General features: G+C 38.5%; 193 protein-coding genes, 9 tRNA genes, 4 pseudogenes and 1 CRISPR repeat array. Of the genes and pseudogenes, 116 read left to right on the top strand and 90 right to left on the bottom strand.

The genetic code is table 11. The features are described from left to right. Window positions 1–3,263 (top strand): Ig-like domain-containing protein (locus AC1M9I_RS04170; RefSeq protein WP_481610732.1); only part of this gene is annotated, 3,263 nt, incomplete at its 5' end. A gap of 98 nt (window positions 3,264–3,361) precedes the next feature. Here AC1M9I_RS04170 and AC1M9I_RS04165 read toward each other — a convergent pair. Then, window positions 3,362–4,324 carry an alpha/beta fold hydrolase gene (locus AC1M9I_RS04165; protein ID WP_481610731.1) on the bottom strand — a complete coding sequence of 321 codons (963 nt, stop codon included), beginning with the start codon at window positions 4,322–4,324 and terminating at the stop codon, window positions 3,362–3,364. Window positions 4,325–4,429: 105 nt separating this feature from the next. Here AC1M9I_RS04165 and AC1M9I_RS04160 point away from each other — a divergent pair, with 105 nt between their 5' ends. After that, the gene (locus AC1M9I_RS04160) at window positions 4,430–4,753 is read left to right on the top strand and encodes an MGMT family protein (RefSeq protein ID WP_481596726.1); all 324 of its coding nucleotides are present in this window, start codon (window positions 4,430–4,432) and stop codon (window positions 4,751–4,753) included. 32 nt (window positions 4,754–4,785) lie between these two features. Here the strand turns inward: AC1M9I_RS04160 and AC1M9I_RS04155 are convergent, their stop codons facing one another. Next, on the bottom strand, window positions 4,786–5,226 hold the full coding sequence (locus AC1M9I_RS04155) for a universal stress protein (protein WP_481610730.1): 441 nt from the start codon (window positions 5,224–5,226) through the stop codon (window positions 4,786–4,788). Between the two features lie 442 nt (window positions 5,227–5,668). On the opposite strand from AC1M9I_RS04155, the gene AC1M9I_RS04150 reads away from it, so the two are divergent. After that, complete coding sequence (locus AC1M9I_RS04150; protein WP_481593198.1) at window positions 5,669–6,232, top strand: hypothetical protein; 564 nt, start codon at window positions 5,669–5,671, stop codon at window positions 6,230–6,232. Here AC1M9I_RS04150 and AC1M9I_RS04145 read toward each other — a convergent pair. Then, window positions 6,216–6,845: a CatB-related O-acetyltransferase gene (locus AC1M9I_RS04145; protein WP_481593197.1), complete on the bottom strand. Its 630-nt coding sequence runs from the start codon at window positions 6,843–6,845 to the stop codon at window positions 6,216–6,218. The genes AC1M9I_RS04150 and AC1M9I_RS04145 overlap by 17 nt on opposite strands. Window positions 6,846–6,949: 104 nt before the next feature. On the opposite strand from AC1M9I_RS04145, the gene AC1M9I_RS04140 reads away from it, so the two are divergent. Next, window positions 6,950–7,573: an FMN-binding negative transcriptional regulator gene (locus AC1M9I_RS04140; protein ID WP_481593196.1), complete on the top strand. Its 624-nt coding sequence runs from the start codon at window positions 6,950–6,952 to the stop codon at window positions 7,571–7,573. A gap of 44 nt (window positions 7,574–7,617) precedes the next feature. Here AC1M9I_RS04140 and greA read toward each other — a convergent pair whose 3' ends face one another. The 5 genes from greA to yhbY all read right to left on the bottom strand — a co-directional run bounded on the left by greA (window position 7,618) and on the right by yhbY (window position 14,264). Further along, complete coding sequence (greA, locus tag AC1M9I_RS04135) at window positions 7,618–8,094, bottom strand: transcription elongation factor GreA (RefSeq protein ID WP_035266896.1); 477 nt, start codon at window positions 8,092–8,094, stop codon at window positions 7,618–7,620. Between the two features lie 96 nt (window positions 8,095–8,190). Continuing rightward, window positions 8,191–11,424 carry a carbamoyl-phosphate synthase large subunit gene (gene carB / locus AC1M9I_RS04130; RefSeq protein WP_481593195.1) on the bottom strand — a complete coding sequence of 1,078 codons (3,234 nt, stop codon included), beginning with the start codon at window positions 11,422–11,424 and terminating at the stop codon, window positions 8,191–8,193. A 14-nt stretch (window positions 11,425–11,438) separates the two neighbouring features. After that, entirely contained in the window at window positions 11,439–12,581 is a 1,143-nt protein-coding gene (gene carA / locus AC1M9I_RS04125; RefSeq protein WP_035266900.1) for a glutamine-hydrolyzing carbamoyl-phosphate synthase small subunit, read from the bottom strand. Window positions 12,582–13,388: 807 nt separating this feature from the next. After that, window positions 13,389–13,925, bottom strand: a complete 537-nt coding sequence (locus AC1M9I_RS04120) for a DOMON-like domain-containing protein (RefSeq protein WP_092765927.1) — start codon at window positions 13,923–13,925, stop codon at window positions 13,389–13,391. 15 nt (window positions 13,926–13,940) lie between these two features. After that, window positions 13,941–14,264 (bottom strand): ribosome assembly RNA-binding protein YhbY, encoded by a 324-nt coding sequence (gene yhbY / locus AC1M9I_RS04115; RefSeq protein ID WP_481593194.1) that lies wholly within the window; start codon window positions 14,262–14,264, stop codon window positions 13,941–13,943. A 196-nt stretch (window positions 14,265–14,460) separates the two neighbouring features. Between yhbY and rlmE the strand changes: the two genes are divergently transcribed. The 4 genes from rlmE to AC1M9I_RS04095 all read left to right on the top strand — a co-directional run bounded on the left by rlmE (window position 14,461) and on the right by AC1M9I_RS04095 (window position 18,570). Beyond that, complete coding sequence (gene rlmE / locus AC1M9I_RS04110) at window positions 14,461–15,111, top strand: 23S rRNA (uridine(2552)-2'-O)-methyltransferase RlmE (RefSeq protein ID WP_179998526.1); 651 nt, start codon at window positions 14,461–14,463, stop codon at window positions 15,109–15,111. Between the two features lie 137 nt (window positions 15,112–15,248). Continuing rightward, window positions 15,249–17,138: an ATP-dependent zinc metalloprotease FtsH gene (ftsH, locus tag AC1M9I_RS04105; RefSeq protein ID WP_035266907.1), complete on the top strand. Its 1,890-nt coding sequence runs from the start codon at window positions 15,249–15,251 to the stop codon at window positions 17,136–17,138. Between the two features lie 103 nt (window positions 17,139–17,241). Further along, window positions 17,242–18,096 (top strand): dihydropteroate synthase, encoded by an 855-nt coding sequence (folP, locus tag AC1M9I_RS04100; protein WP_481593193.1) that lies wholly within the window; start codon window positions 17,242–17,244, stop codon window positions 18,094–18,096. Between the two features lie 162 nt (window positions 18,097–18,258). Continuing rightward, on the top strand, window positions 18,259–18,570 hold the full coding sequence (locus tag AC1M9I_RS04095) for a DUF5713 family protein (protein ID WP_035266912.1): 312 nt from the start codon (window positions 18,259–18,261) through the stop codon (window positions 18,568–18,570). A 108-nt stretch (window positions 18,571–18,678) separates the two neighbouring features. Here the strand turns inward: AC1M9I_RS04095 and AC1M9I_RS04090 are convergent. Further along, window positions 18,679–18,764, bottom strand: a tRNA-Leu gene (locus tag AC1M9I_RS04090). A 217-nt stretch (window positions 18,765–18,981) separates the two neighbouring features. Between AC1M9I_RS04090 and AC1M9I_RS04085 the strand changes: the two genes are divergently transcribed. Then, window positions 18,982–20,745 carry an alkaline phosphatase D family protein gene (locus tag AC1M9I_RS04085; RefSeq protein ID WP_481594145.1) on the top strand — a complete coding sequence of 588 codons (1,764 nt, stop codon included), beginning with the start codon at window positions 18,982–18,984 and terminating at the stop codon, window positions 20,743–20,745. A gap of 8 nt (window positions 20,746–20,753) precedes the next feature. Here AC1M9I_RS04085 and AC1M9I_RS04080 read toward each other — a convergent pair whose 3' ends face one another. The 3 genes from AC1M9I_RS04080 to AC1M9I_RS04070 form a co-directional block, all read right to left on the bottom strand. Next, window positions 20,754–21,485: a hypothetical protein gene (locus tag AC1M9I_RS04080; RefSeq protein WP_481593191.1), complete on the bottom strand. Its 732-nt coding sequence runs from the start codon at window positions 21,483–21,485 to the stop codon at window positions 20,754–20,756. Between the two features lie 119 nt (window positions 21,486–21,604). After that, window positions 21,605–21,690: transfer RNA gene (locus AC1M9I_RS04075), tRNA-Leu, on the bottom strand. Between the two features lie 9 nt (window positions 21,691–21,699). Next, window positions 21,700–21,773, bottom strand: a tRNA-Cys gene (locus AC1M9I_RS04070). 153 nt (window positions 21,774–21,926) lie between these two features. Between AC1M9I_RS04070 and folD the strand changes: the two genes are divergently transcribed. After that, a complete protein-coding gene (folD, locus tag AC1M9I_RS04065; protein ID WP_092765931.1) occupies window positions 21,927–22,775 on the top strand; it encodes a bifunctional methylenetetrahydrofolate dehydrogenase/methenyltetrahydrofolate cyclohydrolase FolD in 849 nt (282 codons plus the stop codon). Between the two features lie 175 nt (window positions 22,776–22,950). Next, entirely contained in the window at window positions 22,951–23,631 is a 681-nt protein-coding gene (locus AC1M9I_RS04060; RefSeq protein WP_481593190.1) for a class I SAM-dependent methyltransferase, read from the top strand. 11 nt (window positions 23,632–23,642) lie between these two features. Here AC1M9I_RS04060 and AC1M9I_RS04055 read toward each other — a convergent pair whose 3' ends face one another. Beyond that, on the bottom strand, window positions 23,643–24,074 hold the full coding sequence (locus tag AC1M9I_RS04055) for a hypothetical protein (protein ID WP_481593189.1): 432 nt from the start codon (window positions 24,072–24,074) through the stop codon (window positions 23,643–23,645). Window positions 24,075–24,217: 143 nt separating this feature from the next. After that, the gene (locus AC1M9I_RS04050) at window positions 24,218–26,047 is read right to left on the bottom strand and encodes a phosphoenolpyruvate carboxykinase (GTP) (RefSeq protein ID WP_092765934.1); all 1,830 of its coding nucleotides are present in this window, start codon (window positions 26,045–26,047) and stop codon (window positions 24,218–24,220) included. A gap of 407 nt (window positions 26,048–26,454) precedes the next feature. Between AC1M9I_RS04050 and AC1M9I_RS04045 the strand changes: the two genes are divergently transcribed. From AC1M9I_RS04045 to AC1M9I_RS04025, 5 genes are all read left to right on the top strand, one after another. Next, window positions 26,455–27,378, top strand: a complete 924-nt coding sequence (locus AC1M9I_RS04045) for a diacylglycerol/lipid kinase family protein (protein WP_180028129.1) — start codon at window positions 26,455–26,457, stop codon at window positions 27,376–27,378. Next, entirely contained in the window at window positions 27,375–28,151 is a 777-nt protein-coding gene (locus tag AC1M9I_RS04040; protein ID WP_180028130.1) for a metallophosphoesterase family protein, read from the top strand. The genes AC1M9I_RS04045 and AC1M9I_RS04040 overlap by 4 nt, the downstream gene beginning before the upstream one ends. 169 nt (window positions 28,152–28,320) lie before the next feature. Next, window positions 28,321–28,611: a co-chaperone GroES gene (locus AC1M9I_RS04035; RefSeq protein ID WP_004810787.1), complete on the top strand. Its 291-nt coding sequence runs from the start codon at window positions 28,321–28,323 to the stop codon at window positions 28,609–28,611. A 69-nt stretch (window positions 28,612–28,680) separates the two neighbouring features. Then, complete coding sequence (groL, locus tag AC1M9I_RS04030) at window positions 28,681–30,315, top strand: chaperonin GroEL (protein ID WP_035266940.1); 1,635 nt, start codon at window positions 28,681–28,683, stop codon at window positions 30,313–30,315. A 149-nt stretch (window positions 30,316–30,464) separates the two neighbouring features. Beyond that, window positions 30,465–31,634 (top strand): LuxR C-terminal-related transcriptional regulator, encoded by a 1,170-nt coding sequence (locus tag AC1M9I_RS04025; RefSeq protein WP_481588543.1) that lies wholly within the window; start codon window positions 30,465–30,467, stop codon window positions 31,632–31,634. 35 nt (window positions 31,635–31,669) lie between these two features. Here the strand turns inward: AC1M9I_RS04025 and AC1M9I_RS04020 are convergent, their stop codons facing one another. Next, a complete protein-coding gene (locus AC1M9I_RS04020) occupies window positions 31,670–32,899 on the bottom strand; it encodes a hypothetical protein (RefSeq protein ID WP_481588542.1) in 1,230 nt (409 codons plus the stop codon). Between the two features lie 329 nt (window positions 32,900–33,228). On the opposite strand from AC1M9I_RS04020, the gene AC1M9I_RS04015 reads away from it, so the two are divergent. From AC1M9I_RS04015 to AC1M9I_RS04005, 3 genes are all read left to right on the top strand, one after another. Continuing rightward, complete coding sequence (locus tag AC1M9I_RS04015) at window positions 33,229–36,336, top strand: multidrug efflux RND transporter permease subunit (protein WP_481593186.1); 3,108 nt, start codon at window positions 33,229–33,231, stop codon at window positions 36,334–36,336. Window positions 36,337–36,494: 158 nt separating this feature from the next. Beyond that, window positions 36,495–37,832: a magnesium transporter gene (mgtE, locus tag AC1M9I_RS04010; RefSeq protein WP_481593205.1), complete on the top strand. Its 1,338-nt coding sequence runs from the start codon at window positions 36,495–36,497 to the stop codon at window positions 37,830–37,832. A 40-nt stretch (window positions 37,833–37,872) separates the two neighbouring features. Next, entirely contained in the window at window positions 37,873–38,448 is a 576-nt protein-coding gene (locus AC1M9I_RS04005) for a DUF4112 domain-containing protein (protein ID WP_035266953.1), read from the top strand. 60 nt (window positions 38,449–38,508) lie between these two features. Here the strand turns inward: AC1M9I_RS04005 and htpX are convergent, their stop codons facing one another. Then, window positions 38,509–39,414, bottom strand: coding sequence for a protease HtpX (htpX, locus tag AC1M9I_RS04000; RefSeq protein WP_035266954.1), 906 nt, complete (start codon window positions 39,412–39,414; stop codon window positions 38,509–38,511). Between the two features lie 123 nt (window positions 39,415–39,537). Then, on the bottom strand, window positions 39,538–40,395 hold the full coding sequence (locus AC1M9I_RS03995; RefSeq protein WP_481610736.1) for a lytic transglycosylase domain-containing protein: 858 nt from the start codon (window positions 40,393–40,395) through the stop codon (window positions 39,538–39,540). A 515-nt stretch (window positions 40,396–40,910) separates the two neighbouring features. Here AC1M9I_RS03995 and ttcA point away from each other — a divergent pair. Both ttcA and AC1M9I_RS03985 read left to right on the top strand, forming a co-directional pair. Continuing rightward, a complete protein-coding gene (gene ttcA, locus AC1M9I_RS03990) occupies window positions 40,911–41,834 on the top strand; it encodes a tRNA 2-thiocytidine(32) synthetase TtcA (protein ID WP_035266955.1) in 924 nt (307 codons plus the stop codon). A 340-nt stretch (window positions 41,835–42,174) separates the two neighbouring features. Continuing rightward, complete coding sequence (locus tag AC1M9I_RS03985; protein ID WP_092765941.1) at window positions 42,175–42,558, top strand: SCP2 sterol-binding domain-containing protein; 384 nt, start codon at window positions 42,175–42,177, stop codon at window positions 42,556–42,558. A gap of 47 nt (window positions 42,559–42,605) precedes the next feature. Here AC1M9I_RS03985 and AC1M9I_RS03980 read toward each other — a convergent pair whose 3' ends face one another. Next, window positions 42,606–43,721 (bottom strand): transglycosylase SLT domain-containing protein, encoded by a 1,116-nt coding sequence (locus tag AC1M9I_RS03980; protein ID WP_035266964.1) that lies wholly within the window; start codon window positions 43,719–43,721, stop codon window positions 42,606–42,608. Window positions 43,722–44,087: 366 nt separating this feature from the next. Between AC1M9I_RS03980 and greB the strand changes: the two genes are divergently transcribed. Together greB and AC1M9I_RS03970 are read left to right on the top strand one after the other, a co-directional pair. Then, window positions 44,088–44,582 (top strand): transcription elongation factor GreB, encoded by a 495-nt coding sequence (gene greB / locus AC1M9I_RS03975; RefSeq protein WP_481589685.1) that lies wholly within the window; start codon window positions 44,088–44,090, stop codon window positions 44,580–44,582. 90 nt (window positions 44,583–44,672) lie between these two features. Continuing rightward, window positions 44,673–44,762 (top strand) — tRNA-Ser (locus AC1M9I_RS03970). 141 nt (window positions 44,763–44,903) lie between these two features. Here AC1M9I_RS03970 and AC1M9I_RS03965 read toward each other — a convergent pair. Together AC1M9I_RS03965 and AC1M9I_RS03960 are read right to left on the bottom strand one after the other, a co-directional pair. After that, a complete protein-coding gene (locus AC1M9I_RS03965; protein WP_481594147.1) occupies window positions 44,904–45,602 on the bottom strand; it encodes a pirin family protein in 699 nt (232 codons plus the stop codon). A 148-nt stretch (window positions 45,603–45,750) separates the two neighbouring features. After that, on the bottom strand, window positions 45,751–46,980 hold the full coding sequence (locus AC1M9I_RS03960) for a L,D-transpeptidase family protein (protein WP_092765945.1): 1,230 nt from the start codon (window positions 46,978–46,980) through the stop codon (window positions 45,751–45,753). 205 nt (window positions 46,981–47,185) lie between these two features. On the opposite strand from AC1M9I_RS03960, the gene hemE reads away from it, so the two are divergent. The 4 genes from hemE to AC1M9I_RS03940 all read left to right on the top strand — a co-directional run bounded on the left by hemE (window position 47,186) and on the right by AC1M9I_RS03940 (window position 51,635). Beyond that, the gene (hemE, locus tag AC1M9I_RS03955; RefSeq protein ID WP_092765946.1) at window positions 47,186–48,259 is read left to right on the top strand and encodes a uroporphyrinogen decarboxylase; all 1,074 of its coding nucleotides are present in this window, start codon (window positions 47,186–47,188) and stop codon (window positions 48,257–48,259) included. A 17-nt stretch (window positions 48,260–48,276) separates the two neighbouring features. Then, entirely contained in the window at window positions 48,277–49,077 is an 801-nt protein-coding gene (locus tag AC1M9I_RS03950) for a DUF817 family protein (protein WP_481594148.1), read from the top strand. 150 nt (window positions 49,078–49,227) lie between these two features. Beyond that, window positions 49,228–49,698 (top strand): DUF3015 family protein, encoded by a 471-nt coding sequence (locus AC1M9I_RS03945; protein WP_035266978.1) that lies wholly within the window; start codon window positions 49,228–49,230, stop codon window positions 49,696–49,698. 59 nt (window positions 49,699–49,757) lie between these two features. Continuing rightward, window positions 49,758–51,635, top strand: coding sequence for an Lnb N-terminal periplasmic domain-containing protein (locus tag AC1M9I_RS03940; RefSeq protein WP_481610729.1), 1,878 nt, complete (start codon window positions 49,758–49,760; stop codon window positions 51,633–51,635). A 45-nt stretch (window positions 51,636–51,680) separates the two neighbouring features. Here AC1M9I_RS03940 and AC1M9I_RS03935 read toward each other — a convergent pair whose 3' ends face one another. The 6 genes from AC1M9I_RS03935 to AC1M9I_RS03910 all read right to left on the bottom strand — a co-directional run bounded on the left by AC1M9I_RS03935 (window position 51,681) and on the right by AC1M9I_RS03910 (window position 56,189). Continuing rightward, the gene (locus tag AC1M9I_RS03935; protein WP_092765949.1) at window positions 51,681–52,040 is read right to left on the bottom strand and encodes a cupin domain-containing protein; all 360 of its coding nucleotides are present in this window, start codon (window positions 52,038–52,040) and stop codon (window positions 51,681–51,683) included. Window positions 52,041–52,112: 72 nt separating this feature from the next. Further along, window positions 52,113–52,661, bottom strand: a complete 549-nt coding sequence (folE, locus tag AC1M9I_RS03930; protein ID WP_171076769.1) for a GTP cyclohydrolase I FolE — start codon at window positions 52,659–52,661, stop codon at window positions 52,113–52,115. A 94-nt stretch (window positions 52,662–52,755) separates the two neighbouring features. Next, the gene (locus tag AC1M9I_RS03925) at window positions 52,756–53,439 is read right to left on the bottom strand and encodes a Smr/MutS family protein (RefSeq protein ID WP_092765950.1); all 684 of its coding nucleotides are present in this window, start codon (window positions 53,437–53,439) and stop codon (window positions 52,756–52,758) included. 284 nt (window positions 53,440–53,723) lie between these two features. Further along, a complete protein-coding gene (gene trpC / locus AC1M9I_RS03920; RefSeq protein ID WP_481610728.1) occupies window positions 53,724–54,530 on the bottom strand; it encodes an indole-3-glycerol phosphate synthase TrpC in 807 nt (268 codons plus the stop codon). Between the two features lie 18 nt (window positions 54,531–54,548). After that, window positions 54,549–55,595, bottom strand: a complete 1,047-nt coding sequence (trpD, locus tag AC1M9I_RS03915; RefSeq protein WP_481594150.1) for an anthranilate phosphoribosyltransferase — start codon at window positions 55,593–55,595, stop codon at window positions 54,549–54,551. 9 nt (window positions 55,596–55,604) lie between these two features. Beyond that, window positions 55,605–56,189, bottom strand: coding sequence for an anthranilate synthase component II (locus tag AC1M9I_RS03910; protein ID WP_092765952.1), 585 nt, complete (start codon window positions 56,187–56,189; stop codon window positions 55,605–55,607). Between the two features lie 951 nt (window positions 56,190–57,140). Here AC1M9I_RS03910 and glnA point away from each other — a divergent pair. Together glnA and AC1M9I_RS03900 are read left to right on the top strand one after the other, a co-directional pair. Further along, window positions 57,141–58,556, top strand: coding sequence for a type I glutamate--ammonia ligase (glnA, locus tag AC1M9I_RS03905; protein ID WP_481610727.1), 1,416 nt, complete (start codon window positions 57,141–57,143; stop codon window positions 58,554–58,556). A gap of 96 nt (window positions 58,557–58,652) precedes the next feature. Continuing rightward, window positions 58,653–58,931, top strand: a complete 279-nt coding sequence (locus AC1M9I_RS03900) for a hypothetical protein (RefSeq protein ID WP_481610726.1) — start codon at window positions 58,653–58,655, stop codon at window positions 58,929–58,931. Window positions 58,932–59,033: 102 nt separating this feature from the next. Here the strand turns inward: AC1M9I_RS03900 and AC1M9I_RS03895 are convergent, their stop codons facing one another. Both AC1M9I_RS03895 and AC1M9I_RS03890 read right to left on the bottom strand, forming a co-directional pair. Then, window positions 59,034–59,528 (bottom strand): polysaccharide deacetylase family protein, encoded by a 495-nt coding sequence (locus tag AC1M9I_RS03895; RefSeq protein WP_481610725.1) that lies wholly within the window; start codon window positions 59,526–59,528, stop codon window positions 59,034–59,036. Further along, window positions 59,473–59,655 carry a hypothetical protein gene (locus tag AC1M9I_RS03890; protein WP_481610735.1) on the bottom strand — a complete coding sequence of 61 codons (183 nt, stop codon included), beginning with the start codon at window positions 59,653–59,655 and terminating at the stop codon, window positions 59,473–59,475. The genes AC1M9I_RS03895 and AC1M9I_RS03890 overlap by 56 nt, the downstream gene beginning before the upstream one ends. A gap of 381 nt (window positions 59,656–60,036) precedes the next feature. Between AC1M9I_RS03890 and AC1M9I_RS03885 the strand changes: the two genes are divergently transcribed. The 4 genes from AC1M9I_RS03885 to AC1M9I_RS03870 all read left to right on the top strand — a co-directional run bounded on the left by AC1M9I_RS03885 (window position 60,037) and on the right by AC1M9I_RS03870 (window position 63,091). Continuing rightward, window positions 60,037–60,528: a chorismate--pyruvate lyase family protein gene (locus tag AC1M9I_RS03885; RefSeq protein WP_481610724.1), complete on the top strand. Its 492-nt coding sequence runs from the start codon at window positions 60,037–60,039 to the stop codon at window positions 60,526–60,528. A gap of 10 nt (window positions 60,529–60,538) precedes the next feature. Further along, the gene (ubiA, locus tag AC1M9I_RS03880; RefSeq protein ID WP_481610723.1) at window positions 60,539–61,417 is read left to right on the top strand and encodes a 4-hydroxybenzoate octaprenyltransferase; all 879 of its coding nucleotides are present in this window, start codon (window positions 60,539–60,541) and stop codon (window positions 61,415–61,417) included. A 107-nt stretch (window positions 61,418–61,524) separates the two neighbouring features. Then, a complete protein-coding gene (locus AC1M9I_RS03875; protein ID WP_481594153.1) occupies window positions 61,525–62,748 on the top strand; it encodes an alpha/beta hydrolase family protein in 1,224 nt (407 codons plus the stop codon). A gap of 112 nt (window positions 62,749–62,860) precedes the next feature. Then, on the top strand, window positions 62,861–63,091 hold the full coding sequence (locus AC1M9I_RS03870; RefSeq protein ID WP_481610722.1) for a hypothetical protein: 231 nt from the start codon (window positions 62,861–62,863) through the stop codon (window positions 63,089–63,091). Here the strand turns inward: AC1M9I_RS03870 and AC1M9I_RS03865 are convergent, their stop codons facing one another. The 7 genes from AC1M9I_RS03865 to AC1M9I_RS03835 form a co-directional block, all read right to left on the bottom strand. Beyond that, entirely contained in the window at window positions 63,092–63,544 is a 453-nt protein-coding gene (locus tag AC1M9I_RS03865; RefSeq protein WP_481591272.1) for a DUF2726 domain-containing protein, read from the bottom strand. A gap of 65 nt (window positions 63,545–63,609) precedes the next feature. Continuing rightward, window positions 63,610–63,685 (bottom strand) — tRNA-Asn (locus AC1M9I_RS03860). Window positions 63,686–63,791: 106 nt separating this feature from the next. Then, window positions 63,792–64,094 carry a hypothetical protein gene (locus tag AC1M9I_RS03855; RefSeq protein WP_481610721.1) on the bottom strand — a complete coding sequence of 101 codons (303 nt, stop codon included), beginning with the start codon at window positions 64,092–64,094 and terminating at the stop codon, window positions 63,792–63,794. Between the two features lie 95 nt (window positions 64,095–64,189). Then, window positions 64,190–64,265 (bottom strand) — tRNA-Asn (locus tag AC1M9I_RS03850). A gap of 6 nt (window positions 64,266–64,271) precedes the next feature. Further along, window positions 64,272–64,347, bottom strand: a tRNA-Asn gene (locus tag AC1M9I_RS03845). Window positions 64,348–64,500: 153 nt separating this feature from the next. Then, window positions 64,501–65,127 (bottom strand): superoxide dismutase, encoded by a 627-nt coding sequence (locus AC1M9I_RS03840; protein WP_092765960.1) that lies wholly within the window; start codon window positions 65,125–65,127, stop codon window positions 64,501–64,503. Window positions 65,128–65,288: 161 nt separating this feature from the next. Next, a complete protein-coding gene (locus tag AC1M9I_RS03835) occupies window positions 65,289–66,047 on the bottom strand; it encodes a Nif3-like dinuclear metal center hexameric protein (RefSeq protein WP_481588532.1) in 759 nt (252 codons plus the stop codon). Window positions 66,048–66,217: 170 nt separating this feature from the next. Here AC1M9I_RS03835 and AC1M9I_RS03830 point away from each other — a divergent pair, with 170 nt between their 5' ends. After that, on the top strand, window positions 66,218–67,405 hold the full coding sequence (locus AC1M9I_RS03830) for a trypsin-like peptidase domain-containing protein (protein ID WP_180028696.1): 1,188 nt from the start codon (window positions 66,218–66,220) through the stop codon (window positions 67,403–67,405). 234 nt (window positions 67,406–67,639) lie between these two features. Here AC1M9I_RS03830 and AC1M9I_RS03825 read toward each other — a convergent pair whose 3' ends face one another. Together AC1M9I_RS03825 and radA are read right to left on the bottom strand one after the other, a co-directional pair. Beyond that, window positions 67,640–68,644 (bottom strand): Tim44 domain-containing protein, encoded by a 1,005-nt coding sequence (locus AC1M9I_RS03825; protein WP_481610720.1) that lies wholly within the window; start codon window positions 68,642–68,644, stop codon window positions 67,640–67,642. 131 nt (window positions 68,645–68,775) lie between these two features. Beyond that, window positions 68,776–70,164, bottom strand: coding sequence for a DNA repair protein RadA (radA, locus tag AC1M9I_RS03820; RefSeq protein ID WP_481593170.1), 1,389 nt, complete (start codon window positions 70,162–70,164; stop codon window positions 68,776–68,778). Between the two features lie 187 nt (window positions 70,165–70,351). On the opposite strand from radA, the gene AC1M9I_RS03815 reads away from it, so the two are divergent. Next, window positions 70,352–70,750, top strand: coding sequence for a hypothetical protein (locus tag AC1M9I_RS03815; RefSeq protein WP_481593169.1), 399 nt, complete (start codon window positions 70,352–70,354; stop codon window positions 70,748–70,750). A 57-nt stretch (window positions 70,751–70,807) separates the two neighbouring features. Here the strand turns inward: AC1M9I_RS03815 and AC1M9I_RS03810 are convergent, their stop codons facing one another. Beyond that, window positions 70,808–72,166 (bottom strand): alanine/glycine:cation symporter family protein, encoded by a 1,359-nt coding sequence (locus tag AC1M9I_RS03810; RefSeq protein ID WP_481593168.1) that lies wholly within the window; start codon window positions 72,164–72,166, stop codon window positions 70,808–70,810. 322 nt (window positions 72,167–72,488) lie between these two features. Between AC1M9I_RS03810 and AC1M9I_RS03805 the strand changes: the two genes are divergently transcribed. The 5 genes from AC1M9I_RS03805 (at window position 72,489) to AC1M9I_RS03785 (ending at window position 77,407) form a co-directional block, all read left to right on the top strand. Then, entirely contained in the window at window positions 72,489–73,886 is a 1,398-nt protein-coding gene (locus tag AC1M9I_RS03805; RefSeq protein WP_180028700.1) for an amino acid permease, read from the top strand. A 150-nt stretch (window positions 73,887–74,036) separates the two neighbouring features. Next, a complete protein-coding gene (lptM, locus tag AC1M9I_RS03800) occupies window positions 74,037–74,231 on the top strand; it encodes an LPS translocon maturation chaperone LptM (RefSeq protein WP_092765967.1) in 195 nt (64 codons plus the stop codon). Window positions 74,232–74,278: 47 nt separating this feature from the next. After that, window positions 74,279–75,523: a diaminopimelate decarboxylase gene (lysA, locus tag AC1M9I_RS03795; RefSeq protein WP_481610719.1), complete on the top strand. Its 1,245-nt coding sequence runs from the start codon at window positions 74,279–74,281 to the stop codon at window positions 75,521–75,523. Window positions 75,524–75,534: 11 nt separating this feature from the next. Continuing rightward, window positions 75,535–76,377, top strand: a complete 843-nt coding sequence (gene dapF / locus AC1M9I_RS03790; protein ID WP_092765969.1) for a diaminopimelate epimerase — start codon at window positions 75,535–75,537, stop codon at window positions 76,375–76,377. A 112-nt stretch (window positions 76,378–76,489) separates the two neighbouring features. Next, window positions 76,490–77,407, top strand: a complete 918-nt coding sequence (locus tag AC1M9I_RS03785; protein WP_481589703.1) for a tyrosine recombinase XerC — start codon at window positions 76,490–76,492, stop codon at window positions 77,405–77,407. 60 nt (window positions 77,408–77,467) lie between these two features. Here the strand turns inward: AC1M9I_RS03785 and AC1M9I_RS03780 are convergent, their stop codons facing one another. Then, window positions 77,468–79,138 carry an amidase gene (locus AC1M9I_RS03780; protein ID WP_481589704.1) on the bottom strand — a complete coding sequence of 557 codons (1,671 nt, stop codon included), beginning with the start codon at window positions 79,136–79,138 and terminating at the stop codon, window positions 77,468–77,470. Between the two features lie 336 nt (window positions 79,139–79,474). On the opposite strand from AC1M9I_RS03780, the gene AC1M9I_RS03775 reads away from it, so the two are divergent. Both AC1M9I_RS03775 and mtlD read left to right on the top strand, forming a co-directional pair. Next, complete coding sequence (locus AC1M9I_RS03775; RefSeq protein WP_481588525.1) at window positions 79,475–79,849, top strand: hypothetical protein; 375 nt, start codon at window positions 79,475–79,477, stop codon at window positions 79,847–79,849. Between the two features lie 210 nt (window positions 79,850–80,059). Beyond that, window positions 80,060–82,207, top strand: coding sequence for a bifunctional mannitol-1-phosphate dehydrogenase/phosphatase (gene mtlD, locus AC1M9I_RS03770; RefSeq protein WP_481610718.1), 2,148 nt, complete (start codon window positions 80,060–80,062; stop codon window positions 82,205–82,207). Between the two features lie 86 nt (window positions 82,208–82,293). On the opposite strand, the gene AC1M9I_RS03765 is transcribed toward mtlD, so the two are convergent. Next, the gene (locus AC1M9I_RS03765) at window positions 82,294–82,788 is read right to left on the bottom strand and encodes an Lrp/AsnC family transcriptional regulator (RefSeq protein WP_092765973.1); all 495 of its coding nucleotides are present in this window, start codon (window positions 82,786–82,788) and stop codon (window positions 82,294–82,296) included. A 111-nt stretch (window positions 82,789–82,899) separates the two neighbouring features. On the opposite strand from AC1M9I_RS03765, the gene AC1M9I_RS03760 reads away from it, so the two are divergent. The 6 genes from AC1M9I_RS03760 (at window position 82,900) to serC (ending at window position 91,538) form a co-directional block, all read left to right on the top strand. Next, window positions 82,900–83,508, top strand: a complete 609-nt coding sequence (locus tag AC1M9I_RS03760; RefSeq protein WP_179998480.1) for a LysE family translocator — start codon at window positions 82,900–82,902, stop codon at window positions 83,506–83,508. A gap of 452 nt (window positions 83,509–83,960) precedes the next feature. Beyond that, complete coding sequence (locus tag AC1M9I_RS03755; RefSeq protein WP_035266425.1) at window positions 83,961–84,713, top strand: electron transfer flavoprotein subunit beta/FixA family protein; 753 nt, start codon at window positions 83,961–83,963, stop codon at window positions 84,711–84,713. An 18-nt stretch (window positions 84,714–84,731) separates the two neighbouring features. After that, window positions 84,732–85,664 (top strand): FAD-binding protein, encoded by a 933-nt coding sequence (locus AC1M9I_RS03750; RefSeq protein ID WP_481588522.1) that lies wholly within the window; start codon window positions 84,732–84,734, stop codon window positions 85,662–85,664. Window positions 85,665–85,842: 178 nt separating this feature from the next. Further along, entirely contained in the window at window positions 85,843–86,502 is a 660-nt protein-coding gene (locus AC1M9I_RS03745) for a hypothetical protein (RefSeq protein ID WP_481610717.1), read from the top strand. A gap of 317 nt (window positions 86,503–86,819) precedes the next feature. After that, window positions 86,820–89,822 (top strand): DNA gyrase subunit A, encoded by a 3,003-nt coding sequence (gyrA, locus tag AC1M9I_RS03740; RefSeq protein ID WP_481610716.1) that lies wholly within the window; start codon window positions 86,820–86,822, stop codon window positions 89,820–89,822. Between the two features lie 633 nt (window positions 89,823–90,455). Further along, window positions 90,456–91,538: a 3-phosphoserine/phosphohydroxythreonine transaminase gene (gene serC / locus AC1M9I_RS03735; RefSeq protein WP_481610715.1), complete on the top strand. Its 1,083-nt coding sequence runs from the start codon at window positions 90,456–90,458 to the stop codon at window positions 91,536–91,538. An 83-nt stretch (window positions 91,539–91,621) separates the two neighbouring features. On the opposite strand, the gene AC1M9I_RS03730 is transcribed toward serC, so the two are convergent. The 6 genes from AC1M9I_RS03730 to argG all read right to left on the bottom strand — a co-directional run bounded on the left by AC1M9I_RS03730 (window position 91,622) and on the right by argG (window position 98,865). Then, window positions 91,622–91,771 (bottom strand): hypothetical protein, encoded by a 150-nt coding sequence (locus tag AC1M9I_RS03730; RefSeq protein WP_171076764.1) that lies wholly within the window; start codon window positions 91,769–91,771, stop codon window positions 91,622–91,624. A 33-nt stretch (window positions 91,772–91,804) separates the two neighbouring features. Beyond that, on the bottom strand, window positions 91,805–92,746 hold the full coding sequence (locus AC1M9I_RS03725) for a hypothetical protein (protein ID WP_481610714.1): 942 nt from the start codon (window positions 92,744–92,746) through the stop codon (window positions 91,805–91,807). Window positions 92,747–92,898: 152 nt separating this feature from the next. Further along, the gene (locus tag AC1M9I_RS03720) at window positions 92,899–95,406 is read right to left on the bottom strand and encodes a TonB-dependent receptor plug domain-containing protein (protein WP_481610713.1); all 2,508 of its coding nucleotides are present in this window, start codon (window positions 95,404–95,406) and stop codon (window positions 92,899–92,901) included. A gap of 215 nt (window positions 95,407–95,621) precedes the next feature. Next, window positions 95,622–96,278, bottom strand: coding sequence for a ribonuclease T (gene rnt / locus AC1M9I_RS03715; RefSeq protein WP_035266446.1), 657 nt, complete (start codon window positions 96,276–96,278; stop codon window positions 95,622–95,624). After that, window positions 96,263–97,297: a dihydroorotase gene (gene pyrC, locus AC1M9I_RS03710; RefSeq protein ID WP_092766254.1), complete on the bottom strand. Its 1,035-nt coding sequence runs from the start codon at window positions 97,295–97,297 to the stop codon at window positions 96,263–96,265. Before pyrC ends, rnt begins: the two co-directional genes overlap by 16 nt. A 227-nt stretch (window positions 97,298–97,524) precedes the next feature. After that, window positions 97,525–98,865, bottom strand: a complete 1,341-nt coding sequence (gene argG, locus AC1M9I_RS03705; protein ID WP_481596779.1) for an argininosuccinate synthase — start codon at window positions 98,863–98,865, stop codon at window positions 97,525–97,527. A gap of 428 nt (window positions 98,866–99,293) precedes the next feature. Between argG and AC1M9I_RS03700 the strand changes: the two genes are divergently transcribed. Further along, window positions 99,294–101,327 (top strand): oxidoreductase, encoded by a 2,034-nt coding sequence (locus tag AC1M9I_RS03700; RefSeq protein ID WP_481588517.1) that lies wholly within the window; start codon window positions 99,294–99,296, stop codon window positions 101,325–101,327. Between the two features lie 97 nt (window positions 101,328–101,424). Next, window positions 101,425–101,514, top strand: a tRNA-Ser gene (locus AC1M9I_RS03695). A gap of 69 nt (window positions 101,515–101,583) precedes the next feature. Here AC1M9I_RS03695 and AC1M9I_RS03690 read toward each other — a convergent pair. From AC1M9I_RS03690 to AC1M9I_RS03670, 5 genes are read right to left on the bottom strand one after another with little or no spacing between them, the layout of a single operon-like run. Then, on the bottom strand, window positions 101,584–102,372 hold the full coding sequence (locus tag AC1M9I_RS03690) for an ABC transporter ATP-binding protein (RefSeq protein ID WP_481610712.1): 789 nt from the start codon (window positions 102,370–102,372) through the stop codon (window positions 101,584–101,586). Then, window positions 102,369–103,385: a FecCD family ABC transporter permease gene (locus AC1M9I_RS03685; protein ID WP_481610711.1), complete on the bottom strand. Its 1,017-nt coding sequence runs from the start codon at window positions 103,383–103,385 to the stop codon at window positions 102,369–102,371. The genes AC1M9I_RS03690 and AC1M9I_RS03685 overlap by 4 nt, the downstream gene beginning before the upstream one ends. A 1-nt stretch (window position 103,386) precedes the next feature. Beyond that, window positions 103,387–104,424, bottom strand: a complete 1,038-nt coding sequence (locus AC1M9I_RS03680) for a FecCD family ABC transporter permease (RefSeq protein ID WP_092765985.1) — start codon at window positions 104,422–104,424, stop codon at window positions 103,387–103,389. 1 nt (window position 104,425) lies between these two features. Next, the gene (locus AC1M9I_RS03675) at window positions 104,426–105,376 is read right to left on the bottom strand and encodes an ABC transporter substrate-binding protein (protein ID WP_092765986.1); all 951 of its coding nucleotides are present in this window, start codon (window positions 105,374–105,376) and stop codon (window positions 104,426–104,428) included. Between the two features lie 37 nt (window positions 105,377–105,413). Then, window positions 105,414–106,223: a siderophore-interacting protein gene (locus tag AC1M9I_RS03670; protein ID WP_481594167.1), complete on the bottom strand. Its 810-nt coding sequence runs from the start codon at window positions 106,221–106,223 to the stop codon at window positions 105,414–105,416. 232 nt (window positions 106,224–106,455) lie between these two features. Between AC1M9I_RS03670 and AC1M9I_RS03665 the strand changes: the two genes are divergently transcribed. After that, window positions 106,456–107,778: a condensation domain-containing protein gene (locus AC1M9I_RS03665; RefSeq protein WP_481594168.1), complete on the top strand. Its 1,323-nt coding sequence runs from the start codon at window positions 106,456–106,458 to the stop codon at window positions 107,776–107,778. A 36-nt stretch (window positions 107,779–107,814) separates the two neighbouring features. On the opposite strand, the gene AC1M9I_RS03660 is transcribed toward AC1M9I_RS03665, so the two are convergent. Next, window positions 107,815–108,585, bottom strand: a complete 771-nt coding sequence (locus AC1M9I_RS03660; protein WP_481594169.1) for an SDR family oxidoreductase — start codon at window positions 108,583–108,585, stop codon at window positions 107,815–107,817. Between the two features lie 160 nt (window positions 108,586–108,745). Between AC1M9I_RS03660 and AC1M9I_RS03655 the strand changes: the two genes are divergently transcribed. The 7 genes from AC1M9I_RS03655 (at window position 108,746) to epmA (ending at window position 115,979) form a co-directional block, all read left to right on the top strand. Beyond that, window positions 108,746–109,981 carry an isochorismate synthase gene (locus tag AC1M9I_RS03655; protein WP_481594170.1) on the top strand — a complete coding sequence of 412 codons (1,236 nt, stop codon included), beginning with the start codon at window positions 108,746–108,748 and terminating at the stop codon, window positions 109,979–109,981. Continuing rightward, a complete protein-coding gene (locus tag AC1M9I_RS03650; RefSeq protein ID WP_481594171.1) occupies window positions 109,978–111,642 on the top strand; it encodes a (2,3-dihydroxybenzoyl)adenylate synthase in 1,665 nt (554 codons plus the stop codon). The genes AC1M9I_RS03655 and AC1M9I_RS03650 overlap by 4 nt, the downstream gene beginning before the upstream one ends. A gap of 15 nt (window positions 111,643–111,657) precedes the next feature. Next, window positions 111,658–112,302, top strand: coding sequence for an isochorismatase family protein (locus AC1M9I_RS03645; RefSeq protein ID WP_481594172.1), 645 nt, complete (start codon window positions 111,658–111,660; stop codon window positions 112,300–112,302). A 2-nt stretch (window positions 112,303–112,304) separates the two neighbouring features. Next, entirely contained in the window at window positions 112,305–112,538 is a 234-nt protein-coding gene (locus AC1M9I_RS03640) for a phosphopantetheine-binding protein (RefSeq protein ID WP_481593149.1), read from the top strand. A 119-nt stretch (window positions 112,539–112,657) separates the two neighbouring features. Further along, complete coding sequence (locus AC1M9I_RS03635) at window positions 112,658–113,824, top strand: type III PLP-dependent enzyme (RefSeq protein ID WP_481591300.1); 1,167 nt, start codon at window positions 112,658–112,660, stop codon at window positions 113,822–113,824. 110 nt (window positions 113,825–113,934) lie between these two features. Next, window positions 113,935–115,002 (top strand): 4-phosphoerythronate dehydrogenase, encoded by a 1,068-nt coding sequence (locus AC1M9I_RS03630; protein WP_481594173.1) that lies wholly within the window; start codon window positions 113,935–113,937, stop codon window positions 115,000–115,002. Continuing rightward, a complete protein-coding gene (gene epmA / locus AC1M9I_RS03625; protein WP_481594174.1) occupies window positions 114,999–115,979 on the top strand; it encodes an EF-P lysine aminoacylase EpmA in 981 nt (326 codons plus the stop codon). Before AC1M9I_RS03630 ends, epmA begins: the two co-directional genes overlap by 4 nt. A gap of 12 nt (window positions 115,980–115,991) precedes the next feature. On the opposite strand, the gene AC1M9I_RS03620 is transcribed toward epmA, so the two are convergent. Continuing rightward, window positions 115,992–116,447, bottom strand: coding sequence for a GNAT family N-acetyltransferase (locus tag AC1M9I_RS03620; RefSeq protein WP_481593146.1), 456 nt, complete (start codon window positions 116,445–116,447; stop codon window positions 115,992–115,994). A 168-nt stretch (window positions 116,448–116,615) separates the two neighbouring features. Between AC1M9I_RS03620 and AC1M9I_RS03615 the strand changes: the two genes are divergently transcribed. Further along, window positions 116,616–117,242, top strand: coding sequence for a LysE family translocator (locus AC1M9I_RS03615; protein WP_481594176.1), 627 nt, complete (start codon window positions 116,616–116,618; stop codon window positions 117,240–117,242). A gap of 35 nt (window positions 117,243–117,277) precedes the next feature. On the opposite strand, the gene AC1M9I_RS03610 is transcribed toward AC1M9I_RS03615, so the two are convergent. The 8 genes and pseudogenes from AC1M9I_RS03610 to AC1M9I_RS03575 form a co-directional block, all read right to left on the bottom strand. Next, on the bottom strand, window positions 117,278–118,516 hold the full coding sequence (locus AC1M9I_RS03610) for a multifunctional CCA addition/repair protein (protein WP_035266499.1): 1,239 nt from the start codon (window positions 118,514–118,516) through the stop codon (window positions 117,278–117,280). Window positions 118,517–118,595: 79 nt separating this feature from the next. Beyond that, window positions 118,596–120,875 carry an NADP-dependent malic enzyme gene (locus AC1M9I_RS03605; protein WP_481594177.1) on the bottom strand — a complete coding sequence of 760 codons (2,280 nt, stop codon included), beginning with the start codon at window positions 120,873–120,875 and terminating at the stop codon, window positions 118,596–118,598. A 132-nt stretch (window positions 120,876–121,007) separates the two neighbouring features. Then, window positions 121,008–123,872, bottom strand: coding sequence for an EAL domain-containing protein (locus AC1M9I_RS03600; RefSeq protein WP_481594178.1), 2,865 nt, complete (start codon window positions 123,870–123,872; stop codon window positions 121,008–121,010). A 169-nt stretch (window positions 123,873–124,041) separates the two neighbouring features. Further along, complete coding sequence (locus AC1M9I_RS03595; protein ID WP_481594179.1) at window positions 124,042–124,752, bottom strand: 16S rRNA (uracil(1498)-N(3))-methyltransferase; 711 nt, start codon at window positions 124,750–124,752, stop codon at window positions 124,042–124,044. A 99-nt stretch (window positions 124,753–124,851) separates the two neighbouring features. Then, window positions 124,852–125,688: a methylenetetrahydrofolate reductase [NAD(P)H] gene (gene metF, locus AC1M9I_RS03590; protein WP_035266512.1), complete on the bottom strand. Its 837-nt coding sequence runs from the start codon at window positions 125,686–125,688 to the stop codon at window positions 124,852–124,854. Window positions 125,689–125,764: 76 nt separating this feature from the next. Continuing rightward, window positions 125,765–127,147 (bottom strand): adenosylhomocysteinase, encoded by a 1,383-nt coding sequence (gene ahcY / locus AC1M9I_RS03585; RefSeq protein ID WP_004814998.1) that lies wholly within the window; start codon window positions 127,145–127,147, stop codon window positions 125,765–125,767. 212 nt (window positions 127,148–127,359) lie between these two features. Then, a pseudogene (locus tag AC1M9I_RS03580) lies at window positions 127,360–127,524 on the bottom strand (DUF6500 family protein); the annotation flags it as partial. Next, on the bottom strand, window positions 127,521–127,673 hold the full coding sequence (locus tag AC1M9I_RS03575; protein WP_481610710.1) for a hypothetical protein: 153 nt from the start codon (window positions 127,671–127,673) through the stop codon (window positions 127,521–127,523). The pseudogene AC1M9I_RS03580 and the gene AC1M9I_RS03575, both read right to left, overlap by 4 nt. A 71-nt stretch (window positions 127,674–127,744) precedes the next feature. Between AC1M9I_RS03575 and AC1M9I_RS03570 the strand changes: the two genes are divergently transcribed. Beyond that, the gene (locus AC1M9I_RS03570) at window positions 127,745–128,122 is read left to right on the top strand and encodes a MerR family transcriptional regulator (RefSeq protein ID WP_092766006.1); all 378 of its coding nucleotides are present in this window, start codon (window positions 127,745–127,747) and stop codon (window positions 128,120–128,122) included. An 84-nt stretch (window positions 128,123–128,206) separates the two neighbouring features. Next, window positions 128,207–128,710 carry a cysteine peptidase family C39 domain-containing protein gene (locus AC1M9I_RS03565; protein WP_481610709.1) on the top strand — a complete coding sequence of 168 codons (504 nt, stop codon included), beginning with the start codon at window positions 128,207–128,209 and terminating at the stop codon, window positions 128,708–128,710. A gap of 116 nt (window positions 128,711–128,826) precedes the next feature. Here the strand turns inward: AC1M9I_RS03565 and AC1M9I_RS03560 are convergent, their stop codons facing one another. Next, window positions 128,827–129,339, bottom strand: coding sequence for a tetratricopeptide repeat protein (locus AC1M9I_RS03560; RefSeq protein WP_035265647.1), 513 nt, complete (start codon window positions 129,337–129,339; stop codon window positions 128,827–128,829). 292 nt (window positions 129,340–129,631) lie between these two features. Here AC1M9I_RS03560 and AC1M9I_RS03555 point away from each other — a divergent pair, with 292 nt between their 5' ends. Continuing rightward, window positions 129,632–131,230: a bifunctional 3-(3-hydroxy-phenyl)propionate/3-hydroxycinnamic acid hydroxylase gene (locus AC1M9I_RS03555; protein ID WP_481610708.1), complete on the top strand. Its 1,599-nt coding sequence runs from the start codon at window positions 129,632–129,634 to the stop codon at window positions 131,228–131,230. Between the two features lie 77 nt (window positions 131,231–131,307). Here the strand turns inward: AC1M9I_RS03555 and AC1M9I_RS03550 are convergent, their stop codons facing one another. The 4 genes from AC1M9I_RS03550 to AC1M9I_RS03535 all read right to left on the bottom strand — a co-directional run bounded on the left by AC1M9I_RS03550 (window position 131,308) and on the right by AC1M9I_RS03535 (window position 134,837). Beyond that, entirely contained in the window at window positions 131,308–132,201 is an 894-nt protein-coding gene (locus tag AC1M9I_RS03550; RefSeq protein ID WP_481610707.1) for a LysR substrate-binding domain-containing protein, read from the bottom strand. Between the two features lie 156 nt (window positions 132,202–132,357). Next, window positions 132,358–132,696 carry a DUF3325 domain-containing protein gene (locus AC1M9I_RS03545; RefSeq protein ID WP_481588494.1) on the bottom strand — a complete coding sequence of 113 codons (339 nt, stop codon included), beginning with the start codon at window positions 132,694–132,696 and terminating at the stop codon, window positions 132,358–132,360. A 5-nt stretch (window positions 132,697–132,701) separates the two neighbouring features. Beyond that, window positions 132,702–134,480: a PepSY-associated TM helix domain-containing protein gene (locus AC1M9I_RS03540; RefSeq protein ID WP_481610706.1), complete on the bottom strand. Its 1,779-nt coding sequence runs from the start codon at window positions 134,478–134,480 to the stop codon at window positions 132,702–132,704. 3 nt (window positions 134,481–134,483) lie between these two features. After that, complete coding sequence (locus tag AC1M9I_RS03535; RefSeq protein WP_035265656.1) at window positions 134,484–134,837, bottom strand: hypothetical protein; 354 nt, start codon at window positions 134,835–134,837, stop codon at window positions 134,484–134,486. Window positions 134,838–135,000: 163 nt separating this feature from the next. Between AC1M9I_RS03535 and rutD the strand changes: the two genes are divergently transcribed. The 7 genes from rutD to AC1M9I_RS03500 all read left to right on the top strand — a co-directional run bounded on the left by rutD (window position 135,001) and on the right by AC1M9I_RS03500 (window position 141,256). After that, window positions 135,001–135,795 carry a pyrimidine utilization protein D gene (gene rutD / locus AC1M9I_RS03530; RefSeq protein WP_481594185.1) on the top strand — a complete coding sequence of 265 codons (795 nt, stop codon included), beginning with the start codon at window positions 135,001–135,003 and terminating at the stop codon, window positions 135,793–135,795. Window positions 135,796–136,094: 299 nt separating this feature from the next. After that, complete coding sequence (gene rutA / locus AC1M9I_RS03525; RefSeq protein ID WP_481610705.1) at window positions 136,095–137,207, top strand: pyrimidine utilization protein A; 1,113 nt, start codon at window positions 136,095–136,097, stop codon at window positions 137,205–137,207. After that, window positions 137,204–137,953 (top strand): pyrimidine utilization protein B, encoded by a 750-nt coding sequence (gene rutB, locus AC1M9I_RS03520; protein ID WP_035265662.1) that lies wholly within the window; start codon window positions 137,204–137,206, stop codon window positions 137,951–137,953. Before rutA ends, rutB begins: the two co-directional genes overlap by 4 nt. 33 nt (window positions 137,954–137,986) lie before the next feature. Next, on the top strand, window positions 137,987–138,367 hold the full coding sequence (gene rutC / locus AC1M9I_RS03515; protein WP_481610704.1) for a pyrimidine utilization protein C: 381 nt from the start codon (window positions 137,987–137,989) through the stop codon (window positions 138,365–138,367). A 70-nt stretch (window positions 138,368–138,437) separates the two neighbouring features. Beyond that, complete coding sequence (rutF, locus tag AC1M9I_RS03510) at window positions 138,438–138,977, top strand: NADH-dependent FMN reductase RutF (RefSeq protein WP_481610703.1); 540 nt, start codon at window positions 138,438–138,440, stop codon at window positions 138,975–138,977. Between the two features lie 28 nt (window positions 138,978–139,005). After that, complete coding sequence (gene rutG / locus AC1M9I_RS03505) at window positions 139,006–140,376, top strand: pyrimidine utilization transport protein G (protein WP_481610702.1); 1,371 nt, start codon at window positions 139,006–139,008, stop codon at window positions 140,374–140,376. A gap of 13 nt (window positions 140,377–140,389) precedes the next feature. Continuing rightward, window positions 140,390–141,256 carry an NAD(P)-dependent oxidoreductase gene (locus AC1M9I_RS03500; protein ID WP_481594190.1) on the top strand — a complete coding sequence of 289 codons (867 nt, stop codon included), beginning with the start codon at window positions 140,390–140,392 and terminating at the stop codon, window positions 141,254–141,256. A 71-nt stretch (window positions 141,257–141,327) separates the two neighbouring features. Here the strand turns inward: AC1M9I_RS03500 and AC1M9I_RS03495 are convergent, their stop codons facing one another. From AC1M9I_RS03495 to lipA, 4 genes are all read right to left on the bottom strand, one after another. Then, the gene (locus tag AC1M9I_RS03495; RefSeq protein WP_179998434.1) at window positions 141,328–141,711 is read right to left on the bottom strand and encodes a carboxymuconolactone decarboxylase family protein; all 384 of its coding nucleotides are present in this window, start codon (window positions 141,709–141,711) and stop codon (window positions 141,328–141,330) included. A 50-nt stretch (window positions 141,712–141,761) separates the two neighbouring features. After that, window positions 141,762–142,943: a thiolase family protein gene (locus AC1M9I_RS03490; RefSeq protein WP_481594191.1), complete on the bottom strand. Its 1,182-nt coding sequence runs from the start codon at window positions 142,941–142,943 to the stop codon at window positions 141,762–141,764. Window positions 142,944–143,201: 258 nt separating this feature from the next. Next, window positions 143,202–145,676: an acyl-CoA dehydrogenase gene (locus AC1M9I_RS03485; protein WP_481610701.1), complete on the bottom strand. Its 2,475-nt coding sequence runs from the start codon at window positions 145,674–145,676 to the stop codon at window positions 143,202–143,204. Window positions 145,677–145,958: 282 nt separating this feature from the next. After that, window positions 145,959–146,972, bottom strand: coding sequence for a lipoyl synthase (gene lipA / locus AC1M9I_RS03480; RefSeq protein WP_035265671.1), 1,014 nt, complete (start codon window positions 146,970–146,972; stop codon window positions 145,959–145,961). Between the two features lie 210 nt (window positions 146,973–147,182). Here lipA and sthA point away from each other — a divergent pair, with 210 nt between their 5' ends. Next, complete coding sequence (gene sthA, locus AC1M9I_RS03475) at window positions 147,183–148,598, top strand: Si-specific NAD(P)(+) transhydrogenase (protein ID WP_035265673.1); 1,416 nt, start codon at window positions 147,183–147,185, stop codon at window positions 148,596–148,598. A 71-nt stretch (window positions 148,599–148,669) separates the two neighbouring features. Here sthA and chrA read toward each other — a convergent pair whose 3' ends face one another. Both chrA and AC1M9I_RS03465 read right to left on the bottom strand, forming a co-directional pair. Next, on the bottom strand, window positions 148,670–149,875 hold the full coding sequence (gene chrA, locus AC1M9I_RS03470) for a chromate efflux transporter (protein WP_481610700.1): 1,206 nt from the start codon (window positions 149,873–149,875) through the stop codon (window positions 148,670–148,672). A 124-nt stretch (window positions 149,876–149,999) separates the two neighbouring features. Next, window positions 150,000–150,863, bottom strand: coding sequence for a pirin family protein (locus tag AC1M9I_RS03465; protein WP_092766022.1), 864 nt, complete (start codon window positions 150,861–150,863; stop codon window positions 150,000–150,002). A gap of 99 nt (window positions 150,864–150,962) precedes the next feature. Here AC1M9I_RS03465 and AC1M9I_RS03460 point away from each other — a divergent pair, with 99 nt between their 5' ends. After that, on the top strand, window positions 150,963–151,889 hold the full coding sequence (locus tag AC1M9I_RS03460) for a LysR substrate-binding domain-containing protein (RefSeq protein WP_481610699.1): 927 nt from the start codon (window positions 150,963–150,965) through the stop codon (window positions 151,887–151,889). 128 nt (window positions 151,890–152,017) lie between these two features. Here AC1M9I_RS03460 and AC1M9I_RS03455 read toward each other — a convergent pair whose 3' ends face one another. The 5 genes from AC1M9I_RS03455 to map form a co-directional block, all read right to left on the bottom strand. After that, a complete protein-coding gene (locus AC1M9I_RS03455; protein ID WP_481594196.1) occupies window positions 152,018–153,232 on the bottom strand; it encodes an MFS transporter in 1,215 nt (404 codons plus the stop codon). Between the two features lie 140 nt (window positions 153,233–153,372). Continuing rightward, window positions 153,373–154,524 (bottom strand): OmpW/AlkL family protein, encoded by a 1,152-nt coding sequence (locus tag AC1M9I_RS03450; protein WP_092766024.1) that lies wholly within the window; start codon window positions 154,522–154,524, stop codon window positions 153,373–153,375. 162 nt (window positions 154,525–154,686) lie between these two features. Then, on the bottom strand, window positions 154,687–155,757 hold the full coding sequence (locus tag AC1M9I_RS03445) for an OmpW/AlkL family protein (protein WP_481610698.1): 1,071 nt from the start codon (window positions 155,755–155,757) through the stop codon (window positions 154,687–154,689). Between the two features lie 233 nt (window positions 155,758–155,990). Beyond that, complete coding sequence (locus AC1M9I_RS03440) at window positions 155,991–157,079, bottom strand: OmpW/AlkL family protein (RefSeq protein ID WP_481593124.1); 1,089 nt, start codon at window positions 157,077–157,079, stop codon at window positions 155,991–155,993. Between the two features lie 263 nt (window positions 157,080–157,342). Then, entirely contained in the window at window positions 157,343–158,167 is an 825-nt protein-coding gene (map, locus tag AC1M9I_RS03435; protein WP_035265682.1) for a type I methionyl aminopeptidase, read from the bottom strand. Window positions 158,168–158,376: 209 nt separating this feature from the next. On the opposite strand from map, the gene rpsB reads away from it, so the two are divergent. The 3 genes from rpsB to AC1M9I_RS03420 all read left to right on the top strand — a co-directional run bounded on the left by rpsB (window position 158,377) and on the right by AC1M9I_RS03420 (window position 160,771). Further along, a complete protein-coding gene (gene rpsB / locus AC1M9I_RS03430; RefSeq protein ID WP_035265684.1) occupies window positions 158,377–159,129 on the top strand; it encodes a 30S ribosomal protein S2 in 753 nt (250 codons plus the stop codon). 140 nt (window positions 159,130–159,269) lie between these two features. Continuing rightward, window positions 159,270–160,145 carry a translation elongation factor Ts gene (tsf, locus tag AC1M9I_RS03425; protein ID WP_481610697.1) on the top strand — a complete coding sequence of 292 codons (876 nt, stop codon included), beginning with the start codon at window positions 159,270–159,272 and terminating at the stop codon, window positions 160,143–160,145. Between the two features lie 113 nt (window positions 160,146–160,258). Further along, the gene (locus AC1M9I_RS03420; protein WP_481610696.1) at window positions 160,259–160,771 is read left to right on the top strand and encodes a DUF3465 domain-containing protein; all 513 of its coding nucleotides are present in this window, start codon (window positions 160,259–160,261) and stop codon (window positions 160,769–160,771) included. A 66-nt stretch (window positions 160,772–160,837) separates the two neighbouring features. Here AC1M9I_RS03420 and AC1M9I_RS03415 read toward each other — a convergent pair whose 3' ends face one another. The 7 genes from AC1M9I_RS03415 to AC1M9I_RS03385 all read right to left on the bottom strand — a co-directional run bounded on the left by AC1M9I_RS03415 (window position 160,838) and on the right by AC1M9I_RS03385 (window position 166,803). Continuing rightward, window positions 160,838–161,281, bottom strand: a complete 444-nt coding sequence (locus AC1M9I_RS03415) for an Mpo1 family 2-hydroxy fatty acid dioxygenase (protein WP_481586624.1) — start codon at window positions 161,279–161,281, stop codon at window positions 160,838–160,840. Between the two features lie 173 nt (window positions 161,282–161,454). Continuing rightward, window positions 161,455–162,066, bottom strand: coding sequence for a septal ring lytic transglycosylase RlpA family protein (locus AC1M9I_RS03410; protein WP_035265690.1), 612 nt, complete (start codon window positions 162,064–162,066; stop codon window positions 161,455–161,457). Window positions 162,067–162,349: 283 nt separating this feature from the next. Next, window positions 162,350–163,291 carry a lytic murein transglycosylase B gene (mltB, locus tag AC1M9I_RS03405; RefSeq protein WP_481610734.1) on the bottom strand — a complete coding sequence of 314 codons (942 nt, stop codon included), beginning with the start codon at window positions 163,289–163,291 and terminating at the stop codon, window positions 162,350–162,352. 309 nt (window positions 163,292–163,600) lie between these two features. Beyond that, window positions 163,601–164,254, bottom strand: a complete 654-nt coding sequence (locus tag AC1M9I_RS03400; RefSeq protein WP_035265692.1) for a hypothetical protein — start codon at window positions 164,252–164,254, stop codon at window positions 163,601–163,603. A gap of 25 nt (window positions 164,255–164,279) precedes the next feature. After that, complete coding sequence (queF, locus tag AC1M9I_RS03395) at window positions 164,280–165,098, bottom strand: NADPH-dependent 7-cyano-7-deazaguanine reductase QueF (protein ID WP_481610695.1); 819 nt, start codon at window positions 165,096–165,098, stop codon at window positions 164,280–164,282. Next, entirely contained in the window at window positions 165,098–165,871 is a 774-nt protein-coding gene (locus AC1M9I_RS03390) for an ABC transporter permease (RefSeq protein ID WP_092766033.1), read from the bottom strand. The genes queF and AC1M9I_RS03390 overlap by 1 nt, the downstream gene beginning before the upstream one ends. Continuing rightward, window positions 165,868–166,803 (bottom strand): ABC transporter ATP-binding protein, encoded by a 936-nt coding sequence (locus AC1M9I_RS03385; protein WP_481610694.1) that lies wholly within the window; start codon window positions 166,801–166,803, stop codon window positions 165,868–165,870. The genes AC1M9I_RS03390 and AC1M9I_RS03385 overlap by 4 nt, the downstream gene beginning before the upstream one ends. 187 nt (window positions 166,804–166,990) lie before the next feature. On the opposite strand from AC1M9I_RS03385, the gene AC1M9I_RS03380 reads away from it, so the two are divergent. Further along, window positions 166,991–167,066, top strand: a tRNA-Arg gene (locus AC1M9I_RS03380). Window positions 167,067–167,229: 163 nt separating this feature from the next. Beyond that, window positions 167,230–168,462 (top strand): tyrosine-type recombinase/integrase, encoded by a 1,233-nt coding sequence (locus AC1M9I_RS03375; protein ID WP_092766035.1) that lies wholly within the window; start codon window positions 167,230–167,232, stop codon window positions 168,460–168,462. A 117-nt stretch (window positions 168,463–168,579) separates the two neighbouring features. Here AC1M9I_RS03375 and AC1M9I_RS03370 read toward each other — a convergent pair. After that, window positions 168,580–169,365, bottom strand: a pseudogene (locus AC1M9I_RS03370) (tyrosine-type recombinase/integrase); the annotation flags it as partial. A gap of 341 nt (window positions 169,366–169,706) precedes the next feature. Here AC1M9I_RS03370 and AC1M9I_RS03365 point away from each other — a divergent pair. The 8 genes from AC1M9I_RS03365 (at window position 169,707) to AC1M9I_RS03330 (ending at window position 177,580) form a co-directional block, all read left to right on the top strand. Further along, window positions 169,707–170,291, top strand: a complete 585-nt coding sequence (locus AC1M9I_RS03365; protein ID WP_143047385.1) for a hypothetical protein — start codon at window positions 169,707–169,709, stop codon at window positions 170,289–170,291. Then, on the top strand, window positions 170,291–171,415 hold the full coding sequence (locus tag AC1M9I_RS03360) for a hypothetical protein (RefSeq protein WP_481610693.1): 1,125 nt from the start codon (window positions 170,291–170,293) through the stop codon (window positions 171,413–171,415). Before AC1M9I_RS03365 ends, AC1M9I_RS03360 begins: the two co-directional genes overlap by 1 nt. A gap of 289 nt (window positions 171,416–171,704) precedes the next feature. Then, the gene (locus tag AC1M9I_RS03355; protein WP_092766036.1) at window positions 171,705–172,103 is read left to right on the top strand and encodes a hypothetical protein; all 399 of its coding nucleotides are present in this window, start codon (window positions 171,705–171,707) and stop codon (window positions 172,101–172,103) included. Between the two features lie 553 nt (window positions 172,104–172,656). Beyond that, entirely contained in the window at window positions 172,657–175,260 is a 2,604-nt protein-coding gene (locus tag AC1M9I_RS03350) for a hypothetical protein (RefSeq protein WP_481610692.1), read from the top strand. A gap of 6 nt (window positions 175,261–175,266) precedes the next feature. Further along, entirely contained in the window at window positions 175,267–175,392 is a 126-nt protein-coding gene (locus tag AC1M9I_RS03345; protein WP_481595576.1) for a hypothetical protein, read from the top strand. Between the two features lie 126 nt (window positions 175,393–175,518). Then, window positions 175,519–175,746, top strand: a complete 228-nt coding sequence (locus tag AC1M9I_RS03340) for a helix-turn-helix transcriptional regulator (RefSeq protein WP_481610691.1) — start codon at window positions 175,519–175,521, stop codon at window positions 175,744–175,746. Between the two features lie 545 nt (window positions 175,747–176,291). After that, on the top strand, window positions 176,292–177,242 hold the full coding sequence (locus AC1M9I_RS03335) for a YagK/YfjJ domain-containing protein (protein WP_092766039.1): 951 nt from the start codon (window positions 176,292–176,294) through the stop codon (window positions 177,240–177,242). A 65-nt stretch (window positions 177,243–177,307) separates the two neighbouring features. Beyond that, complete coding sequence (locus AC1M9I_RS03330) at window positions 177,308–177,580, top strand: hypothetical protein (RefSeq protein ID WP_481610690.1); 273 nt, start codon at window positions 177,308–177,310, stop codon at window positions 177,578–177,580. A 56-nt stretch (window positions 177,581–177,636) separates the two neighbouring features. Here the strand turns inward: AC1M9I_RS03330 and AC1M9I_RS03325 are convergent, their stop codons facing one another. Genes AC1M9I_RS03325 through AC1M9I_RS03315 form a run of 3 tightly spaced genes read right to left on the bottom strand, consistent with a single transcriptional unit; the run spans window position 177,637 to window position 179,438 of the window. Beyond that, the gene (locus AC1M9I_RS03325) at window positions 177,637–178,365 is read right to left on the bottom strand and encodes a hypothetical protein (RefSeq protein ID WP_481610689.1); all 729 of its coding nucleotides are present in this window, start codon (window positions 178,363–178,365) and stop codon (window positions 177,637–177,639) included. 38 nt (window positions 178,366–178,403) lie between these two features. Continuing rightward, a complete protein-coding gene (locus tag AC1M9I_RS03320) occupies window positions 178,404–179,042 on the bottom strand; it encodes a DUF805 domain-containing protein (protein WP_481610688.1) in 639 nt (212 codons plus the stop codon). Window positions 179,043–179,084: 42 nt separating this feature from the next. Then, window positions 179,085–179,438 carry a hypothetical protein gene (locus AC1M9I_RS03315; protein WP_481587860.1) on the bottom strand — a complete coding sequence of 118 codons (354 nt, stop codon included), beginning with the start codon at window positions 179,436–179,438 and terminating at the stop codon, window positions 179,085–179,087. Window positions 179,439–180,070: 632 nt separating this feature from the next. On the opposite strand from AC1M9I_RS03315, the gene AC1M9I_RS03310 reads away from it, so the two are divergent. From AC1M9I_RS03310 to AC1M9I_RS03270, 9 genes and pseudogenes are all read left to right on the top strand, one after another. After that, window positions 180,071–181,105 (top strand): DUF932 domain-containing protein, encoded by a 1,035-nt coding sequence (locus tag AC1M9I_RS03310; protein WP_481610687.1) that lies wholly within the window; start codon window positions 180,071–180,073, stop codon window positions 181,103–181,105. A 189-nt stretch (window positions 181,106–181,294) separates the two neighbouring features. After that, entirely contained in the window at window positions 181,295–182,353 is a 1,059-nt protein-coding gene (locus tag AC1M9I_RS03305; RefSeq protein WP_481610686.1) for a YqaJ viral recombinase family nuclease, read from the top strand. A 190-nt stretch (window positions 182,354–182,543) separates the two neighbouring features. Next, window positions 182,544–183,428 carry a recombination directionality factor gene (locus tag AC1M9I_RS03300; RefSeq protein WP_481610685.1) on the top strand — a complete coding sequence of 295 codons (885 nt, stop codon included), beginning with the start codon at window positions 182,544–182,546 and terminating at the stop codon, window positions 183,426–183,428. Window positions 183,429–183,507: 79 nt separating this feature from the next. After that, a complete protein-coding gene (locus AC1M9I_RS03295) occupies window positions 183,508–183,738 on the top strand; it encodes a helix-turn-helix transcriptional regulator (protein ID WP_481610684.1) in 231 nt (76 codons plus the stop codon). 101 nt (window positions 183,739–183,839) lie between these two features. Continuing rightward, window positions 183,840–183,929 (top strand): annotated as a pseudogene (locus AC1M9I_RS03290) (HNH endonuclease); the annotation flags it as partial. Window positions 183,930–184,116: 187 nt separating this feature from the next. Next, window positions 184,117–186,333: a type I restriction-modification system subunit M gene (locus tag AC1M9I_RS03285; RefSeq protein WP_481610683.1), complete on the top strand. Its 2,217-nt coding sequence runs from the start codon at window positions 184,117–184,119 to the stop codon at window positions 186,331–186,333. Next, a complete protein-coding gene (locus AC1M9I_RS03280; RefSeq protein ID WP_481610682.1) occupies window positions 186,320–187,732 on the top strand; it encodes a restriction endonuclease subunit S in 1,413 nt (470 codons plus the stop codon). The genes AC1M9I_RS03285 and AC1M9I_RS03280 overlap by 14 nt, the downstream gene beginning before the upstream one ends. Next, window positions 187,729–189,264, top strand: coding sequence for a hypothetical protein (locus tag AC1M9I_RS03275; protein ID WP_481610681.1), 1,536 nt, complete (start codon window positions 187,729–187,731; stop codon window positions 189,262–189,264). Before AC1M9I_RS03280 ends, AC1M9I_RS03275 begins: the two co-directional genes overlap by 4 nt. Window positions 189,265–189,285: 21 nt before the next feature. Continuing rightward, the gene (locus tag AC1M9I_RS03270) at window positions 189,286–190,761 is read left to right on the top strand and encodes a DUF6035 family protein (RefSeq protein ID WP_481610680.1); all 1,476 of its coding nucleotides are present in this window, start codon (window positions 189,286–189,288) and stop codon (window positions 190,759–190,761) included. A 349-nt stretch (window positions 190,762–191,110) separates the two neighbouring features. On the opposite strand, the gene AC1M9I_RS03265 is transcribed toward AC1M9I_RS03270, so the two are convergent. Beyond that, window positions 191,111–191,926: an IclR family transcriptional regulator gene (locus tag AC1M9I_RS03265; RefSeq protein WP_481610733.1), complete on the bottom strand. Its 816-nt coding sequence runs from the start codon at window positions 191,924–191,926 to the stop codon at window positions 191,111–191,113. Between the two features lie 263 nt (window positions 191,927–192,189). Here AC1M9I_RS03265 and AC1M9I_RS03260 point away from each other — a divergent pair, with 263 nt between their 5' ends. The 17 genes and pseudogenes from AC1M9I_RS03260 to AC1M9I_RS03180 all read left to right on the top strand — a co-directional run bounded on the left by AC1M9I_RS03260 (window position 192,190) and on the right by AC1M9I_RS03180 (window position 207,824). Next, window positions 192,190–192,495, top strand: coding sequence for a non-heme iron oxygenase ferredoxin subunit (locus AC1M9I_RS03260; protein WP_481610679.1), 306 nt, complete (start codon window positions 192,190–192,192; stop codon window positions 192,493–192,495). A gap of 27 nt (window positions 192,496–192,522) precedes the next feature. Next, complete coding sequence (locus AC1M9I_RS03255; RefSeq protein ID WP_481610678.1) at window positions 192,523–192,822, top strand: recombinase-like helix-turn-helix domain-containing protein; 300 nt, start codon at window positions 192,523–192,525, stop codon at window positions 192,820–192,822. Between the two features lie 17 nt (window positions 192,823–192,839). Continuing rightward, on the top strand, window positions 192,840–193,907 hold the full coding sequence (locus AC1M9I_RS03250) for a Rieske 2Fe-2S domain-containing protein (protein WP_481610677.1): 1,068 nt from the start codon (window positions 192,840–192,842) through the stop codon (window positions 193,905–193,907). Next, a complete protein-coding gene (locus tag AC1M9I_RS03245; RefSeq protein ID WP_481610676.1) occupies window positions 193,900–194,664 on the top strand; it encodes an SDR family oxidoreductase in 765 nt (254 codons plus the stop codon). Before AC1M9I_RS03250 ends, AC1M9I_RS03245 begins: the two co-directional genes overlap by 8 nt. Window positions 194,665–194,674: 10 nt before the next feature. Next, complete coding sequence (locus AC1M9I_RS03240; RefSeq protein WP_481610675.1) at window positions 194,675–195,604, top strand: VOC family protein; 930 nt, start codon at window positions 194,675–194,677, stop codon at window positions 195,602–195,604. Window positions 195,605–195,628: 24 nt separating this feature from the next. Further along, the gene (locus AC1M9I_RS03235) at window positions 195,629–196,837 is read left to right on the top strand and encodes an NAD(P)/FAD-dependent oxidoreductase (protein WP_481610674.1); all 1,209 of its coding nucleotides are present in this window, start codon (window positions 195,629–195,631) and stop codon (window positions 196,835–196,837) included. A gap of 44 nt (window positions 196,838–196,881) precedes the next feature. Continuing rightward, window positions 196,882–198,105, top strand: coding sequence for an MFS transporter (locus AC1M9I_RS03230; protein WP_481610673.1), 1,224 nt, complete (start codon window positions 196,882–196,884; stop codon window positions 198,103–198,105). A gap of 111 nt (window positions 198,106–198,216) precedes the next feature. Further along, complete coding sequence (locus AC1M9I_RS03225; RefSeq protein WP_481610672.1) at window positions 198,217–198,738, top strand: cupin domain-containing protein; 522 nt, start codon at window positions 198,217–198,219, stop codon at window positions 198,736–198,738. A gap of 16 nt (window positions 198,739–198,754) precedes the next feature. Further along, window positions 198,755–199,567 carry an alpha/beta fold hydrolase gene (locus AC1M9I_RS03220; protein WP_481610671.1) on the top strand — a complete coding sequence of 271 codons (813 nt, stop codon included), beginning with the start codon at window positions 198,755–198,757 and terminating at the stop codon, window positions 199,565–199,567. A 24-nt stretch (window positions 199,568–199,591) separates the two neighbouring features. Next, entirely contained in the window at window positions 199,592–200,386 is a 795-nt protein-coding gene (locus AC1M9I_RS03215; protein ID WP_481610670.1) for an SDR family oxidoreductase, read from the top strand. 9 nt (window positions 200,387–200,395) lie between these two features. Continuing rightward, window positions 200,396–201,187 (top strand): aspartate dehydrogenase, encoded by a 792-nt coding sequence (locus tag AC1M9I_RS03210; RefSeq protein ID WP_481610669.1) that lies wholly within the window; start codon window positions 200,396–200,398, stop codon window positions 201,185–201,187. Window positions 201,188–201,205: 18 nt separating this feature from the next. After that, window positions 201,206–202,672, top strand: a complete 1,467-nt coding sequence (locus tag AC1M9I_RS03205) for an aldehyde dehydrogenase (protein ID WP_481610668.1) — start codon at window positions 201,206–201,208, stop codon at window positions 202,670–202,672. A gap of 57 nt (window positions 202,673–202,729) precedes the next feature. Then, window positions 202,730–204,370, top strand: a complete 1,641-nt coding sequence (locus AC1M9I_RS03200) for a thiamine pyrophosphate-binding protein (RefSeq protein ID WP_481610667.1) — start codon at window positions 202,730–202,732, stop codon at window positions 204,368–204,370. A 95-nt stretch (window positions 204,371–204,465) separates the two neighbouring features. Further along, on the top strand, window positions 204,466–205,872 hold the full coding sequence (locus AC1M9I_RS03195; RefSeq protein ID WP_481610666.1) for an aspartate ammonia-lyase: 1,407 nt from the start codon (window positions 204,466–204,468) through the stop codon (window positions 205,870–205,872). A gap of 77 nt (window positions 205,873–205,949) precedes the next feature. Continuing rightward, entirely contained in the window at window positions 205,950–207,149 is a 1,200-nt protein-coding gene (locus tag AC1M9I_RS03190) for a hypothetical protein (RefSeq protein WP_481610665.1), read from the top strand. Window positions 207,150–207,250: 101 nt separating this feature from the next. Beyond that, window positions 207,251–207,561 (top strand): annotated as a pseudogene (locus tag AC1M9I_RS03185) (DEAD/DEAH box helicase family protein); the annotation flags it as partial. 11 nt (window positions 207,562–207,572) lie between these two features. Beyond that, window positions 207,573–207,824, top strand: a complete 252-nt coding sequence (locus tag AC1M9I_RS03180; RefSeq protein WP_481610664.1) for a hypothetical protein — start codon at window positions 207,573–207,575, stop codon at window positions 207,822–207,824. Window positions 207,825–208,005: 181 nt separating this feature from the next. On the opposite strand, the gene AC1M9I_RS03175 is transcribed toward AC1M9I_RS03180, so the two are convergent. Further along, complete coding sequence (locus AC1M9I_RS03175) at window positions 208,006–208,737, bottom strand: Fic family protein (RefSeq protein ID WP_481610663.1); 732 nt, start codon at window positions 208,735–208,737, stop codon at window positions 208,006–208,008. A gap of 771 nt (window positions 208,738–209,508) precedes the next feature. Here AC1M9I_RS03175 and cas1f point away from each other — a divergent pair. The 6 genes from cas1f (at window position 209,509) to cas6f (ending at window position 218,250) form a co-directional block, all read left to right on the top strand. Continuing rightward, a complete protein-coding gene (cas1f, locus tag AC1M9I_RS03170) occupies window positions 209,509–210,477 on the top strand; it encodes a type I-F CRISPR-associated endonuclease Cas1f (protein WP_481610662.1) in 969 nt (322 codons plus the stop codon). Further along, the gene (gene cas3f / locus AC1M9I_RS03165) at window positions 210,474–213,959 is read left to right on the top strand and encodes a type I-F CRISPR-associated helicase Cas3f (RefSeq protein ID WP_481610661.1); all 3,486 of its coding nucleotides are present in this window, start codon (window positions 210,474–210,476) and stop codon (window positions 213,957–213,959) included. Before cas1f ends, cas3f begins: the two co-directional genes overlap by 4 nt. Window positions 213,960–214,167: 208 nt before the next feature. Further along, the gene (gene csy1 / locus AC1M9I_RS03160) at window positions 214,168–215,493 is read left to right on the top strand and encodes a type I-F CRISPR-associated protein Csy1 (RefSeq protein ID WP_481610660.1); all 1,326 of its coding nucleotides are present in this window, start codon (window positions 214,168–214,170) and stop codon (window positions 215,491–215,493) included. After that, window positions 215,493–216,593, top strand: coding sequence for a type I-F CRISPR-associated protein Csy2 (gene csy2, locus AC1M9I_RS03155; protein WP_481610659.1), 1,101 nt, complete (start codon window positions 215,493–215,495; stop codon window positions 216,591–216,593). Before csy1 ends, csy2 begins: the two co-directional genes overlap by 1 nt. Before the next feature lie 2 nt (window positions 216,594–216,595). Then, window positions 216,596–217,636 carry a type I-F CRISPR-associated protein Csy3 gene (gene csy3 / locus AC1M9I_RS03150; protein WP_481610658.1) on the top strand — a complete coding sequence of 347 codons (1,041 nt, stop codon included), beginning with the start codon at window positions 216,596–216,598 and terminating at the stop codon, window positions 217,634–217,636. Next, complete coding sequence (gene cas6f / locus AC1M9I_RS03145) at window positions 217,636–218,250, top strand: type I-F CRISPR-associated endoribonuclease Cas6/Csy4 (protein ID WP_481610657.1); 615 nt, start codon at window positions 217,636–217,638, stop codon at window positions 218,248–218,250. Before csy3 ends, cas6f begins: the two co-directional genes overlap by 1 nt. A gap of 131 nt (window positions 218,251–218,381) precedes the next feature. Further along, a CRISPR array of direct repeats spans window positions 218,382–221,231; the repeat unit is 28 nt; unit sequence GTTCACTGCCATGTAGGCAGCTTAGAAA. Window positions 221,232–221,234 lie beyond the last annotated feature (3 nt).

Here is a 221,234-nt window from a genome sequence, read left to right as displayed (position 1 = left end):
CAGGAACAACAGTAAATGTCGTTGTTAAAGACAAAGACGGTCAAGTTGTTGCAGAAGGTCCAGCGACAGTTACAGGTGATACATGGACATACACACCATCAGTTGAATTGGCAGATGGCGAATATGACGTAGTTGCAAAAGCAACAGATCAAGCAGGTAACACAGGTGAATCTCAGCCAGAAAGCTTCGAGGTTGACACAGTAGCGCCTGAATTAACCATCGATGAGCTTAAGCCAACAAACGATACCACTCCTGAAATTACTGGTAAAACAGAACCAGGAGCGATAGTTGATGTTGTGATCAAAGACAAAGACGGTGAAATTGTCTCTGAAGGTAAAGCAGAAGTTGATCCAGAAGGTAACTGGACGTATACACCGACTGAAGAATTACCAGAAGGTCATTACGATATTGAAGTAACTCCGACTGATAAAGCGGGTAACAAAGGTGATACTTCTAAAGAACAGTTAGAAGTTGATACAACACCTCCTTCTGACATTACTATTGATCCAATTGGTGGTGATGATTTCGAATCGAATGATCCTCAACCTGAAATTACAGGAACAGGTGAGAAAGGTTCGCTAGTGGATATCGTGATCACCGGTCCAGATGGCTTCGAAGAGAAGGCCACTGTTGAAGTTGGAGAAGATGGTAAATGGTCGTATAAACCAGAAGCTGAGTTGGAAGAAGGTGACTACAAAATCGAAGCTACTCCTAAAGATGAAGCTGGAAACGTAGGTAATCCAACTGAACAAGATTTTGTAATCGACTTGACACCACCAGATATCGATATTGATCCGTGGGAAGATGATAATGATCCTTGGTTAGATATCGATCCTTGGGATGATGAAGAAGCTGCATGGGATGTGAGTGAAGCTGCATCTGTACAGGCAGTATCATTAGCTGCTGAGCCTCAAATTGCTGCATTCTCTGCTTTCGCTGCACGCTCATTATTTATTGCTGAACCAGTAGTAACAGCATCTCAAGTAACGGCGGTTGATCCAAGTATTAATTATACTAATGATCCACAACGTACGATTAGTGGTAATACAGTAAATAATCCTAAAGAGGTTGCTGTAGAGATTAAAGATGCTAACGGTGCTGTGGTATCTAGTGGTTTAGCAGTGTTGTCTGCAGGCCGTTGGAGTTATAAACCAGCAGAACCTTTAGCAGATGGTATATATACACTTGTAGCCACTGCACGTGATGCTGCTGGTAATACTAGCCGTACAGTTTCTTTAAAATTTGGTGTAGATACACTTTCACCTGATTTGTCAGTTGAAGAGTTATATCCTACAAACGATACTACTCCAGCAATTTCTGGTTCAACTGAACAATATTCTAAAGTTCAAGTCGTGATCAAAGATAAGAATGGAAATACTGTTGTAGATGCACCAGCTTCTGTAGATAGCTCAGGCAATTGGACATTTACACCGCCAAGAGATTTAGCGGATGGAAATTACACAGTTGAAGTAACATCTACTGATTTAGCTAAGAACAAAAAAACTGAAACTCAGCAATTAACAGTTGATACTCAAGCTCCTGATGCTGTGATTATTAATCCAATTACAGATCCAAGTGACTTGAAACCAGTATTAACAGGTAAAGCTGAAGCGAATACTACTGTCGAATTAGTGATTAAGGACTCTACAGGTCGAATTATTGATTCTGCACTTGTTCCTGCTGATCAAAATGGTAATTGGACATATCCAATCAACGATAATTTACCAGAAGGTACAATTATCGTTGAAGCTAAAGCGATTGATGAAGCTGGAAATATCGGTCCTTCATCAAGCATCGGCTTCGATTTGGATGTAACTCCTCCAGATGCTCCAACGGCAACATTTAATGCAGATGGTTCATTAGTAACAGGTACTGCACAAGCTTTATCAACTGTTAAAGTAAAAGATGCAAACAACAACGTGATTGGTACAACCACTGCGGATAGCAATGGAAACTACTCAATTAAGTTGATACCAAGTTTGAATGATGGACAAAATGTATCTGTGACCGCTTCTGATGTAGCGGGTGAATCTGCACCACGTCAAGTGACTGCTCCAAACATTCCGTTGGATGCCATTGATAATGTTGCTAAAGCTGGTATCGAGTACGAGTATCCTGTTACAGAGAAATTCATTAAAGATGCGATTTCGTACAACTGGTTAATTGGTTTCCTTGGTATCACGCTTGGTAAAACAAGTGGTGCTACAGAGTTTACAATCGGTGCTAACAAAACTGCTGACGTACAACTTCAAGTGAAGTCTGCTTCTTGGAAAACATTGTTTGACACTGTGAAAGTTAATCTGTACAAACAAGACAGTTCTGGTAAGTGGGTACTTATCGCTAATGATAAATCGTCAGGTTTATTCGACTTTATTGGTATCTTTGGTGAAGTTGCACATATTAATTTAGATGGTTTATCAGCTGGTAAATATCGTATTGAAATGAGTAACTCGAACCTTGCTTCTTTACCAGGTTATGTACAGACTAACTTGCTCATTAAAGAAACTGATACAAGTACAACGCCTGTAGTGAAGTCAATCACTGAAGCGAAGGGTAATGTGATTACTGATCTTGATCCTGTACATGGTAAAGATCTTGTAGTTGCTGGTGCTCTTGTGAAAGCTGTAAATGGTGTTGCGATTAATGGTGCAACAACAATCAAAGGTGAGTTTGGTACATTAACAATCGATGCAAACGGTACATACGCTTACAAACCAAATGCAAACCTTAATGCGATTGGTAAAACGGATGTATTTAAATACACGATTACTGATCCTGTAACTGGTAAGTCTGATACAGCGCAATTAGTACTTCAAATTGATTCTAAATCAGGTACACCATTGGCTTGGAGCAAATTCACACCAGAAGCAAACGCGAATGATGCTGATGCATTGGCGAATGAAACAGCTGGTAAGTTCAACTCTACTTACTTGAATGAAACAGTTTCTGCTAAAGGTTTGGATAAGTTGATCTTCAATGTGTTAAATGACAACAGCCATAACGGTGGTAACGGTGTTGACACAATCAATGACTTCCAATTAGGCAGCAATGTGAAGATTGATGTTTCTGAGTTGTTATCTGATAGTGCAACTGCTCAAAACATTGATAAATTCATTTTTGTCGAGAAAGACGGAAACAATACGAAGTTAAGTATTGATCGTGATGGCGCAGGTACAACTTATAACAAGGTTGACTTAATTACTTTCAACAATACTGATGTTTCACTTCAAGACTTGTTGAACAAAAATCACTTGTTGTTCTAATAGACTAATGTAAAAAAGAGGAACTTCGGTTCCTCTTTTTTTTATTCTTGAATTAAAAAAAATGGGACATTTAAAATGTCCCATTCATTGTCTATAACTTATTTGAGTAGATTAAGAAAATTTAAATAATGTTGTACGAGGATTTGTTCTTGTTCCAATATTGGTGTATGACCTACACCTTTTAAGATGATAGGCCCTTGAGCATTTTTCAGTAATCCTTTCAGTTCAGCTGCAGCTTCTACATTAATAATTTGATCACGATCTCCCCAAATGATGAGTGTTGGTTGATCGATTGAACGAGCCGCTAGCGCAAATGTTTCAGGTGTAAATGATTTGGACATGAGAATAAGTTGCTCAACGAGTTTCGTGTTATTTGTAACATTGGATATCATGAGCTTTTCTTGTTCGACTTTCAGTTCGTTCGGTATAAATGGAGGTTGCTGCGTAGCAATTTTAAATAACCGATCAAAATCTCCAGGTTTAGAAACGATAAAATTTTTGAGTAAATTTGGGTCTTTTAAGTAAGGGGTATTGGCAGATTTAAATACACCTGCACTGTTAATGAGTAGTAATGATTTAGTATCGATTGGATACTGCGCCGCATAAAGTAATGCTACAGCTCCGCCCATGGAGTGACCGGCAACATTTAGATTTTGATCAACATGAATGGCTTCTGCAAAGCGACGTAATTTTTCTGTCAGATTAGGAATTGAATAATCAAAATCTGCAGCTACTTTACTATCACCTTGTCCAGGTAAATCAGGGATAATGACGTGATAATGTGGTGTCAGATAGCGAGCGACTCGGTTCCAATTATCCCGACTGCCTGCAAGACCATGCACAAGCATAAGTACTGGTTTGCCTTTGGTTCCACCTTCACTGTAAGCCCAATCGATGTCGGAGACTTTAATGCGCTTGGTATTCAGTCCAGCCCAAGCACGTTCTTGTTGTAAAATATCTTGTATATTTATACTGCTTGGCGCGGCTTGAGTTGTCGATGTAATAGAGATTGTACCGACTGCAATTGAAGCAGCAAGTAAGTGTGAAAATATCCTTTTCATTGTATTTCTCTGTGTATTGTTATTGTGCAAATTTAGATTAAGTGAGTCTGTTATGAAATGCATTTGCTCAAATCAATCATCCGATAAACTATAGGTCAATTATTGATGAATCGATCAGTATCAGCGGAAATGGCACAGTTGATCTTGGCCACAGTATCACAAATTCCTTATGGGAAAGTAGCCAGTTATGGCCAAATTGCTGCGATGTCAGGACTGCCTAAACATGCCCGGTTGGTTGGTCGTGTTTTGAATCAATTAGATGTGAGTAGCGACTTGCCTTGGCATCGTGTCATTAATGCGCAAGGTAAAATTAGTCATCAGCGTTTGGATGATCAAGGTTTTAATTGCCAGCAAGCTAGATTGCTTGAAGAGGGAGTTGTGTTTAACAATGGCAAAATAGATTTCAAGATTTTTGGATGGTTCGAGTAGCTCCGTATGACGGTATACGGAGCTATCCGTTATTATTGCTTTACGACAAAAACAGGTACATTGACTTCGGTGATGAGGCTTTGTGCGACACTGCCCATAATTAATTTCTTGAATCCTGTGCGACCGTGCGAGCTGATAACAATCAAATCAATATTAAGCTCATCAATCGCTTTCATTATTGTACGGTGAATACTTTCTCCTTCGAGTATTTTTGTCTCTACGTCTACTCCATATTCATTAAACTTTGCTTTAGCTTGAGCTAGGTTATCTTCAATAAATTTTCGTGCTCGTTCAATTAAAAGATTTGACTGCCCATCTGAGAGATATTCGGCTGCGATATAGGGATCGAGTGTCATCACTTGAACTACAGTAATTTTGCTATTAAATGCTTTAGCCAATTCAACAGCATGCTGAACGACGTTGAGTGCTACTTCTGAACCATCCACTGGAACGAGGATATTTTGATAATTCATGTTGTTCTCCTTTTTTAACCGTTATTAAAATAGTTCAAAATAAAGTTAAAAAATTATGCTTTCGTATTGATCATATACTGCTTTTTTTATTAATAAAACCAAGTAAATTTGTTGGAATTTTTTTAAACAGGTATTTAAGATTGGTTAAATTATTTGATAACTATATCTTTATTTATTTTTATATATACTATTTCATCAATTATATATTCTGGTATAAGTTCCTCAGAACAAATATTAATTAAATTAAATGATAAATTTTTGTAAAATTGTATGCATCTCGATTTTTGGTACATTATTAACATCTCATCTCTATGCAAATTATATAATCTCTGCACAATCGTTTGCGGAAATTCCAAGTTCTGAGAGTTTGGTCAACTCAATTTGTCAAAAAAACGAATTGAAATGTCGAGCACAAGACACAAAATTATATCGTGTGAAGAATATGAAGGATTCATATTACTATCTAATTGATTCTTCTCCCAAACTAGTCAAATTTCAAAAAATGGGTGAACACTATATTGAACTTAATCGTTGGGATTTTAAGGATTATAGACATTCACATCAAAGTTTTAGCGTAGACGATGAGTTTCAAAGCTCAGGAATCAAAATTTATCCAGCCCTTTATCCATTAAGTCAAAATGATCTGGCAATTGCTATCATTGATGATAGGTTTGTAAGCTACTCAGGTGGAGGGAGAACAGAGCAGTATGCGGACTTTGTTCAATTGAATCATAAAGGAAAATATAGATTAGCAGTAGCAGATCAACTTTTTTATGCTTCTGAAAGGATTCGTGCATGTTTTTCAGAACATGATTATCAGACTTCAGCACATTGTTACGATGAGTCTGGAACTGTTCTAAATATTCATTTTAAACGCGGTGATCAACAATATTATCATTGGACTCTAAATTACACTGATTATATTTGGCCTGCTCACGAATCTGAAAAAAATCGAAAAGTAGTGAAATATTCAAAAAAAATATTGCCATTTAATGATCTAAATTAAAAAAATAATCTGAAATTGAATTAACATCACCTGCCTGCAATTGCTCACGCATTTTCAAAAACTGCTTTTCATCTAGATCATAGAGCTTAAGAGAAAGCAGTTTTTTAATATCTTGTTCAGAAAAGCGATATTTAATAATTTTCGCAGGTACACCACCTACGACAGCATAAGGTGGCACGTCTTTGGTGACGACAGCACCAGTTGCCACCACTGCGCCTTCACCAAGTTTTACCCCTTGCATAATCATGGCACGACTACCAATCCAACAACCATCACTAATGATAGTATCGCCAGCAGGCACAAAACTACGCGTATCAAAAGGAAATGCTGAAATCCAGTCAGTACGGTGTAACTGATTTCCACCCATCATGATGACACACTCAGCTCCAAAGCAGACAAAATTGCCAATATAAAGCTGATCGATGGGTTTTTCAGGTGTGGAAGGTTTGTCATGTAGGTAACGCACCACACAACGCTCAAAACCTTGATCCCAATAGGCTGAGTAATAACTATAATTGCCTTTGATATGGATATTCGGATTTTTTACCGTTTTAGAAATAAATTCGAACTCACACCAATGATTGACAGGCGAGTTGATCAACTTTGGAGACATGATGAAATAAAAGGAGAAGATTTTAGGGCATTATATACCAATTAAAACTTACATCCTGAATGAAAACTTTTATATTCATTGAGCATTAGAAGAATGGAAAAGCTATGTTTGTTGAAACAGAATTTAGAGAAGATAGACCTGAAGAAATATATAGAATAATAAAGGAGTATCCTCTTGCATCTTTGGTCGCACAGACCCAAACAGGGTTAATTGCTGAACATATCCCGCTCATATTAGTAGATGAACATACATTGAGAGGACATGTTTCATTGCAGAATACACTATTCAATCATTCGATTTTGAATAACCAAATACTATGTATCTTTAAAGCAGAGGATGCTTATATTTCACCGAATTATTATCCTTCAAAATTTGAAGATCACAAAAAAGTACCTACTTGGAATTATCAAGTTGTACACATTAATGGTGATATTCAGTTTTTTCATGATCAGAAAACTAAACTTGCAGTATTAGGTCAACTCACTCAACAACATGAACGTATAACGAATGGTAAAAATGCTTGGAAAATGGCAGATGCACCAAAAGATTACTTACTGGAAATGCTCGACCATTTGGTTGTATTTGAAATTAAAATTGAAAGAATCATCGCTAAATCAAAACTAAGTCAAAATAGAGAGGAAAAAGATTTTCGTAATGTTATTAAGAAGCTTCATGAAGCTGGAAAAGCGCATCTAGCAAAAACAATGAATCAATTAAAAAGAGAATAAAAAAACCCCTCACCAGAGGGGTTTATAGCCTAAAATATCAACAATTAGAGATATTCTACGCTCACAATTTCGTATTCAACTTCACCTTGAGGTGTCGTAATTTTAACTTCATCGCCTTCATTTTTACCCAAAAGACCACGCGCGATAGGAGAGTTCACAGATATTTTGTTAATTTTAAAATCTGCTTCGTCATCACCAACGATTTGATACGTTTTACGTTCTTCAGTATCTAAATTTTCAATTGTAACTGTGACGCCAAAAACTACGCGTCCATTTTGCTCAAGTTCTTTAACGTCAATCACTTGTGCAGCACCCAATTTTCCTTCGATATCTTGGATACGGCCTTCACAGAAACCTTGTTGCTCACGTGCAGCGTGGTATTCCGCGTTTTCTTTAAGATCTCCGTGTTCACGTGCTTCAGCAATCGCTGCTGTAATACGAGGACGATCTACAGTTTTAAGTTGGTGTAATTCTTTCTCAAGCGCTTCTTTGCCCTGAGGTGTCATAGGATAACGTTGCATAGTTGTCCCTCAAAAAAGTAAGTATGAAAAAAATACTAAGTCTATAAATGAAAAAAAGCCCGCCACCAAGAGGTGACGGGACTTCTTGGTAGTGTATTAACCTACTGTTTGTAAGTCTTGCAAACGATATACATCCATTGGCAATTTGATTGCTAAAGCTTGGCAAACTGCATCTGCACCGTTAAGGGTAGTCGTATGATAGACCTTACCTTGAAGTGCAGAACGGCGGATTGAGAACGAATCCTGCTGAGCTTGTTTACCTTCTGTTGTATTGATAATGAGGTGTATTTCGCCATTTTTCAAGCGGTCCACAATATTTGGACGACCTTCAGTCACTTTATTTACACGTTCACATTCAATACCAGCCGCTTTGATGACATCGTATGTACCACCAGTAGCAAGGATTTTGAAGCCAAAGTCAGCAAGTTGTTTTGCAATACCTGCTGCACGTGGTTTATCAGAATCACGTACAGAGATGAATGCATGTTTAACTTCGCCTTCTGTTGGAAGACCTGGTAAACGCTCATTTGCACCTAATACAGCTTTATAGAACGCTTCGCCAAATGTTTTACCAACGCCCATCACTTCACCTGTAGATTTCATCTCAGGCCCAAGGATTGGATCAACACCAGGGAACTTGTTGAATGGGAACACTGCTTCTTTAACAGAGAAGTGCTCAGGGATAATCTCTGTAGTGAATCCTTGAGATTCTAAAGATTGACCCGCCATACAACGCGCAGCTACTTTCGCTAAAGACTCACCGATACATTTAGAAACGAATGGCACTGTACGTGATGCACGTGGGTTCACTTCTAAGATGTAAACGTCTTCGCCTTTAACCGCAAACTGTACGTTCATCAAACCAACAACGCCAAGTTCTTTTGCCATTGCAACTGTTTGACGACGCATTTCGTCCTGAATCTCTTTAGAAAGAGAGTAAGGAGGGATCGAACATGCTGAGTCACCTGAGTGAATACCTGCTTGTTCAATGTGTTGCATGATACCGCCAATCACAACGTCTTTACCGTCAGATACGCAGTCTACGTCAACTTCGATCGCGTCGTCTAGGAAGCGGTCAAGAAGAACAGGGGCATCGTTAGAAGCTTGAACAGCATCACGTAAGTAGCGACGTAACTCTTCATCGTTGTATACGATTTCCATCGCGCGACCACCAAGTACATATGATGGACGTACTACAAGTGGATAGCCAACTTTCGCTGCTTCAGCCATACCTTCTTCAGCAGATTTTACAATGCTGTTGTTTGGTTGACGAAGTTGCAGACGTTGAATCATTTGTTGGAAACGTTCACGGTCTTCTGCACGGTCAATCGCATCAGGCGATGTACCAATAATTGGTGCACCAGCTTCTTCTAAAGCACGAGCCAATTTAAGTGGTGTTTGACCACCGTACTGTACGATGATGCCTTTAGGCTTCTCAATACGTATGATTTCTAATACGTCTTCAAGTGTAATTGGTTCGAAGTACAAACGATCAGATGTGTCATAGTCAGTAGAAACCGTTTCAGGGTTACAGTTCACCATGATGGTTTCATAACCGTCTTCACGCATTGCAAGCGCCGCGTGTACACAGCAGTAATCGAATTCGATACCTTGACCAATACGGTTAGGACCACCACCGATCACCATGATCTTGTCTTTGCTGGACGGGTTTGATTCACATTCGTCATCGTAAGTTGAATACATATACGCTGTGTCTGATTCAAATTCAGCAGCACAAGTATCTACACGTTTGTAAACTGGGGTTACGCCCAAGTTCCAACGATGTTTACGGAATTGTTTTTGTGAAATACCCATCAAGTTCGCAATGCGAAGGTCAGATAAACCTTTACGTTTAAATGAACGGATGTTGTCCGCATTTAGATCGCCAAAACCTAAAGTTTTGATTTGGTTTTCTGTTTTGATGATGTCTTCGATTTGGATCAAGAACCATTTGTCGATCTTAGTCGCTTGGAATACATCTTCTAATGTAAAGCCGTGACGGAATGCATCAGCAACATACCAAATACGCTCAGGACCCGGAACACGAAGTTCTTGTAAGATTTTCTCACGCGCGCCTTCAGCACCCACTTCGATTTTTTCATCAAAGCCAGTTGCACCCACTTCAAGACCACGAAGTGCTTTGTTCATAGACTCTTGGAAGTTACGACCAATCGCCATCACTTCACCAACAGATTTCATCTGTGTAGTTAAAGTTGCGTCAGCTTGTGGGAATTTCTCAAAGTTGAAACGTGGAACTTTAGTTACAACGTAGTCAATCGCAGGTTCGAAAGATGCTGGAGTTGTACCGCCAGTGATGTCGTTTTTAAGCTCATCAAGGGTATAACCAACCGCTAATTTTGCAGCGATTTTCGCAATAGGGAAACCAGTTGCTTTTGAAGCCAATGCAGAAGAACGAGATACACGTGGGTTCATCTCGATCACAACCATACGGCCAGTATTTGGACAAATACCAAACTGTACGTTAGAACCACCTGTTTCTACACCAATCTCACGCAACACTGCTAAAGATGCATTACGCATTAACTGATATTCTTTATCTGTTAATGTTTGTGCAGGTGCAACAGTGATTGAGTCACCTGTGTGTACGCCCATTGGGTCAAAGTTTTCAATCGAACATACGATGATACAGTTGTCGTTTTTGTCACGAACAACTTCCATCTCATATTCTTTCCAACCAATTAAAGATTCATCGATCAATAATTGTTTGGTCGGAGAAAGATCGAAACCGCGTTCACAGATTTCAAGGAATTCTTCTTTGTTGTATGCGATACCACCGCCTGAACCACCCATGGTGAATGATGGACGGATAATCACTGGGAAGCCGAAACGTGCTTGAATTTCTAATGCTTCTTCCATTGATTCAGCGATTGCTGCTTTTGGACATTCAAGACCAATTTTACGCATTGCTTGGTCGAAAAGTTTACGGTCTTCCGCTTTTTCGATCGCTTCTTTCGTTGCACCAATCAATTCAACATTGAATTTTTCTAAAATGCCATGCTCATCAAGGGCAAGGGCACAGTTCAATGCAGTCTGACCACCCATTGTTGGAAGAACTGCGTCTGGGCGTTCTTTCTCAATGATCGCTGCAACAGTTTGCCAAGTGATTGGCTCGATATACGTTGCATCTGCCATTGCAGGGTCAGTCATGATCGTTGCAGGGTTAGAGTTTACCAGAATTACACGGTAACCTTCTTCACGTAATGCTTTACATGCTTGTGCACCTGAGTAGTCAAACTCACACGCCTGACCGATAACAATTGGACCAGCACCAATAATTAAGATGCTTTTAATATCCGTACGCTTTGGCATTATTTGCTCCTCAATTACTTCTTAGATGCTTCAATAAGTTCGATGAAATGATCGAACAATGGTGCGCAGTCATGTGGACCTGGGCTTGCTTCTGGGTGACCTTGGAAACTAAACGCAGGCTTATCTGTACGATGAATCCCTTGAAGAGTTTGATCGAACAATGATTTGTGCGTCGCTTTAAGGTTTGCAGGTAATGTTTCTGCATCCACTGCGAAGCCATGGTTTTGAGAAGTAATCATCACTGTACCATCTTCGATGTTTTGTACAGGATGGTTAGCACCATGATGACCATGAGGCATTTTCACCGTTTTAGCGCCAGAAGCGAGAGCAAGAATTTGGTGACCCAAGCAAATACCAAATACAGGTACGTTACGAGCGTCTTCAACAATTGTTTTTACAGCTTCAATTGCATAGTCACATGCTGCAGGATCGCCAGGACCATTCGATAAGAATACGCCATCTGGATTTAGAGCAAGAACTTTTTCAGCAGGAGTTTGTGCAGGCACGACAGTTAATTTACAACCGCGGTCTGCGAGCATACGTAAGATGTTGGTTTTGACACCGTAATCATATGCAACAACATGAAATTTTGCTTCTGGTTGGGAGAAACCTTGACCTAATTTCCAAGAACCTTCAGTCCATTCGAAACCGTTTGGATCACAGCATTCTTTCGCAAGGTCTAAACCATTCAGACCGCCGAATGCACGAGCTTTTTCTAAAGCTTCTTCTTCTGTAATATTTTCACCAGCTAAGATACAACCGTTTTGTGCACCTTTAGCACGTAAAATACGGGTCAGTTTACGTGTATCAATGTCAGCGATAGCGACAACATTGTGAGATTTTAAGTATTCGCCTAAAGATTGCGTAGATCGGAAGTTGCTGTGCAATAAAGGTAGGTCACGAATGATCAATCCGTTTGCCCATACTTTATGAATTCGACCTGACTCAGCGTCTTCATCATTACAACCTGTGTTACCAATGTGTGGATAGGTAAGCGTAACAAGCTGTTGTGCATAACTTGGGTCAGTCAAAATTTCTTGATAGCCAGTCATGGCAGTGTTGAAAACGACTTCACCAGTCGTACTACCCGATGCACCGATTGACGTTCCTTTAAAGATCGTACCATCGGCAAGGGCTAAAATTGCTGGGGTGCTCAAACCAAAGCTCCTGAAATTTAGGCTGTAAAAAAGCGAGTAGACGAAAAAAAAGGAAGGCTACTTTAAAACCCACCCTCCTTACATCTGCTCGCTTGAACTTAACACGGCATTATACGCAAACACCTTGATAAAGTCCACGTAAATAAACCTGAATTCGTCAGATATATACCTTGTAATTTGATTAAAAGTCTGCTTTTTAAACTTTGGACAAAAGTCTAAGAATGTAAGAATTGTTTAATAATTCAAAAGTTAAGTTTTATCACGATGTATCAAAATTTATGTAGACTTACAATTAATAAGCTAAGTTTCTGAAACAGAATAACAAAGCTTCTAAAAAGCTGATTTGTTAAATAGAACAAATGTTGAAGTTGCTCCAAATGCTTCCTAAAAGTTCGAAAAAAGTACTGATTAGGTCAATTTACCAGTATTTTAGAAAGGACTGATTAAATATGGAAAATAGAGGTAAATATTGAATTGCTTGTTAAAAGCGTAGGTTCAATTATTCAAAGATGAAATTGGTAGTTAGCATGTTGGGATTTAAAAATTAAACCGAGATCGAATTTAAAGAGATTTGAGGCTACTTCGGTGTCTGTGAAGAAATATTTAAAAGCAGATTTGGCTGTTCAAGTGATTAAGGACAATTTTGAAAATTAAAAATGAATAACAGGAATTACAAATATAACTAGATATAACACGTTGAGATCAGTTGTATAAAACTTAACTCTAAAAGAGGTGGGAAGAGTCTACAACTATAGAACTTAAATATTGGGGTAAAAAAAATAGTGAGATTAAATCTCACTATTTTTTTTAAAACTGATGCAACCAATCGCGCTTGTTATGGAAGTCAGCCTCAGGACTACTATGCTGCATCGCATAATAATGTTTAGCTTGCGATGTGTTTAATACAGCGGATAAGCCAATAAAAATATCCTGCCATTTCAATTTATGTTTTAACATAAACTCCGTTAGATCAAGGCTCACATTTAAACCATAGTGCGTCTTTTTGAGTGAATTCAGTTCTATGTCATAAGCTGCTTGCGGTGGCATATCTTCAGGGTAACGATACTCTTCAAATTGATACGCTTGCCAAGCTTGAGAAGGGGAGAGATTGACTTCACGATAAAAGTCCTGATCTTTCACCCCAATGAAAATTTCAAAGCAGGTTTCTTCCCAAAGAAAATCTCGTCGTGGATGTCCAGCTACAATTTCCGGATAGACTAAGTATTGATTTGGGTCACGTAACCAATAGCCCACATTTAGTGTATATGGACTCACTTGTTCAATTGCACCAACCAAGGAGATATCAAAGTAACGGTCAAAAGAATTTAGTTCGTAACTTGCCATTCAATGCAACTCAAATTAATTAGAAAGATGTGCGTGGCGAACAAGATTCGAAAGTTTAGGATTTTGTTTTGCCGCTTTCTTGTATAAAAGTGCAATTTTTCCAATGGTTTGAACAACTTCTGCACCAGTAACTTTGGCGATTTCAGTAATGACTGCTGCACGAGCATCACGATCTTCACCGCCAATTTTTACTTTAATTAACTCATGATCATTTAAAGCACGTTGAGTTTCTTCAATGACATTTTCAGTTAAACCTTGACCACCTAACATTACCACTGGGTTAAGTGCATGTCCGATTTGACGCAAACGTTTGCGTTCCTGAATTGATAAAGCCGCCATAAAGATAACCTAATTTTAAAAACGACTTAGTATAGCAAATCAAGAGATCAAACGCTTATGTTTCTCAGAAATAATCGATCAACTTAAATCAAAAAAACATAAACGATAATCTTGAATTAGATACAGATGAATACTGCAAGGGGGATAAAATTCACGTACAATAAAAAGTTAGAAGATTACGTGTATTTAAAGAGTTATGGCAACACGCATTACCAATCAGAAGTTATCCAAAAGTAGTCGTGCGTGGATGAGAGAGCATTTAGATGACCCGTTTGTGAAAAAAGCACAAAAGGAAGGTTATCGTGCGCGTGCTGCATATAAATTGCTTGAAATCCAAGAGAAATACAAAATCATTAAACCTGGTATGACTGTTGTAGACCTTGGTGCTGCACCTGGTAGTTGGTCCCAAATCGCTGGAAAATTAGTGGGTGATAAAGGTTTAGTGATTGCATCAGATATTTTGGAAATGGATGCACTTCCAGATGTGACGTTCCTGCAAGGAGACTTTCGAGAAGAGGAAGTTTTCGAAAAATTGTTAAATATTTTAAATGGACGAACTGTAGACGTTGTAATTTCAGATATGGCCCCCAATACATCAGGTAATAAGGCCGTTGATCAACCTCGACAAATTTATTTGTGTGAACTTGCATTAGACTTTGCCAATAAAGTTTTAGGTCCGAAAGGACAGTTTGTTGTCAAAGTTTTCCAAGGAACTGGTTTTGACGAATTCCGTAAGGAAGTTGTAGACAGTTTTGAAGTATTAAAAACTGCAAAGCCTGCTGCCTCGCGTGCTCGTTCGAAGGAAGTTTTTTTAATTGGACAGGGCCGTAAAAAGAATTCGCAATAAAGTGACTTGCCAAGTCGCTAAAAAATGTGCATTTTGTACCTTTTGAATATTTTATTGCGAAATTGATTTACTCGCTTTTTGTTAAAGGTCACCCAATTTTGGGCATGATCAAATTAGATTGATATGGGAATAAAGCTTTGAGCGATCTCTTTAAGAATGCCGTTTTATGGCTTGTTATACTTGGTGTGCTGATATTAATTTTCAGCAACATTAGTGACCGTGATAAGCCTGCTGCATTGAACTATTCAGAATTTGTTGCAGCGGTTAATGCTGGTCAAATTAAACAAGTTACCATTGACGGTGAACGAATTAGTGGCGAAAAAGTAAATGGTTCTCCATTTGAGAGTATTCGTCCTGCGGTTCAAGATCCTGAGTTAATGCCGAATCTCATCAAAAATAATGTCGTTGTTGAGGGCACTGCTCCGCAACGTCAAGGTTTATTGATGCAGCTTTTGATCGCAAGCTTTCCAGTACTTTTAATCATTTTGTTATTCATGTTCTTTATGCGCAACATGGGTGGCGGTGCTGGTGGTAAAAACGGCCCGATGAGTTTTGGTAAGTCAAAAGCAAAAATGCTTTCAGAAGACCAAATCAAAGTCACTTTCACAGATGTTGCGGGTTGTGACGAAGCGAAACAAGAAGTCGTTGAAATTGTTGATTTCTTGAAAGATCCAACAAAGTTTAAGCGTCTTGGTGCTAGCATTCCTCGCGGTGTCCTGATGGTAGGTCCACCGGGTACAGGTAAAACTTTACTTGCGAAAGCGATTGCTGGAGAGGCTAAGGTTCCATTCTTTAGTATCTCAGGTTCAGACTTCGTAGAAATGTTCGTTGGTGTTGGTGCATCACGTGTACGTGATATGTTTGAGCAAGCGAAACGCCATGCGCCGTGTATCATTTTCATTGATGAGATTGATGCGGTGGGTCGTCACCGTGGTTCAGGTACTGGTGGTGGTCACGATGAGCGCGAACAAACCTTGAACCAGATGTTGGTAGAAATGGATGGTTTCGAAGGCAATGAAGGTATCATTGTTATTGCTGCGACTAACCGTGCTGACGTGCTAGATAAAGCTTTACTTCGTCCAGGGCGTTTCGACCGTCAAGTGATGGTTGGACTTCCAGATATTAAAGGTCGTGAGCAAATCCTGAATGTGCATTTGAAAAAATTACCTTCAGTGACTGGTGTGGATGTCAAAGTATTGGCACGTGGTACTCCAGGGTTCTCTGGTGCGCAATTGGCAAACTTAGTTAATGAAGCTGCATTATTTGCTGCACGTCGTAATAAAAATACGGTCGATATGCATGATTTTGAAGATGCAAAAGATAAGCTTTATATGGGGCCAGAGCGTAAATCAATGGTTCTACGTGAAGAAGAGCGTCGCGCAACGGCTTATCATGAAGCAGGTCATGCGATTGTAGCTGAAATGCTTCCAGGCACAGACCCAGTACATAAAGTCACGATCATGCCACGTGGTTGGGCATTAGGTGTAACTTGGCAGCTTCCAGAGTTTGATCAAACCAGTCATTACAAAGACAAAATGTTGAATGAGCTTTCTATTCTGTTTGGTGGTCGTATTGCAGAAGAAATTTTCATTAATCAGATGTCGACTGGGGCTTCTAATGACTTTGAACGTGCAACAAAAATGGCGCGTGCAATGGTGACTAAGTACGGTATGTCTGACAAGATGGGTGTCATGGTTTATGAAGAAGATGCTCAACAGTCATTTATGGGTAGTCTAGGTGGTCGTACTATTTCTGAAACGACTCAACTTGAAGTTGATCGTGAAATTCGCCGTATCCTAGATGAGCAGTACAAAGTTGCACGTGATATCTTAGAAAATAATAAAGATATTGCCCATGCGATGGTAAAAGCTTTGCTTGAGTGGGAAACGATTGATCGTGATCAAATCCGTGACATTATGGAAGGTCGCGAACCTCAACCACCTAAGGTATATGTGGCTGAGAATCCAATTGTAGATGTAACCCCTACAGATGGTCCTTCAACGCCTCCACCTTTACCAGCAAGCTAAAATGAAGGAGTCTCTTATGAGGCTCTTTTTTTTGTGTTGAAATTATCCCTCATGTTTAAATTTTACTTGATATCATGTAAATAGATTTTCTAGGAACATCAATATGCAACTTATCTCTTTACCTAATCAGATTCTTAAATGTGGTGCATTGGAACTTGATTTGTCAAAGCCTCATGTAATGGGTGTGTTAAATGTAACGCCAGATTCGTTTAGTGATGGTGGTAAACATAATAGTGTAGAGGCGGCACTAGAGAGAGCAAAGCAAATGATTGCTGAAGGGGCGAGTGTTATTGATGTAGGTGGTGAGTCAACTCGCCCTGGCGCATCTGTTGTTAATGTTCAGGATGAAATAGATCGTGTAGTTCCAGTCGTTGAAGCGTTGGTTAAATTGAATGTTGTGATCTCAATCGACACCTCACAACCAGAAGTGATTAAAAAGGCGGTTAAAGCTGGAGCGCATATTTGGAATGATGTCAGAGCATTAACAAAGCCACATGCTTTAGAAACAGCTGCGGAATTAGATATTCCAGTCATTATCATGCATATGCGTGGTGAGCCAACCACAATGAACCAGTTGGATCAATATGATGATATTACTTTAGATGTGATTTCAGAATTGCAAACTCGATTAGATGCAGCATTAAATGCGGGAATTAAACCTGAAAATATCATGATTGATCCGGGTTTCGGATTTGCAAAAAATGCACATCAAAACCTGAAATTATTAAAAGAGTTGTATAAATTAAATGAGTTGGGATATCCAATACTTTCTGCATTATCTCGTAAGCGATTTATTGGTGAAGCTTTAGGTGGTGTACCTGTCCATGAACGTGCAGTGGGTTCGGTGACGGGGCATCTGTTAAGCATACAGCAAGGAGCATGTATGGTCAGAGCACATGATGTAAAAGAAATGGTGCAAGCTATTCAAATTTGGGCAGCAATGAATAGTGTTGGTTAAATTAAAGGTTGATTTAAGACAGTGAAAATCATCAATGAAAATATTGGCTTAGTTATACTTTGATTAAAAGTGAGATTTACTCCTCGTTTTTATTGTTGGTTTAATGTCTAGCTTGTGTTATATAAGCTCGGTTTTTGTTAATGCTATTACTTGAGCTTTAATATGTTGAATGATGTACTTCTCCCGATGTTCGACGATGAATATTATCCTGATATTCTCGTGGCTGAAATTCAGCAACTCATTGAAAAATTCTCAAAGAAGGTATCTAAGGTGAATTCCGATGCTGAGATTTATCAAATCGCCAATGATATTGTGGCGGAAATTAATGAGATGAAACCTCAGTTCGAAGATCTTGACTCTTCTCTTGATGATGCAGCAGCAGACTATATTGCTGAGGCAATGATGATGGTCGTTCAGGAAGAGGGATTTTTGGATATCGAAATGGAAGAACTTGTCTCAAATAGAGAGTGGTAAATCGCTCTCTATTTTTTTGTGTTGTTATTGTTGTGGCTAAACGCTAGGCATAAAAAAACCAGCTTACGCTGGGTTCTTTATTTACACCATTATTCTCTATCAGAAGAATGGTGCCCGAGGCCAGACTCGAACTGGCACGCTTTGAGGGCGGGGGATTTTAAATCCCCTGTGTCTACCGATTTCACCACTCGGGCATGTGCGCAATAATAGAGGACACTTTTAAGCTTGGCAAGAGAAAATCGTATTATTTGCTTTCTTTTCAATCAACTTGCATTGATTAGATTAAAAATTATAACTTTGGGGGTGATGGTTTATGATATTTGGACATTAAATTGTCATCTGATTGCAATTTTAGCTTCATAAATACGGTTTAAGTTCGAAGTTAAAATAACTCGCCAATTCGTAAATAAAATGAAAAATAAAATCTCAAGACGCGCATTAATTAAAAATTCATTGGCTGGATTAGGTGCGATTTCACTGCCTGTTTCGATTACAGCATGTAATGGCGATGGTCAAACCAGCAATGAGCATAAAGTTGAATTTTTGCATGGAGTGGCGAGTGGAGATCCATTACAGGATCGAATAATTCTTTGGTCGAGAATAACACCTACAGATATGACGGCAACATATGAGTTAGATTGGGAAATTGCACTTGATGAGAATTTTTCAAATATTGTTCAGATGGGGGAAATCAAGACTTCTGCTGCTAAAGACTTTTGCTTGAAAGTCGATGTACTTAATTTGAGTGCCGATACTCGTTATTATTACCGATTTAAATATGGGCAGATACATTCTCCAATTGGTCGTACGAAGACCTTAGCAACCAAGACCAATGCGGTTAACTTTGCCGTATGCTCATGCTCAAATTATCCTGCTGGTTATTTTTATGTGTACCGTGAAATTGCGAAGCAGGACGTGGATGTTGTGCTGCATCTGGGCGACTATATTTACGAATATGGCAAAGATGGGTATGCAACTGAACAAGCCGAAAAGCTTGGTAGAACACTCGATGTGGATAATCAAAACGAGATTTATCGCTTAGAAGATTATCGAAAACGTTATGCAAAATATCGAACAGACCCTGATTTACAAGCGGTTCATCAACGTCATCCATTTATTCTGATTTGGGATGATCATGAGCTGACAAATGATGCATGGCGAGCTGGTGCGCAGAATCATCAACCTGATCTAGAGGGGGATTTCGTAGCACGAAGAACAGCAGCCTTATCAGCTTATTTTGAATGGATGCCAATTCGCGAAAAAAGCAATAACGATATTCTTCATATTTATCGTCAGTTTAATTTTGGTGATTTAGTTCAACTTAATATGCTAGATACACGTATGTTGGCACGAGATGAGCAACTGACTTTTGCTTCATTTATGGATGGTGAAAATCTAAGTGTTGAGCAATTTAGAGCGGCATTATTGAATGAGCAGCGACAGCTAATAGGGATAGATCAGTTAAATTGGTTGGCGAATAGTCTGCATAGCTCTCGCGCAATATGGAATGTATTGGGTCAGCAAGTATTGATGGCGAAAATGTTGGTACCTGCTGAGGTATTACAAATATTAAATGTCGCCAAAAGTGGAATGGTAGATGGCAACTTTTTAATTGAAGCTCAAAAACGTCTCATGGAGTTGGTTGCAATTAAGTTGCGTTATAAAAATAATGATCCAAGCTTAACTGACGCTGAATTATCAAGAATACTAACCGTGATTCCTTATAATTTAGACGCTTGGGATGGTTACTATGCTGAGCGTGAGCGTGTTTATGCTTTATATGAGCAGTACCAGAAGAAAGTTGTTGTGTTGGCTGGAGATACCCATAATGGGTGGGAGTCTGCATTACATCAACAAAATGGTGAGAAGGTGGGGATTGAATTAGCAACAAGTTCAGTTTCTTCACCAGGTATGGAGAAATATCTCAATTTACCTGAGAACTTAATGCAACAATTTGAACAAGTGTTTATCCAATTGATTGATGAATTAAGCTTTTGTAATTTGAATCAACGAGGCTATTTAAAATTGAGCTTTGATTCTACGCAATTGAGTGCAGATTGGCTGTTTTTAACAGATATTCATTCACAGGAGTATCAAGTTGATCAATTAAGATTGCACTCGACAACGTATGATACCAATTTGAATATAATTAAAGTAATGCAGCAAGCAAGTTGATCGTAGCGCTACATGATGCTATCGATATATTTTTCAATATCGGTATGCTTGTAGCGCATACACAATTTGTTTTCATAGTTCATCAAATGAACATAAAGTTGCGCATTTTTTTGTTTTTGTTCAATCAATAATTGATGCTGCTTTGAGTTTTTGGATGAAAAGATTAGTTTTAAGTAAAGCTTGAAATTTTGTTTATAACTCCAGAAAGCCACTCTGCGAATTTCTTGAATATAGTAATAGTTTTCTTTAGAAGTGTTTTCTCGGAATAAATTCTCTTTATAAAATTTAACGAAACCAAAATTCATAGCGAAATAAAACAAAATTCCCTGTAAGAACCAACTTTCCATAAAAGCGATATTTAAACTTTGTAAAAGAATGAGGATGGTCAGTTTGAATGGGGTATTTTTAAGTTGCTGGTAAGTTGAGATACTACTGTGCTTGATCTGTTTGAGGATGATTGGCGTAATCAGCATAAAAAATAACATGATACACAAAACAGCACTCCCACCAGATTGAAAGCCTTCTAAAAAAACAAGGTGTTGTTTAAGCAAAAGGGTTAACAAATATGAGCAAGGAAGGAAAATCATTAATGCAAGTGCAAGCGGGATCAGTTCTTTACGCTCATCTAGAATCCCTTTGGTCTTTAACTGACTATAGAGCAAGAAGTTTTTTTTAAACGCTTGAGGATATTGTTGTTTTAGTTCTTGAAGATATTGAGCAACTTGCTTATTTTGATTCATTTGAATATGAAATTCTGAAGATGAGTGATTATAGCAGATGAGTTTAAAGAAAATGCAGACATAAAAAAACCAGCTTACGCTGGGTTCTTTATTTACACCATTATTCTGTATTGGAAGAATGGTGCCCGAGGCCAGACTCGAACTGGCACGCTTTGTGGGCGGGGGATTTTAAATCCCCTGTGTCTACCGATTTCACCACTCGGGCTTAACAAGATGGAGGCGGAGGTCGGAATCGAACCGGCGTACACGGAGTTGCAGTCCGCTGCATGACCACTCTGCCACCCCGCCATGTCTTGTTGATGCGTATATTAACAAGCTCTGAAAAAAAAACAATAGTGCTTTTATTCGTATGTGCAGAAAAACAGCATATAACGGAAATTATTTAAAATATTCATGTAGAATGTGCGAAATTGATTCATATCAACACTTGGGAGATGTGCCGTGGCATTAGTTTTAGATGGTCGTGCATTGGCAAAACAAATTGAGGCTGATTTGTTAACTCGCGTAGAAGCGTTAAAAGCAAAATCAGGACGTACTCCAATTCTTGCGACGATTTTAGTAGGTGACGATGGTGCATCTGCAACTTATGTGCGTATGAAGGGTAATGCATGCCGCCGTGTTGGTATGGATTCACTTAAAGTTGAACTACCAAAAGAAACGACGACAGAACAATTGCTTGCTGAAATTGAAAAACTCAATGCAAATCCTGATGTTCACGGTATTCTTTTACAACATCCAGTACCAGCGCAAATTGATGAGCGAGCGTGTTTTGATGCGATCTCACTTGAAAAAGATGTGGATGGTGTTACTTGCCTTGGTTATGGTCGTATGGCAATGGGTGAAGCGGCTTACGGTTCTGCGACACCTGCAGGTATTATGACGATTCTGAAAGAAAACAACATCGAAATCGCAGGTAAGCATGCGGTTGTTGTAGGTCGTTCTGCAATTTTGGGTAAACCAATGGCAGCTATGCTTCTCGAGGCGAATGCTACTGTAACGATTTGTCACTCTCGAACACAAGACCTTGCTAGCTTTGTGAAGCAAGCGGATATCATTGTGGGTGCAGTGGGTAAAGCTGAATTGATTCAAAAAGATTGGATTAAACCTGGTGCAGTAGTTGTTGATGCTGGTTTCCATCCACGTGATGGCGGTGGTGTAGGTGATATTCAACTTGTTGGTATTGAAGATATTGCTTCAGCTTACACACCAGTACCGGGTGGTGTAGGTCCAATGACAATCACAACGTTGATTCGTCAAACAGTTGAAGCAGCTGAAAAAGCTTTAGGTTAATATTATCTCCCTCTCTTGCGCCGTATACGGCTCAGGGAGAGGGTCGAGGTGAGGGTATTGAGTTAGATAAATCCTCTCCCTAACCCTCTCCTTTAAAAAAGGAGGGGGAACTCTCTTTATTAATTTAGATTTCGTATTTGAAACTCAAATTTTGCATATTTAAAAATAAAATCCAATGAGCTGTACTTTCCAATTTCCTAAAGCGCCTGAACATTTACTCAAAGCCTTACATGATGTGATTCCACATTGTGAACTTCATGCACAGCAACTGCCTGATACACCAATTTCACTTTGGCTCATTCCACCCGTTTTTCCAACCGATAAGCTAGATGATGAAGTTACTCGCCGTATTTGGAATGATACGCCATATTGGATTTTCTGTTGGGCATCAGGTTTAGCAATGGCACAATGGTTATTGGCTGAACCGCATCATGTGAAAGACAAAGTGGTTTTAGACTTTGGCGCAGGTTCAGGCGTAGTCGCGATTGCAGCGAAAATGGCAGGGGCAAAGCGTGTCATTTGCTGTGATATCGACCAAGTTAGTTTGGATGCGTGTCGTGCCAATGCTGAATTGAATGATGTTGAGCTTGAATATTTGGATGACTTATATAAAGCTGAGCAGGTTGATATCTTGTTGGCGGCTGATGTGTTGTATGACCAGTGCAATCGTTTCTTCTTAGATGAGTTTTTAAAATTTGCACCTGAGGTGTGGGTGGCGGATAGTCGTGTAAAAAACTTTAGTCATCCGAAGTATGAAAAGCTTGATGAACGCAGTGCAACGACATGGCCAGACTTGGATGAATCACCTGAATTTAGAAATGTCAGTTTTTATAAGACACTCAATGAAGTACATTGAGTGTCCTAAGTTTAGAGTGTGCAGTTAAAGCGAACGACTTGTAAGAGGCTAGGCTTAGTTTCTAAAGAAAGACGTGTATTGTAGTCTTCATTGCTGTATAGGCTTTGAGTGTTTGAGAGTCCGAATGATGTTCGTGATTGACCAATTTGAACCTGTTGAGTTTCTTGAGTTTTATAATTGGGATTAGCAATTTCATTTACACTCAAAATGGTGGTTTTATACTGTTGAGTATGTCCTAAAACTTGTTGGCAAGTGCGTTGCAATTTGTGTTCATCAATATTTTGGTTGGCACGTGCAGAGAGGGTATACGAAATAGTGGCAAAATTTTCTGATTTGTTTTCAATTTGATATCCTGTAGCTCCATTGTGCTGTCGCGGAACAGATTGACAGGCTGTAAGCATAAGTACGATTAAACAAGAGCCAATCATTTCTATTTTTTTCATTATTTGATCCTAATAAGCTGTTTAAATCAGTATGCCATAAGTGTGACAACTTATTGGTACTAATAAACGTTACTAAATACACTTTATTCAGTTTGTTTGAAGTAAAAAAAAGGTCACCGAAGTGACCTTTTTTCTCATCATACTTAAGCAGATTTAACCGCTTCTAAAAGCTCAGCTTGACGTTTTTTCAACGCTTCTGGTAAACGATCACCAAGTTTGTTGAATAATTCAGTGTGGCTTTCGAGTTCTTTGATCCATTGCTCTTTGTCTTGAGAAGTCACAAGGTCAAATTGCTCTTTCGTAAAGTCTGAACCAGTCCAGTTCAACTGTTCGTAAGTTGGAACACGACCAATTGGAGTTTCAACAGCGTCAGCACGACCTTCACAGCGATCGATAATCCACTCAAGAACACGCATGTTTTGACCGAAACCAGGCCATACAAAGTTGCCTTCAGCATCACGACGGAACCAGTTCACGTTGTAAATACCAGGAAGCTTGTTACCAGCAGCTGCAGCTTTCTCGCCAACTTTCTCACCCATTTCTAACCAATGTGTGAAGTAGTCAGCCATGTTGTAGCCAGCAAATGGAAGCATCGCAAATGGATCGCGACGAACAATACCTTGTTGACCAACAGCAGCAGCAGTTGTTTCAGAACCCATCGTTGCAGCTTTATAAACACCGTCAACCCAGTCAAATGCTTCTGAAATTAGAGGCACTGTGTCCGCACGGCGACCACCAAAGATGAACGCAGAGATTGGAACACCTGCTGGATTTTCCCAGTCAGCATCAATAGAAGGGCATTGACCAGCTGAAACTGTGAAACGCGCATTTGGATGAGCTGCTTTTTCTTCACCAGTATGTGGTTGACCTTTCCAGTTCGTTAGGTTGGCAGGTGCTTCTTTAGAAAGACCTTCCCACCATACTTCACCGTTGTCAGTCACGGCAACGTTTGTATAGATCACGTCTTTATGAAGCGTAGCCATACAGTTCGGGTTCGTCTTTGTATTTGTGCCAGGAGCTACACCGAAGAAACCTGCTTCAGGATTGATTGCATATAAGCGACCATCTTCACCTGGTTTGATCCAAGCAATATCGTCACCTACAGTTTCAATCTTCCAACCTTCATAACCTGTTGGTGGAATTAACATTGCAAAGTTTGTTTTACCACAAGCAGATGGGAATGCAGCTGCGATGTAGTGTTTTTCACCTTGTGGATTTGTCACACCAAGGATGAGCATGTGTTCAGCTAACCAGCCTTGCTGACGACCCATGAATGATGCGATACGTAATGCTAAGCATTTTTTACCAAGCAATGCGTTACCACCATAACCAGAACCAAATGACCAAATTTCACGAGTTTCTGGATAATGAACGATGTATTTTTCTTTGTTGCAAGGCCAAGCAACGTCTTTTTGACCTTCTTCCAATGGTGCACCTACAGTGTGTACACATGGAACAAATTCGCCATCAGTGCCTAGAACGTCATAAACAGCTTTACCCATGCGAGCCATTTTAGACATGCTGACTGCAACATAAGGAGAGTCAGTAAGTTCGATACCAATGTGAGCAATATGAGAACCTAAAGGTCCCATAGAGAAAGGTACAACGTACAAAGTACGACCTTTCATAGAACCGTCAAATAAACCGTTTAATTTTTCACGCATAACCGCTGGAGCTTCCCAGTTGTTAGTTGCGCCAGCATCTTCTTTGTTTTCAGAGCAGATAAAAGTACGGTCTTCAACACGAGCAACGTCAGAAGGATCAGAGTTTGCAAGATATGAACCAGGGTGCTTTTCTTGGTTAAGCGCTTGCATTGTGCCGTTAGCGATCATCAAGTCGATATAACGTTGATATTCTTCTGCGCTACCGTCACACCATTCAATTTTTGCTGGTTTTGTTAGTTTAGCAATCTCTTCCACCCAAGCAATAAGCTTAGGGTGACGAACGAATTCTGGTGCGTTCACTTGGGTCATGGTGAGGCCTATATCAAAAGTGTACAATGTGGTGTACAAATAATATCTAGATGCTGGTTTGCAGACTCTAGATTCAGTATGAAAAAAAAGTGGCTGTATTAAAGCATATTTTCTTAAAAAAAATAAGACCAAAGGCTTAAATAGTGCTTAAGACTTGTTTGGTGTTAAGTTTATGTAATTATTTGATATTTTTTTAAAAAATGAGTAATTTCTTATTCATTTTTAAATTTTATGTTTGGTATTTGTAGTTAAAATATTTATTTAAAATAAAAACTTAATTAAATTATGAGATCAATTCTCATCATCGAAAAATTAAATGAACATCATTTAAAAATTACATAAATTGGCTTTTAATTGAGTAGTAAATAGACGAAATTTTAAAGTAATTCAATTTTTAAAGCCATAAAATGAATTCAATGCTTAAGCCTTTGTCTATGATTTTTAATGAAAAATCTGGATTCCATGCCACCAATAATGATCAAATTTATGAGCAACTCATGCATTACTGGACAGATCTAGGTTTTGAAATACAAGTTTTTGATATTGCATCAGAAATGAGTGTTCAAGCACTCATTGAAAAAGTTCATCTTCGACATTTAAATCACGATAATCAGGGGGTGATTGTGGTTGCTGGCGGGGATGGAACGTTAAATTCTGTGGCTAATTATTTATTACATCAAACCATCCCTTTGGTAATTTTACCTTTAGGGACATTCAATTATGTTGCACGGGTTTTGAATATTCCTTTAGATATTCTCGAAGCTGCAAAACTGGTGGTTGAAGGTAAGCCTAAAGCGGTACATGTGGCAAAAATTAATGATGCCATTTATCTAAATAATGCGAGTTTGGGTCTTTATCCATTGTTTATTAAAAAAAGAGAGTTATATAACCAAAAACTAGGGCGTCTACCATTACATGCCTATACTTCTGGCTTAGATGTGTTGATTCGTGATCGTAAAGAATTAAAGTTAGAAATTGAGGTGGATGGTGTGAATTATGCAGTTAAAACTCCTTTATTATTTTTAGGCAATAACCAACTTCAATTAAAAGAAATGAACCTCAATATCGCTAAAACGGCAGAAGAAGGTCGGGTTGCGGGAGTTGTACTTGCTCGCACGGATAAGCTGAGTATTTTTAAAACACTCATCCAACTCATTCGTGGAAAATTAGATCAGGCAGCAGACGTATATAGTTTTAGTGCGGATCATGTGCGAATACGTTCTCATCAAAAAAAAATGACAGTAGCAATCGATGGAGAAATTATTCAACTGGATTCACCATTAGATATTCATGTTGAAAGAAATGCACTGACCTTAATGGTGCCACAATGATTTTACATTTGTCTGATTTGCATTTTGGAACTGAGCAACAAGACTGTTTAGATGCAATTGCTCACTTTGTTGCAGAACATTTGATCGAAGCTGTTGTGGTCAGTGGTGATCTCACTCAAAGGGCAAGATTTTCACAGTTTTATCACTGCAAAAAATTTCTAGAAGAACTTAATGTTCCTTATATTGTGATTCCGGGTAATCACGATATTCCTTTGTTTCATTTATGGCGCAGATTTTTAAGTCCGTTTCATCGGTATAAGTTGTTTTTTGGTGAAATGGAACAGACCTTAGAAACTGAGCATTTTTATATTATAGGAATCAATACAATTCATCCTAAGTACCATACGAAAGGTCGTATTACTGAGTTTCAAATTCAGGAAATTGATCAAAAAATGAAATTGGCTCCTCAAGATAAATTAAAAATTCTGCTTACGCATCAACCTTTCTATAGTGGTGATCACGGTATAAATATGTCTAAAGATCGTCCTAAAAATACTGAAAAAGCCCTAAAGACATGGGCAAGCTCAGGGTTGAATGCAATTCTACATGGTCATTTACATGTATCTGCTGTTTATGATCTGAATAAGATTTTCCAACTTAATGCTCAGCATCCAATATTGGATATTCATGCAGGTACCGCTACGTCACATCGTTTACATCATGACTTTTCTAATAGTTTTAATCTAATTGATGAAAAACTGAAGGTGCGTGAATATCGCTTTGATTCGAGATTCAAGAAATTTTATTTAGTTGCAAATCGGAATGAAGGCTAAATTATCGAAATGCCTAAAAAAAATACAAAAAATTAAATTTTTTTTCATTTTCCCCTTGAAGCAATTTTTTCCATCCCCACAAAAGTGACATCAAATAATTTTGGTGGTGATCTAAGGAAATTAAGATCACGACTATTAATCAAAAGACTTAGTCTGATGGAGTATTTTTATGAGCAACATTCGTCCATTACATGACCGTGTAGTAATTCGTCGTGTTGAAGAAGAAACAAAAACAGCTGGCGGCATTTTATTGCCAGGTTCTGCTGCAGAAAAGCCTGCTCAAGGTGAAATTATTGCAGTTGGTAATGGTCAGATCACTGACAATGGCGTTCGCGCTTTAGATGTAAAAGTAGGTGACAAGGTATTGTTTGGTACTTATGCAGGAACAACTGTGAAAGTAGATGGCGAAGAACTATTAATCATGAAAGAGTCAGATATTTTAGCTGTTTTAGAAGGCTAATTGATTCTTTTTAATACTACTCATTTAATCAATCAGATTTAGTAATTTTAATAATATTCGGAGTCAAATATGTCAGCTAAAGACGTTAAGTTTGGTGATTCAGCTCGCACAAAAATGATCGCAGGTGTGAATATCCTTGCAGATGCGGTTAAAGTTACACTTGGTCCTAAAGGCCGTAACGTTGTTATCGATCGTTCATTCGGTGCGCCACACATCACTAAAGATGGTGTTTCTGTAGCGAAAGAAATCACATTAAAAGACAAGTTTGAAAACATGGGTGCTCAACTTGTTCGTGAAGTTTCTTCTAAAACAAATGACATCGCAGGTGACGGTACTACAACGGCAACTGTTTTGGCTCAAGCAATTTTGAACGAAGGGATCAAGTCAGTAACTGCGGGTATGAACCCAATGGACTTGAAACGCGGTATTGATATTGCAGTTAAAGCTGTTGTTGCAGATATTAAAGCAACGGCTAAACCAGCATCTGATTCGAAAGCGATTGAACAAGTTGGTTCGATTTCTGCGAACTCTGATACGACCGTTGGTTCACTGATCGCTCAAGCGATGGAAAAAGTGGGTAAAGAAGGTGTAATCACTGTTGAAGAAGGTTCAGGCTTTGAAGATTCTCTAGATGTTGTAGAGGGTATGCAGTTTGACCGTGGTTATATTTCTCCATACTTCGCAAACAAACAAGATACATTGACTGCTGAATTGGAAAACCCATTTATCCTTCTTGTTGATAAGAAAGTAAGCAACATCCGTGAGTTGATTACTGTTCTTGAGGCAGTTGCGAAAACAGGTAAACCACTTCTAATCATCGCTGAAGATGTTGAAGGTGAAGCACTTGCAACGCTTGTTGTAAACAACATGCGTGGCATCATCAAAGTATGTGCTGTTAAAGCACCAGGCTTCGGTGATCGTCGTAAAGCAATGCTTCAAGATATCGCGATCTTAACTGGTGGTACTGTGATTTCTGAAGAAATCGGTATGCAGTTAGATCAAACAACACTTGAACATTTAGGTACTGCACACAAAGTAACTGTATCTAAAGAAAACACAGTGATTGTTGATGGTGCAGGCGATGCGAATCAAATTGCTGAGCGTGTTCAACAAATTCGTGCGCAAATTGAGGAATCAACTTCAGAATACGACAAAGAAAAACTTCAAGAGCGTGTTGCTAAATTAGCAGGCGGTGTAGCAGTGATCAAAATCGGTGCTGCAACTGAAGTTGAAATGAAAGAGAAGAAAGATCGTGTAGACGATGCTCTTCATGCAACTCGTGCTGCTGTTGAAGAAGGTGTTGTTGCGGGTGGTGGTGTTGCATTAGTACGTGCAGCTAAAGCACTTGACGGTGTAACGGGTATTAACGATGATCAAAACGTAGGTATCAACATCCTTCGTCGTGCGATTGAAGCGCCACTTCGTCAAATCGTATCTAACGCAGGTGATGAACCATCTGTAGTGATTAATGCAGTTAAAAATGGCGAAGGCAATTTCGGTTATAACGCTGCGACTGGTGAATACGGCGATATGCTAGAGATGGGTATCCTTGATCCAGCGAAAGTTACTCGTTCTGCACTTGAGCATGCTGCGTCTGTTGCGGGCTTAATGTTAACAACTGAGTGCATGATTACAGAGATCCCAGAAGATAAACCAGCTATGCCTGACATGGGCGGTATGGGTGGTATGGGCGGTATGATGTAATTCATCCCACAGCCTAAAAAATCCCCGCTTTAAGCGGGGATTTTTTTGTCATCTGTCTGATAAATATTTGAATACTATTGTAAATATTGAATAAAAGCCTAGTAGAGCGCTAATCTAATGGAACATTAACACCATGATTGGGGGTGATGATGTTAACTGTTCAAGAAAATCAAATCATAGAAGAAATTTATGAGGCTGCCTTAAAGCCACATCACTGGGAAAATGTTTTAAAACAGGTCGTGGAATTTACACAGAGTTCAACGGCGATCTTTACTTACTTTGATCAGCTTCGGCCCGAACAAAATTTTATTTACACCATTAATATCCCGATTGATGGAATTCAAAATTATCAAACGTATAACTTAGATGTCGTAGACATGCGTATTCACGGTCAGTTAATGAATACCTATGGATTAGAGCATGCCTATCAAATTGATTGTCGATCATATGCTGAAACAGATAATGAGGATTTGAAGAACTTTTATGAATATTGTTTAGTTCCTTCAAACATCTGTTATCTCAGTGGGGTATTGTTAGAGTATGGAAAATATAAATGGGGCGTGCTTGCGGTACATCGACCATCAGATGAAGCTGCTTATGATACTGCTGAATTACAAAGTTTAGAAAGACTCGCAAAACACTTTAGAAGAGCGATTCAAATTCATCGACAAATTAAGCTTCTTCAAAATGATAGAAGTAATTACACCGAAATTTTAGATAAGTTGAATGTGGGTGTGCTCGTCGTTCAATCTAATCTAGAAGTGAGATTTGTGAATCAGTATGCGAAGGATTGTTTGAATGATACGAGTATGATTGAAATAGATTTGCATAACAGATTAAAAATAATCGAGCCTTATAATGCTCAATTAAAAAAATTGGTGCAGAGCACATTCAAAAAGAATGAGCGTTATTCATTAGAGAGGCATGATCAAGAAGAAGTTGGGGGTGCAATGCAGTTATATAGCGATCGACATCAATCTGCTTACTTAATCACAGTCTCACCACTTAAGGTGCTGTCAGATTCAATGATCTTAGACAATAATCAAGTTGCATTATTCTTATCAAAAATGCAGGATCGAAAACGCTTGTCTAAAATATTACTGAAGTCAACATTCCAACTGACAGCTCGAGAAATTGAAATTTGTCAGCATTTTATGGACGATCAGCATCTTGAAAATATTGCTTTGAAATGTGGGATTACGCTGAGTTCACTGCGGACATATCTGAAAACGATTTATCAGAAGTTAGGATGCTCCTCACAAGCTGAAATGATGCGGATTTTGATCGAATTTATTGATGCTTTTCAGCATATTGAATAATCCCCCTTTAACGAAGATGTTGAAGGGGGATAAAATTAATTCATTCTGGTCAGTGTAAATGTGCCTTCATCTGCTACGGTAAAGCTTAAACTTTGAGTAGAAATTTGTAATGGTAAGCCTAAATGCGCGTCTGTATTGGATAATCCAGCACAACCATTTGTATCAATGCTGAGGGGCGTGGTAACAAAGAGCTTGTTGTCGCGTAATTGATAACGACCATACTCAATACCAGGGCCACCACAAGGTCCGTCATATGGATCTGGTTGATCATCGCCAACAGCATCAACCATAATAAAAGTGTTATTAGAATTAAATACGAAAATTTGTTTACCACTTGAGGACTGCCATGCGCCTACAATTCCACTATTATTTCGAGGAACTCGCGTAAACTCTGCACTTTCATCAGGATTTTCAGCTTCAGAAATCTTAAGTATAGAACCATCAAAAGATAGTTTCATTGAACGCGATTCCCCATGATCGAGAAGTCCCCAATCTTCATTGGTATCAATCACAGGCGTAGTAATATTTATTGAAGAAGCGTATAAACTTCCACTTAGGGCATCTAGATTTATTTTGGCGTATTCCATGCCATTTGAAGAACTATTAGGCTCGTTCGGGATTGGTTCACCGAGCATATATTCGCCATTCTCTCCAATAAATAACACAATTTCAGACTCATCATTTTTTGCATACCATACGCCTTGAATATCTTTGAGCAGTGAGCTGCTAAAATGTTCTTTAGCTTGCTCTTCACTGACTACTATATTGGAGGCAATTTCAGGAATATTGATAATTTGACCTTGAAGTCGCTCTCTAAAATCACTTGTCGCATTGCTGAAATCAATCGATGTTGGCGAGAAATTTGAAACATCATCTGGGATTTGTATGGTCTCTTTATCCTCATCGATATCCAATGATTGTAAAAAAATCAGTAGATTGATAATTCTCTTGTTACGTTCATCTGCATTTAAATCTTCATTCACGAGTTCATTTGGTGTCACACGAGCTAAACCTTGTACGGTACCAATTTCGATATCACCAATTTTAAATGTAATGACATCTCCATCTCGATATTCAAACTCCCCATTTGCATTGGTCTTCTTCGCATTGTCATTATTGCCATTCACGATATATGTCGCACCTGCTACTGGGCTGTCAGTCAGTATTCCTATTTTAATCTGATCATCATTTTTTGCGGATTTATCCGAACCACCACAAGCTGCTAAACAGGTACTGAGCGCCAGTGTTATAAGAGCTTTTTTCATCATTTCCCCCAAATCATTCGTATTTTTGTACCTCGAATATAGTTTTAAAAAATTGAATATGACTATCCTCAAATTGGGAGGGGGTGATGGCATTAATGCTGCGTAATTTTAGAAATTTTTTACTTTTGAGAAATTGCGCATATTTTTTTTTGAAAGATCAGATAAGCGGTTCATAGGTGAGGGCTTCATATTTTCTTCTTAATTCGATCAATGTTGATCGTTTCTGTTATTAGTTCTTGTTTTTTTATTCATAGTCACTGAATATCAATTAAATTTTTATATATTTTAATGAAAACACTTTCTAGAATTCTTTTGACGGCTTAACGACTATGTTATCTAAGTTCTTTATTGAACGACCTATTTTTGCTGGCGTACTTGCGATTATTGTCATGGCAATTGGTATATTTGCGGTGATGAGCTTACCGGTAGAACGCTATCCTGATATTGCTCCGCCAAGAATTACTGTATCAGCAACTTACACAGGAGCTGATGCCGAAACAGTTGAGGAAAGTGTCACACAGGTCATAGAACAACAAATTAAAGGAATTGATAACTTACTTTATTTTAGCTCTACCAGTAATGCATCTGGGAATAGTCGAATTAGTTTAAGTTTTGAAAACGGAACTGATCCAGACACAGCACAAGTCCAAGTTCAAAATAGCATTAATGGGGTGATCAATCGTTTGCCTGAAGACGTGCAGCGTCAAGGGGTCAATGTCTATAAATCCTTAGGTGACACCTTTATGGTGGTGGGGTTATATGACACTACGAACCAAAGTAATAATATTGCGTTGTCAGATTATTTGGCTGATCACATTGAACCAGAAATTGCGCGTGTAGAAGGTGTTGGTGAGGTTGATGTCTTTGGTTCTCAATATGCCATGCGTATTTGGCTAGATCCGAACTTATTGAAACAATATCAGTTGATGCCTAGTGATATTCGTGCCGCAATTGAAGCACAAAATACACAAGTTGCTGCAGGTGGAATCGGAGATTTACCGACAGTAGCAGACCAGTATCTTAATGCAAAAGTTACCGCTGGATCACGACTAAGAACAGTCGATGAATTTAAAAATATCATTGTCAAAGCGACCCCTGATGGAAGTTTTATTTATTTAAAAGATGTAGCACGCATTGAGTTAGGTGCTGAAAATTATCAAGCTTTTAATACCATTAATGGATCACCTTCAGCAGGCTTGGCTGTTTCAATGTCATCTGGTGCAAATGCTCTTGCAACCTCAGCTAAAATTAAAGAAGTACTTGAGGACATTAAGAAAAAACTTCCTGAAGGCTATCAAATTGTCTACCCACGAGATAACACGCCGTTTGTTCAAGAGTCCATTAAAGAAGTTGTAAAGACCTTAGTTGAAGCCATTATCTTGGTCGTGTTGGTCATGTTTATCTTTTTACAAAGCTGGCGCGCAACACTTATTCCAACGGTCACGGTTCCAATTGTTATTTTGGGCACTTTCGCCGTCTTATTTGCGCTCGGAATGACCATCAATACATTGACACTTTTTGCATTAGTTCTTGCGATTGGATTACTTGTAGATGATGCAATTGTGGTGGTCGAAAATGTCGAACGTTTGATGCATGAAAAGGGGCTATCTGCAAAGCAAGCGTCTATCTTATCTATGCAAGAGATGACGGGGGCTTTAATTGGAATTACAGTGGTGCTAACTGCAGTATTTATTCCGATGGCTTTTTTTACAGGATCGACAGGAGTTATATACCGTCAGTTTTCAATTACCTTGATTGCAGCCATGTCACTGTCATTGTTGGTCGCGTTAATTCTCACACCAGCATTGTGTGCGATTATTCTTAAACCTAAACAACAAGAAGCAAAATGGGCGACATGGTTTAATACAAAAATGGAATCATTACGATTGCATTATCTAAAGTGGGTTGAAAAAAGCCTGTCACTAAAATGGATCGTTTTAACCAGTTTTTCTGGGTTAATTGTGATTTTTGCTTTGTTTTATAAGTCGCTTCCAACCAGCTTTATTCCAAGTGAAGATCAAGGTTTTATCAGTGTCCAATTCAGTTTACCTGAAGGCGCACCTATGACAGAAAGTCAGCTTGTTGGTGAAAGTATTCGAGAGTATTTTCTTGAACAAGAAAAACAGAATGTTAGGTTGGTTCAAATTCGTTATGGACGAAATTTTTCAGGAACGGGTCAAAATTTAGGAACAGGATTTGTAGCATTACATCATTGGGATGATCGTCCAGGTGAGGCAAACTCTGCACAATCCATTCGTGAACGAGCGATGGAGTTCTTTAGAAAAGACAGTCGCGCTCGGATTATGGTGAGTTTGCCAGGTTCTGTAAGTGGTCTTGGCGATACAAACGGCATCGAGTTTTGGCTGCAAGATTTAAATGGACAAGGACGACAGTATTTAGAAGATCAATTTCAAGCGCTAGAACGACAGGCAATCAACTTCACGACTTTTGAAAATTTGGGCAAACGCTCTAATCCAGATAAAGCCAAATTGAAAGTGAATATCAATCAAAAATTAGTGATGGCGAATGGTCTTTCACAATCTGCGATTAATAGCACTTTGGCTGCAGCTTGGGGTGGTTCTTATGTGAACGACTTTATTGATCGCGGACGTATTAAACGCGTCATGATGCAGGGGGATGCCGAGTATCGTTCAAAGCCTGAAGATCTCAATTTGTGGTCTGTACGAAATAATCAAAATCAAATGATTTCATTTGGTAATTTTGCCACTGTGGATTGGGATGGAGGCCCTGATGTGGTGACTCGTTTCCAAGGTTATTCCGCGCTACAAATGGAAGCAGACACTGCAAAAAATGTGAGCAGTGGTGCTGCAATGCGTGATATCAAGTCTATGGTTGATCAATTGGACGGGGTTGGGCTAGCGTGGAGTGGATTATCGTTTCAAGAGCAACAATCGAGTACACAAGCCATTTGGCTTTATCTCATCTCTGTTGGCTTTATCTTTCTATGTTTAGCTGCCTTATATGAAAGTTGGTCGATACCTTCTGTTGTGATTGCTGCTATTCCATTGGGTATTGGCGGTAATATTATTTTTAGTTGGTTGGTCGGATTTCCAAACGATATTTACTTCCAAATTGCGTTACTTACGACGATTGGGTTGTCATGTAAAAATGCCATCTTAATTGTTGAATTTGCGGCAATGGCTCAGGAGCGTGGAGCTAACGCGATTGCTGCTGCTTTACAAGGTGCAAGTTTGCGCTTACGTCCAATTTTAATGACCTCGCTTGCTTTTGGTGCAGGGGTTATACCTTTGGTATTTGCTTCAGGTGCGGGTGCTGCCAGTCGTCAAGAAATTGGTGTCAGTGTCCTTGGTGGGGTAATTTTCGGCACAATTTTAGTTCTAGCCTTTATTCCCTTTATGTTTGTTATCGTTCGGAATATTTTTAAATATAAATCAAAATCAGCATCTGAAACTTAATGTGGTATCCGCAGTATAAAGAGTATGGTACTGCGGTTGATTTAATCCATTTTTAAATATCAGTTTTTGACAAGATCAATACGCACTAACATTTTCAATTAGTGTTAGCATGCCTTGCGTAATTCTAAACGATAATAAATGAAGCGATTATGGATCAAATTAAACAAGATCATAAAATTGAAGCATTACAACAAGCATTGATCAATTCTGATGTCGCTCAGATTGATCATATTGCGGATACGATTAATCCTGCAGATTTGGCTTTGTATTTACAGCAATTAGAAATTGATCAACAAATACAACTTATCCACCATTTAGAAAACGCAGCATATGTATTTGAGTTTTTGCCACTCAATCATCAAGTACAGTTGGTTAAAAAAATGGACGGTAAAAGTACAGTCCAGTTAATTCGTTCAATGCATTCAGATGCTCGAACTGATTTGTACAAAGCTTTACCGGATCAAATAAAAACATTTGTTTTTGCGAATTTAGATCGAGAAACAAAGCAGCAAGTTCAATCTTTGGCACTGTATGCTGAGGAAACGGCTGGTGCGATCATGACATCTGATTATGTCACTTTGCCATCAGACATCTCAATGCAACAAGCTTTAGAGATTTTGCGTCATTCCGCCAAAGATACTGAAACCTTATATCTGATCTATATTACCAATCAATTTCAGAAACTTGAGGGTGTAATTTCTCTTCGAGAAATTGTGCAAGCACCTTTGGATAAAACAGTCCAAGAAGTCATGACCACTGAGGTCATTTACGGACGGGTAGATGAGGATCAGGAATCAGTGGCAAAAAAATTAAGCCACTATGATTTTATCGCCTTACCCATTTTAGATCATGATGATCATCTACTCGGTATCGTCACTTATGATGATGCTATGGATGTATTCCAAGAAGAATTTACCGAGGACTTTTTGAAAAGTGGGGCGGTAGAGCTTAAAGAAAATATCAGTATTCGTTCAGCACCAATATTATTGTTATTTAGACAACGTGTTTTTTGGCTAGTGTTTCTGGTCTTTGGCAGCCTACTTTCGAGTATTGGGATCGCCCATTATGAAGACATCATTGCTGCGCATATTGTTTTGGTTTTCTTTTTACCGCTATTGGTTGGGAGTGGTGGTAACGCAGGCTCCCAATCTGCAACCTTGATGGTTCGAGCAATCGCAACTGGCGATGTAAAAGCCAAGGATTGGTTTGTGTTGCTTGGTCGTGAAGCGATGGTTGCTCTATGTTTGGGTACAACGATGGCTGCAGCTGTTTCAATTCTTGGCTATATCCGTGGAGATATGATGGTCGCTTTAGTGCTTGCGATCAGTATGATGGGTATTGTCATGATGGGCTGTCTGATCGGGATGAGTTTACCATTTGTACTCAATAAACTAGGACTCGATCCCGCAAGCGCATCTGCACCCTTGGTCACTTCAATATGTGATGCAACTGGTGTATTGGTCTATTTATTTATTGCTTCACAACTCTTATTCTAAGGCTATGACTGATGGAGTATCTTTGCAGGATGTTGCTTAAATGACAAATAAAAATAAATTAACCCAAGCTGAAGTCATCAAAATGGAACGCGATCTTGCCAAGTTCGCAAACATGATGGATTCCGTCGTAAGAATTCCATTCACTAAACAAGGGGTAGGGGCTGATGCAGCATTGAGTACGATTCCTGTGGCGGGTGACGTAGCTGGATTTGTACTTACATGTTATGCAGTATTACAAGCTCGAAAAATCGGTGTGCCCCAATCTAAATTGAATGGCGTGCTTAAACTTGCTGTGATGGATGGTGTAGTAGGTTTAATCCCTGTTGCAGGTACACTCTTTGATGTGTTTATTCGACCGAGTCGCAAGGCTTTAGATGTGGTTCATGACCATATTCGTGAAGAGTATCAGATTCATTCAGACCATCATGTGGTACACCCATTTTTACATGAAAACTTAGAGCGTAAACAGCAGAACTCTGCCTTCTGGCGAAATCCTGTCGTGGCATGGATTTGGATTCATATTCCTGATTTACTGGGTCTTCTGTTTTTAATTATTTTTGGTGTTGCCTTATGGTTTGGTGTCACGTTCTTATGGCAATGGTTTCAATCTATTTAAAGTCTTATAGATTGAGTCCATTAAAAAAGCCTCCGTATGGAGGCTTTTTTTAGATGCCGATTAAGGACAATCAAGTTGTTGTAATGCTGCTACACGTTGCTCAATTGTTGGGTGTGTTTGGAAGAGTGCAGCAAGGCTGAATCCTTCTTCACGACCTGATGAAATTGAGAACGCTTTCATTTCTTTAGGCATTTGATCTGGCATTTCAGTTTCTGCTTGCAAGCGAAGTAATGCACTGATCATGGCTTGTTTACCTGCTAAACGCGCGCCAGCCTCATCAGCACGATATTCACGATAGCGAGAGAACCACATGACAATTGCCGAAGCAAGAATACCGAATACGATATCTAACACGATTGTAATGAGGAAATAGCTCCAGCCCGGTGCTTCACCTTCTTCTCGACCAAATACGTTGCGATCTACAAAGTCGCCGACGATACGCGCGAAGAACATCACAAACGCGTTGACTACACCTTGCACTAAAGCAAGGGTGACCATGTCACCATTTGCAACGTGACCAATTTCATGCGCCAACACTGCACGTAATTCATCTTTATTCATGCGTTCCAATAAGCCTGTTGAAACAGCGACTAAAGCATCGTTTTTGTTCCAACCAGTTGCGAAAGCATTTGATTGATAAGATGGGAAAATACCAACTTCTGGCATTTTAATACCAGCACGTTGAGAAAGTTGTGCCACTTCATTGAGTAACCATGCTTCCGCTTGGTTGCGTGGAGCATTGGGATCAATTAACTCTGTACCTGTGGTTTTCTTTGCAATCCACTTTGACATGAATAGGGAGATTAAAGAACCCACCATACCAAAGACAAAACAGATCACAAGTAAATTGCCAAGATTCAAGCCACCCGCGCCATGGTAACTACCGACACCGAAGAGTGACAAGATTATGCCAGCTACCACCAGTACCGCGAGGTTGGTCAGCAAAAACAAACCAATCCGCATCATCGAGAAAATCCTCTTATAAATAAAATTTAATAAGCTTTTTGAATTAAAAAACCTACGTCAAATATGCTTTCGAATAGGGAAAATTTCAAGAAAAAAATAAAAAATATAACGAAAAAATTGATATTAATTCGAAATATAGATTTTCGCTGATGCTGTGGCATTATTTGTAGAATATGAACCAGCTGGTGCGTCAGTAAAACTGCCATCAGCGGCCACAATAATTTGGCGAGGAGGTGACTTTGGTTTAGCTGGTGCAGTCACTTGAGCTGATAAATTCTGATTGTTATAGCTCGGTGAACTTAACTTAGAAGATACCGATGCTGAATAACTATTGGTTGGATTTGAGCCTACACCATTGGCGTATAAATTATTGTAACGACTGAGTACACGTCTGACATAGTCTTGAGTTTCGCGAAAGGGCGGAATTCCACCATATTTAGCAACATTTCCTTCGCCAGCATTATAACCCGCTAATGCCAATTGCGTATTGCCATTAAAGCGTTTCAATAACCAAGCCAAATATTTTGCACCAGCGAAAATATTTTGTTCAGGATCATATGCATTATTGACATTAAATCGTTGTGCAGTCGCAGGCATCAATTGCATAAGACCCTGAGCACCAACAGGGGAACGTGCATGTATATTAAAACCAGACTCTGTGTGCATCACCGCTTTAATGAGTCCTTCAGAAATGCCGTGTCGTTGAGCTGCTTGGCGAATATAGCCATCAAAGGCATTTCGATTTTTACTATGGCTTGGGAGAACAGATGCTTCGTTGCTTCCCCAATTGCTGTAACTATGAATATTGCTATCTGGATAGTAGGTTTTCTTTTCAACTTTAAGATGGTTGTATTTGTTTTTGCGGTTGGTCAGTACGGTAGTGCCGTTTGAATCTTTCAGCTGATAGATTGTTTGACCTGCAGAAGCCTGTGGCGAGAATATTAGAAAATTCACACACCCAAATAACGCTATGACTTTTATTTTATTTGTAGTTTTCATCATTCGAACACTATTTTTGTCCCTAAATGATATGTGGGTGATTTTCTGCAATGGAGATGTCTCTCAACTATGTAATGTTTTTTAACAATTCGTTGTAAAAAAATCAAGTCTTAATTGTTGGCTTAATATCCAAAAAAATTATTTATTTTTATTTATAAACAACTGCTTGACACATATAAGTCATTGAATTTTAAGGATATAGAATAGTGGTTAAAAAATGATCAATCTAAGGGAAAGCACCATCTTATCTTGCCAAAACTTTGTCAACCCCTAAAAAGTCCACAATTTTATCCACAGGTTTTGTGGAAAACTGTGGAAAAGTCCAAAAGATAAGCAATTCGACTAAAAAATGAACCCAAGCGTCCATTTTAGATGTGTGAATAAGACAGTGTTATGAAAAAATAAAAATTAGATGTAAAAAACAGATTCTTTAGATGCGATTAAGCACTGAATCGGCTAAAATTGCGCAGTATTTTTTTTTATGGTTAATGTCGTCTATGTACTCGCCAGTTGAATCCAACCAAGGATTTAATTTTAAGCCAGAGCCACCTACAAGTTCTGCATATTATCGTTTATTAAAAAAACTTCGTCGTCAAGTAGGTCATGCAATCCGTGACTACAAAATGATTGAGGATGGCGATAAGGTCATGGTATGTATTTCAGGTGGTAAAGATAGCTATACCATGCTGGACATTCTCCTGCAGTTTAAACGCATAGCACCAATCAATTTTGATGTTGTGGCTGTGAATCTTGATCAGAAACAACCAGGGTTCCCTGAGGATGTATTACCCCGTTATTTAGAAGAAAATAACATTCCGTACTACATCTTAGAAAAAGATACATATAGCATTACCAAAAAGCTTACACCTGAAGGTAAAACCTATTGTGCAGTGTGCTCACGCTTGCGCCGTGGTTCTTTATATGGTTTTGCTCAAGAAATTGGCGCGACCAAAGTTGCTTTAGGTCATCATCGTGATGATATTATGGCAACGTTCTTCTTGAACCTATTCCATGGCGGTAGTTTAAAGGCGATGCCACCAAAACTACTTTCATCGGATAAAAAGAATATTTTGATTCGTCCTTTGGCGTATGTTGAAGAGAAAGACATCATCAAATACGCTGAAATGCGCAAATTCCCAATTATTCCATGTAACTTGTGTGGTTCGCAGGAAAACTTACAGCGTGCAATCATCAATGATATGTTGCGTGAATGGGATAAAGCTCATCCAAAACGTTTACACAGCATTTTTGGCGCGTTACAGAATGTCTCGCCATCGCAATTGGCCGACCGAGATCTTTTCGATTTTGAAGCCTTAGATGGACAACGTGAAGTTGATTTTGATGTGACTTGCTCAACAGCCGAAGGGGACACACCAAATAAGCGTATTAGCATGGTCAATCTCGGTTTTGCTGCTGAGTAATTCGTCTTAATTTAAAAAGCACTTTTCGAAGTGCTTTTTTTTATTTCTTAGATTTTTACAATTTAATGAAGGCGTTGAGTCGATTTACAAAATGATGTTTTTTGTCACTTTAGGTCGTAGTACCGATACAAAAAATCATTGACAAACTTGTGAAAAAATAAAGCTTTGATGATATTTAGACGATTAGTTTTATTTACAAAAAAAATCGAACGCAGAGTACAAAAAAACGTATCGCATTTGGAAAATATCATGCTATAACTCTCTCAAGCGTAAAGCTTCTACATGTTGTTATCTTGGATAGGTAACGCAATAAATTGAATAAATACATCGAGGAAAGAACATGCCTGCATTTTTAACTGATGATTGGTTTGCAAACGTTGAGAAACTTACAGCTGAAGCTGGTGATTTGAACTTACCACCATCATTAGCAAATCTAGCATTGAATCTTGTAGTAACAGGTAGCGAAGGAACGACTGAATTAGCGCTTGATAGCGGTAAGATCCAAAAAGGCGCTTCTGCGAATGCTAAAACAACTTTAAACTTAGATGCGGATACTTTACGCAAAGTATTCTTAGAGTTTGACATGGCTGCTGCTATGCAAGCATTTATGACTGGTAAAATCAAAGTTCAAGGCGATATGTCTCAATTGATGGCTTTACAAACAGCGAAGCCAAGCCAAGAACAAAAAGATTTGTTCAAAAAAGTTTTAGAGCAAACGACTTAAGACTTTTTAAACAAAAAAAAGCTTACCTTTAGGTAAGCTTTTTTTTGTTAAATACTCACCAAACTTGGTGTCGTTTTAATATGTTCTAAATAAGCACGAATACGAGTGACGTATTGGATCGCTTGCTTATAACGTGTATTGTGCGATTGATTACGGTAAAGAAAATCATATACCTGTATCCAATCATTCGGATTTTTTCCTTGGGCTTTTAGGCGCTTCATAATCGCATCTGTGGCACCTGGCCCCATATTGTAAGCCACGAGGGCATACCAATAACGATCATGTTTAGGAATATAATCATATTTCGACATCATCAGATCAAAATACTTCGCACCACCTGCAATACTTTGAGCAGGATCAACACGATTCGACACACCCATTGCTTTTGCTGTGTTGTTGGTGAGCATCATGATGCCACGCACACCTGTGGGAGACACAGAATTCGGTTTTAAGAAAGACTCTTGATAACCTATCGCAGCGAGGAAGTGCCAATCTAAGTCGTATGTTTGGGCTGACTTTTTAAAGCTAGCTTTATAAATTGGCATACGTGTTTTCAGATTGCGCTGAATAGTATCCCAATCATCTTGTTTAACCACGTTGCGGTTGTAGAAAGATGCCATTTGACGGATAGCACCATTTTGCTTGCTTTGACAAACAAAACCGCTGGCAGTATCTGTTAAAGGATCAGCAGCATTTTTAAAAACCCAATTGATTTCTGGATTAAGCCCATTTTTGCGTAAGCTTTCAAGGTCACCACATGATGCGGAAAAACCTGAAAGATTCTTTTGCTCAATGGTCATGATCGATGCTGTGGTCACCGCGAAATGAGCTTTACCTTGCTGCACCATTTTCAAAGCGGCTTCATTACTTTGAACCGTTTTAAAATCGAGTTTTACATTTAAGTTTTGAGCGTAACTGCTCACCAAGTCATAGCCAAAGCCATGTTTGAAGTTACCGTCTTTAAAAACCACGGTGGGATTTGACACGGCCACCACTGTAAGCTTGTTCGAATTTACAATGGAGTTGTATTGGTTGTCGGTCTTTGTTGCATTTAATGCATGAAATGGGATAAATGCTGTAGCGAGGACCATCGCTTTAAACGAGAGAGAAGAAGTTAGTGAATTAAGGCAAAGCCTCGATCCAGTGTTTGAACTACTGCGCATGTTGTCTCCGCTACAAGTAATTTATGCCCAAAAAAAGCAAAAGCAGTACCGCCTTAAACTTTTATTTAAAGTTGATAAATTCAATTAGGGTGGGCGTCATGAACGTCATTCAAAATGACATGTGTGGGTGGATAAAATATTGAAGAAAAGATCTTCGTACAAAAAGTAATCAAGATAAAACATGGGCGCATATTAATGGTCAATTTTACTCATGTCAAATTTTGTACAAAAAAAAATAAAAAACATGGTTTTAAGATATTGATAAATAAAAAGAAAAAACTTTATAAAATTTTTCCATGTAGAAATGCGGTATAAAATGTTGCAATGTGTCGCTATAACGTAAGCAAAATACTCATTTTATCGCCTATGAAATCGAATTTAATTACCCGAAGTGGGCATGACAAATTGGTCGCAGAACTACAGTATTTATGGCATGAGGAACGACCTGAAATCACCAAAAAAGTGAATTGGGCTGCCAGTTTAGGTGATCGTTCTGAAAACGCAGATTATCAATACAATAAACAAATTTTACGAAAAATAGACCGTCGTGTTCGTTACCTCGGTAAACGACTTGAAGAGTTGCGAATTATTGATTTTTCTCCTGAACAAGAGGGCAAAGTATATTTTGGCGCTTGGGTAGACATCGAGAACGAGGAAGGACAATTAAAGACGATTCGGATTGTCGGTGTAGATGAAATTTATGATCATCATCCTCAACATATTTCAATAGATTCACCTATGGCACGTGCAATGTTAGGTAAGGAAGTAGATGATGAATTTGAAGTACATACCCCCTTGGGGAAAAAAACATGGTTTATTAATTCAATTCGCTATGAAAAGCTCGAAAATTCAGCAAAATAGTGCTTTTTGATTTAAAAATAGGCAGGCGAGCAAAATTTCTTAGAAAAGTGTTTGCCAATTTTAAAAAATATTTATATGATAGCCGCCATTGGAAGCGTGGCAGAGCGGTTTAATGCACCGGTCTTGAAAACCGACGAGGGTGTGAGTCCTCCGTGAGTTCGAATCTCACCGCTTCCGCCAAATTTTTAAAAAGCCACTAATTATTAGTGGCTTTTTTATTTTCTTCATGTTGGTGCGATACTAAGACAGATATTTACTGTTTTATTTAATTTTTTGAGCATATTATAAAAAAACCACCCTAAGGTGGTTTTTCTACAGCGTTTAAGCCACTTTTTCTGGAAGATCGAACCAAATCACACGAGCATCTTCCGATGCTTTAATCTGCGCTGGATCAATAAATGCAATAGCATCTCCAGCATTCACAATGTGTTCAGCGACTTGAATTGAACCACTAATCACATGTAGATAGCTGACATGTTGTGTTGCAACAACTTCAAGTGAATGACCTTTCTCCAAAACAGCTGTTTTAACCTCCGCATTTTGGCGAATATGCATGGGTGCTTGTTCTGTCGGTCCACAAATCAGATGCCATTGGTTTGGTTGTTCAGCAGGATCGAGTTGAATTTGTTGGTAATTCGGCTCTGCATCGCGCTGATTTGGAATAATCCAGATTTGCAGTAAATGAACTGTTTCATCACCTTGGTTTATTTCACTGTGTTGAATGCCTGTACCTGCACTCATCAGTTGCCATTCACCAGCTTTGATATCACCGTGGTTACCCATACTATCTTTATGTGTAATCGCTCCCTGTAATACACAGGTGAGAATTTCCATATTGTCGTGTGGATGTGTACCGAAACCTTGATGACCAGCAATGAGATCATCATTAATGACACGGAGAGCACTGATGCCCATGTGGTTAGGGTCATACCAGTTCCCAAATGAGAAGCTGTGTTTGGATTCTAACCAACCCATTTTTACATGACCACGTGATTCACTGCGATGTAAATAAGCATTCATGATGATGCTCCTTTCATTATTCTTAAAGATGATGTTATTTTAATAGTTTAAAATGAATAAGATAGTAGGTTAGGACAACGTATCGTTCTAATTTTGAAACATAAAAAGGATAAAAAAGCCTGCTTGAAGCAGGCTTTTTAAAATTAGATTATTCTAAGAATTTTACTGTAACGCCAGAACGAACTTTGTTACCCAGATCATTCGCATCCCAGTTGGTTAAGCGGATACAACCGTGTGAAGCTGTCTTTGAAATGCTTGATGGATTAGGTGTACCGTGAATACCGAACGATTTTTTGCTTAAACCGATCCAGATATTACCTACAGGACCATTAGGACCAGGTGGTAATGAAAGTGGCTTCAAATTTTTACCTTGTACAAAGTTACTTGGTGAATAGCTATACCAAGGGTTTTTCGCTACACCAGTAATTTTGTATGTTCCAGTCGGAGAAGGAGTGTCAGCACTACCGATGGTTGCTGGGAATGAGCCAACCATTTGGTTTTGTTGGTTAAACAAATAAAGTTGTTTAGCGCCTTTATGAGCCACGATTAAATGAATATTTTCTGGAAGTTCATTGCGAATGTTGGTCACAATAAGCTTTTCACCCGCTTTCTTAAATGTCGCTTTAGGATTTAGTTTCTTGAGAAACTCTTCATCCATATGGAATTTTTCAGCCAGCATTTCACTTACACGAGTGTAATACAGACCTTTCATTTTCGCTTGTAAAGCATAGTCATGAGGAATTGAGGCTGCATAAGGACCTTTTAGGTCTGCTTCGGTAATCGTATATTCAACATAAGCAGGTTTACCAGCTTGGCGTGCAACTAGAGCATCCCAAGTTTCTTTCGTCAAAACACCTGTAGCCTTTAAACCATTCATTTGCTGGAATGAAGCAATTGCTTTAAGTGTATTTTTTCCACTTGTACCGTCAATAGCACCTGGTGAAGCATGTGAATTATTTAACATTACATGTGCACGGGCATATACAGGGAATTGACCTTTGCCAATATTTTCATACCATTCAGCATTATTCAGACTGTCTAGCGTCCATGAATTTGCTGTAGCAGGTGCTGATGTAGATGGAGCTGAATTTGTCACTGCTGAAGATGCAGGTGCACTGCCAATGTCCGCAGTGCTATCCTCAGTTCTTTCTAGGTTTTGAAGCGTATCTGCAGCTTGATTTAGATCATTTTGCTCTTGCTGGCTAATTTGGGCTTCAGAGCTAGATTCTACCGCGAGAGGATCAATTGGATCTTGAATAGTATCTAAACTCGTTTTTGTAATTGGAGAAAGCGGTTGTTCAGCAGTACCAGAAGCAGCCAATGCAGTTCCAGACATAATACAACTTAAACTCAAAGCAAGAATTGAGCGAACGAACATGTAATTCAACCTTAAGAATTATTCATATTGATTTATAAAAACACGGATAAAGTATTGCAGAAAAAACACGGATATGCAGTATTTGTTTTGTTTAAATCAAATAAATTCCGATAGTCTCAATCTTTATTTTCATTCTAACTAAATACTTTAAAGTGCAGCTTTTTGGTATGATGAATGGAATTTCAATTTTGCATCGAGAAAGTAAATGACGACCTTAAAAAATGATCGTTTTCTGCGTGCCTTATTACGTGAACCTGTGGACTGCACGCCAGTTTGGATGATGCGTCAGGCTGGTCGATATTTACCTGAATATCGTGCGACACGCGCAACTGCGGGAGATTTTCTTTCTTTATGCAAAAATAATGACTTTGCTTGTGAAGTGACTTTACAGCCGCTTCGTCGCTATGACTTAGATGCAGCCATTTTATTTTCAGATATTTTGACTGTTCCTGATGCTTTGGGCTTAGGACTTTATTTTGAAGCTGGGGAAGGACCAAAATTTAAGAAAACAGTCCGTACTGAGCAGGATGTAGCCCAATTACCAAAAATTGATGCTAAATCGGACTTAGACTATGTCATGAATGCAGTGTCGACAATCCGATCAGCATTAGGTGGCCAGGTACCGCTAATCGGGTTTTCTGGGAGTCCATGGACACTCGCGACTTATATGATCGAGGGTGGGTCGAGTAAAGATTTCCGTTACACCAAGCAAATGATGTATGCACAACCTGAAGTTTTACATGCCTTGTTAGATCATTTGGCTGATTCAGTCATAGATTATTTGAACGCACAGATTGAGGCAGGTGCGCAGGCGATTCAAATTTTTGACAGTTGGGGTGGTGCACTTGCACATCGAGAATATCAAGAATTTTCACTCAATTATATGCACAAAATCGTGAAGGGTTTAAAGCGTGAAAATGAAGGCCGCAAAGTACCAGTAATTTTATTTACCAAAGGTGGTGGTCAATGGTTAGAACCTATGATCGCAACTGGCGCAGATGCGTTTGGACTGGATTGGACAACCCCTTTAAATGTTGCACGTCAAACTGTTGCTGGTCGCGCTGCCCTACAAGGTAATTTAGACCCTGCAACATTATATGGCTCTCCTGCGAGTATCGAAAAGTCAGTAAAACTAATGCTCGATGATGCATATGCTGCTGGTGAAAAAACGGGTTATGTTGCAAACCTTGGACACGGTATCACCCAATGGGTAGATCCTGCGAATCCTAAAGTTTTCATTGATACGGTACATGAGTACAGCGCAAAATATTTAGGCTAAACATTTAGGATGAATGTGTGAGCTTTTTAAAATCATTGTTTGAGTTTCATTATAAGGCAGCATCCGCTGCCTTATTTGGTATTTTATTACTGCTTGCCTTTGCTTTGACGGCTTCGATGGGGTATCAAGAATATTATGGATTGTACCGATACGACTACCTCTTGATTTATGCAGTGGTTATTCAGGTCTGTTTACTGCTTTTAAAGTTAGAGTCTTGGGCTGAAGCCAAAGTTATTGCAATTTTTCATATGGTGGCAATGGTCATGGAGATTTTCCTGACACATCCACAGATTGCATCATGGCAATATCCGCAACCTGCGGTATTTAAGATTATGACCGTGCCACTTTTTGCGGGATTTATGTATTCTGCCGTGGGCAGTTTTTTTGCTCGTTCACTCAGGTTTTATCGTGTAGAAATTGAGAACTTACCTATTTTTTTTAATATGCTGAGTTTAGCGATCTTGTCCTATTTAAACTTTATGACGAAGTTCTTTATCCCAGATATACGATATTTACTGTTTGCATGGAGCGTGTTGATATTTTGGAAAACTAAAATAACGTTCAAGCTTAAATATCATGAAATGACCTTGCCAATGCTTCCTGTACTATTGTTGCTGGCATTTATTATTTGGATTGCTGAAAATATCAGTACTTTTTATCAAATTTGGTTGTATCCAACGCAAGTGGAACAGTGGCATATGGTGGGATGGGGGAAACTTGGTTCTTGGTATCTCCTATTAATGCTGAGTTTAGTATTGGTTTTAAAAATCTTAGGTGAACGGAATTCACAGGGTTTGTGGCGATTGAAGGGCGAATAAGTTAATTCATCAAAAAAACTCGATACTTGATGGCATTGGTAAGATTTGTTTTGCGTTCTTGGCTTGATATCGCTATGTTAAAGAAGTTCGTAAAAGAACAAAATTGGAACAATAAAGAACACTTGAGCACATCAAGTTTGGAGTGATGTTATGTATAAAAAATTAGCTTTAGCTGCGGTATTGGCAGTAGGATCAACAGCTGCATTTGCTGACCGTGATGTGGGTTGTGGTATCGGTTCACAAGTTTGGGCAGGTCAGTCTGGTAAAGTTGCAAAAATCTTAGCAGGTACGACCAACGGTTTATTTGCTAACCAATTATTCGGTATTACTTTCGGGACGTTAGGCTGTAGTGGTACAGGTACAGTAACAGCACAAGCAGTAACATTTACAAATGAAAATGCCGAAGCTCTTGCACGTGATATGGCGGTAGGTGAGGGGGAAAGTCTTAACGTCCTTGCAGAGCTTCTGAATATTAAATCTGAAGATAAAGCACGTTTCTTTGCAGTATCAAAAGAAAATTTCTCTGAAATTTATTCAGCGGACAATCAAGATGCATTCCAAGTCCTTGCATCTCTTCAAACTGTTATGTCTCAAGACGAAGTATTAAAAGCTTACGTTTAATTGCGAAAACCCTGTCTTATGGCAGGGTTTTTTTGTTTCATCATTATTAAGTTCATTTTATGAAATTTGCTTTTTTTTCTGCCTTGATTGTCAGTAGCTTTCTGACACATGCATATACTTCTCCAGTTGAACAATATATTGCTCAAGCACAACACCATCAGCTTGATAAAAATAAAACTTGGCAAAGATTAATGTATGCACATCAAGCGAAGAGTGAAGTCAGCTATTCAGGATTTTTTTTTAGTGCAAATGGTGCAGATAATTTAGAAGAGGAGCTGAATGCAAATATTCGTGAATTATTTATAGATCGAGGACAAGATCAATCCATTTTATGTCGTTTCCCAGCTCGCTCTGCATGGTTAATAGAACAACTGAAAATAAAACAGGAAGAGCTTCCTAAAGCAGATTGTCCTGCTCTAGAGGAATGGATTGGACAGATCAAACCGTATCAAGCAACGTTGATTTATGCGACAGATTTCATGGGAAATCCAAGTTCGATGTTTGGTCATACCTTGCTACGTCTTGATCCTAAAGATCAAAAAGAGCTTAATCTTATTTCTTATGCAGTCAACTACGCCGCGACGGTCGAAAATAGTGATAGTTTTTCTTTTGCTTGGAAAGGTTTAACGGGTCAATATCCAGGTGAATACTCGTTAATGCCCTACTATCGAAAAGTAAAAGAGTATGGTGATTTCGAAAGCCGTGATTTGTGGGAATACGAATTAGCATTAAACCCAGAAGAAACAACACGTTTAGTACAACATATCTGGGAGTTAAAGCATGTCCAATTTCCCTATTATTTTATAAGTGATAATTGTGCCTACCGCTTATTGGGACTCATTGATTTGGTAAAACCCGATGCCAATCTACAAGTACAGTTTAGTCATACTGCAATTCCAGTCGAAACCATCAAAGCGGTGCAGCAGCAAGGCCTCATTAAAGATACTGTTTATCGCCCAGCACTTGAAACGCAGTTACTTCATCAAGCCAAACAACATGGTAATGACTTAGCACATTCGGCACATCAATTAACGCTGGTGCAACCAGCACAAATGCGTGAATTTTTAGCTCAATTTACGGCCAAGGATCAGGCGCGTATTCTTGAGATGGCATATGATCATTTGTATCTACAGCTTATTTCTCAAAAAATCGAAGCGAGTATTGCGCAACCTAAAATACGACAAATTTTGAGTTTAAGAAGCCAACTCCCTGTTGAAAAACAACGTACTGAAGTGGCAAGACCACGAATTGACCCTGTTGATGGGCATCATGCTCGAAAAACATCGATTGAATTTGGACAAGTGCAGGACGATACGTTTGTGCAAATCAACCATCGACAAGCTTATCATGATTTATCTGATCCTCAGGGGGGATACCGACTTGGAACACAGTTGAAATTTCTTGAGGGAAGTCTTGAGCTTCGGAATGATCAACTCAAGTTGGCTGATTTGGATCTTTTAGAAGTGAATTCTTATAATCCAATTACGCCTTTTAAGACGCCGTTGAGCTGGGGATTTGGATTCGGTTGGAAGCAAATCTCAATTGATGATTCTGGAAATTTCAGTGATACCGAGCAACATGGTGTTTTGAATCTATCAACACAGTTTGGATATAGTTGGGCAGATGCAGATCGTGAACACCTGTGTTATGCGCAGATGCAGAATCATATTCAAGCTGGAAAAATTTTAGAAAAGGGCTGGAGATTGGGGCTAGGGCCAACTGTAGGTTGCCAAAGTTTATGGTCAGATCGAGTGAATAGCTTAGTGCAAATTGAAATCCCTTTTTGGGAAGATCAGCAGGCTTGGCAGCTCGGACTACGATCCTCAGTTCAGTATGCACTTAACTCGCAAAGTGCTATCTCTATTCACTGGAATTATCAATTACAAGAACAGCATGATTGGCATCAAACCAGTTTAGGATTTACACGCTATTGGTAAATACACAGTACTAGGAAGTACTGTGTTGAAAGGTGAAGCTTGTTTTTAAACGATTACATTCACATAGTACTTTTTCACTTTCTCAACGACTTCGAATGTTCCAATGAATCCTGGTGGTATTACACCTGCTTGACCTGCCGAAACTTCGATAAAGTGATTTTTACTTTGAGTGTGGATGCGAACTTTTCCTTCTATAATTTGAAAGAATTCTTGTTTATTGTCGGCAAATTGAATATTCCAAGCACCAACTTCACATTCCCAAATCCCACATTCCATATGCTCGTGTTCATAAAGACTGTAAGTGTGACGTTCGGGATTGCCTTGGACGAGACGATCAGGACGCGGGAAGTCGACTGACTTTTCTGCGTGTTGTTGACCTTGACCTGCAACATGAAGAGATGTCATATATTCACCTTAAGAAATTGAGCCTTGGAATACGGTCTAAAAAAAACCTCAACAAGGTTGAGGTTTTATGAATTAATAACTTTCTGGAACAGCGCTCAGAAACTCGCGACGTTCATCTTTGTTAGTTTTAAAGTCACCAACAAATGATACTGTACGAGTGGTTGACTCTTGTTTGCCTACACCACGCATCATCATACACATATGTGCTGAATCAATGACAACAGCTACGCCTCTAGCACCAGTCACTTGAGCCACAGCTTCAGCAATCTGTTGAGTTAGATTTTCTTGAATCTGTAGACGACGGGCAAACATTTCAGTAATACGTGCAAATTTAGATAAACCTAAAACTTGACCTTCTGGTAAGTAGGCAATATGCACACGTCCATAGAATGGCAGTAAATGATGTTCACAAAGCGAATAGAATTCGATGTTCTTGACCAAAACCATTTCACGGTTGTCTGAAGGGAAGACCGCATTGTTGGTCACTTCTTCAAGCGTTTGGCTATAACCTGACGTCAAATACGAAAAAGCTTTAGCAGCACGCATTGGTGTATCTTTAAGACCAGGACGAGTAAGATCTTCGCCAACGGCAGTTAAAATGTTGGCGTAGGATTGCTGCATAGACATAAGACGTGTTCACTTACACAGATGTTGAACAAGGACGGCATTGTATCAGAAAACGATTACAATGCCGTATATTCAGAAAAAATTCCGATTATTGAGTAAATTTTGGATTCTTTTCTGCACGTTTAAGCAGAACTAAGACCGCGCCAGTGCCACCTTGTTTTTCAGGCGCACTGACAAAAGCTAAAACATCACGATGTTGTCTGAGCCAACTATTAACATAGGTTTTTAAAACAGCTTCAGGGCCTTTACCATGAACAATTTTAATGACGTTTTGATTTTGCTCTTTCGCCATCTGAATAATTTGCAATACAGCTGAACGTGCTTCTTCTACGGTACAGCCATGCAAATCAACTGCTTCAAACCAACGTAAATTTCCAGCTTTCAGATCTTCAAATACTTTATGTTGTAAGGTCGCAATTCGATAACTCAGACTAGCCTGACTGCCAACTGGATTGAGCATGGCTTGAGTATCAGACATCACTGTTTCATCAGTATGCATTGGACCTTCAGCAGCAGCACGTTTTGCTAAGGTTTGAGCATCCAATTTCTTTTTTACTGGTTTCTCAATTTTTGCAATATTGCCATGATCAATTTTTTGAACGCCTTGCATCTGCTGACGAAAGAGTTCTAAATCTTCCTCATGCTCTTGTTCAACCGTCTTTTCAATAGGTTTAGGAGCTTCAACACGAGGAGCAGGATTACTGATTTGTTTCTTAAACTGTTTCAGTAAATTAAATTGATCTTTTGATAAAGAAGAATCATGTTTACTCATAACGTGCTTGTGACTTTAAAGTGGAAGAGGAATGAATGAGATTATAATCCGAAAATCCCTCAACTTTGTAGTGAGAAGTATTTAAGTTGATTTTAAGGTGTTGGATGAATTGGAGATAACTTAAGGGATAAAGCAAAAAAAAGAGATTGATTATTAATCTAATTTATTTTGAATTTGTTCTAGATATTGTTGTTGGCATTAATGGAGGCAAGAATGGATTCGGAAATCCATTCTTATGAGATTGAATTATTTTTAGTCGAACAATTTACCGCAGAATATTAGAGTCAAATATTCTGAGGTTCGCCAAACAATGCGGTAAAGGCATGATCAGGACGAGGCTGTTTCATAAAACTTTCACCCACAAGGAAAGTGTGAATGTCATTTTCTTGCATCATGGTGACATCCGCTGAGGTTGCAATGCCGCTTTCCGTCACTAATAAACGAGATGGTGCAAGTTGTTTTTTTAGACGAATTGATGTGTTCAAATCAACATCGAAAGTTTTTAAATTACGATTATTAACGCCTAATAAACAACGATCTGATAATTTGAGAGCACGTTCTAGTTCATATTCATCATGCACTTCAACCAGTACATCTAAATGATGTTCAAATGCAGTTTTCGACATTTCCTCAAGTTGTTGATCTGAAAGACATGCAACAATGAGAAGGATACAGTCTGCATGCAATGCGCGAGCTTCAATCACACCATAAGGATCGATTAAGAAATCTTTTCTTAGTGCAGGCAAATCACAGTGAGAACGAGCAATATGAATGTTCTCATCGGCACCTTGGAAGAAATCAATATCTGTAAGTACTGATAAACATGCCGCACCTGCTGATTGATACTGTTCAACTATTTCAGCAGGATTGAAGTTTTCTCGAATAATGCCTTTAGATGGAGATGCTTTTTTGATTTCAGCAATGACAGCAGGACGTTTGTGCTGTAGTGCTTGAGCAAAACCGCGAACAGGGCTAGCGGCTTGAGCGAGTTCTTCGACGTCCTTATAACTACGTTGTTTTAATCGTGCAGCAAACTCTTCTTGTTTACGGTCAACAATTTTGCCAAGAATAGTATTCGCGATATCTAACATAAGAATGTCCTGACTTAATTAAGCTTCATAATGTTTTATTGTTTTTGTGAATTCAGAAAGCACATCCATCTTTTCAAGTGCCTGACCACCATAAATGATGTCATGTGCTAATGCCACACCTTGTTTATAACTCGAAGTTAAACCTGAGACATAAATACCAGCACCAGCATTTAATGCAATCATACTGGCCGCTTTTTCACCTTTCGGTGATTTTTTCTTACCTAGTGCATCTTTGATCAGTGCCAAACTTTCAGCAGAGCTATCAACAGATAAATGCGTCAATGTTTGAGACTCAATCTCTACATCCTCAGGGAGGATTTCCCATTCAGTAATTTCACCATTTTTTAACTCAGCAACATAGGTGGATGAAGCAAGACTGATTTCATCTAGCCCATCTTTAGAGTGAACAACCATGACGTGCTCAGCACCAAGTTGCTTAAGAACTTCAGCAATAGGTCGACATAATTCTGTTGAGAACACGCCAATTACAAAGCGCTTTACACCAGCCGGATTCGTAAGCGGGCCAAGTAAGTTGAAAATGCTTCTGAAGCCCAATTCTTTACGAGGACCTGCTGCATACTTCATTGCTTTATGATGGTTTGGAGCAAAGAGAAAACCCACACCCAAATCGCGGATACAGCGTTCAGTCTGTGCCATATTTAGGTCGAGATTAATACCAGCTTGCTCTAATAGATCTGACGAGCCTGATTTTGATGACACACCTCGGCCACCGTGTTTGGCAATCGTTGCACCTGCCGCTGCAATCACAAAACTTGATGCAGTTGATACATTAAACAGGTTTTGTCCATCACCACCCGTGCCAACAATATCGACTAAGTATGGAAGATCACTGACATCAATCTTGATCGCATATTCACGCATCACACGTGCAGCAGCAGTAATTTCGTCAATACTTTCGCCTTTTAAACGCAACCCCATCATTAATGCACCGATTTGTGCATCAGTCGCTTCACCATCCATAATGGTGCGCATAACAGCTTCCATTTGAGGCTGTGTTAATCCAATATTTTTCGTAATGTTGTTTAATGCTTGTTGAATATTCATGTCTTGCTCTTACGCATAAATTTCTAAGAAGTTTTGGAAAATTTTGTGGCCATGTTGGCTGAGTATCGATTCTGGATGGAACTGAACACCTTCAACGGGAAGGGTTTTATGTTTCACACCCATAATTTCTTCCATAGAACCATCTTCTTCATTGGTCCAACACGTCACCTCTAAACATTCAGGCAAAGTCGCTTGATCAATGACTAAAGAATGATAGCGAGTCGCTGAGAATGGAGAGGGTAGATTGCTAAAGATCCCTTGATCAGAGTGGTACATGTCAGATAAACGCCCGTGCATGACTTTTTTTGCACGAACAATATCTCCACCAAATGCTTGCCCGATACTTTGGTGACCTAAGCACACCCCAAGCAGTGGAATCTTGCCTGAAAAGTGTTGAATCGCTGGGATTGAAATACCTGCCTCAGAGGGAGAGCAGGGACCAGGTCCAATGACGAGATATTTTGGTTGCCATCGCTCAATATCCTCCAAAGTCACGGCATCATTACGGACCACTTTTACTTCCTGATTTAACTCGCCAAAATATTGGACGATGTTGTAGGTAAAAGAGTCATAGTTGTCGATCATCAGAAGCATTTTAAGCTTAACCTCTTGAAATTTATAATTTAACTTAATTTAGCTTTGTTATTCAGGTTGATAAGATGCATCACAGAGTGTTGACTGCATCCTTGTCTAGTAACTCAAAGCGATTAAGTGGCAGTTATCATAGCAGATTCTTTTATCAGCGCAGGTTAAATTTTGGGGTTCAATACATCAGCAATATTGATCACTTAAATCAAATTAATGTGTGAATGAATGGTTCTAGGTGAAGAGCGCTAATAAATGAAATATTGATCTGAATCTAAAAGCTCATACGTGTTATTCATAAGTTTTTTAATCATTGTGTTTGATGAATAAGATTTGTTTTAAAAACAAACAAACAAAATGCAGTCAGTAAATTTATAATTTATAAGATTTAGTCTCGCAGTCGTTCACTTTTACATCATTTAGCGAAGATATTTAATTTTACTGAACTAATATGATGCACAAAATTTAGATTCATCATGGCTCGATGTGTATTAATAAAGTTATGATTGAGTTGGATTATTTGTCTTTCAAATAAAAATAAAATATTAAAAATTTTTATTTAATGATATATAAAACAATGTGTTAAACGCATGTGTCTGAAAATTTGATCCATTTTTCTAATTTATAAAAATTTATAAAATATATCGTTTGGTAAATTAGGTAATTAAATCCCTGAATAAACTTGACTTTAAGTTTAATAATTAAACGTTCATGCTCTGAGATGCACCATTTTGATACAGGTTGTAAATAAATATTTTTTATTGCGATGAACTGTGCCTGAATATGGTGCATTTAGTTTTAAGCACAGTATAATAGTCGCAAAGCAAAGTGAATAAAGCTGTTAATCTGATAAGGATTTCAAGATTTTAGCTTTGCTTTTAAAAGTTGGTACGGTAATTGCTTTAAAACTACCAACTACTAACACGCACTAAATGTGCAACAAAAAATCATCGGAGCAAAATGAGCATGGCGAACAAGGTCCTACAACTCATCCAAGAAAGTGGCGCAAAATGGGTAGACTTCCGTTTTACGGACACTAAGGGTAAAGAACAACATGTTACTTACCCAGCAGATACTATCGATGAAGATACTTTTGAAGATGGTAAAATGTTCGACGGTTCTTCAATTGCTGGTTGGAAAGGTATCGAAGCGTCTGACATGATCTTACGTCCAGATGCTGAAACAGGTTTTATCGACCCGTTTTTTGCAGAGCCAACTGTAGTGGTGACTTGTGATGTTATTGAGCCATCTACTGGTCAAGGTTATGACCGTGACCCACGTTCAATTGCTCGCCGTGCAGAAGAATATTTAAAATCTACTGGTATTGGTGATACTGCTTTCTTTGGTCCAGAACCAGAATTCTTCGTATTTGACGAAGTTAAATGGGACATCGATATGTCTGGTGCTCGCCATACATTAATCGCTGAAGAAGCTGCTTGGTCTACAGGTAATTCTTACGAATCAGGTAACTCAGGCCACCGTCCACGCGTTAAAGGTGGTTACTTCCCAGTGCCTCCAGTTGATTCTCACCACGATATGCGTGCAGAAATGTGTGCGAAAATTGAAGACATCATGGGGTCAGGTCGTGTAGAAGTACATCACCACGAAGTTGCATCTTGCCAATTAGAAATTGGTGTGAGCTTCAACACAATGGTTCGTAAAGCTGACGAAGTACAACAGTTTAAATATGCTGTTTGGAACGTTGCTCATCAATATGCTAAAACTGCAACGTTTATGCCTAAACCAATGGTTGGTGATAACGGTTCTGGTATGCACGTTCATATGTCAATTTCTAAAGACGGCAAGAACTTGTTTGCTGGTGATGAATATGCAGGCCTTTCAGAAATGGCATTGTATTTCATTGGCGGTATCATCAAGCACGCACGCTCATTGAATGCGATTACTAACCCTTCTACAAACTCGTATAAGCGTTTAGTGCCACATTATGAAGCGCCAATTATGCTTGCTTACTCAGCGCGTAACCGTTCGGCTTCTATCCGTATTCCATACGTTTCTAGCCCGAAAGGTAAACGTATTGAAGCACGTTTCCCAGATCCAATGATGAACCCGTACTTAGGTTTCGCTGCATTGTTAATGGCGGGTATCGACGGTATTCAAAACAAGATTCATCCAGGTGAAGCTTCAGACAAGAACTTGTATGATCTACCTCCTGAAGAAGAAGCAAAAATTCCTACAGTTGCACACAGCTTGGACATGGCTTTAGAAGCTCTTCAAGCGGATCACGATTACCTTCTTAAAGGTGGCGTATTCACTAAAGAAATGCTTGATGCTTACATTGAGCTTAAAACTGAAGAAGTTCGTCGTCTTAATACGACAACTCACCCAGTTGAATTTGATATGTACTACAGCCTCTAATTCGTTCACGAATTTCGCTGTAAAAAACCCGCGCATTGCGCGGGTTTTTTTGTGTTTTGAGTTAAAATAAATATAGTCTAATATGAGAAATATTTCATGGCAAAGCCACGTAAGAAGCACACGGGATTTTTTCCTTGGAATGATCCAAGTGATCACGAAAAAGGATTTAAGCTCAATTTTTCTGAAGTGACCTATTTGGAAGTTGGCAGAACCGTCGAAGGCTATAAACAGGCACAATTTCTTGAACTAAGAAATCCTGATTTGGCTTTACAATTTGATTATCCAAATGAATTTTATATCAGTGCCGAAGGTTTTATTTTAGTAAAAACAGCACAAGGTAAATTTGAAGTGATTGCAAAATCAGACAATGCTTGAATGTGTGAGTCTGCGCCTAAAAAATAAGATTTATTCCTTGTGATCATCCAAGTCATATTTGAGTGAGTTTTCACGCTCATAAGGTGCATCCTCAGCAGGATATCATAAACTTTCAATATCTTGGCTTTTGGCGATAGACCATATAACACTCTCCCCAGCGGGGATATTAGGGCTGAAATTCTGATATAGCGGATCAACATAAGCATCTGTTGCATTGATTATTGTCCACCCTTTGCTTTCTAAGGCTAAAATAATCTCGCCTAGAAACTGTCCATTAATCGCATTCGTGTGGAGTAACAATACATGCTGAGGAGAGCGTTGAAGGGTTTGCAATGCGAGTGAATCATAATATTCAGCTCGATCAAGAAGATGATCAATATAAGCACGCTTCAATCTTTTAATGTGTGACGTTTTTCCTGCTTTTAGATACGCTAGATATTTTTGATTATAAAACCAGTCACTTGCATCAATACTGACACCACCATGCTGGTAATGATTTTGTTTTAACCAGTTTTGGACTTGATCTCTTTTCGCAATATTATTACCTATCTTTGAGATAGGGATATCTAAAAATTTTCCTAAAGTTTTGTAAATCATAAAAAACCAATTCATTAATTTTAATGCTTTTGATGTAGTCTTTCGCCAAAACTTCAGGTTTATTTAAATTTTCGTGAAAAGCACTGTGATTGCCAACAATGTGTCCGTGTTTATCCCATTGACGTATTAAGTCTTTACCCGCATTGTCACCGATTTTGATGTAACTTGGGAAAATGATAGATTGAATATTTTTGTTTTTTTAAATGCGCTAGTATTTGTTGATTAATGTGTGGAGCAGTAGGATCAATAGTTGGATTTAATCCATCATCAAAACTCAGTGCTAATTGACGAGCATGAGCTTGGGAAAGAAATAACAGTGATATAAATAAGTACAAGCTAAATTTAAGCATGTTGACTGAAGTTGTTTATGAATGAATATTTATAGCATTTTTTGGGAAGTGCAGTATGAAATGTGTGAGTGCGATGCCTTAAACTAGGCCATAGGTTTGGTGCATTAGTTCTAAAGCTTGGGTACACTTGAGTGTATAAAATAATGGTAGTCTGAAATATGCTTGAAAGCCGTCAATTTAATCATCAGGAAAAATTAATGTGTCCTGAGTTAAAAAAATGGTTGTACGCCTCAGGCTCACTTACCCAACAACTGACAGATTTGGCTGATGGAATATTTAAAGTTCAACGAATCCAAGAGCGATTTCAACGTTTAAACTTTAATGATGCTAGCTGGATGGGTGTATCACATCAGCATACTTCATGGGTTAGAGAGACTCATTTATTTGGTTCTGATTGCGAACCTTGGGTAAAAGCGAAATCTATTTTTCCAATTACCAGCCTTCAAAAAAAAGCACGTCTTTTTCAACATATTGGAAATCAGCCCATAGGTCGATTCCTGTTCCATCGCACAGAACCGCAATGCCAACGTCGCGTGATCTTACTTGAGGATGGATGGACTAGACAGAGCTGTTATACTTGGCATGGCTGTAAATTTATTGTCCAAGAAACATTTTTACCAGCATTTGAACGTTTTATAAAAACTCATTGAGCTAGACTTTATGGCAACCGCACAAGCAATCACCTGGCGCGAGCGTTTAAGCGCTTATTACTATTTATGTCGTTTCGATAAGCCAATTGGTACTGAGTTAGTCCTGTGGCCCACTTTATGGGCGCTGTGGATTGCAGCTGGTGGAATACCTGATTTAGTGACACTGCTTGCCATCGTATGTGGCACTATATTTATGCGTGCAGCGGGATGTGCCATTAATGATTTTGCTGATCGTAAAGTGGATGCGCACGTAGAAAGAACCAAAAATCGTCCATTAGCCACAGGTGTGATTTCGGCAAAAGAAGCAGTTTGGGTGTTTATCGTACTGGTTGCTGCAAGTGCTTGTACATTGTTTTTCCTGCCTATTGAAACTTTTTATTGTGCTTTAATTGGGCTGGTACTTGCTTTCATCTATCCATTTATGAAGCGCTATACGCATTTACCTCAAGTGGTACTGGGGATGGCATTCTCATGGGGAATACCGATGTCATTTACGGCAATGGGCAAGCCTTTGGATTGGACGTGTTGGCTACTTTATTTCGGTAATTTGGCTTGGACTGTGGCTTATGATACTCAATATGCAATTACGGATCGCGAATATGATTTAAAGATTGGGGTTAAGTCGACGGCTATTTTGTTTGGAAAAAATGATATTAAAATTATCAGTTTATTGCAGGCGATGAGTGTCATTTTAATTGGTGCTGCACTATGGCTTGAACATATACTTGTCCCTTTTGGATTAATCGCATTAGTGCTCGTGGTAGGTGATTTCATCTATCAATGGACCAAAACACGTGATAAAGATCCGCAATGGTGCTTCTGGGCATTTAGACATAACCGATGGGTAGGGGTGATGATCTTTATGGGTATTTTTATTGCATTCATATAAACTGAATATTAAGTAAAAATAAAGTTATTAAGCATCCTAGTCGGATGCTTTTTTTATGTTTAATTAAAAGTACTCATGGAGAGTGATAATAATGAAGGGAGAGAATGATGAAGTATGTGATTAAAAAAACAGTTATCGCAATGTACTGTACGGCAGCATTACTCTTAACGGCTTGTAATAGTGATGATGATAAAAATATTTTTCAAGAAAAAGTGTTTGTTGCTGAGAAAGCTTATCAAAAAGATAGTCTAGAGCAAGCTTCCAAAATCCAAATTATGACTTATTTAATGCCGAATGTTCTGGGTCAGAAAACTGAGGCTACAGCTATGGTCATGTTTCCTAAGACTGCTCAGCCAGCAGCAGGATGGCCAGTGGTGGTATGGGCACATGGAACAACTGGTGTTGGAGACGAATGTGCACCAAGCAATAATTTACTTAATTCGAATTTTGAAATTTTAGCGAACAGTCTTCTTAAAGAAGGTTATGTAATTGTAGCCCCTGATTATGAAGGTTTGGGAGTTAAAGGGATTCATCCTTATCTTCATCTATCTAGTGCTGCACAATCTGCGATTCATGCAATAAAGTCAGTTCACCAAGCATATCCATCACGATTAAATAAATCTTGGATGTCTGTCGGCCAATCCCAAGGTGGTCATGCATCATTAGGAATTGCACAATATGCCAATAATGATCCGTATTTCAAAGGGGCTGTAGCGACTGCTCCAGCATCCAGTTTGGGTTACATTATTACCCAAGTCGCACCAAATGCCATTTCAGCGATAGAAAGTCAAAATAGAGATTTGGCAATCGCTATTTATTCAGAGCTATTAGCTTATGCTGCTTATACAGGTGTAGGGATTAAAGCATATGAACCTAGATTTTCATTAGCAACGATATTCCAAGCTAGGTCTCAAGCTGTGGCAGAGAAAGCTGAGGGGTCGACTGGTGAAAATGGCATATGCTTGATGCCATTAATTGATGAGTTTAGAACAGATATTAAGACTTATTTGGAATCAAATTCAACACAAAAAGTAATGGACTATCCTGGGTTAAAGGTTGGCTTTGAAAATGATCCAGTGGTGAGTAGTTTTTTAAGTAATAATCAGCCTGGAACTCAAAAACTCATGAAACCAGTTTATGTGGTTCAAGGTGAAAATGACACCGCTGTGCCATATCAAGTAACACAACAATTAGTAAATCAGTTAAATGGCTTGGGGACTCAACCTCCAGTTGTATTAGATATTGTGGCAGGAGCATCGCATACACAAGCGATTGTTGAGAAAAATGAAGAGGTTATTGATTTTATTAAATCGTATTTACCGGTGCGCTAAACGTGACTATGTCAGCTAGGGTGTTGCATCCTGGTTGACACTTAAAGCTAAAGTTTTTTCTATGACTTTATTCTGTTATATTGCCTCGGACTCAATAACACAGGTTTTGTTGATGACTTCATCAAAAAAGAAATTCACCACTAAATTTATTTTATTGGCAAGTCTTGGTCCCCTTATCCCGTTGCTTATCATTGCGATCGCTTTTTTTGCAGTAAAGAGTGATGCAAAAAACAAAGCTGAGTACGATCGTTTACGTGCAGAACAGGCCGCGCGAATTGAAGCTAGAGAAAAACAAGAGCAACTTGAGCAGAATGTTTCATCTGTTGCAGAGCCTTTGAATTAATTATTTTTTAGCAAGAATGTCTTTTCTGAGACTTTGAATACTTGGGATATCGTTATAGCGAAATACTCGATATCCTGCTTCATAAAACATTTGATCGCGTTCAGCATCTTCTTGTTCCTTACCAAGATGACTTGGATCATCGAGTTCGATAATGGCGATAACTTTAAGCTGATCATCCAGTAAGACAAAGTCAGTCACTTTTCGATTAAATTTAGCTCGAATCTTTAGACTAGGGTTTGTGATTAAAGCGCTAAAAGCGACTTGAGCAAGCACATGGTATTGCGGAAAACTCTCTTTTAATCTAAAAAACATTTTACTTTCAAATGCGGTAATAATGCGTTTTGGGTAAAAGCGTTGTGGCTTTTTAAATAATTGTTGAAAGATAATGGTGAGCAGGGCAAGGGTTGCAATAACACCAATAATTAAGAAAGTAATTTGACTGGATTGAAACACAGGAATTCGTAAATAAAAGCACATATAAGAAAAAACCCACTCGATTGAGTGGGTTTTTAGAATCTTGGCTCTCCAACCTGGGCTCGAACCAGGGACCTGCGGATTAACAGTCCGTCGCTCTACCGACTGAGCTATTGGAGAATCTGGTACGCATTCTATGAGTCAAATGAAGAGAGGTCAAGCCTTAACATTGAAAAATATTAGAAATATGAATCAATTGATTTAAATTTAATCTAAGTGAAACGATCTATAGCTTTTTTAATAAATGGACATACTCTGCTTTGCTTTTCAGTGGGTTCGCTTTACGACATAAACTCATGAGTTCCATCATGGTCTGTTGTGATGATTCCACATTTAACTCATTTTGAATTTTTTTGATCAGGAGTGCGTGCTCAGAGGATAATTCCGAAGTACAGTGATACAAACGTTCATACATAAGTGTAGGGGCTACTTTATTATGTTCAGATTTCTGAGTGCATTGAAATATAAAGATGAGACTGCCAACAAGTAGAGACCAGAAAATCAGTGATTTAAGCCAAGATGTATTCATTTTTAGACTTTTTTAGAAAATTAGAATAATTCTATAGCAAATCAAAAATTTAGGCATAAAAAACCCAAGTCATTATGCTTGGGTTTTTGGAATCTTGGCTCTCCCACCTGGGCTCGAACCAGGGACCTGCGGATTAACAGTCCGTCGCTCTACCGACTGAGCTATGGGAGATTAGATTGGCTCTCCAACCTGGGCTCGAACCAGGGACCTGCGGATTAACAGTCCGTCGCTCTACCGACTGAGCTATTGGAGAATCTGATGCGCATTTTAGGGTTGAAATTACTAGTCGTCAACCAATTCTTGTAAAGAAATGAATAGTTTGATTTATTAATACTCAAATTGATGTAAATAACAAAAAAACCATCCTAAAAGGATGGTTTTTTAAACCTAATAAGACGGTTAAATCTTATTTTTCTACGCCAGCTTCTTGACCAGCATATTTCGCGTTAGCGTAATCCCAGTTCACTAAGCTTTCTAAGAAAGTAGAAATATACTTAGGACGAGCGTTACGGAAGTCGATGTAGTAAGCATGTTCCCAAACATCGATCGTTAATACAGCTACTTTACCATGAGCAAGTGGAGTATCAGCATTTGAAGTTTTCATGATAGAAAGTTTACCATTTACTTCATCAGCAACTAACCAAGCCCAACCTGAACCGAATTGAGTTGTAGCAGCAGCAGCAAATTCTTCAGCAAATTTTTCGTAAGAACCGAAAGCTTCGTCAATTTTAGCAGCTAAAGCACCAGTCGCTTTACCACCACCGTTTTTAGCCATACAGTTCCAGTAGAATGTGTGGTTCCAAACTTGTGCTGCGTTGTTGAAGATACCCGCTTTAGAAGCATCACCAGCAGAAGCTTTGATGATTTCTTCAAGCGTTTTACCTTCAAGATCAGTACCTGCAATTAGGTTGTTTAAATTAACAACATAAGTATTGTGGTGTTTGTCGTGGTGGTATTCTAAAGTTTCTTTGCTGATGTGTGGAGCAAGATCTTCGTAACCGTACGGAAGAGCTGGTAAAGTAATCGTTGTCATGTTTTAAGTTCCTTGCATTGTGCTGGGTTTTACATCGAAGTGCACTTATTGTAATAGATTCTCACCATATTTTGCGCATTACTTATAAATAAGAATACAGAATAAAGCGTGAATTAATACGTATAAGCTCACTCCAATTTAAAACGCGTGGTTAAATCAATTTAAATAGGATTATTGAGTTCAACGTAATGATATTCAAGACCAAATTGTTCACAAATTGCTTGACCTAGTCGTTGAACACCATAACGTTCAGTCGCATGATGTCCACATGCGTAATAATGCACATCTAATTCTAAAGCTTGATAAAAGGTACGCTCACTAACTTCACCTGAAATATAAGCATCGCAATTTTGTTCGGCAGCTTTAGTGATAAAGTCTTGAGCACCGCCAGTACAAAATCCAACTTTTTGAATACTTGGTTTATCAGCCATCAAATGTATCGCATCATAATTAAGTTGTTGTGACACAAAAGCTTTGAACTCATCTGGTGTCATTGCATTTTTTAAATAGCCGATATTTCCAATGGGATGACGTTCACTCGGATCAAGTGCTTCAATTTGATCAAGATGAAGTAAATCTGCTATCGCAGCATTATTTCCCAAGCTAGGGTGGCTATCGAGAGGTAAATGATAAGCTAATAGTGAAATATCATGTTGAATGAGTGATTTAATTCGCTTGCCACGCATTCCTGTAATCGGAGATGGCTCACCTTTCCAAAAATAGCCATGGTGAACCAATAAAACATCAGCTTGCAGCTCGATTGCAGCATCAATGGCTGATTGAGAAGCCGATACAGCACAAACAATTCGCTTTACTTCTGTTTTACCTTCGATTTGCAGACCATTGGGAGCGTAATCTTTAAATTCATTGGCCTTTAGGGTCTGATCACACCATTGGATAATGTCGTTTAGCTTTGCCATAATGTTCTTAAGTCTGTGAAAATATAAAGATCAAAGCATATTTTTAATCTTAACTAAAGCCGAACAAAACTATTTTCACAATTTTAGGTATATAAATTTTTTTTGATTACAATATGCAGTCATAAAATACTTTTGTCATCAATAAATTAAAATTCTCAGAGGATATTAAAGTGCGCCGGTCCTTTACATGGTTACCATGGGTGTTACTCATTATTGTCATTATTAGTTTTGTCACATGGCAAAAACTAAATCAACCAAAGCCTCAAATAGCAGCTGATGGATATAAAATGCCAGCTGAAAAAGTAGAACCTTTGGTGGATACGACACGTTCTGGGGGAGTAGTGTCATACAATGCTGCGGTAAAGGTCGCAGCACCTGCAGTCGTTAATATTTTTACAACACAAACTGTAAAAAAAGTGGATCATCCGATTTTAAATGATCCTGTTTTTAGAGAATTTTTTGGTGGTCAATTACCTGAACGTTTTGGACAAGAACCAAATGAAAATAGTTTGGGTTCGGGGGTGATTGTTCGACCTGATGGTTATATTCTGACTAATAATCATGTGATTGCACAGGCTGACCAGATTGTTGTAGCTTTGTATGATGGTCGTCGAGCAGAAGCCAAAGTAATTGGAACAGATCCTGATACGGATTTAGCAGTCATTAAAATCGAAATGGACAAACTGCCAGTGCTTCCTTTCAAACTGAGTGGAAATGAAGTTGGAGATGTTGTACTCGCAATTGGTAATCCATTTGGCGTGGGACAAACAGTTACGCAAGGGATCATATCTGCGACAGAACGTTCGGGATTGGGTATAAATTTCTATGAAGATTTTATTCAAACCGATGCTGCTATTAATCCAGGTAATTCTGGGGGAGCACTCATTGATGTTGCAGGTAATTTGATTGGGATTAATACTGCAATTTTCTCGCAATCGGGTGGTTCTTTAGGAATTGGTTTTGCTATTCCTGCTAAAGTCTGCCAGCAAGTTCTGAATTCAATATTAAAAGAAGGCAGAGTCATTCGAGGGTGGCTAGGTATTGGTTTGGCGAATCCGACGCAACCCGATGTATTACAACCTCGTGAGAAGGGTGTAATTGTGAGCAGCGTCTATGAGTCTGGTCCTGCAGATAAAGCTAAGATTAAAGTCGGTGATCGGATCATGAAAGTAAATGATCAGGAGATCAATAATCCATCACAATTGATTAATTATGTTGCAATGCAATCACCGAATACCTCTGCAAAAATTGAGATTTTACGTGAAGGTAAGAGCATCAATACTGAAGTGGTTATTGGTGAACGACCAGCTGAAACCAGCGATCGTAATAGCCAGTATATTCCATTACCTCGTCGTTAAATTAAAAAGCCCCAGGAATATGGGGCTTTTTTATAATTCTTAGATTCTATATTGTTTCATACCTTTGAATGAATCTGAATAAATCTGCTATTTAATAATTAAATACGGTCATGCATTCCTAAGTGACGGTGAGATAGGGTTTTAACACATGCAAAATTGAATTCACTCAACAAGGATTAAACAGTGTGCGAAACAAAAAAAGCCAGTGGTTCACTGGCTTTTTTGAGAATAAAATTAGCTTTCCTGTTGAATACCCGCAACCAACCAATCTTGACTAGAACCTGCTGGTTTAACGAAATGCCAAACTTCAGCAAACGGTTGTGGAAGGCTATTTAAGTCTTCACTTACCGTACCCGTGAAACGAACGCTGACAATGTATTGACTATTTTCAGTCGCAGAATCAACAACCATAGCATTCAGATTTGAAAACTCAGCTACGTCTTGATCTTGGTTACCCATAATATCGTTATACATCGATTGATAAAGATCAGGCGTCAAATAACGTTGAATCTCAGCAATATTACTTGCCGTATTCATCGATTGAATATGGTTGAAGCGTTGGCGTGCAATGCGTAAGAAAGCAGCTGGTTCAGTTCCGTCAGGTAGCTGACTTCCACTAGACATTGTTGCTGTACCAAAAGGAGCTTGTGGTGCTTGACCAAACGGCGCTTGAGATGCAGCTGTGCCACCGCCCACAGATTGACCAAAAATATTGGTATTGTCATTAGACACTGAAGGGCGAGGTGCAGCAGTTTGACCAAACGGTGCAGATTGTGGACCTGAACTGTTTGGTGCATAAGGGTTGTTAGCCGCTAATTTTTTTTTTGCTCCGAATTTACGGAAGATGAAGAACGCAGCAGCAGCAATAATCAACAACCAGACCCAACTTGGGATACCACCTTCTTCCTCAGGTTGTGCAGCAACTTCTGCTTGACTCGCTGGAACAGTATCATCATCTGCTAAAGCATTTGCTGCGACTGCACCAATTGCAGCACCAGCAACACCAGCAGCGACCATACCACCCACACCAGGACCAGACTTTTGTGGCGCAGTCGCTGGAGCAGCAGGTTGTTGGGCAGGAGTAGCTTGACGTGGTTGCTGATATGATTGGGTTGGAGCAGCAGAACGGCTCATACCATGGCTTTTACCACCACCAGCACGTTTTGCTTCTGCAAAAGGAGCTACCATGAGTGTCGCCATTAAAATACCCGCAACTAAACTACGCTGTCGAACTTCCATCTAAAATTCCTATTTTAAAAAGTTAATTTCACACTGTATTTATGCAGTCTTTTGGCTTAAATTTCAACTTAAACCTCAATTTTTTTCAGTATTCATACACAGTGTATAGTTAAATAAATTGATCAGCTGAATTAATGTTCATCCGCTAAGCTCATCGCTTCAGTTAAAGCTTCATGTAGACGGGCAACGGCGATAATGCGAACACCAGGAATATCCTTTTGTGGTGCATTCGCTCTAGGGACTATAATATATTTAAACCCGTGCTTAATTGCTTCCTTCAACCGTTCCTGCCCGTTAGGTACGGGACGAATCTCTCCCGATAATCCCACTTCGCCAAATACAGCCAATTGCTGAGGGAGTGCTTTTGCTCTCAAACTTGAAGCACAGGCCAATAAGACGGCGAGATCTGAACCTGTTTCAGTAATTTTTAAGCCACCAACAACATTCACATATACGTCTTGACCAGAAGTTTGAACACCACCATGACGGTGCATGACGGCGAGTAGCATATTCAAACGGTTTTGCTCAAGACCCAATGCAACACGGCGAGGTTGACCATGCGCGTCATCTACTAGGGCTTGCACTTCAACTAAGAGTGGACGTGTGCCTTCTCGACTAATCATGACGATAGAACCAGGAATCGCTTCATCATATCGGCTAAGAAAGATGGCTGAGGGATTGGCAACCTCTCTAAGCCCTTTATCAGTCATCCCAAAAACACCGAGTTCATTGACTGCACCAAAACGATTTTTAACAGCTCGAATCATTCGATAACGTGAATCAGATTGACCTTCAAAATAAAGTACGCAATCGACCATGTGTTCTAAAACACGAGGGCCAGCTAAAGCACCTTCTTTGGTCACATGACCCACAATAAATAAAGCTGTTCCGCTGTTCTTCGCAAAACGTGTCAGAAGGGCTGCAGATTCTCGAATTTGAGAAACGCCGCCTGGCGCAGACTGTAAGGTTTCAGTGTATAAAGTTTGAATCGAGTCTAAGATCGCGACAGCAGGTCGTTCATGCGCTAATACTTCGCAAATACGCTCTACGCACGTCTCAGCCATCACTTTTAATTGATCAGTTGGAAGATCCAAACGATTGGCACGTAATGCAACTTGAGATAAAGATTCCTCACCAGTGACATATAGGGCGGAACTTTTCGCTGCAGCCATATGGGTTGCCGTCTGCAAAAGAATTGTTGATTTACCAATACCAGGGTCACCACCGATCAGTACAACTGAACCAGTAACAAGCCCTCCGCCTAAAACGCGATCAAATTCTCCAATCCCTGTTGCTAAACGTGTTTCGTGAGAAACTGAAACTTGATTCAATGTAGTGATTGATGCTGCTTGACCAGCATAACCACCTGCAATTTTTGGATTTGCACGATGCGTAATCGCAGGGGCAATGGTGACTTCAACTAAACTGTTCCATTCTCCGCATTCTGAGCATTGACCTGCCCATTTAGGATGATCTACGCCACATTGTTCACAGCGATATACACTTTTTGCTTTAGCCATAACTTGATATAGGTTTTTTGAATTTCTATATGCTGAGCATACTGAGTAAAGGTCACGAAAACAAAAAAATATTGATCAAATTTAAAAACAATAAGACAAGTCATGACGTGTGCTTTAACGAGATATTGAATTAAAGCGATCATGAATTAATTTATACTCATATCAAGAATCGACTGAGTTATTTGATATGCGCTTGTACGCCCAACATATTGATGCCATCGCACGTGAAATACAGCGTGATGTGCTGTTTATTCATTTTGAGAATTACACGGATGATCAGAATGAGGAAGAAAATATTCGAGATCTTGTGATTACATGGCTTGAACAACATGAAATTGAATTTGAGCCATGTCTAGGTTTGTCAGGTGAGGATGAAATTGATAGCTATCTGGGTGATCTATATCTAGATATTCCTTTTGATGAGCAAAATAAGCAGTATCAGCTGGTTAAAAATTATCTTGAAGATGATCAAGGCAATATGAAAATTGAACATGTTCTATTTTTTGTATTGAGCTTAGAGGTTGCGGAAGAAATTGCAAAGGATCAAGAGGAAAAACAAAATTTGAACGATCAGAAATTTTCGTGAAAAGACAAAAAAAGCCTCATCAATGAGGCTTTTTTTGGTTTGATTCTATTAATTTGTTTAATAAAGCTCACCAGATTTTCGTCGTTCAATAAAATCTTTAGATTCTTTCGCAATAACTCCAGAAAGTAACAATAAGGCAATTAAGTTTGGTGCTGCCATTAAACCATTGAAGGTGTCTGCGAAAAGCCAAACTAAATCAAGTGTGACGACACAGCCTACAAATACTGAAGCAATATAAATGAGACGATAAATAAATACTGACTTTTCACCCAGTAAATAGGTACAACATTTTTCGCCGTAATAACTCCAACCTAAAATAGTTGAATATGCAAAAAAGATGATTCCGAACGTAACAACCCAGCCTCCAAATCCTGGTAGTAATTTGTCAAAAACACTAATGGTCAGAACAGCCCCAGTTTGATCACCAAATGTTTGTCCAGCCATGATGAAGCCCATGACTAAAACAATACCTGTGATTGAACATACAACAATTGTGTCAATGAAAGTACCAGTCATTGAAACTAAGCCTTGACGGGCAGGGTGGTCAGTTTTAGCTGCTGCCGCTGCAATTGGAGCAGAGCCCATACCAGCTTCGTTTGAAAATACACCACGGGCAACACCGTAACGAATCGCTGCACCAATCGCACCACCTGCTGCCGCTTCACCTGTGAATGCATAGGTAAAGATCATTTTTAAAGCAGGAACAACTAATTCAAGGTTATTGAAAATAATAATTAGCCCGCCAATGACATAGCCTAGAGCCATGACTGGAACAATAATTGAGGATGCTTTGGAAATAGACTTAATACCGCCTAAAATCACCAATGCAGAGAAAATTGTAATAATGATGGCAGTGGTGAGCGTGCTTATACCCAAACTATTTTCTACTGCTAGTGCCACTGTGTTTGATTGAACTGAGCTACCAATACCAAAGGATGCTAATGTACCAAATAATGCGAAGAGGACTGCGAGCCACTTCCATTTCGCGCCAAGTCCTCGTTCAATGTAGTACATTGGACCACCAGACATTTCTCCTTTTTCATTTTTTACACGGTATTTGACCGCCAAAACACCTTCACCGTATTTGGTTGCCATACCGAAAAATGCAGTCATCCACATCCAGAATACAGCACCCGGACCACCCAGTACACAAGCAGTCGCTACCCCTGCGATATTACCTGTACCAATCGTGGCTGAAAGTGCGGTCATGAGTGAGGCAAATTGTGAGATATCTCCCGAGTCTTTTTTTTCTGGGTGTTTCCCGAACACTTGTTTAAATGCCAAAGGAAGCATCCTGAATTGCCAAAAAAGTAGACGGAATGTTAAGAAAACACCTGTCCCAACAATCAGCACCAGCATATAAGGTCCCCAGACTAAGCCGCTGAGTGTTTCCATGATTGATTGTATTTCTTGCATAAATTACCTTCTTATTTTCCTGATTGTTTTTTACATGCATGATCAAGCAAGGGATATGCCATACTTTTGCGCGATCAAACACATCATTCCTTTTGATTATTTTTTGCACTTATATTTTTTACATATAACAACAAGATTTTCAATATTTTACTCAAAATAAGATAAATAACTATGATGAATAATTGATCACTCTAGTGATATATAAGAAAAATGAATTAATACTTTAAACTAATTAGAAAATATTGATCGTGCTAATTTTCTTTTTGAAATCTGATTTTTTTCAGTTAAGTTGTGCCGATTAATATATTTGGTGAATTTGAAAATGTCAGATCAAAATATAAATTCGCCTCAGCAAAATGGTGAATTACAACGAAGTCTATCCAATCGACATTTGCAGTTAATTGCAATTGGAGGCGCAATTGGGACAGGTTTGTTCATGGGCTCTGGGAAAACAATTAGCCTAGCTGGTCCTTCAATCCTTGTAATTTACATGATCATCGGTTTCATGGTTTTTTTAGTGATGCGAGCACTAGGCGAATTGTTGCTTTCAAATTTGCAATATAAGTCGTTTATTGATTTCGCCACGGATTTAATTGGACCATGGGCAGGTTACTTTGTTGGCTGGACCTACTGGTTGTGTTGGATCACCATCGGTATTGCAGATTTATCGGCGATCATTTATTACCTTCAGTTCTTCAATAATGGGATGCCTTTTAGCCCTGAAGAAGGGGTAATGATTAGCATCGCTGCAATCGTATTTATCATGGGATTGAATCTTGTTACGGTGAAACTGTTTGGTGAATTAGAATTCTGGTTTGCTTTAATCAAGATTATCGCAATTGTGGTTTTAATTGGCGTTGGCTTTTGGATGATATTTACAGGTTTCACTTCTACATCAGGTGAAATCGCAGCATTCAGCAATATTTGGTCAAACGGCGGGATCTTCCCAACAGGTGCAATCGGTTTCTTGGCAGGCTTCCAAATCGCAATTTTTGCTTTTGTGGGTGTAGAACTGGTGGGTACAACCGCAGCTGAAACTAAAGATCCTGAAACGAACTTGCCGAAAGCTGTCAACTCGATTCCTATTCGAATCATTATTTTCTATGTTTTGTCATTGCTGGTGGTGATGTCGGTTACACCATGGAATACGATTGATCCGAATATTTCCCCATTTGTAAACTTGTTTAGTCAAGCAGGTATTGCAGCCGCTGCTATTATTATGAATTTGGTTGTGTTGTCTTCAGTGATGTCATCGATGAACAGTGGCGTATTCTCAACCAGTCGCATGCTGTTTGGCTTATCGCGCGAAACTCAAGCACCTGAAGCTTTTGGAAGACTGAATAAGCGAGCTGTGCCAGCGAATGCCTTGTATTTCTCAGCAGTATGTTTGTTACTAGGGGCAGCACTGCAATACTTCGTACCGAATACGGTGGAAGCATTTACTTTAGCGACAACACTTTCCACCATTTTATTTATTTGTGTATGGTTGATGATTATTTGGAGTTATGTGGTGTATTACAAAACACGCCCAGAACTTCATGCCAAATCGAAATTTAAACTACCAGGTGGATTGGTGACATGTGCGATTGTTGCTATATTCTTTATTGGCATGATTGGAGTATTGGCTTTAGAAGATGATACTCGCCGTGCATTGATGGTGAGCCCGATTTGGTTTGTTATTCTGATCATTGGTTATTTTGGTTTTTATAAGAAAAAATAAAAACTTATAAATGATTTGCAATTTAGGTCAAAAGAAACGTCAGTAATTACTGGCGTTTTTTTATTTCTGTTATTAATCTGTTGCGTTAAATACTTTGGTGAATTAGATGATCAAGGTATACTTCTATAAATTTTACTGATAGGTGTAGGTATGCGTATTTTGATCGGAGTTATCAGTGCAGCCGTTGTTTCAATCTTGGCTGGATGTGGTCAGACTGGTGCATTACAACTACCCAGTGATCCAAACTATGACAAGCGAGCACAATATTTAATTTATAAAAACAATGATCGCCCAAGTCAGGATCAAGCTGAACCTAAAGCAGATGCTGCACCTACTCAAGATTAATATTCATTTATTTTTTTTCTCCAGCGCAATTTAGAAAGGATACATCCATGAGTTTCCCTCGCATTCAAGGGGTTTTGCACGCAGAACAATGTTCATTGGATCAACTTGCTCAGCAATTTGGTACACCACTTTATGTTTATTCAAAAGCAACTTTTGAAAAACATTATTTGGATATGGATCGTGCTTTTAACTTTATCGATCACCAAATTTGTTTTGCAGTGAAGTCAAACTCAAATATCGCAGTTCTAAATGTGTTGGCGAAACTTGGCTGTGGTTTTGATATCGTGACTGGTGGTGAATTAGCACGTGTTTTACGCGCAGGTGGTGACGCTTCTAAAATTGTTTTCTCTGGTTTAGGTAAGTCTGAGGCTGACATTCGTCAAGCATTAGAAGTGGGTATTGCGTGTTTTAATGTGGAATCATATGCAGAGCTTGACCGTATTCAAAAAGTTGCAGCAGAACTTAATGTAAAAGCTCCAATTTCACTTCGGGTAAATCCAGATGTTGATGCCAAAACACATCCATATATCTCGACTGGCCTTAAAGAAAATAAATTTGGTATTCCATCTGATTCGGTATATGAAACGTATCAGTATGCAGCAAGTTTAAGTCACTTAGATATCGTAGGAATTGATTGTCATATTGGTTCACAATTGACTGAAACTCAACCTTTTGTTGATGCGCTAGATCGTGTCATGAACATGATTGAAGCATTGAAAAAATTAGGGATCAACCTCAAACATATTGATATTGGTGGTGGTCTTGGTGTGACTTATAAAAATGAAGTTCCACCGACAGTTGAAGAATATGCAAATGCTTTACGTCCTGCATTAAAAAAACTTGGTCTTAAAGTGTATATGGAGCCAGGGCGTAGTATTTCGGCGAATGCTGGCGTATTGGTGACGAAAGTTGATCTTTTAAAACCTACCAATCATCGCAATTTTGCAATTGTTGATGCAGCAATGAATGACTTGATTCGTCCTTCTTTGTACGAAGCTTGGATGGATATCCAAGAGGTTAATCAAAATTCGCAAACTGAGAAAAAAGTTTGGGATGTGGTTGGTGCGATCTGTGAAACAGGTGACTTCCTCGGTAAAGAGCGTGAACTTGCGATTCAAGCGAACGATCATTTAGCTGTTTTGGGTGCAGGTGCTTATGGTTTTGTGATGAGTTCAAATTACAACAGCCGAGGTCGTGCAGCAGAGGTGATGGTTGACGGTGATCAAGCACACTTAATTCGTCAACGTGAAACGATTGAGTCTCTGTGGGAACGTGAGTCCTTATTGCCTTAAGGAGACAATAGATGTTGCTAGAATTTACTAAAATGCATGGTCTAGGTAATGACTTCATGGTGGTTGATTTAATCAGCCAACGTGCTTATCTAGATCCTGTCATGATTCGCCGGTTGGCTGACCGTAATTTTGGCATCGGTTTTGATCAGTTATTAGTTGTTGAAACACCAGATCATCCAAACGTTGATTTCAAATATCGCATTTTTAATGCGGATGGTTCTGAAGTTGAGCAATGCGGCAATGGCGTTCGTTGTTTTGCCAAATTTGTTCATGATCGTCATTTAACCAATAAAACTAAATTCAAAGTGCAAACAAAGGCGGGGATTGTCGAGCCTGAGTTGGGTGCGAATGGATGGGTTCGTGTGAACATGGGGTATCCGAAGTTCTTACCGAACCAAATCCCATTTCTAGCAGAAGCTCCAGCTGCTTTATATGATTTAGCTTTAGCGGATAATGAGACGATCAGCATCGATGTGGTCAATATGGGAAATCCGCATGCAGTGACTATTGTTCCAGACGTGTTAACTGCTGATGTTGCTAAAATAGGCCCGCAAGTGGAGTCGCATGAACGTTTTCCTGAGCGTGTAAATGCTGGATTTATGCAGATCGTTGATGAAAAACATGCTCGATTACGAGTTTTTGAACGTGGTGTGGGAGAAACATTAGCTTGTGGTACAGGTGCATGTGCTGCTGCTGTCTCAGGTATGCGCCGTGGTTTATTGTCTAGCAATGTGGAAATCGAACTTGCCGGCGGTAAATTGCTGATTGAATGGAAAGAGGGAGATGTGGTTTGGATGACTGGTCCAACTGCAACGGTTTATGAAGGTCGTTTGGATCTACGTTATTTTCAATAAAACTTATTTCCTAACTAAAAAGCCCTGAAATTCAGGGCTTTTTACTTTATGATTTGTTGGAATGCCCACGAGTATTGATGATTAGACATCGATTCAATAGAGAGAAAGCCAAATGCAATATGGCGCAATGCAATTGCTGTCAATGTGGTTGAAAGAGAGAAAGATTCAAAATCAATCTGAGCATACGCTTGAGGCGTATTTCCGTGATGTGTCTGGTTTCATTGACTTTTGTTATGAAAAGAAAATTGAATTAAATCAGGTTGAAGCATCTGATTTACGAGAATATATGGCTTATAAGGTTGAACATCATCAACTCAATAGTGCAAGCTTACAACGTCATTTAACAGCCATTCGTCAATTCATGAAATGGGCTGTGGAAGGGAAATATGTATCGAATAATCCCATTCATGATTTTAAGTTAAAAAGACAGCCAAGGCCTTTGCCGGGTATGGTTGATGTCGAAACGATTCAGCAAATCATGGATCAACCTGCACCTGAATCCTCTCAAGATCATCTCTTGTGGTTAAGAGATAAAGCTATTTTGGAGTTGCTTTATTCAAGTGGTTTGCGATTAGCTGAAGTACAAGGATTGAATATTCGAGATATCGATTTTACACGACAATTACTTCGAATTACGGGTAAGGGAAATAAAACTCGGGTTGTTCCTTTTGGTTTAAAAGCGAAAACAAGTTTAATTGAATGGCTCAAAGTCCATCGTATCTGGTGTGGAGACATTGAATTGGATTCCCCAGTTTTTATTACCAAAAAAGGGAGTCGATTGACGAATCGACAGATTGAAAATCGAGTCAAATTGCAAGCACAAAGAGCGGGCGTAAATGTGGATTTACATCCTCACTTACTGCGACACTGTTTTGCTAGTCATCTGCTTTCAAACAGTGGTGATTTACGAGCAGTTCAAGAAATGCTAGGTCATAGTAATTTATCTACGACACAAATTTATACTCAGTTAGATTTTGATCGTTTGGCTCAAGTCTATGATAAAGCTCACCCTAGAGCCCAAAAATCTTAATCCTCAGTATTAAGTATATTGAATATACCTAATACTGTACTGAATGATAAAGTTATCTGTTTATAGTGCTGGTGTGTGTATAGGTATCATACGTGCGGGATTCACTTTTTGGAATGCGACTGCGATTTCAAATAAAGTCGGCTCATCAAATTCACGAGCAATAAACTCGATGTTAACATTCATAGGATAACTACTGCGACTTGAGTTGACTGATTTAGCAGGCATAGATAATGCAGGAAAACCACTAAACGGACTTAGGCGATTATTGGTACCTGTGGTCGGGCTACTTCCTAAATTACCAGCGAACCCAGTAATAGAAGGGTAGGCTAAAGCGTCGTATTGTACGCCTTTACGAGTACCATCTAGTTCAACATTATTTAAAGCGCTGTTCATGCGTAAGCGCACGAATGGACTTCTTTCAATGGTGTTGCGCTCATAATTCTCAATATATGAAGCACTTGTTGGATCAGAATTATAGCCACTGAAGTTACGGATCATTAGTTCACTAGCGAGTAAATCTTCATACGATTGGTAAATACTTCTTGTGGTCTTTAAATACTCTGTAAGTGATATTTTAAATTCAGCACTTGAAAGACTCGAATAACGTGTCAAAATTGTATTTAGATCGCTTATTGTAACTATTTCTACAGTTGCTCCAGCCTCTTCAAGTTTAGTAATTGCGTTGTCCATTGCTTCTTTAACGAGATTGTAGTCTTCTTTCTGTTGAGTGGTTGAACCTTCGGAAGGGTAAAGTGCTTGTACTATACCAATACGCTTTCCTGCAAGACTTACAGTGTCATGAGGAACGTAGCTATTCGGTTGATTAATCAATTCGCGATAAGCAGACTCTGATTTTAGAAGAGGAGAAGTACGTGCAAATTCACTGCGTTGATTTGAACTTAATGAGCTATCGAATCCGATCATTGCATCCATTAACTTTGCACAGTCAATAGCTTGTCTACACATTGGTCCAGCAGTATCTTGAGTTGGTGCCAGTGGAATAATTCCATCTTGGCTCAAAAGACGTAAAGATGGTCGTAAACCGACAAGACCCTGTACTGATGAAGGCACACGAATTGACCCTCCCGTATCAGTTCCTATTCCCACCATTGCAAAACTTGCAGATATGGCAGCGCCAGTTCCTGATGATGAACCACCTGGGCCTTTACTTAAGTCATACACATTTTTAGTTTGATCACCTAGAGTTGATTTTCCACCAAAGCCGAAAGCGAACTCATCAAGATTGGCTTTTCCTAAAATGATTCCGCCATTTTCTTTGATATTTTTTATGATATAGGCATCATCATGTGGAAAATTATCTTTTAATGCTACAGAACCTGCTGTGTTCGCCATATCTACAGCATCAATATTGTCTTTAGCGAGTACAGTGACACAGTGAAGAGGTCCTGAAAGTTTCGAATTTTTTGCAAATTGTTGGTCGAGCACTTCTGCTTCTTTAAGTGCATTTGGGTTTAAAGAAATAATGCTATTGAGCTCTGGACCTTGTCGATCGTAAGCTGATATACGATTTAAATATCCTTGCACAACATCAACACAAGATGAACCTTTGCTTAAAATCGAGTTATGCAAATCACTAATGGTTGCTTCTACAGGATTAAACGGGACAGGAGGCGGCGTGTTAGAATTATTTGTGCTACTTTCATTGTCACCACAGGCTGTTAAGAAAGTTGCTATCGTGACAACAAGCAAAGTTTTTTTAAATGTGATCATGTGCATTCCCCAGATTAAGTTCAAACTGGTTAAGCAATGAATGTGCCACTCTAAAAATGAATGAAATTTACAGTTTTATGCTCCAGAAAATAGCTAATAACCATTGGTATAAATAAAATGCGTTAATTTAATGCGAATAAAATTATTTGAAAAATAATGTATTGTTGGGATTGAGCTTTTGAAAGCTGCGCTTTTAAAAATAATTTTCCCTTAAACTTTAGCTTAAATTTTTCGAATTGATTTTTTTTAATACGATTTTTAAGGTATAACTTTAATAGATGGATTTAAGTTGTATACAAATTAAAAAATATTTTGCAGGAATGATTAGGTCAAGCCATGATTGACAATATTGATCAAAAGTATCAGCAACTCTCTTCAGCACAAAAAGACATTTTTGCAGGTTATGGTTTACGTCAGGTGAAACATTTTGTGGAAATCAATTTACCGATGATTGAGGCCGCTCTACCTAACAATGCCTATGTGCAGGGTATTAATACTGAAGGAAAAATCCAAGCGATTGATCCAATAGCATCTAAGACTTATTTGTGGATTTCTGATCAGCAATGGCAAGAAAGACCTATTGCAGATCAAGGAGTTGATTTGAAAGAAGACTTTATTGAAGTTTGGAAAATTTTTGAACTAGAACAATATCCTATTATTGAATTGAGTCACGTCCATCGTGATTACTTGGCGGCGCTCAATCAAGTTTGAAAAAAATCATTTAAAAAACAGGGCTAATAATTTTAGCTCTGTTACTTTATAGAAAATTAAATTTACCCATTTCCAACAACTCAATACATAAAGATAAAATTATTGATTAAATAACGTTCAATTTTGTTTCATATATTTATTCTGCTCATTCGATTCAGTCAAATTCTTTACACTTGTCTAGTAATTTTGAATTTTTTTGGAGAGGGGTAAATGATTAAATTTCATGAAAATAATATCCATGCCGCCATTTTTGATATGGATGGCACAATGTTTGATACGGAGCGACTTCGTTTTCAAACTTTGAAGCAAGCATCATTAGAACTCATTGGTGTCGAATTTACAGACGCCTATTTATTATCTTGTTTGGGTTTAAGTGCTCGTAGTGCCGAAAAACTGGCAAATCAGCAATATGGTCAAGAAGTGCCGTATGCGGAAATTAGAAAGCGAGCAGATCAGCTAGAACTTGAGCATGTAAGAAAATACGGAGTGCCGATTAAATTTGGACTCATGCAAGTTCTTGAACGTTTAAGAAAGTCCAATCTGAAAATGGCAGTAGCAACTTCGAGTCGACGTGAAATAGCTGAAGAGTATTTAATCAATGCCAATGTATATAAGTTTTTCGACATTATCGTATGCGGCGATGAGGTTGATAATGGAAAACCACACCCAGAAATTTTCTTAAAAGCTGCTGAGCAACTGAACATTGATCCAACTTTATGTTTAATGTTTGAAGACTCAGAAAATGGAGTGATGTCGGCGTTTGAAGCGGGTGGATTAACGGTATTACTTCAAGATATCAAAGAACCTAATTCAACCATGCTCGAAAAAGCGAATTTCTTTTACGAAAGCATGCATGATTTTCTGGAAGATTTGAATCAATTTACACCAAAATTAAAAATGCCTGCTCTATTTGACTCTTTTCCTCAGACTTTAAATCAGCATGTCGTGGGGATACATGGTTTTGGGGCAATAGGTGGTGGCTATATTGCCCAAGTATTGTCTCATTGGGATGGATATACTCGACCAAAACAAATCTATGCTTCAACGCGGAATTCACTCTATAGAAATAGTGTGAATACTTTTGGTGGTTACAGTATTCGTTATGGGCAACACTCTCATGACGAGCGAATAGACAATATAACCGTCATAGATGCATCAAATATTGAAATGATGCAGCACATGTATATTGAATCAAGTTTAATTGCACTGTGTTTACCTGAAAAGGCAATCGAGCAAGAGGCTAAAACCATTGCTCAAGGGTTGTATGCGCGTTATATCCATTTTGAAGAACAGTTGAATCCTCTAACAGTTTTAATTGTTTTGAACAAAGTAGGCGCAAAATCATTAATTGAACAACAGATTTGTAGTGCTTTGCATGAAATTACGGATGCGAAGACGGTCAATATCATCATGTCGCAGCACTATTTTTGCGATACAGTAGTCAATCGAATGGTAGCGAAAATTACAGATCAAAAATTATTTAGACAGTTAAAAATCAAATACAACATTTTTAGACATGTGCAGGATGAGCATGATTTAGACGTGACGGATGTGGATGAAGGGACGCGTTTAAATGCTGAACAAGAACAATTGGCTACTCAGTATATTGACGATCTATACGAAAAATTCAAATCGGCGCATATTCTACAGAATCTAGAATTAATCTTATTCCATGCCGAAACAGATATGCCACTTTATGTAGAAAATAATAGTCCTTTATTAGAAAAAATGCGCCAAATGATTCTGGTTGAAGAGATTGAAGAGATACAGTTAATCAAAAATCGCATGTGGAATGGTGTGCATGCAATGACAGCATGGGCTGCAAGTTTTCGACAATATGAAACAATCGGGATTGCACTGTCTGATGAGCAAATTTCTAAATTTATGTTGGCAGTACTCCATGAGGTTAAAGTTGGATTAAAGGATCTACTACCACATCGAAAAGAAAATTTAGAATTGTTGGCGAAGAGTTTTATCGACTCTTGTGAGACGGCTTATAAAGACCCATGTGATCGAGTGGCACGAGACCCATATCGTAAGTTAGGTTTTGGTGAGCGGGTACTATCTTCATTGGCATACAATTTTCAACGTGGCAAGCCTTATCAGGAAATTTTCAAAGGGCTTGTATTGGGTTATGCATACGTTATATTGAAGCAAAATCAACGATTTGAAGATGTGATTCGGCATTTTGCTCAGCAACTTAGTCAAACTGAATTGGAACTTGAGGATCAATTGTATTTACAGGAAGAGCTGAAACGGAGACTCAAAATTTGTGATCCTAAATTGAGTGAATCGGTGAATGAGCATGCACTTTTAGAAAATATTTTGAATGAAAAAATCGAGGTTGAAAAAACTTAAAGTATTGAACATTCGACTTTTTGACTAGATCAAAATGGATAATCGGTCCGATCTGAAAAGTCAGTCGGATCGATTGCTTTATGGTATTAAATTGATTGCAGGGGCAGTTGATAGCTTTGTTTAATGATTTGACTGGGTAAATCCGTTTTCACACTGGTAATCCCATTTTTTTTGGTTAAGTGTTCTGACTGAAATTTACGATAGTTCTCCAAATCAGGTACGACAACTTTTAACATCGCATCACATTCGCCCAAAATAATATAGCACTCCATGACTTGAGGGAGTTCTTTCATCGCTTCAATAAAAGTATCGATGGTTTCAGCGTCTTGTCCCACCAACCAAATACGCGAAAATAGAATAAGTTGTAATCCGATTTTTTGAGGATCAACAATGGTTGTGTATTGCTGGATGACTCCAGCATCTTCGAGAATTTTTACGCGTCTTAAACAAGAGGATGGTGATAAGCCAATCTCTTTGGCTAAATCATTATTTTGAATTCGACCGTTGGTTTGAAGTTCATGAATGATACTTTTATCGATACGATCTAATTTAACTGAAATTGATTTAGATATTATTTTCATATATTAGAATTAAATTCTAAAAATTAAAGAATAAATAGAATATTTGAAATCCTATTTTATGTAAATTCGAAGATACTTTTTTTCATTTTCATTAATGATGGAAGAAAGAAAATGTCTACCTATTGGTTATTTGCTTTGACAGTTATCCCTCTTATTTTTACGCCTGGTCCAGATATGTTATTTATTCTGTCACAGGTAATGGGTAAAAATGCGAAAGCAGGCGTTATGGCGACTTTAGGGGTGTGTTTGGGTTATTTCGTCCATTCTTTTTTAGTCGTTGTGGGTATTGCGGCTATCATTATTTCTTTCCCTATTATTTTTGAAACGATCAAATGGTTAGGAATCTGTTATTTGCTTTATTTGGCATTTAATTTGATTCGATCTGCGCTTAATCACAAAAATATTGAAATTAAACAAAGTCAGGTCAATAGTCCGATTCGACGCGGTTTTATAACATCCCTACTTAATCCTAAAGGTATGCTTATTTATTTTGCGATTTTGCCTCAATTTATTAACCAGCATACCTCTTCGATTATGGGACAGGGGATTGTCTTATCCCTAATCTTCATTGGATTATGCTTAATTATTTATTCATCATTGAGTTTTGTATTTGCATTTTTGACACAGAAAACAGGGATAAATGAAAAACGTCAAAAATGGATTGATGGTGGTTCGGGAGTGATGCTTTCATTGGCAGCAACATGGCTCATTGTGAATTAACATTAAAAAAGCGCAAACTAATGTTTGCGCTTTCTATTCAAATAGAATTAACTTTGGTTAAATTATACTCAAAAAGAATAGCTGTTATTGTAATTTTTGCTGTCTGTTATGACATTTTTTACCTCAAATTTGGTGACTCACGCCAACGCTTTTCAACGTAAAATAAGAGTCTACAGCATCAATTCAACTGATGTAGTTAATAAATTAAAAAAATATTAAAAATCAAAGTTTAATTTTTTACAAAAAATATTGAAAAGCTGACAAATTTATTAACAAAATAATTTTGTGAACGCTCCGTTCAACGAAAATTACGCTTTTTTACAGCAGTTTTGTGAATTGTGACTTGACCGAAATGCCAAACACATTGCAAGATAGGACACCTAAAAATTTTAAATGAAGAGTTATTATAACTTTTCTGAATATTTACTTCTGTTAAAACAGCCGAGGATTACATGAAGGCTCTTGTTGCTGTAAAACGTGTGGTTGATGCCAACGTTAAAGTTCGCGTAAAGCCGGACAATAGTGGGGTTGACCTTACTAACGTTAAAATGTCAATTAACCCATTCTGTGAAATCGCAGTGGAAGAAGCGGTTCGCTTAAAAGAAAAAGGAACTGTTTCAGAAATCGTTGTTGTTTCTATTGGTCCTAAAGAAGCGCAAGAACAAATCCGTTCTGCAATGGCGCTTGGTGCAGACCGCGGTATCCTAGTTGAAGCTGATGATAGCCAACTTGGTGCTTTAGAAGTTGCGAAGATTCTTAAAGGCGTTGTAGACGCTGAACAGCCACAACTTATCCTTCTTGGTAAACAAGCAATTGATGACGACTCTAACCAAGTTGGTCAGATGCTTGGTGCATTACTTGGTGCTGGTCAAGGTACATTTGCTTCAGAAGTTAAAGTTGAAGGCGATAAAGTGCAAGTGACTCGTGAAATCGACGGTGGTTTACAAACTGTTGAACTAGCACTTCCAGCGATCATTACGACTGACTTACGTTTGAATGAGCCACGTTATGCTGCTCTACCAAACATCATGAAAGCACGTAAGAAACCGCTTGATACTAAATCTCCTGCAGATTTTGGTGTTAATCCTGCAACTAAGCTTAAGACTGTTAAAGTTGAAGCGCCTGCTGAACGTAAAGCTGGTGTTCAAGTGAAGTCTGTTGATGAGCTTGTTGAAAAACTAAAAAATGAAGCGAAAGTGATCTAATACAGAAGGATAAAAATCATGAGTATTTTAGTAATCGCTGAGCACGACAACAAAGCACTTAACGGTGCAACTTTAAACGTTGTAGCTGCGGCTCAAAAAATCGGTGGTGATATCACTGTATTAGTTGCTGGTTCAGGCGCTCAAGCAGTTGCTGATGAAGCTGCTAAAGTTGCTGGTGTAAGCAAAGTTCTTTTAGCTGACGATGCTGCATATGCAAACCAATTGGCTGAAAATGTAGCGAAGCTTGTTGCTTCAATTGGTACAGGTTATTCACACATTCTTGCGGCGTCTACAACGACGGGCAAAAACGTACTTCCACGTGCTGCAGCACTTCTTGATGTAAGTATGATTACTGACATTATTGCAGTTGATAGTCCTAAAACTTTCAAGCGTCCAATCTATGCTGGTAACGCGATTGCAACTGTAGAGTCTGGTGAATCAGTTGTTGTTGGTACAGTTCGTGGTACAGCGTTTGATGCAGTTGCTGCTGAAGGTGGATCTGCTGCGGTTGAAGCTGCAACTTCTACTGGTGATGCGGGTATTTCTAAGTTCGTATCTGAAGAAATCGTAAAATCAGAACGTCCAGAATTAACAGCAGCTCGCATTGTTGTATCTGGTGGACGTGGTGTAGGTTCTGGTGAGAACTACCATAAAGTACTTGATCCATTAGCTGATAAGCTTGGTGCAGCTCAAGGTGCATCTCGTGCAGCAGTAGATGCTGGTTTCGTTCCAAACGATATGCAAGTTGGTCAAACGGGTAAAATCGTTGCGCCAGACCTTTATATTGCTGTAGGTATCTCTGGTGCGATTCAGCACTTGGCAGGTATGAAAGATTCTAAGGTGATCGTTGCGATCAACAAAGATGAAGAAGCTCCAATTAATGCAGTAGCTGACTACTGGTTAGTAGGTGACTTAAATACAGTGGTTCCAGAATTGGTTTCTAAAATCTAATTCCTGAACACAGTTTAAAAATGCTCTTGTGCAAGCAGTGAAAGCAATGTTTTACTGCTTTGTGTAAGGGCGTTTTTTTATGCAAAAATTTTAAAAGTGCTCGACAGTCGAAACTAGAGTATTTCATTTGTATGAAAAGTGATAAAATCCCAGTTTGCTTTTTCATCTGTTTTTAATCATGCCCTTTTCCAAAGCAGCCCATATCCTGTTCATTAGTTTTCTGCTGATTGCGCTTTATCTTGGTATTTGTATTCATACTGCCTTGAATGCACCGCCTGAGGTGACTCAGTATTTATTTAGTGAGTCAGGCGCTTTTGAAGTCATGAGTCCATGGTTATGGTACTTGCTGGCAGTGCTGTGTTTGCTTAATGTTGAAATCAAACCCCATACCCGAGTATTTACGGCTATAGCAGCGACATTGTTGGGATTACGGGAAATGGATTTTCATAAGCAGGTGTTTGAAATGAGTTTTATCAAAACTAATTTCTATCGTAGTGCTGAAATTCCGCTCATGGATAAGCTACTCGGATTTATTTTATTGCTCGGCATTATCTTTGTCTTTCTGGTATTGGCGAAAAAATTGGTTCAAACCATACGAAGCATGAAAGATTCATTGAATATTGCACATTTTTTTATTTTCCTCACCATTGCCTGTGGCGGACTAAGCAAAGTGCTGGATCGCACGACCTCAACCCTGAAAGATGAATTCGGCATCCAGTTGGTGCTGCATACTCAAATCATGATTATGACCATTGAGGAAGGGGTGGAGATGTTATTGCCAGTTCTATTGATTGTGGCTGTGCTGAGCTATCGTAAAGTACTGAACCAGGCACAATAAAAATATAGAAAAAATTATGAAGATGCGCCAGTTGATTGGCGCATTTTTTTTGTACTAATGTATTTCTCAAAATTTTGGATATTGAAAAATCCTGTCTGGATGCGCTAATTTTTGGTTTTGAAATAACAAGAAAATGATCGCTAAAATGAAGATAATTAACAAGGTTAGGCTGAATATTTCGACACAAAAATACAAGTGTTTATGCTATAATTTAGGGCTGTATTTTAGTTTTAACTCAGTCGTTTGAGTTAATGATTTTGCTAGTTTTACGACATATAAATACAAGCCAAAATTGGCTTGTAGAATAAGGAGTATGCATGAGCGTATCGGAAATTAGACCGATTGCCATTGAGGATGAACTTAAAAGCTCATATCTCGATTATGCGATGAGCGTGATTGTGTCACGTGCATTGCCCGATGTACGAGATGGTTTAAAACCTGTTCATCGTCGTGTGCTTTTCGCAATGCACGAATTAGGCAATGACTATAACAAAGCTTACAAAAAGTCTGCACGTGTAGTCGGTGACGTGATAGGTAAATACCATCCTCATGGTGACTCTGCTGTATACGAAACAATCGTTCGTATGGCACAAGATTTCAGTTTACGTTATCAGTTGGTTGATGGTCAGGGTAACTTCGGCTCTGTTGATGGTGACAGTGCAGCAGCGATGCGTTATACCGAAGTGCGTATGCGTAAATTAACGCATGAACTGTTAGCTGATTTAGAAAAAGATACAGTAGAGTGGGAAGATAACTACGACGGTTCAGAGCGTATCCCACAAGTTATGCCAACTCGTGTGCCAAATTTACTCATTAATGGTGTCACGGGTATTGCTGTAGGTATGGCAACCAATATGGCGCCGCATAATATGACTGAAGTGGTCAATGCGTGCTTAGCCTATGCCAATAATCCGAATATCACTATTGAAGGATTGATGGAACATATTTCGGGTCCAGACTTTCCTACAGGCGGTATCATTTACGGTAAATCGGGTATTGTTGATGCTTACCGTACTGGTAAAGGTCGTTTATTTATTCGTGGTAAGTACCATTTAGAAGAAGACCAAAAAACAGGTCGTACGACGATTGTATTCACTGAAATTCCATATCAAGTGAACAAAGCAAAAACGATTGAACGTATTGCTGAACTTGTGAAAGAGAAGAAGCTCGAAGGTATTTCAGAGTTACGCGACGAATCTGATAAAGAAGGGATGCGTATTGCAATTGACTTAAAGCGTGGCGAAAACGCTGAAGTAATTGTTAATAATTTATTCCAAAATACTCAGCTTCAAAATTCATTCAGTATTAATATGGTTTGCTTGGATAATGGCCAGCCAAAGCTGATGAATTTAAAAGACATCATTGCTGCTTTCATTCGCCATCGTCAAGAAGTTGTAACACGTCGTACGATGTTCGAATTACGTAAAGCGCGTGAACGTGGTCATATCTTGGAAGGTTTAACGGTTGCTTTAGCAAATATTGATGCCATCATCGAAACCATTAAAACCTCTGCGAATCCGCAAGAAGCACGTGAACGTTTGCAAGCAGGGGAATGGTCTGCAGGTGGTGTAGTTGCTTTATTGGAAAAAGCAGGTTCAGTTTCTGTTCGCCCACATGAGATTGAGGGTGAAGATCCTAATAAACCGTTTGGATTATCTGGCAATATTTATCGTCTCTCGCCGACTCAAGTGGGTGCAATTTTAGAATTACGTTTGCATCGTTTAACTGGTTTAGAACAAGATAAGCTGCATGCAGAATATTCTGAAATTTTGGCACAAATTGCAGAGTTGACAGCAATTCTTAATGATTTTGAATTGTTGATGAACGTGATTCGTGAAGAGCTTTCACTTATTCTTCAGCAATACGGTGATGAGCGTCGTACTGCGATTGTAGAATCTCGTGTAGATTTCTCTCGTGAGGATTTAATTCCAGAAGAACAAGTTGTTTTAACCGTTTCTCAATCAGGCTATGCGAAAACACAGCCACTTTCTGATTATGCTGCGCAACGTCGTGGTGGGCGTGGTAAATCAGCAACGTCTATGAAAGAAGATGATTACATTCAACATTTGATTGTGACATCTAACCATGCAACAGTTTTATGCTTTACCAATGTCGGCAAAGTCTATCGCTTAAAAGTTTTTGAAGTGCCTCAAGCTTCTCGTGGTGCAAAAGGTCGTCCTATGGTGAACTTATTGCCATTAGATGAAAATGAGACAATTACTGCTATTCTGCCAGTGATTGATGCACCGAAGAAATTTAAAGAACGTCTAGCCGATTTCCGTCAGTTTGTTAAATCTCATCAAGCTCAATTACAGCAAAACGAAATCATTGCTGCACACTATGATGCATTAGAAAAATCATTTGCTGATCTAGCAGATGGTGACGATCTATCGGACGAATTGCGTACACATCTGAAAGAGTTAGGAGTTGAATTATCAACTACAGATCTTGATGATGAAGTAGTAGTTGAATTTGCTGAGCTTGCAGAAAACTTACGTAAAAACTTCTATGTCTTTATGGCAACTGAATACGGTACGATCAAGCGAGTTGAACTTGAGCAGTTCTCTAATGTACGTTCAAATGGTTTACGTGCAATCGAGTTAGCTGGAGATGACCGTTTAATTGGTGTTGCGATTACTGACGGTGAACAACAAATTATGTTGTTCTCGAATGAAGGTAAAGCGATTCGATTTGCAGAAACTGATGTACGTGCAATGGGTCGTTCTGCGAAAGGTGTACGTGGTATGCGTGTCACCATTGGATTGGCTCAAGCGGAAGAAATTGAAGACAATGATGTAGATTCAGAAGATGAAGATACGGATTCTAATTTCTTAAGCCGTATTGTTTCATTAGTTGTTGTCCCGGCAACAGGTGAAGTGCTATGTGCTTCAGCTAATGGTTACGGTAAGCGTACGCCAGTGGATGACTTCCCGACCAAGAAACGTGGTGGTAAAGGCGTCATTGCGATCAAGACATCTGATCGTAATGGTGAGCTGGTTGGTGCCGTAGCGATCGATGTCAGTAAAGAAGTCATGCTGATTTCTGATGGTGGTACGCTAGTACGTACTCGTGCATCTGAAATTGCTCAGACGGGTCGTAATGCACAAGGTGTACGTTTAATCCGCTTAGGTGAAAACGAGACATTGGTTGGTGTTGAAGCGATTGAAGCTGTTGAGGAAGATGATTTTATAGAATCAGTTGAGGAAGATGATTTTATAGAATCAGTTGAAGGTGAAGAGGCTTCAATTGAATCTAATGAATCAGTAGATACTCAAGAAATTGATACGACTGATAGCGATGAAAAATCTACAGATGAGTAATTTGTAGGAATTAAAAAAGGACGCTGAAGCGTCCTTTTTTAATTAACAATAGTCTAAAAAAGAATTTTAATTAAAAATGAAACTCAAATTTAATTATAGCTTGCTGATTGTAATAGCACTGTTTATAACAGCATGTAGTGAACCCTTTCATTTCAGCTGAATGAAGGAGAGAGGGGAATCTGAGGAATATTGTTCATAAACAAAACATTCAGCTGTAAATACTGATGCGCTTTATGATGCAGTTCGAGATAAAAATAATGAAATGGTTGTTGAAATTGTAGATCAAGATATAAAAGATGGATTTTTATTACACAGTCATTTTAAAAGAGTCAGCTATGAATGATATGGTGAGATGTTTTAATTGTTCGCATGAAATGAAAGACAATACAACGAAATAGTCATAATAAATTTTGTCAGATTGAGAGCTGTTGTAGTGAGCGATTTAAACTTACTAACTACGGTGTCTCTCAAAATATAGTAAACATAAATCTCTGATAAATGTAGAGCTTATTGAAAAAATAGCTTTAGTGTGAAAACAAGATTGAAATTATTTAAGTTGAATATACTGCAAGCTATGGTTATCTGTGGTTAAATGCCATCATTTTATTGTGTTTCACTCTGAAAGGAAAAATCATGCGCGCGTACAACTTCTGTGCTGGTCCTGCTGCATTACCTACTGCTGTATTAGAAAAAGCTCAAGCTGAGATGCTTGATTGGCAGGGTAAGGGCCTATCAATCATGGAAATGAGTCATCGTAGTGCAGACTACGTCGCTGTTGCTGAAAAAGCAGAAGCAGACTTACGCAAGTTGATGAATATTCCTGAGAACTACAAAGTGCTTTTCTTACAGGGTGGTGCTTCTCTACAATTCTCTGCGATTCCATTGAATCTATTAGGGAAAAATAACAAAGCAGATTATATCCATACTGGCATTTGGTCTGAAAAAGCTTTAAAAGAAGCAAAACGTTATGGCGAAATTAACGTGATCGAAGCTGGCATTAAAGATGCAGATGGTAATCTTGCAATTTCTGATGAAAGTACATGGAGTTTATCTGCTGATGCTGCCTATGTTCATTATGCAGATAACGAAACGATTGGTGGTATTCAATTTAAAAATATCCCAAATACGGATAAACCACTGGTTGCAGATTTATCTTCTAGTATTTTGTCGGCACCAATTGATGTTTCAAAATTCGGTCTTATTTACGCGGGTGCGCAAAAAAATATCGGTCCTGCTGGTTTAACATTGGTAATCATTCGCGATGATTTATTAGACCAAGCAAAAGAAGAAATTCCGAGCATTTTGAAGTATTCAGCGCAAGCGAAGAACGATTCTATGGTGAATACACCGTCTACTTATGCTTGGTATTTATCAGGCTTAGTATTTGAATGGTTGCTTGAACAGGGTGGTGTAGAGGCAATTCATCAAGTGAACCAGCAAAAAGCTGAATTATTGTATGGTTATATTGATTCAAGTGACTTCTATGCAAATCCAATTGCGAAAGAATATCGTTCAATTATGAATGTGCCATTTACATTGGCGAAGCCTGAACTTGAAAAGCAATTCCTGAAAGAAGCAGAGGAAAATAATTTATTAAATCTTGCAGGACATCGTTCAGTAGGTGGTATGCGTGCGAGTATTTACAATGCAGTGCCACTTGAAGGTGTACAAGCTCTTGTGAAATTTATGGATGATTTTGCGAAGCGTAACGCTTAAAATCAGTCTGTAAAAAAAGCCTGTCATATGACAGGCTTTTTTTATGCACTAAAACGCAGATGAAAGTAATCAATGCTACTTTATTAAAATGCTGGAATAAGATTGGTAAAGTGGAAAATAAAAGCAGCTAGGAAAACACCTAAGAAAAAGAAACAGTAAGCACCCTTGTCTACACGAATACGAGGGCGTGCTTGTTCCATTAAGCCTGTTGATTGTTCCGGTATAATTTTCATCTAGGAGCCTAAATATTACTTTATAGTTAAATCCTATTTATTTGATGTATTTTTAGCATAAATATTCGCCTGAATCCATATATTTCCACGAATATATTGACCAATTTCGAAATTTTTATAATTCTCATCCTTAGTCGCGATACGAATAAGTGTAGCAGGTTGGTTTTCTTCTAAAATAAGTGTTACATCATAAAGTTGATAAAATTGATCATTGAACTGCATTTGGGTCTTGCCAACCACTTTTCCTTGGAACCAGGCCTCATCTTCCTGACCCATGGTTTCACCGTATAAGTAAGCCACCATTTTCGAAAAATCGACCGTTACAGGTTCTTTATCGGCATCTGATTTAGGTTCCCAAGCATCGATCAGCTGCTGTAAATTATCTGGCGCTACACCATTGTGTTCACTCAAAATTTCATTTAAAGCACGATGGTGTTTAATTGAAGCTGGATCATCCACAACAATTTGTTCTTGATCAGCAACTTTTTCTAGCTCATAAGCCCACGCATTTAATTGGACTTTATAAGATTGATTTTTTTGGTATTGAATTTGGTTCACGCTGTATAAGCTATCAAAAGCATAAACCACACTATTATCACTAACTTTTAATTGTAACACTGCTTGCGTGTTGGACTTACATGTAATGATACGTTCAATCGTCGCGTTCAATGTATAAGGACTATCAAAAGTAGGGAAGGCTGTTTTGACTGCTTTAGGTTTATTGTGTTCTACAGCAATGACTTGAACCAATTGGATAGGTTGTTGTTTAGGTCCTTGAATTAGCCAAACATTCGGATCCATATCTTGTTCTTCAGCACAAATCCCCATCGGCATGACAGGTGCATTTAGTGCTTCACTCAACCATTTTGGAACCTGAACAGTCGGATCATCAGTTAACAGCGCCCAATGTTCTACATGGCTACCAAAGCTTTGATCTTCTATCGTAATAATTTCAGGTTTGTTTTGATTGTTCATATGCTCATTCTAAGATTGAGTGAATTACTTTATGTAATATCGAGGATAATTGATATTTTTCAAGTCTTGAATTGTTTTTTCTTTATGCAATCCAAAAGTTTAACGTGGCATAAATGAAAAAGAGCACCTAAGTGCTCTATGGGAATCATGAGTTAGAACTTAAATGTAACATCTGCAATGAATTGACGACCGATTTCAGGACTTGGTGTTGGTGTCACTGAGGATGTATTGGAAGAAAAATACTCATTTTTACGGTTAAGTACATTATTAATGGTTAAACCAAAAATAGTTTGCGTATTCTTTGAACTCGGTATTGTGGAGGTAGTACGCATATCCCAATTCAAAGCATTTTTCGTTTTATATGCAGTGTAAGTGTCATATTTCATACCATCGAGTTCATAGACAAATTCAGTTTTACTGGTACTCAGGGTTTTTTTCATACCTGGTGTCCCTGCACGATAGCTAAGATAATGATTAATATTTAAAGGAATATTATTAAAACCAATATTCCAATCTAGTCTAACTGTCCATGGTGTATTGAAATTATCAGTGGGTTTATCTTCAGCATTAATCAGTTTGCCATCATAATAAATTTGTGATGTACCTGTGTAGTAGTTGCTTTCATAGCTATCAAAATTACGATTTGTATCTGTCATATCGGCATTTAGGCTTAAATAATGCACAGAATTTTTAAATACAAGTGGTTTAATATTTTTTAAAGAGAAAGTTAATATTTCAGCTTCAGATTTTCCTGAGTTGTTATAAGATTTATTACCTTGCTGCTGGCGTAATTGCTCTTTGTTCTCTCGCTGAACATATTTTAAACCAGTATTGATGTTCCAAATATTGGTGTTAAAAGCAAATACAGATTCATCTGAAAACGGCGTATCCAGCTCTGACCTTGATTTGAAGGATGGCATAAACGTCGGGTCGAGTTCCCAATCTTCAGAAAGACTATTTCTCTTAAATTTTGTCTGTAATCGACCTCGTTGATCTTGTAATTCGTTGGCGAATGCGTTTAAACCATAATAGCGATTCCAACCAGCCGTGATAAATAATTGATCATTGCCAAATGGCTTCAAAACAAATGAACTACGAGGTGCAATATTTGTATTTTGAGTCAGTGAATCATAATCAGCTCTTAAGCCTAAACTAGATTGAATAAATGGATTAACATAAATTGAATCTTCGAGATATGCATGCCAACGATCTTGGCGTACATTGATTTGTCCTGCATCATATTTAAATCGTTGCGTTAAATATTGCCCGTCAATTGAATTGCCTTCGTCACAAGCATCATAACGACGACCATCAGAAGCGTAACAGTTTAAGTTTTCAATATTTTTGGAAGCGATAGTAGTTGTGTAATAATTATTAGAAACTTCAGGTCTTTCCCAATACGCTTCATAATGACCATAACCTGCACCCACTTTGAATTGGTGTGATGAGTTCGCAAAGTTTATTGGTTCAAATAGGGCTTTGATTGAGTATTCGAGTTTTTTTTCTTCTTGTGATAATGCACCATAGTTTCCATATGATTGCGTACTTAAATTCGGATTCCAATTCTTTGTTGAAGATCGAGCCCACACATACGCATCCTGCTCTGCCTTTCGCGAGCTTTTTTGTGTTTGATAATTAAGTTGTTGTTCTAACCGAACAGTATTTAATTTATTTTTTAAATTGATATAAATACTTTGACTATCAGATATTTGCGTGTTTTCTGAGTTTAAAAATGTAGCATTGAAGTAATCACCTTTATTTTCAAATAGCTGAGTTCCTATTTTTAATGAGGTTTTATCTGAAGGTGTATAGAAGAGTTCGACACCATAATTGCTCGCAGCACGTGTTTGGTCTAATTCTGCTGGCTCAATAAAATTCGTTTTTAATGGAATTAACGAATGTCGAAAAGAGCCAAAAGCATTGAAACCTAATTGGTCTGTGAGATTACCATACAGTGTTGCGCTGATTCCTTGTTTAGTAAAGAAAGGTTGATTTTTTTCACTCTTGGAGGTTTCAAATTCCAGTTGGCTTTCTGGATCAGGAAAGTTGATTTTAGACCAAGAATCAGATGTATAATCATAGGTAATATTACCGTGAATTTTGCCTACCTCAGTTTTTGGTGCGCAGGTTTCTGCACTCACTACACCGCCAGTAAATTCACCATATTCAGCGCTCACATTGCTATCAAGCAGTTTAATATTACAAATCAGGTCTGCATTGACTGCAACAGCTTGACTAGAGCCGAGTAGTTCATTATTTGAGTTCGATGTTGTTGCACCCACAGGGTTAATATTATTGTTGATGCTCATCCCATTGATTAGAAATTTATTTTCATAGGGTAAACCGCCATTGATGCTAATTTCGGCTGGGCTAAGTTCACCTTGTTGTAAGCCACTTTTAAAATTATTACCAAATTGCACATTAGGATTTACTTTTAAAAAATCAGTAATGTTCTTAGAACTATTGGGTTTCTTGTCTAAGTCATCCTTCGTATAAAGGGTTTTCCCAACTTCTTGTTGCTCAGCTGCATTCGTTACAATTGTATTGAGTTTGATTGAATCATCATTAGCTGTTGAATTTATTTCTGTTTCATTTGCACAAACTGTAGTTGAGAGAATCGTAAGAATGGCTAAATTTAATTTTGAGCGTACAAATGACATGATTTAACATTGAGAGAATAAAAACGATAGCGATTATCATTTAATAATACTTATTTCACAATATTAATGAGAATAATTATCAATACTATATTCCGATTAACATAATATAAAAAAGCGATAGTTAAAAATTGGAACAAAAAGCCCCAATACTTTTCAATTAAGATCAATCCACAGGATGATCAAGATTTCTAAAATATTGGGGTATTTAAAGATTTTTACTCTGAAACGAGTGTTTCAAGTAAATGGGGCGCTAATTTATTTAAAATATAGCAGAATAATTCAGCTGTTTTCTGTGTGTCATACAACGCAGAGTGGGCTTCTTTACCATCAAACTCGATGCCAGCTTGAATACATGATTTAGCCAAAACAGTTTGTCCGAACATCACAGCACTCAAAGTCACCGTATCAAAAACCGAGAAACTATGAAATGGATTTTGATTCTTAGTTCCAGTACGTGCAATTGCCGCTTTTAAAAAACCAAGATCAAAATGAGCATTGTGTCCAACTAGCACAGCATGTGTGCATTGTTGTTGTTTGCGTACCTCATTAATTGCTTTGAACATACGTTTAAGTGCAGACTTTTCATCTTCTGCCATCGCTACACGCATTGGATTAAAAGGATCAATGCCAATGAAGTCGAGTGAGCGACGATCTAAATTTGCACCTTCAAATGGATTGATGTGTGCATGATGCGCTTGACCAGGTACAAACTTTCCAGACTCGTCGTAAATGATTGGAATACATGCTATTTCGAGCAATGCATCAGTATCTGCATTAAAACCAGCTGTTTCCACGTCAACAACCACGGGTAGGAACCCGCGGAAGCGTTGACCGATGACAGGTAATGTTTCAGTGGTCACACTTTTCTCCATTGAATTGTTTTACCTGCATAAAGAGGAATGATCTGTTCGCCATCTAAATATTCAAGGCTTTCAGGAATCACTTGATCTTCTTTGATCAATGTAATGGTTTCAGTATTACGAGGTAAACCATAGAAATCCGCACCAAAGAATGAAGCGAAACCTTCAAGACGTTCAATTTTACCGACTTGATCGAATGCTTGAGCATACAATTCAATTGCAGTTGGAGCGCTATAACACCCAGCGCAGCCACATGCATTTTCTTTCGCATTTTTAGAATGCGGAGCGCTGTCAGTACCTAAGAAAAATTTAGGGTTGCCACTTGTTGCGACTTCTAACAAAGTTTGCTGATGTGTCTGGCGTTTTAAAATTGGCAAACAATAGAAATGCGGTTTAACACCACCAACCAACATGTCATTGCGATTGAATAACAAATGTTGTGGTGTAATCGTCGCTGCCACGTTGCGATCTTGCTCAAGTACAAAATGTGCAGCTTCGCTTGTGGTGATATGTTCTAAAACTAATTTCAATTTTGGAAATTGTTTAAGCAGCGGTGCTAAAACTTCATCTAAGAAACGTTTTTCACGATCGAAAATATCAACATGATGATGTGTTACTTCGCCGTGGAGTAAGAGAGGAACCTGATGTTCTTCAAGTTGCTCAATGACGCTATACACTTTACGTATATCACTAACGCCATTATCAGAATTCGTGGTTGCTCCAGCAGGGTAAAGCTTAATTGCATTTACATATGGAGATTTTTTAATTTTTTGTACTTCTTCAGGAGAAGTATGATCCGTAAAGTAAAGCACCATACGAGGATCGAATTTTACATTTTCAGGAACATGCGCCATGATTCTTTCACGATAGGCATGTGCCTCTTCCACAGTTTTTACAGGTGGAACTGTATTTGGCATACAGATTGCGCGATGAAATTGCTTCGCCAAATCAGGAACAGTACGTTGAAGTGCTAAACCATCTCTTAAATGAGCGTGCCAATCATCTGGCTGGATTAAAGTGATCGTATTCAAGGCAAGTCTTACTGAAAAAATAACATAGATGATAATCGATATTGCTTGAAATTGATAACGACAAAAGCCGATAAAAGGGGTTTTACATCTATTTGTGCTGATTAATATAAAAATGAAGCATACGTTGGATGAATGAGTCATTATTCATCTAGGGAACAACGATAGATTTTCATGTCCAAATAAAAAACCGCGCTCAAAGCGCGGTTTTTTTAGGACTAAACTAAATCTTAGTTTTTGTCTTTAAGTTGTGGAACAGCAGAACCTGTACCTACAGCAAGTAAACCTGCACCAGTATAGATTCCTAACTTAGCGCGAGTATCTGTAATGTCTAGGTTACGCATGGTTAATTGACCAATACGATCCATTGGAGTAAATACAGAATCACCTTTTTCCATGGTTAAGCGTTCAGCTTCATAGGTAAGGTTTTCAGATTCAGTGTTCATGATCGTATAGTCATTACCACGACGAAGTTCTAAAGTCACAGTACCTGTGATTGCTTTAGCAACCCAACGTTGCGCAGTTTCACGAAGCATAAGCGCTTGAGAGTCGAACCAACGACCTTGGTAAAGTAAACGACCTAAACGTAAACCGTTGATTCGGTACTGTTCAATGGTATCTTCGTTATGAATACCAGTCACAAGACGTTCGTAAGCAATATGCAGAAGCGCCATACCTGGAGCTTCATAAATACCGCGAGATTTCGCTTCAATGATACGGTTTTCGATTTGGTCAGACATACCTAGACCATGACGACCACCGATACGGTTTGCTTCAAGAATTAACTCAACTGGATCTTCGATACGTTGACCGTTAAGAGCAACAGGGAAGCCTTCTTCAAATGTGATTGAAACTTCTTCAGGTGCGATTTCAACGTCTTCTTTCCAGAATGCAACACCCATAATCGGTTCAACGATTTTGATACCAGCATCAAGATACTCAAGATCTTTCGCTTCGTGAGTTGCACCAAGCATGTTTGAGTCTGTTGAGTATGCTTTTTCTTTTGACATTTTATAGTCAAAACCGTTGTCGATGAGGAACTGTGACATTTCTGCACGGCCACCAAGTTCATCGATAAATGTTTGATCTAACCAAGGTTTGTAAATTTTAAGTGCTGGGTTCGTTAATAGACCATAACGGTAGAAACGCTCAATGTCGTTACCTTTATAAGTAGATCCGTCACCCCAAATGTTGACGTCATCTTCTTTCATCGCGGTAACAAGCATTGTACCTGTGACTGCACGACCAAGTGGCGTTGTATTGAAGTAAGGTACACCACCTGTAGAGATATGGAATGCGCCACATTGAATTGCTGCAATACCTTCTAATGCAAGTTGTAAACGGCAATCCACTAAGCGTGCTTTAAAAGCGCCATAAGCTTCAGCTTTCTTTGGAATAGCATCGTAATCATCTTCATCTGGCTGACCTAAGTTTGCTGTATACGCATAAGGTTCAGCACCTTTTTGTTTCATCCACAATAGAGCTGCAGAAGTATCAAGACCACCAGAGAAGGCAATACCAACTTTTTTGCCTACAGGTACATTCTGTAAGATAGTTGCATTATCAGACATTGTTCATCCTAACGATAGAATATAGGCACCTAGAAAATTGGTAACCTGAAAAATATATTTCTTCAATTGTAGCACTTTTCATTGGTAATTTTTTTTAAAAAAAGATACGTGGTGCAAAAATATTAGAATAAGTAGCAATATTTCGTCGAAACTTAGAAGTAATAGGTAGTGCTTAATCTAATTCATGATTTCTTCTTGAAAATAATACAGCGCATTTATGAAGATTTTTATGCATCAATTTATTTTATTGCAATTTTTCAAAGCGAACTTAGTGAAAAATATTTTTTGTAAGTGATTGAATATTAATATCTAATTTCATAGTTGGTAATTTATTATAGAAAAAGACAAAAAATTGCCATAAACAGTTATGAAAAAAGAAGTATAGTTTTATGCAACAAGTTGCAAAGCCCATAAAATAAGGAATTGCCATGACAACTCGCTATGCAAATATATTAAAACCTCTTGATCTTGGTTTCACTACCCTAAAAAATCGTGTCGTGATGGGATCGATGCATACCGGTCTAGAAGATCGTTTTTATAACTATCCTAAATTAGCAGCATATTTTGGTGAGCGTGCTAAAGGGGGCGTAGGTCTCATCATTACAGGTGGTATTTCCCCTAACCGTCAGGGCTGGCTGCTTCCAGCTGGTGGCACAATGAATACCTTAGGTGATGTTGCCCCACACCGATTAGTGACACATGCAGTTCATAAACATGGTGCAAAAATTTTAATGCAAATTTTGCATTCAGGGCGTTATGGTTATCAACCATTTGTGGTTTCTGCAAGCCCAATAAAATCGCCGATCTCACCATTTAAACCACGTCAGATGTCTGAAAAACAAATTCTGGATACGATTCAAGATTATGCGGCTACAGCAAGTATCGCGAAAAAAGCTGGCTATGATGGTGTTGAAATCATGGGATCAGAAGGCTATTTGCTGAACCAATTTATGAGTCGTCATGTCAATCAGCGTACAGACCAATGGGGCGGGGAAATAGAAAACCGTATGCGCTTTGCAGTTGAAATTGTTAAGGCAATTCGCGCGAAAGTTGGCGAAAAATTTATCATTTGTTTCCGTTTATCTATGCTCGATTTAGTTCATGACGGTAATACAATGAATGAAGTGATCACGGTGGCTAAAGCGCTAGAAGAAGCGGGTATCACATTATTGAATACAGGTATTGGTTGGCATGAAGCTCGTGTGCCAACAATTGTAACCTCTGTTCCACGTGCGGCATTTGTAGATTATACCGCTGAGGTGAAAAAACATGTGTCTGTGCCTGTGATTGCATCCAACCGAATCAATATGCCTGAAACTGCCGAAGCTATTTTGGCTGAAGGTAAAGCCGACATGATTCAAATGGCTCGACCATTATTGGCAGATGCTTTCTGGGTGAATAAAACTGCGACTAATCGTGTCGATGAAATTAATACGTGTATTGCGTGTAATCAGGCTTGTTTGGATCATACTTTCAAAAATAAACGTGCCACATGTTTAGTGAATCCACGTGCAGCCTATGAAACTGAACTGGTTTATTTAAAAACCAAGAAGCCAAAAAAAGTAGCTGTTGTGGGTGGTGGTGTAGCTGGAATGTCGGCAGCGACCGTTGCTGCCAGTCGTGGTCATCTAGTTACTTTATTTGAAGCCACTAATGATGTAGGGGGACAATTCAACTTAGCGAAAGTTGTTCCTGGGAAAGAAGAGTTTCATGAAACCATTCGCTATTTTAAAGTCCAAATTGAGCGCACTGGGGTTGAACTTCGTTTAAATACTAAAGTTAATCGTGAACAGCTTGAGCGTGAAGGCTTTGATGAAGTGATTGTTGCGACAGGCGTTGTTCCACGTGCATTGAAGATCGAAGGAAGTGATGCACCACAAGTTTTATCTTATGCAGAAGTATTAAGAGGTGCGCCTGTGGGTCAAAAGGTAGCAGTAATTGGTGCTGGTGGTATCGGATTTGATGTGTCAGAGTTTTTATTAAAACCTGAACATCAGCCACAGCCACAACCTTTGGCAGAATGGAAACGTGAGTGGGGAGTTGATCCTGATATTCAGTATGTTTCTGAAGGTGGTTTACAACCTGCTGAAGTGGATCGTCCAGTTCGCGAAATATATTTATTGCAACGTAAGACAACGCCTTTGGGTATAGGATTAGGTAAAACCTCTGGTTGGGTTCACCGCGCCCAATTAAAAAAACATCATGTGAAAATGTTGCGTGGCGTTCAATACAAATCAGTGAGTGATGAAGGTCTGTGGATCGAAGTTGGTGGACATGATCAATTATTACGAGTCGATACTATCGTTGTTTGTGCAGGGCAAGAATCTGTTAAAGAGATTATGCCATCAGAGACTGAAACAACTTTAGCGAAATATCACATTATTGGTGGTGCAAAGCTTGCTGCTGAGCTTGATGCTAAGCGTGCGATTCGTGAAGGTGCTGAAATTGCAGCCAAAATTTAATAAATTTGAATCATTTGGTGAAACTATATTCACTTGAATGGTTTGATTGTAATTTTTACTTGTCATGATATGAAAAGCTTCGTATTATGGCGCACATGGAAGCGTGGCAGAGCGGTTTAATGCACCGGTCTTGAAAACCGACGAGGGTGTGAGTCCTCCGTGAGTTCGAATCTCACCGCTTCCGCCAAATTCAAAAAGCCCTGACATTTGTCAGGGCTTTTTTTATTCTATATATTCAAGCTTTTTATTCGAGTGTTTAATCACCAAACTTATTTGGGATGACCAGTAACCTTTTTTTGTGTTGATCATCTTCAACCAGTCTGACTTCAGCATCTAAGTTATAGAGTTGATGAACTAATTGCTTTGTTAAAACATCTTCTGATTTTCCTTGTGCAATGATTTGACCATCTTTCATGGCAACTAGAAAATCGGCACAGCGTGCAGCAGTGGCTAATTCATGTAGAACCATCACTATGGTTTTACCTTGTGAGGCTAGAGAGCGGACTAAATTTAAAATATCGGCTTGATGACCGATATCGAGCATACTGATTGGTTCATCTAAAAGAATTAAAGGGGTCTGTTGTGCGAGGACCATTGCGATCCATGCACGTTGACGTTGACCTCCTGATAGATTGCTTAAATTTTGATTTTTTAATTCGCTTAAATGGGTCGCAGACAAGGCGTCATCAATCGCTTTTTGGTCTTCGATGTTCAGTCGTTTAAACCAACCTTGATGTGGAAAACGACCGAAGCGTACTAACTGCTCAACTGTCATGCCGTTGGGTGCAGTTACATGCTGTGGAAGTAATGCAAGTTGTTTAGCGAGCAACTTTTTACTGAGTATATTCAGTTGATTTTTTTCCCAAATGACTTCGCCTTGATCATATGGATGAATTTGAGCAATACATTTTAACAAGGTCGATTTTCCACAGCCATTTGGACCCATGAGGACGATGACTTGACCCTGCTGAAATTCAGCATTGATACCCTTCAAAACTTGATGATGATTATATCCAGCACTTAATTGATTGATGATTAAACTCATGTACGACTCATACTTCTAGAATGACGATATAACAACCACAACAACAGTGGACCACCAACCATGCCGCTAATAATGCCTGCGGGAATTTCGACAGGGGCAAGCAAATTTTTTCCAAGTAAATCGGCACATAAAACCATTAATGCACCAATACACATGGTTGGAAAAATCGGAAATAAATGATGAGGAAATGATTTAAATGCGATGATTGGTGCGGCAATAGCCACGAATCCAATGGGGCCTGCAATACTGACAGCGGTCCCAGCGAGAAAGGCAGCAATAATAATGAGCATCAGTCTAATTTTAGATAAGGGTTCTCCTAGACTATCAATGACAGAATCAGGAAGAACCATTGCACTAAATAGTCGCCGCCACAGCACAATAATACTGACAAGCAGTATGATAAAAATCGAAGTTGGTAGCAAGATGTTGTAGCTTCGACCAATTAAACTACCACTACTAAAAATTAAAATATTACTGGTGTGCATTACTGGCAGTGTCGCAAGGATAAGGTCAAAACTGGCTTTCATGAGTGTTGCAATTCCGACCCCGATGACCAAAATACGATACCCCTGTGTTCCCACGCCGCCTGAAGCAATTAAAATAAAGAAAACACAGAAGATCGCGCCCATCAATGCTTGCCACCATTGACCTAACATACTAGCGCTTGAGAGGAGAATGGTGAATGCCAAAGCAAGCACTGCACTGTCACTGATACCAAAAACATCTGGGCTCGCAAGAGGGTTTTTGGTGATAATTTGAAGAATGAGACCAGATAAGGCGAGTGCAGCGCCAATCAATAAGGCTGCCAAAAGTCGTGGTAATCTAATCTTTTCAACGAGAAGTTGATGTGGAGCTGACGCATTGCCTGTCAATACATTCCATAGCGTATTCAAATTTAATGTGATTTCACCGTACATCAGGCTAAATAAACTGAGTGATATCAGTAGAATCGCAATGATTATCCAAGCCTTTATTACTGATTTTTGTTTTAAACGACTCAACAGAGAAAACATATTATTTCTCCGCTTGAATAATATTTTGTAGGTTATTTTGACGCACCATCCATATTAAAATAGGCGCACCTAATAAGGCTAAAAGAATACTGACAGGGGCTTCGAAAGGTTGCACGACTGCACGTGCAATGATATCCGCGATCAGCAACAACAACATGCCAAATAGTCCGCTATAGATGAGTTGTTTCTGAATACTATGAGCACCAATAGCTCGTGCAAAGTAAGGTGCAATCAAGCCTAAAAAGGCAATTGGTCCTGTTAATGCAACGGCACTTCCAGTTAATAAAACCACAGCTAAAATGCAGAATGCATCAAGTAGTTTCGTATTTAAGCCTAAGCTATTCGCCAGTTGATCACCAACTAAGCTAAGACCCAGGGGGCGTATCACCAATATAGCGATGATGAGTCCGATCGCCATTAAAATTAGTGCAAGACCGAGATATTGAATATCAACGCGATTGAGCGAACCCAAAACCCAAAAACGATAGTCGTCTAAACCATTTTGGAAACTAAGAAGAATGGCAGCCATAAAACCTTGGAATGTACTGGTGATTGCCAGTCCAGCCAAGACTAAACGTGTAAGTGAGCTATGATCTGTCATTTGACGAGGGGTGATTGCAAAGACCAATAATGCACTCACTAAAGCTCCAATCAGCGCCCAAAAAAATAGTCCTAAGGTATCCATTTGAAGAACGATGGCCAAAACAATGGCAAGAGATGCACCACTATTAATTCCGATTAATCCACTATCAGCCAAAGGGTTTTTAAGCAAGTTTTGAAGGATGACGCCTGAGATCGCTAAAGCTAATCCGACACTCACCGCCGCAATAGTACGTGGAATTCTAATTTCCAATAGGGGAGTGATTGGTTCTAAGGACCATTGACTTAATGCCTGAAGAATAAGTTGCAAACTGTCTGTAAAGTAGGGCTGACCAGCGCCGTACGCGATCGACAAAACAGCGCAACATAAAATAATCAAGCTAAGCACGATTCCCATCAGCGGGAATCGGTCAAGTACAGTTGTAGCATTCGTCAGCATGTTAATTATGGAGATGCTTCAATACATCATCAATGGCATGTCGAGCAGCATGTGGTCCACCTATGCCAGTCCACATAGATGCATCAACCACGAAATAATGCTTGTTTTTTGCAGCATTAAGACGTTGGAATTCTGGTAATTTTTCTAGTTCTGCCAGTTGCTTTTCCGAGTTTAGATGACTGCCAATGATGAGCCAGTCTGCATCAATTTGATCAAAACGCTCTCGACTGATTGGAGGCGTATGGCTTGCACCTGGTTGTTGCTGATGTTGAGGTCGTGTTAAGCCAATATCTTTTAAAATTTGGCTCGCAAATGAATCATTTAACATATAAACAGGTCCATTGGCTGTCCAACGAATGACACTGACTGATTGACCTTGTTGAACATGTAATTTCTGTTGAGCTTCTTGCGCATATTGATCGTACGCTTCTAGAGCTTTTTGGGCTTGTTGTTCTTTGTTTAATAAATGAGCTACCTTTTTGAAACTGTCTTTCCATGGCTCTCCGCGTGCAAAACTGACTGCAGTGGGTGCAATCTGCTGCAATTGATTAATCATTTGTGTATCAATCATGCTTCCAGCAATAATTAAGTCAGGTTGTAACGTGAGAATTTGTTCCATGCTCGGTTGTCCAAAGTTACCGACGGAGGCGATCTGTTGTGTTTCATTTTTGAGGTAATCTGGAAAATTACTTTGACCTCGAACATAACTACTGCCTATAGGTTTTATTCCAAGTGCAATAGCACTATCCAAATCAAGCTCACTTAAAACCACAACACGTTGTGGCTGAACAGGAATCGTAACTTGACGACCTAAAGCATCTTCAATTTGTCGTGTCGTATTTATTTGAGATTCAACCGTCGCTTTACTGTCTCGTGAAGAAGGTTCATTCGACTGAGAGCATGCTGTGAAGAGAGTGACAGCACTCAACATAATTGCAATTTTATATTTCATATCTTTCTACATATTTCATTAAAATAATTCTATTCACTTATTCAATGGCATCCATCACTTGATGGCGTTCCTCATGATAAGCCTCTTCGTTGTGACCTTGCTTCCAATAAGGCACAGCATATAAATTGCTCTTGGGTAACTGGAAGTTTTGTCTCAGTATTTTACGAAGTTCAACCACCGTTGAATTTTCACCCGCCAGTGATACTGAAATATCTTTATTTTTCCAGTCTAAGTTTTGCAAAGAATGACGGATGTTATTATTCAATTCATGAGTGCTGTTGCACCAATGAAGCTTAATGTGTTCAGGTTTATTCAGATGTATTTGGTCTGAATCATCTTCAATCTCGATCCAAACTTCACCATGGGCGTCTTTTGGTAATTGTTCAAGAGAGGCAGCGATCATCGGGATTGCTGAAAGATCTCCAACAAAAATCCAATATTCTGCATCGATTTTAAAACGTGCTGGTCCTCCTGGACCAGCTAGACCTAATAAGTCCCCTGGACTCGCATGCTTCGCCCAATCAGCCGCTATACCAAAATCTTCATGTCTTACAAAATCGATGACTAAAAGTTGCAGTTCTTCATCGAAATCTCGAACAGTATATGTCCGAGTAATTGGTTTCTTTCCATTTGGCCACGTAATTTTGCCTAAAGAATTTCGAAACGGGAGGTCAGGTGCTTGTTGATCAGGGTTCGGAAAAAACAATTTGATGTGCGCACCACCATCACATTTTGCATAACCTGTGAAATCTTCACTTTTAAACCTAATACGCTGTAAATGAGTGGAAATTTGTTCTGTTGAATGGACAGAAATATGTCGAGCTAGAGGAGGAGATTGTGTCGTCATTATTTAATCTTCTGTACTTATCAATGGAGTGAAGATCGTCGATACAGTAATACGTGCGTCAGTCGACAGATTTGAATGGTTATTAATCTAAATCAAACAAATTAAATTTGCAAATGATAATCATTATATTTAATAATCTTTTTGTGCCAAAGTGTAATCACAAAATATGAAGGTTAGGATATTTTGTAAAGCTTTGATTTTATAATGAAAATTAAATATATACGGTTGTCTTATGCAAATCAATGAATCCCATGGTCTATTAACTCGTGCACAACACAGTATGTGGAAAGGACATCATTATCATGGCAGTTATCCTTTTCATACGGCGGAGTGGTTGGTGATTGAGGGACCATTAGATCGAGAGCTTTTTCAAAAAGCAGTTTATCTCACATTAAAGGAAGCTAAATCGCTTCATTGGCGAGCTTTAGTTCAGGGCGAACACGTCTATCGAGTAGATGATGTGACGATACGGAAACCTAGCTTCGTTGATTTATCTCAGCTTGATGAGGAGGAAATTTTAGCGTGGGCTGAAAAAAAAGTAGAACCAGCATTTAATTTAGAATCGGGTCATTTATATGACTATGTGTTTGCACACTTAGGTGAGCAAAAGTATGGATTATTTTTTAAAGCGCATCACGTTGCATTAGATGGCTACGCTTACGGACTGATGATTAGCCGATTTATTGATTATTATCAATCTCTCAAAAATGGTACTGAATTAAAAATTAAAGGGTTCGATCATTATGAAAAGTTTATTGTAGAAGAACAGCACTACCTTCACTCTGAAAAAGCTAAAAAAGATTTGGACTTTTGGAAGGCTAATTTTTCGTATGAGAAAGCCCCTAAGAAACGACTTAAACGAAAATTAAAAGAACCATTTTCACAAGGGCCACGTTATGAAGAGGTAATTGATTGGCCTACACAGCTACAATTAAATGCATTAGCAACTGAATTAAAATTGCCCAGTGCTCTTATCGTTATGGCGGTGATGATGAGTTATTTAATGAAACAGTCTAAAGATCCTCAACAATGCTTTGGGGTACCTTTTATGTCTCGGTTGGGAACTTCATCTATACGTATTCCGTGCTTAGTCATGAATATCCTGCCATTAAGGTTGGGCATTACTGGACAGGAAAACTTAAAAGAAATCATTTTATTATTAACGAGAAGGTTTGCCGAAATTCGACCGCATCAGCAAAGCTATTTTGAGCAAATGCGATTTGTATTAGAAGATTTTGATCCCTATGAAAATATCTTATTTGGACCTATTGTGAATTGGATTCCTTATCCTTTACCTGAACATTTCGAAGGGTGTAAGTTAACAAAAACAACCATATCCGCTGGCCCAATTGAAGACTTTGATACCGCGATTACCAATAAGTTTGTTGATGGTATTGAACGATTGTATCTCGCTGTTGACGGACATAAAGAACTTTATGATGTGCCGAGTCTCAAAGCTTATTGGTATGATTTTATGGAGATGATGAAAACTTGGTTAGCTCAACCAGAACTTGTTTTTGAACAACTTCAAATTCACAAACCACTGCCAGAATAGTCTGGCAGTTTATCCTTTGAATGGGCAATAGGGCTGTTACACGCCTAAAGTTGCTCCACCATCAACCACCAATTCGTGCATTGTGATTTGGCGTGCTTGATCTGAAAGTAAGAATATCACTGCATTGGCAATATCTTCAGCCTCAGCAATCTTTTGTAATGGAATACCATTTCGGAATTGTTCTAGATTTCCGTTGACAATGCCTGCTGGAGGGCGATCCTCAGTCCATAGTTGTTTTTGCATTTGTGTAAGGGTTGAGCCAGGTAAAACTAAGTTACAGCGAATATTGTGAGGCGCGAGTTCCAACGCGAGATTTTTAAAATAGTGACTCACTGTAGCTTTGGTCGTTGCATACAGACCCATATTCATTCTTGGAATGAGGGCTGCATTTGAACTGATGCTCACAATCGCACCTTCTCTGTGAGGAATCATTTGGTGAGCGACCCAACGACTAAGTTCGGCAGGGCCAATGAAATTTATCGACAAATTTTCATGCCATTGTTCAACAGATGTATTTAATAAAGATCCCATTTCTAAGACCCCCACAGCATTCACTAACCCCGTGATCGTGCCTTTAAAAAGTATAGAATTTTCAATGTGCTGAATAATCTCATTGGTCTTACGAATGTCACAGCTGATGTGGTCTAGATGGTTGAGTGATGCTTCAGGAATTAATTTAAAAAGTTCCCATTGATTGATGGCATCAATCCGATCAATTGCGATGACTTGATGATCCTTCTGCAATAGTTGACGACAAATTTCAGCACCAATTCCTCTGGCTGCACCCGTCACGATATATAAACCCATTTAAGTATCCTTTAATTTTATTAACAAATTGAAACGATAATCATTTTCAATTGGGAATAATAATTATTATATTGGTTGCGTTCAACTCCTAGAGGTTGTCCTTTTGTGAATGTTGAAAGTTTGATGCACGCAGTGTGAACAGATAATCGTGAGAACAAATATGTTGCCAATAGAACCGTCAGTTTTTCAAAATATGATAGGCATAAAAAAGGAAGAGTTAATTGAGGAAGATCAACCTGGCTTCGTGTTCGCAACGCCAACGGGGACCATTTCAAGTAAAAAGTTAATTGAACATATCGAATTTGATCGAGCTTCTCATTTAAATTTTAATCAGCAGCAAGCACAGTGGCTCGAACAAGCAAAATCTACACTACAAAAAAAAATCGAATTAACAGCGAATAAAGATCTTATTTTGGTCGGGAGCTTGCCTTTTGATCATCGAGATTTACCAGAAATCTCGATTGCGGAAGCAAAAAACACATTTGTAAATGAGCGCATTGATCAATCTGCTCAGTCTTCTCTTGATGATCAAGTACAAGCGACTCTCATCCCAACACAAGAGGAATACATTGCTGGTGTCGTTAAATTGGTTGAATTGATGAAGTCATCACCGCTAGAAAAAGCAGTGTTGGCTCGGGCAATTGATCTTAAAACCCAACACAAAATTAATATTATTGATTTATTTTACCAGTTGTTGGCCTCTAATCCTGATGGCTACACATTTGCGTTGGCCCAAAACCCAAAACAATCTGGTTGGTTTATGGGGGCAAGTCCAGAACTTCTCGTTGCGAAGCAAAATGAATATTTGTTTAGCCATCCAGTTGCAGGAACATTAGCACGTCATTCAGATCCAACACTGGATCAACAACAAGCTGAAAAATTGCTTGCTTCGCAAAAAGATCAGCATGAACACGCCGTCGTCATCGAAGCCATTGCAGATCAACTCTCTCCCTTGTGCAAAACGCTCAATATCCCAAAATCACCTTCACTGATTAAAACAGAGGCGGTTTGGCACTTGGCGACCAAAATTCAGGGAACGTTGAAAGATCCAGAGCAACATATCTTTGATGTGGTCTCAATTTTACATCCAACGCCAGCAGTCTGTGGACAACCAGCCCCTATGGCTCGCCAGTTGATTTCGGAACTAGAGCCTTTTAACCGTAACCTTTTTGCAGGAACCATGGGGTGGTGTGATGCCCGAGGGAATGGTGCTTGGGCAGTGAATGTACGTTGTGGGCGTATCTTTGACCATTATGCTCGTCTTTATGCGGGTGCAGGAATTGTTGAAGCTTCACAGCCGAACAGTGAACTGTCAGAAACCATCGTGAAATTTAAAACGATGTTAAATGCATTGGGTTTAGATTCTCAGCACTTAAATCATGGGGGAATAAAATGAATGCGAATGTAAATGACGAGTCTTTACTCTGGGATGGCATCGTGCCATACCCAGAAGAATTCGTAGAGCGGTACATTCAAAAGGGATATTGGAAAGGTCAAACCATTTCAGAGTTTTTTCAAGAATCAGCCCAGAAATTTGCCAATCAGGTGGCATTGATTTGTGGTGATCGCCAGTATTCTTATCAAGAGCTGAATCAAAATATTGAACAATTTGCAGTCTTCTTGACTAAACAAGGCTATGGGCTGGCAGATGCTGTTGTGATTCAAATGCCAAATATAGCAGAGTTTTTTATTGCTTATTTTGCAGCTTTGCGGATAGGGATGCGACCAGTGATGAGTTTACCAGCACACCGTCATGCCGAAGTAAGTCATTTTATTCTGCAAACAGATGCCAAATTGTATATCTGTGCAGATAAGCATCTAGGCTTTGATTACAGATCCTTAGCGCAAGAGTGCCAGCGCAGATGTCCGACTTTACAGCAAGTGATTGTCGTTGGTGATGCAGGCGATTTTGATCCTTGGCCGAATCTTGCATCGTTTAAAAATCATATGGTTTCAAAGCCCAAATTAACGGCTCGCCATGTGGCTTTTTTTCAACTTTCAGGGGGCAGTACTGGCACACCGAAACTTATACCAAGAACACATGATGACTATTTGTATAGTGTTCGTGCCAGTGCAGATATTTGTGAACTTGATACAGAAAGCCGTATGCTTATGGTGCTTCCAATAGCACATAATTTCAGTATGAGTTCGGCTGGTTCATTGGGGCTATTTTATGCAGGTGGAACACTTATTTTAGCGAAAGATCCTTCTCCCCAAACTGCATTTCCACTCATTGAATCGCACTATATCACGCATGTTGCTCTTGTACCTGCATTAGCAGCAACATGGGCTGAAGCTGTTCAAAATGGCGCAACAAATATTTTTAAAAAATTAACGACCTTACAGGTCGGTGGAGCAAGGTTGCCAGATGCTTTAGCTGAAAAGTTGATTGATCAATACCAATGCCGATTACAACAAGTATTTGGTATGGCAGAAGGCTTGGTGAATTACACGCGTTACGATGATCCGAAAGAAGTCATTATAGGTACCCAAGGTTCCCGTATAAGTCCAGATGATGAAATAAAAATCGTCGATGAGGAGGATCACGAGCTGCCATTGGGTGAGGTGGGGCATCTTTTAACTCGCGGCCCTTATACCATTAGAGGTTATTATCGGGCTTCAGAACATAATCGAAGTGCTTTTACCTTAGATGGATTTTATCGCACTGGTGATTTAGTACGATTAACGCCAGAAGGCAATATTATTGTTGAAGGACGAAGTAAGGAACAAATTAATCGTGGCGGTGAAAAAATCGCGACGGAAGAAGTCGAACAGGTTTTAAATCAACACCAACAAATCATCTTGTCTGCCTTGGTTGCACAACCAGATCCAAAGTTAGGAGAAAAAAGTTGTGCATTTATTCAATGGCGACCTAACGATCAAGATGCATCAGAAACAAGGCTGAAACTGCAAATTAGACAATTTGTTCAAGTATACGGTCTGGCGACCTATAAGATCCCAGATCGCATCGAATTTATTGAAGAAATGCCTTATACGGCATTGGGCAAAATCGACAAGAAACAACTCAGAAAACGCCTCACCGAAGACACGATTTAACTAAGGAAATAAAATATGGCAATCCCACGTATTGCAAGTTATCCCATGCCATCTGCTCAAGATTTTCCAGTTAACAAAGTTGATTGGACTTTAGATGCGTCACGGTCGGTTTTATTGGTACATGATGTTCAGCAATATTTTTTAGATTTTTACGATCAGACCCAAGCGCCCATTCCCACATTAATCCGAAATTGTAAAGCCCTTATTGATCAGGCACATGCACTAGGAATTCCAGTCTATTACACCGCACAACCTGGAGATCAGACGCAAGAACATCGTCAACTATTAACGGATTTTTGGGGTAAAGGTTTGTCAGCTGATCCAGCATTGACCAAAATTATTGATCCACTTCAACCAAAAAATGAAGACACCGTGCTGACAAAATGGCGCTATAGCGCATTTAAAAAAAGTGATTTTGAGCAGCAAATCAAACAAGCCAATCGCGATCAATTAGTGATTTGTGGAGTATATGCCCATATTGGTTGCTTATTAACAGCTGCCGAAGCATTTATGTTGGATATTCAAGCATTTATGGTGGGTGATGCCTTGGCGGATTTTAGCCGAAAAGAACATGATCTTGCACTAAAGTATGCGACTGGGCGCTGTGCAAAAGTCATGGATACTCAGACTGTGATTAACGCCTTAGGTCAGGGGCAATGATCATGAATGAATTAAGCATGATTGAGTTAAAAAATATGGTCGCTCATCAATTGAATTTACCTGTAGATGAAATTCAGCAGGAGGATAATTTATTTATGTTAGGACTTGATTCAGTCAGTCTTATGACGCTGGTTGGATTGCTACGTGAAAAAGGCTTTCAAATTGAATTTCAAGATCTGGTGGAGGAGCCAACGTTGAATGAATGGAGTGATCGTCTTAGATTGGATAGAGATTAATGTAAGACTAATGTGCATACCTTGAAAATCAACATATGCACAATCAACGGCCCTAGCCAAAGTACTTATAGCCAAAGGCCATTTTCGTTAAATTATTCGCTAACGTGAGTGGATCTTACATGCAATTAGAAAAATACTATTCTGATCAACAATGGAAAAAAATCCAAAATTTTGCCGAAACAAAGCAAAGCCCTTTTTTAGTTGTTGATTTAGATCAAGTGCAAACTCAATTTATTGAGTTGCAGAATAGCTTTCCAAAAGCCCATATTTATTACGCAGTGAAAGCAAATCCAGGTCGTGAAATTATTCATAAACTTGATCAACTTGGCTCATGTTTTGATGTTGCATCAATTTATGAGTTAGACAAAGCGCTTGAATGTGGAATTCATCCAGATCGTATTTCATACGGTAATACTATTAAAAAAGCTTCAGACGTTGAGTATGCTTACCAAAAAGGAATCCGTTTATTTGTCACCGATGCGGAAGCAGATCTCGCACAAATTGCCGAATTCGCACCGAACTCTAAAGTCTTTGTCAGGGCAATGGTAGAGTCGGGAGGTACAGCAGATTGGCCACTGTCACGTAAATTTGGATGCCATCCAGATATGGCGGTTGATTTAATGGTGAAAGCTAGACAATTGGGTTTAATACCCTTTGGCGTGTCATTCCATGTCGGTAGTCAGCAACGTGATGTCACTGTATGGCGTTCAGCTTTAACGATAGTGAAGCAAATATTTAATACTTTGAAAGACCAATACGGTATCAGCTTACAATTAATCAATTTGGGTGGTGGTTTCCCAGCACATTACTTAGCTGATGTTGACAGTATCCAAAGTTATGCGCATGAGATTCAACGCTATCTCGATGAACACTTTGATGATCAGGTGATATTATTTTTGGAGCCAGGCAGATCATTGGTGGGTAATGCTGGAGTGATTGTTTCAGAGATTGTTCTTATCGCCAATAAATCAGCACATGATGATAAACGATGGGTCTACACGGATGTGGGCGTCTTTAATGGACTAATTGAAACTTTAGGTGAGATGATCAAATATCCTATATACACACCTAAAATGCATTCAGCACCTGAGCATTCAAGTGTTGTGCTTGCAGGCCCGACCTGTGATTCTACTGATATCATGTATGAAAAAGTGCCTTATCAGTTACCTAAAAACTTGAGCATTGGAGATCGACTCTATTGGTTAAGTACTGGAGCTTATACAACCTCTTATGCTTCGGTCGAATTTAATGGTTATCCACCTTTAAAAACGTTCTATTTAGATTGATTTAAGGAATGGTGCTATGTGGTTGGTAGTCAGTCGCTCAAGCTGCGAGCCACATAGCCTAACCCTCCCAGAAGCGTTATCATAATGCTAAAATCTTGATGGGTAGGCTCATGAAAATCGTTGCAGATGAAAATCTCGCATTCACAGATTATTTCTTTTCAGAATTTGGCGATATTGATAATAAAGCTGGTCGTACCTTAAAGCATGAAGATGTGGTCGATGCTGAAGCCTTATTAGTACGTTCTGTGACGAAAGTGAATTCTGCGCTCATTCAAAATACTGCATTAAGCTTTGTTGGTAGTGCAACGATCGGAACAGATCACTTGGACATTCCAGCAATTGAACAGCAAAATATTCAATGGTCAAATGCTGCAGGATGTAATGCCCAAGCTGTTTCTGAATATGTTATTACGGCGTTATTAGCTCTAAATCCTCATTTGCTAGATGCAGAACAAGATTTCACTTTAGCCATTATTGGACTGGGTAATGTCGGTTCACGACTCGCACATATGGCGAAATTATTGGGATGGAACGTCATTGGGGTTGATCCTTTTGTACAAAGAGCAGATATTCAGCAAGTCACTTTAGATGAAGTTTTTTCGAAAGCAGATGCAATTTCTATCCATGTGCCATTAACCACTTCAGGGATGCATGCAACCCGACATATGTTTAATGCTGAGACCTTAAAAAAGCTTAAACCATCTACATTTTTAATTAATTCTGCCCGTGGTCCAGTCATTGAAGAACAGGCTTTGATTGCAGATATTCGAGCAACAGGTCGTAAAGTTGTACTAGATGTCTTTGAGCATGAACCAGTCATTACGGAAGAGTTACTGGATCTTGTGCAATTGGTGACACCTCATATTGCGGGGTATAGTCTTGAGGGTAAAGCGCGTGGTACCCAGATGATTTATGATGCTTTCTGTCAGCATTTCGGCCATCAACCTTTAAAACAGTTCGAAACCCAATTGCCTACATGTGAACAATATTTTAACAATAGTGATCTCAAGCACACGCTGAAAACTCAATTAAACCATATCTACGATATCTTTAGAGATGATCAGAACTTAAGAGCATGCCTCAAAGATGGGAAAGTAGATCAAGCCTCATTTGATCAATTACGCAAAACCTATCCATTACGCCGTGAATGGGCTGCTCATGGAGGGCCGCAAGCATGACTGACTCTCTGAGCTATTTACCAACTTGCGATTTTGCTGCCATGAAAGCCAGAGCGAAGATGTATCAACAGATTCGCCAATTTTTTTTAGAACGTGATGTTTTGGAAGTGGAAACTCCAATTTTATCTCATGCTGGAGTAACCGATGTCCACTTGGCATCAGTTGAGGCAAGCCGTCATGTGCATGGTCATTTGAAAAAGCACTATCTTCAAACTTCACCAGAATTTGCCATGAAACGCCTGTTAGCAGCAGGAGTAGGGCCAATTTATCAAATCTGTAAAGTTTTTCGTGATGATGAACATGGCCGTAAACATAACAGTGAATTTACCATGCTTGAGTGGTATAGACCTGATTTTAGTCTCAAAGACTTGATGTTTGAAGTTACAGATTTACTCAATGTCACTTTGGCACATCGTTTTGGCGAAGTGCGACCTACGATTTTAAGTTATAAACATGCATTTATAGATCGCTTAGATCTTAATCCACTTAAATCCACATTAGAGGAATTAAAGGATTGTTGTAATCGTGTTGGGTTAAATCTAGATCTGGGTGATGATCGTCTAGGATATATCGACCTGTTATTTTCGCATATGGTGGAACCGAGCTTAGGTTTTGATACGCCTGTATTTTTAACGGATTTTCCACCAGAACTTGCATCTCTTGCAAAAACTCGAGTTGATGAAGATGGGGAATTGGTTGCAGCACGTTTTGAGCTTTACATTGAGGGCTTAGAGTTAGCAAATGCTTATGATGAGTTGATTGATGCAGATGTATTGCGTTCTCGTTTTGAAGCTGATAATGCTGAACGCGAAAAATTAGGCTTAGATGTTATGCCAATAGATGAAAATCTCTTAGCCGCATTGCCTAAAATGCCAGAATGCTCAGGTATCGCATTAGGAATCGATCGTTTACTGATGGTGGCAACAGAGAAAATGAAATTAGAGCAAGTGATTACATTTCCTGCTGATCGCTCATAAGATTTTTTATCCTCAGGATAATGGACGATCTTGAGGAGCTAATATTTTGACAAATGTCGTGCTATACGCTTTAAAACCGTGATTTAAATAAAACTGATGTGCAGGTAATCGTTCAGCACGATTACCACTACTGACCACAATTTTTTGAATACCTTGTTGACTGGCTATATGTTCAACGTGAGCCAACAGTTTTTGACCAATCCCTTTATCGCGATGCGCCTGATCTACAATGAGTACTAGAATGCGAAAATACGGATCAGCACATTCACATGATATTTCTTCAACAAAACCAATATATGCGACAACTTGTCCATGATCGATAAATACTAGGGTTGTATAACGCTCCTGGGCTTGCAACCTCATCAAACGTTCTTTCATAACTTCTGTTTGAGTTGGATAGCCGAGTTGGGTAGTCAATTCAGCGATCGCTGCAACATCATGGTTTGAATCTACAGGTCTAATCAGCATTGTCGTGGCTCTTAAAAACATGATTTATAAGTATGAATTGAAGTATGTTTAAATAATCTAATCTTTCATGTATTTTGTTTAGATAAATTTAATATTTTATCTTCTAATATTCGATTTAATTCATCTTTCCAACGTGAAGTTTTAAAAAAAATAATCATAGGCGACTATATGTCTTTTTCTATATTTATATCCTTTGTTCTATATTCATTTGTGACATCCATAACACCTGGACCTAACAATTTGATGGTCGCAACTTCAGGAGTGAACTTTGGACTCCGTGCGACTTATGGACACATTTTAGGTGTAGCAATCGGTTTTGGGGTCATGGTGATTTTGGTTGGTCTAGGAATTGGTACATTACTGAGCCAAAATCAATTGGTTTACGAAATTCTAAAGTTGATCGGTATTGCTTATTTAATCTATTTAGTGATTAAGATTGCTAAATCAGGCTCAGTTGAATTAGATAAAACTCAAGCGAAACCCATTACTTTTTTGCAAGCTGCATTATTTCAATGGGTCAATCCAAAAGCTTGGATTATGGCAATGGGCGCGGTGACGACTTATTTAGCTGCAGGCAGTGAATTTTATTGGTATATCATTTTGGGTGTTGTGTTTGGGTTAGTCTGTATTCCATGCACGGGAGCTTGGGGAATACTCGGAGAAAAATTACAAACTTTGGTGCGTACGCCACAGCATCTAAAGATCTTCAATTACAGTATGGCGCTATTATTAGTGGCTTCGATCATTAAACCAATGATTGATTCTTTTAAATATTTTCAACAATCATTCTTTTAAAATACGATTACCTCCTGAGCTTCAGGAGGTAAATATTATGTATTTACAATGGATTGATATTTTTCTCGGTGCATTGACAAAGCTTCAATTCTTTTTTGGATCAGCATTTCACCAATATCAGGGCCTTTGATCTCAGGCGGTAAATCAGATGCTTTAATTGAACGAACAATCTGTACTGCATCTAATACATATTTTGCTTGAGGATATTCACGGTCTTCGAGACCTAAGCGACCTTTGGCATCACATTCACATGCTTGTACAAAAGCCTCAACACGTTCAGGACGGCGTAATACATCTAAACGTTGTAATAGACGCCAAAGTGTTCCTGGTTTTAATGTAAACGCCTGATGGCATTTAAGATGTTCTTTGCACACCGCAATAGCCAATTGTTTGGTTTGGGTCGGAACTTTAAGACGTTCACATAAATCAGTCACGGGCTGAACACCACGTTCCTCATGCATGATATGGCGAGGTAACTCATCTTTAGGCGTGAGTGCTTTACCCAGATCATGCACTAATACTGCGAAGCGTACATCCATCGAGTAGTCTGCTTTACAAGCTTGTTGTAATGACATCAAGGTATGAATACCACAGTCAATTTCAGGATGGTATTCAGGACGTTGTGGTACACCAAATAATGCTTCGATTTCTGGAAAGAGGATTTTGAGAGCATCACACTGACGAAGGACTTCGAAGTAAATATCAGCATCACGTTCCATTAAAGCACGAGAAGTTTCTTTCCAAACACGTTCAGGCGTAAGTGCTTGCAATTCACCAGAATCAGCCAAATTTTTCATTAAGGCTATGGTTTCTTCAGCTACTTTAAAACCATACTGATGATAGCGAGCTGCAAAACGGGCAACACGCAATACTCGTAGTGGATCCTCTGCAAAGGCATCAGAAACGTGACGTAAAATGCGTTGATTCAAATCTTGATGACCATGATAAGGGTCGAACAACTCACCATCTTCATTCATGGCCATTGCATTGATGGTCAAATCACGACGAATTAAATCATCTTCAAGGGTTACCGAGGGATCGGTAAAAAATTCAAAGCCATGATAACCATGCCCAGATTTACGCTCAGTACGAGCGAGGGCGTATTCATCTTTAGTTTCGGGATGTAGAAATACAGGAAAATCTTTACCAACAGGTTGGAAACCTTGGTTTAAAAGTTGTTCTGGTGTTGCACCGACAACGACATAATCTTTTTCGTGATAGGGGTGTCCGAGCAACTGATCTCGCACTGCGCCGCCTACTAAATAAACTTGCATAAAAAACCTCTATTCTTAGCACCATCATGCATCAGAATAGAGGTTTTCTCAAGTCACAAAACGTGCCCTAAATAAAGGATTAGAGCGCGTTTTTTTCCTCTTCTTGAATTTCTGCAACAGTTAATGCAGTCATATTCACAACACGGCGCGTAGTAGCTGTTGGTGTTAAGATATGAACTGGCTTAGCCGCACCTAATAAGATTGGACCGATTGTTACATTATTTCCTGAAGTTGACTTCAACAGGTTGAATGAAATATTTGCAGCATCTAAATTCGGCATAATCAATAGATTCGCAGAACCTTTGAAGCGCGAGTTCGGGAATGCAAAGCTACGGATATTTTCATCAAGTGCTGCATCTGCATGCATTTCACCTTCAACTTCAAGTTCAGGTGCGATTTCAGAAAGGATTTCATACACTTTACGCATTTTTTGAGCGCTAGGGTCAGTCTGATCAGAACCAAAACTTGAGTGCGACAACAATGCGACACGTGGAGTAATACCGAAACGACGGACTTCATCTGCTGCTAATATAGTCATTTCAGCAAGCTGTTCAGCCGTAGGGTTACGATTGATGTATGTATCTGCAATGAACAAGTTGCGATCTTCGAGCATCAACGCATTTAACGTAAAGAAAGTGTTATGACCTTCTTTTAAACCAATGACATTGCTCACGAAATCTAAATGAATATCGTAGCTAGAATACGTACCACATAGCATACCATCTGCTAAGCCGTGACGTACTAACATCGCTGCGATCAGGGTCGAACGACGACGTGATTCACGTTGTGCATACTCAGGTGTTACCCCTTTACGCATCATCAGATTATAGTAATCATCAGCAAACTTTTCGTAATCAGGATTTGTTTCTTGATCAACGATAGTGATATTCACACCATTTTCTAAACGTAAACCTAATTTCTTAATATTCGCTTCGATGACAGCAGTACGACCCACCAAGATCGGTTTTGCCAAGCCTTCGTCTACTGCAATTTGAACAGCACGAAGAACACGAAGATCTTCACCTTCCGCATAAGCAATACGTTTAGGATCAGTTTTCGCTTGAGCAAAAATTGGTTTCATCATAAATGCTGAGTTGTAAACGAACTCAGAAAGACGCTGATGATACACGGAGAAATCTTGGATTGGTCGAGTCGCTACACCAGAATCCATCGCAGCTTTTGCAACAGCAGGAGCAATTTCAAGAATCAAGCGTTGATCTAGTGGGCGTGGAATTAGGTAATCACGTCCAAATGATGCAGACTTTTCACCATAAGATGCAGCGTCAGCTTCTACATGCGCCATACGAGCAATTGCGTGTACACATGCAATCTTCATTTCTTCGTTAATGGTTGTTGCACCTACATCAAGTGCACCACGGAAGATATATGGGAAGCAAAGCGCATTATTCACTTGGTTCGGATAGTCTGAACGACCCGTCGCCATGATCACATCATCACGAACTTCATGTGCATGCTCAGGCAGAATTTCAGGATCTGGATTAGCAAGCGCGAAGATGATTGGATCCTTCGCCATGACTTTGACCATTTCTTTAGTCAAAATACCCGCAGCTGATAGACCAAGGAACATATCTGCACCAGCAATCACATCAACAAGCTGAGAACCTTCAATATCTTGAACATAGCGTTTTTTAGAGTCGTCTAAGCCTTCACGTTTAGTGGTGATCAAACCGCGAGAGTCAGCAACAATGATATTTTCTTTTTTAGCACCTAATGCACAAAGAAGATCTAGACATGACAATGCAGCTGCACCAGCACCTGATGCAATGATTTTGATGTCTTCAATCTTTTTGCCATTTAATTGCAAAGCATTTAAAAGTGCTGAGCCTACAATGATTGACGTACCGTGTTGGTCATCATGAAAGACTGGAATATTCATGCGCTCACGAAGTTTCTGTTCAATATAGAAACATTCTGGAGCTTTGATATCTTCGAGGTTAATCCCCCCGAAAGTCGGTTCAAGAGCAGCAACGATATCTACGATTTTATCTGGATCGTTTTCTGCAATTTCGATATCGAAAACGTCAACGCCTGCAAACTTTTTGAACAGGACGCCTTTACCTTCCATCACTGGTTTTGAAGCGAGGGGACCAATATTACCCAAACCGAGTACTGCAGTACCATTACTGACGACTGCAACTAGGTTACCACGCGCAGTATACAGCGCTGCTTTAGAAGGGTCTTTTTCAATTTCCAAACATGGCACTGCAACACCTGGGGAATATGCTAATGCTAGATCATGTTGGTTGACGAGTTGCTTACTCGGAGTAACGCTGATTTTTCCTGGTGTTGGAAATTCGTGGTAGTAGAGTGCTTGCTGTTTTAAAGATTGATCGTCCATCTGAATCCCAGTAATTACAATATTCCAGCTTTGCTGGTTTTTGGTTATATCACTTGGAATATACCACTAGTTGCGCAGTGATCACAGTTAAAAGTCGAAATTTCATACATATTTAGGACTTTGGTCTTGAGATTAAGGTGTTTGTGATAATTGCACTTCATTTTTTAAATATTGAGTGCTATCAATCGCATTTAGGGGCTTTGAAAAATAATAGCCTTGGAAATAATCACAGCCCTGTTTTCTTAAGTATTCGATTTGTTCAAGGTCTTCTACACCTTCAGCAACCAATTTCATACCCATCGCTTTACCCATGGAAATAATCGCATCGACAATAGCATTATTTTTACGAGTGCCAATCTTTGAAATAAAGGCGCGATCAATCTTGAGTGTATCAATAGGATAGTCGGCAAGATAAGCAAGGGAAGAATAGCCTGTACCAAAGTCATCTAGTGCGATTGAGAATTTTTTATTTTTAATTTGATTGAGGAGATCAAAAACATGTGAGGATTTGTCCAGTAAAGACGACTCCGTCAATTCAAACTCAATGTATTGGGGTTCAAGTGCATATTTCAGAATGGCTTGATCAATAAAATTGAGAAATTCCCCACGATGGATCTGTTGCGCCACGACATTAATAGAAATTTGTAACTTATCAAATCCTAATTCATGCCATATTTTAAGTTGCTTACATGTCTGGAAAATAACAAATTTTCCGATATCTGAGATCAGACTAGTCATTTCAGCAATCGGTATAAAACGATCTGGCATGATGATGCCATACTTTGGATGATTCCAGCGGATTAATGCTTCAAAGCCGCTCACTTGCATCGTTTTACTTTCGATCTTAGGTTGATAGTAAATTTCTAAGTCCTGATTTTTTATAGCAAGTCGTAAATCTCTTTCAAGCTCAATGTCACTGCCAAAAATGGATTCAGGCTTGTTGTCATAATAATAGGCTGTGCTGCCCCCTAGTTTTTTTGCTTCTGTTAAAGCGCTTTCCGCGTGACTATTTAAGCTACCAATTTGTCTACCATGATTGGGGTAAATTGCGATACCCAGTGAGACATGAATCATGTGTTCTTGCCCATCGATGATAAAGGGTATTTCAAAGGCCTCAAGGATCTGATCGACGACTTGTTGGATCGTGTAATGACTATGATTTAAGTTGTAAATCATAGCAAAGTCATCATTATTTAAATATGAAATCAGAACAGCTTTAGAACAGGTATATTTCAGTCTTCGGGAAACTTCTTTGAGAACTTCATCTCCAGTTTGATGATTAATAAACTCATTAAAATGTCTAAATCGATCAATGTTAAGACGAATAATAGAAAAATGGCTCAGAATTTTAGATTTACTAATTAGATACTGGTGTAACTGTAAATTAAAATAAACACGGTTAGGTAAATCTGTAAGTAGATCGTAATTCTCTAAGTAGGCCATTCTTTCAAGATTTTGTTTCCGTTCAGTCAAATCTGAAATGATGCCTACATAATTTAAAATTCTATTTTTATCATCACGAACTGCATTGATATGCAGCCACAAGGTTAATATCTTTCCTGAAATAAATTCTTCTGTGACCTCAGCATCATATTGTCCGGTGAGTAACACCGTTTGAGTTATATCGGCGTGATGTTGGCTGAGTTGGGATGTGGAAGATTTGGTAATATCAAAGATGTGTTTTGAGATAATATCCTGCGGTGGGATGTTGACCAATTCACTAAAATAAGGATTAACTTCTAAAAAACACAAGTTATTGTCTAAAACGAAAACTCCTTGGGCCACTTGATTAAATACATTCGAAGCTAATTTCAATTTTTCTTGTGCTTTTTTTTCACTCTCAATGTCTTGGAAAATACCCACCATTTTAAGAGGTTTATTATTTTTAGGATCACGTGTAATAACTCGACCAATATCTTTAATCCAGAACCACTGATCTTTTACTTTAGTTCTATAATGTGCTTCAAAACGTTCAGTATTTCCTCTTAAATGTCTACGGAGCTCTTTACGATAATTTTCTTGATCTTCTGGGTGAATAAAATCGTTAATTTGATCAGTAGCACTTTGGTAGTGTAAAACCTGATTACCATATTTAATTCCTGAAATTTCAATGGTTCTTTTCTCAATATTCCATAGCCAAGATGAAATTCCAGCAGTTTCATGCGCAAAATCGAGGTTAGCTTGATGGTGCTGCAGTCGATCGTTGATCTTATTAATATCGTAGGTTCGTTCAATTACTTTTTGTTCGAGTAATTGATTATGCATTTGTAATTGGCTTTCAATTTCTTTGGATTTTTCAATCTCATTTTTTAGCTTTTCTTGGAGAAGTGATGACTCCATAAGATGTTTTCTAGATTCAGATAAATAGAATTTATTGTGACTATTTAATATTCCAAGACGGCGGTACATCTTATGGGTAAGGAGAGCGCAAATAAGTAATACACCAAACCAAATATTAAAGATTAAACTAAAAACATCAGGAGTATTATCTAAAAAAAGGAAATTGGAGAGGACTATGGCCGAAGCTGAAGGCAAAAAAACATAAAGGAAGTATCGTAAACGCTGCGATAGAAATACAATAGCAAAAGTATAAACAATAGATAACATTAACCCAGCTAAAGTCAACATATGTATATCTTTGACTTCTGGATTATGTTCGGGGATAAGCTGTAATACGGTATAAATACCAATAGCTAGACCAGCTCCAGTAATTAAGCAAACCAATTGTGCCCACATGTCTAAGTTAAAAATACTAATTTGATTAGATTTTTTAAAAAAGAGGGTAAAGCAAAAACAGATTAAAAGAATGGTGGTGAATATAATGAGCCAAATGGTATAGGGTATTGAAAAGCTTTTGAAATAAAAGAAGTAAATAAGTTGATTATAGATACAGGCAAAGAGCACCCACGCTAAAAAAAAATGCAAATTAGAAGTCGCACTTTTGATCTGGCTATCGAGTACAGAGTTGGAAACATGCTCTCCCTGAACTTCACTCATAACTGGCAATACCTTAATTTTCTTTCTACTTTATTTGAATTATTTTTGAGTACGAACTTAAAAAAATATAAATTTAGCGCGACAACTCTTTTCTCATTAAAGTACTGTCTAATTGGATGAAAATCAATTCTATTGTGAGTTAAATCACGGAATTTTGAGAAAATATTTATTAAAATTTGTAATTTAAGATCGATAAAGCAACCACTGGTGCAGTTTCTGTACGTAAAACACGTTCACCAATACACCAATTGATAAATCCATGCTGATTTGCAGATTGGATTTCAGCTTCACTTAATCCACCTTCTGGACCAATTAGTAGCGCTATATTTGAGGAGGCATCATTTAACACATCGACCTCATCTTTATTGGGGGCTAAGACTAATTTTGTTTCAGGGAGTGTGCTATTTAACCATTGTGCCAAAGGGAGTGGAGCTAATATTTTTGGAACAATATTCAATCCACACTGCTCGCAAGCGGCAATTGCTACACCTTGCCAATGATCTAGTTTTTTCTGATCGCGGTCGTACTTTAAACGCATTTCGCAACGTTCAGAGGTGAGAAGTTGAATCTCAGATACGCCTAACTCGACCGCTTTCTGAATAGCATAATCCATGCGATCCCCTTTACTCATCACTTGACCAAGTAAAGCTTTGAATTTTGGAGTGCGATTTTCTGGATGGAATGAATTAACCCAGACCGTTGCAGATTTTTTAGAAATTTCGGTCAACTCAACGGCGTATTCGCCACCTTGACCATTAAAGAATATTGCCGTATCACCGACTTGCGCACGGAGGACTTTAACCCAATGATGAAATACCGTTTCAGTCAAATCAACTGAAGTTTCAACATTTAAGTCAGCTTCGATAAAAAAACGTGGCATGTCAGGCTTACTCTAAAGAAAAAAATTAGACTTCATCAATAGACATCTCAAAGGTCAATTTTATGAACATTTAAGCGTAAATTGATGAAGTCAGCTAGCTTATGCGAGACCGAGGTCTTTCACAAGTTGACGAGTTGGATCAGTTGTATTCATCGTATAAAAATGCAGACTTGGTGCACCACCTGCAATTAAGCGCTCGCAGAGCTTCACAATCACTTCATGACCAAAGGCTTTAATTGAAGCAGTGTCATCACCATAAGCCGCAAGTTGCTTACGAATCCAACGAGGGATTTCGGCACCGGTACCATCCGCAAAACGAATGAGATTGCTTGCATTGGTAATAGGCATAATGCCTGGAGCAACAGGAATATTCACACCTTCTTTTTGAATGCGCTCTACAAAGTAAAAATACGCATCTGGATTAAAGAAGAATTGAGTTAAGGCTGCATTTGCACCTGCATTGGCTTTCTCACAAAAGCGTTTGATGTCTAAATCAAAGCTATCTGCTTGTGGGTGCATTTCAGGGTAAGCCGCAACTTCAATTTGGAAGTGGTCACCCGAATGTTCACGGATAAAGCGTACTAAATCCTGAGCATACGGTAATTCACCTAAGCCAACTTGACCGGAAGGTAAGTCACCACGTAGTGCAACAATACGGTCAATCCCTTGAGATTTGTATAAATCTAAAAGTTCAGCGATCCGTTCTTTGCTATCACCAATACAAGAGAGGTGAGGAGCAACAGGCGTACCTTTACCATTAAAATCAGCTAAAGTCGAAAGTGTACGTTCACGTGTAGAACCACCTGCACCATAAGTCACAGAGAAAAACTCTGGATTAAGCAGCTGAAGTTCTTGGTGAACAACTTTAAGTTTTTCCGCACCTGCATCAGTTTTGGTTGGGAAAAACTCAAAAGAAATTGGAATCTGTTTAGACATGTTCAAATCCTTTGTACTTATTTCAGCAAAATAGAATTCAAAGAAAAGCAGGCTGTTCAGCCTGCTTGTTCAAAGATTAGTATTTATAAGCGTCAGATTTGAATGGACCTTCAACAGCAACCCCAAGGTAGTCCGCTTGTTCTTGAGTTAATTGAGTCAGAACACCACCGAAACCTGCAACCATCGCTGCTGCAACTTCTTCATCTAATTTCTTAGGAAGAAGTTCAACACGGATCGCAGCTTGTTTTTGGTCTTCAGGAAGATCAGCAAATTTCTCTGCGAATAAGTGCATTTGACCTAAAACTTGATTCGCAAAAGAACCGTCCATCACGCGTGATGGGTGACCAGTTGCGTTACCAAGGTTCACTAAGCGACCTTCAGAAAGAAGAATCAAGTAATCATTTTCATTTTCTGAACGATATACTTGGTGAACTTGTGGTTTAACTTCAACCCACTTATAACCACGTAAGTAGTTGGTATCGATTTCAGTGTCGAAGTGACCGATGTTACAAACTACTGCACCTGCTTTTAATGTATCAAGCATTGCAGCGTCACAAACGTGGTAGTTACCAGTTGTTGTTACGATTAAGTCAGTATTTAAAAGAAGGTCAGCGTTAACGTCTTCTTTTTTACCTGTTTGTACGCCATTCTTGTATGGAGAAACTACTTCATAACCGTCCATGCATGCTTGCATTGCACAGATTGGATCGATTTCAGAAACACGTACGATCATGCCTTCTTGACGAAGCGATTGCGCAGAACCTTTACCTACATCACCGTAACCAATTACAAGTGCACGACGACCAGATAACAGCATGTCAGTTGCACGTTTGATGGCATCGTTTAGAGAGTGACGGCAACCGTATTTGTTGTCATTTTTAGATTTAGTTACTGAGTCATTTACGTTGATCGCAGGTACTTTCAATGAACCGTCTTTCCACATTTCGAGAAGACGTTGAACACCTGTTGTTGTTTCTTCAGTAATACCGTGGATTTTTGCGAGTACTTCTGGGTATTTTTCATGAACAAGCGCAGTTAAGTCACCGCCGTCGTCCAGAATCATGTTGGCATCCCAAGGCGTACCATTTACATTAATTTGTTGTTCAAGACACCACATATATTCTTCTTCAGTTTCGCCTTTCCAAGCAAATACTGGAACACCAGAAGCTGCAATAGCTGCAGCAGCGTGGTCTTGAGTTGAGAAAATGTTGCAAGATGTCCAACGAACTTCAGCACCAAGCTCTACCAAAGTTTCGATAAGAACAGCTGTTTGGATTGTCATGTGGATACAACCCAAAATTTTAGCACCAGCAAGTGGTTTAGCCGCAGAGTAACGCTTACGCAGACCCATAAGGGCTGGCATTTCAGCTTCTGCAAGTTTGATTTCTTTACGGCCGTAGTCAGCAAGTGAAATATCGGCAACTTTATAATCTGTAAATGAAGCATTAACCGCGTTCATCACGATCTCCTTATAAAAAACAAAAATTGATCATTATGTTCGCGGATGCCGTTGTTGGTCGATCTGAGCAGATTGACCGATCGTCGAGCCTGGCGCTTTTACATTTTGTACTTGTAAAACGTCGCAGCATCCCTCGACTAGGGCAGTATTGTACTTCTAAACTTGCGAATTTCCAATGTTAAGTTGGTTATTGGTGATTCAAAGTATTTCAATTAAATCGCGTCAACTTCAGATTCCGATGATATTAGAGATTTTATTTTCTGTGCTTTTTCAAAGTGGTCAAGTTTATGTTTCATGATCCACCAATGAGCTACTTCCATGAGTGCATCGGGGTCATTATTTTTATTTGAAAAGAAAGCATAAAATGACAAACCTATTTTTTATTTTTAACTAAAAAGAAAAACCTACCCAAATAAGCATAGTTAAATGAGGGGATTTTAAAAATCATCGCTCTTGCCCAACCTAAAAAATCCATAATTAAAGTAGCGCTTAGGCCTAAAGCTAAAATGTAAATTAAAATATTCATGAAAGGATGACTCTCTAATTTAAGTCATGCTAGTGTGCAACTTAAAGCTAACTTGAAGTCAAGGTGCATTAATGGAAATAGATATAGGTGATCTAGCTGATCGGACAAATACTTCAACTGCCACGATTAGGTTTTATGAATCAAAAGGACTTATTCGATCTATTGGAAGGAAAGGGCTTAGAAGACAGTATTCATCCCGAGCAATACAAAATATCTCATTAATCAAGATCTTCCAAAATGGTGGTATGACGCTGAGCCAAATTAAAAATATGGCAATTGATCATGAAAAAATTAAAATTAAAAGAGATCAAGTTAGGGAAGCAAAAAACGAAATCAAAGATAAAATTGAGACTTTAAATAACTTACTCTTAATTTTGACACACGTTGAAAAATGTCCATACGATGACCATTTACAATGTCCAGACTTTTTGAAACTTTTAGATGAGTGAGCTTGAATTTTGTATTTAATTTCTTAAATTTTGAAGAAGATTATTTGTTATAATTGATAGCTCAATAAATAATATATATTTTTGATGGAAATTCTCGAAGAACTCGCCAATCTAGAAGCCAATGCTGGTATTTATGCCGTATGGATGCTCTTTCAACATCTTGGGTTAGACCCAGATATTGAACAACTTAAAGAAGTGTGTGGTTATGTAGAGGGTGATGGAACGACCACGATCGGTCTAGCTGTGGGACTTAAAAAATTTGGCTTAGATGTGGAATTTACCACAGATGAAGACAATGCACTTCAAGAGCAAGAAAAGCTAAGTTATTTAGAAGCTGAAAAACTTGCGCTAAAAATATCCCCCGCAATCAGCTATCAAGATATTCAAATCGCATTTGATGTCAATAAGTTTGTGATCGTGTATTACGATACTTTAGAAGGCATTGGTAATCATTCATTGGTATATGACATCAATGAAGAAGAAATCTGCTTTTTTGATAGCTTTGAAGCAATGCCGAAAAAAGTATTTGAACAGCAAAGGGCAGTAGATGGGATTTGTAGACAAGCCATCATCGCTGAAGTTAATTAATATCTTAAAGTATGTTGCTATTTTAAGGTATGTTATAGTTTAAAAAGATCTAAAGTAGCTCAATAAAAAGCCTTCAATCATGAAGGCTTTTTGATGCAAAGAAAACGTGATTTCTCTTAAGTGCTTGATTGAGCCTTTTCCTGCCAATAATCAGCTTTTTCCTCGTTGACATCCACACCTAAACCATGTGCATAGATGGCAGATAAATCACGCATTGCTTGAGTATCACCAAGTTCAGCGGCTTGAGTCACCAATTCAACAGATTTTTGTACATCTTTTTCGACCACATTACCACGACGGTAATAACCTGCGAGCTCTAAAATCGCAGCAGCATGTTGATGTTTACTTGCTTGCGTGAGCCAGTTAAAACCGTACTCAAAGTTTAGTTTTGCATCTTCAGGATCTTCTTCTAAAACTTCTTTTGCATAATGGGTATAACCTTCCCCTAACCAGTACATCGCTTCGACATGACCCAATTGACCAGCACGTAAAGCCCATTCTTCTGCAAGCGCAATGTCTTCATCGTGTTCACTCGTCATATAAAGTTCAGCAAGTTCAAATTGAGCAGCGGCATTACCTGCATGAGCACGATTTTCGAGAGCAATCGGGACGGTAACACGTTTCGTCATAGTGGGATTCCATGGCTTCAAAGCGAAGCAAAAAAATATTAAATTACTCCCTTATTATACTGTAAAACTGATCCAAAGCTTGAATAGTATGGTTTGAGCATATTCACTGAGATATTTTGTAGATGAATTACAAATTCAACCATAGGTAAAAACTATAGATGTGCGACGTAAATTAAGGTTTTTTGATGGAATTGAAGTAAACGTGACAGTTTTTTAAATTTCATAAGACCTTCGCATAACTTTTTCCTATGCTGAAAATCCTCTCTAATGCGAATATTAGAGGAGATTGACCATGTCACAGACCAACACTTATTCAGCAGATGTGATCGTACTTGGTGCAGGCCCAGTCGGTTTAACGATGGCGAACGGCCTTGGCCTTGCGGGCTTAAAAGTAAAAGTGATTGAACAGCTCGATCAATTGATTGATTATCCTCGTGCAATTGGTATTGATGATGAATCTCTAAGAACAATGCAATCGATTGGCTTGATCAACAAAGTATTGCCGCATACCACTCCCGATCATGCGATGCGTTTTCTTACGCCTTCAGGCCGTTGTTTTGCAGATATTCAACCTAAAACACGTGAGTTTGGTTTCCCTCGTCGTAACGCATTTGTACAACCTTATGTTGATGCAGAATTATTGGAAGGTTTAGAACGTTTTGATGATGTGGAAGTACTTTTTTCTCGTCAACTTCAAAGTTTTAAGCAGACTGAAGATCAAGTTGAAGTTCAAATCCAAAATAAAGATAAAACAATTGAATATATAACTGCAAAGTATCTAGTGGCATGTGATGGAGGTAATAGCTACGTTCGCCGTATGTTGAATATTCCTTTTGAAGGTAAAACTGCACCAAACCAATGGATTGTTGTCGATATTGCAAACGATCCATTGGCGACACCACATATTTACTTATGTTGCGATCCAGTACGTCCATATGTGTCAGCGGCTTTACCACATGGTATCCGTCGTTTTGAATTTATGGTGATGCCAGGGGAGACGCAAGAGCAACTTAGTCAACCTGAAAACATGGCTAAACTTTTATCCAAAGTATTACCAAACACTGAAAATATCGATGTGATCCGAAATCGTGTTTATACCCATAATGCACGTATTGCCAGTAGATTTAAAGAAGGGCGTATCTTACTTGCGGGAGATGCAGCGCACATTATGCCAGTATGGCAGGGACAGGGTTATAACAGTGGAATGCGTGATGCGTTCAATTTATCTTGGAAACTGGCTATGGTCGTACAAGGTAAAGTAGATGCTAAAGTTCTAGATTCTTATCAAGAAGAGCGTCATGATCATGCCAAAGCGATGATTGATTTATCTGTTACAGCAGGCCATGTGCTAGCTCCGCCTAAAAAATGGCAAGGTACTGCGCGTGATGCTATTTCATATGTTCTAAATTACATTAAACCAGTTAAACAATATTTGTTGGAAATGCGCTTTAAGCCAATGCCACAATATAAATCTGGTATTTTGGTTGGACAGGTCAATAAGACATCACCAATCGGTAAAATGTTTATTCAACCTAAAATGCAAGATAGCACAGGTCATGTGAAATTACTGGATGATTTTATTGGTCAAGGCTTTGCTATTATTGCTTGGGGAGTAGATCCGACTTGGGGACTCACACCAACAAGTATTCAAAAATGGAAAGCATTGGGTGTGAAATTTATTAAAGTCGTTCCACCTGAACAATTGAATACTGATGCTCATGATGATGAAATATTGACACTTGGGGATACGGAGCATGCGATTCGAGCATGGTTTGGTCGTACTCAATACTCGATGGCATTTTTAAGACCAGATAAATTTGTCGCTGGTTTAAGTATTCCTCAGACGAGCGAAGAGCTCAGTCAAAAACTGTTTGATAAACTTGGCGTTTAATCAAAAAGTTTAAGACTAATCTAAAAGAAAACCTGCAAATTTGCAGGTTTTTTATTTTTAAAATAGCGTTCAAAGTTTTAAAAAATATGACAATGAAAGTGTTGGCTTAGAATATTTTTCACAGTTTGCAAATGCTTACTTTGATCTTGTTTTCTGAAACTCAAATATAAGCTGATATTCGGTAAATCGATTTCAGTTGACTTAATTAAGACATTTTCACTGAGCAAGCTTTCAACATATTTTGGAACAATGGTCCAACCGACTTGCATCGCTACAAGATTAATATTCATTAAAATGTTACTCGAGTATTGAGCAACTTGAATAGATGTATTTAGAGCTTCAAAAATGTTTTGAATTTTATGGAACAAAATCGGTGAGGCAGTTTCCTCGCTCATGATAAATTTTTGGGCAATTAAATCCTGTTTTGAAATACAGTCTAAATGCGCATGGCCTGAATGACGAGGAATCAGCAAGATCAGAGGCTCACTGAACAATTCGATAGAGGCAATATGCTCATCATCGATACATTGGCGAGTGAATGCGACATCAATTTTTTGATCACGAAGTGCTTGGATTTGATGTACACAGCTCAAACTATGAAATTGAATATCTAAATCAGGCTGTTGTGCACGAATAATAGGCATGACATAAGGAAAAATTTTCATTTCTGCCACAGGTAAAAAACCAATATTTAATTTATTTTTCTTGGTATTCGCCATAATTTGAATCTTGTGTTTGGCCTCTTGAGCAAGTTTCAATATATGTCGAGCATCTTTTAAAAAAGTTTCTCCTTCCTCTGTGAGCGATAAGCTTCTGCTTTTACGAATCAGCAGGGATGTACCTAATTCCGCTTCAAGGTCTTTAATTTGCTGGCTTAAAGAGGGCTGCGCTATAAAAAGTTTTTCTGCAGCACGCGTAAAATTAAGTTCTTCGGCAACTGAGACGAAATATTTCAAATGTCGAAGTTCCATGCGTGCCGATCCTTAACCGCCATAATAAATGAGGTTGATTATACGTTTGAATTGCTAGAACTTCAGCGTGATTCACGTTTAAAGCTAATTTAAGAAGAAAAAAACCGACCCATATTTAAATGAAATATTGGTCGGTTTTTTTATCAAGTAGAGTATTTAAATGATGAGGAAGATCAAGCTGATGAATCCAATAAAGGATACGCCCAAAATGATTTTTTTCATTTGTGACTCAAAATAGGTCAGACAAAGTGCAACAAAAAGCGCAGCGAATGTCAGTACACCAATCCAATAACTCATCATATTACTGACTTGTCCTTTGCTCATGCAGAGGATAAGCCCTAACGACAGGAATCCCCATCCAACCATTGAGGCTATTTTCTGGTGTTTAGCACTCAATGTTTGACCAAAAATTTGTTTTTGATGCTTTTGCATTGCACTGGCTAAACCTATAAAACCTAAAGTACAAACTGCCCAAATGAGGAGAAAAAAGCTCATGGTGATTACCCCTCTACCTTAGGTAAAACTTGACTCTTTTTTAATGGAGTTCCTTGATGATTTTGAACTTTGTAAAGTGCAAAATAAAAAACCACTGCTAAAACTAGCATCGCCAGATCGAACGAAGCGATAACCCATTGACCGTGAGCTATAGAACGCCATAAAGGTTGACCACCTGTGATAAAGTTTACAAGCGGAAGTAAAGCGAAAAGCAGGGTAGCGAGACCCAGTAATTCAAGCCAAGCTTGGCGATGGGTGCGAAAAACAGCATAAACAAGTGTGAAGAGCCACACAATAAAGAATGTACGGATTTCCCAGTTTAAACGCATTTCCATGTTGGCAGGGATAAAACGGTTTGCATAAAAATAAGCTGCACAAGCAATAGGTAAGCCGATAATCGCAGCGATGTTGGTAATCTCGACCGTACGATACCCAAAGGATTTATAACCTTGTTTCGCTTGTTGAGGTGCACGTTTGACGCACCATAAAATTAATCCTGTTGCGACCATTAGCGTGCCAACGATACCGGAAAAAAAGAGTATCCAACGTAAGGCTAAATCAACTCCTCGTGCTTCATGTAGAACAGTGGCAACATTGTAAATGCCATTGGGAATAGAAGGATTTTTGAGTTGAGTGGAATCATCTGTAATGTTTTGACCTGTCACACCATTGAAGTCTAAAGTTTCATATACGCCACGATGAGCGATACTTGCGCCGTGTAAAGCACGTAACTCAATGGTCGCCTTCGATGTATTTGGTGCTTTAATTGTGATCGAACCAATCGGATTGTTTTTCCACTTCGCTTCAGCTTGAGTGAGGATCGGAGCAATATCTGTAAGTGGTGCAGGTTCAGCTTTTCGATCTTGGTTGCGCGTACGTCGACTTTCACCTCGATTCTTTCTCTCACCATCCATTTTGTTAGTATGTTCATTTGATGCTGACTGCGTACCACGAGCCTCAATTTCTGTACGCGCATTCATCATCGAGCGCTGATTTCCTTGCGGTTGATCAGTACGAGTCTGCCCTTGTGGTTCTGCTGGTTTTTGAATTAAGGATTTTCGTTGGTCTTGTAGAAAGGCGCCACGATTGTCATAAATTTGCTGTACCCCCCACGGCATGATGGTAAACAATAATAAAAGTAAACCACTAAAAGTGATCATGATATGAAAGGGGAGTGCGAATACAGCTGTTGCATTATGTGCGTCTAACCAAGAACGCTGTCCTTTACCTGTTCTAAAGGTAAAGAAATCTTTAAGGATTTTCTTATGGGTGATGATGCCACTAATAATTGCAACAAGCATAAACATGGTTGCTATGCCCACAATCCAACGTGACCATATACGTGGCATTCCGTATAATTCAAAATGGAAACGATACAGAAAACTACCCCCACGGGTTTCACGGGCTTCTAATACTTCACCTGTGGCACTGTCAATCGTCACACGTTTACCACCGCGACGAGCATTGGGATCTTCTCCGACACTCCGGATATTCAGTGTGGTGTAATTTTGACGAGCATTGGGTAATTGAATTCCCCAGCTCCCTGCATCAGCATGATTATTCTGCAAATATTGCAGAGCCACTTGCGTCTGCTCGAGTTGAGATTGGCTTGGAATCGATTGGTGATACTCGGGCTTCATCCATGTACTGATTTCTGCTTGGAAAAAACTCAAAGTACCAGTTACAAAGATGGCATACAGCAACCATCCTAGTATCAAACTAGCCCAAGTATGTAACCATGACATAGACTGGCGTGGGCCTTCAGCTTTGGCATCACTTCTCATGAATTAGTTCCCCATGATTTTATAGATGAGAAATAAAGCAAGGCTAGGTAAGACGATGCCCAATGTAGCTTTTCTGGTTTTGTGAACCATAAAAACCCAAATAAACGCTGCACACTGTAAACAGAAAGCAATGAGCGTTGCTGACATCGCTGCGCTAGATTGATATGTGCTAAATGTTTGTGCAATCACGATAGCAGAGAGGGATGCAAGCAAATAACCTCCAATACCCGCCAATAAAAAACGATAGAGCACCATCAGGCGATAACTGATAGAAACTGATTTAGTAGTCTTACGAGTTTTTTTTACTTGATTCCCAAGTGTTAACTCGCCTGGTAGTTCGAATTCTGTACTGTTCATAAAAGTAAGAAAGTGTGAGTGTATGTAATTATTGTAAATGATAACAATTATTGTTTATCTTTAGAATTATAAATTTAGCATTTTAGAAATAAATTTTTAATTGAATTAGCTTGGGCATGTTAATTGCAGCGTTGTAGTTATTTTTTATCGATAGGTAAAATTTATGACGTATCAAGTTTTTTACTGCAAAGCTAATCCTGATGCTCAATTTGTGTTGTTATCTTCAGGGTTAGGAGGACATGGACATTTTTGGCATCCACAATTAGATATATTGACTCGATTTTTTCATGTTATTACATATGATCAAGAAGGATGTCATGCAGATGCTGCATTACTAGCACCAACTTATTCAATGACCGATATGGCAATACAAGTGATACAGATTTTAGAGGATCTAAAGATCGATGAATTCCATTTTATCGGTCATGCTTTAGGTGGGCATATTGGAGCGGAGTTAGCCGTTTTAATTCAAAATACAAAATTGGAAATGTTGAGTTTGACTAGTATTAATGCGTGGGACTCACTAGATCCACATACGCTCAAATGTTTTGAAGCTCGAGAATCGTTATTACAAAATGCTGGTGCAGAGGCATATGTTAGAGCTCAAGCATTATTTCTTTATCCACCTGTATGGATCTCTGTTAATATCGATCAAATACAACAAGCAGAAAATAATCAACTCCGAAACTTTCCACCAAAAGAGAATGTACTGAGACGTCTGAAGGCTTTAAAGGAATTTAAAATAACGAATGAACATATCACCGCACTTCAACGAACTCCAATTCACTTGATTGCAAATCGTGATGATTTCTTGGTTCCAGTACATAAGACTCTTGATCTTCAGAAAAATTTTGTACATGCAAAATGCTCAATTTTTGATGTAGGTGCACATGCTTCTACTGTGACTGAGCCAAATATCACTAATCAGGCACTTTTTCAATTTCTTCGAACACTCTAGCATTTGAAACTTTTCAATTGCTTATAAAAAACCACGATTGAGATCGTGGTTTTTTAATTATTTTACCAAATGGTATTTTTTGGAACATCTTATGCACTTTTTTATGACGTTGTGTAGGAGTAATGGGTATTAGGATTATGTGATTAATTTATCATAAGGTAAAATATAAAATTATTAAGTTGTTGTAATATATAATAAAATAATAATTGGCACATCATTTGCTAAATATCTAATACAAGCTCGAAAGCTTAATCCTACTAAATCAAATTTAACTGATCGTTAAATTAGGAGTGTTAGATATGAAAATTGGTGTCTTTTGTCCGATCGGAAATAATGGCTGGTTACTCTCAGAAAATGCTCCTCAATACAAACCAAGTTTTGAGTTAAATAAAAAAATTGTCCAACGCGCAGAGCATTACGGTTTTGACTTTGCATTGTCTATGATCAAGCTGCGTGGTTTCGGCGGTAAAACTGAGTTTTGGGATCACAACTTAGAAACTTTTACGCTTATGGCGGGTCTTGCTGCAGTCACTAGCAAAATAAAAATTTATGCAACAGCTGCGACGTTAGTGATGCCGCCTGCCATAGTTGCACGCATGGCATCTACGATTGATTCAATTTCGAATGGTCGTTTCGGCCTAAATGTCGTCACAGGTTGGCAAGCGCCAGAATATACCCAAATGGGCATGTGGCCCGGTGATGAATATTTCGGAAAGCGTTACGAATACTTATCTGAATACGTACAAATTCTGCGTGAATTATGGGCAACAGGTAAATCTGATTTTAAAGGTGACCATTTCCAAATGGATGATTGCCGAGTTAGCCCACGCCCGCAAGCAGAGATGAAAATTATCTGTGCTGGTCAATCGGATACAGGTTTGGAATTTTCTGCTCAACACGCTGATTACAATTTTGTTTTTGGTAAAGGGCTTAATACACCAACAGCATATGCAGAAATCAACGATCGTTTAAAAACAAAAACAGATATTACGGGTCGTGATGTTCAAACCTACGTTTTGTTCATGATTATCGCTGCTGAAACAGACGAAGAAGCGATGGCGAAGTGGCAACATTACAACGATGGCGCTGATATTGAAGCGATCAACTGGTTAATGAATCAAGGCGGAAAAGATACTCAATCTGGTGCAGATACTAATATTCGTCAAATGGCTTCATCAGTATCACCAGTCAACATCAATATGGGGACGTTAGTGGGTTCTTACGAAACTATCGCAAAAATGCTAGATGAGATTAGCGAGGTAAAAGGAACTGAAGGCATTTTACTGACATTTGATGATTTTGTTAAAGGTGTTGAAAGTTTTGGACAACGGATTCAGCCGCTTATGAAATGTCGTGAACATGTTGTGGTTGAAGGAATGAGTTCAGAACCTGTGTTGGAGAAAATCGCATGAGTCATTTAGAAAATACCGTTGAAGCTGGATTTACTGCACAAGCGGGTACGGGTGTAAAACTCAAAGCCGAACCGGAAAATATTGTGCTTGCACCTGAGCAAACAGCATTAATCGTGATTGATATGCAAAATGCGTATACGTCAAAAGGTGGTTATTTAGATCTTGCTGGGTTTGATGTGTCGACGACAAAACCTGTGGTTGAAAATATTAAAAAGGCAGTTTCTGCAGCACATGATGCTGGTATTCAAGTGATCTATTTCAAAAACGGTTGGGATAATCAATATCGTGAAGCAGGTGGTATTGATTCACCAAACTTTCATAAATCAAATGCACTGAAGACCATGCGTAAGCGTCCTGAGCTACAAGGCAAATTGTTAGCAAAAGGGGATTGGGATTTTGAGTTGATTGATGAGTTGGTGCCAGCTCCTCAAGATATTGTGATTGAAAAGCCTCGTTATAGTGGATTCTTTAACACAGCGCTAGACAGCATGCTCAGAGTGCGTGGAATTCGTAATTTGGTTTTTGTTGGTATCGCGACCAATGTATGCGTTGAATCGACGCTCAGAGATGGCTTCTTTCTAGAATATTTTGGCGTGGCTTTAGACGATGCCTGTCATCAAGCAGGGCCAAAAGAAGCCCATGTCGCAAGTATGTACAACATAAAAACCTTCTTTGGATGGGTGTCGGATACAGAAAGTTTTGTCAGTAGTTTTGCAGATCAACCAACACTCGCTGAAAGCGCATAGATATTTATAAATTTTAAAATTAGGAAATAAGTCATGTCAAAAGAAGTCATTATTCCAGTGGGTTCAGGTAAGCCACTCGCACCGTATTCGCCAGCAACTAAAGCAGACAACATTGTCTATGTTTCAGGCACTTTGCCTTTTGATGAAAACAACAATGTAGTTCATGTTGGAGACGTAGCAGCACAGACACGCCATGTCCTTGAAACAATAAAGAAGGTCATCGAAACTGCTGGCGGAACAATGTCTGACATTACTTTCAACCATATTTTTCTGACAGATTGGGCAAACTACGCTGCAATGAATGAAGTATATGCCGAATATTTTCCGAATGCAGAACCAGCTCGTTACTGTATTCAAACAGGATTAGTCAAACCTGATGCACTCATCGAAATTGCTTCGATTGCTCATGTTTAATTTGAAAGCTTTCATCACCCTATTATGAGTCCCTCACTGACTGCTTAGGCGATGAGGGATGGAGAACACTATGAATGCAAATGTGAAATCAATCAATTTACCCGAGGCAGTGAGTGCCACATTCAATATTGACCAACAGGTTTTTAGGCAAGGAATGTCGAATTTAGGTGCAGCTGTCAATGTCATTACTACAGCTGGTCTAGCAGGAAAAGCTGGCTTCACAGCTTCAGCTGTATGTAGTGTGACAGATACGCCACCAACATTGCTGGTATGTCTAAATCGATCAGCATCAGTATTTGAAACATTTAAAAGTAATCAGGTTTTGTGTGTCAATACTTTAAGTAGTAGTCAAAAGCATTTATCAAATGTGTTTGGGGGTAAAACTCCAATGGCAGAACGTTTCGAAAAGGGGGATTGGTCAACATTAGTCACAGGTGCACCTATTTTAGAAGGTGCGCTAGTGAGTTTTGATTGTGAAGTCGTACAAAGTTTATCGGTGGGCAGTCATGATGTTTTGTTCTGCCATGTAAAGGGGATGAAACAGCAAGCGGGTGAAAAAGCCCTCATGTATTTTAACCGCGCATATTGCGAGCCAGTTCCAATGGTCTAAAACAGCATGCTTGATCAGGAGAAGGTCGATGAGCACAAAAGAAACATGGTTTCCAAAATTTAAACCTTTCCAAGGAAATCTAGACACGACCGCAGTTCAAGTAGATGAGTACTTGCCGCCAGGTAAAAGTATGGTATTGGGGCTGCAGCATGCATTTGCAATGTTTGGAGCAACAGTACTTGCCCCTTTACTGATGGGTTTCGATCCGAATCTTACAATGTTTATTACGGGTATTGGGACAATATTATTTTTCCTAATGACTGGGGGGCGTATGCCGAGCTATATAGGTTCGAGCTTCGCTTTCATTGGAGCAGTCATTGCAGTCACTGGTTATACCGGTGTTGGCTTAAATCCAAACTTAGGCTTAGCACTTGGCGGTACCATTGCATGCGGTATTTTGTACGCCTTGATCGGTTTGATCGTGATGAAAACTGGCACAGCATGGATTGAAAAATTGATGCCACCAATTGTGACTGGAGCAATTGTGATGATCATTGGTTTGCATTTAGCGCCAGTGGCGATCAAAAGTGTCTCTGCTAATCAGTTTGATTCATGGATGGCTCTAATCACGATTATTTGTATTAGTGTAATCGCCGTATTTACTAAGGGCATGATCCGTAGATTGTTATTGCTCATTGGCTTAGTGGCTTCTTACTTTATTTATTTTTTACTCACCAATGTTTTGGGTTTTGGTACAGCGATCGATTTTACTAAAGTCAGTGAGGCAGCTTGGTTCGGTTTACCTACTTTTCATGCGCCAGTGTTTGAATTTAATGCCATGCTGCTTATTGCTCCCGTAGCGATCATCTTAGTTGCAGAGAATCTAGGACATTTCAAAGCGGTATCTGCAATGACTGGACGTAATCTTTCACCATATATGGGACGAGGTTTCTTTGCAGATGGTGTATGTACGACCTTGTCTGCATCAGTCGGTGGAACAGGAATGACAACATATGCTGAGAACATTGGTGTTATGGCGGTAACCAAAATTTATGCGACCACTATATTTTTATTTGCTGGCGTATTTGCAATCTTGCTAGGACTATCACCAAAATTTGGCGCGGTTATTAGTACGATTCCTGTCGCATTATTAGGGGGAGCTTCGATTGTTGTTTTCGGTCTGATTACAGTGGCCGGTGCTAAAATTTGGGTGGACAACCGCGTAGATTTTACCAAAAACAGTACTCTGTTGATTGCTGCTGTCACCTTAATTATGGGGACAGGCAATTATAGTTTACAAATTGGCAATTTTGATTTGGGTGGAATAGGGACTGCAACATTAGCGGCTATTTTATTGAATCTTTTCTTAAATCGCGAAGATAAAAATGCGCAAACAGTAGAGCTCGAAAACAAACCGCATTCAGCAGAAGCAACGGCACTCCCTAATACTCAAATTTAAGGTGAAATTAAAAATGAAAATTGCATTTATCGGTTTAGGTGCTATGGGATGGCACATGGCGAGCCATTTACCAAAACTAGGATTTGAAGTTTTAGTTTGGAACCGTAATTTTGAAAAAGCAGAAGCACATGCACAAACATTTGGTACTAAAGCGACCTCTGTCGATCAAGCAGTGAAAGCAGATTTTATTTTCACTTGCTTACCCACCAGTGCAGATGTCGAACAGCTTATTGCTCAAAATCCTCCGGTCAAGGGGAGCGTATGGATCGACTGTACCAGTGGTGTACCTATAAGTGCTTTAAAACTTGCAAATCAGTTGAAATTTAATGGTGTTGAATATTTAGATGCCCCCGTTTCTGGGCAAACTATAGGTGCTGAAAAAGGGACACTGACGGTAATGGTTGGGGGTGATTTCGATGCTTATAAGCGTGCAAAACCGATTATTCAGGCATTTGCAGGATTAATTGAATATGTCGGGGAGAGTGGTTCTGGATTTGCTGTTAAAGCGGTGAATAATACGTTGATGGCAACCCATCTATGGGCACTTGCAGAAGGATTGACGGTATTAAAATCAAAAGGAGTAGATTTGAATAGTGCATTAAATTGTATTAATCATTCTAGTGGTAAAAGTTCAATGTCTGAAAATATTATGGCGCAACGTGTCTTGAGTCGTGCATTTCCAAAAACCTTCGCCTTAGATCTTTTACAAAAGGATATTGGAATTGCGACCGATCTAATTCAAGAGCAAGCTTTGGATTTGCCAACGATGCAACTTATACAAAATCAGTATATGCAAATTGAAAAAGTGAAAGCTCAAGATTCTGATTTTTCAGCTGTGGTTCAGGTGCTTGAACATCAATCTAAAATTGAATTAAGTTAAATCTAGCGTCCAAATACCTTAAATACCGCTTAATGTAGATTAAGCGGTTTATCTATGAATGCTCAATGAGATTAGCTTTGTTGATATTCATTAATGACTTCTAACGCGGCTCTAAATGCTTCTTGTGTAGCTGGAGCACCACAGTACGGCAAGCTGTGCAAAAGAACCTCTTGGATTTCCTCAACAGTTGCGCCGTTATTTAAAGCACCACGTACATGACCTTTAAGTTCTGTTGGGCTTTTTTGGGCTGTTAAAAATGCAATCGTGATTAACGAACGATACTTGCGTGGTAAAACGCCTTCACGTTGCCAAGTTGAACCCCATGCATGCTCATTAATCCAATCTTGAAGTGGTTGAGTAAATGGAACTGTATTGTCTTGTGCACGTTTGACAAAAGTTTCTCCCATCACTTCGGTACGAACTTTTAAACCATTTTCATAATCTTGTTTTGACATTTTTTTCCTCATAAAAAAAGCGCATCCTGAGATGCGCTATAGCATAAATATTAAGCTGGGATTTCAATCGCAATCGCAGTTGCTTCTCCACCACCAATGCAAAGTGCGGCAACACCTTTTGTTTTACCTAAGCGTTTTAATGCATGGATGAGAGTCAAAATAATTCGTGAACCTGATGACCCCAATGGATGTCCGAGTGCACAAGCTCCACCGTGGATATTCACTTTTTCAGGATCTAAATGAAAAGCATCGATCGCTGCCATGGTCACCATCGCAAACGCTTCATTAATTTCCCACAAATCCACGTCTTCAACAGTCCAGCCCGCTTTGTTTAATACTTTTTCTATTGCACCAACAGGTGCGATGGTAAATTCTGATGGGTGTTGAGAGTGCGTTGCGTAAGCTTTAATCGTTGCTAAAGTTGAAAGTCCCTTTGCTGTTGCGAGTTCAGCAGAAGTCACTAAAAATGCTGATGCACCATCACTAATTGAACTGGCATTGGCTGCAGTAATTGTACCGTCTTTAGCAAATGCTGGGCGTAGCGTAGGAATTTTATCAATTTTTGCTGTAAATGGATTTTCATCTTGGGCAACGATGACATCGCCTTTACGTGAACTTACTGTAACGGGGGTGATTTCATTTTTGAAATAATTATTTTGAATCGCATTCTGAGCACGAGTTAAGGAGCGAATCGCGAAATCGTCTTGTTGTTCACGTGTGTAGTTTTTCTTATCTGCCATTTCTTGAGCAAGAATACCCATTGAATAGCCAGTTTCAGCATCTTCCAAACCTTCTTGGAACATGTGATCAATCACTTTGCCATGTCCCATACGGAAACCAGAACGTGCTTTGTCCATGAGATAAGGTGCATTCGACATGGATTCCATTCCGCCAGCGACAATAATATTTGCCGAGCCAGCTTTAATGGCATCTGCAGCTTGCATCACGGCTTTCATGCCAGACCCACAGATTTTATTGATCGTTGTTGCACCTACATGATCTGGTACACCTGCAATTCGCATCGCTTGACGAGCAGGGCCTTGTTTTAATCCCGCAGGTAAAACACAGCCCATAATCACTTCATCTAGTTGGTCTGCAGCAAGCTTAGATTGGTCAAGTACGGCTTTAATGACTTCAGCACCAAGTTGCGGGGCTGTTAAGCTTGAAAGTCCTCCCTGAAAGCTACCCATAGCGGTACGGCTACCTGCAACTAATACGATTTCTTGACTCATAGCGTTGATCCTTGTCCTGTAGTTTATATGATTCAAATGCGTGTCAATTTCATATGTTTAAAATTTAATGACAGCTATTTTATGAGTTGTAATCACATTATCATAAAAAATGAATAAAGATTCATTATTTTGTTTTCATTTAATTTCGCTTATTTTGATGTTGTTTTCTATAACACCATAGTGGAATGAAATATAAAAAGTGGAATGAAAAATAAAAAACGACCCTTTAGGATCGTTTTTTCAGAAGCAATTGAGTGACTAGTATTGTGTAGATTTTGACAACACCTGAGCGTGAGGGTTCTCAAGTTCTAAACTCTGGTTAAGTTCAGTATCGAAAACATCGGTCAACATACTGTCAAAACGTTTAGCGTTATACGTAAGTAACTGATCTGCTTCAGCCTGAGTGATGAACTTGTCATTAAGAGCAGACTCAATGTGCTCTTCAAAAGTCAGACCTGTAAATTGGCCTTTGGATTCAGCCTTTTTAAACTTATTCCATAATTCCTCAATTTGAAGCAACATTTGGAATGTAGACTCCATGCGCCCATTGACATCATCGGGATCAGTACTATAGAAGACATGTTTTTTTAATTCATCGCGGAAAGCATTTTCCTGAAGAATTAGTTCACCTAATTTAAGTTTCAAGGCATCTGATGGTTGAGTAATAGGACGACCAAAAGGGAAACAAATAAGTTTGACTAAACTTGCGGCAATTTTTACAGGGAAGTTATCAAACAGACCATAGAACGCTTCTTGAGATGCATATAATGCTTTCTCAAGTGCGAGTTTAGCGTGCAGTTGTTCAGCTTCAGTACGTTGACCATTTTCATAAAATTTAAGAATAGCAGTCGCAATAAATAAGTGTGAATGCATATCTGCTAATCGTCCAGACAGCATTTCTTTGCGTTTGATATCACCTGCAAGGAGGCCTAAGCACATGTCTGCGACTAAGGCAAAATTAGCACTCAAACGATTAATGGTTTTGTAGTAAGGGCGACTGAAATCATCAGCCTTTACTGAACCTTCTGTTGATCCGCCTATAAAACCATAAGCAAATGATTTAGCGGTTCGATTAAATGTATAACCCAAATGCTTATAAAGAATGTCATTAAACTCTTTTAAGGCTGCATCTTTATTTTCGGCTTGTAAAAGTTGTAATTCTTCAAATAAATAGGGATGACAACGCATCGAACCTTGACCAAAAATCATCAGTGAACGACTCAGAATATTGGCACCCTCAACAGTAATCGAAACAGGGATCGCTTGGTACATGAGCGCCAAGAAGTTACGAGGACCCATTTGGATAGCACGCCCGCCCACAATGTCCATACTATGATTAACAATCTTACGCATGGTCTCAGTTGCGTAGTATTTTGCCATTGCAGTCATGACTGCAGGTTTACCCCCTTGGTTTAGGCCACAAGTCACTAGGTAACGGAATGCTTCAAGCATATAGGTATCGCTAGCGATATCACTTGAAACCTCTTGAACACCTTCGAATTTACCGACTGAAATTTTGAATTGTTGACGGACACGAGCAAAGGCGCCGACATTTAAATAACACATTTCACCTGCAGCTGTTGATAGTGCTGGAAGAGAAATACCGCGGCCAACTGCCAGACATTCCATCAGCATACGCCAGCCTTTACCTGCATTTTCTACACCACCAATAATCCAATCCAGCGGAATGAAGACATCTTTACCATCCACGGTACCATTCATAAATGGCGAACCTGGATTATGGCGTGCTCCTACAATCACACCTTCATGATCAGCTGGTAATAGGGCACATGTGATTCCGTATTCAGTTTTGTTTTTATCACCTAGTAAACCTTCAGGGTCATATAATTTGAAAGCTAAACCGACCACCGTAGCAACAGGGGCAAGTGTAATCCAACGTTTGGAAAAATTCATTTTTAGGCCAAGAACTTCTTGTCCTTCAAATTGACCATAACAAACCACACCTGTGTCAGGAATTGCACCTGCATCTGAACCTGCTTCAGGGCTTGTTAAACCAAAACATGGAATTTCTTCACCTTTTGCTAAACCTGGTAAATAACGATTCTTTTGATCTTCAGTACCGTAGTGTAAGAGTAATTCTCCTGGACCTAAAGAGTTAGGCACCATACAACTGACAGCAGTGGTAAGTGAGCGCGAGGCAATCTTACTCATGATACGGCTTTGCGCAAATGAGCTGAATTGTTTACCGCCGTATTCTTTAGGGATAATTAAACCCAGAAAACCTTTGGATTTAATAAATGACCAGACTTCTTCAGGGAGGTCTTTACGATGATGGTGAATATCCCATTCATCCAGCATCTGGCAGAGCTGTTCGACTTCATGATCGATAAATGATTGTTCTTCTTCAGACAGCGTGGGGTACGGATACTGATCAAATTTCTTCCAGTCTGGTGCCCCCATAAATAATTCTTTTTCCCACCAACTGGTTCCTGCATCCAATGCTTCACGCTCGGTACTACTCATTGTTGGCATTGCATTGGCTAGAGCTTTATAGGCAGGTTGTGTAATAAATTTCATCCTTAACGTATCAATACTGACAATCAATGAAATTAGGATAAAAGGAATACCGAGTATCAGCGACCAAGGGCTGATCAACGCGACTAAAATAGATACGACTGTGAGTAAGATAGCCCCAGAAGTTCTTGAGAATTCGAAATAAAAAATAGCCCAGAGTGTTATAAATAGAATAATTAAACTGAGTATAAAAAACATTATGAACTGCTCCATTTATGATTTGGTCATGGAGCCAATACCCACAGTAAATTTAATCAAAGCACAAACATCAGATCTACAGAGATATTGGATCATGAAATGTGAAACGAAAGCGTTGAGTTCTAAAACGGACGCATATTAATACTTATATTGGATAAGATTGTTTGAAAAATATTCAAAATTCAAGCTGAAGAGAGATAAGAAATGTGTCAATAAGTAATTGAGAATTATAAAAACCACAAACAAAAAAGCCCTCATACGAGGGCTTTAAAGTAAGAAGAATTATGCTTCGATTGTTTGAACAGTAATTTTCTTTGCAGGATCAGCTTTACGACGAACTGCTGGTACTGGTTCGCCATAGTATTGACGATCAGCAAAATAACTTGAACGTACCATTGGTGCAGCCCAAATATTTTTAAAGCCTAATTTTTGCCCATGTGCTGTATAGCGTTCGAACTCTTCAGGTGTGACGAAGCGATCAATTGGTGCATGTTCTTTTGATGGTTGTAAATATTGACCAATCGTTACGTAGTCAACATCGTGTGCTTTAAGGTCATCAAGAAGTGCGAGAACTTCTTCTTCAGTTTCGCCAATACCTACCATCAAGCCACATTTAGTTGGAATATCTGGGCAGTATTCTTTAAACATTTTAAGAAGATTTAAGGAATGTTGATAGTCAGAACCTGGACGCATTGCTTTGTATAAACGTGGTACGGTTTCAATGTTGTGGTTAAAAACATCTGGAGGACATTCCGTCATGATGCGTAATGCAACATCCATACGACCACGGAAATCAGGTACTAAAATTTCCAATAATGTATTAGGACTTAAAGCACGAGCTTCTTTAATACAATCAACAAAGTGTTGCGCTCCACCATCGAGTAGATCATCACGGTCTACAGATGTTATAACAGCGTATTTCAAACCTAAGTTTGCAATTGTCTCAGCCATGTGGCGTGGTTCATCTGGGTCTAATGCATTCGGACGACCATGTGCCACATCACAAAATGGGCAACGACGTGTACAAATGTCACCCATAATCATGAAAGTTGCTGTACCACCACCAAAACATTCAGGAAGGTTTGGACATGCAGCTTCTTCACACACTGTATGTAATTTTTGTTCACGTAAAGTTGATTTAATGCGTTGAACCTCTTCTGGTGCAGCCATTTTGACGCGAATCCAGTCTGGTTTACGAGGTGCTTCAACCGTAGGAATCACTTTTACAGGAATACGTGCAACTTTCTCAGCGCCACGAAGTTTTTCACCCTGTACTGGTTTACGGTTTTCTGACATATTCAACGATTCCACTAATGTGTGACGGGAGGAAATATTAAAAATAGGTCTCTTATTATAGCGAATTTATGCATAAATTGGGCAAAAACGATATTCATAAAATAAATGTGGCTATCAAGCAATATATGGTATTGAAATACAGCAAATGTGTGCATTTTCAGTCATAATATAAGTTAGATAAATGAAGAGATAATTGTATAGGAGCATTGAATGCCGCGTAAGAAAGAGGTCGTGAGTGGAACCTTTGTCAAATATGATGCAGTCGTTTTAGGTTCAGGCCCTGCTGGTGAAGGTGCGGCAATGAAACTTGCCAAATCAGGCAAGCGCGTTGCAGTAGTTGATATGCGTGAACAACTTGGTGGTAACTGTACGCATGTAGGAACCATTCCAAGTAAAGCTTTACGTCAAACGGTTTCTAGCATTATCCGTTATCAACGTGATCCAATGTTCCAAAAAGTGGGTGATTGGAAACAATTCACCATGAAGCAAGTGCTTCGTAATGCGCATAAAGTGATCCAACAGCAAGTAGATACACACTCGCGTTTTTACGACCGTAACCGCATTGATATTTTCCACGGTCGTGCATATATCCAAGATCAAAATACGGTGGTGATTTTCACGCCTGAAGGTGTGAAAGAAACGATTATTTTTAAACAGTTGGTGATTGCGACAGGTAGTCGTCCATATCGTCCTTCAATTTTAGATTTCAATCACCCACGTGTGTTTGATTCTGACAAAATTTTAGATCTAGATTTTTCAATTCAAAAAATCATTATTTATGGCGCTGGTGTCATTGGCTGTGAATATGCATCTATCTTTATTGGCTTAGATCACAAAGTTGATTTGATTAATACTCAGCATAAATTACTGAGCTATTTAGATGACGAAATTGCTGATGCATTGTCATATCACTTACGTGAACAAGGTGTATTGATTCGTCACAATGAGCAGATTGATCACTTAGAAACATTTGATGATCATGTGGTGTTGCATCTTGAAAGTGGCAAGAAAATTAAAGCTGATGCAATTCTATGGTGTAATGGTCGATCTGGTAATACAGATGGTCTTGGCTTGGAAAATGTTGGTATCAAACCAAACAGCCGTGGACAACTATCAGTGAACGAGCAGTATCAAACTGAAGTTGAAAACATTTATGCTGCGGGTGATGTGATTGGTTGGCCGTCTCTAGCTTCAGCTGCATATGACCAAGGTCGTTGTGCTGGCGCGATTATGAGCGGTGAACAAGGTATCCAACCCGTGGTTGATATCCCTACTGGTATTTATACCATTCCAGAGATTTCATCAATTGGTAAAACTGAGCAGGAATTAACTGAAGAAAAAATTCCTTATGAAGTTGGTCAGGCGTCTTTCCGTCACCTCGCTCGTGCACAAATCACGGGTGATACAGTGGGTGAGTTAAAGATTTTATTCCATCGCGAAACCTTAGAAATTTTAGGTGTGCATTGCTTCGGTAATAATGCTTCTGAAATTATCCATATTGGTCAAGCCGTGATGAATAGCCCGAACAACACCATCAAGTATTTTGTTGAGACAACGTTTAACTACCCAACGATGGCTGAAGCTTATCGTGTAGCAACGTTAAACGGGATGAATCGTTTATTCTAAGGCGACTTGATGATAAAAACTCGCAAGTTCAGGCTTGCGAGTTTTTTTATTTTTGCATTTAAGTTTGATCTTTAAATCACAAAATACAATAAAGCTCCATAGCTAACAAAGCTCGCTAATAAAGAGATGATGACAGGGATTTTTGATCTCAGTAAAAGAATGACAATGCCGATAAAAATAAAATCATAAATCGAATGTAGATGTTTTTCAGCCATTTGAGCAATTAAACAGAGTAATAATCCGATGACCGCTGCATTAATAGCAGCGACGGCTGCTGCAATCTTTTTGTTTTTGACCCATTTTGACCAGTAAGGGAGCGTGCCGAAAATAAGCAGAAATGAGGGCAGGAAAATTATACTGGTTGCAATCGCAGCGTTAAGTAAAGGCGATGCGGTAAATCCTAAATATGTGCCAACGTATCCTGCAAAGCTAAATAAAGGGCCTGGAATAACTTGAGCAAATGCATAGCCTAAGTCAAATTGTTCCGCAGTGATGTGTTGAGTAAGCACAAAATCTTCATACATGAGTGGCAGGATGATATGACCGCCCCCAAAAACCATTGAAGCAGTGTGATAAAAGCTTTCTAGATTTCTAAGCAAGCTTGATGAATAGATAAATTGCAGCGCAGGAAAAATAATAAATAAAGTGACAAACAGGATGAGCCAGAGATAATGATACTTTTGATATGCCTGAGTGGTTTTGATGTGCGGTGATGGCTGAGATTTTCCTTTTTTTGTAAATGCTAAGCCAATGAATCCAGCCACTAAAATTAAGAAAATTTGACTATAGCTCCACTGCGCAAAATAAATAAAAAAAGCAGAACTCAGCATCAGGACATACTGCCAAATTTCAGTACAGAAGCTTTTAAACATTTGTAAAAAAGCCCAAATGACGACGGCTATTACAATCAAATGGATGACGTGAAAGAGTTCAAGAGGTATATCGGAAAAAAAATATTGACCAAAAATAGCAAATGAGGTCATTAGAATGAAGGCAGGTAATGTAAATCCTAACCAAGCAATAAAGCCTCCCCAATATCCTTTGGATAAATATCCTATCGATAGCCCCACTTGACTACTGGTCGGACCTGGCAACAATTGTGCTAATGCGACCAATTGTCCATATTCATGAGAGCTTAGCCATTTGAGCCGATCAACAAAAGTGCGATTAAATAATACCAAATGCGCTGCAGGACCACCAAATGAAATACATCCTAATTTAAGAAAAATAAAAAATAGTGCTGATAAGCTAACTTTAGTAAAATTATCTGATTTCATTTAGTAATCGTACGTTGTTTTTGAACTAAGTCTAATAGGCGATTATGACAAGTATTTGAAAGGAATGAAGGAGTGATGAGGGGTAAGCCTTATCTTGAAAATGATAAGGCTTGTGGATGTTAAATTAAGCAAAATTTCCATTTCTGAAATCATCAAATGCTTGCACGATTTCTTCCTGAGTATTCATGACGAAAGGACCGTGGGCAACAATGGGTTCATTCAATGGTTCACCACTTAAGCAAAGAATTTTCGCCGTACGATGAGCAAATATTTCGACCTGTGTTGATTTTGGGTCAAGATAAAGCGTTTGTATGGCTGTATAGATCTGACCATCAATCTCAACTTCTCCATCAAGGATGAAAATCAGATGATTCCAGTTTGGCATAAGATTTAATGGAAGGCGTGCTCCATGATTAAGTCTAATGTCATAAACATTCATGTTGCTAAATGTTTGAGCTGGTCCTTGATAAACAGTTGAGCCGATTTGATATTGACCAGCAATAACACGAATCTTGGTTTGCTCATCGTGAGATAAAACTTCAGGAATATTTTGCTCAGTCAATTCCTGATATCTCGGCTCAGTCATCTTGGCATGCTCTGGTAGATTTACCCAAAGTTGAACCATATCCAAAACTCCGCCAGTTTTTGCAAAAGCTTCCGAATGGTGTTCTTCATGCAGAATACCTTTACCTGCGGTCATCCATTGCACTTCGTTTGGACCAATTTTTCCATGATTGCCTTTTGAGTCACGATGCTCTAATTCGCCGTCATAGACAATCGTCACCGTTTCAAAGCCACGGTGGGGGTGTAAACCAACACCGCGTTGGTGGTGACTTGGAGAAAATCGATATTGACCTGTATAACCCATTACCAAGAATGGGCTGGTATGATTTCCTATTTCATGCATGGGTAACATGGAGTTTGTTGGAAAACCATCACCCACCCATGTGCTTCGATCGCTGGTATAGACTTTCTGAACTTGTGTCATTTGTATTCCTCTATATATCGTTCTAATCATGATATTGAGGTATATTGATGAGATTACAGGGCGATTCTCTCAACAGATAATTCCAAAAATGAAACAATTATGCAAAATTTAAATGATTACTACTATTTTGTGCAAGTCGTGAAATATCAAGGGTTTACTAAGGCAAGTGAAGCTTTAGGTATTACAAAATCTAAGTTGTCTCGTCATATTTCAGATTTGGAAAACCGTTTACACGTAAGATTATTGCAACGAAATACACGAAAGTTTGCCGTAACCGCAGTTGGTCAAGAATTTTTTGAATATTGTATTAAGATTTTGGATCAAGTGGAGGCGGCAGAAAATTTTGTAGAGCAAAGTTTGTCGAGCGAGCCTTCAGGTTTAATTCGAATCTCGTGTCCAATTGGTTTGGTTGAGTTTCCGTTGGGTAATATGATTGCTAAATTCATGCAACATTACCCACGTGTTCAAGTTCATCTGGTCGCAACAAATCGTAAAATTGATCTCATAGAAGAGGGGATTGATTTGGCTGTGAGGGTGAGAAATTTACCACTTGAAGATAGCGACTTGATTGTACGAGAGCTTGATGCTTGGCAACATGTGTTAGTGGCAACGCCTGAATTAATTCAACAGATTCATGAGCCTATCCATTTGGATAACCTTGAACAACTTCCGAGTATAGGTTTTCATGTCCCAAAATCGATTTGGAGATTTCAATCCAAATTTGACACAGTTAATCAGTTTCAAGAAGTAGAATTCTTTCCAAGACTCAAAACTGATAATTTTGCTGCCATGAAATCTGCAGTGTTGAACAGTGTTGGAATAGCATCATTACCTAGAGTATTTGTTTATGAAGAGCTTAATCAAGGCACTCTTGTAGAATTAGTCCCTGAATGGGAGTTGCCACGTGGCGTTATTCATGTTGCCTATACATCACGACAAGGCATGATGCCTGCCGTGAGATGTTTATTAGATTATTTGATTGAGGAATTTAAAAAACTGAGCTGTCAAAACCATGAAATTATATGAATTAATGTGCGCAAAAAGCTTGATTAAAATATGCAAATAAATCAGGAGTGTTCATCCACAAAGTAATCGATAGACTAAGCAGAAGGATGACTCCGATGAATATGCTGATGTTGAGCAGATTGAAGCGATTAGTCATTGACGACATTCTCCTCATTAACAAATAAATGAATGAATACACCGAAGATACTGAGCGCAATACACATCATCCAAATAATATTGTAATTGCCTGTCATATCATGATTTAAGCCACCCAACCATCCTCCAAAAAATGAACCAACTTGGTGAGTGAAAAATACAATTCCACTTAGCATGGTGAGATATTTAACGCCAAACATATTGGCAACAATACCATTGGTAAGGGGAACGGTTGATAACCATAACAACCCCATAATGATGGCAAAACTATAAATCGTAAAGATCGAGAGTGGCAATGCAAGGAATAAAATGATGGCGATGCCACGTAGTCCATATAACCACATGAGCAATTTAGGTTTGGAATATTTATCACCCAGCCAACCAGCAGTGTAAGTTCCAACAATATTAAATAGCCCAACCAAGGCTAAAAACATAGTACCAGTTGTGGTGCTAAAACCATGGTCAGTTAAATAACCCGGCAAATGAATGCCCAAAAATACGACCTGAAATCCACAAACTAAAAATCCTAATGCCAACCAGATAAAAGGTTTGTGGTTTTTGGCAACTATGAGTATTTGTTTAAAACTTAAAGAAGGTTTAGTGATCGCATCAACTGTTTGAGGCGCTTGATACATTGGAGCTTTTAGCATCCAAGCCAAGGGTACAATTAATGCAATTAAAATCGCTGTGATGAGTAGCGCCGATGACCAACCAAAATTTTGTAAGAGTAAAAGTGTGGTTGGCAACATAATAAATTGCCCAAAAGAGCCTGCTGCGCTGGCAATGCCCATAGCCATACTACGTCGACTTGGATGCGCTGCACGTCCGACAGCAGAGAGCAAAACAGAAAATGAAGTAGCTGATAAAGCCAAACCAATGATTAAACCTAGACTAAGATTGATGAGAAGCCCTGTTGAGCTAAATGCCATCATCACAAGTCCAATCGCATATAAAGCGCCGCCTACGGCAACGACTTTTTTACTCCCATATTTATCTGCTAGCGCTCCCGTAAAGGGTTGAACAGCACCCCATAATAAATTTTGAAAGGCAATTGCTAAACTAAAAACTTGATGATTCCAATTAAACTCATGACTCATTGGAACTAAATACAAGCCAAATCCATGTCTGACACCTAAGGAGAGTGCCAAAATAAAAGCACTCCCAATGAGCATAAAGATGAGGGGTTTTGAAAATTTGGTTTCTGACATGGTCAATCCGCTTAGCATTTTTTGTAATTTTAAAAGATCAGTAGCATCATGACGACAGAATAAAAATTTATCAATCAATAAAATTTAGTTATTAGAATGAATAAAGCGGCACTTGGCCGCTTTATGAAGACTGATGGAAATTAGAATCGATAACCAATACCGGCATATCCCAGAATCGGATTAATTTCGATATCTGATTTTGCATTGATTAATTCACCAAGTTCAGCATCGTTTACTGTAATTGTTGTTTCACCTTTGAGATGCGCATAGGAAATTGACCCGACTGCAAACCAACGATCGTTGAAATCATAAGTAAAACCGGCAGTAGCTACAGGGGCGAAAGCATCTTTAGCTTCGAGTTTAACTTTAGGATTCGCAGTACTTTCAATTCCATCAAGTGCTTTCCCTGCTTCACCTAATTTGATGTTCGCAATTTTATGACCTGCAGCGACTAGATCAGCTTCAAGGTTGGAGTTCATTTCCAATTCATTGAAGTATGCATACATCAAACCAAGCCCTACATACGGTCTAAATTTATTTACGCCTGTTTTACCAAAATGGTATTGGAATTCGAATGCTGGCGTCCATGCACGAGCTTCTGCCACTTTACCGTGGGCTCCAAGATTTGTTACTTGGATATCTTGTTTGAGTGGAATATTGCCGCCAATAATACTCCCAGCATCTATATCTGCAATAATGATATTGACGTTTCCAGGATCTACTGAGCCTGTGAGAGGTGCTGATATATTCCCTTTACCTTTAATATCAACCTTAGGTGGAATTCCTGCTTTGACTTCTAAAGAAATATTATCTGTAAAGAAGTAATTAGTCATGATTCCGAGGGTGGTGACATCATCAGCTTCTAATCCTGTCCCTTGAGCAGTCCATGATGATAATCCATCAATTTCGGCAGTACCACCAACTGATGGCTTAAGATATTTTACGCCATCGATTTCATCAAGGATTAATGGGCTAACAAGACCTGAGTTTATAAGTGTCTCTAATTTACGTTTTTTATCAACACCATCTGCTGTCGAAGTATCAATAGCACCTAGTACAGAAGATGTTGAAATTCGTCCAACTTCAGACTTGGTACCCTCTGGTACAGCGGTGTTAATATTAATTGGTTGAGCTTTACCCTGAGGCATTACATGTAATGCACCCACTGACACAGAAAAACGTTTAAACCCATCGCCATCTTTTAAACTAAAATAAGGTGAATCTGCATAACTGAAGACTGGAAAACTTAACGCACTAATGGATGCAACTAAGTAAGCTAGTTTTTTTTTCATTATGGAACTCCATGTCCAATACTGTAAATAAAAAGTGATTATTTTTGTATTTTTATTATCAAATTTATTTTTAGACACATTGTAGTAATAATTTGCCAATTATGTTTGGTTTTTGTTTGATTACAAAAAAAGAGGCAATTGCCTCTTTTCTTACTCTATGCTTTAGAAACGCATGCCAACCCCAGCATAGCCTAATATCGGGTTAATCTCGATATCAGCTTTTGAGTTGATTAACTCTTGCCCAGTATTTTCATTGACGACTGTGATCTTCGTTTCATTCTGCAAGTGGGCGTAACTAATAGATGCTACTGCATACCATGTATCATTAAAGTCGTAGGTGAATCCAACTGTAGCTATAGGCGCAAAAACATCAGTTGCTTCTAAATTAACTTTCATTTTTCCATTGGTATCTTTCTTATCGAGTGCTGCACCAGCATTTTGATTAATAATATTTTGGATCATATGCCCAGCGGCGACTAAATCTTTTTCGATACCTGGATCCATTTTTAGCTCATTAAAATAAGCGTACATTAATCCAACGCCAACGTAAGGGCGGAATTTATTAATTCCGGTCTCACCAAAACGATATTGTAATTCAAAAGCAGGGGTCCATGCTCTAGCTTCAGCAGCTTTTGAAGATTGTTCTAGATTAGTAATATGAATATTATTTTTGAGATCTAAGTTCCCCGCAATTCCACCTAACGGTGCCGCAGTAGCTGAGAAGGGGGCTTTAATATTTCCAATACCTTTGATATCCACTTTAGGTGGAATTCCACCTTTTATTTCCACTGAAAAATTATCTGTAAAGTGATAACTGCTCATGATGCCAACTGTTGTAACTTTATCAGCCTCCAAGCCAGTATTCGGATTATCCCATTCAGCTAATCCATTAATATAGGATTTTCCACTAATAGCCCCTGAGACATTGCCTTGAAAAGCAGAAATTAATTTAACAATACCTTCTACTAAATAATTTGGTTTACGATCTGGGTCAAGGTTATTGATTACCGTGGAAGCATTAATGTCCCCAACTTTAGATTCATAATTGTCATTTATGACTGTTTTTACATTAAAAGGTTGGGCCTTACCTTGCGGCATTACGTGTAATGCACCCACTGAAATTGAAAAGCGCTTAAACCCCTCATCAGAAAGGCTAAAATATCCTGACTCCGCATAACTCAGAGTAGATAAGAATGAACTTGCGAATAATGTAGGAACTAAAAACTTCTTCATTGTTTGAAGGACTCCATGTCCAATTTTTAGTTCATTTTATATTCATTAAATCATCTAAATGCAAAGCAGTTTGTTCACTTGAAATCAAATTTATTATCCTAATTTACAATTGTTAAATTATTGAAAAATATGATATAAGTTGGATTTTAAAATGTATATTAATTGTCTTATTGTTTCTTTATTTGTGATGGGTTGGGCATATTGGGGTGTGGCTTCAATATGCCTCAAGTGTTTTAGAAGCGATAGCCTACACCAGCATAACCAATGATAGGATTTACTTCTAAATCAACTTCCGATGAAAATAATGTTCCGAGTTTATCATCGTTGACTTCAATTGTGGTTTTACCTGTTAGATGTGCATAACTAATAGATGCAACTGCAAACCAGTTCTGATTGAAGTCGTAAGTAAACCCAAGCGTGGCTATTGGCGCAAAACTCAATTCGGACTCAAGTTTAACCTTGGGATTTGCTGTACTTTTTTTACCTTTAATTAATGCATCGCCACCGCGTCCATTTTTCATATTGGCAATCATGTGACCTGAATCAATTAAGTCTTTTTCAAGGCTTGGATTCAATTCTAATTCATTGAAGTATGCGACCATAAGTCCAAGCCCAACATAGGGTCTAAATTTATTGATCCCAGTCTGTCCAAAATGGTACTGCAATTCCCACATTGGAGTCCATGCACGTGCTGTCGCAATAGAATTTCCATGACTTTCAAGATCTGTAATTGGCAGATCATTCTTAAGATAGATTGTTGGTAAAGGTATACCTAAAAGTGTTGAATTTGCTTCGGCTGTAAATGGTGCTGTAATCTTACCTTTACCTTGAATATCTACTTTTGGGGGGAACCCAGCTTTACTCTCGAATGAGATCTTATCGTTGAAATGGTAATTGATCATGATGCCAAGTGTTGTGACATCATCTGCAGTCATTCCAGAGCCATCCATACTCCAACTTTCAATGCCGCTTACAGTTGAAGTTCCACTTTGACTGGCTGGATAAGTATCACTAAAAGCATCAACGATCTTCAAAAGCGCTTGCATACTTTGATTTTCTTTTTGTTTATCAGGATCTAAGTTCTCAAAAACTGTAGAAAGTGTAATATCACCATTTTTTGCAACTTCACCATTTTTTACTGCTGTACGAATTTTAGGTGCCTTGGCTTTACCTTGAGGCATAACATGTAATGGTCCGACTGAAATTGAATATCGTTTAAACCCTTCAGTTTCATCCAGATTAAAAAATGATGATTCTGCATAAATAGTTGTAGATGCAAAAACAATAGGTACGACCATGCACCAGAATGCTTTTTTCGTCATTTTGGACTCCCTGTCCGATTTTGTTGCTAGTTGTTGTTTTACATTCTTTAAGCGTTATATAAACATAAAATGAATCAGTTTGAAAAGCGTTTTTACTCATTTTTGTGATAAAAAATTTTTAAAAATCATGAACTTAAATCTTAAAAATCCAACATTTGTTAGGTTTGTTTGTGAATTTATTTCTTATTGAGTGACTTAGCAAAATAAAAAGTCAGATCAATTTAAATTGGTCTGACTTTTTTAACTTTATTAATTAACTAAAATTATTGAAATCGGGATAAATCCTCTTCAGGGCGAGCAGTTAATACCTCGACACCTGTTTTAGTGACTAAAACAGTATGTTCATATTGCGCAGATAATTTATGATCTTTCGTTACAACTGTCCATTTATCACCAAGAAGTTTAGTTTGCCATACACCAGCATTGACCATTGGTTCAATTGTAAATGTCATACCTTCTTCTAAAACCATGCCTGAATTTGGTTGACCGTAATGAAGCACTTGAGGTTCATCATGGAAAACAGTTCCAATACCATGACCACAATATTCACGAACGACACTGAAACGCTCTGACTCAACATATTTTTGAATCGCATGACCAATATCACCGATCGTCGAACCAGGTTTTACCGTAGCAATACCACGATACATTGCTTCTTGTGCAACTTTGCATAAGCGATCTGCAAGAATAGAAGTCTCGCCACCTACAATGTACATCATGTTGGTATCACCATGAAATCCATCTTTAATCACAGTGACATCAATATTCAAGATATCACCTTTCTTTAAGATTTTGTTTTCAGAGGGAATACCGTGGCAAACCACATGGTTTACTGATGTGCAAATCGTATGCTGGAATGCAGGACGACCAGGTGCAGCACCATAGCCTAGGCAAGCAGGAATGGCATCTTGTTTATTCACAATATAATCATGACAAATCGTATCCAATTCTAGTGTACTCACACCAGGCTTGATATGCGGTTTGATCATATCCAAAACTTCTGCCGCTAGTCGTCCCGCCACACGCATCTTTTCGATATCTTCAGCAGATTTAATTAAACGACGTGGTGCTTCATAAGTACTGTTCATGATCTTTAAAAACTTTTGGAAATTTGTGTGTGACTATGGTATAAATAGCCGCCCAATTTATCAAATGCTTTTCGTGAATAGATTCACTTAATCGGATGATATGTTGGTTAATAAAATCCGCACATATGTCGACACATTACTCTGGGTGCCCGTAAGGGTGGAGAATGCGGACATATGGAGGCCTAACCCAAACTTTTAAGGTAAAGAAAATGGCAGATTACAACGTAAGCATGCGCGACCTTCTTCAAGCTGGTGCGCACTTCGGTCACCAAACTCGCTTCTGGAACCCAAAAATGCGTCAATACATTTTTGGTGCGCGTAACAAAATTCACATCATCAACCTTGAGCACACTGTTCCTGCGTTAAATGATGCATTGAACTTTGTTAACAACCTAGCAAGCAAAAAGAACAAAGTATTGTTCGTTGGTACTAAACGTGCTGCTTCTAACATCATCCGTGAACAAGCTCAACGTGCTGGTCAACCTTATGTAGATCACCGTTGGTTAGGTGGTATGTTGACGAACTGGAAAACTCTTCGTCAATCAATCAACCGTCTTAAAGATCTTCAAACTCAGTCTACTGACGGTACTTTCGCTAAGCTTACTAAACGTGAAGCTTTAGAGCGTACTCGTGAAATGGAAAAACTTGAACGTGCTCTTGGCGGTGTTAAGAACATGGGTGGTTTACCTGACGCATTGTTCATCATCGACGTTGACCACGAAGCGATTGCAATCAAAGAAGCTAAGAACCTTGGTATTCCAGTAATCGGTATCGTTGATACTAACTCTAACCCAGATAACGTTGATTTCGTTATTCCTGGTAACGATGATGCGATCCGCGCTGTAACTCTTTACGCTACTGCGATGGCTGATGCGATTATTGCTGGTAAAGAATACGCTCAAACTCAAGCTAATGCGCAAGCTAAAGGCGAAGAAGCTGCTAAAGAAGCTCCTGAGGCTTAATGCGATTTGATGCGGATTTGTCATTTTTGCGACACGTAATCGTGGCATCTTAAGCATCAATCAAGCAAAACGGCCCAGATGATTAATTTGGGCCGTTTTTGTTAACAGATACATATCTCGACCGAATTTAGGAGAATAACATGACTGCTATTACTGCAAGCATGGTTAAAGAGTTGCGTGATCGTACTGGTCTAGCAATGATGGAATGTAAAAAAGCGTTGACAGAAGCTGGTGGCGATATCGAGTTAGCGATCGACAACCTTCGTAAATCTGGTCAAGCAAAAGCTGCTAAAAAAGCAGGTAACATTGCTGCTGATGGCGCGATTACAATTGCTCAAGAAGGCAATAAAGCAATTCTTTTAGAAGTAAACTGTCAAACTGACTTCGTTGCTAAAGACGAAAACTTTGCTGGTTTCTCTGCGAAAGTTGCTGCTGCTGCGCTTGCTGCGAATGTAACTGATGCTGCTCAAATTGCTGAATTGAAACTTGAAGATGGTGCAACTGTAGAAGAAGCTCGTATTGCGCTTGTTCAAAAAATCGGTGAAAACATTCAAGTTCGTCGTGCTCAAATCGTTGAAGGTGAAAACCTTGCAGTTTACAAACACGGTTTAAAAATCGGTGTTGTAGTTTCATTTGCTGGTGATGCTGCTACTGGTAAAGGTATCGCAATGCACGTTGCTGCGTTCAACCCAGTTGCTGTAAAGGCTGAAGGTGTTTCTGCTGAGTTAATCGCTAAAGAGAAAGAAATTGCTGAAGCAAAAGCAATTGAATCTGGTAAACCGGCGAATATCGTTGAAAAAATGGTAACTGGTTCAGTTGAAAAATACTTAAATGAAGTTGTTCTTGAGCGTCAAATGTACGTTATCGACAACGACAAGAAAGTTGCTGATGTTCTTAAATCTACAGGTACAACTGTTGCTCAATTCGTACGTTTCGAAGTGGGTGAAGGTATTGAGAAAAAAGCTGAACTTTCTTTCGCTGAAGAAGTTGCTGCTGCTCAAGCTGCTGCAAAATAATTGATTCAATTATTTTGAAAAAGAAAAAGCCCTTTAAGGGCTTTTTCTTTTTTTTGATGGGTCTAAATGATATAAACTTTAGGATGAAATAAAAATATAACTTAGAGATCAATATGTCTCAGAAATCAAAAATGAGTATTGCTGCGTTAATTGTAGTCGTGGTCGCAGCATATTTCGGTATCGATTTAAAACAGGATTTAAAACAGAGTAATGAGCACACACTCAATCATACGGATGTAAGTACTCACTATAATGATGCTAACCAACGAGAACTATCCTCTGCGGATAATGATGATGCCACAAAAATAGCGACACTATTTCAAAAAAAGATCAGTGATGTGCAAGTTAGGGCTTCTGGAGAAGTTGTTGCAATATTAAAAGATGATAATGAAGGATCTAGACATCAGAAATTTATTTTAAAACTTAATCATGGTCAGACAGTTTTGGTAGCTCATAATATAGACTTGGCACCACGTGTTGAAAATATTCAAAAAGGGGATATCGTCGAGTTCTATGGTGAATATGAATATACCGACAAGGGTGGTGTAATTCATTGGACTCACCATGATCCTAATAAACGGCATATTGATGGTTGGTTAAAGCATCAAGGTCGAAGTTATCAATGAATTAGTTAATCAATGTAAAAACGGGCTAAATTAAATTCTAATTTAACCCGTGCTGTATTTGCTAATTTAAGCGCTGATTTGGCGTGATTTCCAATTAGGTAGTATCTTATCTAGGTAAGCATCCATACACCATAGAGGGCCAATCAGAAGGAATTGAAGGTCTTTAAAGAAAGAAGGCTTTTTCCCTTCAATTTTGTGCCCGTAAAATTGACCTATCCAAGCCAAAACGAACAGAGCAATATAGAATCCTTTCCCGAATGGAAGAATAATGATAAGCCAAGACATGACCAATAATAATGCTGCCATTGCAACCGCGAGTACAAGATCTAATCTTGCATAAAAGATGAGTGTTAACACCAGTAAAAGGGTAGTCAGTAATGCGCTGAAATGAGCGAGTATGCCAATGATCGAGAATAGAATCGTGGGTACGCAAATCCAGTGTAATGTTTTATTGGTAGGGTTTTGATGGCTATCACTATATTCATCTAACCATTCTGTAATTGTCTTCATCCTATTTCCTTCACTGATTATTTGAATTTTATTTATTCTATAAACGACAGTATGACATAAGATGATAAATCAAGATTCTTTTTTGTATATTGGTCACATCAAAAAAAAATTAAAAATAATAAAGCCACTCAATGAGTGGCTTGTCGTTAAATGCTTCGCTGAATCATAAAAACCTAAGAATTTGGACCATCCACACGTTCGATGCTTACACGCGCAGTACCAGCATTGGTAATACCAAGGGATTTCGCAGCACCGTAAGATAAATCTACAACACGATTACCATGAAATGGGCCGCGATCATTTACTTTGACAACGACGCTTTTACCGTTTGATTTATTCGTTACACGAATATAGCAATTAAGAGGTAGGCTACGATGCGCTGCAGTAAGTGCATTCATATCAAATGTTTCGCCACTTGCCGTTTTACGACCGTGAAATTGACGACCGTACCAAGAAGCAACGCCTGTTTGACTAAAACGACGAACAGTGTTTGAAGCAACATTATTAAGTTTATCAATCACTGAAGGCTCTTCAACAGGTACTTGAATTTTCGCTGCGATTGTTTCGCGACGAATTTTATCACCTGAACTTTCAGTAATTGCTAAACTGTTTAAATTCGAGAAGTGCGAATTGAAACTTGTAGAGTCTTTGCTAATTACGCGTGAAGCAAGACTTGATTGGTCAACATCATTATTCAGATAAGATGATTGAACCAGCTCAGCATGAGTTTGAGACAAAGCCAAACTAATACCTAATATTGATAACATTTTCAGCGAAGCATGCATCGTTTAACTCCTTGGAACCCTAAGTTAATTATCTAAGTTGCTGATAATTAACCTAAATGGTCTGTAAATTTACTTGTGCAACTGCATTTAACGGTAGTGGATGATATTCATCCTGATACAAAAGTGTCTAGCTTTATTTTCACTTTAGTTACAAAAACGACAAATTATCACAAAATGTGGTTAATAATTAATCAATAATGTAACAAGATGTGTAAAATGTGCAAATAGTGAACTTAATCACTAAAATATTTATTGACTTTTGTGAAAACAAGTAGATTTATATTTATCTACTCGCGATTTCAGTCCCTAAAAGCCACAGTGCAGTTGCATACATTCGACTACGGTTATAGGTCGTAATGACTTGAAAATTAGGATATGTAAGGTAATAAGCTGGTCCATAATTTTCTTGTAGTTGAATCACATTGACCATGTCTAAGTCATCTATTTTAACAATAGGATTGAGTGGGCTAATGCCTTGAACTTTTAATGCACCATATGGGGTAGGTTGTGTTAAGTCTTTGGCTATGATGGCATCCGCATTATTTCCTTGGTAGCGTGCGGCAAAAGCAATCGGTTGATCTCGTTGCCAACCATGTTGAGCAAGATAATTTGCAATAGAACCAATTGCATCTACAGCAGAGTTTCTGAGATCGATATGACCATTACCGTCATAATCCACACCAAATTTCGGAATATTACTTGGCATAAATTGAGGATAGCCCACAGCACCAGCATAAGAGCCTACGACTGAATTAGCTGGAATGCCGTCCTTATAAGACCATGCAATCAAAGCGCTTAATTCGTCTTGAAAGTATTGTGCACGTCGTTCATATCCAAACCCTAATGTGGCTAGGGCATCACGTGTGATGAATGAACCTTTATTTGCCCCAAAACCAGTCTCTACGCCGAGAATACCAAGAATGATGGACTGAGGAACACCGAACTGCTGTTCTGCTCGATTTAAAGTGTCTGCATATTGATTTTTAAAACGCACACCACGTTGAATTGTACTTTCTGCTAAAAAATTCTTTTTATATTCGTACCAAGGCTTACTTTCTCCTGGTCGATTCATAATATTGATAATATTTGGTAGGTTTTTTGACCCATTCATGGCCCAGTCAACCTGATCAGCACTCAAACCATAGGTCTGCATCGTTTTTAATTTAAAATTTTGATATTGAGGGTGTTGAGCGAAGTCATTGGCTTGAACAAAACTTGTGATCATAAACGCACTGAGTGCTAAACCAATACGTTGTAATTTAACATTAAAATTTTCAAATAACATAACAGCAGCAGATCCAATTATTATCGGTGGTAGATGCAAAGGTATAAGTGTTGATAAGGATTAAAAGTTCAACATCATTTGATTAATCGCAATGTTTATTAAGATAACATTAGGTCGTGATGGATTCACAAAAACCTACATAAAAAGTGTAAAAATGGATGAATTATGTCTTTTATTTATTCAATATTGATGAACTATTTTTAAAACATAAAAAAACCTAGCAGACGCTAGGTTTTTGATTAGTCTAATTTATTCTTGAATAAATAGCGTGTCATGATATTCAGCTGCAGCTAACAATTCTTCTTTAGTAAAGTTAGGAATGAGCTTATCAATAGCAATATGAACTGCTTTGATGACCGCTGAAGAAGCGATATCAGACGCCTTACGTTTAATCATACCCAAATCTAAAGTCTTGTTAAAATCATTCATAAAGTGACGAACTGCAGCTTCACCGAATTGTTTGTATTGTTCAGACAGAACTGCACGATTGACATCATTGCCTGCACGTACTTCTGCAAAGCTATTTTTTAAGTTTGTCACTAGGTCGGCAGGTAATGGAGCGCCGACACGATAATTACCCTCTGGATCTTTGAATAAACTCTTTTCGGAGAATTCAATCGATTGTCTCACGACGTCATTTGGTGCTTTACCCAATAACTGTTTAAGTAGTACCGATACTGTTGATTTAATATAACCAGCAAGTTTTTCAGCTGTTTCTCGTTTGTCACTTGCAGGGAAACGACGTACAAGTTCAACTAAAATTGCATCGATAATTTCATCATTAATAGCGAGTGCAGTTTGATCACGCAAAGGGTAAAGTGGTTCGTTTGAATTTTTTTTCTCAATTCCAGTTTGAATGTTCTTTAACAAAGATTCAGATGGAATAAAACCAAAATATGACATCGTATAACCTCAACTATTCTTCAATTTATTGTCGCGCCAATCGAATTGGGCTCGGCATCCATGCAAAGTCTGATACACGACAAGGGTTAATGTCTAAACCACCACGGCGTGTATAAGTCGCATATACCATCAACTTTTCAGGATTAAAGTTTTCCCAAATGTCTGCGTAGATTTGTTCAACGCATTGTTCGTGAAAGCCATTATGCTGACGATAGGAGATAATATAAGCTAAAATTGAACGATAACAAGGTTTTTTGCCACGATATCTTAAAAAAACTGTGCCCCAATCAGGCTGTCCTGTGACTGGGCAGTTACTTCTTAATAAATGCGAATATAATTGAATTTCAACGATTTCTTCGGAAGACGCTGCATCGAGTTTAAGTAAGCTCGCATCAGGGTGGTTTTCAAGACGTTCAGGCTCATAATGGTCGATGCATATTCCTTCAGGCTGAGCAATATTCAACTGATCAACATCGAATAATTCAAGTCTGACCTCTGCATTGGATGCTTTAGAAAGATCACGCTCGACTGTCTCAATAAACTGATTTTGAGATTCAAATTGAGCAAAATTCAGACTATTGAAATATAGCTTAAGAGATTTTGACTCAATGAGATTGGGTGATGAAGCAGGAAGATGCATTCGACCAATCGCAACTTGAGGAATCCCTGACAGATTCAACCAAGAAATTTCAAAAATATGCCACCAATCTATTCCTTGTTGAATACCGTCTACATGTGCGTACTTCGCTCGTGCTTCTGCGCGAGCAATTGGAAATAGCACCTCAGGTTGATATTCAGTTGGATAGTTGGTGTCTTTGCCTAAAAGAGATTGTTCAACGCTCATTATTCACGCATTCCTGAACCACGGGAGAGTAAGTGATAAGCGACCGCATATAGCACGGCGCAACACGCTGTGATTACTAATAAAGAGATAGATACATTTACATCGCTATGACCAAGAATTCCATAACGGAATGCATTGACCATATATACGACAGGGTTAATTAAAGATAGATTTTGCCAAAATGGGCTTAATGCAGAAATTGCATAGAACACCCCACCTAAATAGGTCAACGGTGTTAAAACAAAAGTGGGAATAATCGAAATATCATCAAATGACTTTGCGTAGACCGCATTAATGAATCCACCTAATGCAAACAGTAGTGACGTAATGAGTACGGTATAAATTGTGACGAACCAGTTGGTAATATATAAGTCAGTAAAAAATAAACTCATCGCAGTCACAATGATGGCAACCAATAAGCCTCGAGCAACACCACCGAGCACATAACCCCAAAGTACGGCATGTAAAGGCACAGGACTCATGATCAGTTCTTCAATACTTTTTTGAAATTTAGAACTAAAAAAGCTTGATGAAACGTTGGCATAACTATTAGTAATGACAGCCATCATAATTAGACCAGGTACAATGAACTGCATGTAGGTAAAGCCACCCATTTCCCCAATTCTTGAACCAACTAGATTTCCAAAAATCACAAAATACAGCGACATAGTAATGGCTGGTGGTAACAATGTTTGTGGCCAGATGCGCATAAATCTACGAATTTCCTTATGGATAATCGTATATAAAGCTACAGCGAGTTGATTAAAATTCATTGCGCAGCTCCATCAAGATTCTTTTCGACCATTTTGACGAATAACTCTTCTAAACGATTTGATTTATTACGCATACTTTTAACTTGAATATTTTGTGATTCTAGAAGTTGGAAAAGATCATTCATGCTGTGTGCTTTATCAAGCGTAATTTCTAGGGTCACAGGATCAACCAAATTAAATTTCACACCAATAATGTCGAGTTGAATCGGTTCTATAGGTTCAGCCAAGTCAAAAATGAAAGATTCTTCATTTAATTGATCTAAGAAGTTCTTCATGGTGGTGTCTTCTTTAATGACGCCACGATCAATAATTGCAATTTTGCGACACAGTACTTCTGCTTCTTCTAAATAATGTGTTGTGAGAATGATTGATGTACCTTTCTGATTCATTTCTGTTAAGAAGTCCCACATCGAGCGACGTAGTTCAATATCAACGCCAGCAGTCGGTTCATCGAGAATTAACAGTTTTGGATCATGCATCATTGCTCGGGCAATCATGAGGCGGCGTTTCATTCCCCCAGATAGCATACGGGCTTGAGTAGAGCGTTTTTCCCATAAACCTAATTTGGTTAGGTACTCCTCTGCACGAGCTTCAGCAACTTTTTTTGGAATGCCGTAATAACCTGCCTGAGTGACTAAAATATCGAAAGTCTTCTCAAATTGCGCAAAGTTAAATTCTTGGGGGACTACACCCAAGCATTGTTTAGCTTGTGAAGGATGTGTATCGAGATTATGACCAAAAATCTCGACAGTTCCTGCAGTTTTTTTTGTAAGAGAGCTGATGATGCCAATAGTGGTTGATTTACCTGCACCATTAGGGCCTAGAAGAGCATAAAATTCGCCTTCTGGAACATCTAAGTTGATTCCTTTTAATGCTTGAAAACCATTTCGATAGGTCTTCGACAAATCCCTTAAGGTCAATGCATCAGTCATGAATATCTCGAATGGTGAAAAGTTGAGATATTGTGAGTGATCTTGAAAAATAAACCAAGCTCTGTAATCAGAATTCTCTGTTTTGATGTTGAAACGCTGTATAAAGCATGAGCACTAAAAATAGGAAAGATATATAGTTGCTTTACCTTAGAGTTTTTTTTGTTATGATGTGCGCACTTCCTAAAATGCGCTCATAGCTCAACTGGATAGAGTACAGGTCTCCGAAGCCTGTGGCGTGGGTTCGAGTCCCGCTGAGCGCACCATTTCACTGTTTTACCTCATCCGAATAAATACGAAAATCATTAAAAATAAACAACTTATGTTTTTATCTTGTCCGATACAGTCCGAGCATGTTTTAGGTTATTTAAGTTTTTTGCGGTAATTTTTGCGGTAATTTCAAAATTATTGCAAAGGCTTACCGTAAAAATGCCAAAAATAATTGTAAATCTGACAGATACACAGATTCGTTCAGCTGTAAATGCACATAAAAAGTTATCAACCAATGTTCAAATCAAACTAGCCGATGGTAAAGGATTGTTTTTTATCATTGATAAGAATGGTAACTCATATTGGAGGTGGGACTATGCTCGCCCAATCACTAAAAAACGTAATAGCATTTCTTTTGGAACATACCCAGAGGTATCGTTGCTAAATGCACGAGCAAAAAGAACTGAATGTCGAGAATTACTCGCCCAAAATATAGATCCAGCGGTTGTGAAGAAAAATGAAGAAGAAGCTAAATTAGGCCAAAATACTTTCGGTTTAATCGCAGATGAATATAGAAAGACAGAGGAGTTAGAGCCTAGTACTCAACGACGGAATCAATTTGTTTGGGGTAAGTTGTATTCTGCAATTGGGGATTATCCAATAGATAGTATTACTCCATCACAAATTTTAGAAGTTTGTCGTATTTACGAAAAGCAGGGTAAGACAGATTCAGCAAAGCGCATGAGAAGCAAAGCATCCCAAGTCTTCCGTTATGCGATTGCTTTAGGCTTGTGTCAATTTAACGTGGCAGATCAAATTAGTGGGATCTTAAAAGTTGGTAAAACCAAGCATAGATCAGCGATCACAGATGAGCAAAAGCTAGGACAGTTATTGAGGAATATTAATAATAGTGTTGGCCGTGGTGATATCGCGATAGATTATGCCGTGAAAATATTACCTCATGTTTTTGTGCGTCCAGGAGAATTAAGAGGAGCGAAGTGGGCAGACATTGATTTTGAAAATCGAGTTTGGAAATACACCCCTTCAAAGACAAAGAATCAAACGGCATTACAGCATATTGTTCCTTTGTCAGATCAAGTTATGACCTTGTTCAAAGAATTGCACCAGATAACAGGTTATACGGAGTATTGCTTTGTGTCGATGCGAGATCAGTCTAAAACGATTAGCGAGTCAACTATTAACAAACGATTAAAGCAATATGGTTTTGAAAATGGTGAAACGACAGGTCATGGCTTTAGAGCGACTGCCAGAACTCTATTAGATGAAGTATTAAAGTTTCCTATCGAACGGATTGAACAGCAACTTGCTCATCAGGTTCGTGATATGCATGGAAGAGCATACAACCGTACAAAATACTTAGAAGAACGTACGGTTATGATGCAAGCATGGTCTGATTATTTAGATAAGTTAATGTATAAGACTGTGGACTGATCAGTAAGCTTAAATGTAGCAAGCGAATTCAGTTTCCGCCATCTCCGCCAAATATTCAAATAAGCCCCTGTTTTTACAGGGGCTTATTTTTTGTCTATGTGCTTACCCCTCAATATGCTCCACATCAAAATGTAGATTTTTGCCTCGACGTATTTCAATGCTTCTAAGCCATGTATATGTTGCCACTTTGATAGCATTTCTTGTACTAGTAGAGCCACCGTATGTATTGAGCTTAGACATAAGTTCTCTTTTTTCAGATTCAGTCAAGGGTCTGGCATGAGTTACTTCTGGCTGCTTTATGTAGCTTCTAAGGATGTAGGTAGGGTCAATAGAAATACGTTTTGTGATAATGGCATATTCCATGACTTCACCTATTATTTGCCTAACAAAAATTCCCTTAACTTCCCCTGTACCTCTTCCTGATTTTTTGATTCTTGCCATAGTGCTATCAAGAACATTTTTAATATCAATCGAGTCGATCTCATGAATAGGTTTATTACCGATAAGAGGATAAACATCCTTCTCAAAATAACTGCTGCGGCGTTGTTCCCATTCCTTTGATTGTTGAGTTTTTCGAGAATTCATAAATTCGTTGGCGACTAAAAGGAATGTACCATTATTTGCTTTGATTGCTTCAAGGCGTTCTTTTTTCTGGTGGCTTATTGGGTCTACTCCTTTAGCGAGTTGTTATCGATATTCCATTGTTTTCAAGCGAGCGTATGCTAAAGTAATTTCGGGATATTGACCGATTGTGAGCATTTTGGCTTTAGTAAGAAATCGGTAGCGATAACGCCAGAATTTGCTACCAGACGGGCGGATTTCTATACAGAGTCCTGAGTGATCAGCCACGCGGTATAATTCTTCACGTGGCTTTAAGCTTTTGATTTTAAGATCGTTTAGCATGTGATGTGAGTAACGGTATTTTAGAAAGTGCTTACTCACAAAAATTGGTAATTGCATGTATCACATTGTTATGGAAAGTTAGAATAAAAATATATTTAAATCAATTGGATAGGTTGTAATGTAATTTGTATTTAGTGAAGGTTAGATTATTAATTGGCATGATGTAAGGCATTACATCTCGTCTAAATTAAAAAAGTCCGTATCCAATGCCAGTCAGTTTAATTGACTGGCATTTATATTTGATTAGAAAAAATGCAGTGATATCTCCATTTGGTGATGTAGAATCTTAAATACAGATGATAAATTGAATTTTTTCTAAATTTAGATGATCGGGGAGTTATATGAGATATCTTTCAAGGGTTTTAGTTGTATTGGTGGGGATTGCTTTAACAGCCTGTCAAGCAACATTAGGTGTTCATGAGCGGAAAGCTCCTACAATATCGCAATCACTTAATTTGAATATTACTAAAGAACAGCCTTTAGAAATCTATTTTCAAAAATTATCCAGTCACAGTTATGTAAATGCTGACATTAGAGCATGGGAAGCCACACAATTATTTTCTTCAGTCAAACGTACAAACTTAGATCAGCCATCTACTCATGGATACTTTTTAAGAGTGGCTTGTCAACAAGATCGTTGGAGTGAGGATTCTGGATTTCTTACAGGTTTTTTATGGTTAATCACCGCAGGAACATTCCCTGCAAATGATGAAACTTCGGAAGAAAGCTGTAAGCTCACGATGTATGAAAATGGGATGCAGATTGCATCAACAACTGCTTATTTGGATTATCGAATCGTGAGCAATGGTTGGCTCGTTATACCGTATCTTTTTGCAAGTAAAAGTATGAATGAAACCCATGCGCAGACCTCAGCTAATATCCGGGTCCGTAAAGTAATGTCTGTTTTAACGCAGGGAGCTCCATAATGTCTCGTCATTTGATGATAATGATCATATTTATGGGACTTGTGGGATGTACAAGTAATACATCTCCGCCTCCCATTCCTCAATTTACTTTACAAAATAAGCAAAAAGATGTAGATGGCTATTATAAATACGCAACGTATTGGTTTAGGGGGCAACTCAAAGATGGTATTCCCCATGGTAAAGGAAGCTGTCGTACGCTCTATTTAACAGAATTGGGTAAATCTGAATGGATCAATAGTTCTTGTGAATTTAAAGCTGGTCAACGTGTAGATGACTGGCATAAGCAACGTCTAGAGCGCAGCTTAGCGTTGACGAATGCAGAGCGACAAAATGAGTTACGTGTAGAAAGTGAAAGAAAAGCACGTGAAATACAACAGCGACGCGAAGCAGCGGCTGAAAGACAAGCAAATCAACAGATGTGGGCAAATGCTACACTTCATGGTTTAAATACTTTGAATAGTACAATGCAACAAGCTGAAAATGACCGTATTCGTTTTAATGCTCGTATCTCTAAGACGATAAGTAATGCTCAGCAACAACGACAGCATATGGAGCAAGTAAATCAAACAAGGAGTACTTCGTCTAATGCATTTTCTTCACAAAAAAGTAGCAGTATTGATAAATCAAAAGAAGGTGTGAAAAAAGATGAACAAGAGCTTTTGAAGAAACAAGAACAACAGCGCAAACAAGAGGCTGAACAGAAACAGCAGGCTTTAGTCAAAAAACAGGAGGAAGAAAAACGCCAAAAAGAGCTTGAGCGTAAAAAACAGGAAGACTTAAGATTAGCCGCAGAAGCTCAGAAAAAACAGCAGGCGGAAAATTATAATCGTGCTATTCGAGCAGGAACACGAGTTGGGGCAATCAGTTGTCACGGTGGAAAAAGTACACGTATTGTAGGAGTACTTGGCAAAGCACAACGCCCTAAACATGTCTATAATGCTTGTAGGTTACAGGAAGTACGCTATCGTTGTCCTTCCGAGTCAAATTGGCGACATACCTCTAGGTCTGATTGGTTATTGAACAATGCCTGTATCGGCGTAGGGGATGATGTGACTGTCAATGTCAGTTGTCCAGCTGAGCAATTGATTGTTCAGGCAACACGCTTTAGTTGTGATGTAAAATAATTATACTAATTTTCACCTAAACCAGAATATCTACAAATGATAAATCATGGTTTTAATTTTGTTTTAAATGACATTTTATGTCAGATTCTTCCTCTCTCATCAGCCACCTTATTATTATCTAGATAGTATGGTGGCTTTATTTATTGGATTTTTATTTTAAACACTCTTAGAGTTGTGTTGTATATTCCACATTTTTTTGACTTTCCACCAAATATCCTACATTCTCTAAAATAACAAAAAGTAATAATCTTATTGAAAAGATAAGAGATTTAATTTTTATGGTGGGGATATGGTAGAACAGGAAAGTAAACTGATCGGTATGATCTATGATGCCGCATTGGATGAAACACGATGGTCGGATGTGTTAGCGGAGCTTGTGGTGTATACGGAAAGCAAGACAGCGATTTTTGTATCTCTTGATCAACTTAATCCTGAGTATGATTTTGTTTATAGCCATCAAATTCCAGAAGTGGGTTTAGCCGCTTATCAGGATGAGCGTGTCAAAGTGATTGATATGCGACTGCATACACCATTATGGCAAGAAGTCGGGGTGGGTGGAGTTATTAATATGGATTTAAGTGGCTATGCCTCGATGCCACAAAGTTCAGATGAGTTTATTTTCTATGATAAATGTTTAAAACCTACTGAGGTTTACTATATTACAGCAGTTTTATTTGATCTTTATTAATACTTTATTAGACAGATATAGAAATGAGTATGCTCTTCATAGAATGATCTTAAACTCTTAGCCTGTGTCAAACTTTCTTCTAAACACACTTTTCTTAATTAGGTTGCTTGGCGCGCTTAAAGCTAGTTGGGGATAAAACATATCATTGATCTAAATTCTTTTGGGGCTTAAGCCATTTTAAGAAGTCGCTGTATTGAATCTACGCACATTTTTAACTTACTCTGAGTGATCACTCGCATCATCCACAAAAGGGTATTGTTGCATATCATGATGTAGAAGGTCGGGGGGCAACTAGTCTGTCATTACAAATCTATTCCTATAAAACTATAATTTATTACTTGGAATTTAAATAGACATAAATTGGATTTGATGAATTATTCTATTGGAATTAATGTATTAATATATTGGAATTTTAATCTTTATAAGAAGGTGGTGTAAGTTTATACCTCTTTAAATACCACGATTTTAGTATTATATTGGCTTTTCATATCTATTTATTTGACTTGGTGTATTTTATTTTTAAGATAATTAATCAATTGTATTGAATGAAGAGGTGTCTGAAGTGCATACGAACAAGCTAAAAAATGATGATAATAAAGTTGTGAGTCGCGATTCAGATGTGGATTTGATTAGTAATGAAGATCTTTTTCTTCTCCTAAAAAAAAGATACAACCAAAAATGGATAAACTATAAAGAACATGGCAAAGAGATTTCAGAGGGCATTTTTTACGAAACAATATGTCTGTTAGAAAATCTAGAACGTCAACTTGGCTTAGTTTATGAGCGAGCTTATCCGACAAGGGATGAGTTTTTATCTGCTCAAGAACATGGTGATCAGCAAAGACTAAATCAGATTATAACGTTTTATGAGGATTTACGTGTTGAGCGTGATTTAATCAAATATGCACAGCCAACGCACAATTTTAGTAAGAATGTAGCATCCTATATCGCGTACCTTGAGAGGTATCCTGATACTCTTTTTTGGAAAAGGGGACAAAGATGGCAAGTTGAAACATTTCCCTATGAAGCTATTTTTGATTTCTTCGAAAAGTATTTGAGTGTTTTACATGTAGGGCAGACTGAGCCAAAAGAACTTGCTGAATCAGAAAATATTGATTCCGAGGTAGCCACCTGTCTTACCGAAGAACTAACTTTGGGTGTTTATAAGCAATTTGATGAGGGGGTAAGACAATTTAACGAGTTTCTAGCAATCCATAAGTCTTCAAGGGTGATGTGTTTTGAGATCACCTTGACGCCACAGGAACATACAATTGGTAGAAAGTGGCAGGCTTTAAGTAGAAAGCGAATCGAATTACGAGGTTGTTTTCGTCTACTGGTTGAAAGGTATGGGTTGCTTGCTGAATATTCTCGTATTGAGATAGGGATAAATTCAAGTCTTGTGTTGCAGTGGATATTATTATTTAAAAATCAAAAGCTGGATTCAAGAAAGATACGAGCCGTTATACAGAAAGATTTAGAATTACAGATGGATGCAGATGAGCATTTGGGTAATAAGCCGTTTAAAGTTGATATACAAGATTTAGGCCGTTTAATTCAATCATTGGATCCTAGATATAAAGAGGTTATTAAGGCACGTTCTAGGTTTGAAAGAAAGGCATTTGAATATTGGGTGCTTGGCTACTTCTACCGTGTCGATTCTTTCCTTAAACCTGATTTGGTGCGGGTAGCGGATAGTATTTACGTAGATAAATATCTAGAACATCCAGTTTCACTCATGGCAATTAAAAGATCTTCAAGTAATGACCACAATGTCAATCTTCTGCAGGATCGGGAGAAGATCGAAGCGTGTGTTGAAAAAATTGATGATTTTATTGATTTGGACTTCAGTGTAGAAGCTAAGCAGATTTGGAAAAATAATAACTTACCGAAACAAGCCAAAGATGATTTAAAGCTGTTAGCATTAGTTTATTCACAATACAAAAACATGTTGCCTTTTGGGTGGAGAGAGCAAGAGAATTGTGTACAGTTATTTGTGTCTATTGAGCACTTCATGCGGTTGGTTCAGTACAACCCAGTTCAGATATTGATTGAAGAATACTTGCCACAAAGTCAGATTGAAAAAGCTCCATTGAAATGTTTATCTCAATTGGCAAAGCAGTATTTGCATATTGCACAGCAGTTAAAGCAACTGGGTCTTAACTTAATAGAAAAATTAGAAAAATTAGAAAAATTAGAAAAATTAGAAAAATTAGAAAAATTAGAAAAATTAGATTTTATTGGATGGCGGGTAAGAATATTTCTGCGACTATTCATTAGGAATCGATGGAATTTTAAAATCAATAGGGATGGCATAGCAGATTTGAAGTTTTGCCTAGATAGTTTTAAAAATCTAGACAATTATATTGCAGGCGATTTAAAAGGAGGGCCTTCTTTTTTTGATATTGAAAAACAAGAGATCGTGAGTGTTAAACGAAATAAAGCTAAAGCAAAAGACTATTTAAATCAAACAATCAGGCAAGATGTATTCGCTTTTCGATTGATATTTTCTTACCAACCGAATAACGTTTTTACTACAGAGGACAACATTACTGCATTCAATGCGTTGCTTACAGACTTCTTAAAAAATCTGAAGCGAACTAGAAAAATAAGTGGTGAGAGTCTAGTTGCTTATGTTGGTACACGTATGTTTATAGACAGAGTACTGAATACTGATATTACATTGATTTTTAATGCTCAGACATTGTCCGATTATGATGAACAGAAAAATGAAGAATGCATTAAGCAATCCAGAAGAAAAGTAATTGAGTACTGGGGCAAGTACATCTCTATAAAAAAGGAGAAGATTTCTAAAAGTAAAAAAGGATCATTAGACACTAGCCTCAATTACTTAAAACTTTTCAGAAATGAAGATCTCAAAATTAGCCAAAGCGCTATGATTACATCCTTACCGCGATCACTAGATTTTTTACATATCAAGCATTATGACGGTAAAAAATTACAAACTTTCAAATCTGAGCTTGCTGATTGTTATGCAGCACATGGACTGTTGTGTAGATGGGAATTTAACTTACTAGAAAATCTGGATTCGACTGATAAAGGTCATAGGATTAGAAGCTTGGATCAGTTTTTGAAAGGGCATGTAGTTGCAGAAAAGCCCAAACAATCAAAAACTAAACAGGGGGATATTTTGACTTAGTCGAAGATGAAAGAAAATGTGGGGCTTGATGAAGAATATGTTGATCATGAGGAGCAAGTGGTCTCTATGGAAGAATTGAGCTCTAAATTCATTCAACGGGCTATAGATGCATTTGATAGCATTAAAAAATGACACCTAGTTAACAATGCATTAGAAAAATAGTATTGAGTCGGAAAATGGAATCTTATTATTAGTTCACAGAACTCCCTGATTATTTGAGCGAAATCAGCTCAGTCTAATCATTGAGGAGCATTCATAATGAATACATTTGTTGGTGAAACCTTTACCATGCATCAGATTATCAACCTAAAGCAAGTTGTGTTCTTTACTGGTATTAGTCGTGCCACAATTTACAAGCTTATAAACGTTAAGATGGAGTGTTATGATCCAACATTTCCAAAGCCTGTACATTTAACAACTGGACGAGTTGGTTGGTCAGCATTAGAAGGACATCAGTGGATTGAAAGCAAGTTGAATAGCCGTTGAGTACGAGTATATGGGAGCTTTGGCTCCCTTCATTCTATTTATAAGTTTCTGGCAGGAGATAACTTCCGCTTCCATATTGTTAAGGGAATAGTTTCAAAACAGGATTTATAGCACCTACTGCGCTGTTCCTATGGGAGTATATTTCAATGGACGAGATGAAATGCAGGCTAAGTGCCTATTCTTATATTTGGTCCATGTGCGTTTGCTTAGTAGGTTATTAATATTATTGTATTTATAATACATGTACTTAATTAAGTTAATAGTACTTATAGTTATATTTATAACATATACAAAATTAATAGAGTTTATATAAGTATGATTGATTAAGTTTATTGTTTGAACAGTGCTATGACTGTTCTTATGGAGATTAGTAAATCTTCTGCATTCATTAGCAATGGCTAGTATTTAGTAAAAAGCGTATAAACAATTTTAAGAAACATAATTATCTAGAAATACTAATAGCGGTAAACATTCTAGGACCCTCTGTAATATAAAACATATTTCACTTCTCTTATGTAGCGTCATATCACATAGGAGATTTTACCATGGCAAACTTTTCAACTTGTAATCATTCAAAGCTATTCATTGACATAGAAGATTTTGTTGAGAAAACCATTTATCACTCTGGCAACATAGGCTGGGAAGGTTTTAAGCAAGAACTCGAATTTCTTATAAACGAAATAGATTTTGAATATGATGATAACCTTTGGTATTCCGCCTATATCCAAGCCATTCTTCAGCTAAAGAAGCAAAACACCATTAATGGAAAAGTTGACTATGAACAACTTTATCAGATGAAGTTTGAAGATGTTCAGGCATTTTTTACTACATTCGTAAGACAGCGTGAGGTTGAGAGAAAAAACTTCTATCAGGCTGAAGAACGTAATCGTGAACAGTTACTTAAGCATATTGATAATTTAACTCAACATTATAGCAAGCTCTTGTTTGTTAGGGTTGATTTAGCCTATATAAAAGAAAAACATGCTGACATTGATATTCGCCTATTTAGGGATGATGTACAAAAGTTAATAGGATATATTCAGGATGGGGATAGGTGTTTTAGTGATCTAGAGGGTTATGCATGGGCATTAGAGCAAGGAGAGGAAAAGGGCTACCATTGCCATCTCTTGATGATTTATAACGGTGCAGTGAAAAAGCAAGATTATTACTATGCAAATGAAGTCATTGAGCGCTGGAAGCAGATAACGAAACAGGATGGCTATGGCTTTAATTGCAATAGTACGGAGCATAAAGAGCAGTTCAGAAAGTCGGGGAAGCTAGGCATTGGGATGATTTACCGAAATGATCTAAGATCGGTTGAGAATGCGAAGCATGTATGTTCCTACTTGGTAAATCCTGAAAAGGACAAACAGTATTTACGGGTTAAACCCTTGAGAATGCGTACCTTTGGTATGAGTAAATATCGTCGTAGTGATCGTCGATATCGAGAACGTACATCATTTAGAAATAATTTTGAATATATATCATCTAGATGAGAAACATCTTCTCTTTCAAGGCTTATCACTGGATAAGCCTTTTTTCTTTTATAGAGGTATATCTAATGCAAATTAACTGTCCACACTGCCATTCAGAGCATGTTGCCCGTGCCATGCCACAACCTTCAAATTATCCTTCGCAAAATATTTTCTCATCCAATGCATCATTTGCCACAATCGGAGCGACCCTCTCCAAAAGCTTACCGATCTCACCATTAGTCGGAGGTATTGCAGGCATTGTTGTTGGTGGGTTGTTAGATAATGTATTGGGGAGTCAATCTACAGCAGTGACACAGTCTTATTTTCATTGCCAAGATTGTGGACAAAAGTTTTACTAAACTAAAAAACATGGGAGCAATACCACTCCCATGTTGCTAACGTGACTTTGGTTTTTTTAAGGCTTAAAGATCCAGTCACCTTGATCTGTTGAAATGGTCACTTCAATAATTTTATTTTTATTGCAATTGGCATCCACTGAAATCCAGTTGCCAAAAGTGACTTTGCGAGGACTATTCATTTTTGCGTAAAGCGGACAGTTTCCACGATTTAAATGAACGTCTTGTACCGTTACTTCATCCACCACAGATTGAATTTTGAGAATCGACATAAAGTTATGAGCAGGATTAGGCTCAAGGATAATTTTAATAGGTGATTCTTTGGGAATAGTTTGTGATGAATGATCTCCTGAATATTCAGTCTGATCATCTACAGCATTAAAGCAACTACCTTGAAGTCCGATACCAATGTCATTGGTGTCAATATTCCAAGATATTTCAGACTGATCACAACCCAGAATTTGCCCTGAACTATTTTCTTTAAATCTTAAACTGCTTGAGTAGAGATAAAGACCTTGATCATCTCGACGAAGATATTGCACATTGAGAAGAGGTAAAGCGGTATAGGTATTGGGAAATTCAGAATCAAGCAATGTTTGTAGCTCAGCTTGAGCATAGCTTTCGATTGCCATTATTCCTAATTTAGAATGTTTGATTCCCGATGGTGGTGTAGGCTCACTATTTTGTTGTGCCTGTGTGTCTACTTGATCATTCGTTGTATCTTTTTGTTGGCAACCGAATAATGCCAAACAAACGATCAAACTAGGGAATAAAATTCTTTTTTTCATTCTGAAATCCTTGAATTAGTAATATAAAGAATCGTGTTTTAGTTTTTAGGTGATTCACCATATTGATTTGAATCTGTAGTGCCTTCTTGAGTCGCCCAAAACAAAAGCCACAAGATGCCAATGATGGGAATAAAGACCAAGAGCATCCACCAGCCTGAACGACCGATGTCATGCAAACGTCTTACACTAACAGCAAGATTTGGAATGAAAGTGATGAGCATTGCCAAAGTGGCTAAGCTATCGCTAAACAGACTAAGCACAAGACTGAGCAATACACAAAAGAGTTCGAAATACCAAAACTCACGACGACGTGCACGGCCTTTAAAATCAGCAAACTTTTTAAAGCAAGCGATAATGGCTTGACGATAATGATTTTCAGACTTTTCAAATTTAGCCAACAACGATGGGTTTGACTGACTAGATTCATCTTGTTGAAGCGTATTATTTGAGTCGGAACCAAGGGTTTGAGATGCATGGCTCGGTTGTTGCTGATGGATATCCAGATAAATGGCTATTGCTTGTTGTTCTGAGTTGACGTCGAAATCTACCGATAGTCCACGTACTGGAGCGAGAGAATCCTTCCATTCGTGAATGTCGAATGTAAAGCGTTGTTGATTGTCGCCAAGAATTAGACCTGTTTGATCTTGTACTGAAAAATCTAAAATCTTACCTTTCATTATTATGTCCTCATTATTTATAAATATTGATGTAAAAGCGTGTTAAAAATTAAAAGTAAATTCACCTTGATTGGTCTTAACGGTGACTTCTCTGACTTGCTCAATGTGGCAATCGATAACACTTTGATAGCTTTGCCCAAACTTCAGTGTGGACATGTTTTTTCTCCACGAAGATAAAGGACATTGCCCACGATTAATGACAATGTTTTCTATAGTGACTTGATCTTTAGTTGCTTGAATAATCACGGAATTGAAATAAGCAGGGGTATAGGGATTGTTAGGGATATAGAATTGATTCGGCATGAGGTCAAGACGTACAGATACAGGTGAAGACGAATCTGAATGACAAGCACTTATCCCAAAAATGATGAGCATCAAAAAGCAAAATTTTTTCATGACAAAACACTCATACCTTCCTCAAAGAAAGGCTAAGTTAAAAAGTAATCACCAAAAAATGTGGGTGAATGTAATTATTTTGATTTGTGTGAATACACACCCATACAAAAGCGTTGGGTATTCATTCGCTGCAATGAAGGCGAGGGATATAAATAAGAAAAATTGGTCATGGTTGACTCCTTGGAATTAAGAAGTTCTACCGCATTACTGCTAATTAATGGTGGCAGAACGAAAAGGGGTTAGCAGACTGGGATCCAAGGAACCAGCACACCCGTAGGTGTCCCCCTTCCGTCCTACCATTAAGAAAAAAGGGAGACGAGAGGATTCCCAAGAAATAACCTGAGCCATTTCTTGCTTGGATCTACGGTCTGCTAAAACCGACTGGCAATGTAGGCCAGCGCTAGAATCATAATCGTTGAAAGGGTTTAGGTCAATTTGACCGAGCTAAACTTTAAGCTGAATTTTAAACAAATGTATCCATCAATTATAAAAAAATAGAGATATATAACATCTAAATGAATCTTTTGTAGATTTCACAGTGATTGAATATCTACATGTCCAAGTTTGGTCTGCTTCCCCAGCAGGCCTTTTTTTATGCAGCTGAAGATTGCACAAATATAGAGGTTAAAATCATGGCACATCAATTAGAACAAATGGCCTATGTGGGCGAAACCCCTTGGCATGGCTTAGGTAATCAACTCAGTCCAAATCAGCCACTCGAGGTTTGGGCACAACAAGCAGGCATGGATTGGCGCATCGAATCATCCAATGTCAGTTACATGGCTCAGAATGAACGTGGTCAAAGCATCATCATGCCCTTTGAAGAACAACGTGTGCTGTATCGCTCAGATACTCATGCACCGTTATCTGTGGTCAGTCAGCGTTATCAGGAAGTACAACCTAAAGAAATTCTAGAGTTCTACCGTGATCTGACTGAACAATCTGGCTTTGAGTTAGAAACAGCAGGCGTGCTGAAAGGTGGTAAGAAGTTCTGGGCTTTAGCACGTACAGGTCAAAGCACAGCGTTGAAAGGAAAGGATGTTAGTAATGGCTATGTGCTCCTTGCCTCTGCATGTGATGGTACGCTAGCAACTACAGCACAATTCACCAGTATTCGAGTCGTGTGTAACAACACGCTTGCGATAGCCCTGAAAGGTGCAACTGCAAGTTCAGGTGTAGTCAAAGTGCCGCACAGCACCAAGTTCGATGCAGAGAAGGTGAAGCAGCAATTGGGTATTTCAGTGCGTGCATGGGATGAGCACATGTATGAAATGAAACAGCTCTCGCAACGTAAAGTCAGTCAACAGGAAGCCAAAGCTTACTTTGATGCTGTGTTCAACAATAGCACCATGTCAATAAACGATCCTGAAGAGAACATCATTCAGTTCTATCGTCAGGTAGCAAGCAACCCACCACAGCAAAACAAAACTGAACCCAATGGAAGAGCCATGACTAAAGCACTCGACATGTTTAATGGTCAGGGACGAGGAGCAGAACTTTCATCTGCTAAAGGTACGGCTTATGGCTTACTCTGTTCGATCACGGAATTTGTTGATCATGAACGTCGTGCCATGAGTACGGATCATCGTCTCGATTCAGCATGGTTTGGTGCAGGCGCAGGTCTTAAACAACGTGGACTCGAACAGGCTTTATCTTTGATAGCCTAAGCTCATGTAATCGTAACCCCGCAAGTCTAAACAATCGCTGAGTACAGCACACACGTAACTCTCCCTACTTTCAACTCACAATCAACAATCTGAATCAGCATACATATCGCCATACCCGACCTCGTGTCGGGTATGGCTTATTTACACGCTTCTTTTTTACAAAAAACTGAAATTTATAAGGATAGAACTATGAATCAAATCGCACCGATTTCAAATCAGCCTGTACAGGCAGGTGTGCAAACAGCATTAAATCCATTAACCACAACCAAGCGAGCTAACTCTGCTAAACGCTTAGTCAGCACCAAGGATATGGCGTATCAAGATTGGCTTGAAGTTCGTAAACAAGGTATTGGGAGTAGTGACGCGGCAACAGCATGTGGTTTAAATCCCTACATGTCGATGCTAGAACTGTGGCTGATCAAAACAGGTCGCCAAACACAATCCATTGAAGATGAAAGTACAGGTGTTGCACCACTGTATTGGGGCAAGCAACTTGAACCATTGGTGGCTGAGTATTACAGCATGCACACCAATAATAAGGTACGTCGAGTCAATGCTGTGTTACAGCACTCTGACCCTGATAAGCATTTCATGTTAGCAAACTTAGATTATTCCGTTGTCGGCAGTGATGAAGTACAGATCCTTGAATGTAAAACAGCAGGGGAACATGGCGCTAAGCTTTGGCGTGATGGCGTACCGCTCTATGTACTATGTCAGGTACAGCACCAATTAGCTGTGACAGGAAAACAGGCAGCCCATGTTTGTGTGTTGCTCTGTGGGCATGAAACTAAAATCTTTAAAGTGACTCGTTCTGAATCTGTGATTGAGCACATCATTAATGCGGAACGCTACTTCTGGGAATGTGTGGAAAAGGATACCCCCCCTTCAGTAGATGCAAGTGAATCAGCAGCCAAAGCCATTCAGCAGTTGTATCCAATCCATGTGCCACTGACCGTTGAAGATCTATCACAGAACGAAACAGCCAATCTCATGTTCGATAAGCTGATCAAACTGAAAGAAGAGATTCAACATAAACAAGAACGTTTTGATGAGCTGAAGCATCAAATCCAAATGATGATGAAGGATGCAGAGCGTGCCACGTTTAGTCGTGGTTCGGTGGTTTGGAAGAAAGCCAATGACAGTGTCAGTTTAGAGACCAAAGCACTGCTCAAGCATCAGCCTGATCTCATTGAACAATATCCACTAAAAAGACAGGGCAGTCGTCGCTTCAACATCTATATCGATTAAGCCCATCTCATTCACTTCATCAAAAATGCACAAAAATCGCTCCCCGCTCTCTACAACATGTGTAGAGAGCAAATCGGTCGCGATTTTTGCAGTCAACACTCGCTTTTTAGTAATTATGTCTACTTTCTAGCAGTCGTTGAAACTTACATATAAGAACCCAACGCCTTAAAGATTTAATTGGAGTATTAAAATGATTAAAGGTCTAGCAATTACACCGCCTACACTTGGGCGTATCAGTATTGGGAGAGTCGTGGAAAAGAATGGCAAACGACTACCTGAGAAAGATGACCAATTTACCATAACTTCACAGATCCAAAATAAAGAAGGATGGGTTAAGCACCCATTAGATGAACAGCTACGAGCCAATGCACCAAATCAAAAGCTTCGCTCTATCCCAGTCCGCATGATCTTTAATGATCCTGATCTGAACTTACGTGCTGAGTACACCTTGTTTGACCGTCAGACTGGACGACCTGTTTGTGTGGGTGATGGGCAGACTTGTCAGAGGTTGACCAATCAAGGTGTGGAACAGCATCCATGTCCATCTCCTGATTTATGTCCATTGGCTCAAGGTGGGCACTGTAAGCCCTATGGGCGTTTGCATGTGAACTTAGATGAGTCGGATGAATTTGGCACCTTCATCTTTAGAACCACAGGCTTTAACAGCATTCGGACTTTGGCAGCTCGCTTGAGCTACTACCATGCAGCATCGAACGGCTTGCTTTCATGCTTGCCACTGCAACTGACGTTACGAGGTAAGAGTACAACACAAAGTTATCGTCAGCCTGTGTATTACGTGGATTTAACATTAAGAGAGGGTGTTGATTTACAGTCTGCGATTCACACAGCACGTGAGATTGATCAGCAAACTAAGCAGTCGGGATTTAATCAAGAGGCACTCGATCAGATGGCACGACAGGGCTTTGCTAATGCGAAGTTTGAAATGGATATAGAGGAAGGATTGGATGTAGTAGAGGAGTTTCATCAGGGAGAAGAGCAACAGCAGTCCGTTGTTCAAAATGAGTCTTTTGATATTCAACAGGGTTTAAAAGGTTCCGTGACTGCGTTGAATTGAATCGGACAGGGTAAATCCTTACGGGATTGCCGTATCTCATGAGCGAGTTGCTCGACATCATGAGATCGGAGTAAACACCATGAGTACATTTGTAGGACAAACATTCCAAATGAACCAACTGATTAGTATCAAGCAGGTCATAGAGCTAGTTGGCGTTGGACGTTCCACCATCTATGAAATGATGGATGAGAATTCACCCTACTACGATCCGACTTTTCCAAAGAAAGTCAAAATTACTCAAAACCGTATCGGTTGGTCAGCTTATGAGATCCATCAATGGATTGAAAATAAGTTGGCGAGCCGTGAATAGATAGGGAGCTTTTGCTCCCTTATTTTTTTGTTTATTAGCCTAAGTAGCAAAAATGAAAACGATAGATGATTGAAAGCAGGATTTACTTATTGTGTATCGAATTTCTGACAGATATGGAACGTTCGCATAAGGTGGCCGAGTGGGTGTATGCTCAGGGGAAAGAGAATAATTATGTTCAATGGAAAATATAAAATTAATTTTGAGACACATTTTCACGAAGATTATTCAAACAAAATTAATGAAATATCATTTTATACAAAAATATTTTTATAAAAGTTTATGATATTTAATGATTTTTTATTTGAAAAAATAAATTTGGTTTGCATCCTTATTTTGCTAAAATCCCATCCAATTTAGAATATTCTTAGTAGTGAAAACATGGACAACTGGATTAAACAGGGCTTAAATGCAAAGTTGATTTCGTTAAGTGATGATGGTTCAACCATCACTTATATAAAGCAAGGGAAATCTAGAAATTTCAATAATCCAGAGGAGTCTGTACAAGCTGAGGCTTTTATTCGTTTAGTTTTAGAGTTTGGTTATCCAGTTGAGAATATCAAGCAATTCGTTTCCGTACCGTTAGGTTCAGGGAAAATAGAAGCTGACTTAATTGTTTACGAAGATGCTTCTCATACCAAGCCTGTAATTATTGTCGAGGCAAAAAAGCAAGAAGTTACACAAGCTGAGTTTAATCAGGCTGTAAATCAATGTTTTAGTTATGCAAATGTACTATCTGGTACGGTTAAATATATTTGGGTTTATTCGACGCTATTAAGTGAAATTTATCGTTTTAATAAAGAAAAGAATATTAAAGAGGCGTTAACAGATTTACCTCATTTTGGCTCTGATACCGTAGCACCTTATACCTTTGTTAAGGGTGGTGGTAAACATGAGTATCTTGATCCTAAAACTGGCAAAAAAGTTACTCAAGAGTTTAAAGACATTAAGCAAGTAGCTGAAGATGAGCTCACTCGACGTTTTAAACAGGCACATGATGCACTTTGGGCAGGTGGTCAATTAAATCCATCAGAAGCTTTTGATGAATTAGATAAATTAATTTTCTGTAAGATTTGGGATGAACGTTATAACTTGTCTGGAGCAGAAAAAAAACGTCGTAAAAAAGGTGAAGTCTATGACTTTCAGGTCATTACTGTTTCTGGTAAGGATGAAGCTGATTCCGTAAAAAAAACCAATCAGGCTTTGGCTGATCGCATTAAACATATCTATCAAAAGGGTAAAGACTTCGATAAAGAAGTTTTTAAAGATGATATTCGTTTGTCTAATGAGCGTATTCGTACGATCGTTAATTATTTACAAGAAATCAATTTAAGTGAGACGGATCTCGATAGTAAAGGTCGTGCATTTGAAACATTTATGGGCTCATTCTTCCGTGGTGAGTTTGGTCAGTACTTTACGCCACGTCCTATTGTAAAATTTATTGTTGATGTTTTGCCAATTAAGAATACATCTCGTGTACTAGATACATCATGTGGTAGTGGGGGCTTTTTACTTCATGCTCTAGATAAAGTACGTAAACATGCAAATGACGAGTACCCTGAATTTGAAACAGATAAAGATGATTATCGTGCTTGGCATGAATATTGGCATGATTTTGCAGAAAAGAATCTTTACGGCATTGAGATTAATGAGCAGATCGCTCGTACTGCAAAAATGAATATGATTATTCATGATGATGGACATACCAATGTCATTTCATCAGATGGTTTATTAAATGAAGAAACGATTGAAAAAAATACACAAAATAAAGGTTTTAAATATGGAAGCTTTGATTTCATTATTACCAACCCTCCATTTGGCTCAGCAGTAAAGCTAACAGAGCAAGCTTATCTAAAAACTTATAACTTAGGTAATAACGAACCGGGTTGGTTAGATGTAAAAAATTCAGGTGTCAAAAACCGTGACTCTCAAAGCACTGAAGTTTTATTTATAGAGCAAGCTTATAACTTCTTAAATGATGGTGGTTATTTAGCTGTGGTTATTCCAGACGGCATTTTAACCAATAGCAGTTTGCAATATGTTCGTGATCAAATTGAAGACTGGTATCGAATTGTCGCTGTTATTTCTATGCCTCAAACAGCATTTTCTGCAACAGGCGCAGGTGTAAAGAGTTCTGTACTATTTTTAAAGAAATATTCAGAAGCGCATACAGAAGATTTAAAACAGCGTAAGTTAAATATTCAAAATAACTTAAAAACTCAGAATGCTTATGAAACACAATTAAAAGCTTGGGACAAAGAGAAAGCCTTAATTATTAAAAAAATGGAAGGTTTTGATAATCCGTATGATGATGAAGAGATGTCATTGACGGTATTGAAAAAGACTGAAGAATATAAAGCATGGAAAGCTGAAATTGACGCTGAATATCGTGAAAAGATTAATGATCTTAAAGAGAAGTTAGAAGATCTATATTTGCAAAATAAGCAAAATGAGTTACCTGATTATCCGATCTTTATGGCAATAGCTGAAGATATTGGTTATGACGCAACAGGGAAACAGACTCAGGTGAATGAGCTTGAAGAGATCTCTAATGAATTAGCTAAATTTATTCAGGAGATTGAACATGAAGCATTTTAATGACCTAGATAATATGTTTGTTATTAATTTTTCGCAGTTTTCATCTGAAAACAGATGGGATCCTGAATTTTTTTCTCCTAAGTATCAAGAAAACTTAAAGAGGATCAGCTGGAAAAAATCTGAAAAGCTTGCTGATCTAGTTAGCTTTTCCAATGAAACATGGGATCAAAAATCTATATTTACCGATTTTTTTCATTATATTGAAATCAGTAGTATAGACTTATTGAGTGGAAATATTAGCAATACAAAATGTGTAAAGATTGATGATGCTCCAAGTCGAGCTAAAATGATAGTTCGTAACGGTGATATTCTAGTATCAACTACTAGACCTAGTAGGGGGGCAATTAGTTTATATAATAATGATGAGGTGAAAGTTGCCTCTACAGGTTTTTCTATCATAAGAAATTTGAAGGAAGATAGTTTGTCGAAAGAAGCATTATTTTGTCTATTAAAAATGCCTTTTTCTTTACTTCAAATGAAACAACGTAGTAGCGGTGGAAATTATCCAGCTATAACACAGGCTGAGTTAGGGAAAATTATTATTCCGATCCCTTCACATGAAGAGCAAAGTCAAATCGTTGATCTATATCAATCAGTATTAGCTTTGAGGAACAAAAAAATTTCACAAAGTGATTTGATGTTAAACAGACTTTATGATGATGTTTTGAACAGTCTAGGTATCGTTTTAGACGATCAGAATAATTCTATTTCTGATAGGGTTTTTAAAAGAATGTTTTCGGATTTGGTTGGTAGAAGATTTGATCCGATTTACTATAATTCAGACTTGGAACAATTCAACAAAGGTAAATTTACATCTATCAAACTAAAAACTCTGATTATAGACTTTAGTTCTGGGCAGGGGGTAGGGCGTCAAGATCAAGCGAGTGAGGAAGAAGGTGTTCTTCAAATTAGACCAACTAATTTAGGACCTCAAGGTTCATTTGTATTTGAAAAAAATGTATTTGTGCCTGATGAAGCTAGACATAAACGTCTTCAAAAAGGTGATGTGATTTTTAACAATACTAATAGTCAGGAGCTTGTAGGTAAATCTGCTTACTGGGATATAGATTTAGAAGCGACTTATTCAAATCATATTACTGTTTTAAGAGTGGATGAGACTAAAATACTCCCTGAATACTTGGCTTTGATTCTGAATCTTTATCAAAAGTCAAATATATTTTATTCAATTTGTACAAATTGGAATAATCAATCGGGTGTTGGTATTGATGTACTCTTAGATTTAAACATTCCTTTACCTCCATTAGCTCTTCAGGAAGAAATAATCTCACATATTCGACAAATCCGTGATGAAGCCAAAAAGCTTAAAGATGAAGCAAATTTAGTTCTAGAGAATGCGAAACAAGAAATTGAAAGAATAATTCTTGGAGAAACGGAATGATTATCCGAGGTATTTTAGAATATTCATTAGGTGGTCAGCTCTGTATTCGTGGTTTTGCTCCACTTGGTGAACTTGCTCGTTTATCTAAGCCCGATGAGAGCTATCAACGAGCTTATATTCAAGAGCGTGAGCAAGAGTTACAACATTATCTTCAGAATGAAGAATATTTATTTTTCTCAGAAATTATTTTGAGCTTGGAAGTTAAACAAAATATTAAAAATGGAGGAGAGATCCCTCCTTTCCAACAATTGTTTAATGGTACGAAAAAAACATTTTTATCAAATGTAGATGGTATTCAGTTAAAGCTTAAATCTGTTTCGTTTAAAAGTACAACAGATATAAGAAATAGGACTGAAGTACAGCTTGTAGAACTATCAATTGATGATGCTTTGATTTCTCAAGGCACAAGGCCTTTCAACCGAATTGATGGAAATCATAGATTATCTGCGGTTGAGCATCTTAATAGTTCATCTGTTTCAAGTAGAAATGCGCCATTTTGTATTATTTTAAGTCCAGTAATTCAAGCAGAACATGGGACTATTCTTCATCAGGAAAATAAAAAAGCAGAGCGTGTGATATTTAATAATATCAATGCTAAAGCTGTTCCTTTGACGATGGAACAAAATCTCAAAGCTATTATTTCACGAGAAACCAGTGATAGTTTTGATGATGAAGAGTTAAAGGAAAAATTTGATTGGGCAACTTATGCAGTTCGTAAACTAGGTATTGCATCGATACCTAATTTAGCAGATGTTTATCCTAATCTGGGTCAAGACTTTATTAATTGTCCTTTAACGTTTTCAAAAAAGATGATTGATATTGCACTAGCAGAAGATGTAATTACAGCATCGGATGAAGAAATTGATAAAATTAAACAGGCATTAAGACACGTCAATCAAATCCTAGGAAATGAAAGACTAGATAATGTTTCTGTAGATATTGTGGTTGCTTGTGTATTCATTCAGCTTTCACAAATGAAGTTATCCATTTTTATCAATTGGATGAAGAAAAATCATATTTTTGATCTAGATCAAATACATTCATCTTCATTGATAAAAATTTATAAAAAGATTCGAGAAGTTAAAAGTAAACAAGTTTTTATTTCAATGCAGTTTTCTGATGATACTCGTCCTCACTATGAAGCGATCCAAGCAGCTGTACAGGCAGTGAACCAAGAGTTTGGTCAGGAAATACAAATTCGTGAGATCAGGATTGATCAATTTAATCAAGGTTATTCACACAATATCAATGATGAAATTTTAGACCTTATTGAAGATAGCGGATTGTTGATCGCAGATATAAGTCATCAAAACGGTAATGTTTACCATGAAATTGGTTATTTAATGGGGTTAAATCAGGGTAAAGGATTAGAACATAAAAACTTTATTTTAATCAAAAATGATAGTGAACCATTCAAAGTAAATCGAGTTGGCTTTAATCTCACTGATATTAAACAGATTCGATTTACCGATACTTTGACATTGAAAAGCCAATTAGAAGAGTCATTGAAAATTTATTATCAGTTAACTTAATTTCTAGGTTGAGAGGAATACATGAAGTTAGTGCATATAGTTGATACAGATCAAAATATGTGGATTGATGTTGATGTATTCTTCCAACAGTCTGAAATGGAGTTGACGCAATGGCGTAGCCAAATTAGAGAAAGATATAAGAGAGATAAAACCAATCCTAATTTTACTTGTGCATGGTGTCAATCTCCTGTGACTCTTGCTAGACGTGCAGGAACTACGCATATTAATGATTCAGCAACCTTTTATTTCAAACATATTCCTGAGCTAGAAAATAATCCGAACTTCCAATGCCCTGTAAAGAATATTAAGCAGTTATCAGAGGAAGAGAAAACAGCACTGAAATATCAAATTGCTAAGGAAACGCAACAACATAAACTACTTAAAGAAAATATATATAGATGCCTTCAAGTTGATGAATTATTTAGTGATATTCAGATTGAACAGGTTCGTAAAAGTATTGATTTAAAAGAATGGCGTAGACCCGATGTATCGGCTGTGTATCAAAAGCAATTAATAGTCTTTGAAGGACAACTTTCTACAACTTTTTTGAATATTATTATCGATCGAAAAATTTTCTATAAAGATAATAATGCTTGTCTAATATGGATTTTTAACCAATTTGAACTAACAGAAAAAGCAAAGAAGCAGTCAATGCAGGATATTTATTACAATAATAATGCTAATGCGTTTGTGGTAAATAGTCAAACGGTTGCTGAGTCGATCAAAAGGAATACTTTTATCTTAGAATGTCATTATCTAAAACCTGAAATACAGAATAATCAGGTCATCAATACATGGCATAGGGCATTGGTTAAGTTTCAGGATTTGATCCATGATGATGTTACGAAGCAGATTTATTATTTTGATTATCAATCTAACTACAATGAGTTAATAGAAAAACTAGGTATAAAACGCAATTATCTTCAAGAAAGTAAAATTCATACAGATAAGTTGAAGTTTCAAAAATATATAGATTCACTCGAAAAGGAAGAGCCCCTAATACAAAGCTCAGTGAAGAGCAAATCTGAATTATTAGGTGAATTCAACGAGCTATGGGCGAACAATTATTATCTTACCGATGGTCAATTCAACATTCAGTGGTTTGCTCTCAGAAGCGAACTTGAATTAATAGGAATTCATACACCAAAGTATATTCTACATGCACCTTTTAAGACGGTAATTAACTCAATTTTAAGTGCAAGAACTGGTTTTGTTGTAGGGAATGGCTTTACTAATATGGTTAGTGTTGCACATAACTTGGTAGAGCATCATCCTGAATATATCAAACACTTTATGCTTACCTTGAAAGTGACTGGAAAACCGGATCTCTTAGTAGAAAGAGATAAATCAGGTAGGTGGGTAGAGCGTTATAAAAAATATAAAGAACAGCCAGAATCGTTAAAAATCTATAAGCATGATCTGAATGAACTCATAGAGTTTTTAGTACCTGAATTTGAGGGGAAGTTGATCGATTGGGGAATGGGTAAATTGGGGTAAAAATCTTGAGTCTAAGTTTTTTAATGGCTAGATTTAATAAGGGATTTTTGGTGAGTTCAATTGCCACCACCTCAGAAAATATTACTGGTGTATCGCTATGAGTCGTCAATAAGGTTTTATATCAGAATGATTTGAATTTGATTATAAGAATTAATTCCAATTGAATTGGCTAAAGTAGGTTGAAAAAATCAAGTAATTTTTCCTATAGCTTTATGATGCATTCCGTATTTATTCCAACAAAATAATTGGAAATTTCTATTAATATATAAAGTGAATCAAAATCTTTATCCAAGCTAAGCTTGTTAATTCTAAATCGTAAAAATAATAGAACGCACTCAAAGAGTGCATATTACTTGTAAATAAAATCGGAAATTTTATTAGCACTTTTGATTAAATTTTGAGCCACTATTGAGTGGAAGGTTTTTTCATCATATGTGTTAATTGGACAACTAACAGATAATACAGCAACTATTTCTTTATTTGATTGATTATAGATCGGCGCAGCACATGCTGCCATATCTGCATTGAAATGTCCCCAACTTACCAAAAAAGGTTCTTTTTTTACTTCATCAAGTCGAGTTAATAGGCTTTCTAAATCATGAGGTGTAAGCTCTGAGAAAACCTTCCAATCGGTAAACTTTGTATAACGTTTCTTTACTTCACTTGTAGATAGTCTAGATAACATAAGCTGACCAATCACAGTTGCGTGAGCAGGCCAATGTGTACCTATATGAACTGTGCTTGTGAATGCACCCGTAGATTGTACATTATTGATAAATACAACATTTGTACCTTCTAATATAGATAGATGGACTGCAATTTTTAAGTTATCACGCAACTCTTTCATAATCGGTGATGAAAGTTCATTTAGTGATAGTTTAGATAGGCTATTAAAACCAAGTGACATAACTCGGCTATCTAATGCATAAGTTTTTTGTGTCAGTTTTCTAAGGTAACCGCAGTGCTCTAAAGTATAAATTAATCTAAAAGCACTAGAGCGATTCACATCAATCTTTTCTGCAATTTCAGAAATAGTCATTTCCTGATTATTTTCATCAAATAATGCAAGAATTGCTAATCCTCGGATCAGTCCAGGAACCAAGTAACGATCTTCATTTTTGTTTGCTTCAGGATCTTGCATTAGTTGTACTTCATTTGAATTCATCAACAAACCTGCTCTGACTATAGTTAACCTTGCCCCATATAGGGGATGCCCTGCACCATATCTTAACGGCCTTTCACCTTCTTCACAATGTTTATATACAAAACAAAATTTATCAATCAAAACGTTACAAGATATTTATTTTATATAAGCATATGAGATTACTAAAAAAATATTAATTGACAATTATTTTGATTAAAGATTATTCTGAATGCATGTTTTAAATATTAAATAAAGTTTTGTTGGTAAAACATGGAGGTGGTCTCATGAATTGGATATCTGTTTGTAAAGTCGATGATGTTGCAGAGGAAGAACCAAAAGCAATTGAGATCAATGAGAAAAAAATTGGAATTTTTTTCATTGAAGAAAAGTATTTCGCAATTGAAAACGTTTGCCCACATGCATACGCGTTACTGACAGAAGGATTTATTGAGGATTCCACCGTCGAATGTCCGTTGCACGAAGCGATTTTTGATATTCCAACTGGGCGTTTAGAAAGTGGTCCAGGCTGTCGAGATTTATGTACATATCCCGTGAGAGTTGAAAACGACGATATTCAAATTCAGCTTTAAATATTAAGAGATTAGGGAAGAAAACAAATGAAGCTATATAACGAAAAGCTAGCAAATTGGATTAACGCTACACCATCAAGTGATGCAGGGATTAATAATATTCAAATTCCAGGACAAGTAGAGCACTTGGTTTGGCAAAACCGTTACAAAGCACCGAGTCCATATGAACAAGATTTTATTCAGCATTTAATTACAGCATTCACAGCAGGTGTAACTGAATTAGAAAACTTAGTACAAGCATTAAACAATCAAGGGTTTAGAGATGAATCTGGTCATCAGTGGTCAGTTGAAAGCTTCTCGGCTGAAATGCAACGTTTAGGTTATTAACAGATAAGGACATCGAAATGAATATTGCAAATATGAATGTTGAACAATATTTAGATTTTGGTTTACGTGACCAATGGTATCCAGTACTTGCAAGTTGGGAAGTGGGTTCTAATCCTGTGGGTATCACACGCTTAGGCGAAAATATTGTGGTATGGCGCGATGACAAAGGTCAGGTCCATGCACTTGAAGATCGCTGTCCGCATCGTGGTGCGCGTTTATCATTAGGTTGGAACTTAGGAAACCGTATTGCGTGTTGGTATCACGGTGTTGAAGTACGTCATGATGGTGTGGTGGAAGATGTACCTGCTGTACACGATTGCCCATTAAAAGGCAGTGACTGCGTAAAAACCTATCAAACTCAAGAGCTCAATGGTGCAATTTTCATTTGGTTTGGTATTGATGCTAAAGAAGCACCAGCAGAATTGACCTTACCTGATCAACTGTCTAGTGATGAATGGAGTTCATTTCTTTGCATGGCGGACTGGAAAGTCAACCATCAATATGCAGTTGATAACGTAATGGATCCAATGCATGGGACTTATTTGCATTGCACATCGCACTCAATGGCTGAAGGTGAAAAAACTGCAGAAATGAAACATCGTCCAACAAAAGAAGGTTTCGTTTTTGAAAAAGAAGGTCAAACAGGTGTGAACTTTGACTGGGTTGAATACGGTCAAACAGGTGCAGCTTGGTTACGTTTATCTATTCCATATCGTAAACAGTTTGGTCCAGGTGGTGAATTCTGGATTGTTGGTTTTGCGACGCCAATTGATGAAAAAAATACACGCGTTTTTTTCTGGCGTTGCCGTAAAGTTTCTGGTTGGCAACGTAATGTATGGCGCTTCTTGTACCGCAATCATTTAGAACAATTGCATTGGGATGTATTAGAGCAAGACCGCATTATTTTAGAAAATTTAGCGCCAAATGCACGTCAGCATGAATTCTTGTATCAGCATGATGTTGGTTTATCTCGCTTACGTCGCCTTATGAAAAAAGAAGCAGAGAAACAGCTTAAAAAGTTTGCAGAACTTCAAGGTTCTCACAATGAAAACCGCATTGACATGAAGGAAGCATCTCATGGCTAATCTGCCAATTTTAGCAGGTAAACGAGTGCTCGTAACGGGTGCTGCACGTGGCTTAGGGCGTGATTTTGCTCAAGCTGCCGCTGAAGCAGGAGCTTCGGTTGTCATGGCAGATATTTTGACAGATTTAGTTAAAAAAGAAGCTGCTGCTTTATCTGCTCAAGGATTAGATGTTTCTGCAGTTGAAATTGATTTAAGTCAAAAAGCATCTGTTCAGAAAGCGGTAGATCAAGCGATTGCAAAGTTAAATGGTCTAGATGGCTTAATTAACTGTGCTGCTTTGGCAACAGGTGTTGGCGGTGTGTCACTCATGGAATATGACGAAGATCTTTGGGATCGCGTGATGACTGTCAATGTAAAAGGCACTTGGTTGGTGACACAAGCATGCGTTCCACATTTGAAAAAGTCGGGTTCAGGAAAAATTGTCAATATTGCATCGGACACTGCAATGTGGGGTGCTCAGCGTTTAATGGCTTATGTTGCAAGTAAGGGGGCAATTATTTCAATGACCCGTTCTATGGCACGTGAATTGGGTGAAGACAATATTTGTGTCAACACCATTAGCCCAGGTTTAACGCTAGTAGAAGCAACAGAATATGTACCTCAAGATCGTCATGATTTGTATGTCAATGGAAGAGCAATACAACGTCAACAACATCCACAGGATTTAAACGGCACAGCGATTTATCTACTTTCAGATATGTCTTCTTTTGTGACGGGTCAAAACATTCCTGTAAATGGCGGCTTTGTATTTAATTAAGGAGCAACACATGATTACAGGTATTGAAGTTCTAAAATTTGGTGTTGAAGATCGAGCTGAAGCAAAAGCGTTTTTGGCAGATTTTGGTTTAACAGCAACTACTTCAGATATTCAAGGTGCAGATTTATACCAAACACAAAATGGCTGCAAGGTTTATTTATTTGATATTACAGATGCACGTTTACCAGAAGCGATTGAAGCAGGTTCTACTTTGCGTGAAGTGACTTGGGGGGTTGAAAATGATCAAGACATTGAAGCTTTAAAAGCAAAACTTTCTGCTGAGCCAAAATTTTTAGCAGATGGTACTAAAGTGCAATGTCTTGATCCAAATGGCATGACCATTGTTTTCGAAAAAACGATTATGAAAGATGTTGCTCAAGCACGTACAGAAGGCATTAACCAATTTGGTAACGTTCAGCGTGTCAATGCAGCAAGCCCTGTTTATGAAAAAGCAGAACCTGTTGATATTGGTCACGTTGTATTTTTCACTCCAGATTTAAAAACAACACAAGCTTTCTATATTGAAAAATTGGGTTTCCATTTATCGGATGCTTACACAAACCGTGGCGCATTCTTACGCTGTCGTGGCGAAGGTTTCCATCACGATTTATTCCTATTGTCTATTCCCAATAAACCTGCTGGTTTAAACCATGTCGCTTTTGTGGTTCGTGATATTCACGAAGTGATTGGTGGTGGTCTGAATATGAACCGTCAGCAATGGTCAACATTTATTGGACCAGGTCGTCATCCGATTTCATCTGCATATTTTTGGTATGTGAATTCACCATTAGGTGGTGCTTTTGAATATTACACGAACGATGACTATTTGACTGAAGAGTGGCAGCCACGCGAAGAAGAGCATCGACTAGAACTTTTCACTGAATGGGCGATAGAAGGTGGTTTGGACCATGAAACTCGTCGCCAAGTTAAACCAGCATAGTCTAAAAAAGACTGGGAGATCGGCATGAATAAAATTGTAATTGTGGGCGCTGGACAAGCTGCAGGTTGGGCTGTTCATACGCTTCGCAATCAGGGATATGACGGTGAAATTCATGTTGTTTCAAATGAAGAAAATGTGTTTTATGAACGTCCACCTTTGTCTAAGCAAGTGCTTTCTAAAGAAGCAACAGTGGAAAGTTTGAATCTATTTTCTTCGGATCAAGTTAATGATTTTTCAGTGATTTGGCATAAGCCTGATTATGCATTGCAGATCGATAAAGAGCGTAAGACTTTATTATTGAAAAGCGGTAAAACTTTAGATTATGACAAGTTACTAATCGCAACTGGCAGTAAAGCTAGGATTCCAGTGAGTGCGTGGAAGAACATACAAAATGTTTTTACGCTTCGTGATATTCAAGATTGTCATAACCTCTCGTTGCGTTTAGAGACAGCTCATAAAGTAGCAATTATTGGTGGAGGATGGATTGGGTTAGAGATAGCAGCCACTGCACGACAACAGGGTAAGAGTGTTGAGGTATTTGAATATGGAAGTCGTCTTTGTGCTCGTAGTGTAAGTCCTGAAGTTTCAGCATATTTAAAGGATCTACATGAACATTCTGGGACGAAAATTCATCTGAATTCAACAAATATTCATTTGATTGAGCATTCTGATCAACAAGTCGAAGTCTTTAATCCAAGTCAACAGACTGAAGTTTTTGACTGTGTGGTGGTAGGAGCTGGTGCTGAAATTGCAAAAGATCTTGCAGCTCAAGCTGGTCTAGAAGTGAAAGATGGAATTGTCGTAAACCAGTATGGGCAGACGTCGGACTCAGATATTTATGCTGCAGGTGATGTGGCAATTCATCCTGAACTCGGTTTTTGTATTCAATCCTGGGCGAATGCGCAAAACCAAGCAATATCAGCTGCAAAATCAATGTTAGGGGATTTGACTGCTTATCAAGATATCCCTTGGTTATGGTCAGATCAATATCAATGCAATATTCAGATTTTGGGGTTGTATCAACCGGAAAAAACGGCTCAGTTTGTTACTCGTTGCACTAACCCATATCAGCAAAGCTTTTTTTATCTTGATGATCAAAATCGACTCATCAATATGATTGCCGTGAATGAAGCCAAATTGGTCAAGCTTGCAAAAAGATGGATAGCTAATGCTACACAGCTCGATCCAAAACAACTACAAGATCCAAATTTTAATCTAATGAAACTGAAATAACGGTGTTGGGAAACTCACTGTACACATAATCGAAGGAACGCACGATGGTTAGTGAAGAAAAAACAGGTTTAAAACATTGGACACCCGCAATCATTTTAATGATCTGCGTAGTGCTCGCATTTTTTGACAAAATTAGTATTGCGGTTTTGTTTTCTGATAAAACATTCTTAGATGTGATGGGAATTGGAAATGACAAAGCAAAACTAGGATGGCTAATGACCAGCTTCTTGTTGGCTTATGGTTTCTCATCTATGTTTTTAAGCTTTTTAGGCGATATTTTCTGCCCTAAAAAGATGTTGTTTTGGAGCGTAGCGTCATGGGGTGTTCTCATGGCAATTATGGGTTTCACTTCTGATTTCACCACACTCGTTGTATTACGTATTTTACTGGGTTTAGCGGAAGGTCCATTGTTTGCATTGGCATATACCATTGTAAAACAGACATATACAGACCGTCAGCAAGCTCGTGCTTCAACAATGTTCTTGTTGGGTACGCCAATCGGTGCGTTCTTAGGTTTCCCAATCACAGCGTATGTGCTTGCGCATTATGATTGGCATTCAACTTTCTTTGTTATGGCGGCTTTAACACTTATTGTTATGGCACTGGTTTACTTCGGTTTACGTAACTTAGAACTGAAACGTACTGTCGATTTAGAAGGTGTGAAGAAACGTGTGAACTTTAAAGATCATGTTTCAAATACCAAAAAGCTTTTGACCAACAGTGCTTTCTGGTTGATCTGTATTTTCAACATTGCCTTGATGACGTACTTGTGGGGTCTCAACAGTTGGGTACCGTCATATCTTATTCAAGACAAAGGCTTCAACTTAAAAGAGTTTGGTATTTATTCAAGCTTCCCATTCATTGCCATGCTCATTGGTGAGATTGTTGGGGCAATTTTCTCAGACAAATTAGGCAAGCGCGCAATTCAAGTAAGTGGCGGTTTGTTGGTGGCAGGTATTTTCATGTATGTGATGGTGCTTGCAACAAATCCAATCGCAGTGATTTTAGCAATGTCAGCAAGTGCGATGGCTTGGGGCTTTGGTGTCGCAGCAGTATTTGCCTTACTTGCTCGTATTACTACAGCAGATGTCGGTGCAACAGCAGGTGGTATTTTCAACGGTTTAGGTAACTTTGCGAGTGCAGCAGCGCCAGTCATTATTGGTGCAATTGTGATGCAAACAGGTAGCTTCAACTTAGGTATCACGTTCTTAGCAGCAGTTGCTGTGGTGGGTGCTTTCTTCTTAGTACCACTTCTTAAACGTTATTAATAAACACAAAAGACAATGTGTGTTGAGAAACACACATTGTACAGAGGTCATAAACAGGCTGAAGCAGCCATCCCCGAAAGCTTCAACCGATATTGAAAAGGAGCGACTTTCATGTCAACTCAACAATTTGAATCATGGAAACAGCCAGAAGGCAAATCTTTAGAAGAGTGGATTGGCGGTCGTATTGCCCGTTTTGAAACACGCAAATATGACTTTGATGCGTTGAAATTCCAAGCAGATTACGACCCGAAATATCGTCGTGCTCAAATGCGCTATATGGGAACAGGTGCAACAGGTGTAGCAAGTGATAGCAATACAGTACCTGCAGAAAACTTTACATTTTCAACGATGGTTTTACCGCCTAAATGTGAAGGTCCATTACATATTCATCATGACGTAGAAGAAGTGTTCTTCATGTTGCGCGGTGAAATTGACTTATTCATTGAGCATGAAGGTGAGAAATTCTCAACACGTTTAAAAGAGCGTGACTTAATTTCGATTCCACCAGGGATTTACCGTGGTTTGTTTAACCCAGGCGATGAAGATGCGTTGATGTGTGTGATGTTAGGAACAGGGAAACCAACTATTCCAAATTATCCACCTGAACATCCACTGTCAAAAATCAAGCGTTAATTTAATTGGGATGGAAGTGATGAATCTAGTCGATAAAGTTGCAAAATTTGAGTTAAAAACTGTGCAGTTTAATGGTGTTACTCAATCATACCGTGAAGCTGGCAAAGGCAAAACGATCATACTTTTACATGGTATTAGCTCGGGTTCTGCATCTTGGATCAAACAATTTGAAGATTTAGCTGATCACTTTCATCTTATTGCTTGGGATGCTCCAGGTTATGGCTTATCCGATGCTTTAGACACAATGCAGCCAAATGCAGCTGATTATGCACATCGTATAAAAAGTATGTTCGATGCATTGCATGTAGATCAAGCAATTGTAGTTGGTCATTCACTTGGAGCATTACAAGCAGCCGCCTTTAATGCGTTATATCCAGATTGTGTTGAAGCATTGGTATTGGCCAATGTGGCGCAAGGGTATAAAGGCTTCGATGAACAAAAGCAAAAAGACGTTTTTGAAAAACGTCCGAAAATGTTGCAAACATTAGGTGCAACAGGAATGGCGCAATCGCGTGGTCCACATTTAGTTGCACATGCCACAGCACCTGTTATGGCACTGATTGAGCTGGTGATGCAGAGCATTAGTTTAAAAGGATTCACTCAAGCGTCTTATTTATTGGCATATGACGCAATACAAAGTTATTTAACACACAAGCAAAAAAATACCCATGTGGTGATGGGAATGTCTGATGGCATTACTCCCGCAAAAGATATTCAGGCATTGGCAGAAAGCTACGAATTAAACCAATGCTACCAAATTGAAGATGCTGGTCATTTAAGTTACCTCGATCAAGCAGAACAGTTTAATCAAATTTTATTGTCGCTTTAAACAGCACGGATGTGAGATAAGGATATGAGCTTCCAATTAAGTGGAAAAAATGCAGTAGTTACCGGTGGCTCGTCTGGTATAGGCTTGGCGACGGTTGAATTACTTGTTGCAGAAGGCGCAAATGTAGCATGGTGTGGACGAGATGAAACACGCCTAGCACAATCAAAAGAACAAATTTTAGCGCGTTATCCAAATGCCAAAGTATTTACAGCAACTTGTAATGTTTTAGATAAAGCAGATGTTGAAAATTTTGCACAGCAAGTTCAAAACGAATTCTGTGGTGTAGATATTTTAATTAATAACGCAGGTCAGGGACGTGTTTCAAACTTTGAAAACACCGCAGATGAAGACTGGTTAAAAGAAATTGAGCTGAAATATTTTAGTGTATTGCATCCTGTAAAAGCATTTTTACCCGCTTTAAAGCAGTCGAATTTTGGTTCTATTACCAACGTAAATTCACTACTGGCTTTACAGCCAGAGCCTCACATGATTGCGACGTCTTCAGCACGTGCTGCCTTGTTGAACTTAACGCACTCAATGGCTCATGAGTTTTCTCAATACAACATTCGCGTGAACTCGATTCTATTAGGCATGGTTGAATCTGCACAATGGAAACGCCGTTTTGCAGAGCGTTCTGACCAAACTCAATCTTGGGAAGAATGGATTGGAAATATTGCAAAAAAACGTGGCATTCCGATGGCACGATTGGGCAAACCTGAAGAACCAGCACGTGCATTAGTTTTCCTTGCTTCACCAATGGCATCTTATACGACGGGTTCAACTATCGATGTATCGGGTGGCTTCAATAAGCATATTTGAGGTGATGCAATGAAACAATTGATGATGATTGGATTTGGCGCAATGGCAAATGAAGTTTGTTCACATTTGCCCAAAGACCTTGAGTTGAAGTGGGTGGTTGTTCCTGAACGTAGCATCGATTCAGTCAAAGAAAAGGTTGCTGACAATGTGCAAGTCATTGCAAAAATTTCAGAATGTGATGGCACACCTGACTATGTGATTGAAGTTGCAGGTCAAGCTGCGGTTAAAGAACACGCGTTAGAAGTATTAAAACGTGGTTGGACGATAGGTTTGATTTCAGTAGGCACGTTGGCAGATACCGCCTTTTTTGAAGAGCTACAAAAAACAGCGGAACAATCGGGCGCGCATCTTCATTTACTGGCAGGAGCAATTGCTGGAATTGATGGCATTGCGGCTGCTAAAGAAGGTGGCTTAGAAAAGGTGACTTATAAGGGCTGTAAAAGTCCCAACAGTTGGCGTGGTAGTTACGCAGAAAAGTTAATTGATTTAGATAACGTAAAAGAAGCAACAGTATTTTATACAGGAACAGCCCGAGAAGCTGCATTGAATTTTCCTGCAAATGCCAATGTCGCTGCAACGATTGCTTTAGCTGGTATCGGTATGGATGAAACGATGGTCGAGCTTACGGTCGATCCACATATTAGTCAAAACAAACACACCATTGTGGCAGAAGGTCGCTTTGGTCAAATGAGTATAGAAATGATTGGTGTGCCTTTGGAAAGTAATCCGAAAACATCAACATTGGCTGCACTGAGCGTCATTCGTGCATGCAGAAATAGCGTAGACACAATTCAGATTTAAAAGGGATAGGTGAGTGCCATGGTAAAAGAAATTTATATTGCAGGTGAGTGGCGTCTTGGTCGAGGGAATGTGATTCAAAGCCTATTTCCAGCAGATAACTCAGTGAATGCCGAAATTTCAACAGCCAGTTTAGAAGATGTTGAAGAAGCAATTGTAAAAGCAGATCAAGCTTGGCGTAAGCCCGAATGGCGTAATTCGCTACCACATGAGCGTGCAAAAATTTTATATCGCGTGGCAGATATTATTGAGTCACGTGCCGATGAACTTTCAAAACTACAAACACGTGACAATGGTAAACCTTTATCTGAAACACGTGCTTTAGTGATGAGTGCTGCAGCAACTGCACGTTTTACTGCCGCTGCATGTGAAACTTTTAATGAAGAGTTAACAACTCAACGTGCACCTGATTTCATGACCATGAGCGTACATGAACCCGTTGGTGTTGTTGCAGCAATCACACCTTGGAATTCACCGATTGCCAGTGAAGTACAAAAACTTGCACCTGCAATTGCGGCAGGGAATGCAGTTATTTTAAAACCTGCTGAAGCGACATCATTGATTGCGTTAGAGCTTGCAAAAATTTTTGAAGAAGCAGGCTTACCAAAAGGTATTTTAAGTGTGCTTGTGGGTCGTGGTTCGGTCATTGGTGATGCGATTGCACAACATCCTTTGGTGCGCAAAATTTCATTTACTGGGGGTACAACGACAGGTCGTCATTTAGCGCATATTGCAGCCGAAAAATTGATTACGACTTCGTTAGAGCTTGGTGGTAAATCGCCAACAATTGTATTTCCAGATGCAGATATTGAAATTGCAGCGAAAGGCATTGCTTACGGCATTTTCAGTTCGGCTGGTCAGGCATGTATTGCAGGTTCACGCTTATTTATTCACTCGTCAATTTACGATGAGTTTTTGCAGCGTTTGGTCGACATTACCGAAGGTTTACGTGTAGGTCATCCAGAAACAGCAAATGTTCATATGGGTTCACTGATTAATCAAAAACATTTGGAATCGGTGCATCGTTATGTGGAACTTGCAAAGTCAGAGGGTGGTACAGTTGTAACGGGTGGTGAAGCCATTACTGACGGTGAATTTGCAAAAGGTAGTTTTTACAAACCGACCATTATTACAGGCTTAAAAAATAGCGCGCAAACTTGCCAAGAAGAAATTTTTGGACCTGTTTTAGTCGTGATGTCTTATGACAATGAACAAGACTTAATTGAGCAAGCAAATGACAGTTGCTTTGGTTTAGCAGCGGGTATCTGGACTGAAAACTATCGTAAAGCATGGAAAATTGCCCGTGCCTTAGAAGTGGGTACAGTGTGGATTAATACCTACAAAAAATTCTCGATTAGCGCGCCATTTGGTGGCTTTAAAGACAGTGGGATTGGTCGTGAAAAAGGTCGCTCGGGCATTTTGTCTTATATGCAACAAAAAAGTATTTATTTAGGTTTAAACGAGCAGGCGAACCCGTGGGCGGACTAACCCATCTGATTAATAGACACTAAAAGAATTAAGATTTTAGAATTAAGGAATATGAAAATGACTGAAAGAGTAAATGTAGGCGAAGCAATTGCACGTGTTTTAGAAGCGCACCAAGTTGATAGCATTTATGGCGTAATTTCGATTCATAACTTACCAATTGCAGATGCAGTCGGTCGCCGTGAAAAGATTCGTTTTGTTGCAGCACGTGGCGAAGCAGGCTGTGTGACCATGGCAGATTCACATTCACGTTTTACAGGTTTAGGTGTTGCACTTACCAGTACAGGTGCAGGCGCTGGTAATGCTGTCGGTTCACTGATTGAAGCCATGAATGCAGGAAGTCCTGTTTTGCATTTAACAGGTCAAGTAGAACGTGAATATTTAGACCGTGATGCAAGCTTTATTCATGAAACCAAAGAGCAGCTCACGTTCTTAAAAGCGTCAAGCAAAGCCGCATTTCGTATTACCAGCCCAGACAATGCAGTGGGTGTCATTCGTGAAGCTATTCGTGTGGCAACTACAGTTCCAATGGGCCCTGTAAGTGTTGAAATTCCAATTGATGTTCAAGCAGCAGAAATTGATTTACCTGCAAACTTAGGTCCTGTAAAAGCATTACAATTACCCGTCGCAGATGATTCAGAAATTAACCTGATTGCTGATGCGATTAAAACAGCAAAACGTCCTCTCTTGTGGATTGGTGGTGGTACCTTAAAGGCAGTTGAAGAAGTCAAATCCATTGCAGATTTAGGTATTCCTGTTGTGTCATCTACGCATGCCCGTGGTGTTTTGGCAGATAATCATCCACGTACATTAGGTGCATTCCATAACTCAGCAGCTGTTGAAAAATTACTACAAGATGCAGATTTACTGGTTGTTGTAGGTTCACGCTTACGTAGTAATGAAACCAAAACTTATTCGGTGGTGTTTCCTGAGAATATTATTCAGGTTGATGCAAACCCAGTTGCACAACAACGTAACTACAAAATTGGTCAATTTGTTTGTGCAGATGCAAAAGACACACTTGCACGTGTTGTCAAGGCATTATCAAGCGTATCAAAAGTAGATGCAGCTTATGATGCAGAAATTAAAGCTGCTCGTGAAAACGCAATAGATGATTTACGTACGCAAATGGATCAATATGCTCTTATTTGTGATCACTTGCGTGCAGCACTGCCTGAAGATGGTATTTTTGTTCGTGACATTACGATGTCAGGTAGTACGTGGGGTAGTCGTTTATTTCCAGTACAGACACCAAATAAAAATATTCACTCACTAGCAGGTGCAATTGGCTTAGGTCTTGCGCATGCCATTGGTGCCTCTATTGCAAACCCAACTAAAAAGGTAGTGGGATTAGTCGGTGATGGTGGCTTAATGCTCGGTATTGGTGAGATTGCCACCATGGCACAAGAAAATACCGACATGGTTCTGATGGTCATGAACGATGGGGGCTATGGCGTAATGCGTGGCATTCAAAATAACTACTTTGGTGGTCGCCAATATTTCAATGAGTTGCACACGCCAGATTATCAGGCCTTAGGCGAGTCTATGGGCGTGAAAAGTTGGAAAGTAGGCAGTGCTGAGGAGTTCAAAACAGCCATTAAAGAGGCAATTGATTTGAATGGTCCAGCAGTCATTGAGTTAGATATGAATTCAATTGGTCCACTTAAATTTGCAGGCCCGCCGCAGAAAAAACTTTATTAATCTATCATTCATAGAGTAAAAGTGTACCTATGCCGTATTTAAAAGGCTGCATAGGTACGCAATCAGATTGTAAAGAGAATAAAAAGGACAGCACAATGGATGTACGTATAGAACGCGATTTGTTGGGAGAAAAGGAAGTACCCGCGCATGCTTATTATGGGATTCATACACAGAGGGCATCTGAAAATTTTCAAATATCAGCACAAAAAGTAGGACAGTGGACACATCTCATTCGTGCCTTTGGTTTTATTAAAAAGGCATCAGCACAGACGAATTTCCATTTTAATCTGATCGATCAACAGAAGTTGTCTGCAATTGAGTATGCGACAGATCAACTCATACTCGAGCCGAGTAAATGGGAGTCTTCATTTCCTATCGATATTTACCAGGGGGGTGCTGGTACGTCCATGAATATGAACTGTAATGAAGTTTTGGCCAATATAGGATTAGAATTCTTAGGACATCCAAAAGGAAATTATCAATTCTTACATCCGAATGATCATATTAATAAGTCTCAATCCACCAATGATGTTTATCCAACTGCTCTAAGAATTAGTGTTTATTCTAAATTAGATGATTTGCTCAACGCTTTGAAGGATTTGAGCTTAGCCATCCAAGAAAAGGCAGAAACTTTTAAATATGATTTGAAAATGGGGCGAACTCAATTACAGGATGCTGTTCCGATGACTGTAGGTCAAGAGCTCAAAGCTTTTGCGACGCTGTTAAATGAAGATTATCAATTAATCAATGAATTACGCCAACGTTTATTAGAGATTAATTTGGGGGCGACAGCGATCGGTACAGGGGTGAATACGCCACATGGCTATGCAAAAGTAGTGACCATGAAATTACAGCATCTCACAGGTTTAGCATTAAAGGGTGCTGATGATTACATTGAGGCAACAAGTGACTGCGGTGTATTTATCTTAGTTTCAAGCACGTTAAAGAGGTTGGCCGTTAAATTATCCAAAATTTCTAATGATTTGAGGCTATTGAGTTCAGGCCCACGCACTGGTTTAAGTGAAATTAAATTACCTGAATTACAAGCGGGGTCCTCAATTATGCCCGCAAAAGTTAATCCTGTTATCCCTGAAGTTGTAAACCAAATAGCCTTTAAAGTCATGGGAAATGATTTAACCGTTACATTGGCCGCTGAAGCTGGTCAACTTCAATTGAATGCAATGGAGCCTGTTATAGCTGTGGCTCTGAATGAATCTATTGATATTTTGACCACTGGCGTTCAGAGCTTAAATAAGAAGTGTTTCGAGGGGCTTCAAGTCAATACTGAATATGCTAAACAAAGAATGCTAAATAGTGTGGGTATTATCACTTTGCTTGAGCCTTTTCTGGGCCATGAGAAGTGCGATGAAATTGGTAAGCGATGTATTACAGAAAATCGGACGATACAGGATGCCGTATTGGTTGAAGGCTTAATGACAGTAGAACAACTCAATACTGTATTTTCTTATGAAAGCATAATCTCTGAAGTGCAGGTAAGCTAAGGATTAAGCAATTTTTTTTAACCAAATTAAAAGATAAACAATGTTTTATATATAAAACTCAAGGTGAGGGAACACAGATGAATAAATATTTAGTACGCGTAACGATGATGACCTTATTAGCAACGAGCGGTACGGCATTTGCAAAAGATAATCCATTAGAATGGAAAAGCGAAGATGGAGCGAACTCATTTAAAATAGGTGGGGTTTTAAGGTTTAACCATCGTTATGAACAATGGGATGAGAGTCAGAATCGTGGTTTCGGAAAATTAGACTTTGATATTTTCCGTTTAGATTTAAAAGGTCAGTATGGCGATTTTTATTTGAATGCGAGCCCGATCATCCAAGATCAGGAGATGACTTCAATTGAAAAAGCCTACATAGGATATAATATCGATAATCAGCAGAGTATTGAAGCAGGTTTGGTTTATAAGCCATTTGCAATATATCCATATCCTCAAAATGGTTGGACGTATCATTTACCTTTCTTTTTAGGATATGGCAATAACATTGCACCAGGTTTAAATTGGAATTTTAACAATGCCAATTGGGATGTGAAGCTAGGTTATTACCCACGCATGCTAGATGCAGATTTACGTTATTCTCCAGAGTCCGGTACATATGAAGATTTTGATGAAAATCATCTTCCATTCCAATCCGGTTATCACAATGAAAAGCATAATCAAATTAATACGCGTATTGTCCGTAAGTTCGGTACCGAAAATTTTGGTAAGCACGAAGTAGGCGTATCTGGTGCAGTTTCAGAACTTTACAATACCAGTACGAAAGATGATGGTAGTTACTACGCGCTAGGTCTGCATACCAATAGTGATTATGAACGTTGGAACTTACAGTCTTCGATTATTCATTATGAATATGATGCTAAGAATCCAGAAGGTGTAGATAATCGTATGACTTTAATGGGAGCAAATGGTCTAACGCCATCGTACTTTATTGCTTCAGAAGGGACTATCGCAAGTTTGAACGTAGCCTATACGTTGCCTGTACAAGATATGGGGATGTTAAAGGCTGTGCGGTTCTATAACGATTATAGTTATTTCCATAAGTCGGAAAAAGACTGGAATGCATCTCAAATGAATACGACAGGAGCGATGTTTATTGCACGACCATTTATGGTTTGGGCAGACTATACTTGGGCTAAAAATGCTAACGTTTTGGGAGGAGCTCAAAATGGCACGGGTCTAGCATCCGGAATGGGGGCCAAGTATTCAGATCAATGGTTATATCGTGTTAACTTGAATTTAGGATTCACATTCTAAGATTAGTATTTTAGGGTATTGATTACGCTAAAAGTTGTTGTGATATTATTTTTAGAATTATAAATCAATATTTATATTGGTTCTATGGTGTGCGCTGAGCGCACCAGTTAGGAGCGAGTCAGCAAATCATTCGCCGTTCGAATAAGATTTTTAGTGAACAAGATAAATATAAGGCACAATGGACTTTACTGAATAAGGAGTTAGGCAAAAAGCGTCGACATTTACCAGTACGAGAATTAATGAGGCAGATTCCAGATGTACTGTTGGACTGAAGCCATGCTTGCTCATGAGTCCTTTATCAGTTGCTCAATATCTCGATACTCAAGCAAATTTTGATGTAGTGATTTTTGACGAAGCATCACAAATCCCAGTTTGGGGTGCGATTGGAGCACTGGCAAGAGGAAAACAGTCAGGTTATTAAAAATGGATCTTGACGACAATGAAGTTTCTTTTGCCGTAAAAGCAGATGTCACAAATATTAAAAAAGATGACTACGATGATGAAGATGTCACAGTAGAAGTTCAGGGGGGTGATGTTGATGGTTTTGAAATCCTAATGGTATATCTTTCTGGTAAAGTTGATTTTAATACGACAAAAACACTAACTGATCGTACAGACTATCAAGATAAAGATGAGTTCGAACAGGTTGTTAAGTGGCAATTTGTTGATGTATAGATTTAGTATTTTCATTATAGTAATTTTTATTTAAGCAAGGCAGAGTCCTTGCTTAAATTTTGAGATCAACAGCTCAATAAGCATCTAAAAAAGTTTTTGGATTAAACTTAGATGAGGACTTGTTTAAACCAAATTTTGATATTTTTGTACAAGCTACCGTACAAGCTACCGTACAAGCTTACTAAATACCTAATACAACCCGATATGGTTTAAACCCCTCTAGTACAGCTTCAGCAACCAACTGAATGAAAGGCTCAGTTTTTCCATAAGCCATCCACTGATCCAAAGCTTCATAGTAGGCTAAGCGATTTTCGACCGTAATAACGCAAGGCGGATATCCAGCTTTAAGTAGCTCAAGGTTCATCAAGAGGCGTGAGGTACGCCCATTACCATCAATGAATGGATGAATGCCTACAAAATCTGCATGCACTTTAGCAGCTCGTTCAATAGGGTGAAGCTTGTGCGCTTCGGAATTATACCAATCCACGAGCTGAGCCATCTTATCATTCAAGAGTGTATAGTCGGGTGGAGTAATTGTAGCACCCGAAATCAATACGTTTTGTTGGCGATAGCGCCCTGCATTGTCATCATCAATATTTTTTAGAATAAGTTGGTGAATATTGCGAATTTGCCATTCAGAAAACGGTTCTTCTTTTCGAATAATATCTTCAACGTAGTAGATAGCATTTCTATGGTTGATTGCCTCGAAATGTTCTCGTAACGCTTTTCCACCAACAGTTATGCCTTCTAAAACGACTTTGGTCTCTAGCAATGTAAGTGTATTGCCTTCAATTGCATTTGAGTGATATGTCCAACGAACAATAAGATCTTCTTGTAGATTTTTTACAATTGCAGGGGAAAGAGGACGATGCTGATCTAATTTTGTTTTTAAAGCATCAATATTTTCAAACATAACGTTGTCCCTGAAATTGTACTATTGAATGATACATGAAAAAAACAAATACAAAAAAGATGATGTTATCACCTAATGCTTTGATTGGGTTGTAACGATGTTAGAACCGATATACCATTTGAAATGCTAATTGAGGATTTGAATAACTTCTCAAACTGATTCAATATACTAAATCTGATATAGGTCAAACATTACGTCACTAAATTTCAAATTATCAATTTGAAAAAGTGGATAGTATTTATACGGTATTTTTTACGGTAAAAGCTATTTTGTTTTAATTTTTTATTTATAAAAGTCAATAATATAGATATTTATTCTTGTGCGCGCTGAGCGCACCAATATTATTTTAAAAATATAGTAAAAAAATGAATGTCGTATGTTGCTGATATTGCATCTCATATACTCTAATTGTGCAAATTTTACTTATTGAAAAGAGATATTTCATTTTAAAGAGTAGAAATTCTAGTCTAATTGTATGAAAACTAGCATCAAGTGATGTAGATAGAGTTAATGGTTAAATTAGGTTAATAACATTAAGTAGCTTTAAGCACTGATCTGACTGAGCAAGAGCTAATCTAAGAATATAAATAGCTTAGGGAAAACCTAAATTAAAAAAATCTTTGTTCTATGAGCTGGTAACACTTAAAGCATTCAATTTATAAGGGTTAATAAAGACGACATCAGTTGTCGTTAAGTTTGAAATTAACGTATTCAGTCCATTTGATTTTTTGTAAATTAAAGTTAATCAAAACAACGAAAGAACAAGAAAAAATGGAACAACTAAACCCTTCAGATTTAAAGGCAATTTTACATTCTAAGCGTGCAAATCTGTACTATCTTGAACATTGTCGTGTCATGCAAAAAGACGGTCGTGTTTTATATTTGACTGAAGCCAAAAATGAAAACCAATATTGGAATATCCCGATTGCCAATACCACAGTGCTTATGCTTGGAACGGGGACATCCATTACGCAAGCCGCGATGCGCATGTTGGCCAGTGCTGGGGTACTCGTTGGCTTTACAGGCGGTGGTGGAACCCCTTTATTTATGGGCTGTGAAATTGAGTGGATGACGCCACAAAGTGAATATCGCCCAACCGAATATATGCAAGGTTGGATGCAATTTTGGTTTGATGAAGCCAAACGTTTAGACGTGGCAAAGCAATTTCAAGTCGCACGAATTGAATACATTCGCACAATTTGGGCTAAAGACCGAGATTTAAAAGAATATGGTTTTCATGTTGATGATTTAGATATTCAACAAGCGCTCAATGGCTATCGTGCAAAAGTGCCGTTGCAAAGTAAGGTTGGTGATTTATTGCTAGCGGAAGCTGCCACAACGAAATTGCTTTATAAAATTGCCGCGACTCGAACAGGGCTTAAAGATTTTAGTCGTAACCCTGAGCAGGGTGATTTAGCCAATGATTTTTTAAATCACGGCAATTATTTGGCTTACGGATTGGCTGCAACTACGCTTTGGGTGCTTGGGATTCCGCATGGTTTTGCAGTGATGCATGGTAAAACCCGTCGCGGGGCATTGGTCTTTGATGTGGCGGATTTAATTAAAGATGCCATTGTGTTGCCTTATGCCTTTATCTGTGCCAAAGAAAAAATGACCGAACAAGAATTCAGACAACAAGTTTTGCAAAAGTTTACCGAGCATAAGGCACTGGATTTTATGTTTGATCAAGTCAAAGCACAAGCTTGCAAAAATCATGATGTGGATGGGGATTCATTATGATTGTGACCTTTATTAGTCAATGCGAGAAGAAAGCAATCCCTCGCACACGGCGTGTCTTGGATGCTTTTGCTGATCGGATTGGGGATAACACATGGCAAACGGTGATTACCGAAGATGGACTCATTGCTGTTAAAAAGTTATTGCGTAAAACGGTGACCAAAAGTACTGCGGTGAGTTGTCATTGGATTCGGGGACGGCGTAGAAGTGAGTTGCTATGGATTGTGGGTAATCGGAATAAGTTTAATAACATTGGGGTTGTGCCAGTAAATCGAACATTAAAACAGCTAAAAATAGATTATTGTGATAGAAATTGGCACTCGGCAAGTTTTGTCAGCCAAGTCACTCGTATCGCTGCACTTTTTCATGATTTTGGAAAAATTAATCCATTTTTTGCTGAGAAATTAAAAAATGCTTCGAAGAGTAAAAAACCAGTAGCTGACCCATTTAGACATGAATGGATTTCTTTGAGATTATTTGAAGCTTTTGTGCGAAGTTGCGGTAGTGAAGATAAAGATTGGATTGATGCCCTTGTTTCACTCTCTGGGAAAGATCCAAATTTTTCTTGGATAGATCATGTTATTAAAGATGGAATAGACCAAGGCTCAGGCTCACCTTTTCAAAATTTACCAACCATTGCAAAACTAACAGCGTGGCTGATTGTGTCACATCATCGTTTACCGATACCGAATACTCAAGACAAAAGTTATGAAACGAATAAGTTTAAAACCGTTTTGAATGACTTAAAATTTAGTTGGTGCTATCCAAAACAATATGTCGATGGCGATAGTAATCAACAGAAAGAGATTAAAACATGCTGGAATATTCAAAAACAGCATATTCCTTTTAACAGTGAAACATGGTGTAGAGAAGTCAATTCATGTGCACGTAATTTAAAGCAATTGCTGAATCTTCCTCATTCAAATGGGCTTAATGATCCGTATGTGAGTCATCTTTCTCGGCTGACTCTAATGCTGTCAGATCATTATTATTCAAGTTGTGATCCTAATCCTAAATGGCATGATCCAACATATGAGCGTTTTGCTAATACAGATAAATTTGGTGTATTAAAACAACCGCTCGATGATCATTTGGTGGGAGTAAGTCAATCAGTAAGACAACTCATGGGTGCATTGACTCGACTAGATGCCTTATTTGATCGTTTACCTCAGCAAAAAAGTTTGGAAGGGAAGACCAATAATTCATATTACCAATGGCAAGATAAGTCTTATCAGTTAGCTCGAAAAATACAGAAAGATTATCCCAATCACGGTTTTTTTGGCGTGAATTTAGCTTCGACAGGTCGTGGTAAAACATTGGGTAATACGCGCATTATGTATGGGCTTGCTGATCCTGAAAAAGGAGCACGTTTTAATATTGCATTAGGTTTAAGAACATTGACCTTGCAAACGGGGAAAGCATTACGTCACAAACTTGATTTAGATGAAACTGATTTAGCCATCATGGTCGGTGGTGGAGCTGTTAAAGAAATCTTTGAGCATTATAGTCAGAAAGACTCAAAAGAAATTTTAGAAGAAAATATAGAGAATCTTGATCCCAAAAAAAATCAGTATATTGCGGAAAATATAGGGTCAGAATCATTAAGTGGATTCATCGATGACGAAACTTATATAGATTATGATGATCATGAACTAGATTTTGAAGGTATTCTTGATCAGCAGCATATGTTTGCCAAATGGTTAAGGGGAAATCATCAAATTAGAAAAATGCTGATGAGTCCAATTTTATGTTGCACGATAGATCATTTGATTCCTGCAACCGAAAGTACCCGTGGTGGCAAACAAATTGCACCGATGTTACGTTTAATGTCTTCAGATTTAGTCCTTGATGAACCTGATGATTTTTCCCCTGAAGACTATTATGCATTGACTCGTTTAGTGCATTGGGCGGGTTTGTTAGGTAGTCGTGTATTGTTGTCATCGGCAACGCTTACACCTGCCGAAATTAATGGTTTGTATTTGGCGTATAGTTCAGGGCGAAAATTTTATAATGCCAATCGTACACAAGCAGACCAACCCATTATTGCAGCGTGGTTTGATGAAAATCCGAGTAGTATTTGTCATGAGGTTATTCCTTGTGATCAGCATATTAGTGACAGTCAAGCGAACGTTATCTTTAAAAAAGCTCATCTCAAATTTACGAAACAACGTGTTGAGTTCTTAAATCAGCAAGCGCACTACACTAAGCGACGCACGGTTGAATGGGTGGGTTTACCCCGAAAAATATCAGCGCAGGAGAAGTGGGAAAAAGTGTTTGCGGAAAAAATTCTGCAAACCACAATGTTTGCACATGGTGAAAATGCAATTACAGATCCTAATACAGGTAAACAATACAGTGTAGGCTTGATACGTTTTGCTAATATTGACCCTTTAGTGGAAATCGCTCAGCAATTATTAAAACAGCAAATTGATCCAAATATACGCATTCATATTTGTGTCTATCATTCACGTTTTCCATTGTTGATGCGTGCAAATATAGAAAAGTATTTAGACGAAATTTTAGATCGAAATCAAGCTAAACAGCCACACGATCATCCAATGGTGCAAGGATGGCTAAATCGATATCCAGAACAACAGCATATTATTTTGGTTTTAGCTTCGCCTGTCTGTGAAGTCGGGCGAGATCATGATTATGATTGGATGATCCTAGAACCATCGTCTATGCGTTCGATTATTCAGGCTTCTGGACGGGTGCGACGTCATCGCATAGAAGCTTATGACAAGCCAAATGTCTTTTTAATGGAAACCAATATTCGACATTTTAAACACCCTGATCGTAGTTGTTTTTCACGCCCAGGCTTTGAAGCGACAGGTTTTGAGTTTAAGGCGAATAGACATTTTTTAAATGGTATTACTAAAGATATTGATGATGGATTAATTCGAAAAGCTCATCTAGATCAATTAGACGCGATACCACGTTTGCAGCAACCGGGGGCAAACTATTTAAACAAATACTATGAAAAATTTGGTTATCCAAATTTGGTTGATTTAGAGCATGATCGCATGCACTCAATTTTATTGGGGCAAGGCATTAGCCCTGATATGCGAGTCAGTGGAAGTTTACCGATTAAATTTCCAACCTATGCTTTTTGGAATACACCGATTCATTATACGGGGATTTTGCAACGCTTAAGCCAATTTAGACAATCACAAGCAGAAAAGTTCATGGCATTTAGGGCTGAGGAAGACGAGGAAGCGTTAGGTCTTTATGCCTATAACGATAAAACGGGAAATTGGCTGTATGAAGAAAGTTTAATTCGACGAGTTGAGCTAAATGAAAATCCGCAGATTCATTGTTGGCCTAATCAGAATCCTCAACAGGCATTGCACAAATATTTAGAGGTCAATCCAAATGACAGAATTTGGAGTGAAAATTGTGGGCGCTATTTAAGTTTGAACTTACCCGAATTAAAAGACCTGCAAAAGTGGAAATACCATGATTGGTTAGGATTTATCAGGGAATAGCCCTGATAAATCTCGATTTCTAAGCTGCCTACATGGCAGTGAATAATCAAGAAAATTAAAGATATTTCTAAGCTGCATACATTGCAGTGAAGTAATTGTAATGTTCAATTTTGATTGTTCAAGTGTACGAAAAAAAGGCTTGAAATACGAATATTAAAAGTTTAAATTTTTATCATAAAGATAATTAAAGATAGGTAGAATTGAAGTGATGAATGAAGAAGTAGAACAAGTCGAGCCCGCGAGCATTCGTGAGTTAATCGAGCAATATATTCAAGGACGTTTGAATGAAAAGCTGGAAAAACTCAAAGCGGATGACACGGCAGAGCGTGACAAGCTGCTAGAAAAATATGAGGTAGAAACATGGTTGGAAGATGCAAGTCTACGTGTTAGCCAATTACGTTTGGCGACACATACACCCAAACAGCACCATCCTGATTCAAAAGCATCAGCTATGTTTTATAGCAATATGGACAAATCACATCACTATGTTGGTTCCCAAGGCATAAAACTAGATGCTGATGTGATTGGTAATGCTGCCGTACTTGATGTATTTAAGATGCTACGTTTATCTTTTCATGGTGCATCGTTACTTGAGCGGTTGTTAAATGCAAATCAGGAATTCATCTCAGCATTGTCTGTGAAATCTGAAACTGCACAGTTACGTTATGAACGCTTTTTAGCGTTCAGTCAGTTGCCAACAGAGCTCAATGCAGGATGCTTCTCTAAACAAGTGCTGTTTCCTGTGCAAGATGATGAATATCACACCTTAGTCATTTTATATCCGAGTTCATTAGTTCACCGAGCGTATCAACAGCTTTCTCATGATCGTTTTAGTGATGAGAGTAAAGCATTACGTGAAGCACGTTTTAAAAAAATACACCATGCCCATGAAAGCCGTGAGTATCCGAATCTCTTGGTACAAAATTTTGGTGGCTCTAAACCGCAAAATATTTCACAGCTTAATAGTGACCGACGTGGCTCCATGTGGCTATTACCGTCTATTCCGCCGACTTGGAAAGGTCAGCAGATTGAACTACCAAAACGGGGTTCGGTTTTTACAGGCTATTTAAGTAATCGTACAGACATTAAGCCTTTGTTACATAAAATCGTGGCTTTGTATCGTAAAGAAAATCGTCGTAATAACGATGAATTCCGTTCCCAGCGGGATAATTTAGTCTCTAAATTGGCGGATTGCATCATTGATATGAGTTTTGAAATTCAACAAAGTGCACCATCAGGTTGGACACTGGATTCTGATTTTAGTCGTGCAGAAAGCTTTTGGCTCGATTATGGCTACCGAGAAGAGCTCTTTGATAAAGAGGATGCCGAAGAATTGACGGAAGAAGAAGCCGAGTGGTTACAGGCTTATCGTGAACGAGATTGGCATACTGAAGTGGGTTATAACTTTGGCAAATGGCTGAATGAGATCTTCACTAAAAAAGGCAAGATTGTGGATCTAGACGATCATGAAGCTCGTGCATGGTCTTTAATTTTACGTGACAAATTACAACTGCTGAAAGAGGAGTTCGCCTAATGCGTCAGACTTATCCTAAAGCGTTGTATGTTGTACGTCTAAATGTTGAAAATGCATCGATTATCAGCAGTCATTTAACTTGGGGCTTCCCCGCACCAAGTGCATTTACTGGATTTATGCATCATTTACAGCGTCAGCTCAATCAAATTGCTGAATATGCAACTGTTGAATGTTGTGGGGTCGGGATTATATCGCATCAATTTACTCCTCAAATTACCAAGACAAATCAATTTCGTTACTCACCTTATCAACTCAATTTGGCTCGTCACCCACTGAAAGCTGATGGGTCTACACCTGCGATGATTGAGGAGGGGAAAGGACACTTTGAAGTGAGTCTACTCATTGGTTTAGCAGGAGATGGGTTAGACGAACATTTATCTGCGAATGATGAAGATTTATCGATTCAGACGCAAAGCTTATTAGATCAATTAAATCACTTGGTATATAACATGCGTTTAGCAGGTGGTTCTGTTTTCCCACATAAACGTGTTAAGGCTAAATTGATCAACTGGTCAGAACATGATGCGGTAGATAAAACCAAAAATCTGCGTCGGAGTGTATTACCAGGTTTTGCTTTACAGCATCGTCATGAGCTTTTGATTGCCCATCAAAATTGGTTGGCTCAGTATCCAACATATTTAGAAACTCAGAAGAATAGTCCTGATTCACTCGATACGTTATTGGATATTCAACGCTTCAATTTTGTAAGCACTGCTCAAGAATCATCAATCGATCAAGAATTAATCCACGGTGTTTGGACGTTACGACCACGCCCTGAACATTTAAAAGGCTGGCTCGTGCCGATACCGATTGGTTATGCCGCTTTAACAGATGTACAACCGCAAGGTGTGATTAAAGGATTACGTCATGATGACTATCCTGCCACCTTTGTAGAAACCTTAATAAGTTTAGGTGAATGGCAAAGTCCACATCGTATTGAAAATATTGTGGATATTTTATGGAACTACAACATCGAGCCTAAAAAAGGGGTTTATGAGTTGGTTCAACCATTTGCACATAAATCAGAACTCGACACGTCATTAACAGACGAAGAAACACATCATTCATTTGAATTTGAAACAGAAGAAGAGGAATTTTAATCATGGCTAAGAATGACAAATTAAAAACTGCATCAGTACTTTCATTTAACCGTCATCTTGATGCATCAGATGGCCGTATGTTTGCTGTAAATTGGGCGGATATTGCACAAGGAACAGGGAACACACCAATTTTAATTCAAACAAAATCGGTACGTGGTACGATTTCAAACCGCCCAAAAAACACTAAAGAAATTGATCCTGCTTATATTGATGCAGCCGTTAATAAAGCAAATTTACAAACGGTAGATGTTGCTGCTTTACCACAAGGTAAAGATACTGTTGCAGTGACTTTTAGCTTACGTGTATTGCCAAATGTAGGTCGTCCATCTGCATGTAATGATGCTGCATTTGCTGAACGCCTTGAAGCTGTGGTATCAGGTTATGAAGCAGCGAATAAGTTTAGTGAACTCGCAAATCGTTATGCTGTGAATCTCGCGAATGGTCGTTTTTTATGGCGTAACCGTATTGGTGCTGAAAGTGTTACGGTCACAGTTGAGCGTTTGATCGATGGTAAAAGTGTAGAAAAATTAAGTTTTGATGCATTACAAAATCGTTTAAATGAAGCAACAGTACATCAAGATCAACACACTGAAATTCAAAAGCTTTCAGCTTGGGTTGAAGCAGGTTTAAATGGGCAGGAACATGTATTACTTAAAGTGACTGGTTTCTCTCGTTTAGGTGAAGGACAAGAAGTCTATCCATCACAGGAACTCATTTTAGATACGAGCAATTCCAAAGGTGCTAAGAGTAAAACTTTATATACTTTTGGCAACAATGAGGCTGGGATGCATTCTCAAAAAATTGGTAATGCACTACGTACGATTGATACATGGTATCCAAATGCAGATAAACCGATTGCAGTTGAGCCATACGGTTCAGTAACCTCGGAAGGTAAGGCATATCGCCAACCAAAAGAAAAACAAGATTTTTATAGCTTGTTTGATGCTTGGGTCAACGACAATAAAGCACCTGAACTTGAACAGCAACATTATGTGATGGCGGTTTTGGTTCGTGGTGGTGTATTTGGCGAGAGTGATAAATAATGAAGTATTATCTGGAATTAAAGTTTCTGCCAGATGATGAAATCTCAATTAACTTTTTATGGTCTAAAATTTATAAACAGCTACATCTTGCATTGGCTGGTTTAAAAGACGAAAACAGTAAGGTGAAAATAGGTTTTTCATTTCCTGATTATCGTTTTGATCCTAAAAAGAAAAAGGGATTTATTGGCGAAAAGCTACGTATCTTTGGCTTAAGTGAACAGGAATTAATTCAATTGGATGTGCCAAAATGGCTTAGCCGTTATTTGGATTATGTACATATTAGTTCTGTTAAAGCGGTGCCTTTAGAAAAAATCACTGATTATGCTGTTTACAAGCGTAAACAAGTGAAAAGTAGTGCTGCCCGCTTAGCACGACATGAGGAACGAAAAGGGCGTTTTAGTTATGAAAATGCCTTGGCACACTACGGTAAGTTTGTAAGAACGACTGATTTACCCTATATCAATATGTTGAGTGATAGTTCTTCTGAAGATCTAGAATTAAGTCAAAAGCACGCTTTTAAAATCTTTATTGAAAAACAATCTGCTGAAAAATCTGAAACACAGGTTTTTAGCACTTATGGATTAAGTTCGGTGTCATCTGTACCCGAATTTTAACCCAATATTTTTTAACTCTTTAACAGCTTAATAAAATCAATAGGTTATGATAGTGGTTTAAAACTTGGGTCTTGTAGAGGATTTAAGGGTTAAATCACTGTTATAGCTTTATTTTTTGCTTTAAAATTACTGTTCACTGCCATGTAGGCAGCTTAGAAATAATACTTCTTCTCTATATTTTAGTACGTCATGTTCACTGCCATGTAGGCAGCTTAGAAATTTCCCACGCGCTCCAGACCATCAAAAAGCCTGTTCACTGCCATGTAGGCAGCTTAGAAACGCACGCAAAGCAGCATATTCAACGCCAAGCAAGTTCACTGCCATGTAGGCAGCTTAGAAACTGATCTAAATTCACAGTAAGCTCATGTGAAGGTTCACTGCCATGTAGGCAGCTTAGAAATGTTCGATCTCGTTTGATCTATGAATCTTGCTGTTCACTGCCATGTAGGCAGCTTAGAAAAGCCTGAACTTTTTCACCCCAGTAGCCTGGATGTTCACTGCCATGTAGGCAGCTTAGAAATAACAAATTTTTTCGGTGATGGTGATTCAGTTGTTCACTGCCATGTAGGCAGCTTAGAAATATTCCACAAGCGGTAAAAAATTGGGAAATGAGTTCACTGCCATGTAGGCAGCTTAGAAACTTCCAGTCTTTACGCTTAAGCTTATCAATCAGTTCACTGCCATGTAGGCAGCTTAGAAAAGTGACAAATGCGAACTCAGTTATAAAAGATAGTTCACTGCCATGTAGGCAGCTTAGAAATGTTAATTTTGGCTCACAAGGTGTTATTACAAGTTCACTGCCATGTAGGCAGCTTAGAAAGTCAGGATTGAAAGTAGTTCCCTCACTTGTGCGTTCACTGCCATGTAGGCAGCTTAGAAAAGGTGGTGCTGTTGTTGTTTCATACAATCCTAGTTCACTGCCATGTAGGCAGCTTAGAAATATGTGAAGATTTAAAAACCGACTTCTATGAAGTTCACTGCCATGTAGGCAGCTTAGAAATATTTCATGAAGCAAGCCATTGGACAGGAAATGTTCACTGCCATGTAGGCAGCTTAGAAACCGAATCCCATGTTGCATCTTCAGGGTCTTGCGTTCACTGCCATGTAGGCAGCTTAGAAAAGCTGGCAAAATTGCCCATTCTACAGCACAGAGTTCACTGCCATGTAGGCAGCTTAGAAAATAGGAAGTTAAAGGATTTTAAATACTCACCAGTTCACTGCCATGTAGGCAGCTTAGAAATCCTAGCCCTGTTAACCACAGGGTATTTTTTTGTTCACTGCCATGTAGGCAGCTTAGAAATTCGCAATCTGATCCTTTGCAATATTCTTTGCGTTCACTGCCATGTAGGCAGCTTAGAAAACTTCGGGGAATTACATCACACGGCGACACACGTTCACTGCCATGTAGGCAGCTTAGAAAGTTTTGACGATGAATAGCATGTTGACTTAACAGTTCACTGCCATGTAGGCAGCTTAGAAATACACCTTTACTAGCAATAATTGTTAGCATTGGTTCACTGCCATGTAGGCAGCTTAGAAAGCATTGGTTCGCATTTGGTCTGCTATTAACTTGTTCACTGCCATGTAGGCAGCTTAGAAAATGCTTGCAGAACAGGTTGTGTCAAACAACAAGTTCACTGCCATGTAGGCAGCTTAGAAAATGTTGATTCTGTATGGTCTTTTCGCTTCATCTGTTCACTGCCATGTAGGCAGCTTAGAAATAACCGTGCGGACGCTCTAATCATGGCGTTTAGTTCACTGCCATGTAGGCAGCTTAGAAAGTTTTCTTCTTGTGCGCACTTTGCACATCCTTGTTCACTGCCATGTAGGCAGCTTAGAAATATTGTTTGTGGTCCGATTAAACCATCCGCATGTTCACTGCCATGTAGGCAGCTTAGAAATAAAAATGAATGCACTGGAGCGAAGGGAAGATGTTCACTGCCATGTAGGCAGCTTAGAAATTGCTGATTGGTGGGATGAATCACAAAATACAGTTCACTGCCATGTAGGCAGCTTAGAAAAAAGTGAGCAAGGTTTGTTTGTTGTCTTTGCAGTTCACTGCCATGTAGGCAGCTTAGAAAGTGAGTTCCGATATGTTTAACGGCTATGTTACGTTCACTGCCATGTAGGCAGCTTAGAAAAGTGGTTGAGACACCTTGCCCTGCGACACCCCGTTCACTGCCATGTAGGCAGCTTAGAAATCCTTCTTCAAGGTTGCACAGCTCATTCAATTGTTCACTGCCATGTAGGCAGCTTAGAAAATTTCCCCTGTGTTATGTACTCTTATTACATTGTTCACTGCCATGTAGGCAGCTTAGAAATTACTAAATCCAAGCACCCCCCAAAAAAGCACGTTCACTGCCATGTAGGCAGCTTAGAAATAATTTTTTTACTGGATGTGAATGCATTTTAAGTTCACTGCCATGTAGGCAGCTTAGAAATTGTAGCCAACGGCGGAACGGTGATGACTGAGGTTCACTGCCATGTAGGCAGCTTAGAAATCCAAAGATAGGGATTGGTCCTTGATGTAGATGTTCACTGCCATGTAGGCAGCTTAGAAAAACTAATTCGCAATTTTCTTTTAGCGGGATAACTTCACTGCCATGTAGGCAGCTTAGAAAGCAGGTCGCTATCAGTTTCTAGAACCAACCTGGTTCACTGCCATGTAGGCAGCTTAGAAAAAGCATAGCGATAGCATCCATGTAGACGCATGGTTCACTGCCATGTAGGCAGCTTAGAAAATCAATGTCAGCAATGGCTGTGTAAGGTGCTAGTTCACTGCCATGTAGGCAGCTTAGAAATAATGCATCTTTAATGAGGCGCTTCACAGTGAGTTCACTGCCATGTAGGCAGCTTAGAAAATAAAAAAAATGAAAAATTAAATCTAAAAGAAGTTCACTGCCATGTAGGCAGCTTAGAAATTTGTCATCCCAAATACGTGCGTAGGAATCTTGTTCACTGCCATGTAGGCAGCTTAGAAAATC

The organism is Acinetobacter sp. ANC_7553 (genome assembly GCF_056779895.1).
The sequence above is the reverse complement of the archived record's forward strand: the minus strand, read 5'-3'. Positions and strand labels throughout refer to the sequence as shown.

Excerpts from the sequence above, each read along its gene's own strand:
- AC1M9I_RS03635 (WP_481591300.1), top strand. The coding sequence starts at position 112,658 with ATGCAATTAGAAAAATACTATTCTGATCAACAATGGAAAAAAATCCAA.
- rpsB (WP_035265684.1), top strand. The coding sequence starts at position 158,377 with ATGGCAGATTACAACGTAAGCATGCGCGACCTTCTTCAAGCTGGTGCG.
- AC1M9I_RS03780 (WP_481589704.1), bottom strand. The coding sequence starts at position 79,138 with ATGATCACATTTAAAAAAACTTTGCTTGTTGTCACGATAGCAACTTTC.
- epmA (WP_481594174.1), top strand. The coding sequence starts at position 114,999 with ATGACTGACTCTCTGAGCTATTTACCAACTTGCGATTTTGCTGCCATG.
- AC1M9I_RS03870 (WP_481610722.1), top strand. The coding sequence starts at position 62,861 with ATGACTTCATCAAAAAAGAAATTCACCACTAAATTTATTTTATTGGCA.
- AC1M9I_RS04005 (WP_035266953.1), top strand. The coding sequence starts at position 37,873 with ATGACAAATAAAAATAAATTAACCCAAGCTGAAGTCATCAAAATGGAA.
- AC1M9I_RS04085 (WP_481594145.1), top strand. The coding sequence starts at position 18,982 with ATGAAAAATAAAATCTCAAGACGCGCATTAATTAAAAATTCATTGGCT.
- sthA (WP_035265673.1), top strand. The coding sequence starts at position 147,183 with ATGCCGCGTAAGAAAGAGGTCGTGAGTGGAACCTTTGTCAAATATGAT.
- AC1M9I_RS03805 (WP_180028700.1), top strand. The coding sequence starts at position 72,489 with ATGTCAGATCAAAATATAAATTCGCCTCAGCAAAATGGTGAATTACAA.
- chrA (WP_481610700.1), bottom strand. The coding sequence starts at position 149,875 with ATGAAATCAGATAATTTTACTAAAGTTAGCTTATCAGCACTATTTTTT.
- AC1M9I_RS03465 (WP_092766022.1), bottom strand. The coding sequence starts at position 150,863 with ATGACACAAGTTCAGAAAGTCTATACCAGCGATCGAAGCACATGGGTG.
- AC1M9I_RS03545 (WP_481588494.1), bottom strand. The coding sequence starts at position 132,696 with ATGAGCTTTTTTCTCCTCATTTGGGCAGTTTGTACTTTAGGTTTTATA.
- AC1M9I_RS03895 (WP_481610725.1), bottom strand. The coding sequence starts at position 59,528 with ATGATTTACAAAACTTTAGGAAAATTTTTAGATATCCCTATCTCAAAG.
- AC1M9I_RS03210 (WP_481610669.1), top strand. The coding sequence starts at position 200,396 with ATGAAACAATTGATGATGATTGGATTTGGCGCAATGGCAAATGAAGTT.
- metF (WP_035266512.1), bottom strand. The coding sequence starts at position 125,688 with ATGTCTAAACAGATTCCAATTTCTTTTGAGTTTTTCCCAACCAAAACT.
- AC1M9I_RS03195 (WP_481610666.1), top strand. The coding sequence starts at position 204,466 with ATGGATGTACGTATAGAACGCGATTTGTTGGGAGAAAAGGAAGTACCC.
- AC1M9I_RS03450 (WP_092766024.1), bottom strand. The coding sequence starts at position 154,524 with ATGAAAAAAAAACTAGCTTACTTAGTTGCATCCATTAGTGCGTTAAGT.
- gyrA (WP_481610716.1), top strand. The coding sequence starts at position 86,820 with ATGAGCGTATCGGAAATTAGACCGATTGCCATTGAGGATGAACTTAAA.
- AC1M9I_RS03345 (WP_481595576.1), top strand. The coding sequence starts at position 175,267 with ATGAAAGAAAATGTGGGGCTTGATGAAGAATATGTTGATCATGAGGAG.
- AC1M9I_RS03610 (WP_035266499.1), bottom strand. The coding sequence starts at position 118,516 with ATGCAAGTTTATTTAGTAGGCGGCGCAGTGCGAGATCAGTTGCTCGGA.
- AC1M9I_RS03765 (WP_092765973.1), bottom strand. The coding sequence starts at position 82,788 with ATGAAAATAATATCTAAATCAATTTCAGTTAAATTAGATCGTATCGAT.
- AC1M9I_RS03330 (WP_481610690.1), top strand. The coding sequence starts at position 177,308 with ATGCAAATTAACTGTCCACACTGCCATTCAGAGCATGTTGCCCGTGCC.
- AC1M9I_RS03665 (WP_481594168.1), top strand. The coding sequence starts at position 106,456 with ATGCAAATCAATGAATCCCATGGTCTATTAACTCGTGCACAACACAGT.
- AC1M9I_RS03570 (WP_092766006.1), top strand. The coding sequence starts at position 127,745 with ATGGAAATAGATATAGGTGATCTAGCTGATCGGACAAATACTTCAACT.
- AC1M9I_RS03390 (WP_092766033.1), bottom strand. The coding sequence starts at position 165,871 with ATGAATTTTAATCAACTCGCTGTAGCTTTATATACGATTATCCATAAG.
- glnA (WP_481610727.1), top strand. The coding sequence starts at position 57,141 with ATGAGCATGGCGAACAAGGTCCTACAACTCATCCAAGAAAGTGGCGCA.
- AC1M9I_RS03415 (WP_481586624.1), bottom strand. The coding sequence starts at position 161,281 with ATGAAGACAATTACAGAATGGTTAGATGAATATAGTGATAGCCATCAA.
- AC1M9I_RS03235 (WP_481610674.1), top strand. The coding sequence starts at position 195,629 with ATGAATAAAATTGTAATTGTGGGCGCTGGACAAGCTGCAGGTTGGGCT.
- AC1M9I_RS03385 (WP_481610694.1), bottom strand. The coding sequence starts at position 166,803 with ATGACTGATGCATTGACCTTAAGGGATTTGTCGAAGACCTATCGAAAT.
- AC1M9I_RS03815 (WP_481593169.1), top strand. The coding sequence starts at position 70,352 with ATGCGCTTGTACGCCCAACATATTGATGCCATCGCACGTGAAATACAG.
- AC1M9I_RS03200 (WP_481610667.1), top strand. The coding sequence starts at position 202,730 with ATGACTGAAAGAGTAAATGTAGGCGAAGCAATTGCACGTGTTTTAGAA.
- rutA (WP_481610705.1), top strand. The coding sequence starts at position 136,095 with ATGAAAATTGGTGTCTTTTGTCCGATCGGAAATAATGGCTGGTTACTC.
- AC1M9I_RS03190 (WP_481610665.1), top strand. The coding sequence starts at position 205,950 with ATGAATAAATATTTAGTACGCGTAACGATGATGACCTTATTAGCAACG.
- AC1M9I_RS03455 (WP_481594196.1), bottom strand. The coding sequence starts at position 153,232 with ATGTCAGAAACCAAATTTTCAAAACCCCTCATCTTTATGCTCATTGGG.
- AC1M9I_RS03205 (WP_481610668.1), top strand. The coding sequence starts at position 201,206 with ATGGTAAAAGAAATTTATATTGCAGGTGAGTGGCGTCTTGGTCGAGGG.
- AC1M9I_RS03485 (WP_481610701.1), bottom strand. The coding sequence starts at position 145,676 with ATGTTTTTTATACTCAGTTTAATTATTCTATTTATAACACTCTGGGCT.
- serC (WP_481610715.1), top strand. The coding sequence starts at position 90,456 with ATGCGCGCGTACAACTTCTGTGCTGGTCCTGCTGCATTACCTACTGCT.
- AC1M9I_RS03550 (WP_481610707.1), bottom strand. The coding sequence starts at position 132,201 with ATGGAACTTCGACATTTGAAATATTTCGTCTCAGTTGCCGAAGAACTT.
- trpC (WP_481610728.1), bottom strand. The coding sequence starts at position 54,530 with ATGTTAGATATCGCGAATACTATTCTTGGCAAAATTGTTGACCGTAAA.
- AC1M9I_RS03595 (WP_481594179.1), bottom strand. The coding sequence starts at position 124,752 with ATGCCACGTTTTTTTATCGAAGCTGACTTAAATGTTGAAACTTCAGTT.
- ttcA (WP_035266955.1), top strand. The coding sequence starts at position 40,911 with ATGTACTCGCCAGTTGAATCCAACCAAGGATTTAATTTTAAGCCAGAG.
- csy1 (WP_481610660.1), top strand. The coding sequence starts at position 214,168 with ATGAATGAAGAAGTAGAACAAGTCGAGCCCGCGAGCATTCGTGAGTTA.
- AC1M9I_RS03495 (WP_179998434.1), bottom strand. The coding sequence starts at position 141,711 with ATGTCAAAACAAGATTATGAAAATGGTTTAAAAGTTCGTACCGAAGTG.
- lptM (WP_092765967.1), top strand. The coding sequence starts at position 74,037 with ATGCGTATTTTGATCGGAGTTATCAGTGCAGCCGTTGTTTCAATCTTG.
- AC1M9I_RS03640 (WP_481593149.1), top strand. The coding sequence starts at position 112,305 with ATGAATGAATTAAGCATGATTGAGTTAAAAAATATGGTCGCTCATCAA.
- AC1M9I_RS04050 (WP_092765934.1), bottom strand. The coding sequence starts at position 26,047 with ATGACCCAAGTGAACGCACCAGAATTCGTTCGTCACCCTAAGCTTATT.
- AC1M9I_RS03670 (WP_481594167.1), bottom strand. The coding sequence starts at position 106,223 with ATGACGACACAATCTCCTCCTCTAGCTCGACATATTTCTGTCCATTCA.
- AC1M9I_RS03275 (WP_481610681.1), top strand. The coding sequence starts at position 187,729 with ATGATTATCCGAGGTATTTTAGAATATTCATTAGGTGGTCAGCTCTGT.
- groL (WP_035266940.1), top strand. The coding sequence starts at position 28,681 with ATGTCAGCTAAAGACGTTAAGTTTGGTGATTCAGCTCGCACAAAAATG.
- AC1M9I_RS03280 (WP_481610682.1), top strand. The coding sequence starts at position 186,320 with ATGAAGCATTTTAATGACCTAGATAATATGTTTGTTATTAATTTTTCG.
- AC1M9I_RS03700 (WP_481588517.1), top strand. The coding sequence starts at position 99,294 with ATGACAACTCGCTATGCAAATATATTAAAACCTCTTGATCTTGGTTTC.
- AC1M9I_RS03410 (WP_035265690.1), bottom strand. The coding sequence starts at position 162,066 with ATGCATGCTTCGCTGAAAATGTTATCAATATTAGGTATTAGTTTGGCT.
- AC1M9I_RS03985 (WP_092765941.1), top strand. The coding sequence starts at position 42,175 with ATGCCTGCATTTTTAACTGATGATTGGTTTGCAAACGTTGAGAAACTT.
- AC1M9I_RS03175 (WP_481610663.1), bottom strand. The coding sequence starts at position 208,737 with ATGTTTGAAAATATTGATGCTTTAAAAACAAAATTAGATCAGCATCGT.
- lipA (WP_035265671.1), bottom strand. The coding sequence starts at position 146,972 with ATGTCAGAAAACCGTAAACCAGTACAGGGTGAAAAACTTCGTGGCGCT.
- AC1M9I_RS03825 (WP_481610720.1), bottom strand. The coding sequence starts at position 68,644 with ATGGAAGTTCGACAGCGTAGTTTAGTTGCGGGTATTTTAATGGCGACA.
- AC1M9I_RS03460 (WP_481610699.1), top strand. The coding sequence starts at position 150,963 with ATGCAAAATTTAAATGATTACTACTATTTTGTGCAAGTCGTGAAATAT.
- AC1M9I_RS03560 (WP_035265647.1), bottom strand. The coding sequence starts at position 129,339 with ATGACGAAACGTGTTACCGTCCCGATTGCTCTCGAAAATCGTGCTCAT.
- AC1M9I_RS03655 (WP_481594170.1), top strand. The coding sequence starts at position 108,746 with ATGTTGCCAATAGAACCGTCAGTTTTTCAAAATATGATAGGCATAAAA.
- AC1M9I_RS03965 (WP_481594147.1), bottom strand. The coding sequence starts at position 45,602 with ATGAATGCTTATTTACATCGCAGTGAATCACGTGGTCATGTAAAAATG.
- AC1M9I_RS03260 (WP_481610679.1), top strand. The coding sequence starts at position 192,190 with ATGAATTGGATATCTGTTTGTAAAGTCGATGATGTTGCAGAGGAAGAA.
- AC1M9I_RS03945 (WP_035266978.1), top strand. The coding sequence starts at position 49,228 with ATGTATAAAAAATTAGCTTTAGCTGCGGTATTGGCAGTAGGATCAACA.
- AC1M9I_RS03855 (WP_481610721.1), bottom strand. The coding sequence starts at position 64,094 with ATGAATACATCTTGGCTTAAATCACTGATTTTCTGGTCTCTACTTGTT.
- AC1M9I_RS03600 (WP_481594178.1), bottom strand. The coding sequence starts at position 123,872 with ATGAGTGAAGTTCAGGGAGAGCATGTTTCCAACTCTGTACTCGATAGC.
- argG (WP_481596779.1), bottom strand. The coding sequence starts at position 98,865 with ATGTCTGATAATGCAACTATCTTACAGAATGTACCTGTAGGCAAAAAA.
- AC1M9I_RS03900 (WP_481610726.1), top strand. The coding sequence starts at position 58,653 with ATGGCAAAGCCACGTAAGAAGCACACGGGATTTTTTCCTTGGAATGAT.
- cas3f (WP_481610661.1), top strand. The coding sequence starts at position 210,474 with ATGATTGTGACCTTTATTAGTCAATGCGAGAAGAAAGCAATCCCTCGC.
- AC1M9I_RS03980 (WP_035266964.1), bottom strand. The coding sequence starts at position 43,721 with ATGCGCAGTAGTTCAAACACTGGATCGAGGCTTTGCCTTAATTCACTA.
- AC1M9I_RS03540 (WP_481610706.1), bottom strand. The coding sequence starts at position 134,480 with ATGAGAAGTGATGCCAAAGCTGAAGGCCCACGCCAGTCTATGTCATGG.
- AC1M9I_RS03720 (WP_481610713.1), bottom strand. The coding sequence starts at position 95,406 with ATGTCATTTGTACGCTCAAAATTAAATTTAGCCATTCTTACGATTCTC.
- AC1M9I_RS03730 (WP_171076764.1), bottom strand. The coding sequence starts at position 91,771 with ATGAAAATTATACCGGAACAATCAACAGGCTTAATGGAACAAGCACGC.
- rutF (WP_481610703.1), top strand. The coding sequence starts at position 138,438 with ATGAATGCAAATGTGAAATCAATCAATTTACCCGAGGCAGTGAGTGCC.
- AC1M9I_RS04025 (WP_481588543.1), top strand. The coding sequence starts at position 30,465 with ATGTTAACTGTTCAAGAAAATCAAATCATAGAAGAAATTTATGAGGCT.
- AC1M9I_RS03360 (WP_481610693.1), top strand. The coding sequence starts at position 170,291 with ATGTCTCGTCATTTGATGATAATGATCATATTTATGGGACTTGTGGGA.
- AC1M9I_RS03660 (WP_481594169.1), bottom strand. The coding sequence starts at position 108,585 with ATGGGTTTATATATCGTGACGGGTGCAGCCAGAGGAATTGGTGCTGAA.
- AC1M9I_RS03215 (WP_481610670.1), top strand. The coding sequence starts at position 199,592 with ATGAGCTTCCAATTAAGTGGAAAAAATGCAGTAGTTACCGGTGGCTCG.
- map (WP_035265682.1), bottom strand. The coding sequence starts at position 158,167 with ATGAACAGTACTTATGAAGCACCACGTCGTTTAATTAAATCTGCTGAA.
- AC1M9I_RS03270 (WP_481610680.1), top strand. The coding sequence starts at position 189,286 with ATGAAGTTAGTGCATATAGTTGATACAGATCAAAATATGTGGATTGAT.
- AC1M9I_RS03675 (WP_092765986.1), bottom strand. The coding sequence starts at position 105,376 with ATGAAATATAAAATTGCAATTATGTTGAGTGCTGTCACTCTCTTCACA.
- mtlD (WP_481610718.1), top strand. The coding sequence starts at position 80,060 with ATGATTAAATTTCATGAAAATAATATCCATGCCGCCATTTTTGATATG.
- AC1M9I_RS03630 (WP_481594173.1), top strand. The coding sequence starts at position 113,935 with ATGAAAATCGTTGCAGATGAAAATCTCGCATTCACAGATTATTTCTTT.
- AC1M9I_RS03245 (WP_481610676.1), top strand. The coding sequence starts at position 193,900 with ATGGCTAATCTGCCAATTTTAGCAGGTAAACGAGTGCTCGTAACGGGT.
- AC1M9I_RS04055 (WP_481593189.1), bottom strand. The coding sequence starts at position 24,074 with ATGAAAAAAATAGAAATGATTGGCTCTTGTTTAATCGTACTTATGCTT.
- AC1M9I_RS03325 (WP_481610689.1), bottom strand. The coding sequence starts at position 178,365 with ATGAAAAAAAGAATTTTATTCCCTAGTTTGATCGTTTGTTTGGCATTA.
- AC1M9I_RS04035 (WP_004810787.1), top strand. The coding sequence starts at position 28,321 with ATGAGCAACATTCGTCCATTACATGACCGTGTAGTAATTCGTCGTGTT.
- AC1M9I_RS04155 (WP_481610730.1), bottom strand. The coding sequence starts at position 5,226 with ATGAATTATCAAAATATCCTCGTTCCAGTGGATGGTTCAGAAGTAGCA.
- AC1M9I_RS03400 (WP_035265692.1), bottom strand. The coding sequence starts at position 164,254 with ATGTCATATTTTGGTTTTATTCCATCTGAATCTTTGTTAAAGAACATT.
- AC1M9I_RS04080 (WP_481593191.1), bottom strand. The coding sequence starts at position 21,485 with ATGAATCAAAATAAGCAAGTTGCTCAATATCTTCAAGAACTAAAACAA.
- AC1M9I_RS03810 (WP_481593168.1), bottom strand. The coding sequence starts at position 72,166 with ATGCAAGAAATACAATCAATCATGGAAACACTCAGCGGCTTAGTCTGG.
- AC1M9I_RS03255 (WP_481610678.1), top strand. The coding sequence starts at position 192,523 with ATGAAGCTATATAACGAAAAGCTAGCAAATTGGATTAACGCTACACCA.
- AC1M9I_RS03535 (WP_035265656.1), bottom strand. The coding sequence starts at position 134,837 with ATGAACAGTACAGAATTCGAACTACCAGGCGAGTTAACACTTGGGAAT.
- folP (WP_481593193.1), top strand. The coding sequence starts at position 17,242 with ATGCAACTTATCTCTTTACCTAATCAGATTCTTAAATGTGGTGCATTG.
- AC1M9I_RS03690 (WP_481610712.1), bottom strand. The coding sequence starts at position 102,372 with ATGAGTTTAATCATCAATCAATTAAGTGCTGGATATAATCATCATCAA.
- rlmE (WP_179998526.1), top strand. The coding sequence starts at position 14,461 with ATGGCAACACGCATTACCAATCAGAAGTTATCCAAAAGTAGTCGTGCG.
- csy2 (WP_481610659.1), top strand. The coding sequence starts at position 215,493 with ATGCGTCAGACTTATCCTAAAGCGTTGTATGTTGTACGTCTAAATGTT.
- AC1M9I_RS03340 (WP_481610691.1), top strand. The coding sequence starts at position 175,519 with ATGAATACATTTGTTGGTGAAACCTTTACCATGCATCAGATTATCAAC.
- AC1M9I_RS03230 (WP_481610673.1), top strand. The coding sequence starts at position 196,882 with ATGGTTAGTGAAGAAAAAACAGGTTTAAAACATTGGACACCCGCAATC.
- radA (WP_481593170.1), bottom strand. The coding sequence starts at position 70,164 with ATGGCTAAAGCAAAAAGTGTATATCGCTGTGAACAATGTGGCGTAGAT.
- csy3 (WP_481610658.1), top strand. The coding sequence starts at position 216,596 with ATGGCTAAGAATGACAAATTAAAAACTGCATCAGTACTTTCATTTAAC.
- dapF (WP_092765969.1), top strand. The coding sequence starts at position 75,535 with ATGTTGCTAGAATTTACTAAAATGCATGGTCTAGGTAATGACTTCATG.
- AC1M9I_RS03875 (WP_481594153.1), top strand. The coding sequence starts at position 61,525 with ATGAAGTATGTGATTAAAAAAACAGTTATCGCAATGTACTGTACGGCA.
- rutD (WP_481594185.1), top strand. The coding sequence starts at position 135,001 with ATGACGTATCAAGTTTTTTACTGCAAAGCTAATCCTGATGCTCAATTT.
- rutG (WP_481610702.1), top strand. The coding sequence starts at position 139,006 with ATGAGCACAAAAGAAACATGGTTTCCAAAATTTAAACCTTTCCAAGGA.
- hemE (WP_092765946.1), top strand. The coding sequence starts at position 47,186 with ATGACGACCTTAAAAAATGATCGTTTTCTGCGTGCCTTATTACGTGAA.
- AC1M9I_RS03440 (WP_481593124.1), bottom strand. The coding sequence starts at position 157,079 with ATGACGAAAAAAGCATTCTGGTGCATGGTCGTACCTATTGTTTTTGCA.
- AC1M9I_RS03785 (WP_481589703.1), top strand. The coding sequence starts at position 76,490 with ATGCAATATGGCGCAATGCAATTGCTGTCAATGTGGTTGAAAGAGAGA.
- AC1M9I_RS04020 (WP_481588542.1), bottom strand. The coding sequence starts at position 32,899 with ATGAAAAAAGCTCTTATAACACTGGCGCTCAGTACCTGTTTAGCAGCT.
- AC1M9I_RS03680 (WP_092765985.1), bottom strand. The coding sequence starts at position 104,424 with ATGCTGACGAATGCTACAACTGTACTTGACCGATTCCCGCTGATGGGA.
- ubiA (WP_481610723.1), top strand. The coding sequence starts at position 60,539 with ATGGCAACCGCACAAGCAATCACCTGGCGCGAGCGTTTAAGCGCTTAT.
- AC1M9I_RS04150 (WP_481593198.1), top strand. The coding sequence starts at position 5,669 with ATGAAGGATTCATATTACTATCTAATTGATTCTTCTCCCAAACTAGTC.
- AC1M9I_RS03320 (WP_481610688.1), bottom strand. The coding sequence starts at position 179,042 with ATGAAAGGTAAGATTTTAGATTTTTCAGTACAAGATCAAACAGGTCTA.
- AC1M9I_RS03420 (WP_481610696.1), top strand. The coding sequence starts at position 160,259 with ATGTCTCAGAAATCAAAAATGAGTATTGCTGCGTTAATTGTAGTCGTG.
- AC1M9I_RS03605 (WP_481594177.1), bottom strand. The coding sequence starts at position 120,875 with ATGGACGATCAATCTTTAAAACAGCAAGCACTCTACTACCACGAATTT.
- AC1M9I_RS03335 (WP_092766039.1), top strand. The coding sequence starts at position 176,292 with ATGGCAAACTTTTCAACTTGTAATCATTCAAAGCTATTCATTGACATA.
- AC1M9I_RS03750 (WP_481588522.1), top strand. The coding sequence starts at position 84,732 with ATGAGTATTTTAGTAATCGCTGAGCACGACAACAAAGCACTTAACGGT.
- queF (WP_481610695.1), bottom strand. The coding sequence starts at position 165,098 with ATGAGCGTTGAACAATCTCTTTTAGGCAAAGACACCAACTATCCAACT.
- ahcY (WP_004814998.1), bottom strand. The coding sequence starts at position 127,147 with ATGAACGCGGTTAATGCTTCATTTACAGATTATAAAGTTGCCGATATT.
- AC1M9I_RS03225 (WP_481610672.1), top strand. The coding sequence starts at position 198,217 with ATGTCAACTCAACAATTTGAATCATGGAAACAGCCAGAAGGCAAATCT.
- AC1M9I_RS03315 (WP_481587860.1), bottom strand. The coding sequence starts at position 179,438 with ATGAAAAAATTTTGCTTTTTGATGCTCATCATTTTTGGGATAAGTGCT.
- cas6f (WP_481610657.1), top strand. The coding sequence starts at position 217,636 with ATGAAGTATTATCTGGAATTAAAGTTTCTGCCAGATGATGAAATCTCA.
- AC1M9I_RS03840 (WP_092765960.1), bottom strand. The coding sequence starts at position 65,127 with ATGACAACGATTACTTTACCAGCTCTTCCGTACGGTTACGAAGATCTT.
- AC1M9I_RS03490 (WP_481594191.1), bottom strand. The coding sequence starts at position 142,943 with ATGAGTCAAGAAATCGTATTAGTTGCAGGTAGCCGTACCGCTATGGGT.
- greA (WP_035266896.1), bottom strand. The coding sequence starts at position 8,094 with ATGCAACGTTATCCTATGACACCTCAGGGCAAAGAAGCGCTTGAGAAA.
- AC1M9I_RS03745 (WP_481610717.1), top strand. The coding sequence starts at position 85,843 with ATGCCCTTTTCCAAAGCAGCCCATATCCTGTTCATTAGTTTTCTGCTG.
- AC1M9I_RS04140 (WP_481593196.1), top strand. The coding sequence starts at position 6,950 with ATGTTTGTTGAAACAGAATTTAGAGAAGATAGACCTGAAGAAATATAT.
- AC1M9I_RS03285 (WP_481610683.1), top strand. The coding sequence starts at position 184,117 with ATGGACAACTGGATTAAACAGGGCTTAAATGCAAAGTTGATTTCGTTA.
- AC1M9I_RS03295 (WP_481610684.1), top strand. The coding sequence starts at position 183,508 with ATGAGTACATTTGTAGGACAAACATTCCAAATGAACCAACTGATTAGT.
- rutB (WP_035265662.1), top strand. The coding sequence starts at position 137,204 with ATGAGTCATTTAGAAAATACCGTTGAAGCTGGATTTACTGCACAAGCG.
- carB (WP_481593195.1), bottom strand. The coding sequence starts at position 11,424 with ATGCCAAAGCGTACGGATATTAAAAGCATCTTAATTATTGGTGCTGGT.
- AC1M9I_RS03305 (WP_481610686.1), top strand. The coding sequence starts at position 181,295 with ATGAATCAAATCGCACCGATTTCAAATCAGCCTGTACAGGCAGGTGTG.
- AC1M9I_RS04060 (WP_481593190.1), top strand. The coding sequence starts at position 22,951 with ATGAGCTGTACTTTCCAATTTCCTAAAGCGCCTGAACATTTACTCAAA.
- folE (WP_171076769.1), bottom strand. The coding sequence starts at position 52,661 with ATGCAGCAATCCTACGCCAACATTTTAACTGCCGTTGGCGAAGATCTT.
- AC1M9I_RS03960 (WP_092765945.1), bottom strand. The coding sequence starts at position 46,980 with ATGTTCGTTCGCTCAATTCTTGCTTTGAGTTTAAGTTGTATTATGTCT.
- AC1M9I_RS04040 (WP_180028130.1), top strand. The coding sequence starts at position 27,375 with ATGATTTTACATTTGTCTGATTTGCATTTTGGAACTGAGCAACAAGAC.
- AC1M9I_RS03575 (WP_481610710.1), bottom strand. The coding sequence starts at position 127,673 with ATGAATATTTTAATTTACATTTTAGCTTTAGGCCTAAGCGCTACTTTA.
- rutC (WP_481610704.1), top strand. The coding sequence starts at position 137,987 with ATGTCAAAAGAAGTCATTATTCCAGTGGGTTCAGGTAAGCCACTCGCA.
- cas1f (WP_481610662.1), top strand. The coding sequence starts at position 209,509 with ATGGAACAACTAAACCCTTCAGATTTAAAGGCAATTTTACATTCTAAG.
- htpX (WP_035266954.1), bottom strand. The coding sequence starts at position 39,414 with ATGATGCGGATTGGTTTGTTTTTGCTGACCAACCTCGCGGTACTGGTG.
- AC1M9I_RS03940 (WP_481610729.1), top strand. The coding sequence starts at position 49,758 with ATGAAATTTGCTTTTTTTTCTGCCTTGATTGTCAGTAGCTTTCTGACA.
- AC1M9I_RS03240 (WP_481610675.1), top strand. The coding sequence starts at position 194,675 with ATGATTACAGGTATTGAAGTTCTAAAATTTGGTGTTGAAGATCGAGCT.
- AC1M9I_RS03760 (WP_179998480.1), top strand. The coding sequence starts at position 82,900 with ATGTCTACCTATTGGTTATTTGCTTTGACAGTTATCCCTCTTATTTTT.
- AC1M9I_RS03375 (WP_092766035.1), top strand. The coding sequence starts at position 167,230 with ATGCCAAAAATAATTGTAAATCTGACAGATACACAGATTCGTTCAGCT.
- AC1M9I_RS04095 (WP_035266912.1), top strand. The coding sequence starts at position 18,259 with ATGTTGAATGATGTACTTCTCCCGATGTTCGACGATGAATATTATCCT.
- AC1M9I_RS03445 (WP_481610698.1), bottom strand. The coding sequence starts at position 155,757 with ATGAAGAAGTTTTTAGTTCCTACATTATTCGCAAGTTCATTCTTATCT.
- AC1M9I_RS03725 (WP_481610714.1), bottom strand. The coding sequence starts at position 92,746 with ATGAACAATCAAAACAAACCTGAAATTATTACGATAGAAGATCAAAGC.
- AC1M9I_RS03555 (WP_481610708.1), top strand. The coding sequence starts at position 129,632 with ATGTCACAGACCAACACTTATTCAGCAGATGTGATCGTACTTGGTGCA.
- AC1M9I_RS03910 (WP_092765952.1), bottom strand. The coding sequence starts at position 56,189 with ATGCTTCTGATGATCGACAACTATGACTCTTTTACCTACAACATCGTC.
- AC1M9I_RS04160 (WP_481596726.1), top strand. The coding sequence starts at position 4,430 with ATGAATCGATCAGTATCAGCGGAAATGGCACAGTTGATCTTGGCCACA.
- AC1M9I_RS03300 (WP_481610685.1), top strand. The coding sequence starts at position 182,544 with ATGATTAAAGGTCTAGCAATTACACCGCCTACACTTGGGCGTATCAGT.
- AC1M9I_RS03885 (WP_481610724.1), top strand. The coding sequence starts at position 60,037 with ATGCTTGAAAGCCGTCAATTTAATCATCAGGAAAAATTAATGTGTCCT.
- greB (WP_481589685.1), top strand. The coding sequence starts at position 44,088 with ATGAAATCGAATTTAATTACCCGAAGTGGGCATGACAAATTGGTCGCA.
- AC1M9I_RS03935 (WP_092765949.1), bottom strand. The coding sequence starts at position 52,040 with ATGACATCTCTTCATGTTGCAGGTCAAGGTCAACAACACGCAGAAAAG.
- AC1M9I_RS03620 (WP_481593146.1), bottom strand. The coding sequence starts at position 116,447 with ATGCTGATTAGACCTGTAGATTCAAACCATGATGTTGCAGCGATCGCT.
- AC1M9I_RS03835 (WP_481588532.1), bottom strand. The coding sequence starts at position 66,047 with ATGGCAAAGCTAAACGACATTATCCAATGGTGTGATCAGACCCTAAAG.
- AC1M9I_RS03310 (WP_481610687.1), top strand. The coding sequence starts at position 180,071 with ATGGCACATCAATTAGAACAAATGGCCTATGTGGGCGAAACCCCTTGG.
- AC1M9I_RS03250 (WP_481610677.1), top strand. The coding sequence starts at position 192,840 with ATGAATATTGCAAATATGAATGTTGAACAATATTTAGATTTTGGTTTA.
- AC1M9I_RS03650 (WP_481594171.1), top strand. The coding sequence starts at position 109,978 with ATGAATGCGAATGTAAATGACGAGTCTTTACTCTGGGATGGCATCGTG.
- AC1M9I_RS04165 (WP_481610731.1), bottom strand. The coding sequence starts at position 4,324 with ATGAAAAGGATATTTTCACACTTACTTGCTGCTTCAATTGCAGTCGGT.
- AC1M9I_RS03265 (WP_481610733.1), bottom strand. The coding sequence starts at position 191,926 with ATGAATTCAAATGAAGTACAACTAATGCAAGATCCTGAAGCAAACAAA.
- AC1M9I_RS03500 (WP_481594190.1), top strand. The coding sequence starts at position 140,390 with ATGAAAATTGCATTTATCGGTTTAGGTGCTATGGGATGGCACATGGCG.
- AC1M9I_RS03645 (WP_481594172.1), top strand. The coding sequence starts at position 111,658 with ATGGCAATCCCACGTATTGCAAGTTATCCCATGCCATCTGCTCAAGAT.
- AC1M9I_RS03365 (WP_143047385.1), top strand. The coding sequence starts at position 169,707 with ATGAGATATCTTTCAAGGGTTTTAGTTGTATTGGTGGGGATTGCTTTA.
- tsf (WP_481610697.1), top strand. The coding sequence starts at position 159,270 with ATGACTGCTATTACTGCAAGCATGGTTAAAGAGTTGCGTGATCGTACT.
- AC1M9I_RS03755 (WP_035266425.1), top strand. The coding sequence starts at position 83,961 with ATGAAGGCTCTTGTTGCTGTAAAACGTGTGGTTGATGCCAACGTTAAA.
- mltB (WP_481610734.1), bottom strand. The coding sequence starts at position 163,291 with ATGATCACAAGTTTTGTTCAAGCCAATGACTTCGCTCAACACCCTCAA.
- AC1M9I_RS04045 (WP_180028129.1), top strand. The coding sequence starts at position 26,455 with ATGAATTCAATGCTTAAGCCTTTGTCTATGATTTTTAATGAAAAATCT.
- AC1M9I_RS03775 (WP_481588525.1), top strand. The coding sequence starts at position 79,475 with ATGATTGACAATATTGATCAAAAGTATCAGCAACTCTCTTCAGCACAA.
- rnt (WP_035266446.1), bottom strand. The coding sequence starts at position 96,278 with ATGGAGAAAAGTGTGACCACTGAAACATTACCTGTCATCGGTCAACGC.
- AC1M9I_RS03925 (WP_092765950.1), bottom strand. The coding sequence starts at position 53,439 with ATGAGTAAACATGATTCTTCTTTATCAAAAGATCAATTTAATTTACTG.
- AC1M9I_RS04145 (WP_481593197.1), bottom strand. The coding sequence starts at position 6,845 with ATGTCTCCAAAGTTGATCAACTCGCCTGTCAATCATTGGTGTGAGTTC.
- AC1M9I_RS04120 (WP_092765927.1), bottom strand. The coding sequence starts at position 13,925 with ATGGCAAGTTACGAACTAAATTCTTTTGACCGTTACTTTGATATCTCC.
- AC1M9I_RS03180 (WP_481610664.1), top strand. The coding sequence starts at position 207,573 with ATGGATCTTGACGACAATGAAGTTTCTTTTGCCGTAAAAGCAGATGTC.
- AC1M9I_RS03615 (WP_481594176.1), top strand. The coding sequence starts at position 116,616 with ATGTCTTTTTCTATATTTATATCCTTTGTTCTATATTCATTTGTGACA.
- AC1M9I_RS03685 (WP_481610711.1), bottom strand. The coding sequence starts at position 103,385 with ATGTTTTCTCTGTTGAGTCGTTTAAAACAAAAATCAGTAATAAAGGCT.
- AC1M9I_RS03355 (WP_092766036.1), top strand. The coding sequence starts at position 171,705 with ATGGTAGAACAGGAAAGTAAACTGATCGGTATGATCTATGATGCCGCA.
- yhbY (WP_481593194.1), bottom strand. The coding sequence starts at position 14,264 with ATGGCGGCTTTATCAATTCAGGAACGCAAACGTTTGCGTCAAATCGGA.
- AC1M9I_RS03565 (WP_481610709.1), top strand. The coding sequence starts at position 128,207 with ATGGAAATTCTCGAAGAACTCGCCAATCTAGAAGCCAATGCTGGTATT.
- AC1M9I_RS04015 (WP_481593186.1), top strand. The coding sequence starts at position 33,229 with ATGTTATCTAAGTTCTTTATTGAACGACCTATTTTTGCTGGCGTACTT.
- lysA (WP_481610719.1), top strand. The coding sequence starts at position 74,279 with ATGAGTTTCCCTCGCATTCAAGGGGTTTTGCACGCAGAACAATGTTCA.
- trpD (WP_481594150.1), bottom strand. The coding sequence starts at position 55,595 with ATGAATATTCAACAAGCATTAAACAACATTACGAAAAATATTGGATTA.